We start from the raw sequence: 230,686 nt of genomic DNA, 5'->3' as shown, positions 1-230,686 counted from the left end.
ACGAGAAGCAGTTCGAGGAGCTCTGGCGCCGCCTGGGCATCTCGGTGGACTGGGCGCAGACCTACCAGACCATCGGCGACTCCTCGCGCGCCACGGCGCAGCGTGCCTTCGTGCGCAACTTCCAGCGTGGCGAGGCCTACCAGGCCGAGGCGCCGGGTCTGTGGGACGTCACGTTCCAGACCGCGGTGGCCCAGGCCGAGCTGGAGGCCCGCGACTACCCGGGCCACTTCCACAAGGTGGCGTTCCACCAGGCGAACGGCGAGCCGGTCTACATCGAGACCACCCGCCCGGAGCTGATCCCCGCGGTGGTCGCGCTGATCGCGCACCCGGACGACGAGCGCTACCAGCACCTGTTCGGCACCACGGTGACCTCCCCGCTGTTCGGCGTCGAGGTCCCCGTGCTGGCGCACCACCTTGCGGAGCCCGACAAGGGCGCCGGCATCGCGATGTGCTGCACCTTCGGCGACCTCACCGACGTGCAGTGGTGGCGCGAGCTGCAGCTCCCGACCCGCTCGATCATCAACCGCGACGGCCGCATCACCCGCGAGGTGCCGCAGTGGCTCGCGGGCGGCCCGGGCGCCGAGCTGTTCGAGGCCGAGGTGGCCGGCAAGACGACCTTCAGCGCCCGCAAGGCGATCGTCGACGCGCTGACCGCATCGGGCGACATGCCCGCCGAGCCGGTCGCCACGCAGCGCAAGGCGAACTTCTTCGAGAAGGGCGACAAGCCCCTCGAGATCGTGACCTCGCGCCAGTGGTACATCCGGAACGGCGGTCGCGACCAGGAGCTCCGCGAGGAGCTGCTGGCCCGCGGCAAGGAGCTCGACTTCCACCCCGACTTCATGCGGGTGCGCTATCAGAACTGGGTCAACGGCCTGAACGGCGACTGGCTCGTCAGCCGGCAGCGCTTCTTCGGCGTCGCGATCCCGCTCTGGTACCCGATCGACGCGTCGGGCGAGGTGGACTACGCCAACCCGCTCGTCCCGGCCGAGGACATCCTGCCCGTCGACCCGACGTCGCAGGCGCCCGCCGGCTACACGGAGGAGCAGCGCGGCCAGGCCGGCGGCTTCGTGGGCGACGCGGACGTCATGGACACCTGGGCCACCTCGTCCCTGACCCCGCAGATCGTGTCGGGCTGGGAGCGGGACAACGACCTGTTCGAGCGCGTGTACCCGATGGACCTGCGCCCCCAGGGCCAGGACATCATCCGCACGTGGCTGTTCTCCACGGTGGTGCGCTCGCACCTGGAGAACAAGGTGCTGCCGTGGAAGAACGCGACCATCAGCGGCTGGATCCTGGACCCGGACCGCAAGAAGATGTCGAAGTCCAAGGGCAACGTCGTCACGCCGATGGATCTGCTGGTCGAGCACGGCTCGGACGCGGTGCGGTACTGGGCGGCCTCGGCACGCCTGGGCACCGACGCGGCGTTCGAGGTGGGCCAGATGAAGATCGGTCGCCGCCTGGCGATCAAGGTCCTCAACGCCTCGAAGTTCGCGCTGTCGTTCGGCGGTGGCGCGGGCAGCGAGATCGCGCTGGACCCGGCGGCCGTCACGGTTTCCCTGGACCGGTCCATGCTCGCGGGCCTGGCCGGCGTGGTCGAGCAGGCCACGGCCGCGCTCGAGGCCTACGACCACACGCGCGCGCTCGAGGCCACCGAGACGTTCTTCTGGACGTTCTGCGACGACTACCTCGAGCTCGTCAAGGACCGCGCGTACGGCGCGGGCGCCGACGCCGACGAGGTCTCCCCGGAGACCACCTCGGCCCGGACCGCCCTGGCCATCGCGCTGGACACGATGCTGCGCCTGCTGGCGCCCTATGTCCCGTTCGCCACGGAGGAGGTCTGGTCCTGGTGGCGCGAGGGTTCGGTGCACCGCGCGCCGTGGCCCGTCGCTGCGCCGCTGCGCACGGCCGGTGGCGACGCCGACCCGGCCGACCTCGCGGCTGCCGGGCACGCGCTCGCCGCGCTGCGCAAGGTGAAGTCCGAGGCCAAGGCGTCGATGCGTACGCCGATCGTCGCGGCGTCGCTGGCCGTCCCGGCCGGTTCGCTGACCGCCGTCGAGACCGCGGTCGAGGACGTCAAGGCCGCCGGCCGCGTGACCGGCCCGCTCGACCTGGTCGCCGCCGAGGAGGGCCAGGGCGACCCGGCCGTCCAGGGCGGGATCGTCGTCACGGCGAGCGAGCTGGGCGAGGCCCCGCCGCGCAACAAGGGCTGACCAGCCCCGTGCCGCCGAGGTAGGGCTGGGGCGAGAGAGAACTGGGGGCGGAGCGCTGATCAGCGCTCCGCCCCCAGTTCTCTCTCGCTGCCGCAGTTCAACCTCGGCAGGCTCAGGCTCAGTTGAGCATCAGCACCACCGCGTCGCCCGCCTCGGCCGCCGCACCGTAGAAGGCGGCGAGCTCGGTGTAAGCCTCCGCCAGCCGCTCCGGGTCGGTCTCCGCGGCGTGCTCTCCCGGGTCCGGGCAGACATCCTCGTCGCACACGTGATCGGCGGCGAGCGGCGCCAACGCGTCGAACGACGTGCCGACGAGGAACGCGGCAGCCTTCTCCACGTCCTCCGGGCCCAGATAGCGCGCCGGCGTGATCCCGCCGGTCGACGCGAGCTCGGCGCCGCCGTGCACCGGGTCGACCGGCATGCCGCCGTGCACCCGCAGCACCGTGTGGAGCGGACCCCACACGGTGCCGATGCTGAAGTACCTCGCCTCCTTTGCCGGAAGGTCCACCTGCGTCCACTCGCCCGCGAGCTCGTCGATGTGCTCCAGCGCCCAGGTCAGGTCTGTACGTGCCTTGTCGAAGTCATCGGCGGCAAGCCGCGCGTACTCACAATGAATCATCCCCATGGCCCGAGACCGTACCGATAATGCGTTTCCGTGTGTATGGGCAAAACGGACACATTCTGGCGCAACAATTTCTCATACGCGGTAAATCGGAAATTCCAGCCTGTCCGGCGCCCGTTCTGAGAGCCTTTTGTCCGATCAACCGGCCGAGAATTCACATCGAATTCACGTGGACGGGTCAGTGCAGGCGGCGGTCGTCGCCGGACATGCTCGCGAGCACCTCCGTGGGCGTCCCGTCGTCCCGCCAGCGCAGGGTCGCGCCGACTCCGTCCATGAGCTCCACCGAACCCTCGGGTGCGAACGTGAGGCCGGCGTCCTGCCCGACCGCCGCACGCACGAGCGCGACCGTGGCGGGAAGCTCCTCCAGCCGCTCCGTCACCCCCATCGCCTCCAGGTCCGACCGGTCGCCCGCGATGTGCATCGGCTCGGGCCCGATCCACAGCTTGCGCCCGTTCATCCGCCCGGGGCTCGTCCCGTACTCCTCCGCCAGCACGAGCTCCTTGACCTGCCCGCGCGCGAGCACGGCGACGACGTCGTCCACCGAGGTCACGGCGTTCGACTCCCTGCCGAGCTCCTGCCGCAGCTCCGCCAGGACCCGCTCCCGGCGCCGCTCCCGGTAGGAGTCCAGCGCGTCGGAGACGCGTTCGGCGAAGGCCGTCTCGTTCACACCGGGGCCGCGTCCGCCGCCGGCCACCTCGACGAGCTTGTCCGCCGTCGGCGCCGTCAGCGCGGCCCGCGTGAGCGACACCGCGCGCTTGTCGCCCGTGAGCAGCACGAGCTCGGGGTCGGTCTCCGCGACGTGCCGCTCGATCTCGGCCGCCACCGCCTGGGCGTTGCGCTCCCAGGAGTCCTCGGCACGGGACTCGATCCGGGCCCGCTTGATCCCCGAGGAGCTGGTCTTCTCGATCTCGTCGTGCGGTGCCTGGAACGTGCTGTGCACCTTGGCGTCCGGCCCCGCGCGGAGGAAGTCCGCGCCCGCCCGGTCGACCAGGACCTTGAGCAGCTCCACCGACTCGTCGGCGGCCAGCGCCGCCTGCAGCAGGGCCGGTACCGCCTCCCAGGAGCCGGAGCTGGCGCTCGGTGGGTTGTTCACCACGCGGTCCACCAGCACGCCCGTCTCGTCGGCGATGACGACCCGGCCGTGCGGTCCCGGGACCCTCGTGGGTCGCAGCACCACCTCTTCGATAGCGTCCAGCACGGCGACCGGGGTCTTCTGCTGTGCGAGTTCCTTGCGCACGGCGTTCCACCGTCCGCCGACGTCACGGTCGGCGACGAGCTCGGACGGCGTGGCGTCCAGGCACAGGGTGGCGAAAGGTCCCGGGTGGCCGAGGAGGGGTTTGAGCCAATCGATCTTCATACACACCTCCGCATCACCCGCCGAGGTCGAGATGATGCCCTACCGCATGACCTCGCCCCGGCGTTCCCTCCAGGAAACGACGGATCGAGGCCGCACGCCACCCCTGTGGGGGAAATTTCTGTGACCTGTACAGGAGATATTCGGACCCGACGTTTGCTCTTGCCCCGCAAAAAGTAAAGTCGCGTCAGGAACAGGTCACCTTCAAGCGTAGGTGTCGACCTCAGGCAAATTGTCGCCCTTGTGCTGCGCGGCGATCAGCTCGTGATGGCGGATCACCTCGCTGACGATGAACTGCCGGAACTGCTCCGCGAACTCGGGGTCCAGGCCGGACTCCTCGGCGATGCCCGTGAGCCGCGCGATCTGCTCCTGCTCACGCGCCGGGTCCGCCGGCGGCAGCCCGCCGACCGCCTTGAGCTCGCCGACCCGCCGCGTCACCCGGAACCGTTCGGCCAGCAGGTAGACCAGCGCGGCGTCGATGTTGTCGATGCTCCCGCGGAGCCGGATGATCTCGGACGGCACCGGAGCGCTGGTCGGTTCGTTGTCAGACACATGTAGAGGCTAACCGGCGAAGGCGGTGGCGGGCGAAGCCTGTTCCGACCTGAGACGGCGATCCGCTACAGTCTGCCGAGCAGGCCACGCAACTTGGTGAAGACCCGATACCGGGCCTTCGCCACTTCAAGACTTCAACGGAGAGCAGCACATGACACTTGCCACGTCGCCGGCATTGGTGGAGGTGCCGGCGGGCACCAGCATCAACACGATCCTCGCGGACCGCGTGGCCCGCTCCGGAGACGAGGCGCTCATCGAGCGGCGCGACACCCCAGACGGCCCGTGGATCAAGGTGTCGGCGAGCCAGTTCGAGGACGAGGTGCTCGCCGTCGCCCGTGGCCTGGTGGCGCGCGGCATCGAGGTCGGCGACAGGGTAGCCATCATGTCCCGCACCCGGTACGAGTGGACGCTGCTCGACTTCGCCATCTGGGCGGCCGGTGCCGTCCCCGTGCCGGTCTACGAGACCTCCTCGGCCGAGCAGGTGCAGTGGATCCTGTCCGACGCCGGCGTCCGGCTCATCGTGGTCGAGTCCGCCGCGCACGCCGCGACCGTCCAGCAGGTGCGGCCCAGCCTGCCCGGGCTCGAGGACATCCTGCTGATCGACGACGGCGCCGTGCTCGACCTGCGCAAGGCCGGCACCAACCTGTCCGCCGGCATCGTCGCCGAGCGGCGCGACGCCGTCCGGCGCGACGACCTGGCGACCGTCATCTACACCTCGGGCTCGACCGGGCGGCCCAAGGGCGTCGAGCTCACGCACGGCAACTTCGCGCACCTGACCCTGAACGCCGCCGAGGGCATCCCGGAGCTGCTCAAGGCCGAGAACGCGCGCACCCTGCTGTTCCTGCCGCTGGCCCACGTGTTCGCGCGGTTCGTCGAGGTGGCGACCATCGCCGGCCAGGCCGTGCTGGGCCACGCGCCCGACATCAAGAACCTGGTGGGCGACCTCGGCTCGTTCCGCCCGACCTACCTGCTGGCCGTGCCGCGCGTGTTCGAGAAGGTCTACAACAGCGCGGAGCAGAAGGCGTCGTCGGGCCTCAAGGCGAAGATCTTCGCCTGGTCCGTCCGGGTCGCCGAGGACTACTCGCGGGCCATGGACGTGCCCGCGGGCCCCGGCGGGGCGCTCAAGGTGAAGCACGCGATCGCCGACCGCCTCGTGTTCAGCAAGCTCAAGGCGACCATGGGCGGGCAGCTCAGCTGGGCCGTCTCCGGCGGCGCGCCGCTGGGCGAGCGCCTGGGCCACTTCTTCCGGGGCGCGTGCGTCACCATCCTGGAGGGCTACGGGCTCACGGAGACCACGGCCCCGACGTCGGTCAACCTGCCGGGCAAGATCGTCATGGGCTCGGTGGGCCCGGCGTTCTTCGGCACGGACGTCGCCATCGCCGACGACGGCGAGGTGCTGCTGCGCGGGCCGCACATCTTCCGCGGCTACCGCAACCAGCCCGGCCTGACGGCGGAGGCGCTGGTCGACGGCTGGTTCCGTACCGGCGACCTCGGCCGCCTGGACGAGCACGGCCACCTGCACATCACCGGCCGCAAGAAGGAGATCATCGTGACCGCGGGCGGCAAGAACGTCGCCCCGGCGGTGCTCGAGGACCGCATGCGGGCGCACCCGATCGTGAGCCAGGTCGTGGTGGTCGGTGACCAGCGCCCGTTCATCGGCGCCCTCGTCACGCTCGACGCCGAGATGCTGCCCGGCTGGTGCGCCGCGAACGGCCTGCCCAAGCTGTCCGTGGCCGAGGCACGCGTGCACCCCAGGGTGCTGGCCGAGCTCGACAAGGTGGTCGCCCAGGCCAACGAGGCGGTCTCCAAGGCCGAGTCGATCCGCAAGATCACGGTGCTCGATCTCGACTTCACCGAGGCCAACGGGTACCTCACGCCGTCCATCAAGGTGAAGCGCGGCAAGGTGCTCACCGACTTCGCGGGCGTCATCGACAGCCTGTACGGCGCCCCGGTGGCCGGCGCCCCGGTGGCCCGCACCCACTGAGGTCCAGACGCACGAGAACGGGGCCGGAGCGCTGATCAGCGCTCCGGCCCCGTTCTTCGTGCGTCGAGGGAGCTACGCGCTCTTCTCGCGCGGCTGACGGCCCCGCACGGGGTTCTTGCGCGGCACGACGGTCGGGTTCACGTTGTCGAGCACCACGGAGCGGGTGATGACCACGCGCTCGACGTCGTCGCGGCTCGGCACGTCGAACATGACCTGCTGGAGCACCTCTTCGAGGATGGCCCGCAGGCCGCGTGCCCCGGTGCCACGGAGCAGGGCCTGCTCGGCGATGGCCTCGACGGCCTCCTCGTCGAACTCCAGCTCCACGCCGTCGATCTCGAACATGCGCTTGTACTGCTTGACCAGCGCGTTCTTTGGCTCCGTCAGGATCCGGACCAGCGCATCGCGGTCGAGGGAGGAGACGGAGGCGATGACGGGCAGGCGGCCGATGAACTCGGGGATCAGGCCGTACTTCTGCAGGTCCTCGGGGCGTACCTCGGCGAAGAGGTCCTCGTCCCGGGCGATGGACTCCATGGGTGCGCTGAACCCGATGCCGCGCTTGCGGGACCGGGCGGCCACGATGTCGTCCAGGCCGGCGAAGGCGCCGGCCACGATGAACAGCACGTTCGTGGTGTCGATCTGGATGAACTCCTGGTGCGGGTGTTTGCGCCCGCCCTGCGGCGGCACCGACGCGGTGGTGCCCTCGATGATCTTCAGGAGTGCTTGCTGGACGCCCTCGCCGGAGACGTCGCGCGTGATCGACGGGTTCTCGGCCTTGCGGGCCACCTTGTCGACCTCGTCGATGTAGATGATGCCCGTCTCGGCCTTCTTGACGTCGTAGTCCGCGGCCTGGATGAGCTTGAGCAGGATGTTCTCGACGTCCTCGCCCACGTAGCCGGCCTCGGTCAGCGCGGTCGCGTCGGCGATGGCGAACGGCACGTTGAGCATCTTCGCGAGCGTCTGCGCCAGGTAGGTCTTGCCCGTGCCGGTGGGGCCGATCAGCAGGATGTTCGACTTGGCGATCTCGACCGGGTCCTGGTCGTCCGGGTTGATCGAGCGCCCGGCCTCGCCGGCCTGGATGCGCTTGTAGTGGTTGTAGACGGCAACGGCCAGGGCGCGCTTGGCGGGATCCTGGCCGATGATGTACTGCTCGAGGAAGTCGAAGATCTCACGCGGCTTGGGCAGCTCCGTCAGACCGAGCTCCGCCGCCTCACCGAGCTCTTCCTCGATGATCTCGTTGCACAGCTCGATGCACTCGTCGCAGATGTAGACGCCGGGTCCGGCAATCAGCTTCTTCACCTGCTTCTGCGACTTGCCACAGAAGTTGCACTTCAGCAGTTCCGCGCCGTCACCGATTCGCGCCACTACCTGTCTCCTCGCCTTGTGCACCCTCGCGGAGTACTGCACGGGCCGGCTGGCCCAGCAGATCCGCGACGTCGAGCGGTCTCAGATCCATTCCACACCACCGGTGGCCTGTTGTCAGCCGGGCGGCCCGGCGGGTCGCCCGACCGATTTTCACCAGATCATGACAATTTTGTCAGATTCTGCGCGGCGTGTCCCACAATGCCCGACGCCGGGGCCGATCGTCCACCGCTATTGGTGGCACGGCCCCGGCGCCGGGAGGCTGCGGTCCCTGACGACCCGACCAAGGGTCAGTTCGTCACGACCTGGACGGGCTTGCGCGACTGGAGCACCTCGTCGACCAGGCCGTACTCCTTGGCCTGAGCGGCGGTGAGGATCTTGTCGCGCTCGATGTCGTCGCGCACCTGCTCCTGCGTCTTGCCGCTGTGCGTCGCGAGCGTCAGCTCGAGCCACTCACGCATGCGGATCAGCTCGTTCGCGTGGATCTCGATGTCCGAGGCCTGCGCGTAGCCGCCACCCTCCATCGCGGGCTGGTGGATCAGCACACGCGAGTTCGGCAGCGCGAGACGCTTGCCCGGCTGGCCCGCGGCCAGCAGGACCGCGGCGGCCGACGCCGCCTGACCCAGGCACACCGTCTGGATCTGCGGCTTGATGAACTGCATGGTGTCGTACAGCGCCGTCATGGCCGTGAACGAGCCACCCGGCGAGTTGATGTACATCATCACGTCGCGGTCCGGGTCCTGGGTCTCCAGGACCAGGAGCTGGGCCATGACGTCGTCCGCGGACGCGTCGTCGACCTGGACGCCCAGGAAGATGATGCGGTCCTCGAACAGCTTGGTGTACGGGTCCTGGCGCTTGAAACCGTACGCGGTGCGCTCCTCGAACTGCGGGAGCACGTAGCGTGCGGACGGCATGGCGCCGGCGGTGGCAAAAGGCATCCCCGCACCCGAACGGGCGCCGGCAAGGCGCTCTGCGGCTGCGACGAACTGGGCTTCAGGACTCACGGTGATCTCCTCTTGAAAAAGCTCTTGATGCGTTTCCGGGCGCTCAGCTGTGCATGCCGCCGCCGCCGGCCAGCGCGGCGGTCTCGACGACGTGGTCGACGAAGCCGTACTCCAGCGCCTCGGAGGCCGTGAACCAGTTGTCGCGGTCGTTGTCCTTGATGATCGTCTCGAGCGACTGGCCGGTCTGCTCGGCGGTCAGCTCGGCGAGCACCTTCTTCATGTGCATGATGAGCTGCGCGCCGATCCGCACGTCGGTCGCGGTGCCGCCGATGCCGCCGGACGGCTGGTGCATCAGCACGCGGGCGTGAGGCGTGATGTACCGCTTGCCCTTCGTGCCGGAGGACAGCAGGAACTGCCCCATGGAGGCCGCCATGCCCATCGCGACCGTCGCCACGTCCGGCTTGATGAACTGCATGGTGTCGTAGATCGCCATACCGGCCGTGATGGAGCCGCCGGGCGAGTTGATGTACAGCCAGATGTCCTTGTCGGGGTCCTCGGCCGCGAGAAGCATCATCTGCGCGCTGATCGCGTTCGCGTTCTCGTCGCGCACCTCCGACCCCAGCCAGATGATGCGCTCCTTGAGCAGCCGGTTGTAGATGGAGTCGTTGAGCCCGAATCCAGCACCCTCCGCCCGTGCTACCGGCCCGGCATCCATCCGCAGCAGATCGTTCACGTCCATCTCCTCGGTTCTGACTCTCGTCTGTGGACCACGTCCTAAGACGTCGTGTCGCTCGACCCTAACGTGCCTCATGCCGCCAGAACTTCCGATTCGGCGGCCGTTTCGCCTACAGCGCACCGGTGCTGCCCACGGCGAAGTCGGACCGAACGCCGACGGCGGTCCGCACCCTCGCGCGAAGGGTGCGGACCGCCGTCCGACGTCCTGCTCCGGCCCGTCCGGGCCAGGGGTGCGTCAGGCCTTGGCGGGCTCCGACGTCTCGGCCTCGGTGCCCTCGGGCCCCTCGGCGTCAGCGGCCTCCTGGGCCTGCGCCACGGCGTCGCTCAGCGCGGCCTGGGCCTCGTCGGCCTCGTCCGAGCCGATGAACTCGCTCAGGTCCACGACGTTGCCGTCGGAGTCCTTGACCTCGATCTGGCGCAGCGCGACCGCGAGGGCCTTGGAACGCGCGACCTCGCCGACCATGGCCGGGATCTGACCGCCCTGCTCGAGGGTCTTGATGAACTCGCTCGGCTCCATGCCGTACTGCTGCGAGGCGCTCACCAGGTACTCGACGAGCTCGCCCTGGCTGACCTGAACCTTGAGCTTCTCGGCGAGGGTGTCGAGGAGGATCTGGTTCTTGATGGCCTTGGTGGCGTCCTCGGTGACCTCGGCGCGGTGCGCGTCGTCCTCGAGGCGGCTCTCGGACTCGAGGTGACGGTGCACCTCGGCCTCGACCACGCCGGACGGCACGGGGACCTCGACGGTCTCCAGCAGCTTCTCCATGAGGGCGTCACGCGCGGTGACGGCCTGGTTGGAGGTCTTGATGCCGGCGACCTGGGTCTTCAGGTCGTCCTTGAGCTCCTCCAGCGTGTCGAACTCCGAGGCGAGCTGGGCGAAGTCGTCGTCCACCTCGGGCAGGTCGCGCTGCTTGACGGAGGTCGCCGTGACGGTGACGTCGGCGTCCTGACCCTCGTGGTCGCCACCGGCCAGCGGCGCCTTGAAGGTGGTGGTCTCGTCGGCGGACAGGCCGGTCAGGGCCTCGTCCAGCCCCTCGAGCATGTTGCCCGAACCGATCTGGTACGAGACGCCCGACACGGAGTCGACCTCCTCGTCACCGATGACGGCCTTCAGGTCGATGACGACGTAGTCGCCCTCGACGGCGGGACGGTCGACGCCCACGAGGGTGCCGAAGCGCTCGCGCAGGGCGTCCAGCCGCTCGGTGACGTCCTCGTCGGTCACCTCGGTGGAGTCGACGGTCAGCTCGACGTCGGAGAGCTCGGGGAGCTCGATCTCGGGGCGGACCTCGACCTCGGCGGTGAACTTCAGCTGGCCCTCGCCGGCCTTCGCCGGGACCTCGGTCACGTCGACCTCGGGCTGGGCGAGCGGGCGCAGGTCGGTCTCGCCGAGCGCGTCACGGTAGAACCCGGAGAGCCCGTCGTTCACGGCGTGCTCGATCACGGCGCCCCAGCCGACCCGCTGCTCGATGATGCGCGGAGGAACCTTGCCCTTGCGGAACCCGGGGACGTTCACCTGCTCGGCGATGTGCTCGTAGGCGTGATCGATGCTCGGCTTGAGCTCGTCGTAGTCCACCTCGACGGTCAGCTTGACCTTGGTGGGCTCCAAGGTCTCGACGGCGCTCTTCACTTCGATGGTCTCCAGAATGTCGGGGGTGCGCGCACGCCGGCGTACTGCGTCCCGGGTGGCGCGGGGATGCTCTGCTCTGTTGCTCAGCTGCTCACTGACAGCGCGTACGACAGGCGCACGGGCAACCCGTCAATAGTACGCCTGGACGCCACAGGCGCCGAATGCAGGCGGGTGGCCTGCGGCACAGCGGGCGTGGGCCCGTCAGCGCCCCATCCCGGCGGTGAGACCCGCGACGATCTGGCGCGTCGCGACCAGGAACAGCACCACGAGCGGCAGTGTCGCGATCACGAGGCCCGCGAACAGGGTGGACCAGGAGGTCTGGTACTCGCCGAAGAAGGTCGTCAGGCCCACCGGCAGCGTGTATCGCGCCGGGTCGCGCACGAGGATCAGCGGGTAGAAGAAGTCGTTCCAGATGGGCACGAAGCGGAACACCACCACCGTCGCGACGGCAGGCCGCACCAGCGGCAGCAGCACCGACCAGAAGGTGCGCAGCGGGCCCGCGCCGTCGATCCGGGCGGCGTCCTCCAGGTCGACCGGGAGCTGGCGCAGGAACGTGGCCAGGACGAACACCGAGAACGGGATCGAGACGGCGGAGTAGACCAGGATCAGCCCAGTCCGGGTGGACGCGAGCCCGATGGTGTCGAGCAGGTAGAAGATCGGCACGATCATGAGGAACACGGGCATCATCAGGCCCGAGACGAAGACCTGCTCGATCACCGTCATGAGCCGCGACCGGGACCGCGCCAGCGCGTAGGCCGCCAGCAACGACACCGCCGTCGACAGCAGGACGGACAGGGTGGTGACCAGCACCGAGTTGAGGAAGTAGGTCGAGAACGACGCCTCGACCCACGCCTCCCGGTAGGCGTCCAGCGACGGGCTGTGCGGCAGGCCGAGCGGCTCCACCACCAGCTCCTGGTCGGTACGGAACGAGTTCCACACCATGATCAGCAGCGGCAGCAGCGCGACGGCGGCGTAGCCCCACAGCAGGGTGCTGACCGCCGCGCGCCTCACGTCAGCCTCCGCTCGACGCGGCGGAACCACTGCGTGAACAGCACCGAGATGCCGACGATCACGACGAACAGCACGATCGCCACGGCCGACGAGATGCCGATCGCGTTGGACGCGCCGGAGTGGAACGCGGTCCGGTAGAACAGGAGCGACATGACATCCGTGGCGCCGGCCGGGCTGCCGCTGGAGCCGCCCAGGGCGTACGGGATCGGGAACGCCTCCATGGAGAAGATGAACGTCAGCACGCTCACCGTGCCGATCACCGGCATCAGCAGCGGCAGCGTGACGTGCCAGAACCGCTGACGGGAGCTCGCGCCGTCGAGCATCGCCGCCTCCTCGATCGCCGGGTCGAGCGCGCCGAGGGCGGCGCCGTAGACCAGCAGGGGGAAACCGACCCACTGCCACGCGGTCACGAGCACCACCACCCACAGGGCGGTGTCGGGGTCGCCCAGCCAGGGCTGGGCCACGGCATCGAGCCCGACGGCGCGCAGCGCGGCGTTGACCGGGCCGAACAGCGGCGAGAGCAGCAGCGACCAGAGGTAGCCCACGACCAGCGGCGAGACCAGGTACGGCATCGTGTACAGCACCTGGAACAGCCTGCGCAGGCGGCCGCGGTGATGCAGCGCGTAGGCCAGCAGCAGGCCCACCGAGTTCTGCACCACCATCGCCCCGGCGAACAGGAGCGCGTTGTGCCCGAACGCCCGCGGGAGCTGCGTGGCGTACGGCTCGGTGGTGAACAGCGCGACGAAGTTGGCCGGCCCCACGAACGCGTCCTGCGCGGTGCCGCGCCAGGAGAACAGCGAGTAGGTCAGCGCCGTCGCCATCGGGTAGAGCACGAACACCGCGAACAGCACGGCCGCGGGCAGCAGGAAGAGCAGCGCGACCGGCGTGGGCAGGGCCGCGGTACGACGGCGGCTCACTCGCCCGGCGTCCACCAGGCCGACAGGCCGTCCTGGATCACGGCCGCGGCGCCGGCGGCGTCGGTGTCACCGAGGAAGAGCTTCTGCCCGGCCTCGCCCATCAGGTCGGTGCCGACCGGGTCGCCGTAGCGGTAGTCCACGAGCAGCAGGTACGGGGCGGGGTTCTCCTGGTACAGGTCCCACATCTCCTGCTGCAGCGGGTCGGAGAACTCGACGCCGGGGATCGGCGAGAACTGCTTGAGCTCGTCGGCCACGAGCTGCCCGAACTCGGGCGTGGCCAGCCAGTTCAGCAGCGTCTCGGCCTCCTCGGGGTGCTCGGTCGTGGCCGACAGACCCCAGCTCCCGTCCGCATACCCGGCGCTGACCGGGTGGTCCAGGGCCGAGCCCGGTGGCGGGGGCACCTGGAAGACGCCGAGGTCCAGGTCGGGGTTGGCGTCCTGGAAGAACGCGAGCTCGTACGAGCCGCCGGCGAACATCGCGGCCTGCTCCGAGGTGAACAGCACCTGCGCGTCCGTGTACGGCACGCCGGTGACGTCGTCGGGCATGTACTGCTGCAGGTCCTTCAGCGTCTGGATCGAGTCGACGTAGGCCGGGTCGGTGAAGTCGGTCGCGCCGTCGCGCAGGGCCTGCTGGAAGTCGGCGCCGCCGTACTGGGCGGCGGTCAGGGCGTCGTGCACCGTCGGTACGAACCAGCCGTCGCGCGCGCCGACGGCGAGCGGCGTCACGTCGTGGTCCAGAAGCGTGTCGTTCAGGGCGATGAAGTCGTCCCAGGTCTCGGGCTCCTCGAGGCCGTGCTCCTCGAAGATCGCGGTGTTGTAGTACACCTGGATGGTCTGGCTGGCCAGCGGCACGCCGTAGACGGCGCCGTCCTCCCGGCCCCGCGAGCCGTCCAGCGTGGCGTCGTCGAAGTCCGCGAGCGCCGAGACGACGTCCTCCAGGGGCTGCAGGTTGCCGCCCTCCACCAGCGGCTGGAGCAGGCCGTAGGACCGCACCTGCGCGATGTCGGGGCCGTCCGAGCCGGTCAGGCCGGTGCGCAGGATCTGGTCGTACTCGGTGTTGAGGTGGGCCTGGAAGTTCACGGTGATGCAGGGGTTGGCCTGCTCGAACACGTCGAAGATCTGCTCGTAGGTCTTGACGTCCTCGGTGCGCCAGGACCACACGTCCAGGGCGACGGCGTCGCCGTCGCACCCCTCCCCCGCCGCCTCCCCCGGCTCGGGGCTGTCCGCGGACGGCGCGCAGGCGCCGAGGGTCAGCGCCACGAGCGCTGCGGAGGCTGTGGCGAGGGTCTTTCTGCGGCTCATGCGGCGGACGCTGCCGGTCGCAGGGCGAGGTGTCAAGCATTTCGACCGAATCGATACGTCGTGTCGGGTTCGGCTACCTGGCGCGGGTCGCGTGCCGCGCGATGCGCCGGGCGTCGGCCGCCATCTCGCGGAACATCCCGCTGATCGGGTTGGTGAAACCCGTGAAGTAGAGGCCGGGCGCGGCCGGGCGGCCGTTGGTCACGAGGGGCTTTCCGCGCTCGCCGAGCACCCCGAGGTGGCCGAGGACGGGTTCGAGCGCGCGCCGGTATCCGGTAGCGGCGAGCACGATGTCAGGGGTCAGCCGGGCACCGTCGGCCAGGACCACCTCGGCGCCGTCGAACCGGTCGATGGCACGCACCACGCGCACGGTGCCGGCCTGGACGGCGGCGACGATGCCGATGTCCTGCAGGGGCACGGAGCCCTGGGCGACGCGGGTCGCGATCCCCACGTCCGGGATCGGCAGCCCGAGGTCGGTCAGGTCGGGGACGCTGGCCTTGCGGACGGCCACGCCGACGGCGTCGACGAGGGCGTCCGGCAGGTGGCGCACCAGCACGCCGGTGTACTGCGCGGCCCACGGACCCTGGTTGCGGGGCACGATGTGCGGCGGCGTGCGGACGGCGAGGTGGACGCTCGCGGCGCCGTTCTCGGCGAGGTCCTGCGCGATCTCGGCGCCCGTGTTGCCCACGCCCGCGACCAGCACGTGCCTGCCCGCGTACGGGGCCGGGTTGCGGTAACGGCTCGCGTGCGTGACCTCGCCGGGGAACGCGTCCTGGCCCGGCCAGTCCGGCAGGTGCGGGGTGTGGTTGTAGCCGGTCGCGACGACGACGACGTCCGCGGTGCGGGTGCCGTCGGTGGTGGTGAGCGTCCAGCGGCGGACGGCGTCGACGTCGGGCGCGGACCGGTCGAGCCGGGTGACCTCGACGCCGCGCTCCACGCGCAGGCCGTGGTGGGCGGCGTACGTCTCGAGGTAGCGGACGACGTCGTCGCGGGCGACCCAGCGGCCGTACTTCCGCGGGATCGCGAGGCCGGGCAGCCTGGAGAGCCCGCGTGTGGTGTGCAGGTGGAGGCGGTCGTAGTGGTGGCGCCAGGCGTTGGCGACGTGCTGCGACTTCTCGAGCACGGTGACGTCGGCGCCCCTGGCCTGGAGGGTGGCTGCGGCGGAGAGGCCTGCGGGTCCGGCGCCGATGACGGACACGGTGAGAACCATGGAGGGAGCGTAGTGCTCCGTACCCCTCACGATGCCTCGGCCTGGGGGTGAGAACGGCCGCTCAGTCCAGGGGCGGGCCCGAGAGGAGCTTGTGCTCGCGGAACGCCAGGGTGTCCGACGAGGTCTCGACGATCACCGCGAGCAGGTCCGTGGTCGCCGTCGTCCGGTGGATCTCGCCGGGCTCCCAGACCGCGGCCTGACCCGGCTCGATATCCCAGCGCTCGTCGGCGTCGCCGTCCGTGCCCTGGGACGTGACGACACCCTCGCCGGCCAGGACCGCGAAGACCTGGAGCGACGTGGCCGGGTGCTCGCCCAGCACGCCGCCGGTGACGATCCTTGCGACGTGCACGGTGGTGCGCTCGGCGTCGAGCACCTGCGGCAGGAAGTCCATGTCGACGCCGTCGCTGCCGAACCGCGAGATCTCCCGGGCGGGGAGCTGGATGATGCGCACCGGACAATCTTCGCGCAGGTCCAGGAGGTTCGTCATGCGCGGGGAGAGGGTGCCGGGTGACCTGAAGATCGTTCACCTCAGGCACGTCTGATCCGGCTCAGCCGAAGAGTGCAGCAGAGCCGAATCAGACGATGCTGAGCCGAACGTTATTCAGGCCACCAGGCACCTACTCGCTGAGGGTGCTTTACCTGGCGGCGGCGCCACGAAGGCACCACCACCACGAAGGGCGGCTGACGCCCCCTAGAAGTCGTCCGGCGTGCGGATCTGGTCGCGGATCCAGCCGCCGGCCTCCTTGAGCCGGTCGGTGCCGTACGAGCCGCTGCCGCAGGTGCCCTCGGTGAAGACCGCGCCCGAGCGGTGGTCGTCGGAGAAGTTCCAGTTGGTCCAGCTGATCTTCTTCTGCGCCGCGAGGTCGAGGTAGCGCTGCGCCATGGCGAAGTCGTTGGCGCCCTCGCCGGCGTAGTCCTGGGTGCCGAACTCCGTGATGAACATCGGGATGCGGTCCGCGGCGCGGGACAGCGCGTCCAGGTACTCCTGGCCGTGCGACGCGGCGTAGAAGTGGAACGTGTACATGACGTTGGAGGCGTTGACCGGGTTGTTCACGACCTCGGACTCGCTCGCCCCGTCGGACACGCCCAGCGAGGACCAGGCGCGCGTGCCGAGCAGGATGACGGCGTCCGGGTCCTTCGCCCGGACCACCGGGACGATCTGCTCGTGGTAGCTCTTGATGGTCTGCCACGACACCCCGTTGGGCTCGTTCGCGACCTCGTAGATGATGTTGTTCCTGCCGTTGTTCCGCTCAGCGACGGCCGTGAAGAACGTCTTGGCGCGCTCGAGGTTGAAGTTGGGATCGCCCGGGTCGAGCATGTGCCAGTCGACGATGGCGTACAGGCCGCGCTCGCTGAGCATGTCGATGTACTGGTTGACCAGGGCGGTGAACCGCGCCGGGTCGGTCTCGTAGCCGTCCTCCTGCACGTACGTCGAGATCCGCATGACGTCGGCGTTCCAGTCGTACGCGAGGGTGTCGAGCGACGTGTCGTCCACGCACTGCGAGTACCACTGGGTGCCGTGCGTGCTCATGCCGCGCAGCTGAACCTGCTTGCCCTGCTCGTTGCACAGGCGGACGCCGCAGACGCTGAGCTGCCCGTTCGCCTCCACGGGGGTGACGGCCTGCGGGGAGACGGCCTGCGGGGCGGCGGCCTGGGCGTCGTCCGGCACGGCCGCGGGCGCCTCGTGCGTGGCGATCGTCGTGGTCGAGAGGGTGGGCGCGACGGCCGCCCCTGTGGACAGCAACGCGGCCGTGGCGACGGCGACGATGATCGGTACGCGGCGGAGAACCATGATGTGACCACCTCTGATCGGTCCGGAGCAGTCCCACGGACGCTAGCAAGGTGACCGAGCGGGTGATATCCGGGATTCCCACACCGCGTCTACGGGGCGGGAGGGTCACGGATGGCGTTCTTTGGCCTACGGTGAGCCCCGACCGCATGACTCGCTCACCCCAGGAGAGACCATGAGCACGTCCGTGGAGCTGACCCGGTTCCGGGTGCTGCCCGAGAGGATCGACGCGATGCTGGCGTCGCGGCCGGCGATGATCGCCGACTTCGAGGCCGACCGCACCGGCTTCCTCGGGGCGCGCCTCGTGCAGCTGCCGGATGACGAGTGGCTCGACATCGTGGAGTGGGCCTCGTCGGAGGACTTCGCGGCGTCCCGCCAGAAGGGCGCCAACCTGCCGGGCATCGCCGCGTTCTTCGCGACGATCAGCTCCCTGGTGACCGCCGAGGAGGGCACGCTCGCCGAGCTCGGGTGACTCCGTGATGACATAGTGTCGGGCCGTCCCCTCCGGACCATCACGATCCGGTTGTCGCACCCGAGGTGGGCCCATGACTGTTCCCCTGACCCTGCGCGCGCCCGCGCGACCCGCCGACCGGCCGCAGGCCCCGGACCCCACGGTCCTGGCCGCGGCCCTCGACCGGCTGGAGGAGCACGACGGCGGCGCACCGGGCAGGGACGACGCCGAGCTGCTGCTGCACGCCCGCGGCGCCGACCTGGACCGGCTCCTGGCGGTGGCCGGCGCCGTGCGCGACCAGGGCCTGCGCGAGGCCGGGCGGCCCGGCGTCATCACGTACTCCCGCAAGGTGTTCGTGCCGCTGACGCACCTGTGCCAGGACCGCTGCCACTACTGCATCTTCGTGCAGACGCCGGGCAAGCTCGCCAAGGCCGGCATCTCGCCGTACATGTCAGCCGAGGAGGTGCTGGAGGTGGCCCGGCAGGGCGCCGCCCTGGGCTGCAAGGAGGCGCTGCTCACCCTCGGCGACCGGCCGGAGAACCGCTGGCCCGTGGCCCGGCAGTGGCTCGACGACCACGGCTACGCCTCGACGCTCGACTACGTGGGCCACATGGCGCAGCTGATCCTCGACGAGACGGGGCTGCTCCCCCACCTCAACCCGGGCGTCATGTCGTGGGCGGAGCTGCAGCGGCTCAAGCCGGTGGGCCCGTCGATGGGCATGATGCTGGAGACCACCTCCGAGCGGCTGTGGACCGAGAAGGGCGAGGCGCACTTCGGCTCCCCCGACAAGGACCCGGCCCTGCGGCTGCGCGTGATCGACGACGCCGGCCGCTCCCGCATCCCCTTCACCACCGGCGTGCTGCTGGGCATCGGCGAGAACTACGCCGAGCGCGTGGACTCGGTCCTCGCGCTGCGCGACGCGCACGCCCGGCACGGTCACGTGCAGGAGGTGATCGTGCAGAACTTCCGCGCCAAGTCGGCCACCGCGATGATGGGCGCCGCCGACCTGGAGACGCAGGAGTACGCGGCCGCCGTCGCCGTCACGCGGGTGCTGCTCGGCCCGGGGATGCGCGTGCAGGCCCCGCCGAACCTGACCGACACCGGCGAGCTGCAGCTCCTGGTACGGGCCGGCATCGACGACTGGGGCGGTGTCAGCCCGCTCACCCCCGACCACGTGAACCCCGAGCGACCCTGGCCGCACATCGAGGACCTGGCCCGGCTCACCGCCGAGGGCGGGTACACGCTGCGCGAGCGGCTGACCGCGCACCCGCACTACCTGCGCGAGGCGCGCGCCGGGGCGGAGTGGCTGGACGACCGGCTGCGCGACCGGGTCCTTGACCTCGCCGACGACTACGGCCTGGCCCGGCACGACGCCCTGCTGGGCGAGTTCCCCTCGTCTCTCTCGACCACCGGCGGGCGGCGGCTCGCCCGGTTGCTGGGCGACGTCCAGGCCGACCCTGGCGGCGCGGACGACGCCGCCTGGGTCGAGCTGCTCGGGGCGGACGGCGCGGACCTCGAGGACCTCGCCGCGCTGGCCGACGAGGTGCGCCGCGAGCGGGTCGGCGACGCGGTGACGTACGCCGTGAACCGGAACATCGACGCGTCGCTGGGCCTGCCGCCCGAACGGGTCGCCGAGCTGGCCGCCGAGGCGGTCGCGCTGGGCGCCACGGAGGTGTGCGCGCAGGGGCTGCCGCCCGCCGGGCAGGGTGCCGACGCCTACCTCGACCTCGCCCGCGCCGTGAAGCGGGGTGGGCCCGGCCTGCACCTGCACGCGTTCCGGCCCGCCGAGCTCGCCGACGGCGCCGCGCGCGCGGGCCTGCCCCTGGCCGACTGGCTGGAGCGGCTGCGCGAGGCCGGCGTCGACACGGTGCCCGGCACGGGCGCACGGATTCTCGACGACCAGATCCGGGGCCTGCTCACGGGCGGCACCGACATCCCGGCGGAACGCTGGACCGAGCTCGTCACCGCGGCGCACACCGCGGGCCTGCGCTCGACGGCGACGATCGTGTACGGCCACGTCGAGTCGGCCCGTGACCAGGTGCGACACCTGCGCGCCCTGGCCCGGGTCCAGGACGCGACCGGCGGGTTCACCGAGCTGATCCCCATGCCGTGGCTCCCGTCGGAGTCGCCGGTGCCGGTGCCCGGCGCGCGCACGGCGACCCTGCGCGAGAGCCGCGCCCTGCACGCGGTGGCACGGCTCCTGCTGGCCGGCCGGATCGACCACGTGCAGGCGGCGTGGACCAAGCTCGGCATGCGCGGGGCGCAGCGGGTGCTCGCGGGCGGCGCCGACGACCTGGGCGGCGTGCTGCTCGACGGCGTCCTCGACCCGGACGCCGGCCCCGAGCAGGGCCGCGAGCTCACGGTCGCGGACGTGACCCGGCTGGCCGCCGAGCTCGGCCGCCCGGTGCGCCAGCGCACCACCACGTACGAGCAGGTGGGGTGACGGCGGCGCTCGACGTCGCCGTCGTCGGCGCGGGGCTGGCCGGGGTGGGGCTCGGCGTGCGCCTGCGGCGCGCGGGGCGCACCGGCTTCACCGTCCTGGAGCGGGCCGACGACGTGGGCGGCACCTGGCGCGACAACGTCTACCCGGGCGTCGCGTGCGACATCCCCAGCGCCCTGTACTCCTATTCCTTCCTGCCGCAGCCGCGGTGGTCGCGGGTGTTCGCGCCGGGCGCGGAGATCCACCGGTACGTGCGCGACGTCGCGCGGTCCGAGGGCCTCGCGCCGCACCTGCGCCTCGGCACCGACCTCACGTCGGCCCGCTGGGACGACGACGCCTCCGCGTGGCGCCTGACGACGTCGCGCGGACCGCTTACCGCACGGGTGCTGGCCACCGCCGTCGGCCGGCTCAGCGAGCCGCGCGTGCCCGAGATCCCGGGGCTCGGCACGTTCCCGGGCCGGGTGTTCCACTCGGCCCGGTGGGACCGTTCCTCCCTGGCCGGGCTGCGCGTCGCCGTGGTCGGCACCGGGGCGAGCGCCGTCCAGCTCGTGCCGGAGGTGGCGCGGGAGGCCGCGTCCGTCGTCGTGCTGCAGCGCACGCCACCGTGGGTGCTGCCCCGCGGCGACCGCGCGTACGCGCCCGGTGAGGAGCCGCCGGACCGTGCGACGCTGGCCGAGGAGGCCGAGCGGCTGTTCGACGCCCGGATGGCGGGGACGCGTGCGGAGGCCGAGCTGCGCTCCCGGGCCGAGGAACACCTGCGCGCACAGGTGCCCGACCCGGCGCTGCGCGCGCTGGTCACACCCGACTACGCGGTGGGCTGCAAGCGCGCGCTGTTCAGCGACGACTGGTACCCGGCCCTCCGACAGCCGCACGTGACGCTGGAGCCGAGCGCGCCGGCCGCGGTCGAGGGCTCGACGGTGGTCGCGGCGTCGGACGCGCGGTACGAGGTGGACGTGCTGGTGCTGGCCACGGGGTTCGAGACCACGCGGCCGCCGTTCGCGCACCTGGTCACGGGCCGCGACGGGCGCACGCTCGACGAGCACTGGTCGAGCGGCATGACGAGCCACGCCTCCACCGTGGTGCACGGGTTCCCGAACCTGTTCGTGCTGGACGGCCCCAACGCGGGGCTCGGCCACCACTCGGCACTGGAGGTGATCGAGACGCAGATCGGCTACGTGCTGGGCGCGCTCGACCACCTGGACGCGACGGGCGGGCCGCTGGAGGTCTCGGCCGAAGCCGAGGCCGCCTACACCGAGGAGGTCGACCGGCGCGCGGCGGAGACGGTGTGGCTGCGCGGCGGCTGCCGGAGCTGGTACGTGGACGAGCGCTCGGGCCGGCTGACCCTCCTGTGGCCGGGCCGGGCCACGGAGTTCCGCGAGCGCTTCGGCACCTTCGACCCGGCGCCGTACGCCGGGGCTGTTGCCGGGGCCGGGTCGAGAATCCGGGCGGTCGGCAGAATGTCAGGTGATCGGTAGCTCGGGCTGCCGACCATCTGACATTCTGCCGACCACCCGGATCCCCCGGCCCACTATCAGCCCGGGACCAGGCCGTTCTGGTAGGCCCAGACCACCGTCTGGAGCCGGTCGCGCGTGCCGACCTTGGCCATGGCGCGGCCGAGGTGCGACTTCACCGTGCTCGTCTCGACGACCAGCTCCTGCGCGATCTCGGCGTTGGACAGCCCGCGGGCGAGCTGCCGCACGATCTCGGCCTCGCGGGCCGTGAGCTGGGCCGCGGCGGCGGCCTCGTCGGCGGCCGACCGGGGCGGCGCCGTGCGCCGCGCGAACTCGGTGATGACCCGGTGGGTCACCGCCTGGTCGATGAGGCCGTGCCCGTCGGCGAGGCGGCGGACGGCGTCGATCAGGTCCTCGGGCTCGCAGTCCTTGAGGATGAAGCCGCTCGCGCCCGCCTCCAGCGCGCCGAACACGTACTCGTCCAGGTCGAACGTGGTCACCACGAGCACGGCCGGCGGCGTCGGCTCTCCCTCGGCCGGACGGCGCACGATCTCCCGTGTCGCGGCGAGCCCGTCGCCGCCGGGCATGCGCACGTCCATGCAGACGACGTCGGGGTGGTGCCGCCGCGCGAGCTCGACCGCCGTCGGGCCGTCGCCTGCCTCGGCGACCACCTCGATGTCCTCGGCCTGCTCCAGCAGGAACCGGAAGCCGGCCCGGACCACCGCCTGGTCGTCCACCAGCATGACCCTGATCATTCCTGTCCCCTGTCTCCGGGCGCCGCGGCCGAGGCCGCCGGCGCCGTGGTCGTGACCTCATGGTGCAGCGGGAGCGCCAGGCGCACCCGCCAGCCGCCCGACGGCGTGGCGCCGGTACTGAGCGTGGCGCCCACCAGGTGCGCGCGCTCCCCCATGCCGATCAGCCCCATGCCCCGCCGCTCCGAGCCGCGCGCGGTCCCGCGCCCCGCCGCCTGCTCGTTGGTGACCTCCAGCGCCACCTCCCGCTCCTCGAAGCGCACGGCGATGCCGACCGGGGCGCCAGGCGCGTGCTGGCGCGCGTTGGACAGCGCCTCCTGGGCCACGCGGTAGAACGCCGCGTCGGCGATGGGGGCCAGCGGCCGCGGCCGGCCCGTCCGGACCAGGTCGACGGTGTCGCCCAGGGCGCGCGCCGTCCGGACCAGGTCGTCGAGGGCGCCGAGCCCGGGCGGCGGCGCGTCGTGGGCGTCCTCGCCCGGCCCGCCGGAGCCCGGGCGCTCCCGGAGCACGCCGACGATGAGCCGCAGGCTGTCGAGCGTCTCCTTGCCCTGCGCGCGGATCCAGGCGGTGCCCTTCTTCGCGGCCTCCGGGTCGCTGTCGATCTGCCGCTCGACGGCCGCCGCCTGCACGACCAGCCCCGAGAGGTGGTGCGCGGCGACGTCGTGCAGCTCGCGGGCCATGCGTGACCGCTCGGCGAAGATCGCCGCCTGGGTGGTGGCCTCCTGCGTGCGCACCACCTCGGCGGCCCGCAGCCGGACCAGCTCGGTGTAGTTGCGGCGGGTGGCCACCGTGGTGCCGACCAGGGCGCTGACCATGTAGGTGAGCAGACCCGAGACCAGGTGGTTGAGCACCGGCATCAGCAGGTCGTTCCCGGTGACCAGGGCGGTGGCCGCGGCGGCGAGCGCCGCGACCGGGGCGGCCGCGGCCGTCACCGCGAGCGCCCGCCGGACCGGCAGCAGGGTGCCGACCGTGTAGCCCGCGATCATCTGCGGGACGCCGCCGACGGACAGGTCCTCGGGCGAGACGGCGGTGATGACCACCTGGCAGGCCACCACGAGGGCGAGGCACAGGACGGGTCGGACCCGGCGCAGGACGAGCGGTACAGCCTGGGCGCACGCGGCGGCGATCAGCACCACCCCCTGCACCGGTCCGACCGTGAGGCCCTCCACGCCCAGCACGAACTCGAACAGCCCGAGCAGCAGGGTGCCCGTCACGACCAGGATCACCGCCGCCAGGAGGGCGTCGCGGGCGACCGGACCGGTCAGCCCGAGCCGGTTCAGCAGCGCGTCGAGCCGGCGGGGACGAGCCGGGGCGATCATGTCGTCGAGCGTCGTGGGGCCGTCCGTGGCGGGCACCCTGCCTGTCGTGGGCATGGCTCAGTACGATACCGACGGCGCGAGCAGGCGGAGGTCGACGGCGTACCAGGCCGCCGCGGCCAGCGCGAGCACCACGAGCACGGTGCCGAGCACGCGGCGCCAGCCGTGCCGGTGCCGGACGGCGCCCACAACCTGGAGCACGGCGGGGATGATGCCGAGCGCACCGAGTGCCTGGACCACCTGGAGCTGGCGCAGGGACGCCTCGGGGACTTCCTGCAGGCTCATGACGGTCTGCACGGTGATCGCCCACCCGACGAGGGCGAGCACGGTGGCGATCGCCGCGATCTTGGTCAGGATGCGGGTGACGCGCCCGGTGCCCTGCGGCAGGGACTCGTGGCGGACGCGTCGCCGGATCGCGCCGACCGGCCAGGCGACGGCGGCCACGAGCAGGATCAGCGCGGAGACGCCGAGCACGGGGAGCACCACGCCCGGGGCGCGCTCCGGCGCGCCGGGCAGCAGGGTGAAGGCCCCCTCGTAGACGATGGCCTCGACCTGGCCGTCGGCCACGCGCATGGCGAGGGTGCGCTGGCCGTCGACCTCGCGCCACACCCAGGGCTCGACCTCCTCGTACAGGGCGGGCGTGACGGCGCCCGGGCCGGGCGTGATGAGCAGCCGGCCGTCGGCCCGTGCGGTGAGCTGGGTCGGGCTGAGCACGTCGAGGGCTGCGAGGAAGTTGCTCCGCACGCCGCGCGAGGAGACGTAGGAGCCCTCGGCGAGGGCGGCGTGCTCGCGGGCGGTGTCCTGGTCGACGGTCGTTCCGGGGGCGGGGGTGACCGCGGCGTCGTCGGCCGGGAAGTAGCGGTCGGTGAAACCCTGGAGCACGGCCTCCCGCAGGGGCACGGTGGCGTAGCCGCCGGTGCCCGAGCTGTTCAGCGAGATGAAGATGCCCGTGCGCTCCTCGGGGTAGAGCTGCAGGTGGGAGTGGAAGAACTGGGTGTCGCCGCCGTGGCCGATGATGCGGTGGCCGTTGCGGCTCTCGTCGAAGAACCCGAGCGTCATGCGGGGCGCCGCGGCGAGGTCGCCGAGCGTGCTCTCGTCGAGCGCGGGCGAGTGCATCTGGTCGAGCGTCGCGGGCTCCAGGAGCGGCCCAGCGCCCGGCTCACCGAGCTGGGCCAGCATGAAGCGCGCCATGTCGGGCGCGGACGCCGTGAGCGAGCCGGCCGGCGGGGTGCCGACGATCTCGAACTGCCCGGGGGCGACGTCGGACGAGGTGTAGCCCTGCGACATCCGGTCGGTCAGGTCGCCGGGCAGGGGCTGCACGAACGTGGACGACGTCATCCCGGCGGGCTCGAAGATGTTGCGCTCGACGTACTCCTCGAACGGGACGCCGCTCACCCGCTCCACGACGTACCCGGCCAGGGCGTTGCCGTAGTTGGAGTAGGCGGGGACGGTGCCGGGCTCGTAGACCTGCTCGGGCGGGTCCTGCGCCAGCGCGTCACGGAGCACGACCGGCTGGTCGCCGAACCCGATGAGTCCCCCGACCCGCTCCTCGAAGCCGGCGGTGTGGGTGAGCAGGGTGCGCAGCGTGATCGGTTCGTCGAACCGGCGCGGCACGTCGAAGTCGAGGTACTCCGCCACGTCGGTGTCGAGGTCGAGGTCGCCGCTCTCGACGAGCTGCAGCACCGCGGTCGCGGTGAACAGCTTGGAGACGGAGCCGGGGCGGAACAGGGTCGTCTCGGCGTCGACGGGCACCGCGTCGCCGCCCGTGGTGCCCGTGTCGGCGTGGCCGTAGCCGCGCGTCGTGAGGATCTCGCCGTCGTGCACCACCGTGACGACGCCGCCCGCGATGCCGGCGCTCTCCAGCGCGGCCGGCAGCAGGCCGTCGAGCCAGGCGTCGACGTCGGACGCCACCAGGTCGTGCTCGCCGGCCGGGGCGCTGACCGGCGGGGCGGGCGTCGGCGGTTCAGCGGCGGTGGCGGCTGTGGCGGCGGCGGGCGCGCCGGCGAGGACGAGCGCCGTCAGCACGCCGAGGGCCGCGAGGGCGCGGCGGGCGCGGCGCGGTGGGGCGCCGTCGGGCCGCTCGGTGGGTGTGTGGTCGTGGGTCGAGAACATCGTCGCGCTCCTCGCGCTCGGCAGGTGTTCGGGCTGGTCCGGGGGTGTTTTTCCGGACGTGACCAGCCTGTCCGGCCGCACGGTCGAGCACATCGCCCGCAGGCAGGCACTCCGTCTACGACCTTTGGCGGAGGCTGCTGGGGGCGCCTTGCGACTTCTGGGGCGAAACTCACCCCCACGTGGATAGGCTCTGCGCCGTGATCACCTCGGAGATGGTGTCGATCCTGTCGGTGGGGCTGCCCGCGCTCGGTGCCGTGGTGTCGGCGTTCGCGGCGTTCCTGGGCGTGGTGCCCGGCACGGACCGCAAGCTGCACCGGCTCGTGACCATCCACCGGGACATGCCGGCGGGCGAGGGCAGGGACGCCCTGGAGGACTCGATCAACGAGCTCGCGGTCCGCGCCGCCCGCCGCGCGGTCGGCGGCCGCACCACCGCCAAGCAGCGGCCGCGCCGCAGGCTGGACGCGGGCAAGGTGATCGGCGCGATCATGATCGTGGTGGTCGGCGGTGGCATCGCCTGGGTCTTCTGGTGGCTCGGGTCGCTGATCCCCCTGCCGTTCCTGCAGTGGGTGCTGTGGGTCATCGCGATCCTGGTGACCCTCTTCACCACGTTCGTCGTGACGCTCGACAACGTGTTCAAGGACGAGAACGGCGACAGGACGGACCGGTCCGCTAAGGGCACGACGAAGGACAAGGACGCGAAAGAGCCGGCACCGGAGGACGCTCCGGTACCGGCTCCCGCCGACGGGGTCTGAGCCCCGGGGCCATCAGTGCGCCGAGTAGCCGCCGTCGACCAGGTGGTAGCTGCCCGAGATGAAGGACGCCTCGTCGCTCAGCAGGAACAGCGTGAGCGCTGCGACCTCCTTGTCCGTGCCGAGCCGCTTGGTGGCGTGCTCGTTCTCCAGCGCGGCCAGCGCTTCCGGGCTGAGCGAGGCCCGCACGAGCGGGGTGTCGATGAAGCCGGGGCCCACGGCGTTGGTGCGCACACCCTGCTCGGTGTACTCCAGTGCGGCCACCTTCGTCAGGCCCACCAGCGCGTGCTTGCTCGCCACGTACGCGGCGTTCTCCGCGATGCCGACCGAGCCGAGCACGGAAGCCATGTTGACGATCGCGCCGCCGCCGGCCTCGACCATGGCGGGCAGCTGGAAGCGCAGGCCGTAGAAGACGCCGTCGAGGTCGACCGCGCGCACGCGGTCCCAGGCGGCGACGTCGTACTCGCCGATCTTGGCGGGCGGCGCGCCGATGCCCGCGTTGTTCACGGCGAGGTGGAGCGCGCCGTACCGGCCGACGGCGAAGTCCACCGCGGCCTTCGAGTCCTCGGCCTTCGCCGTGTTCTGCGCGAACGCCGCCGCCGTGCCGCCGGCCGCGACGATCTGGTCCACCACGGACTGCGCGGACTCCAGCTTGATGTCGGTCACGACCACGGAGGCCCCCTCGGCGGCGAGCTCGCGGGAGATCTCCGCGCCGATGCCGCTGCCGCCTCCCGTGACGATCGCTACCTTGCCCTGGAACCGGTCCCTCGTCATCGTGCTCTCCTCGCTCTGGTCCGGACGGCACCTGCCGTCTCCTTCAGTCCTATCCCATGGTTGCCCCGGGCGACTACATGCATCGTCATGATGTGAGGAGACAGACAGCCCCGCTCAGCACACCACGGCGCGCGCCGGCGTGCCCGGGGGTGGCCGCCGTCCGCCGTCCGCCCCGGAACGGCGTGAGCCAGGCCACACGGCCCCCCGGTCACAACTTCCGCCCCCGTCGAGTCAATCCTTCGTTCGGCACCCCCGCCTGGAAGGAAACGTCATGACCTCAGCACTCGACACCCTCCGCCGTGACTTCGGCGGCGACATCATCGAGCCGGGCGCGGCCGACTACGAGTCGGTGGCCCGCTCGCGGCTCGTGGTCGGCAGTCCGGCCTACGTCCTGCGCCCCAAGTCCGTGGCCGACGTGCAGGCGGCCGTCCGCTTCGCGGCCGGCTCCGGGCTCGCGCTCTCGGTCCGCGGCGGCGGCCACAGCTTCCCCGGCTTCAGCACCAACGACGGCGGCATCGTCGTCGACCTGAGTCCGCTCGCGACCGTGGAGGTCGTCGACACCGAGCGGCACCTCGTGCGGATCGGTGGCGGCGCCCACTGGGGCGACGTCGCGGAGGCTCTGGCGCCGCACGGCCTGGCGATCTCGTCGGGCGACACCAAGAGCGTCGGCGTCGGCGGGCTCACGCTGAGCGGCGGTATCGGCTGGAAGGTCCGCAAGCACGGCCTGGCCCTCGACAACCTGGTGGCCGCCCAGGTGGTGACCGCGGACGGCGCGGTCGTGACCGCGAGCGCCGACGAACACCCGGACCTGTTCTGGGCGATCCGGGGCGGCGGTGGCAACTTCGGCGTCGTGACGTCGTTCGAGTTCGCGGCGCACCGGACCACGCGTGTCTTCTTCGGCAAGGTGTCGTTCCCCGCGAGGGAGGCCGCCACGGTGCTCCAGGGCTGGGCGGACTACCTGCGCACGGCCCCGGAGGAGGTCACGTCCATCGCCAACCTCGCCAACCCGCAGGCGGGCGGGCCGGAGGCCCCGGTGGAGGTGCACGTGGCGTTCGACGGCGACGACCCCGACGCCGCCGCGGCGGCGCTCGACCCGATCCGCCGGCTGGGGACGGTCGTCGCGGACGACGTCGCGCTGATGGACTACGCGGACGTCCTGGTGGAGGGCGGCACGCCGCCGCCCGGCATCCACGTGATCGCGCACGACGGCCTCGTGGACCACGAGTCGGTCCGGGAGACCCTGCGGATCCTGGCCGAGGTCGGCACGTCGGCAGGGGCGCCGTCGATCTCGATCCGGAGCCTCGGGGGCGCCACGGCCCGGGTGCCCAGCGACGCCACCGCCTACGCCCACCGGGAGGCGGAGCTCATGGTCACGACGTTCACCGGAGGCCCGGCGCCGGTGATCGAGGCCGCCCGGCCGGTGCTCGACGGACTGTGGGGCCGGCTCGCTCCGCACCTCAGCGGTGCGTACGCGAACTTCCTCACGACGGCCGATGAGACCGACGTCACAGCCGTCTACCCGAAGTCGACCTACGAGCGGCTCGCGCGGGTCAAGGAGCAGTACGACCCGAGCAATCTCTTCGCCCGCAACCACAATGTGCGACCTGGACGGATGTCCTAGTCGGGACCTTCGGCCCGGTGGGCGCCGCCCGGACTCCGGGCGGCGCCCACCGTTTAGCGCAGGTCGGACATTACGGTCAATAGATCCATCGCCTGTCCGAGTCGTCCGTAACGCGATCGTGACTTTCGGGCCGAGGTTCGTTACCGTCGGTCCGGCTCGCGGGGAATTCCGTGGGCACTCGAGGTGGACGCCGAGCCCTGTCACCACCGCGAGATCTGCTCTGAACAGATGACAGGGACGGGGGAACCAAGTACGTGGGCACCGCGAGGTGCCCTTGGGGTGAAGCCGCAACCAGCACGACGCGGCCGGGTCATTCTCCGATCCGAATCCGACAGCTCACCTCGTAGGCGCCGGGAGAAATGCTGTGAGTACACGCACGCCCGGGCGCCATCGTGCTGCCCACCCGCCCATCACCCCGCTGACCCCGTTCTCGCGTGCCGCAGCGCGCGGAATCTCCGCGACCGCCCGCCGTGGCGCGGTCGTCGCAGCCGGATCGGGACTCCTCGTCTCGCTGCTCGCCGCCCCGGCCCACGCCGCACCGGCGGACGAGCCCCAGGCCACCACCGCCGAGCTCAAGGCCGTCAAGGACGCGGTGCGCGACGCCGCCCAGGAGTCGACCACCGCGGACGTGGCCACCGCCGCGCTGACAACAGCCAAGGTGGACACCGCCCCGGCCGTCAAGGTCGCCTCCGACAGCGAGTTCACGCTGGAGACCGGCACCATCAAGGTGACGCCGGCCCCCGAGCCGGAGCCCGAGCCCGAGCCGGAGCCCGTCGTCGAGGCGGAGCCCGCCAAGGCCGAGACGACGGCGGCCCCCGCCGCCGAGAAGACCGAGAAGAAGGCCGCAGCGCCGGCCGCCTCCTCCGGGTCCAAGATCGTCGACATCGCCAGGCAGTACATCGGCGTCCCCTACGTCTGGGCCGGTTCGACGCCCGCCGGGTTCGACTGCTCGGGCTTCACGTCCTACGTCTACGCCCAGATCGGCATCACCCTGCCGCACTCCTCGGCCGAGCAGCGCTACGCCGGCACCGAGGTCTCGGCCGCCGACGCACAGCCGGGCGACATCATCTGGTCTCCGGGCCACGTCGCGATCTACGCCGGCAACGGCATGCAGATCGAGGCCCCGGTTCCCGGCCAGACCGTCCGGGAGTCCAAGATCTGGCAGGACAGCCCGGTCTACCTCCGGATCAGCTGACGCCGCAGGTCGGCCCCGCCCGACCCCGGCTCCTCACGTGAAGGGCCCGCACCGTCTCGGTGCGGGCCCTTCGCGTGTCCCCCCACGGCCCCACCCTCGCCCTCACGGGGCACCGGGTGGCAGGATCGCCACCATGAGCTCACCCACGAGCGTCGAGACCAATGCACTGAACACCATCGACGAGGCCGAGCGGCGCGGGTCGCCACGCAACCTGTTCTGGCCCTGGTTCGGCGCCAACGTCTCCGTGCTGGGACTCGGGTACGGCTCCTACCTGCTCGGGTTCGCCGTGTCGTTCTGGCAGGCCGTGGTCGTGGGCGTCGTCGGCATCGTGGTGTCCTTCCTCTTCTGCGGGTTCATCTCGCTGGCGGGCAAGCGCGGCTCGGCGCCCACCATGGTGCTGTCCCGGGCCGCGTTCGGCGTGCGGGGCAACAAGCTGCCCTCGCTGCTGTCGTGGATCCTCACGGTCGGCTGGGAGACGGTGCTCGTCGCCCTGGCCACCCTGGCGACGTCCACGGTGCTCGGCACGCTCGGCTGGGGCGGCGGCACGGTCACCAAGGTCGTGGCCCTGATCGTCGTGGCCGGGATCGTGGTGGTCGCCGGCGTCTTCGGGTTCGACCTCGTGATGCGGCTCCAGGTGGTCATCACGGTGCTGACCGCCGTGCTCACCGTCGTCTACATCATCCTGGTGGCCGACCACATCGACTGGGCGGCTGTCGCCGCGATCCCCGCGGGCGGCAGCCCGCAGGTGATCGGCGGCCTCGTGTTCATGATGACCGGCTTCGGGCTCGGCTGGGTCAACATGGCCGCCGACTACTCGCGCTACCTGCCGCGCTCCGCCTCCGGCCCCGGCATCGTCGGCTGGACCACGCTCGGCGCCTCGCTGGCCCCCGTCGTCCTGCTCGTGTTCGGCCTGCTGCTGGCCGGCTCCGACCCCGTGCTGAACGAGGCGATCGGCGCCGACCCGATCGGCGCCCTGTCCACGCTGCTGCCCACCTGGTTCCTCATCCCGTTCGCGGTGGTGGCGCTGGCCGGGCTGATCGGCGGAGCCGCCCTCGACATCTACTCCTCCGGCCTCGCCCTGCTGTCCCTCGGCCTGCCCGCCCCGCGCTGGGTCGCGGCCGCGATCGACGGCGCGCTCATGGTCGTGGGCGCGATCTACGTGGTGTTCGTCGCCGACTCGTTCATCGGTCCCTTCCAGGGCTTTCTCATCACTCTCGGCGTCCCCGTCGCCGCCTGGTGCGGCGTGCTGCTCGCCGACATCCTGCTGCGCCGCCGCGACTACGCCGACGCCGACCTCTACGAGCCCGCCGGCCGGTACGGGTCCGTGAACTGGCCCGCCGTGCTGCTCGTCGTGGTCGGCACCGCCATCGGCTGGGGGCTGGTGACCAACACCTACGCACCCTGGCTGGCCTGGCAGGGCTACCTGCTGGGGCCCTTCGGCGGGGTGGAGGGGAACTGGGCGTTCGCCAACCTCGGCGTGCTGGTCGCCCTGGCTCTCGGCTTCGTCGGGACGCTCCTGCTGAGCGCCCGCGCGGTGCGGCGGCAGGAGGAGCGGTGAACGGGGGCTCTGGTGCTCCCGGGGCGCCGGTCGGGGCGGGCGGCGTCGGGCCGGATGCCGCCCTGGTCGCGATCGACATGCAGGACGTGTTCGCCGTCCCGCCCAGCCCCTGGGCCTCCCCCGACTACCCGCGCGCCCTGGCCGGGACCCGGCGCCTGCTGCCCGCGTTCGCGGGCCGCACCGTCCTGACCCGCTACGTCGCCCCCGCCGTGCCCGACGGCGCCTGGCGCGCCTACTTCGACCAGTGGCCCTTTGCGCTCGTGCCGCAGGACGACCCGCTGTACGAGATCACCGACCTGGCCGACGTCGTCGCCGGCGGCGCGCCCGTCGTCACCCGCACCACGTTCGGCAAGTGGGGCCCCGAGCTCGCAGCCGCCACGCGCGACGCCGGCACGCTGGTGCTGGCGGGCGTGGCCACCGACTGCTGCGTCATCTCGACGGCGCTCGCCGCCGCCGACGCCGGCCGCCGCGTGCTCGTCGTCGCCGACGCCTGCGCGGGCTCGACGCCGGAGAACCACGAGCGCGCCCTGGAGATCATGCGGCTGTACGCGCCGCTGATCGAGGTGACGACGGCCGACGAGGTGCTGTCGGCCACCACGAACTGACCATGCACCTGCTGCCAGGACCACGGCCGCCCTGGCAGCAACCGCATGGTCGTCCACCACGAAGGAGACAGCTGTGACCCTGAGCAAGATCCGTGCCCGGTGGGAGCGCCACGACGAGCGGTTCGCCCCGGTCCGCGGCGACACGTTCGCCGACGTCCTCTACGACGAGGGCAGCTGGCTCGAGGGCCCGGCGTACTCGCCGGCGTGGCGCACCCTGCTGTTCAGCGACATCCCGAACGACCGGGTGCTCGCGTGGGACGAGGCCACGGGCGGCGTCGGCGTCTGGCGGAGCCCGGGCGGCTACGCCAACGGCCGCACCGTCGACCGCGCGGGCCGCATGCTGCAGTGCGAGCACGGCAGCCGGTCGGTCACCCGCACCGAGCCGGACGGCTCCGTCACCACGCTGGCCGACCGCTGGGAGGGCAAGCGCCTGAACAGCCCGAACGACCTCGTCGAGCACAGCGGCGGGAGCGTGTGGTTCACCGACCCGACCTACGGGATCCAGAGCGACTACGAGGGGTTCGCCGCCGTCCCCGAGATCGGCGGCACCCACGTCTACCGCCGCGACCTCGACGGCTCGGTCACGCGGGTCACCGACGACTTCGCCGGTCCCAACGGCCTCGCCTTCTCCGCCGACGAGCGCACCCTCTACGTCGCCGACAGCGAGCGCAAGCACCTGCGCCGCTTCGACGTCGGCCCGGACCTGGCGTTGTCTGGTGGCGAGGTGCTCGCCACGTGCGACGCCGGCACCTTCGACGGCGTCCGGGTCGACGACGGCGGGCGCATCTGGGCCGCCGCGCACGACGGCCTGCACTGCCTCGACCCGGACGGCACCCTGCTGGGCAAGCTGCTGCTGCCCGAGGTCTGCTCCAACCTGACGTTCGGCGGGGCCAAGGGCAACGTGCTGTTCGTGACGGCGACCAACCTGCTGCTCTCGATCCGGGTCACGGTGCGGGGCGTGCGCTGAGGCGCTGCTGGCCCTGCTGCGCTGACCTGGGTCCAGCAGGCTCAGAGCGACCGTAACCTCTGCCCTGGCGGTCGCCTGGAGCCTGCTGAACCTCCGCCAGCCGCTCGGGCACAAAACGGGCGCCGACTTCAGTACCGTTGCGCCGGGAGGTGGTCCGGAGATGCTGAACGCCGAGTTCGCACGTGACCTCGTGTTCACCGCAGTGCTGTTCGGCCTGGTCACCTTCATGTGGGCGGGCTGGGCACAGGAGCGGCCGCCGGCCGGCGTCGTCTGGCGGGTAGTTCTCGGGGTGCTCAGCGCAGGCGGTCTGGCGCTGCTCGGCCTCGGACTCCCGCCCCTGATCCGCAGCTGGGACGGCCCGACGGCGCTGGTCTCCGGGAGCACCGCGCTGATCGTCTACATCGTGGTGTTCTGGCTCGAGGTCGCGGTGATCGCCGGGCTCGCGATCTTCTACGCGCGCACCGGGCGGCAGCATCTCCTCGCGCCGACCGTGCTCATCGTGGTGGGCACTCACTTCGCGCCGCTGTCGTTCGTGTTCGAGCAGCCGATCATGCTGCTCGCGGCCGTGCTGATCACCGCGGCGGGCGTCCTGAGCCTGTTCCTGCCGCGGCAGGCCGCCGCGCCGAGCTTCTGGTGCGGCATCCTGGCCGCCCCGGTTTTCCTGGTGCTGGGCACGGTGTCGCTGGTCGCGGGGCAGGGGGCGCTCGCCGGGTGACGGGCGCCGTCCGAGCCGCTCAGCCCTCCGGGGTGACCGCCGTCGGGGTGCCGCCCGTGATGCGGACCAGCTCGGCGAACGTCGTCGGGAAGACGGTCTTGGCGTGGCCCGCCGCCGCCCACACCTTGTCGTGCGCGGCGAGGGCCGTGTCCACGTAGGTCGGCACCGGCGCCGGGTGTCCCACCGGCGCGACACCGCCGATGACCTGGCCTGTCGCCTCCCTGACCTGCTCCTTCGACGCCCGGGTGATCGTCGCGCCGACTTGCTCCCCCAGCCAGGCCGTGTCCACGCGGTGCGCGCCCGAGGTGAGCACCAGCGTCGGCGTCCCGTCGAACAGGAACACGAGCGAGTTGGCGATCTGCCCCACGCCGATCCCGAGGGACTCCGCGGCCAGCGCGGCGGTCGTGGCGGCGTCGTCCAGCCAGCGGACCTGGCCGGTCGCGCCGGCCTCGGCGAGCGCGGCGGTGACCTTCTCGACGGCGGGGTGGATCGGGGACGGAACCTGGTTCGACATGCGAAGGATCCTAGGCACCCGGCCGACGCTCGCCCACTCATTTGGCCTGGCGGCGGAAGTGCGCTTCTACCCAGTCATTAGGCCCGAAACCGGGTGGATTTCGGGCCCTAATGACTGGGTAGAAGCGCACATCGGTACAACGCCGACGACGACGCCGGCGCCGGCGGTCAGCCCTCGAACTCCACCTCGGGGTAGGCCGCCGACGGACCGTCCAGGAGCGGGGCGTACCGGCCGCGCAGGTGGCGGTCCAGGAACGCGCCGACGTACGCGGTCGTGATCTCGACGCCCCGCTCCCCGCCGACCGTGCCAGGCCCGCCGGGCAGCGGCACCCCGAGCTGGTCGAGGAACATCAACTGATCGGTGAACGACCCGTGGTTCGCCGTCGGGACCTGGAGCCACTGGCCCGCGTCCAGCCGCGCGAAGTTGTCCGGCCAGTCCGTCCCGTCGCTCGCGCCCGGCTCGTGGGAGGCGCTGCCGAACATGAGGAACGGCCGGTCCAGACCTGCCTCGGGGAAGTCCACCTGGAACGTCCCGTCCATGTTCACCCCGGCGTCCACCCGTGGGTCCTCCGTGACCGCGAGGGCGGCGGCCGCCCCACCGATCGAGTGTCCGACGACGGCGACGTGCCGCGCGTCGATCACCGGCGCGTGCCGCCAGAGCGGACCACTGGTGAGCTCGTCCAGCACGAAGCTGATGTCCGCCGAGCGCCCTCGTACCACCTGGGCCCCGAGCTCCGCGGTCTTCTCGCGCTCGCAGAGCAGGCACCCGGCGACCCGGCCGTCCGGGAACTCGACCACTCGCGCCTCGTACGTGTGGTCGACGCCGGCCACGACGTACCCGCGGGAGGCGAGGTCCTCGGCGAGCGCGGTGAGTGACTCGCGGCTGAGCCCCGCACCCGGCGAGAGCACGACGAGCGGTCGCCGCCCGGGCAGCGCGGGGGCCCGGTCACGGGCGTGCGTCTCGACCGTCGTCAGGACTCCCGGTGACACCGGCAGGCCCGCGCTCTCGATGATCGCCGCGGACACCGCCTCCGTCGTGTACGGCGCGATGTCACCACGCGGTACCGCCGGGTACCAGAGCGACACCATCAGCTCGCGGCGCGCCTGCGGCACCCACGGGTCCGCACGGCCCTCGTCGACCAGGTGGACCGGCGTCACCCCGACGGGGAACCGGCCGGTCGGCTCGGGCAGGGCGAGTGCAGGTTCGGTCGGGTCGGACGGCGCATGGGCCGACGACGTGGCCGACGCCGCCCCCGTGAGCGCGATCGCGCTGGGGGCCACCAGCGCGGTGCACGCCACGAGGGCCGTGGCGGCAAAAGCGGATCTGACCAGGCGTTTAGGTGTCTGCATGCCCAGATTCTTTGCACGCCGTGCGGATCAGGTCGAGTGTTCCGCGCGGCTTCCAGGGACAAGCCCGGGAAGCCCCTGAATGGCCCACGCCGAAAAGCCGGGGTTGTCCTCTACGGGATGAAAAACGGCGGAATCGCGGGCGCATGCACTCCTTCGCGTGCGATGCATTTCATCCTCCGCGATGCCCGATACCGAGGGCCCGTTACGTATGCTGGGCCCAACAAGATCGGGGCGGAATCGCCTTTCGCATGCCATTTCCGACAACAGTCGCGTGTCGTCCGAACGGCACATCCAACCCGCATCTCGCTGAGCGCAGTAGTCCCCCGGCTGCGCTTCCCAGGCATCGTCACGGGTGGAAAAACGCTGCGCTGAGGGGGTGGGTCGACGTGAGCGGTGAGGACGTCCAGGTCGACGACTGGGTGGTGCACCGCCCCAACGTCGTACGCTCCGTCGCGGCACGCGTACCCGGCATCGACGCCGAGGAAGCCACCAGCCGCGCCCTGGAGAAGATGGTCCGCATCGTCTCCACCGGCGGCACCATCGACGACCCCGCCCCCTACTGGCGACGCGCCGCGGTCAACGAAGCCATCTCCATGACCCGCGAAGCCGGCCGCACCCACCCCGTCGAGGACGACACCCTCGACGGCCTGACCCCACCCATGGCCGGAGCAGAGCTCGACGCCGAACGACAAGCCGACGTCTCCATGCTCCGCACCGCCCTGTCCGACCTCGCCGACGACGACCGCAAGATCCTCCTGGACCGGCACGTGCACGACATGGCCGTGACCGACATCGCCACCGGCCTCGGCGTGCGCCCCCACGCCGTGACCATGCGACTACGCCGCGCCGAAGAACGCCTCGCCGGAGCGTTCGCCGCCGCCCACGCCCAGAACGTCAACGAACCCGAGTGCCGCACCACCCGCGCCGCCATGCACGACTACCTCAAAGGACGCCTCCTGCCCCGCCGGCAGCGACGCCTGGAGGTCCACATGGACGGCTGCGGCGAATGCACCCGCGCGTTCATCGACGTGCGCGAGGTCTCCTGGATGCTCCGCGACCTCGGACAACACCTCATCGCCGGCGGACTGCTCACCAGCGCCGCCGGCGCCGCGAGCGCGGGCGCCGCAAGTGCGGGCGCTGCGGGTGCGGGCGCGGGCGCGGGCGGGTCGGTCGGCACCACCAGGCCGCGGTCGTTCGGCACCAAGCACGCCGCCGTGGCCGCTGGTGTGCTGGCCGCGCTCGTGATCGGCGCCGGCGCGGCTGCCCTGATCGCCGGCCTGCCCGCCAGTATGTCCATCCAGGCCATCGGGGAACCGCCGCCCACGGGAGCCTCGGACGCTCCCGCGACGAACCCACCCCGCGATCCGGCGCCCCCGCAGGCCTCGGCCGAGCCCGCCGGCCCCCCGAGCACGCCACGGCCGGCCGAAGAGAAGTCGCACCCGCCCCCGGCGGCCGAGCTCGTCACGGCACCGGTGGCGGCCGTCGAGCCGGCGGCCGTCGCGAAGCCGCACGAGCGCCCGAAGCCCGAGTCCCCCGCCGAGCCCCCGAGGACGACGCCCGCTCCGGAGAAGCCCAAGCCGGCCGAGCCTGAGCCGGCAGAGCCTGGAGCGCCGCCCGCCAAGCCGAACCCTGGAAAGCCTGAGACCCCGCCGACGCCCGACTCGCCAGGCAAGGGCCAGATGGGTGGCCCGCCCGGGAACCCCGGCAACGAACACGGCAAGGGTCCGGGCAAGGACAACAACCAGGGCCCAGGCCACGGCCACGGCAATGGCCACGGCCACGGCAATGGCCACGGCAATGGGAACGGCAAGGGCCCGGGCCACGGCGCCGGAAACAGCAAGGGCCCCGGCTCGGGATCCGACAAGGGCAAGGGCCACGGGAACGGTAAGGGCCAAAGCTCCGGCAAGGGTCACGGTCCCGGCGCGGACCACGACAGGGCCAAGGAACCGGGCCACGGCAAGGGACCGGGCCACGGCAAGGGCCCAGGGTCCCCTCGCCGCTGACCGAGACCGACGCCACCTGCCGAGCCCTAATGCTGGCCGCCGGTCGGCAGTTTGCACGACAGAGTCGGCAGTTTGCATCGAGATCGGCTCTGGCCTGAGCCGACTTCAGTGCCAACTGCCGAACCTGCGGCACACCCCGCCGCCCGCGCAGCACCACGCACTCGGCGCCTCCCTGACAGCACAGTCAGAAGTAGGCACAGCACGGTCCGAGTCGACCGCCCGGCAGGCGGCACCCAGGTCCGGCAGCTGGCCCCAGGTTCGGCAGCTGGCGCGCAGGTTCGGCAACTGGCCCCCAAGTCCGGCAGTTGGCCCCCAGCCTCGACAGTTGGTACTCAGGTTCGGCAGTTTGCACGACAGAGTCGGCAGTTGGCATCGAGATCGGCTCAGCCCTGAGCCGATCTCGATGCCAACTGCCGAACCAGCTGCGGCACCCGCGGCACCGCCCACCCCTACTCCCCCGCCCCACCCCACGGCACGAAGTCCAGCGCGCCCGTCCGCACCTGCTCCAGCGCCAGCGTCGACGCGCCCACGATCACCGCGTCCGCCCCGAACGACGACGCCACGAGCTCTGGCGCCGGCGGGTGCACCATCCCCTCCAGCACGACGGCGGTCCGCCGCAGCAGGTCCCCGACGACGGGCGCCACCCCGCCCGCCACGACGATCCGGTCCACGTCGAGCATGCCGTCGATGACCGCGCACACCCGGGCGAGACGGTCGGCCAGCCGGTCCACCACGGCGACGGCGCCGGTGTCGCCGTCGGCGGCCGCCGCGAACACCGCGGGCGCGTCGATCGCGTCCGCGGGGAGGGTGGCCAGCGCACTGTCGGCGGGCAGGTCGCCGGACTCCCGAGCCTCGCGGCCCCAGGTGCGGGCGAGATAGCCGATGCCGTGCGGGCTGCCGACGCCGACCACGTAGTCGAGCAGCCGCATCTCACCGGCACCCCCGTAGCTGCCGCGCACCAGGGCGCCGTCCACCACGATGCCGGCGCCGAACCGCTCCCCGGACAGCAGCGCCGCGAACGACCGGGCGTCGCGCCCGGCCCCGAGCGCGCGCTCGGCGTGCGCGGCGAGGTTGGCGTCGTTCTCGACGGTCGTGTGCCAGCCGCGCTCCCGGAAGTGCGCGGCGAAGCCCGGGTTCATGCGCGCCCAGAACTTGTTCTGCCCCGGCGGCGAGGCGCCGTCGACGTCGGTCTGTGCCGGCACGCCGACGGCGACCGCCAGCACCCGCGCCGGATCGACGCCGCCCGAGGCGAGCGCCTCCTCGATCGTCGTGTCGGTGAGGGCGAGCCGGTCGGCCGCGTTGTCGTGCTCCGGGTCGATCGGACGCTCCTGCCGCCCCACCTCGGCGCCGCGCAGGTCGCAGACCGTGGCAAGCACGCGGTGCTGGCCGGCGTCGACCCCGACCACGTATCCGGCATCGGCCCTCAGCCGGTAGAGACGGGCGGGCCGGCCCTTGCCGGCCGCCTCGGGCACGCGCTCGACCTCGCGCATCCAGCCGAGCTCGATCAGCTCGGCGCACCGGCTGATCACGGTGGAGCGCGTGAGCCCGATGGCCTCCATCGCCTCGGTGGCGGTGAAGACGTCGTGGTCCCAGGCGAACTCGAGCACGCCCACGGTGTTGATGCGTCTCAGGAGTCCGGACGACGACCCGCTCTGGGGTGCTCGACTCACGCTTGACCTTTCGTGCTCGACGTTGGAGGCTCTCACCAGGGCATTAAATCTAATGCTCGCATAAAATGGCCGGCAGCCCCCAGCATGCCCGACGAGCAAAGGATCCAGCACGTGACCAGCACCCTCAACGAGCAGCAGCTCCTCGTCGACGACCCCACCTGGTGGCGGCAGGCCACCGTCTACCAGATCTACCCGCGCAGCTTCGCCGACGCGAACGGCGACGGGATCGGCGACCTGCGCGGCATCATCTCGCGCGTGCCGTACCTGCAGAGGCTCGGCGTCGACGCCGTCTGGCTCAGCCCCTTCTACCCGTCGGCCCTGGCCGACGGCGGGTACGACGTCGCCGACTACCGCGACGTGGACCCACGCATCGGCACGCTGGACGAGTTCGACCAGATGGTCGAGGCGCTGCACGGCGCCGGCATCCGCGTGATCGTCGACATCGTGCCCAACCACTCCTCCGACCTGCACGTCTGGTTCCAGCAGGCACTCGCCGCGGCGCCCGGGAGCCCTGAGCGGCAGCGGTACATCTTCCGCGACGGCCTGGGCCCCGACGGCTCGCAGCCGCCGGCCGACTGGACCAGCATCTTCGGCGGGCCGTCCTGGACGCGTGTGCCCGACGGGCAGTGGTACCTGCACCTGTTCGCCAAGGAGCAGCCGGACTTCAACTGGGACAACCCCGAGGTCCGCGACGACTTCCACCAGACCCTGCGGTTCTGGTCGGACCGAGGCGTGGACGGGTTCCGCATCGACGTGGCGCACGGCCTGACCAAGGACCTCGCAAAGAACCTGCCGTCGCAGGCCGAGCTGGACGCCATCACCGAGCCCGGCGCGCACCCCCTGTGGGACCGCGACGAGGTGCACGAGATCTACGCGGGCTGGCGCAAGGTCTTCGACGAGTACACGCCCCCGCGCATCGCCGTGGCCGAGGCCTGGGTCGACACGCCTCGCCGGCCCCGCTACGCGAGCGCCGACGGCCTGGGGCAGGCGTTCAACTTCGACCTGCTGGAGGCCGACTTCGACGCGGCCCAGTTCACGAAGATCATCGCCGACAACCTGGCACTGTCCGCGGCGTCCGGCTCGTCGACGACGTGGGTGTTCTCCAACCACGACGTCGTACGGCACGCCACTCGCTACGCCCTGCCACCGCGTAACGGCAAGCCGGGCAAGCAGGGCCAGGCCTGGCTGCTGTCGGGCGGCACCGAGCCCGTGGCCGACGTCGAGCTCGGCCTGCGCCGGGCACGGGCCGCGACGCTGCTCATGCTGGGCCTGCCGGGCAGCGCGTACCTGTACCAGGGCGAGGAGCTGGGCCTGCCCGAGGTCGCCGACATCCCCGCGGAGCAGCACCAGGACCCGGCGTTCTTCCGCAATCCGGGTGTGGACCCGGGCCGCGACGGCTGCCGCGTGCCACTGCCGTGGACGCGCGGGGGCGAGTCCTTCGGCTTCGGCCCGGCCGGTGCCCACCTGCCGCAGCCCGCGGGCTACGGCGAGCTGTCGGCCGAGGCGCAGGACGGCGTCGCGGGCTCGACGCTGGAGCTGTACCGGTCGGCGCTCGCGCTGCGGCACGAGCTGCAGTCGGACGAGACGCTGGAGTGGGTGGAGGCGCCCGACGACGTCGTGCACTTCGTGCGGCCGGGCGGCTGGCACGTGGTGACGAACTTCGGTGCGGAGCCGACGGCGCTGCCCGCCGGCGAGGTGCTGGTCACGAGCGAGCCTCTGACCGACGGCCTGCTGCCGGGCGCGACGACGGCGTGGGTCCGCACGAGGTAACCCCGCGCGGCGCCACACGACCATGCGGTTGCTGCCAGGACGAGCACCGTCCTGGCAGCAACCGCATGGTCGTCCTCAGGACCCGGGCTGACCTCAGGACCCGGGCTGATCAGGACCCGAGCGTCGCGCCCCAGGGCCGCGCCGGGTCGTGCACCGCCACGGCCAGGGTCGTGTCCGACTGGCCGTAGTACGCGAGCCAGCGCCCCTGGAACTGCACCAGCCCCTCCACGAACGTAACGTTGGACACGAGGCCGTTGCGGTCCTCGAACGTCTGCGGCTTGAGCCACGGCTCCTGGAGCCGGGCGAGCACCTTGGTCGGGTTGTCGGGGTCGATCGCGATCTGGCCGCACCGGTAGTCGACTTCGACGCTGCCGTCGGGGTTGATGACGCGGGTCGCACCGTTCGTGAGCATGACGAGCAGCCCGTTCTCGGTCAGCACCGGCGACGTCCCGATCTCGACGAGGTCGGCGTCGAAGGACCCCGGCGTCGGCGAGTACATGGGCTCGGTGTCCGGCGTGCCGGGCGTCCAGTGGATCAGGTCGTCACTGGTGGCCCAGTAGATGGCGCCCTCGCCGAAGTACATCCACCACTTGCCCTGCATCCGCACCGGGACGATGGCGCCGGCCTTGGACCAGTTGAAGCCGCGCGGGTCGACGGTCGCGAACGTGTCGAACGACTCGAACATCGGCCCGTGCTTGGTCCAGTCGTGCAGGTCGGTCGACGTCGCCAGGCACAGCTGGGCGCTGTGCCGGTCCCAGCCGGTGTAGGTGAGGTAGAACGTGCCGTCGATGTACGCGATGCGCGGGTCCTCGCACCCGTAGCGCTCGTAGTCCTCGGACGGCGACAGGATGGGCTCGGCCTCGCGCTCGAAGTGGAGGCCGTCGCTGCTCCGGGCCAGCCCGATGTGGGACACGATGTCCTCGGCGTGCGCGCGGTAGAGGAGCACCACCTCTTCGTCGACCACCAGGGCGGCCGGGTTGTAGAGGTTGGCCGACTCCCAGGTGCCGCCGCGGGGGCGCAGGATCGGGTTGTGCTCGTAGGGGACGAACGGTCCGAGCGGGAACGTTGCGTGGGTGAACATGCTGGTGACGTCCATAGGTGGGTCAGCCCTTCACGGCGGAGCCGATGTTGGATGCGGTGAAGTACCGCTGGAACAGGCAGAAGAGGATGACGACGGGGAACGCGAGCGTGGTGGCGCCCGCGAGGATCGCGCCGTTCGGGTTGGCGGTGGACTGGGCCACGTTGGAGATGTAGTTCGCCAGCGACACCGCGAGCGGCTGGAGCGTGGCGTCCTTGGTGATGAGGAAGGGCCAGAGGAACTCGTTCCACGGCCCGATGAACGTGACCAGAACGACCGTGGTCAGAGCTGGCTTGACCAGCGGCACCGCGATCGAGAACACGATGCGCAGCTCGCTCGCGCCATCAATCCGCGCCGCCTCGAACATCTCCTGCGGCAGCGCCCGGAAGAACTGCGTGAAGATGAAGACGGCGGTCGTGTTGATCGCGAAGGGCAGGATCATCCCGAGGTACGTGTCGCCGAGACCGAAGCCCCGGGTGATCTGCACGTACAGCGGGATCATCAGCAGCTGGAACGGCACCATCTGGACCAGCAGCATGAGCACCCACGTGGCGCCCCGCCCGCGGAAGTCGAGCCGCGCCATCGCGTAGCCGGCCAGCAGGCCGAACGTCACCGTGCCCAGCAGCACGCCGGCGGTGAAGATCAGCGAGTTGCCGAGCGAGCCCAGCAGGTCGATGCGCGAGTCGATCGCCCCGAAGTTGCCGAGCGTCCAGCCGGACGTCGGCAGGAGCCGGTCCGGGGTGTTGGTCGGGCTCTCCTGGAAGGCGCCGACCACCATGAAATAGAAGGGAAAGGCGAACACCGCCGCCGCCAGCGTGAGCAGCAGGTAGCGCAGCCAGGTCCCGCGTTGTCGTCGCATGTCAGCGCTCCCTGTTGATGCGGTTGGCGGCCAGCGAGAGGACGCCGACGACGATGACCAGCAGCATGCCGATCGCCGCGGCGGTGTCCGGGTTCTGCTGCTGGATGCCGCGCTGGTAGATCAGCAGCACCGGCGTCACGGAGGCGCCGTCGGGGCCGCCGCCGTTGGTCAGCAGGTAGGGCTCGGTGAACAGGTTGGCGCCGGTGATGATCGCGAGCACGAGCACCAGCACCGTGGTGCCCCGCACGCCCGGCACCGTGACGTTGCGGAACCGCTGCCAGGCGTTCGCGCCGTCCGTCTCGGCCGACTCGTGCAGCTCCCGCGGCACGCTCTGCAGCGCCGCGAGATACAGCAGGATGTAGAAGCCGAGCTGCTTCCAGGTCACGAAGAGCGCGATGCTCGGCATCGCCAGCGACGAGTTGACCAGCCAGGACGGGTTCGGCGCGAGCGGCCCGAGGACCTCGTTGACGAGCCCACCCGACGAGAACAGCAGCATCCACACGCCCACCAGCGACACGCTCGCCGTCAGGTAGGGCACGTAGAACGCGATGCGGTACCCCGCCGCCCACCGGATGCCGCCGTCGAGAGCCGTGGCCAGCACGAGCGACAGCACCACGGTGAGCGGCACGTTGATGACCAGGAACACCCCGATGTTCCGGAACGACTCCAGCACCTGGGGGTCGGTGAGCACGGCGGCGAAGTTGTCGAACCCGACGAACGGCTTGGGCACGTCGACACCGGGCGCGGTGAAGAAGTAGTCGTGGAACGCGATCCAGACGGCGAACCCGAGCGGGTAGGCGAAGATCGTGACGACGAAGACGAGGTAGGGCAGCGCGAACAGCGAGCCGATCGGCTGCCGCCCCCACCATCTGCGCCGGGTGGTGCGCAGGTCACCTGTTGCCGTGCTCACCGGATCAGCCCTGGACCAGCCCGGTCACCGTCTCGGCGGCGCCGCTCAGGAACTCGTCCACGCTGGTCTTGCCGAAGATCACGGCCGACGAGTACGCGTCACGGAAGGCCTGCCACACCTCGACGGAGTTCGGGATGCTCGGCACGTCGCCCGTGCGCTCGGCCTGGTCGGCGAACACCTCGTACGACGGGTTCTCGGCGAAGTAGTCCGCGTACGTCGTGGCCAGGTCGGTGCGCAGCGGCATCTGCCCGGTCGCCTCCAGGAGCTTGCCGTCGCTCTCCTCGCTGGTCGAGAACTTGAGGAACTCCCAGGCGGTGGCCTGGTTCTCGCACGCGGTGAACATCGAGACGTTCTTCGAGTCGGCGAACGTCACCGGCTCCGCCTCGCCGTCCGACGTCGGCACCGGCATGAAGCCGACGTCGACGCTCTCGGCGTAGGACGCGATGGCCCACGGGCCCGCGAGCTGCATCGCGGTGGTGCCGGCCGACATCGCGTCGTCGGTCGACGCCTCCTGGGGCGCGAGGCCCTCGGCGTAGATCGTCGCCCAGAAGTCGGCGACGGCCTTGCCGTTCTCGTCGTCGAACGTCGCGGCCTGGTCCTCGACCAGGGGCGTGCCACCCGACTCCGCCAGGTACAGCGGGTAGAAGTCGAACCAGGGCTGGAAGAACTCGTTGGTCGGCGAGGGCCAGATGGCGCTCTCCGCGGCCCCGGACTCCACGATCTTGCGGCTGCCGGCCAGGAAGTCGTCGTAGGTGGCCATGTCCGGGTTCTCCGGGTCGAGGCCCGCCTTCTCGAAGACGGTCTTGTTGTACATGACCATCACGGGGTTCGACTTCCACGGCAGCTGGTAGTAGCCGTCGTCGGTCAGGTAGGTCTGCGCGCCGTCGCCGACGCGCTCCTCGACGTAGCTCGCGCCGTCCTCGAACTGGGACAGGTTCACGAGCCCGCCCTGGCGGACCCAGCCGGGCACCGCGGCGCTCGAGATGTTGTAGACCAGGCAGGGTGCCGTGCCCGCGGTGATCGCGGCGGTGATCGCCTCCTCGGACGACGACCCGGCCGGGATCTCCTGCGCGGTCACCTGCTCGTCGGGGTGCTCGGCGTTCCAGGCGTCGACGACGTCCTGGCCCCAGCCGACCTCCTGCTCGTTGTTGGACAGCCAGACGGTGACGGGGCCGGTGCCGGACGGGCTCTCGCCGCCGTCGCCTCCGTCGCCGCCTGACGAGCAGGCCGCGGTCAGGGCCACCGCGGTGAGCAGTGCGGCGGTGCCGGCAAGACGGGGGTGCTTCATGAGAACTCCTCCTCGAGTTCGGTGTGGGGTGCCTCGGGTGCGGCACCAGCGGTGCTGGCGCGCAGGCGAAGCTCGTTGCAGTCGACCGTGACGGACTCGGGCGGCTCGCCGGCGAGGTCGGCCAGCAGCCGCTCGGCGGCCACCCGGCCTCTCCGGAACGGGTCGGTGAAGACGCTGGTCAGGGCCGGGCTCAGGTGAGCCGAGAGGTGGTCGTCGTCGAAGCCGGCCACGGCGAGGTCGTCGGGGACCACCAGCCCCCGGCTCCGGGCGTAGGAAAAGCCGGCGATGGCCATCGTGTCGTTCGAGTAGAGGATCGCGGTGGGCCGGTCGGGCAGGTCGAGCAGCTCCGCGGTCAGCGCGCGGCCGCTCCCGGCGGTGAAGTCCCCCTCGCGCAGCAGCTCCTTGCTGCCGACGCTGCGGACGTACGCCCCCGCGCGGGCGTGCGAGTGCACGTAGTCGAGCGGGCCCGACACGTGGGCGATCCGGGTGTGCCCCTGCTCGCGCAGGCGGGCGACCAGGTCCCGGACGGGCGTGGCGTCGTCGGTGCGGACGCTGGAGAACGGGCTCTCGGCGTCGTACGCACCGAGCAGCACCGCGGGCAGCCGGATCTGCCGGAGGTACGCGACCCGCCAGTCGACACGGTGGAGGTCGAGGACGATCACGCCGTCCGCTCGCCCGCTCGCCATCGCCCGGTAGGCGCGCTCCTCCGCCGTCCGGCTGCTCGCGACCTGCAGCACCAGGGCGATCTCGTGCTCGGCGAGCACGGCCTCGACCCCCGAGATGAAGGCCGGGAAGAAGGCGTCGGACGCCAGGATCGTGGGGTCGCGGGACAGCACGACGCCCACCGCATCGGTACGCCGCGCGGCCAGCGCGCGCGCCCGGGAGCTCGGGACCCAGTCCAGCCGCTGCGCGGCGGCGAAGACGCGGGCCTTGGTGGTCGCGGAGATCGGCCGTTTGCCGCTGTACGCATGGGACACGGTCGCCTTGGTGACACCCGCGGCGCGGGCGACGTCGTCGATCGTCGGCCTGTCCATCGCACTCCTCCGTGGTCGGGGCCGACAACGTAAAACCGGTTTGACGATCGGGTCAACCGGTTTGATGATCCGGTCGCGAAGGCCCACGTAGGCGGGCTCGGGCCCCGCCAGGCCTGGCACGGCGGCCACGAGGATGACCATGCACCTGCTGCCAGGACGACGCCCGGTCTGGCAGCAACGACATGGTCGGTAAGGAGGTGGCGGCCCGGCCGACAAGACCGCCCCGGCTCAGCCCGCGACCGGGGCCCGGTCCTCCTCGGCGGCGTCGAGCAGGCGGACGGCGAGGTCGGCCCGCGACGTGCAGTCCAGCTTCCGCAGGGCATTGCGGACATGGCTCTCGACCGTCCGCGGCGAGAGGAACAGGTCGGCGGCGATCTGCCGGTTGGTCCGCCCCCGCGCGGCCAGCAGCGCGACCTCGCGCTCGCGGCCGGACAGCCCCAGCCCGTTGGAGCGCCGTCCGCCGCGCCACGGATACGGGACCGGGAGCCCGAGCCGGCGCAGCGTGCGCGTCACGCGGGCGACGTCGTTGCTCGCGGCCCGCGCGCCGTAGCCGCGCAGGGCATCCTCCAGGAGCGCGGCGCCCTCGGCGTCGCCGTCCTCGGCCAGCCACTCCCCCAGGCGCTCCACCGCCCGGGACTCCTCCTGACGCAGCCCGGCCTCGACCACGACCGCGCGTGCCTCCCGCAGCAGCCCGACGGCGCCCGCGTGGTCGCCGTCGGCGCGCGCCACCACCGCCCGGCACGTCAGCAGGGCGGCCCGGGCCGACGGCGCGTCGACGGCGCCGAGCCCGGCGGCGAGCTCCTCGACGTGCACCCGGGCCTGCGCCGTGCGGCCCTGGGCGACGAGCGCGTCGACCAGGCACAGCATCGGCTCGGCAGCCCACACCCAGTTGCCCTTGACCCGCGCGGCGGCCACGGCGAGATCGGCCTGGTGGGCGCTGCCCTCGACGTCGTCGAGCGTGAGGAGCAGGCGGGCCAGCGCGCTGCGACCGGCGAGCAGCGGCCAGACGGCGCCCACGCGGACGGCGTCCTCGACCAGGTCGGTGAAGTGCGCGGCGGCCTCGGAGGCTCCCCCGGACGCGGCGAGCATCACACCGTGCAGCAGTCGGTCGTCCAGCGAGGCGGCGTCGAACCCGGGGCGCCGGACCACGAGCTCGTGCGCGCGGCCGGCCAGGTCGCCCCAGCGGCCCGCTGCGCAGTCGACGGCGGCGGCCACCAGCTCGATCACGTCGTTGACCCGCAGGTACTCGGCCGCCGCCACCACACGCCGGCCCTCCGCGAGCAGCCGCTCGGCGCGGCGCACGTGCCCCACGTGCAGCGCGGCCTGGGCCCAGTTCACGCAGGCTCGGGCGTGCTCGCGGGGGTGGGCGGGCAGCGCGGCGTCGCCGAGCAGCGCCTCGACGAGCGGCCAGCCCTCCGGGTCGCCCTGCTCGATCAGCAGGGAGGCGCGCGCGATCCGCACGGCCAGCCCGACCTCGACGGCGCCGCTGCGGCGGGCGGCGTCCTGGGCCTCCTCGCCACGCCGGGCGTGCACGGCCATGGGTCGGTCGGTCACGGTCTCGGGGGCGGCGAGGATCGCCAGCGCCCGGGCGAGCAGGTCAGGGTTGTCGGCCAGGTCCGGCAGCGCCCGCTCGATCTCGCGGTAGCCGGCGTCGGCCAGGCCCTGCTGCCGGAACAGGCGACCCAGGGCGAACCGGAGCTCACCGCGCACGTCGCCGGGCAGCAGCTCGCCGGCCAGGAGCTGCTGCAGCAGCGGCACGGCCTCCTCGTGGGCGAGCCCGTCGACGGCCGCCCGGCCGAGCTTCACGGCCAGGCGCAGCCGCTGCTCGGTCGGCAGCCCGACCTCCATGGCCTGCACCAGGAGGCGCGCCGCGTGGGCGTCGTCGCCGTGCGAGACGGCCAGGTCGGCGGCGTCCTCCGCGTACCGCACGAACCGGGTCACGTCCCCCGCACGGTGGTAGTGATGCGCGAGCCGCGCGACCGGGCGCGGGCCGTCGCGGTCCTCGATGGCGCGGGCCACGGTGCGGTGCAGCAGCCGGCGGGTGGGCGTGGGCAGCGCGTCGTAGACGATCTGCTCGGCCAGCACGTGCCGGAACCGCACCTGCCCGTCCTGCTCGTGCAGCAGCCCCGCGGTGATCGCGTCGACCAGGGCCTCCACGACCTTGGCGGGCGGCAGGCCGGTGACCTCCGCGATGAGGTCGACGTCGACGGGGTGGTCCAGCACGGAGGCGACGCCCAGCACCTCACGGGTGCCCTCGGCGACGCCGTCCAGGCGGCCGAGCACCACGTCGCGCAGGGCAGTGGGCACCGCGAGGTCGGTCAGCACGTCGTCCTGCTGCGCGGCGTCGTCGGGCAGCGGGGTCTCGTGCAGGGCGCCGAGCACCTCCTCGGCGACGAACGGGATGCCGCCCGTGCGCTCGTGGAGCGTGGCGGCGAACCCGGCGGAGACCTCGGTGCCGAGGATGCGCCCGGCCAGCTCCCCGACGCCGGCCGGGTCGAGCGGGCTGAGCGTGAGCGCCAGCGGCGGCCCGGACGCGGCGCGCGCGAAGGACTCACGGACCGGCAGCGGGCTGCCTCCGCTGCGCAGGGTCAGCACGATGCACAGCCCCGCGGGCTGGTGCGCGGCCAGGAAGGTGAGGAAGTCGAAGGTGCTGCTCTCGGCCCAGTGCACGTCCTCCAGCACGAGCACCGCGGGGCCCATGCGGTCGAGCAGCTCGGCGGTGGCCCGGAACACCCGGTGGCGCGCGGCGCGCTGGTCGGCGAGCTCCGGGGGCGGCGGCGGGAGCCGGTCGCCCAGCTCGGGCACGAGCGGCGCGAGCGCGCCCACGATCGGGTTGTAGTCGCCGGGTCGCACGAGGTCGGCATGGTGGGACAGGACGTCGAGCACCGGCGCGAGCGGCAGGGGCTCCTGCAGCTGCTCGCAGTGGCCGATCAGCACGGGCATCCCCGCGAGCGCCGGGTCGGTGGCGAGCTCGCGCACGAGGCGGCTCTTGCCGACGCCCGCCTCGCCGTCGATGACGACCAGGGACGGCGTGTCCCGGACCTTGTGGACCAGGGACTCCAGCTCGCTCGTGCGGCCCACCAGGACGGGTGAAACTCGGGGTCGAGCCGGTGGCGCAGTCGCGTGGTCGAGACTCAACGGCTGCTCCCTCCGTGTGGTACCCGGGGACCGTGGTGCCCGTCGTGAGGCAAAAGTCAGTGTATGGCACTGATGTTTCCGGCAATCGACGCAATTACCTTCACTGATCAGCCGCGGATGCGCCGTGGCTGACCTGAAGGAGGGCACATGGACCGACGGTCCGACGAACGCCGGCTGTCACGCGGGCATGTGCGCCGTGCGGCAGCGGTGACGCTCGCGCTCGCGCTCACGGCGACGGCGACGAGCACCGCGGCGGGGGCACCGCCCGAGGCCACGGCGAAGAAGAACTACATCGTGCAGATGGCGCTGCAGCCCGTCGCCACGTACACGGGCGGGGTGGCCGGCCTGGCCGCCACCAAGCCGGCGGAGGGCGAGAAGGTCGACCCGGCTGCGCCCGAGGTCGTCGAGTACGCCGAGCACCTGCGCGGCAAGCACCGTACCGCGCTGCGGAGCGTGGGCGCCAAGGACCCGCTCTACCAGTACGTGTACTCGTTCGATGGGTTCGCGACGTCGCTGACGGCGGCACAGGCGGCCGAGCTGCGCGCCGAACCGGGCGTCCTGGCGGTCACCGAGGACGTCCTGGTGCACACGACCACGGCCGACACCACTGCCACCACTGCCACCGCTGACGACAAGGACGGCGACGGCGAGGAGGGCATCACCGTCTGGGGCGAGCCCACGACCGCCGCCGCCTCCGCCGACGACGCGCCGGCCCTGTTCAAGGGCCCGGCCGGCCACGGCAAGCCGGCCGCCGCGGGCGAGGACGTCGTCATCGGCGTCATCGACTCCGGCATCTGGCCGGACAGCGCCAGCTTCTCCGACCGGGACAAGCGCGGCCGCCCGGCCTATCAGCGCCTGCGCGGGTTCGACGGCGAGTGCGACGACGCCGGGACGGTCGGCGACGACTCGTGGGACGACGACTCGTGCAACCTCAAGCTCGTCGCGGCCCGGCACTTCAACGACGCCTGGGGCGGCGACGCCGGCATCGCCGAGCAGATGCCGTGGGAGTTCCAGTCCGCGCGTGACTACAACGGGCACGGCACGCACACCGCGTCGACCGCGGGCGGCAACAAGGACGTCGCCGTCACCGGTCCGCTCAACAAGTTCAGCTCGACGGTGAGCGGCGTCGCGCCGCGCGCCCGGATCGCCGCCTACAAGGCGCTGTGGTCCGCCGAGGACGGTTCGACGGCGAGCGGGTACCCCTCCGACATCGTCGCGGCCGTGGACCAGGCCGTCGCGGACGGCGTGGACGTCATCAACTTCTCGGTCTCGGGCACCCTGACCGACTTCCTGGACCCGACGGAGCTCGCGTTCCTGGCCGCCGCGCAGGCGGGCGTGTTCGTGTCCGCCTCGGCGGGCAACAGCGGCCCGACGGCCGGCACGGTGGCGCACCCGAGCCCGTGGATCACCACGGTGGCCGCGGCCACGCACTCCACCTCGGCCCGTTCGACCGCGACGCTCGGTGACGGCACGAAGGTCTCCGGCACGTCCCTGGCCGCCGAGGTCGTGGGCCCGGTGCCGTTCGTCTACGGGCGCGACGTCGCCGCGGCCGGGGCCACGGTCTCGAACGCCGGCATGTGCTTCACGACGGCCGACAACAACGGCAAGCCAGCGCTCGACCCCGCCAAGGTGGCGGGCAAGATCGTGCTCTGCGACCGCGGCGAGAACGCCCGCGTGAACAAGGGCGCGGCGGTTGCCGAGGCCGGCGGCGTCGGCATGGTCCTGGTGAACACCCTGGAGGGCGACACCCTCAACACGGACGTCCAGGCCGTCCCGTCGGTGCACGTCGCCGCGACCGACCGCGACGCGCTGCTCGCCTACGCCAGGACGTCGGGCGCCACGGCCACCATCGCCGCGGCCTCGGTCGACACCTCGACGCCCGCTCCGTACACGGCGGCGTTCTCCTCGCGGGGCCCGTCGCCCGCGGGCAACGGCAACATCCTCAAGCCGGACGTCACCGCGCCCGGCCAGGACATCCTCGCCGCCGTCGCACCGCCCGGGCAGCAGGGCCTGGACTTCAACCTGATGAGTGGCACCAGCATGTCCGCGCCGTACGTGGCGGGCCTGGCGGCGACGCTGGTCGAGAAGAACCCGCGCTGGTCGCCCATGGCGGTCAAGTCCGCGCTGATGACCACGGGCTCGGACGTCCTAGACGCCGACCCCGAGGCCGCGGCCACGCTCTACCAGCAGGGCGGCGGGCACGTGACGGCGGCCGCCTCCACGGACCCCGGCCTGGTGTACGACAGCGACGTCGAGGACTGGTTCGCCTTCCTCTGCGGTGCCACCGACGGCGTGCAGCAGACCACCTGCGACGCGCTGGAGGAGGACGGGCACAGCCTCGCGCCGAGCGACCTGAACACCCCGTCGATCGCGATCGGGCGGGCCGCCGACGGGCAGCAGGTCACCCGCACGGTGACCAACGTGGGCAAGAAGCGCGCCACCTACACCGCGCAGGTCACGGGCCTGGACGGGCTCGGGGTGCAGGTCAGCCCGCGCAAGCTCACGCTGTCGCCGGGCAGGTCGGCGTCGTTCACCGTCACGTTCACGCGCGGCGAGGCCGAGCTGAACGCACGGCTCGCCGGCCACCTCACGTGGTCGGACGGTCGCGGCGGGCACACGGTCCGCTCGCCCATCGTGCTGCGCATGGGTGCCGAGGCCTGGACCGCCCGGTTCAACGGCGGCGAGAACGGCCTGGGCGCCAACGACGACAACGGCAACGAGACGCTGCTGTCGCCCGACGGCAAGGTCGTCTACACCGCGGGTCAGACGTCTCCGGCGAGCTGGGGCGGGTTCCAGAACTCCCCGGTGACCGCGGCCTACGACGCGGAGACGGGCCGGCCCCTGTGGTCGGACGTGTACGGCGGCCCCACCGGGGTGGGCGGTGACCAGACCGGCTTCGGCATCAGCCCGGACGGCAGCACGCTGTTCGTACTGGCCGCGGGCGGCGGCTACGGCAACGAGTCCGACTACGTCACCATCGCCTACGACGCCGCCACCGGCGAGCGCCGGTGGGTCTCGGTGTACGACGCCGAGGGGCTGTCCGACTCGGGCGAGGCCCTGGCCGTGAGCCCGGACGGCTCGGCCGTCTACGTCACGGGCATGTCGCTCCTCGACGACCAGGGTGCCGCCGACTACGGCACCGTCGCGTACGACGCCGCCACGGGCGAGGAGCTGTGGCGTTCCCTGTACGACGGCCCGGTGGGCGAGACGGACGCCGCCCGCGCCATCGCGGCGTCGCCGGACGGGTCGGCCGTGGTGGTCACGGGCCAGAGCCGTGGCGAGGGCGAGAGCCTCGTCGACTGGGGCACCGTCGCGTTCGACGCGGCCACGGGCGAGCAGCTCTGGGACGCGACCTACGACGGCCCGGACGACAAGGGCGGCTCGGGCGGCGCGGTGGCGATCACGCCGGACGGCACCGTCGTGGTGACCGGCGACAACCAGAGCACCGCGAACTCCACCGACTGGGTCACCATCGGCTACTCGCTGGCCACCGGCGAGGCGCTGTGGACCGAGCGGCTCGACGGCGGCATCGGCGACACCGACGTGCCCCGCACGGTCGTGGTGAGCCCCGACGGCGGGTCGGTCGTCATCACGGGCAACTCGTGGGGCGAGGGCACCGGCAGCGACTACCTCACGGCCGTCTACGACGCCGCGACGGGCGAGAAGCGCTGGTCGGCCCGGTACGACGGGTCGGGGCACGGGCTGGACGTCGCGTACACCGCGGCGTTCTCCCCGAGCGGTGACCACGTGGTGGTGACGGGGCAGAGCAAGGGGGCGGACACCGAGGAGGACTTCGCGACCGTCGCCTACGACACCGCCTCGGGCGAGCAGGTCTGGTCGGGGCTGTACGACGCCGGCGAGTCCGGCGACGTGGCCAACGCCGTCGCCGTCACGGAGGGTCCGGGCACCCAGACCCGGATCGTGGTCACGGGCCAGAGCAACATCAAGCTCGACGAGATGACGAGCGACGCCGACATGGCGACGCTGTCCTACCTGGTCGAGCTGGGCTGAGGCAGCACCCCTGCGGTCGAGCTCCGTCCGCTGGTCCGGGTTACGTGACCTGGGAAAATACTCGGAACGGACTTCTCCGACGGACGGATTCGGGGGCGTCCCCTTCGAGGGCGGGGTTTCTTCGCTTTGAGTCGCGTCAAAGCGAAGAAACCCGGGCCTCGAAGCGAAGGCGCCTGAGCGGAGGCGCGGGCGCCGGGGTTCACCCGGTGCCCGCGCAGCCCTCAGGAGATCCGGCGTCGTTCGGCGAACGCCACGATCTGGGGGACGGCGCGCTCGACGAACACCTCGAAGTCGCGCGGCTCGGTGTACAGGTGCGCAGACAGGCGCAGGTAGCCGACGCCACCGATGCTCGTGAAGGCCGCCTCCACACCGGCCAGGTCGAGCAGGCGCATACGCAGCTCGTCGGCGTCCGTCCGGTCCCGCCCGAGCCCGTCCGGCAGCCGGAGCAGACGCATCGACACCACGGGCATGCCGACGTCGGTGGCCACCGGGGCGTCCACGTAGGGCTGCAGGGCCGCGCCGATGACGGCGACGCCGTGGTCGGCGAGCGCCGCCATCGTCGTGCGGGCCCGGTCCCAGCCGTGCTCCCGCTCGACGAACTCGATCGCGCGGGGCGAGGCGATGTAGCTGGTGGCGTCCAGCGTCCCCTGCGAGTCGAACCGCGCCGGGTACGGCTCCTCGGCGCCCCACGAGTCGATGAGCGGCCACAGGTCGTCCCGGTCGGCCGCCCGTGTGACGAGCAGTGCCGAGCCGCGGGGCGCGCAGGGCCACTTGTGCAGGTTGCCGAACCACCAGTCGCCGCCCGCGACGGCCGCCGCGTCGGCCACGAGGCCCGGGGCATGCGCACCGTCGATCAGCACGCGGGCGCCGTGCTCGTGGGCGAGCTCCGTGATCCGCGCGGTGGGCAGCAGGCGGGCGGTGGGCGACGTGATCTGGTCGACGACGACGAGCCGCACGGCGTCGGTGAGCTCGGCCCGGAACCGCTCGACGACTTCGTCGGCGCTCGCCGCGAGCGGGATCGTGACCGCGCGTACCCGGGCGCCGAAGCGGCGGGCGAGGCGCTGGGCCCCCATGGTGATGGCGCCGTACCCATGGTCGGTGACGAGGATCTCGTCGCCGGGTGCGAGGCGGAGGGAGTTGAACACGACGGTCGCCGCCGCCGAGGCGTTGGGCACGAACGCCGCGTCCTCCGCCCGGGCGCCGACGAAGGGCGCGACCTCGTGCCGGGCGGCGGCGACGAGCTCGTGGACCCGGGGGAACCAGGCGACGGGGCGCAGGTCGGCCTGGCGGCGCAGCTCGTCCTGGTAGCGCACCACCTCGGTGGGCACCGCCCCGAACGAGCCGTGGTTGAGGTGCACGACCGCGTCGTCGAGCGGCCAGGCCGCGCGCGCCGGTCCCCCGGAGGCGAGACGCACGGGCGCCGGTGCCGGTGCGGTGTGTAGCTGGTGGTCCATCGACGCCTCTCGGTAGTTGTCGGACAACCTTGGCAGTGCGACGCGCCCGGCACCAAAGCCTCGGCGGGTCTCGTGCTACTTTTTGCTAGCCCGTCTACCTTCAAGCGTGGGAAGTAATATCTGAGAGGGGAACGCACGTGGTTCCTGAACCCGAGCCGATCGACCCGTCCGGCCCGTCGATGCTGGACCCCCGCGTCCTGGACCCGCGACAGGAGATCGTGCAACGGTCCGGCCTCGACGAGCAGGAGGTCGACCAGGTCGTCCGCGTGCTGCAGGGGCTGCGCGACTGGCGCGAGGCGGAGCGCCGGATGAGCGAGGCGTCGCGACGCTACATGAAGCTGGGCGAGACCGACATGCGCACGCTGCGGTTCGTCATCGCGGCGCAGTACCGGGGCGAGACCGCCACGCCGGGCGCCATCGCCGCGCACCTGGGCATCACGTCGGCGTCGACCACCAAGATGCTCGACCGGCTGGCGGACGCGGGGCACATCCGCCGGCTCCCCCATCCCACCGACCGGCGCAGCCTGGCGGTCGAGGTGACGGAGGAGACCCGGCAGATCGCGCTGAAGAGCGTGGGCCGCGACCACGCCCACCGGTTCGAGGCCGCGGCGCGGCTGAACCCGGAGGAGCGCGAGGTGGTCATGCGGTTCCTCGGCGAGCTCACCGCCACCGAGAACCCCGGGGACCTCAAGGCCCCCGGGGAGTGACGGTCAGGTCGACGGCCCCTGCACCAGGACCGGTTCGACGAACCGCTCCCCGCCGGTGGGCGCGGGCTCGATGACGTTGTCGGCGGCAACCCGGCCGACGCCCATGAGGTCGAGGTCGATCGTGGTCAGGCGGCGCAGCTTCTGGTCGATCACGACCTCCTCCCAGTTGTCGACACCGACGACGGCGACGTCGTCCGGCGCGCGGCGGCCCTGGGCCTCCAGGGCGTCGAGCATGCCGAACCCGATGTGGTCGTTCCCGCAGAAGACGGCGTCGTACGGCACGCCGCCCTCGTCGAGGAGGCCCACGGCCTGCTCGCCCCACTCGCGGCGCCAGGACCCGTGCAGGATCGTGACGGGCTCCAGCCCGGCCTCCTGGAGCGCGCGCCGGAAGCCTGCCGCGCGCCGGCGCACGGCGAGGTCGTCCTCCCCGGCGGTCACGTGCGCGATGCGGGTGCGGCCACGCTCCAGCAGGTGCCGCGCCGCGAGATACCCGGCCTGCTCGTTGTCGGGCAGGAACACGTAGTCGCCGGGACTGTCGGTCGCGGCGAAGGCGTAGGTCACCGGCACCTCGAACTGGTGCGTGATCGACGGCGTCACGCGCGCGTAGCCCGAGCCGACCACGAGCAGCCCGTCGATGCGCCGGTCCTGGAGGGTCCGGATGCTCTCCGTCATCTCGCGGTGGGCGTCTATGCGGCCGTCGAACACGAGCGCGGCGCGCTCCCGGCTCCCGAGCCGCAGGACGGCGCCCATGACGACCGGCCGGGAGAACGTCGCCGTCGCGCGGTGGGTCAGCAGCCCGACGGTGCGGCTGCGCCCGGACGCGAACGACTGGGCGAGCGCGTTGGGCCGGAAGTCGAGCCGCTCGGCCGCCTCCAGCACGCGCGCCTTGGTCGCGGGTGAGACCACCGGGCTGTCGTTGAGGGCCTTGGAGGCGGTCGCCTTGGAGACGCCGGCCACCGCGGCGACGTCGCTCAGGCGCACGGCGCGTTGTGTCGCCATCCGAGGATCCTATCCAGCCGTCGCCGCGCCGAGCGGCAGGTCCCGGACGGTGACGGGCCCACCGCTGACCAGCGACGCGTTGCCCGCCACGCCGACGGCGAGCGCCCGGACGCCGTCGAGCCATGACGCGGCGCGGCCGAGGTCGTCGTGGCCGGCGCCGAAGAACAGGTCGCGGAGCAGCGCGTCGTCCGCGCCGCCGTGCCCGCCCGAGGCCTGGGGCACCGCGATCTCGCGCGCGGTGCCGAAGTGCGACTGGACCAGCAGCCGCTCCCCCGTCGGCCGCAGGTCGTCGCCGCCTGCGGCGTCGGCCTGCGCCGACGGGTCGACGGGCCGGCCGGCGTGCGACTCGACGGCGCCACGCTCGACCACCGCGAGCTCCGCACGCCCCGCGGTGCCGTTGATCGCGACGGTGTACCCCTCCCAGGGCGCGTGGGCGTTCAGCGCGTAGGTCATGGTGGCGCCGCGCGCGTAGTCGACGATCACCGACAGGTTGTCCTCGATGTCGATCCCGGCGGAGAAGACGTCCTGGTCCCGCAGGTACCCGTCGTACGACTCCTGCTCGTGGTACAGGCCGCGCAGCAGCTCGTGGTCGCGCAGGTCGAGCGCGAACGGGTCGAGGTGGGCGCCGTCGTGGGTGCCCCGAGCCGGGCGCGGGCCGAGCCCGCGCCGGGCGGCGTTGGCGTCACCGTAGAAGCGCAGCCCGCCGCTGGCGTAGACGCGCGTGGGAAGGTCGGCGAGCCACCAGTTGACCAGGTCGAAGTGGTGGGACGACTTGTGCACGAGCAGCCCGCCCGAGTTTTCCTTGACCCGGTGCCAGCGACGGAAGTAGTCGGCGCCGTGCGACGTGTCCAGCAGCCACTCGAAGTGCACGGACGTGACCTCGCCGATGTCGCCCCGTGCGACGACCTCCTTCAGCGCGGCGTTGCGGGGCGAGTACCGGTAGTTGAAGGTCGTCACGACGTCGCGCCCGGTGGCCTCGACGGCCTCCGCGATACGCCGCACGCCCTCGGCGTCGGTGGTCAGGGGCTTCTCGACCACGACGTCGGCCCCGCCGTGCAGGGCGGCCACCACGAGGTCGGCGTGCGCGTGGTCGGGGGCGGTGACGATCACCCGTTCGATGCCCGCGTCCGCGACGTAGGCGGTGATCGCGCCCAGGTCGATGCGCTCCGGCGCCGGGTACCCGGCCGCGGCCAGCCGCCGCTCGTTCCAGTCGAGCCGTCCGGGGTTGGTGTCGCCCCAGGCCACGAGCTCGGCCTCCGCGGCGTAGGGACCCGTGAGCGCGTCGAGGTAGAGCTGGGCGCGCCCGCCCGTGCCGAGCAGGGCGTACCGCGCGCGGCGGCTGGTCGTGCGTGTCATGGCTGTGTCCTCCGGATTCGTGCGAGCAGGTAGGTCAACGGACCGGCACAACCGGTACGAAGAGCGCGGCGTTCTTGCTCGGCCCGATGCCGCTGCCCCACTCCAGGAACCCCTGGCGGGCGCCGCCGTCGTTGTCGTTGGCCAGCAGGGAGAACGAGAACGCGCCGTCCTTCGGGTCCACGCCGAGCTCGGCCCAGGGCACCACCACGTCGTAGGTCGTGGTGCCGGCCGTGCGCACGACCTTGGCCCTGACCGTGCCGACGGTCCCGGCGGGCGCCGTGTACCGGTAGACGGACGCCGTCGCGCCGGGATGGATACCGAGCTCGACGCGGGAGGCCGGATCCTGCCCGGGCAGGCCGCGCGCGACCGCGAGCTGCACCGAGTCCCCCTCCCAGAGCCGGTCGACCGCCGCGGACGGGCGGTGGTCCTCGTCGCGCAGCGCCGCCCGGACCCGCAGGCCGCGGTCGCTCCAGGACAGCGCGAAGGTGCCGCCCAGGTCGTCCGCGTCGGGCGTGCCGCCGCTGAGCGCGACATAGGTGCCGCGGGCCCGCCAGTCCACGACGGCCGGGCGGCGCGGCTCCTTGACCACCGGGGCCAGCGCCGTCGTGCCGGTCAGGCGCCGGGACTCCCCCGCCGCCGTCAGCGAGACCGCGAACCTCGTGGGCTGCCACGGGGTGAGCCCCGCTCCGTCGATCGCCGACGTCGTGGTCTGCCCCGTACCCACCGAGAACGCGGGGACGGTGCCGGACGCCGCGCCGACGGTCCAGCCGACGTCGGCCACGTCCACGGCCTCGCCGCCCGGCAGGTTCCGGGCGCCGAGCGCGAGCCCGACGTCGCCGCGCCGGTCCGCGACCGGGCCGAACGAGAGCACCGGGTTCTGCACGACCTCGGCGGTGTCGCCGACGTACGCGACCACGGCGTCGCCGCTGCGCACGGTGTAGGCGACGGGTCGCTCCCCCGCCTCGCGCATCGGCTCCAGGCCGAGCACGCCCTGGACCTCGGCGCCGGTACCGGTCAGGACGAGCCCGCCCCCGACGGGGCCGACGACGCTCACCTCGCCGGCCACGCCCAGGGCCGCTCGATCCACGGTCACGGGGACCGAGGCGCCACCACCGAGCGGGATCTGGTCGGGCGTGGCGACCTGCGCCGCCGCGTCGGCGACGACCGCCGGGGTGCCGACCGCACCGGTCACGTAGACGGGATCGCCCCCGACCGTGAGCTCGACGGTCGCGTCCGGCAGGGCGCGCCAGGACCGCCCGTCGCCCCGGACCAGCCGCGAGGACGGCCCGGTCCCCACGGCCACGGTCACCGGGTCGCCCGTCGCCCACACCATGCGGACGACGCCGCCGGCCGCGTCCTCGAAGTCGGCCACCACCGCGCCGTCGAGGCGCCGGAGCTCGGTCAGCGTGCGCCCCGCCGTCTGCCGGTTGTAGACCGCGAGCGCCGGGTACGCGGGCTTGGGCGTGAGCGCGGTGCCGCCGCCCGTGGGCAGCCGGCTGATGCCGAAGTTGTGCTCGGGCTCGGCACGGTTCGCGCCGGAGTCGATGAGCTCGTAGTAGACGGTGCGCTCGACGCCCGCGGCCCGCAGCAGCGCCGCGGACCGCACCACGTAGGCGGCCTGCTGCTGCTCGGTCGTGCCGCCGGTCGTCGTCGGCCAGCCGTGCTCGCTCAGCCAGATGGGAATGTCGGAGCCGGGCGCGTACTCGTCGATCAGACCCCGCAGGGTGGCCACGCCCGCCTCGGTGCGGCCCTCGGGCGAGCCGGGGAAGTCGTAGGTGTGATAGCTGACGGCGTCCAGGTGGTCCAGGCCGCCGAGGGCGAACAGGTCCTCCATGAAGTCCCACCGCGCGCCCGCGCTGACCGGACCGACGACGCGGGCGCCGGGGGCGGCCTCGTGGATCGCGGCGGCAGCCGGTTCGAGCAGCTCGAGGTAGCAGGCGGCCGTCATGCCGCAGGCGCCGGTGTTAAACGTGTGGTTGAACTCGTTGTAGACCTCGTAGTCGACGCCGGAGCCGTAGTGCTCGGCGGCCGCCGCCGCGTAACGGGCGTAGGCGGCGATCCCCTCGGGCGACGACGGCGTCTTGCCGCCGTCGTACCAGCGGCTGAAGTAGGCGAGGATGACGATCGGGCGCTCGCCGCGGGCCTTGGCGGCCGCGATCTGGGCGTCGAACAGCGCGGGGAACTCGTACACCCCGGGCGACGTCTCGATGGTGTCCCAGGACGGGCCCTCGCGGACGGTCCCGGCGCCGAGCGGCCCCATGAGCGAGTCGATCTGGTCCACCGAGTAGCGGTTCACGTGGGCGGCGACGCCGACGTGGGCATTCGGTCCCGACGGGCCCGGCTGGTCGACGACGGCCAGGGTGCCGGTGCGCGTCAGGGGCTCCGGTGCCGTGATGGAGATGGTGAGGCCGTAGTAGCCGGCGGGCAGCGCGGACAGGTCGATCGAGGCCGCACCCGCGGTGGCGGCCGCCGTCCCCGTGTCGAGGCGCTGCCCGGAGGAGGCGCGCAGCTCCCACGTGACGCCGTCGGCCACGGTCTTGATGCCGACATGGGCGTCGCCCGTCTCGTAGACGAGGGCGGTGTCGGCGAACGCGAGCGTGCCGGGCGGCGGCTCGTGCTCCTCGAACGACGGGTTGACCACGAGGTTCTCGTCGTCGCCCGCCACGGACATGCGGGCGTCGTCGAACCAGACGGTGCCGGTGCCGCGTACGAGGAACCGCATGACGAAGGTCATGCTGCCCGCGGGCTGCGTATAGCTCCACTCCAGGTGGGTCCAGCCGCTCGTCCCGGCGGGCAGCTCCACGCGCTGGGCGTGGTCGCCGCTGAGCACCACGTAGGCGGCGTCGGATGCGGAGAGGTCCTGGGTGCGGACCCACACGCTCATGTCGTAGGTGACGCCGCCGTTGGCGCGGATGTTCTGCCGCAGGTCCACGTACGAGGCCGAGTACGGGGAGTCGAAGTCGACGCGGGCGGCGGCAGCGCCGTCCTGCGCCCCGGCCGTGTCCGCGGTGACCACGAACTCGGGGCTGCCCGAGACCGTGGTGGTCCATCCCGGGAAGGAGTCGGAGGCGGCGAGGTCGGCACGCGCGGGCGGCGGGGCCACCAGCATCAGGCCCGCGAGCAGTCCGACGAGCAGAGTGGTCGAGGTGAGCAGGGCGAGGACGGCGCGCAAGGGCCGTCTCGAGGCGACACGCATCAGGTTCTCCCTCTGGCTGACCGTCATCGGTCAGCCCTTGACGGCGCCGGCCTGGCCGGCGCTCCGCAGGAACTGGCGCTGGAACACGAGGAACAGCACGACCGGGATGACCACCGAGATGAACATCCCCGCCATGAGCAGGTTGGTCGGGGCGGTGTCGGCCACGCGGTAGAGGCCGACCGACAGCGGCTGGAGGTCCGGCGACGGCAGCACGAGCAGCGGCCAGAGGAACTCCTTCCACGAGGCGACGATCGTCAGCAGCGAGACGACGCCGATCACCGGGCGCGACATCGGCAGGACGATCGACCAGAACACGCGGAACACGCCCGCTCCGTCGATCCGCGCGGCCTCGAACACGTCCCGCGGCAGGCCGTCGAAGAAGCGCGCGACGAGCAGCACGTTGAACGCGCTGGCCGCGGACGGCAGCCAGACCGCCCAGAACGTGTTGACGAGGTTGACTCCGATCAGCGGCACGTCGAGCACCGTGACGTAGAGCGAGATCAGCGACACGACGCCGGGGATGAACAGGGTCGCCAGCACGGCCCCGTTCACGAGCCGGGCGTACCGGGGCCGCAGCACGGCGATGCCGTAGCCGCCGGTGAGCGCGACCAGCAGCCCGAAGAACCAGCAGCCGGCCGCGACCCAGACGGTGTTGAGCAGGTACTGCCCGACGTGGATCTGCGACCACGCGTCGGGGAGGTTCTGCCACTGCACACCGCTGGGCCACCACGCGAACGGCTCGCGCAGGATGTCCTGGCTGGTAGAGAGGGCGGCCTTGAACAGCCACAGGAGCGGGCCCAGGGCGACGATGCACAGCGCGGCGACCAGCAGCACCGTGAGCACGCGCATCGTGATGCGCACCGACCGGCGGGAGCGGTCGAGCGTCGAGACGTTGGAGCGCTCGTCGGAGTCGACGGTGGTCAGGGCGGTCATGACTCGCTCCACTTCCGGGTGAGCCGCAGGTAGACGGCGGACAGGAGGCCCAGGCCGACCGCGAGCAGCAGGCTGAGCGCCGTGGCCTTGCCGAAGTCGCCCGACAGGAAGGCGTAGTTGTACACGAGCATCAGCAGGGTCACGGTCCGGTTCTCCGGACCGCCGCCGGTCATCACGAACGGCTCCGTGAAGACCTGCATGGTGCCGATGAGCTGCAGCAGGAGCATCAGGAGAATGACGCCGCGCAGCTGCGGCAGTGTGACGTGCCACGTGCGCTGCAGGATCGACGCGCCGTCGACCTCTGCGGCGTCGTACAGCTCGGTGCGGATCGACATGAGCGCGGCGAGGTAGATGATCGTCGCCGTGCCCGCCGACGCCCACGTGGACTGGATCACGATGCTCGGGATGGCGAGCGCCGGCTCCTGGAGCCAGCCGACGGGCTCGATCCCCAGCGCGATGAGCGCGCTGTTGAACAGGCCCGTGCCCGAGGGCTCGTAGAACTGCTTCCACAGCAGCACGCTGACCACCGGCGGGATGATCACGGGCAGGTAGGCGAGCACACTCGTGATCTGCCGGGTGCGCCGCAGCTCCGCCATGACCACCGCCATGAGGATGGGCAGCGGGAACCCGATGACCAGCGCGAGCACCGCGAACCAGGCCGTGTTGCCGAGCGCCGTCCACAGGAGCGGGTCGGCGAGCACCCGCTCGAAGTTGCTCAGCCCCACCCAGGTGGGCTCGGTGATCAGGTCCGTGCGCTGGAACGCGAGGATCAGGCTCTTCGCGATCGGCCACCAGGCGAAGTAGCCGAACGTGAGCAGCAGCGGGAGGAACATCACGAGCGTGCCGACCCCGCCGCCGCGCACCCACGACAGCAGCGCTGCGGCCGGCGAGCCGGGCCGGCGTCCGGTGCGGCGCCGAGGGGCCGCGTCGCGCGGCGGTGTGGGCGGGGCGACCGCGGCGGGCGGGGCGGTGACGGTCACGATGTTCTCCCTCATCCGGCGTCGACGAGGTCCTGCACCTGCGCCTGCGCGGCCTGGAGCAGCTCGGCGGGGTCGGCGTCCTCGCGCGTGAGCACGGCCTGCGCCACCGGGTCGAGGGCGGCGTACAGCTCCTGCGCCTTGACCGCGGGCTCGGGCACGATGGTCGCGTCGGGCAGGCTGTCGATGTAGGCCTGGTAGTTCTCCCGCGGCACGTTGACCTGCGGCTCGATCCAGCCGAGGAAGGTCTCGTACTGCTCCTCGGAGACGACGGGTACCTCCGGCAGGCCCACGGGCAGGTCGTCGGCCACCTGCGACTCGGCCCAGGTGGTCGCGGCCTCCTCGTCGACGTAGCGGTCGAGGAAGTAGTACTTGGTCCACTCGAGCGCCGCGCAGAGCTGGTCCGGCGTCGCCTTGGGGCTGAACCACTGGATGTTGCCACCACCCAGGACGCCGAGGGCGTCGTCGCCCACCGGGAAGGGCGCCAGCCCGAAGTCCTCGGCCGGCATGCCGCGCGAGATCACGACGCTGTTGTAGAGGTTCGCGCCGTTGAGGCTCTGGCCCACGTAGCCCGCCGCGAGGTCGTCCCGGACGGTGTTGTTGTCGTGCAGAAAGTTGTCGCCCGCGGCGTCCTGCCCCCAGCGCACGTCGTGGAGGAACTCCAGGCTCTCCCGCATGCCCGGGGTGTCCAGCGTGACCGTGGTGGTGTCGCCGTCCTGCTCCTGGACGAGGCTGCCGTTGGAGTACGCCATCGAGGTCAGGAGCCAGCCGCCCACGTTGCCGGTGGTGGGGATGATGAAGCCCGTCTCCCCCGTCTTCTCGGAGATCGTCGCTGCGGCGGCCAGCACCTCGTCCCACGTGGCCGGCGGCGCGTCCGGGTCCAGGCCGGCCTGCTCGAACAGCGCCCGGTCGTAGACCAGGCCCATGGTGTAGGCGGCCCGGACGACGCCGAAGGTGTGCCCGTCCGCGTTCTGCGTGACGCCCGTGACCTGCGGGTTGAGCTGGCTCAGCACCTCGTCGCCCTCGACGTAGGTGGTGATGTCGGCGGCCTGCCCGCGCGCGATCAGGGCCTGGATGTCCGTGAAGGGCACCTGCAGGGTGGTCGGCAGGGTGCCGCCGACCAGCAGCGCCGAGAACGTCGAGACGTCGTACTTGGTCTCCTCGTCCTCGATCGTGATGTTCGGGTGCAGCTCCTCGAACGCGGCGATCGCGTTCTCCCACGCCTCCAGCGTGGCCGCCTGGTCCGACGTCGGCCGCTCGCCCACCGTGATCGTCACGTCGGCCTCGGGGTCGCAGGCCGCTCCGGCCTGCGCCTCCGTACCCGGGGCCGCCCCGTCCGAGCAGCCGGTCACGATGACTCCGACGAGCGCGAGGCTCGAGACCACACCGCCGACGCGGCTCCAACGACGCTGTCGCATCCTCTACTCCTTCGTAGATCCCGGCCCTTCGATAAAACCGGTTTCACGAAGAGTGCCCGCCGCAGCGCGGGGCTGTCAACCCCCGATCTCGCGCCGGGCCGTCCAACGCTCGCGTACCAGCCACGCCTCGCACGCCCGGGTCCACCCGAGCCACGACTCGTCGAGGCCGACGCCGTGCCCACCCACGGGGTACAGGTGCAGCTCGTGCAGCACGCCCGCGGCGGTCAGCGCGGACGAGAGCAGGAGCGAGTGCTCGGCCGGCACCTTGTGGTCGTCGAAGGAGTGGAAGACGAAGAAGGGCGGCGCGGCGGTCGTCACGAGGGTGTTCAGCGAGAGCGCCGCGCGCCTGGCGGGGGTGTCGTCCTGACCCAGGAGGACGTCGGCGGAGTCGCGGTGCACATGGTTCTGCAGGGTCACGACGGGGTAGCCGAGGACGACGCCGTCGACCCGCGAGTCCTGGCCGGCCGGGGCCAGCGCTGCCAGGCCGGCGGCGTGGCCGCCCGCGGAGAAGCCGACGAGCAGTACCCGCTCGACGCCACGTTCCCGGAGCTCGGCGATCCGGCTGGAGACGGCGTCGTGGGCCGCCGGGTGGGGCTGCCCAACGGGGTAGCGCAGCACGTCGGCGGGCAGCCCGAGGCCCCGGAGCCACTCGGCCACCGGCTCCGCCTCGTGCGGGGCGTGCCTCCGGTAGCCACCGCCGGGCAGCACGAGCGCGTGATCCGTCATCGACCATCCTTGAAACCGGTTTTGAGAGGAGGGTCAGCGTGGCATGCGGCGGCTCTGGCGGGCAAGTCGCCGGACACTCGTTGTGCGCCGGGGCGCCGGGGTGGGACTGTTCGGCAATGATGACGGCCGACACGCCCCGGAGGGGTTTCTGGCACCAGGTGGGGCGACCGTTCCGAGCGATCGGACGCGGCCTGGGCCGGGTGCTGGAGGTCCTGGACCTCCTCAGCGCGATCCTCTGGATCGGCCGGGGTGTCGTCTGGGTCGTTCGCGGCATCGGACGGGCGTTCTCCGACTCGTTCTGAGCGGCCGCATCGCTGCTGCGACGTCGGAGACGACGATGCCCACCAGCGCCAATGTGTATCGGTGCTGGTGGGCGGTGGTCGGGGTGACAGGATTCGAACCTGCGACCCTCTGCTCCCAAAGCAGATGCGCTACCAAGCTGCGCTACACCCCGTGGGTCCGCCGTCGCCAGGTATCCGGACTGCGCCGGACCCCGTGGGCAGGACCAGCCGAGTGTATCCGATCGACGCCCGCGACTGCCGGATGTTTCCGGCCCGCAAGCAGCCAAGTAATCCTTTGAACTCTCCGCACCGCGCCTGCCATCGTCGAGTCACGGACTGTTGCGTATCGGAGGGGATCGGCATGCTGTGGCGGCGGACGACGGCGCTCGCCCTGCCGCTCGCGCTCGCCCTCGGCGGCTGCTCCGCAAGCGGCACGGGCCCGCCCCGGGAGGACCAGCAGCGCTCGATCGTGGTCGAGAGCTTTCCGGCGGCCCCGCCCGGGCTGCCGGCCGAGGGGGTCACCAATGCGACGGTCGACGCCACGGTGCGGCCCGCCCGCCTCGCCGTGACCGCGTGGGGCACGCCCGGATGCATGCCCTACCCGGTGTCGGTCGCCTGGCTCGACCGCTGGACCATCGAGGTCTCGACGGCGCCCGGCCCCGACTCCGGTTGCTCGACCGAGTACCTGGCCGTGAGCCAGGTCGTCGTCGTCCCGGTGGACCACCCCGCCGACGAGGTGCGGACCGTCCGGGTGGACGGCGCCGAGGTGGCGTTCGCGTTCCGTGAACCCTAGCCCGACGCTCCGCCGACGACCAGGCGGGATCGGCCCGGGAGCCACCTCACCTTCGAGGCCTAAGTTTCTCGCCTTTCGACGGCCACAAAGACAAGAAACTTAGGCTTCGAAGGGGAGGAGCCAGTCGGGTCTAGCCGTCGCCCAGCGTCGACGCCCGGACCACCAGCCGCGGCGCCAGGCGCTCGACGCCGCGGGCCGGGTCGCCCTCGATCGCCGCGATCAGCAGCTCGGCGGCGCGCTGACCCAGCCGTTCGAGCTGCATGTCCACCGTGGTCAGCGGCGGGCGGCTGGCCAGCGACATCACGTCCCAGTCGTCGTAGCCGGTCACCGCGACGTCGTCGGGCACTCGCAGTCCTCGCTCGCGGAGCCGGTCGCATCCCCCGCGAGCGAGCTGGTCGGACGCGAAGACGATCGCGTCCACGGGCAGGTCGCGCCCCGCGGAGCCCGATCCCGACCCAGAGCCGGAGCCGGAGCCCGATCCCGAGCCGCCGGCCAGGATCTGGTCCACCGCGCGCCGCCCCCACTGCTCCGACCAGTCGCCGTACAGCGGCTCCCCGACCACGGCCAGGTCGCGCGCGGCGAGCTCCGTCGCGAGCGTCTCGTACCGCACCAGGGACGCGGCCTGCTCCGCGCGTCCGCCCACGTACGCGATCCGACGTCGGCCCAGGCCCACCAGGTGCTCGACGAGCAGCCGCATGCCGAGGGCGTCGTCGGGCACCACGGAGGCGTCTGCGGGGTCGGACGACGGCGCGAACGCGTAGACCACCGGCATCGGCACCTTGATGGGCTCGCGCGGCTCGGTGGTGCGGCCGGTGACGATGATCCCGTCGACCCGCCGGGCCACCAGCGCGCGCACGTGGTGCTGCTCGCGCACCGGGTCGTGCCGGGCCGTGGCCAGGAGGGCCGAGAGCTCGCCGCCCACCAGCGCGTTCTCCGCGCCGAGCACCACGGGCAGCGAGAACCGGCCGGCGGAGTCGGTGCTCAGCAGGCCCACGGTGAAGCTGCGCCGGGCCGACAGGGAGCGCGCGCTGGCGTCAGGCACGAAGCCCAGCCGGTCGGCCGCCTCCCGGACCCGAGCGCGGGTGCTCTCCCGCAGCGAGCCGGTGTCGTTGAGCGCCTTGGACACCGTGCTCGGCGACACGCCCGCGAGCGCCGCGACGTCCGTGATCCGTACGACCGCTCCCCGGTCCATCCGCACCGCCCCTTCTCGACCTGGTTTCCTTCCGCGTTTTCCGTCGAACCTGCGCGACAGCAACGGGACGCCGCGTCATCGTACCTCCCGGCCCAGATCAGCGCCCAGTTCCTGGCGAATTTCGCCCAGACCTTTGACGCTGGTCACGCCGGTCCCTACGATCAGGAAATCGGATTCCTAGTTTCCGTCCGGAGGAGAGCATCGATGACGACGACGCCCAGCGGTACGACGCGCGGACCGGCCGAACCCACGAGCGACGCCCGGGTGCTGCTGCGGCCGCTTGCCCCCGGGTACGTCACGGTGGACGCCGGGCTGTGGCGCCGCACCGCCGACGTCAACCGGTCCGCCGCGATCCCGGGCGGGCTGGAGCAGCTCGCCAAGGCCGGCAACCTGCGCAACCTGGAGATCGCCGCGGGGATGGCCGACGGCGAGGCGATCGGCCCGATCTTCGCGGACTCCGACGTGCACAAGTGGCTGGAGGCTGCCGCCTGGGAGTACGCCCGGGAGCCCGACGAGCAGCTCCTTGCCGACCAGCTCCACGTCACGAGCCTGCTCGCGGCCGCCCAGGCCGACGACGGCTACCTGGACTCGGTGCCCGCGCTGCGGAACGTGCCGCGCTACAGCGACCTGCCGTGGAGCCATGAGCTCTACTGCGCCGGGCACCTGTTCCAGGCCGCGGTCGCGCAGGTGCGCGGCACCGGCCGCACCGAGCTGCTCGACGTCGCGATCAAGCTGGCCGACCACCTCGTCACCACGTTCGGCGACGGTCCCGGCCAGCTCCGCGAGGTCGACGGCCACCCCGTGATCGAGATGGCCCTGGTCGAGCTGTTCCGCGAGACCGGCACCCAGGCCTACCTGGACCTGGCGAGCTGGTTCGTCGAGGCGCGCGGCACCGGCATCATCGAGGCGCACGGCAAGCAGCCCACCTACTTCTCGGACCGGGTCAAGGTCCGCGAGGCCACCACCGTCGAGGGCCACGCCGTGCGGGCGGTGTACCTGGGCGCCGGCGCGGCCGACGTCGCCATCGAGACGGGCGACGCCGAGCTGCTCGCGGCGCTCGACACCCAGTACCGCGCGATGGAGCGCGGCAAGCAGTACCTCACCGGCGGCCTCGGGGCACGCTGGGAGGGCGAGGCGTTCGGCGACCCGTACGAGCTGCCGACCGACCGCGGGTACGCCGAGACCTGCGCCGCGATCGGCGGCGTGCAGTGGGCGTGGCGCATGCTGCTCGCCACGGGCGAGGCCCGGTACGCCGACCAGATCGAGCGCATGCTGCTCAACGGTTTCCTCGCCGGGGTGTCGCTGAGCGGCACCGAGTACTTCTACGTCAACCCGCTGCAGCTCCGCAGCGACGCGCACGCCGAGGAGGACCGCAGCCCGGCGCACGGCCGCCGCGGCTGGTTCGACTGCGCGTGCTGCCCACCCAACATCATGCGCACGGTCTCCAGCTTCACCGGCTACGTGGCCACGGCGGACGGGCCGAGCCTGCAGCTGCACCAGTACGCGCCCGGCACGGTCACCGCCCCGCTCGACGGCGGCACGCTGCGCCTGCGTGTCGAGACCGCCTACCCCGACGAGGGCAGCATCGCGCTGCACGTCGAGGAGGGACCGGACGCCGAGACGACGCTCGCCCTGCGCGTGCCCGCCTGGGCCGACGGCGCCACGCTCGACGGCGCCCCGGTCCCCGCCGGTACGTACACCAAGGTCACGCGCCGCTTCGCCGCGGGCGACGTCGTCCGGCTCGACCTGCCGATGACGCCGCGCCTCACCACGGCCGACCCCCGGGTCGACGCGGTGCGCGGCAGCGTCGCGATCGAGCGCGGGCCGCTGGTGTACGCGCTCGAGCAGCCGGACCAGGAGGCCGGCGCCGTGGTCGACGACCTGCGGATCGACGCCTCGGGCGCGCTGTCCGACGAGTTCCGCGGCGACCTGCTGGGCGGGGTCACGGTGGTCCGGGCGCACGGCGCCGTCGTCCCCGGGCCGGATGCCGGGGCGACGACGCCGTACGGGCCGGCCACGACGCCGTCGGCCGACCCGGTGCGGGACGTGACGCTGACCGCGATCCCCTACTACGCGTGGGCCAACCGTGGCCCGCAGCCGATGCGGGTCTGGGTCCCGACCCGCTGACCGCACGCTCCCAGGGGGCCGGTCCCGGCCCCCTGGGGAAGCACGACCCCAGCACGTCTCACCCTGCGTAACGACGCGTAAGGAAGGAGAGCGATGGAGCTCACCAGACGCCAGCTGCTCACCCTCGCCGGCTCGGCGACGGCGGCTGCCGCACTCGCCGGCTGCGGCGGCACGCTGCGGCCGGCGAACGTCGAGGCCGCGGGCTTCGGCGAGAACGCGACGGGCACCCTGAACCTGTGGTGCCGGTCCGACACCGTCAACGGCACCCAGGCCGTCGTCGACGCGTTCCACCGGGCCCAGGACCGCATCCGCGTGCAGGTCACGCCCATCCAGAACGGGCAGTACGTGACCAAGCTCGCCACCGCGATCCGCGGCGGGCGGGTGCCCGACGTGATCGACATCGACGACATCTACTCGACGCTGTTCGCCTACCGCGGCGCGTTCACGGACCTGACGCCGCTCATCGAGGACCTGGGCATCGGCGACGCGCTGAGCCCCGGTCACCTGGCCCTGAGCACCAAGGACGGCCGGAACTACGGGCTGCCGTTCATCGGCGACTTCTCGGTGCTGTTCTGCAACACCGAGCTGTTCGACCGCGCGGGCCTCGACGTCGACGAGCACACGAAGGACTTCGACGGCATCCTCGCGGCGGCCCGCGCCATCAGCGCCCTGGAGGACGACGTCTACGGCTGGTCGTTCCCCGGCAACGCCTCGGGCGCGCTGGGCTTCACGGTCCAGCCGCACGTCTGGGCCACCGACCGCGACCTCATCGCGGGCGACGTCGGCAGCCAGCGCGGCGACGTCGTCGGCAACGAGGCGCTGCGCCGCACGCTCGACCTCGAACGGACGCTGTGGGCGGAGCAGCTCGTGCCCCCGGGCAGCTTCTCGGACGACGCCTCGCGCTGGTCCGCCGACTACACCGCCGGCCGGCTGGGCATGTTCCCCGCGGGCTTCGGCGTCGTCGTCCCCAACGCGGACTCGGCGCTCCTGGAGCACACGAAGGTCGTGCTGCTCCCCGGGCCCGACGGCGGCCGGGCGTTCTTCGACGGCGGGGACAACCTCTGCATGCTCAACGGCGCGCGGAACCCGTCGGCGGCGTGGGAGTTCATGAAGTTCGCCGTCGCCGTCGAGCAGCAGGCGCGGATGCCGGAGGGCTTCTACTCCCCCGTCCGCTCCGACGTCCGCACGCCCGAGTTCGCGGAGAGGTACCCGCTCGTGCTGCCTCCGCTGGAGGCGCTCGACCGCGGGTACGCGCCCACCACGCTCGCCTACAACCTCATCTACAACCAGCAGGACGGACCGTGGCTGCGCATGTTCCGCGCGGCCGTCTTCGACGGGGAGGTCGATGCCGCCATGCAGGAGGCCCAGACCACGTACGACCGCATCCTGAGGCAGGCGCAGGCATGAGCGCCCCGACAACGACGGCGACGTCCGCCCCGCAGGCGTTGCGCCGCCGCAGGTACGGGACCCTCACGCACCCGAGCCGCACGGGGCTCGCGCTGGTGACACCGGCGGTCGCGCTGGTGGTCGTGTTCGTGTTCGTGCCGCTGGTCGTGGCGGTGTACATCTCGCTGACCAACTTCCCGCTGATCGGGCCGTACCGGTTCATCGGGCTCGACAACTACGCCTCGGTGCTCACGGACCCGACGTTCTGGACCGCGCTGGGCTACACGCTGCTCTACACGGCGATCGTCACGCTGCCGATCCTGCTGCTCGGGTACGGCCTGGCCGTGCTGGTGCGGTCCAACCGGCGGGGCGCCACACTCCTGCGCACCATCTTCTTCGTCCCGTTCGTCATCGGGCTGACGACGCTCAGCTTCCTCATGCTGCTGGAGGCGCAGCCGAACAGCGGCCTGGTCAACGTGGCGCTCAAGGCGCTGGGCATCACCGACGGGACGACGGCGTGGCTCGTCGACGGGCCGCTCGCCACGGGCCTGCTGTGCGTCATGGTGGTCTGGGGCGTGTCGGGGCTGACGATGGTGCTGCTCATGTCCGGGATGCAGGGCATCCCGCGCGAGGTCTACGAGTCGGCGGAGATCGACGGCGCCTCGTGGTGGCAGCGGGAGCTGCGGATCACGGTGCCGATGCTGCGCCGGACCATCGCGATGACCGTGATCCTGTCGGTCATCGGGTCGTTCCTCGCGTTCACGCAGTTCTACATCCTGACCCAGGGCGGTCCCGGGTCGGAGACCACGACGATCGTCATGGCCATCTACCGGCGGGCGTTCGTCCAGCTCCAGCTCGGTGCGGCGACGGCGATGTCGCTCGTGCTGGTCGTCATCACCGGTCTGGTCACCGCGGCCCAGTTCTGGCTGCTGCGGGAGAGGAGCTGACATGGCTACGGTCACTGCGCCGGCTGGCGCGCGTGTGGTGCGGCGTCCCACCGTGGTGCCGGCGTCGCCGTCCGGGCCCGAGCGGGACACCCGGGTCAAGCGGACGCTCTACGTGGTGGGCGGGACCCTGGCCGCGCTGGTGTTCCTGGTGCCGCTGGTGGTCGCGTTCGTGCGGGCCGGGCAGCCGGGCGACGTCATCGTGGCGGCCCCCGACGGCCGGTTCTTCGAGCTGTCGTGGGTCAACTTCCAAGCCGTGATCGACCAGCCGGAGGTGTGGCGCGGCATCCTCAACTCGGCGATCGTCTCGGTGTCGACGGCGGTGCTCACCGCGGTGCTCGCGACGCTGGCCGGGTACGGCTTCGCGCGGTTCCCGTTCCGGGGGCGCACGGTGCTGTTCGGGCTGGTGCTGGTCACGCTGATGATCCCGTTCCAGGCGATCCTGACGCCGCTCTACCTGCAGATGAACGTCATGGGGCTCACGGACAGCCTGTTCGGCCTGGTGCTCTTCTACACGACGGTGAACCTGCCGTTCGGCATCTTCGTCATGCGCAACACGTTCGCCGCGGTGCCGGCGGAGCTCGAGGACTCGGCGCACGTTGACGGGGCGGGCACGATCCGGATTCTGGTGTCGGTGCTGCGGCCGCTCGTGGTGCCGGGGACCGCGACCGCCGCCCTGTACGCGTTCCTGGCGTCGTGGACGGAGTTCCTCGGGGCGCTGACGTTCCTGACCGACTCCAGCCTCTACACGCTGCCGGTGTCGCTGGTGAACCTGCAGCAGGGGGCGTACGGGCAGGTCAACTTCGGGCTGCTGGCGGCGGGGTCGGTCATCGCGATGATCCCGTGCGTCATCCTGTACGTGGCGCTCCAGCGGTACTACGTGGCAGGGCTGGCGTCGGGGTCGGTGAAGGGGTGAGGTGTTCTGGGGTGCGTGGTGCTTTGCGCCGCGCGCCCCAGAGCACTCCGGCGATGACGAGTGCCGCCCCGGTCGCCGTCCACACCCCGATCTGCTCGCCGAGCAGCACGGCCGACGTGCTCAGGCCGACCACGGGAACCAGCATGGAGAACGGGGCGACGACGCCCGCGGGGTGCCGGGCCATGAGCCAGGTCCAGACGCCGGAGCCGGCCAGGGTGCCGATCAGGACCGTGTAGGCGAGGCCGAGGAGCGCTGGGCCCATGGCCGGTCCGGGGACGAACGAGCCGGCGATGGCGTCGGGCCCCTCGATGACCAGCGACAACGCCAGCATCGGGATCGGCGGCACCACGGACATCCACAGGGTCAGGTGCAGCGGGTTCGGCGCCTTGGCGCGGGCGCTGGAGACGTTGCCGATCGCCCAGCCGAAGCCGCCGGCCAGGACCAGGAGGAACGGACCGAACGCCGCGGCCTGCGCCTGGGACCAGCCGACGACGGCAAGCCCGAGGGTCGCGACAGAGAGGCCCACGACCTGCCGGGCGGACACGCGCTCGCGGAACACCGTGGCGCCGAGCAGCACCGTGAACGGCGCCGACGACTGGAGCACCAGCGACGCGAGGCCCGTCGGCATCCCGGCCGCCATGCCCCAGTAGAGGAACAGGAACTGCAGGGTGCCGAACCCGATGCCGTAGCCGAGCAGCCACCGCACCGGCACCCTCGGACGCGGCACGAGCAGGATCGTAGGGACGGCGATGACCGCGAACCGCAGCGCCGCGAGCAGGAACGGCGGGAACTGTTCCAGCGAGGCGTGGATAGCGATGAAGTTGAGCCCCCACATGACCGCGACGGACACGGCGAGCAGGCGGTGCGAGATCGGCATGTGCTGAGCGTCGTCCGATCTGAGTTGAAGGACAAGCGAAATGTTCTACGGCTCCTTGTAGGCTGCCTACATGAACGACCTCTCGCGCCTGGACCCGCGCCACCTCGACCTGCTGCGCGAGTTCGCCGACCGTGGGTCCGTGACGGCCGTGGCCAGGGCGACGCACCGGACGCCGTCGGCGGTGTCGCAGCAGCTGCGCACCGCCCAGCGGGAGCTGCGCGGCATCCCGCTCGTCGAGCCGCACGGCCGGGGCCTGCGGCTCACCGAGGCGGGCCGCCTCCTGGCCGACGGCGGACGGGAGGTCTCCCGGACGGTCGCCCAGGTGCAGGCGCGGTGGGACGAGTTCATGGGCTCGGCGTCGGGCACGGTGCGGGTGGCGACGCTGCCGAGCGCGGCGACGGTGCTGCTACCGGGCGTGCTGGAGCGGCTCGCCTCGACGGGGGTGACGCTGGAGTGCACCGATATGGATATCGCGGAGTCCGAGTACTCGGAGATGGTCGCCGACCACGACATCGTGATCGGGCACAGCTTCACCGGGCCGGTGCCGACGGGCGCCGGGCACCTGGTCACGGCGGCCCTGCTGCGGGAGCCGCTGGACATCGCTCTGCGCGCGGGGCATCCGCTTGCCGCGAAGACGCGGGTCACGGCGCGAGACCTGGTGGCCTACGAGTGGTACGGGGTGCCGCTCGGGTACCCGTTCGACGGGCTGCGCATCGCGGTCGAGACGACGGCGGGGCAGCCCGTGCGGGTGGCGCAGCGGCTGCGCGACAACCGGCTGATCGAGGCTCTGGTGGCATCGAGCGATCGTGTGGGGGTGCTGCCCCGGTACTCGACGGCGCCGGGTGATCGGCTGGTTCTGCGGCCGGTGCACGGCATGGATGCTGCGCGGTGGATCGTGGCGATCCTGCGGCCGGATCATGCGGAGCGGTTGGCGGTGCGGACGGCGCTGGAGGCGTTCCGGGCGGTGGGGCAAGAGGTGGTGGGCTGACGTCGTGGGATGCTGCGTGAATGTCAGCTCAAGAGGTCATGGAACGGCTCGCGGAGGTCATTGACGGGCACCGGTGGGACGACCTGCCGAGCCTGCTGGATCCGGCCTTCACCTGCCGTTACGTGCACACCGGCGAGACCTACGGCGCCGACGCGTGGGTGCGGCTCAACGCGGAGTACCCGGGCTTCCAGAACCTGCGTCTCGAGGACTGCGTGGCGGACGGCGACCGCGCCGCAGGCCGTGCGCATGTCACGGGGATGTCCGACGGCGAGCTGGAGCACTTCGAGGTGGCGACGTTCATCACCGTGCGGGACGGGCTCATCGTGGAGATGACGGAGGTGTGGACCGACGTCGGCCAGGAGGCGCCGGAGGGAACGCGGCCTTCTTGAGGCGGCCGGCGGTCCGGTGGTGCGAGCGGTTCGCGGCGGCGCGGGCAGGGCGCCACGCGGACGGAGCCGCTGACAGGGCGCGAGGTTTGCTAAGGTAACGCCCGCACCGTGCTTCGAGCGCGGGCTTGCGGGCGTAGCTCAATGGTAGAGCCTTAGTCTTCCAAACTAATTACGCGGGTTCGATTCCCGTCGCCCGCTCAGAGTGCGGAAGCCCAGGTCAGAGAGTGTTTCTGACCTGGGCTTCGTGCATTCTGGAGGGCTGGAAGCGGCGCCGAGTGGCCCTAAATAGCCCTTCGGGACTGGGCCAGGACCCGGAGCCACAACGCCCGCGCTTCATCTGCCTCGCTCGGCCGGCCGGCAAGAACCACGATCCAGACCAGGCCGAGCGCTTTGGTCTACCGCCGACGCGTCCTCAGAAGAGTTCAGCTGCAGGACGCACTTAGAGCGTCAAGCGCACTTTCCATCCCTCAGCGTTCGGCACGACGACACCTGCTACGTCGGCCCAGCCCGGGCGTCCTGCTTCCCGCCACTGCTCGATCCACCCAGTCAGCACTCGTGTTGCATCGGAATCCCCCGAGGTGACCAGTTCGCCGTCCGTGAGGAATGCGGCGCCGTCTTCATTGGCCATACCGATGCTGGTGAAGCGATCAGAGAGCCCGGCGGTAGCCAGCTCGTCCGGAACGGTCTCATACAACCAAGCCCTGAAGTCGTCGAGTTCTTCCGCCGCCACAAGCGGCGTGTTCGACACGTCAGGCCCGGTCCTGAGCCGGTCCAGTACCAGGCCGAGCGCCCCGGGGACCTTCCGTTGCGCCAGGCTACTGATCCACCACGGTTCGGCATCATCAGGGACGTGGGATGCCGTGACATAGCGAAGCGGCAGTCCAAATACGGTAACGGGTTCGGGATGCATCTCGATATACCCACCAGGTCGCACTGCGACAACTCGCGGATGCCCGGCGGTCACTGTGACGGCAACGATCGCGTGCGCAGTCGCAAGTTCTGCGACCTTGACCGGTGCCACGATGACGGCGTCCCGGGCAACCTGGTCGATCCAAGCAGACGGGATCACGTGCGGGGTCGCCCAGGCCACGACACGGTCGTAAGGCGCTCCACCCGAGTCGCCCGCATAACCATCGCCGTTGCTCACAGTCACGTTCGTGACGCCGGTCGCTTCCAGGCGAGCCTGCGCCCGGGGCACCAGGTCGGCGAACACCTCGACCGATCTCACGAGTCCACTCGGGCCGACAAGGCTGGCGAGCAGCGCGGACGTGTAACCGGATCCGGTGCCGATCTCCAGGACGCGGTGTCCGGGCCGGACATCGAGGTCTTCGAGCATCTTCTGGATCGAAGCGACGCTGGAAGACTGAGGGAGTGTGGAGCCGTCCGGCTCAGTGACGAAGTGGTCGTAGTCGACAGCGGCGACCGCGTTGGCAACGGCGGTGGTCATGGGTGGCTCCTTCGAGTACGGGCGGGATCGTCATGGTGCGCAGAAAAGAAGGCGTGGTCGCGGGTTCGTCGACCGGAACGCCGTCGGCCTCGACCCACGCATGGAACGTGTACGGGTGGACCTGCACGCCGTGGCACCACACCACGGCTCGCCCGCGTAGGGCGGCCAGCCACGTCGTCGTCAGTGAGATCTCGAGACAGGCAGCACGACCTGGCCACCAGGTCGCCGCGCGGCGAACGGTCCGCACCAACGCGTGGGCCTGATCCACCGTAGCCAGGTCATGCGCACGACCGTTGAAGCACCTCGTTGCCGCGAGTAAGACCCGAAGAGGCAAGAGCCTCAGGAAGGCGATCACCAGCACGAGGGCGATGAATGCCAGCACAGTCTTCGATCCGGACATCCGCCCGACCTGGGGGGCCGCCATCGTCACGCTCATGCTCCTGCCTCCTGGATGAGGCGGCCGCCGAGCAGAGTAGTGCGCAGATGTTCGGTCCAGGTCGCGGCCTGCGTGTCATCCTGTCGCGCGATGCGCTCGACGATGTCCGGTATCGGTCCGCCTGGCCCCTCCACGAGCGTGCAGAGCAATGCAGCAGCGGTGGGGTTCAGGGCATAGACGCGGTCACGGGCAACGTCGATCAGTACGCTGCCGCCGTCAGGCGTCGGTGTGGACGTGACCTGGTCGGCCAGCCGATAGCGGAGCGCCATCTGCCGCCTCCTCTCGGGTGATCCAGGAAATGCGAGAACGAACCTCTTCGGAGCGGAGCCAGACCTCGGTGGCGATCAGGTCGTTGATGCCGGCCAGGCGGACATCGGCACCGCAGATCGCCCGATCGAGCACCGTGGCCGCGTGCTGGTGTTCGACCAGCCCGGAGGCGACCAGACGCGAGCTTGTGAAGAGGGCACGCAGGTCGCCGGCGTTGCGAGACAGGCCCGCGTAGTGGAGCGCGGTGTAGTCGCCCTTGGTGGACCGGTCCAGAACCAATGCAGGAACGTGCTGGCTCAGGGCCGCCCGCAGCAGAGGCTTGGCGATGAATGCACTAGTGCGTTCGCACACGGGTACTGAGAGACATGCGCGCACCACCCGGTCAGTCACGAAGGGAGCCACCTGACGCAGGCCATGCGCCTGAGCTATCTCCAGATCGATGCGGTGGTCCCTCCCAAACGTCAGGACCGCGTTGCCGGCGATGCGATCCCCGATTGGTCCCTCGTCTCCGGCGCGGTCGTCAGGCAGAGGCACACATTCAGCGGCCGCACGGCGGCCCTCGGTGGTAAGCCAGGCTGCGTCGGGTGCTCCGAACCACCGCAGCCGGCCTGCCGCTCCTTGGTGCGACGAGCGACCGGTACGAAGCTCACGGACGAGCCTTCTCCGTGCGGACCGCTCCGACGTCCTGGCCAGGCGTGCGGCCGCGACGACGATCGGAAGCGCTGCACTCGTGCGCAGCTGTGCCCAAGCACGCGCTTCGCGGACGAGGCGCGGTACGTCACAGACGAGATCCGCAAGATAGGCCGGCGACCCGGACAGGACGGCGTCACCGCCGTCGCCTGTCAGGTGAACAGAAGAACCGAGGTCCATCAATTGTTGCTGCCACCAGCGGGTGCGGGCATACAGGACGGCATCGGACCACGGCTCGTCGGTATACGGGACCCGGTCAAGGTCCGTGTAGGGAAGGACGGTTTTGGGGATCCGACGCACCTCATGCCGAAGCATCGGCTGCGTTGCGGCAATCCGCGTGGCATGAGCCAGGTCTTCATTTCCCACCTGTGCCGCATCAAGGGTGAGCCCGATCAGGGGCACCGCTCGTGCGGCTAGTGCTGCGACCGAGCTTGAGTCCAGGCCACCGGAAAGGTCCGAGGTGACAAGCCCGGTCAACGGGGCACCGACCTCGGCACGCAGCGCCTCGTAGAGCCGATTGCCACCGGCAGCAAGACTCAGCGCAGCGTTCCTCGGTGGCCGGCCCATGGTCGTCGGTGCGTGGCTGGGCCGTAGGACGAGCATCCTGGTGGGCGGCACGACTGCCACTCGTTCGTGTGCCGATCGTGTCGAGAGCGGAATGACATCCGGGCACGAGAGTCGTAGCCCCAGCCATCCCTGATCGACTCCGGTTCCCAGCAGATCGGCCAAGACGTAGGACGAAGACGCGAAGTGTGCGGCACCGTCATGAACCGCGTGGAACACGAGACGGGTTCCGGCGACGTCACCGGTGACGATGGTCCGCCGGGCATCCGCCCAGACGACGTGGCTGTTCCCGCCCCGGTCGATCAACGGTTCGACCTCCAGTCGGCTGGCGAACCGACGTGCCTGGCGAGCCAGCTCTGTGTGGCCACACGTGACCTCGCCCAGAACGACGCACCACCAATCCGGACCATTGAGGACGTGCACCTGGTCATCCGGCCAGGCACCTAGTAGCCACACCGCTACATACCGTGACCGCAGCATGCGACTGCCCGCAGGACGGGGCGGGAGGTCCGCCCCCGTCGTAATCGATCCACCGAAGCTACGCATCGGATCAGGCCTCCCGTCTCGTCGCTGCAGGTCGGTCAGTAGTAGTACTTCTTCATGTCGGCGGTGTCGTTCTTGCCCTGACCCAGCGTCAGTCGCGTAAGGGTGCCCAGCTCGGTCACCACCGGCGGCTCGACCGCCACGGTGTTGTGATCGGCGAGAACATCCGAGGACTTGGTCTCCATCGCATACTCCTTCTCGTGAGGTGTCCGAACGGCCATGGAGCTGGCCGCGGGCAGACGACGGTTTCGGACCGTCGCTTGCCTGGTGGACCCATCAAATCCGAGCAGGAATGCTCAACCCATCGCAGCGATGACGCAGTGCTGTAGCAGAGTTGTGGCATCCAGCCTCTGACCAGCGCCGATACGGGTGACCCTGGGAGGCTGACGGCACCGTCCGCGGAGCACAGGGCCGTCTTTCCGACGGCGAGCCAGGTCAGACCGCCAGCAGGGTCACTCGTCGTGGGATCCGTCCCCGTCGGGCGCGGACTCTGAGCTCACGGGAGAAGGTGCGCATTGGGTTCGCGCGCAGCGCCGGCCAGCTCGGCCAGCTCAAGGACCTCACGGCCAGCGGCACGCAGCGTCTCGGCACCGACGCAGTCGACGAACAGGTCAGGCTCGCGCCAGGCGAACACGACCCGCGGGATGCCGGCCCGCAGGATGTGCTGGGTGCAGGTGACGGGGCGTGACGCACGTGTGCTGCACGGTTCGAGGGAGGTGTAGATCGTGGCAGTGGCAAGCAGGCCGCGGTCCGCCTCGCCGACATCAGCAAGTGCGGCTTCTTCGGCGTGCTCATGAAGATCGCCCCGCCGCGACCATCCCGTACCCAGAACCGTGCCGTCATCGGCCACGACCATCGCTCCGACCGAGAACGCCGTCTCGGACGGAGGGCACCGCCAGGCCAGTCCGATGGCCTGCTCAAGAAGAGCCCTGTCTCGGGACTCGCGGAACTCGCTCATCGCCGCGGAATATAGCGCAGCAGCACGCAGTCACCAATGGCACGCGTCTCGACCAGGGCCATCCGGTGCTTGCTGTCCTGCGGGAAGCCGCTGGGATTGACGAAGCGCGGCGCACTCTCGTCGCCGACGAAGAACGGCGCGAACACCACATGCAGCTCGTCCACGAGCCCTGCGGACAGGAACATTGTGTGAATCGTTCCGCCGCCTTCGACCATCAGCCGTTCCACGCCACGCGCGGCCAGATCGGTCAGAACACCGGCCGGGTCGACACTGTCCCCAAGCTCCACGACCGAGGCGGCCGGTCCCATCCGATCGGACAGTGCCGGCGCAGCGGCCGCCGTGGTGTACACGATCTTGTCGATGTCACCGGTCGCAAAGAACTTCGCCTCGGGGTCGATGTCTCCGCTGGCCGTGACAGTCACCTTCACGGGAGTCTCCGGCCTCCCGTCGGCAAGCCGCTTCGCCCGGCGCTCCTCCGAGCGGACCATCAGTCGAGGATTGTCAGCCCGGATCGTACTGGCCCCCACGAGGATCGCGTCGACATCGGCCCGCACGCTGTCGACCCGGTCGAAATCCTCGTCGTTGGACAGCAGCAGCCGCTCGGGCGTCGCGTCGTCGATGTACCCGTCGAGGCTCGCCGCCACAGAAAGCACGACATACGGTCGGCTGGTCATTCTCAGGCCCTCACCTTCATCGAGACGATGCGCTCAACGAGCATTCCGTACTGCGCCGAGTTCTCACAGGCCCCGATCTCGTCGAGAACGGAACCCGCAAGGCCACCATGATGACGTGGATCAGCTCGCATCTGTTCATAGCAGCGGCTCGCGGTGCCGCCCGTGCGAGGGAACGGCACGATCGTCCTGCCAGCCTGCCGTGCGAGCGTCACCTCCGCGGCAGTCCCCGCTCCGCCACCGATCACGAGGAACAGATCCGCGCCACGGACCACGTTCTCGTGCTCGAACAGCGCCGCGGTCATGGTGAAACCGGACGGTCGGAACTGGTCCGCCACATACGTCATGACTTCGATACCAACGCCGATCGGTCCATGGTTGACGTCAAGGTTCTCCGACACGACGAGCCGGGCAAGCTCAGCGACCGTCGCATCGATCAGTCCTGCGTCGCTGCCCGCGACCCGGCTGCCGCAGATCGCGATACGTAACCTCGACTGCTTGCGCCCAACGGTGTCGGCACGCTCGTCGACATTGCGGATCATCACATCCAGATCGTCCACCGACACCTGAAGGACGGTGGCGAGGCGCGGTCGGAACCACGCCAAGGGCTGGGTCTCGCCAGACTCCCAGCGAGCGACCGTGGTGCGCTCGATTCCCAGCCGCTCCGCGAGCGCCTCCTGGCTCAGCCCCAATGCCCGACGTCGGCTTGCCAGCCGGTCACGTCGCCGCTTCATCCCCGCACCCCTGTCCACATATCCCCCGGAGCGCACAACGCGGCACCCGAGGGGCAACGATGCCGCGCCCGCACCGCGAGCGCCAGCAACCGGGCCGAGACGCCTCGAAGGAACGTCGAGCCTCCCGCCCGCCCGCACCGATGCGGGGAAGCGGCACGCGCCACCAGACGCCAGTGACGACCCCCTGTGGGACCGTGTCGACATGAGCCCAGCACGGCACCGCACCCCCGCCCGCGGTCCGCAGACCGCCGGCGCGGCGCAGGCGACCACACCTCGCGCGCGCCGCCTGGTACGCGCTGCGCTCGTCGGTGTCGCGACCGGAGCTGCCGTCGTCGTCATCGCGCTGCTCGTGCGTGAACAGTGGCCGCCGCTCGTCCAGCTCGACGAGCTCGCCGTGACGGAGGGCGCTGCGTTCGCCGCCCAGCATCCCGGGCTGCTGCGCGCACTCATCACATGGCAGTGGGCCTTCCTCGCAGTCCACCTGCTCGTGCCCGTCGGAGCGATCTGCCTCGTCTACTGGTGGCGCACCGGCAGCACCACGCGCACCTGGTGGGCACTCACGACGATCCTCACGGCCTGGGGCCTGTCCAACCTGCTGAAGGAGCTCGTGCGCCGCGCGCGGCCGGTGCTGGACCAGCCGGTGGAGAGCGCGGGCGGCTTCTCGTTCCCGTCGGGGCACGCCGCGAACACGGCGGCGATGACGACGGCGCTGGTGGTGCTCGTGTGGCCGTCGCTCAGGTCGCGGGCCATGCGGGCCGCCGCGGTGGCGGGGGCGGTGGTGCTCACGGTCGCGACGGGGGTCGACCGGGTCATGCTCGGCGTCCACTACCCCTCCGACGTGGTGGCCGGTCTCCTCTTCGGCGTCGGTCTCGTGCTGGCGTCGTACCTCGCCTACCAGCACTGGTCGGCGCCGCGCCGCGAGCCGGGTACGTCCGCCTGATGCTCGACCTCGATCGGTGGACCGACGACACCTCGACGCCCGACGGGCGCGAGGTGCGCCGCGACCTCGGCCTGCGGGTCGGCGTCCCGGCAGCGGTGTGGTGGGTGCTCGTCGTGGGAATCGGGTTCCTCCTGACCGGCCCCCTGGCGGGGCTCAGAGAGCGGGAGAACGCGGTCAACGAATGGTTCGTCGCGCAGCGCACGGGGACCCTCGACCTCCTCACGGAGGTCTGGGGCGTGCTGGGGACGACCGAGACGATCATCGGGATCTGTCTCGTCGTGGTCGGCGTCGTCTGGTGGCGCACCAGGCAGTGGTGGTACGCGGTGGTCCCGGCGATCGCGGTCGCCGTCCAGGCGGCGGTCTTCATGCTGGCGGCGCTCGTCGTGAGCGCCGAACGCCCCGAGGTGGAACAGCTCGACGCGGCACCGCCGACCTCGAGCTTCCCGAGCGGCCACTCCGGCGCCTCGGTGGCGCTCTACGTCTCGCTCGCGCTCATGGCCCAGAGGATCCGATATGCGTGGCTGCGCGTCAGCGTGACCGTCGTGCTGCTGGCACTCCCCCTGCTCGTCATCTACTCCCGGTTGTACCGAGGGATGCACTATCCGAGCGATGTCGCCGTGGGGGTCCTCAACGGCCTCGTCTGCGTGGTGCTCGGGTGGTACTGGCTGCGCCGGACGCCTTGACACACTCCCCCACCTCCCAACACCATGGTCGGACTGGGAGCGCTTCCACAATCTTCCAGTTCTGTGCACGTCCCATGCAGCACCGCGACGAACACGCAACGACGCGTTCGCAGAGACCCTGGGAGATCCCTCATGAAACGACCCCGCCGGCTCCTGGCCGCGCTCACCGCGTGCGCGCTCGGCACCGCCCTGTTCGGCGGCACCGCCCTGCTCGGCAGCGGCGGCGCCAGCCAAGCCTGGGCGGCCAACGACGTCCTCGGCCCCGGGACCACGCTCTACACCAACCCGCAGAGCTCCACGAAGGAGGCAGCGCACGCCCTGCGCGGCCAGGCGAGGCGGGACGCGCTGCTGCTCAGCAAGATCCCCAGCTCCACGTGGTTCACGGACGGCAGCCCCGCCGAGGTGGAACGGGACGTCCACAAGCTGGTGAAGCGCACCGGCACCAAGGTCCCCGTGCTGGTCGCGTACAACATCCCGTTCCGTGACTGCGCGCTCTACTCGGCCGGCGGCGCCCGCGACGTCGCGGAGTACAAGGCGTGGATCGACGGCTTCGCCGCCGGCATCGGCCGGGAGGAGGTCGCCGTCGTCCTCGAGCCCGACGGGCTCGGCGTCATCCCCTGGTACACGACGCTGGACGGGCAGCTCGAGAACTGCCGGCCGCCGGAGTACGACCCCGAGACCACGGGCAGGGACGCCGCGGCGGAGCGGTTCGAGATGCTCAACTACGCCGTCGACCGCCTGCAGGAGCTGCCGAACGCCGTCGTGTACCTCGACGGCACGAACACGTCCTGGCTGAACGTGGGCGAGGCCGCCGACCGGCTCGTCAAGGCCGGGGTCGAGCGCGCGGACGGATTCTTCCTGAACGTGTCCAACTACGAGTTCACCGAGAACAGCGTGGCCTACGGCACCTGGATCTCCCAGTGCATCGCCTACGTCACGGAGGTCTCGTCCGGCGACTACGCGAACTGCGGCAACCAGTACTGGAGCGGCGGCCCCGCGAACGACTGGACCGGCGTGACCTTGTCCAACCAGGGAGTCTGGAGCCCGACGGCGGCCGACCCGGCGCTGAACACCGCGGGCATCGACTCGCGCTACGAGGCGGCGCTGGGCGACGTCGAGCCCACCACGCACTTCGTCGTCGACACGAGCCGCAACGGCCGGGGCGCCTGGGCCGCGCCCGCGGGCGTCTATCCCGACGCCGAGACGTGGTGCAACCCGCCCGACCGTGGACTCGGCCTGCGGCCCACGACCGACACCGGCAACGAGCTCGTCGACGCCCTGCTGTGGATCAAGATCCCCGGCGAGTCCGACGGCGAGTGCTTCCGCGGCCTCGGCGGGCCGGAGGACCCCGAGCGCGGCATGGTCGACCCGGCCGCGGGCCAGTGGTTCCCCGAGCAGGCACGGGAGCTCATCGAGCTCGCCCAGCCGCCGATCGGCGTCCACCACTGACGGCCTTCACCCGCCCAGCCCGGCACCACCTACCAGCCAGGCACCACCCACCACGAGTACCAACGGAGGTACGCATGCGATCGACGACGACGCAGCCCCGCTCCACCGCCCGACGTCGGCGCCGGCTCCTGGGCCTGGCCCCGGCGCTGGCCCTCGGCCTGCTGCTCGGGCTCTCGGCGACACCCGGTCTGACGCCCCCGGCCGCCGCGGTGGGCGGCAGCTTCACCGACAACCTCGACTCGTACAACACCGGCCGCTGGAACAAGGCCGACGGCTGGAGCAACGGCGGCATGTTCAACGCCGGCTGGCGGGCCGACCACGTCTGGCACAGCGGCGGCGTCATGGGTCTGAACCTGAACAACACGCCGTGCCCGAGCGGCTGCTCGGGCAAGCCGTACGCCTCCGGGGAGTACCGCAGCAACGAGCTGTACTCCTACGGGCGCTTCGAGGTCCGCATGAAGGCGGCGTCCGGGTCGGGGATCGTCACCTCGTTCTTCACCTACACCGGGCCGAGCGACGGCCAGCCGTGGGACGAGATCGACGTGGAGATCCTCGGCAAGAACACGTGGCAGATGCAGACCAACTACTTCACCAACGGCGTCGGCGGGCACGAGTCGGTCATCAACCTCGGCTTCGACGCCGCGGCCGGGTACCACGACTACGCCATCGAGTGGTGGAACGGCGGCACGATCAACTGGTTCGTCGACGGCCGCCTCGTCCACCAGGAGAACGGCTCGCGCGGCCCGCTTCCCACGCGTCCGCAGCGCATCATGATGAACCTGTGGCCGGGGACCGGCGTCGACAGCTGGCTCGGGCCGTTCAACTACACCGGCCAGCGGACGGCGACCTACGACTGGGTCAAGTACACCCAGTACTGACCTCGCCCGGCGCGGGTCAGGCTCCGCCCGGTGCCGACCCCCGCACGACCAGGCGGGTCGGCAGGATGACCGGGGTCGGCGACTCACCACTGATCAGGCGCACCAGCATCGTGGCCATCTCCTGACCGAGGCCACGGATCGGCTGGCTGACGGTGGTAAGCGCCGGCTCCGTGTGCTGCGCGATCTCCAGGTCGTCGAAGCCGACCACCGCGACGTCGTCGGGCACGCGGCGGCCCTGCGCCCTGAGGGTGCGGACGGCCCCGGCCGCCATGTTGTCCGAGGCGGCGAAGACGCCGTCGATGTCGGGGTGGACGGCGAGCAGCCGCTCCATCGCCCGGGCACCGCCCTCGAAGCTGAAGTCGGCGTGCTCGACCAGGTCCGAGCCACGCCCCGCCACCGCCAGGGCGTCGACGAACCCGTCGTACCGGGCGACCGACGCCTGAAGGTCCATCGGGCCGGTGATCGTGGCGATGCGGGTGCGCCCGGATCCGAGCAGGTGCTCGGCGGCGAGGCGGGCGCCGCCTCGGTTGTCGACGTCGACGTACCACCGGGCCTCGCCGTGCAGCGGCCGGCCGCCGACCACGACCGGCAGCCCGGTCGCCGCCACGAGCCGGTTCAGCGGGTCGTCCGCGCGCAGGGCCATGAGCATCAGCCCGTCGGAGCGCCGCGAGCGCAGCAGCCGTTCGAGCCGGGCCTGACCCCGCTCCGACGACACCAGCATGAGCGTCAGGTCCAGATCCGACCGGTCCAGCGCTCCCGCCACGCCGACGAGCACCTGGGAGAAGAACGGGTCGCCGAACAGCGCCGGGTCGTCGTCGGACACGGCCAGGACCACCGAGCTGCCCGTGCTCGTCGCCAGGGCGCGAGCCGTCGCGTTCGGGACGTAGCCGAGCTCGGTCGCCGCGCGGGCCACGGCCTCCCGCTTGGCGGGGCTGACGTTGCGGGCGTTGTTCATGGCGCGGGACGCCACCGAGCGCGACACCCCGGCCCGCAGCGCGACCTCGTCGAGGGTAGGCACCTTGAACACACTGTCGGGCAGTTGTCCGGGCGAGGTCTCGCGACGGTCCACCGGACCGGCCGTCGTGGAGTCAGGCATGCGGCTCAGCCTAGTGCGGGCCCCCGCGGCGCCCGCGACCGACGATCATCACGCTCACCACGCCGTCGGCACCAGCACCTGCCGCAGCTCCTCGAACCCGTAGGACCAGCGCCGACAGCGACCGTGCGCCCAGGCCGCACCGTCCGGGTGGCGTTGGCCCCGGCAACCGCAGGACTTTGGTCCCTGGACCGGCGGCGGTGACGTCGATCACGCTGGTTCGGTGCTCACCACGGTGAGAGCCAGACCGCCGATCGACAGGACCAACGCATGAACCGCACGTGGAAGATGGCAGTCGCCCCGGTCGCGCCGACCGGTCACGACTACGCGGTCCGCAGGATCCTCGAGGAGCTGGCGCGCGCGAGGTCGCTGGCCGACGAGCTGGCCGACCGGCTGCGGCAGACCGCCGCGCCGTCGCCGCCGCGGCTGCCCTGACGGATCCACTGCCTCGACCGCTTCCGAGTCGGATCGAGGCCCGGGCCGCCACAGTGGAGAGCGGGAGGATCCCATGACCGACTCGCCGGCTGTCGAGGCACGCGGCCTCGTCAAGCACTTCACCAGCCGCAAGTCCGTCACCAAGGCCGTCGACGGTATCGACCTGTCGATCGGCGAGGGCAGCGTCTTCGGCCTGCTCGGCCCCAACGGGGCCGGCAAGACCACGGTCGTCCGCATGCTCGCCACCCTGCTGCGGCCCGACGCCGGGACCGCCAGCGTCCTGGGCCACGACGTGGTGCACGACGCCGACGCCGTCCGCTCCGCCGTCGGCCTCACCGGGCAGTACGCGTCCGTGGACGAGGACCTGACCGGCACGGAGAACCTCATCATGCTCGCCCGCCTCTACGGCTTCGCGCCCGCCGCGGCCCGCCGCCGGGTCCAGGGCCTGCTGGAGGCGTTCGACCTGGCCGATGCCGGATCGCGCCAGGTCAAGACCTACTCCGGCGGCATGCACCGGCGCATCGACCTCGCCGCCTCGCTCGTGCTCGCCCCGCGCGTGCTGTTCCTGGACGAGCCGACCACAGGTCTGGATCCACGCAGCCGCAACCAGGTGTGGGACATCGTCCGTGTGCTGGTGGACGACGGCGCCACCGTGCTGCTCACGACGCAGTACCTCGACGAGGCCGACCAGCTGGCCGACCGCATCGCCGTCGTCGACCACGGTCGGACCATCGCCGAGGGGACATCCAGCGACCTCAAGCGGTCGGTCGGCGAGGGGGCCGTGCACCTGCGCGTCGCCGAGGTGACCGACCGCACCCGGGCCGCCGAGATCACCGAGCGTGTGCTCGGCACCGAGGTCACCTACGACTCCGACCCGCACGCCATCGCGGCCCGCGTCCCGGACGACGGCACGGACGCCGTCCCCCGCCTGCTCCCCGCCCTGACCGAGGCCGGGATCAGCGTGCCGGAGTTCACGCTCGGCCAGCCGAGCCTCGACGAGGTCTTCCTCGCCCTCACCGGCCAGCCCCTGCCAGACGACGAGGAGCCGGCCCCGGAGCGCGACACCCGATCCCGCGAGACCACCGAGGTGCCGCGATGACCGCCACGACCCTGCGTGACGCCGTCGCCCTGACCGACCGGCCCACCCGGCCGTCGGCCCTGTCGACCACGCTGACGTTCGGCTGGCGCGCGCTGCTGAAGATCAAGCACGTGCCAGAGCAGCTCTTCGACGTGCTGGTCTCCCCCGTCATCTTCACGCTGATGTTCACGTACCTGTTCGGCGGGGCGCTGGCCGGCTCCACGCAGGCGTACGTGCAGTTCCTGCTGCCGGGGATCCTGGTGCAGACCATCCTGTTCGTGACCATCTACACCGGCTACACGCTCAACAACGACATCTCCAAGGGCGTCTTCGACCGGTTCCGCTCGCTGCCGATCTGGCGGCCGTCGCCGGTGGTCGGCGCCCTCCTGGGCGACACCGTGCGCTACACGATCGCCTCGGTGATCACGATCGCGCTGGGCCTCCTGCTGGGATTCCGGCCCGAGGGCGGGCCGGCGGGCGTGGTACTCGGCGTGCTGCTCCTGCTGGTGTTCGCCTTCGCGCTGAGCTGGACGTTCATCATCCTGGGGCTGCTGGTGCGCTCGCCGAACGCCGTCATGGGCATCTCGATGCTGGTGCTCATGCCGCTGACGTTCGCCTCGAACGTGTTCGTCGACCCGGCCACCATGCCGTCCGGGCTGCGCGCGTTCGTCGAGGTGAACCCCGTGACCCACCTGGTCACCGCAGAGCGCAGCCTGATGGCGGGCAGCCCGGACACCTCCGCGATCCTCTGGGTGCTGGTCGCGTCCGTCGTCCTGACGGCGGTGCTGGGGCCGATCGCGATGCGGATCTACCGGACCAAGACCTGAGCCCTGGCCCGGGTCCCGGAACCGGGTCGCGCCTACGATCGAGGTCATGGACTCTGCGACCGTGCACCGGATCCTCGTCACGGGTTCCGCCGACGGGCTGGGCCGCCTCGCTGCCGACGCGCTCCTGACCGAGGGGCACGAGGTGGTGGTGCACGCGCGCAACCCGGACCGGGCGGAGGCGCTGCGGCCGCTGGTCGACCGCGGCGCTCATCTCGTGGTGGCCGACCTCGGCGAGCGAGACGCCGTCCACGACCTCGCCGCCCGCCTGGCCGACGACGCCCAGCTGGACGCGGTGATCCACAACGCCGGGGTGTGGAGCGGCCGGGCGGTCATGCCGGTCAACATCGTGGCCCCGTACCTGCTCACGGCCCTGCTGCCCGGCCCGCGCCGGCTCGTGTACCTGAGCAGCGGCTCGCACTACAGCGGTCGCCCGGTGCTCGACGGCGTCGACTGGCAGGGGCGGAAGCCGGGCTCGTACGGCGACAGCAAGCTGTACGTCACGGCCCTGGCGGCCGCCGTCGCGCGCCTGCGTCCGGGGGTGCTGAGCAACGCCGTCGACCCCGGGTGGGTGCCCACGCGCATGGGCGGGGCGGGCGCCCCGGACGATCTGGAGCTGGGCCACCGCACGCAGGAGTGGCTGGCGACGAGTGCCGATCCGGAGGCGCTGACGACCGGCGGGTACTGGTATCACCGGGAGCGGCAGGAGCCGCATGCCGCGGCGCTGGACCTGGGGTTCCAGAACCGGCTGCTGGAGGCGCTGGAGAGGGAGACCGGGGTCGCGGTCGAGTGAGAAGAGGTTCGGTGCAGACAGGATGTGGCGTCCGACGACGGACACGTCCGTCGCCCTGAGCCGGCTGTGCTCGCTCGGTGCCTCCGTGTGGGGAGCGCCGCTCCCCCACGCCGAGCCGTTCCTCGTCGAGTGGGACGGCGGCGGGTGGAACTGTCCCGCCTGGCCGGCGTAACCACACTTCTGGGCCCAGAGGCCCACCTTCGGGCGAAGGACTGGCGTTCACCCACATTTCACCCGTTAGGGTGTCCGACGTTGCCAGTCCGTGACCGCGCTCACAGGTCGCCTCCGGTGCGCGTGTCCGAACAACCACACCCAGGAGCTACGCATGAGCTTTGCCGATTCCATCGGCACCGTGAACGAGCTGATCTGGTCGATCCCATTGATCGCCCTGTGTCTTCTCGCCGGTCTGTACTTCTCCCTCCGCACCGGCTTCCTCCAGGTGCGGCACATCCCTGACATGATCGCCCAGCTCAAGAAGGGCGAGAAATCGGAGGACGGCACGTCCTCCTTCCAGTCCCTGATGATGTCGCTCGCCGGCCGCGTGGGCGTGGGGAACATCGCCGGCGTCGCGACGGCGATCGCCTTCGGCGGTCCCGGGGCCGTCTTCTGGATGTGGACGTCCGCCTTCCTGGGCGCCGCAACGTCGTTCATCGAGTGCACGCTCGGCCAGATCTACAAGGAGAAGGACCCGGACACCGGTGAGTACCGCGGTGGCCCGGCCTACTACTTCGAGAAGGCCTACAAGCACAAGGCCCGTGGCCTCTCGCTGGCCTACGGGATCCTCTTCGCGGTCGTCACCATCCTCGCGATGAGCTTCTTCCTCCCGGGTGTGCAGGCCAACGGCATGGCGTCGGCGATCGACACCGCGTGGGGTGTCCCCACCTGGGTGACCGCCATCGGCCTGGTGATCCTGCTGGGCTTCATCGTCATCGGTGGCGTCAAGCGCATCGCGAACTTCGCGGTGGTCGTCGTCCCCGTGATGGCCCTGCTCTACATCCTCATCGCGGTCATCGTCTTCTTCGTCAACTTCACCGAGATCCCGCAGGTGTTCGGGCTGATCTTCGGCAGCGCCTTCGGCGTCCAGCCGGTGTTCGGGGCGATCATCGGCCTCGCGATCAAGTGGGGTGTACAGCGCGGCATCTACTCCAACGAGGCGGGTCAGGGCACCGGTCCGCACGCGGCAGCGGCCGCCGAGGTCTCGCACCCGGCCAAGCAGGGCTTCGCACAGTCCTTCGCGGTGTACGTGGACACCCTCCTCGTCTGCTCCGCCACGGCGTTCACCATCATCTCGACGGGCATGTACAACACCTTCGCGGGCGAGGTCTGGCCGAGCGACGTGATCCAGGAGGGTGGCGGCGGGCTGAGCCCCGACGTCGAGCCCGGACCGGGCTTCGTGCAGCAGGGTCTCGACTCGGTGTTCCCGGGTGCCGGCCCCACGTTCATCGCCGTCGTCGTCTCGTTCTTCGTGTTCACCACGATCGTGGCGTACTACTACATGGCCGAGACCAACCTGAACTACCTGACCCGCAAGATGACCAACCGGCTGGCGGCGCGTGCCATGCAGCGTGCGCTGCAGGCCCTGGTGCTGGTCTCGGTGGCCTACGGGGCGGTGACCACCGCAGGGGCGGCCTGGGGTCTCGGCGACATCGGCGTCGGCTCGATGGCCTGGCTGAACATCGTCGGCATCCTGTTCCTCCAGGGTCCTGCGCTGAAGGCGCTGAAGGACTACCGGGAGCAGAAGAAGCGGGGGCTGGACCCGCAGTTCGACCCGCGGCGGCTCGGCATCGAGAACGCGACGTTCTGGGAGGACCGCGCCGACGGCCGGCTCCGGAGCGGAGCCGTCGGGGAGCCGACGGCAACGCAGCTCGACCGCGACTGACGCGAGTGGCCCAGGCCAGAGAACGCTCTGGCCTGGGCCGATCAGACCCGGTCGCTGAACTTCCCCAGCGCCCCCAGGTCGACTCCGTCGATCTCCGCGGCGGTGGACCGCGCGAGCCCCACCAGCTCCGCCATCGGCACCACGGCCCGGCTGGTGGCGGCGAGGTTCTCGTGCGCCTCCTTGGACCAGAGCGGCGGGTAGAAGTTCAGGCCGCTGTCGCCGCTCAGGTCGCGGGCCTCGGCCTCCCAGCCGTCCCACCGCAGCCCGCTGGTGAACTCCGCCAGGCCGCCGTCGAGCACCCACATGAGCCAGGCGGCGTAGCCGGCCCCGAGCCCCTCCCACTGGAGAGTGTCCGGCGCGAGGTAGATCATCTCGCCAGGATTGCCGGGACGCCCGACGGCGGCGGGGTCGGCCCCGTTGAGCACGAAGGTCCCGCCGAGCACGTCGTGGGCCACGACGAGCCCTGGCGCCGCGGACCAGTCGGCGACAGGCGCGGGCGGGAAATCGTTCATCGCGGCCAGACCGGGCAGCCGGGCGCCTGGTTCCTGACCGAAGACGTCCGGCGCCGGGCTCCCGTACACGCGTAGCCAGCCGTGGTCGACCAGCAGTCCACCGGTGTGCACCACGACGGCACCGAGAAAGGACTTCGTCGTGACCTGGAGCTGCTCGAGCGTGCGCCGGCTGGTCGCGTCCTCGGGCGCGAGGATCTCGACGGGGACCGAGGCCTCGGCCACGAGCCGCCGCAGCTCCGGCCAGGCGGGTTCCTGCGTGGCGGTCAGGTTCTCGAACAGTCGCACCGCTCGATCGTAGTCGCGCGACGGGTACCGCAGCGGGAGCGGGTTGACCCTCGACCCGCTCGACCCTCCAGGGTCCAGCCATGCCCACTCCGCTCCCCCGCACCTGGCTCGTCTTTCTCGCCGCGAGCACCCTCAGCCAGCTCGGCGACGCCGTCCTCTGGTTCGCCCTCGGCTGGGCCGCGGCGTCGCACGGCGGCCAGGTGGCCGCGCTCGTCCTGACGGCGTCCGGCCTGCCCCGGCTGCTCCTGGTGCTCGTGGGCGGCTCCGTCGCGGACCGCGTCGGCGCCCGGCGCCTGCTCCTGTGCACCGAGGCCGTCATGGTCGCGGTCTGCCTCGCGCTGGCGTTCGGCCTGGACGATGCCGGGCCGGCGCCGTGGCTCCTTGCCACCGCAGGCCTGGCCTCCGGCGTTGTGTCGGCGTTCTCCCTGCCCGCCCTCGGTTCGATGCCCCGCCGCCTGGTCGACGACGCCGCGCTCCCCCGGGCGATGGCCCTGCGCCAAGGCCTGGGCCAAGCCGTACTGCTCGCCGGCGCACCGCTCGGCGGCATCCTGGTCGCCACGGTGGGTCTGCCCACGATCGCGGTGGCCGACGCCGTCTGCTTCGCCGCCGTGCTCGTCGTCGTAGCCGTGCTCCGGCCCCGGCGCGAGGTCGTCGCCGGCACGGAACGGTTCTGGCGGTCCCTGTCCGACGGCGCCCGCGTGGTCGCCCGGACCCGCGGCCTGGCGGGGGCGCTCGTGCTGACCGGCACCGTGGCCGCCGTCGTGCTGCCGGTGTCGGCGTTGCTCGTGCCCCTGCTCGGACGGGAGTCCGGATGGAGCGCGGGCACGACCGGGCTCGTGGTCGCCGCGCAGGCGGCGGGATCGATCGGCGTCGCGCTCGTCGTGGCCCGGACCGGGACGGCGGGCGCGACCTGGCGGGCCGTGGCCCTGGGGCTGGCCGTGGCGGCGACAGGCGTGGCGCTTGTCGCCGCCTCGGGCGAGGGCGCACCGGCCCTGACCGCCGGCGCGGCCGCCGTCGTCGGGGTGGGGACGGGTGTCGCCGTCGCGCACCTGGCGCCGTTCGTGCTGGGCAGCGCGCCACGCACCCACCTGGCACGCGTCCAGGCGTGGACGGCACTGGCGCAGCTCGCACCGGTCGTGGTGTCCAACAACCTGCTCGGAGCCCTGGCCGAGCAAGCCTCCCCGGGCGCCGCCCTGTGCTGCTGCGCCGTCACGCTCGGGGTGTGCGCGCTAGCGGCCACCCGGCTCCGGGCGGCGACGCCGTCGTGACCGGACTGGACCCTCGACCGGGTCGAGGGTCGATGCTGTACCCGTGCACCACGTCACGCTGCTGACCGTCGGCGCGTTCGCGCGCGCCTCGGGCCTGCCCGTCAGCGCCCTGCGCTACTACGACGCCGCGGGCCTGCTCCGGCCCGCGCACGTGGACCCGGCCACGGGCTACCGCCGGTACGCGCCGGACCAGGTCGAACGGGCCCGGCTCGTCGCCCGGATGCGCCGGACCGGCATGCCGGTGTCCGACATCGGCCGCGTCATCACCGCCGACCCGGTCACCGCACGCCGGGTGGTCGACGCCCATCAGCGCCGGCTGGAGGCCGAGCTCGGGGCGGCGACCGCCCAGCTCGCCGAGGCGCGCGAGCTCCTGGGGGTGACGACCAGCCTCACGGTCGACGCCGTCGCGCTGCGTTCAGCGCTCGGGTCCGTGCGGCACGCCGTCGGCGAGCAGGCCGACTGGCCGGCGCTGCACGGCGTGCTGTTCGACGTCGGCGACGCCGCCCTCCGGCTGGTCGCGACCGACCGTCACCGGCTGGCCGTCTCCGCCCTTCCCGCGGCGGGCGTGGACGGCCCGCCGGTGCGCGTCATCGTGCCGGTCGCCGTCGTGGACGCCTTCCTCGACCGCCCGGAGACGGGGCAGGTCGGCGTGTCCCTGACCGCGGACCGCGTCACGCTGGGCGGCCTGGACGGGACGTCGATCGACGCGCTCTACCCCGACTACGAGGCGGTCCTCGCCGCGCACGGATTCCGGGGCGTCGAGGAGAAGGTGGGCACCTCCGTCACCGCGCCTGATCTCCTGTACCGGGTCGAAACCGCGAACGGGGCGGACGCCGGGCGGCGCGACCTGGTCCTGCTCGGCCTCGACCCCGCCGAGCTCCACATCGGCGACGCGCGCGGCACCGTGGCGTTCGACCGGCAGTACCTCGCCGACGCCGTCCGCTCGTTCGGCGACGCCGACCTGCTGCTGACGGCGGGCGAGCGCGACACCCTCCGCCTGGCAGCGGCGCACGGCCCGGACGCCGTCGTCCTCCTCATGCCGGTGCGGCTCGCCGCCTGAACCGGCACGCCGACTTCCCGTGGAACAAGGACCAGAGGTGACGCCGCCGGTCACGGCGCGGGCCGCCCGAGGACCTACCGGTCGATGCCGCCCGGTCCGGCGCCGTCGTCGGCCACCGGGTTCGCGGGCCGCCCCCGCCGTCCGACGACGTAGCCCGCCACCGCGCCGAGGGCGAGGGCGCCCGCCCCGGCGAACAGCGCAGGCCACGCCGACGACGGCGCGATGAACGGTGTGTACGTCGTCGCCGACAACGGCGCGTACGCGAACCAGCCGCCGGCGAACGGACGGGTGGCGACCCAGACAGCGACTCCGATCAGCGCGACCCCAACGAGGCCGAGGGCGGCGAGGACGAGGTTGGCGGTGCGCGCCGGGCGGGGCGACGGGGACGGGGCTGCGGTCATGCCGCCCATCGTCCCCGTGCGCCTGACCCAGGGCAACCGACTTCACGCGTTCTCTCGCGTCGGCCTCACACGCCCGACGTCGCCGACGGCGCCCCCTTCAGCTCGTGCAGCCTCGAACCGTCGGTGCTGATGTTCGCCGTCGCGGTGGCGATCGCCCCCACCAGGCAGATCACGGCGGAGTAGACGACAACGGGCCAGATCGCCCCACCGACCGCCGCGACCAGCGCCGTGCAGATGAACGGCGCGAGCCCGCCACCCAGCGTGTTGGAGATCTGGTAGCCGATGTTCACGCCGGTCGTGCGGGCCTCCGGGTCGAACATCTCGGCCAGCATGGTCTGCAGCGTGGCCTGCATGGCCACGCCGGGGATGACGAAGCCCAGGATCATGCCCACCCAGATCAGGATCAGGTTGCTCGTGCCGAACAGCAGGAACGTGGGCCACACCAGGAGCGCGAAGCCGACGCAGCCCGCGATGTAGACCTTGCGGCGGCCGACCCGGTCGGACAGCAACCCGTACGCGGGCGCGACGAAGACCTGCAGCAGGCCGACGATCATGGTCCCGGCGAACCCCTGCCAGGCCGGGATGTGCTGCTGGTTGACCATGTACGCGATCCCGAACGTGAGCACCACGTATCCGGCGATGCTCTGCGGGAGGCCGATGAGGATGCCCATGATCGCGTTCCTCGGGTGCCGGAAGACCTCGGCGATCGGGTGGGGCCGCACGCCGGCGTCCTGCTGGGCCTTCTTGGTGTCCTTGAACTCGTCGGACTCCTCGAGCTTGCTGCGGAGCACGATCGCGACGATGGCGAGCACCAGGCCCAGCACGAACGGGATGCGCCAGCCCCACGTCATGAACCAGGTCTCCGGCCCGAGCCCCAGGCCTGCCATCAGGCCGGCGGAGGCGACGTTGGCGATGCCGGCGCCGCTGATCAGGAACGCCCCGTACAGGCCGCGCCGGCCCACGGGCGCGTGCTCGACGACGAGCGTGGCCGCGCCGCCCATCTCGCCGCCCACGAAGAAGCCCTGGCACATGCGGAAGAAGATCAGCAGCAGCGGGGCGGCGATGCCGATCGAGGACTCCGCGGGGATCAGGCCGATGCCCGCCGTCGCGATGCCCATGCCGACCACGGTGATCAGCAGCGTCATCTTGCGGCCGACACGGTCGCCGATGGGCCCGAACACCAGGCCGCCCACCGGCCGCAGGAAGAAGCCGACGGCGAACGTCGCGAACGACGAGAGCTGTGCGACGACCGGGTCCTCGCCGGTGAAGAACACGGCCGGGAAGATCGCGGCCGACGCCAGCCCGTACAGGTAGTAGTCGTAGTACTCCATCAGCGTGCCGATCGCGCCGCCCGCGATGGTGCGCTTCTGCTTGCCGGTCAGCGGCTCCGGCGTCGACGTGCCAGCCACGGGTACCTCCGGGTCGTCGGGTGAAAAATGATGTGTGCATCTTGCCGACCCGTCGCCCCGACGTCTATGCCCCGAATGTTCCGTTCATTTGGGAGCGCGCCGGCCCTGGCGCCCCTATGGTCGTGAGCATGGGTAGAACCGACCGCGCCAGCCTGCTCGTCCACGTCGACCGGGCCGAGGTGTTCGCCGCGCTGACCGACCCCGATGCCCTGGTCGAGTGGCTGCCGCCCGCAGGGATGCACGGCCGGTTCGAGAACTTCGACATGCGCGAGGGCGGCTCCTACCGCCTGGTGCTGACCTACGACGACGCCACCGATTTCCCGGGCAAGACCTCCGCCGACTCGGACGTGTCCGAGGTGCGGGTCTCGCGGCTCGTCCCGGACGAGCAGATCGCGACGGACGTCGACTTCGCCTCCGACGACCCGGCCTTCCAGGGCACGATGCGGATGGAGTGGAACCTGCGCACGGTCGACGAGGGCACCGACGTCGAGATCGTTGCGCGCGACGTGCCCTACGGCATCCGCGCCCGCGACCACGCCGAGGGCATGACGTCGTCGCTGACGAACCTCGCCACCTACCTCGAGCCGTGACCCGATGAGTCTGCCGCTCCCGGCGGGTCCACCCCTCGTCGGAGAAAACGGAACCGCCGGGAGCACACCATGGGCATCATCCAGATCGAGCTGTTCGCGACCCTCGACCTCCTCGCGCAGGCGCCGGGCGGCCCCGAGGAGGACCCGGAGAACTTCCCGTTCGGCGGCTGGCAGGCCCCGCTGATCGACGCCGTCGTCGGGGACCAGATCGACGCCGCCTACGAGGGCACCGACGCCCTGCTGCTGGGCCGGCGCACCTACGACATCTTCGCCGGGTACTGGCCGCAGCAGGAGGGCGTGCCCGGCCTCGAGATCGCCACGCTGTTCAACCGCGTCCCCAAGTACGTGGCCTCGCGCGGCACGCCCGACCTGTCCTGGGCCGGGTCCACGCAGCTCGGCCCGGACCTGCCGGCCGCCGTCCGCGAGATCCGGGACCGGCACGAGAACATCAAGGTCGTGGGCAGCCTGAACCTGGTGCAGACGCTGCTGCGCGAGAAGCTCTTCGACCGCCTCGACCTGTGGGTGCACCCCATCATGCTCGGCGTCGGCAAGAAGGTGTTCGACGGCGGCGCGGTTCCCTCCAACCTGTCGCTGCTCGAACCGCCGGTCGCCAGCCCGGCCGGCACCGTGCACCTGCTCTACGGCCTCGACGAGGGCGTGCCGGCCACGGGCGACATGGACGAGGTGGACCGGACCTGATCCGTGGGCGTGGCGGCTGGCGGCTGCTGGCGCCGGACGTAGGGTTCGTCGGCGCAAGAGCGCTCATGCGCCGACGAACCCTACGTTCGCCGGCCGGTCCCGCGAGCGCACCCACCCGCACCGAGCGCCGGCCGCCGTCTGCTGATGAACCTCATCAGGGCCATGGCCCCCGCGCCGCCCGTGCGATAGCCTCCTGACGGAACACCCGTGACAGCGCTGTCAGCCTGGAGGCACCGATGCCCACCCACCGTCCGCGGCTCCATGCAGGGACGCGACCGTTCCGCAGAGCGATTGCCGGGCTCGCCGTCGCCTGCCTCGCGCTGCCGATCACGGTCGCCGTCGTCACGCCGGCGCAGGCCACGGGCACCGACGCACGCAACGGGCCCGCGAGCACCCAGCCCGGCGCGTACGGCGCCCCCGACCAGACCGCCGCGAACTACTACGCGGCGCTCCTGCGGCACACCCGCTGGGTCGAGACCGTCTGGGACGAGTCGGCCGGCGTCTACCAGGCCAAGGACATGAACTTCGCGGTGGTCCTGGGCAACGCGGTGCTGCTCACGCACGGCGAGTACGACGCGGAGCTCGCCGGCGTCCCCGAGGACACGCTGCGCGAGCACACCCTGGCGACCATCGAGCACTTCGCCGCGAGCAACCGTCTCGTCGACCCCGAGGGCACCTGGGGCCGCCAGCTCTTCTGGGACTCGACCTTCCAGTCGTACTTCCTGGCCGCGGGCACGCTGCTCTGGGACGAGCTCGACGCGCGGACCCAGGCCAACCTCACGACCATCGCCACCGGCCAGTCCCGGTACACGGCCGACCTCGACTTCACCGACGACCCGATGTCGGGCAGCTGGACCACCGAGTGGCCCGAGGGCAAGTACCGCGGCGACACCGCGCAGGAGGAGGTCGGCGTCTACACGCAGGCCCTCGCCCCCGGGCTCGCCTGGGCGCCCGACGACGCCGACGCCGGCCGCTGGGCCGAGCAGCTCGCCGACTGGGGCCGCAACGCCGCGGGTCAGCCGACGGCGGACCGCAACAACCCGGCCGTCGTCGCGGGCAAGCCCGTCTCGTCGAACACGATGCACAACATCCACGACACGTACATCGTGGAGAACCACGAGTCGTTCGGGCCGCACTACCAGTCCGACTCGTGGCGCTCGGGCGCCCGCAACGCGATCCACTTCCTGCTGCGTGACGAGCCGCTGCCCGAGATCCTGACGCGGCAGCCCAACTCGGCCGAACTGTGGGAGTCCATCAAGCTGGTCATGTCCGACCAGGGCGAGCCCTTCATGCCCATGGTCCGGGACCGCGAGTTCCTGTACGGGCGCGACGTGATCCCGATGGCGTTCCTCGCGCAGGTGCTGCGCGACCCCGACGCTGCCCGCGCCGAGGTCAACCTCGCCGCAGCCCTGGCGGACTACCAGGCCTACCCGCCCGTGAACCGGCTGACCAAGTTCTCCGGCGAGCCCAAGTACGAGCCCGAGGCCCGCGCCGAGATCGCCATCTCCTACCTGCTGCACGTGGAGGCCGCCGAGTCGGCCGAGGGCCCCGTGGTGCCGACGCCGCAGGACGCGTTCTTCGAGCGGCTGTCCGGCGTGCGCGACTTCGGCGAGGTGCCCGGCCTGACCGTGCAGCAGACGCCGGACACGTGGGCCGGCGCCGTCAGCCGCAAGGGCTTCGTCAAGTTCCCCTGGGTGCCCGGGCACGACTCGTGGCTGTTCTACGCCTCGGGCTCGTCCACCTACCTCTACCCCGACTCCGGCGCGACGGTGAGCGACCGCAACGTGACCACCTACACGCAGCCGCGCGACGGTTTCGAGGGCACGTCGTCGGTGTTCCGGATCGGCGACGGGTACGCGGGTCAGGTCACGCTGCCGACCGGCGCCGCGGTCTACGCGTCGTCGGGCGCGGGGCCGGACGACGCGAGCCTGTCCGTGCGCAACCTCGCCATGGGCGGCTACGCCGGGCTGGACGGGTCGCGCACCTACACGACGGCGGAGGGCAGCACCACCGTCGCCGAACCGGAGCCGGACCCGGCCGACGTGAACGTGGCGCGCCTCGACACGCTCGACCTCGTGCCGCCGGACGCGACCGAGCCCGCCGCAGTGACCACACGGTACGTGCGCATGCAGGGCGTGCAGGGCCACCCGCAGTACGGCTACTCGCTCTTCCACCTGCGTGCCTTCGACCCCGCCGGCGACGACGTCGCGGCCGGGCGCCCGGCGACGGCGTCCAGCGCCGACACGGGCCGGCCCGCGAGCGCCGTGACGGACGGCAGCGCGACGACCCGCTGGGCGGTCTCGCGCGCCGACCGGACGCGCCCCGACTCGTGGGTGCAGGTGGACCTGGGCGCGCCCACGGACGTGTCCCGGGTGCAGCTCGGGTGGGAGTCGGCGGCGGGCGAGCGGTACCGGGTGCAGACGTCGGTCGACGGCGTGACCTGGCACGACGCGGCGTCGTTCGACGCCTCGGAGCCGCTGCTGTCGAGTGGCGGGTCCTGGTTGAACGTGGAGGGTTCAGCCGGGTTCGTGGTGCGCGGCGGCGACGCGCCGATCACGGTCTCGCGGGCCGACGCCACGCGACACGTGGTGCGGCTGGCGGACGGCGCGGCCGGCCCGCGCCTGGTCGAGATGGTGCCGGGTGACGCCGCGGCGACGTCGGCCCAGGCGGAGCGGGCAGTGCCGACAGCGGACGCCGCGGGCATCCAGGTCAGCCTGGTCGACGGTTACCTGGTGGCGTTCAACCTGACGGCCGACGACGTGTCGACGACGGTCACGGTGCCGCACGCGAGCGGGGGCGCGGTGCCGGTGTTCGCGGGCGAGCAGAGGATCGGCGCGGACTCGTCCGCCCTGGAGGTGACGGTCCCGGCGGGTGACGCCGTGGTGCTGGCGCCGCGGGCGACCGTGGCGGGCTCGCGCGGGACGACGCCGGAGGGCGTCACGGTCACCGCCGACGACGCCCGCACGTTCACGGTGACGGGCCGGGGTGCCGTGACGGTGCGGCACGCCGAGACCGGGGCGACCCGACCGGCCGCCGCGACGCCGCGCGGCACGACGGTGCGGTTCCCGGCCGGGACGCCGTTCCCCGTGGCCGACCTCGCGCTGAGCACGCTCACGTTCCCGGCGTCGGTGCTGCCCGAGGGCATGACGTCGCCGTCGGCCGCCGTGGACGGCGACCGGGACACGGCGTGGACGCCGGGGCCGAACGGGCGGATGGTGACCGACCTGGGCACGCCCCGGGAGATCGGCACCGTGGCGACGGACTGGACGCGGGGGCGGGCGCCGTCGGCGGTGGTCTCGGTGAGCGACGACGGGCTCACGTTCACCGACGTGGGGCCGGTGCGCCGCGACGGCGTCGTCGAGGTGAACCGCACGGCCCGCTACGTGGCGCTGACCACGACGTGGCGCCCGGGCGACGCCGGCCTCACTGCGCTCAAGGTGCTGAACGAATCTCAGAAGTAGTCCTTGACCTTGACCCGAGGTCAACCTGGGGCTCGTCGCCGCGGAGTCAGTCGAACGTAGGGTCCGTCGGCGCATGAGCCGTCTTGCGCCGACGAACCCTACGTTCGACTGCCCCGGCCTCACGGCCCTGCCGCGTCAGCCGGAGTGCCCGGACCGGCCCCGGCGGGCGGCCGCCACGATCACGACCACCCCGACCAGGGCGAGCACCGGACCGACGATCGCCCACAGGGTCACGCCCGTCATCGGGCTGCCGGCGAGGTAGCCGAGTCCCTGCACGGTGAACACGGAGCCCATCAGCACGAGGACGACGCCGAGCACGACCAGGCCTGACTTCATGGTTCCCTCCGGAGGGCCGCTGCCGGTGTCAGTACTTGTGGGTGCCCAGGGTGGTCGACGAGATCATCGCGTCGTCGGCGTAGCAGTAGCCCCAGCCCTCACCCGGCTCGACGGACCGCATGAGCGGGTGGCCGGAACCCTTGTAGTGCGCGGTGGCATGCTTGGCCGGGGAGGAGTCGCAGCAGCCCACCTGCCCGCACACCAGGCAGCTGCGCAGGTGCACCCAGGTGCCGCCGACGGCGAGGCACTCGGGACAGCCCTCCCGGTTCTCGGGCTCGAGGACCGCGACCTGGTCCAGGTGCGTGCACTCTTCGGTCATGGTCTCGATCCTCACGTCGCTCCAGCAGATCTGCACAGAGTCTAGGCCGCGGACGGCGGCTCGTGCGGGCCCGGTCCGGTGCTCTCGCGGGCGGTGATCGCGTGGGGCACCACCACGTGCTCGGCCGGGGCGTCCGGCTCGGCGATACGCCGCATCACGAGCCGCACCGCCTCCGCGGCCAGAAGGGGCAGGTCAGGGGTCACCGTGGTCAGGGAGGGCACGGAGAACTGCCCGTCCTCGATACCGTCGAAGCCGGCGACGGCCACGTCCTGCGGCACCCGCAGCCCGTGCTCGTGCAGCGCGCGCAGCGCACCCAGCGCCATCAGGTCGTTGAAGCAGAACACCGCATCGACCTCGACGCCGCGGGCGAGCAGCTGCGTGACGGCGTCCGCCCCGCTGGCCCGGTGGTAGTCGGTGCACTCGACCACGAGGTCCGGGTCGGCGGGCACGCCGGCCTCGGCGAGCGCGGCCAGGTAGCCCTCGCCGCGCAGCCGCCCCGTGCCCGCGCCGCTCTGCAGGCCGATCCCCGCGATCCGACGTCGGCCCAGGTCCAGGAGGTGCCGGGTGACGTCGCGGGCAGCCGCCACGTTGTCCACGCCCACGTGGTCCACGCCCGCCGGCTCCCCGTACTCCCCCAGCAGCACCAGCGGCGTGCCGTCGCGGCGCTCCACGACCTCCGCGACCGGCGTGACCAGCGGGCTGAAGAAGACGCCGTCGACCAGGTGGCTCGGCAGGCCGTCGAGCACCGCACGCTCCCCGGCCAGGTCGCCCGACGTCTCCTCGATGAGCACCGACTGCCCCACGGCCCGGGCCGCCGCGGCCAGCTCCGAGGCCAGCCCCGCGAAGTAGGGCGAGGTGAGCTCCGGCAACGCGATCGCCAGGAACCCCGCCCGCCCGTGCCGCAGGCTCCGGGCCGACGTGTTGGGCCGGTAGCGCAGCTCGGCGATGGCCGACTCGACGCGCTCGCGGGTCTCGGGCCGCACGTTCGGGTGCCCGTTGATCACGTTCGACACGGTCTTGAACGAGACCCCGGCGCGTTCCGCGACGTGGCGCAGCGTGACCCTCACCGGCCCAGGCTAGACCACCCCTTGCCGACGGCAGGTTATCCGTTGTAACTTCACGCGTGGTTATCCGTTGTAAAGGAGCGACGGCCACGTCACCGAGGACGTGGCGCGCAGCCGCCCGAAGGGACTCGTGACCATGGAGATCCGGCTCGTAGCCGCCCTCGCCACCGCCGCGCTGGTCGTCAGCGCCGTGGCCCTGCCCGGCACGGGACAGGCCGCGCCCCCGCCGTCCGGCACGACGTACACCAACCCGATCACCGACCCGTTCTCGGACACCTACGCCGACCCCGCGGTGATCCGCGGCAAGGACGGCTGGTGGTACCTGTACGCGACGAGCGACCCGCTGGTGACCGGCGGCCCGTTCGGCAACATGCACGTGGCGAAGTCCCGCGACCTGGCGAGCTGGGAGTATGTGGGCACCATCTTCGACGACGAGAACAAGCCGGCCTGGGCCGCGGACGCCTCCTACTTCTGGGCGCCCGACATCCGGTACGTCGACGGTCAGTACGTCATGTACTACACGGTCACCGACACGGCGGCGAACCCCGACGCCTGGGACTACACGATCGGCGTGGCCACGGCGCCCACCCCGACCGGTCCGTGGACCGACTCCGGAGGCCCGGTCCTGGACCCCCGCCCCGCGCCCGGCGGCGGCTACCTCAACACGATCGACCCGGCCCTCTTCGCCGACGACGACGGCTCGCGCTACCTGTACTTCGGCGGCTTCAACGGCGGCATCTGGGTCACGGAGCTCGACGAGACCGGCACCCGCGCCGTCGGCGAGCCCACCCGCGTGACCGTCGCGGACCGCTACGAGGGCGCCTTCGTGGTCAAGCGCGACGGCTGGTACTACCTCATGGGGTCGTCGGCCAACTGCTGCTCCGGACCGGTGACCGGGTACAGCGTGTACACGGGCCGGTCGCGCTCGCCGCTAGGGCCGTTCACGGACCACGAGGGCGTGGGCCTGAACGAGTCCCGCGTGGGCGGCACGCTCGTCGTCGCGCAGAACGGCAACAAGTGGATCGGTGTGGGGCACCACGCGGTGTTCTCCGACGTGTCCGGGCAGGACTGGATGCTCTACCACGGCATCGACCGCGACGACGCATGGCTGAACGAGCCCGGCGGCGTGAACCGCCGGCCCACCCTGCTGGACCGGCTCGACTGGATCGACGGCTGGCCCGTGGTCAACGCGGGGGCGGGCCCGAGCGAGGGCGCGCAGACCGCGCCCGTCGCGGCGAGCGAGCTGGGCATCATGAGCGCCGACCCGGCCTCCGGGCATGCGCTGCGCCGGATCACGGGCACGCTGACCCGGGGCACGGACGATTCCGGCGACGCCGGGTCGATCGCGCGGCTGGTCCCGGACCGGCGGCACGCCGCCGTCGTGCAGACGTCGCCCGCGCCGCGCGACGTGCGGGTCGAGACGGACGTGCGGCTGCCCGACGCCGAGGGCTCGTTCACGGTGCGGTTCGGCGGTGCCGGCCCGGCCGCGGTGTCGGTGCGGCTGGACGCCCGGGAGCGCGAGCTCGTCGTCGGGCAGGGGCGCCATCAGGTGCGGACGGCGCTGCCGGCGAACGCCGACCTGACCTCCTGGCACGTGCTGAGCGTCGAGGCGCGCGACGGCGTGGTCGCCGCGCGGCTGTCGTCGAGCGGGCTGGGTGACGTGGACGCCGAGGTGCGGTTCGAGCCGCGGACGCCGCTGCCCCGCAAGGCGCCGGTGCGTCTCGTGGCCGATGGCGCCGAGGCGGAGCTCGACAACCTGACCGTCGTCGCGGCGCACGATCCCGTGACCGCGCGTGTGGCCGAGCCGGAGCCCGGTGCGGTGACGTTCGCCGAGGAGTTCGACGGCGACCTGGACGCCGGCTGGCGCTGGCAGCACGGTCCGGCCGCCGTCGACGTCGCCGACGGTGCGCTGACCTGGCCGCTGACCGGCCACGACCTGGTCGGTACCCGGAACGACGCGCCCGTGCTGCTGCGCGACGCGCCCGCGGGCGACTACGTGCTGGAGGCCACCGTGCGCCTGCCGCTGGGCGAGGACACGGTGCGCAACTTCCAGCAGGCGGGCCTCATGGTGCACGCGGGCGACGACGACTTCCTGCGGCTCGGCTCGGTGGCGATCGGCCGGACGCGACAGGTCGAGTTCGGCAAGGAGCTCACGGCCGACGGCGCCGTGCGGTTCGGCGGCTTCGTCTCCGGCCCGGTGGCCGACACCATGCACCTGCGGCTGTTCCACACGACGGACCCGGCAACCGGCGAGCACCGGTACCGGTCGGCGACGTCGCGCGACGGCGAGCACTGGCGCTTCGGGGCCACGTGGACGCTCCCGGCCGACACCGACCCGGCGATCGGGATCTACGCGGGCGGCGGCGCGGCACCGGCGGTGAGCGCGGTGTTCGAGGACGTGCTGGTCCGCGAGCTGGGCTAGGCCCGGGCGCATCCCCGGGGCGCCCCTCCCCCTCCCCTTTGAGGCCTAAGTTTCTTCGCTTTGAGGCCGCTCAAAGCGAAGAAACTTAGGCCTCAAAGGGGGTTGGTCCATTGGCGGGGCCGGGCGTCGCCGTCAAGGACCAGCTCGCCAGGAGGCTCAGCGCCCGCTGGGACGGCGAGCCAGGCTCGGCCGAGTAGACGTACAGCGTCGTGTCGGGGTCGCCGGGCAGGGCGAGGGTCTCGTACTCGACGGTGAGGTCGCCGACGACGGGGTGCCGCAGCCGCTTGGACCCGTACGTGCGCTGGTAGACGCGGTGCTCGGCCCACCAGTCGCCGAACTCTCCGCTGGCCTCGCGCAGGTCCGCGATCAGCGCGGACGTGGCACGGTCCGCGGGGTCGTTCCCGGCCTCCAGCCGCAGGTTCTCGACGGCGGCCCGGGCCTGCTCCTCCCAGTCGACGAACAACGACCGCGCGCCGTCGTCGAGGAACATCCAGCGCGCGTAGTTGCGGCGCGGCGCCGGGAACCGCTCGAAGTCGGTGAACAGGGCCCGGCCCATGCGGTTCTGGGCGAGCACGTCGGCGCGGCGGCCCAGCACCAGCACGGGAACGTCGCCGAGCGCGTCGAGAAGCTGGTACAGCCCGGGGCGGACCCGCTGGACCGGACGGGTGCGCGGCCGCGCCGTCGTCGAGCCGAGCCCGATGAGGTCGGCCAGGTGGGCGCGTCCCGCCTGGTCCAGCCCGAGCGCCCGCCCGATGGCGTCCACGACCGACGGGGACGGCACGATGCGCCGGCCCTGCTCCAGACGGGCGTAGTAGTCGGTCGAGACACCGGCCAGGAACGCGACCTCCTCGCGGCGCAGGCCGGGCACGCGACGGACGCGGCTGTCGGCGGGCAGGCCGGCGCGCGACGCGTCGCCCTGGCTCCGGGTGCGACGCAGGAAGTCCGCCAGCTCCGTGTTCCTCTCGGCCATGGCTCCATTCTGGGCGCGCCGCTCTGCGCGGCGCACCCGTCAGGGTGGACCTCCGCGTCCTATGCGGCAGCGACCCAGGACGCAGGGGGCCGGGTATGGCGCTCGCAGGCCCTGTTCCGGGCGGAAGTCTTGACGGGTCGGCACGCCCGCCGACCCGACCTCCCGAGGAGACCACCATGTCCTACCCCGCCGACCGCCCCGCCACCTGGTTCGTCACCGGCGCCTCCCGAGGGCTCGGCCTCGAGCTCGTCAGGCAGCTCCTGGAGCGCGGCGAGAACGTCGCCGCGACCACCCGGTCCGTCGATCGCCTCATGGGCGCGCTCGACGACGTCGACACCTCCCGGCTGCTCGCCCTCACCGTCGACCTGGCCGACCAGGCGCAGGTGAACCGGGCCGTCGCCGCCGCGACGGACCGCTTCGGCACCGTTGACGTCGTCGTGAACAACGCCGGGTACGGCTACCTGGCGGCCGTCGAGGAGGTCTCGGACGCCGACGCCCGCGCGATGTTCGACGTGCAGGTCTTCGGCGTCTGGAACGTGCTGCGCGCGGTGCTGCCGGGTTTCCGGGCCCACCGCTCCGGGCACGTCATCAACGTGTCCTCGATCCTCGGCCTGCTCTCGTTCCCCGGCTGGAGCCTGTACGCGGCGGGCAAGTTCGCGCTGGAGGCGATCACGGAGTCGCTGGCCGCCGAGGTGGCGGACCACGGCATCCGTGTGAACCTCGTCGAGCCCGGCTACATGCGCACCGACTTCCTGCGGCCCGTGTCGCTCGGCCTGCCGTCGGACACGACCGAGGCATACCCGGCCGTCCGCGAGATGGTCGAGCAGCACCTCGGGATGCCCGGCACGCAGCTCGGCGACCCCGCGAGGGCGGCCGCCGCGATCATCGCCGTCGCGACGTCCGGCGAGGCACCGCTGCACCAGCTGCTCGGCTCGGACTCGCTGGGGCTGGCCGCCGGCCGCCTGCAGAGCCTGGCCGACGACGTCGAGACGTCCCGCCCGCTCGCGACAACGACGGACATCGCCGCGACGCCGCCGGCCTGAGGCGTCGCGCGCCGGGCGCCTGGACCCCTGACCGCCCGTCCCCTTTGAGGCCTAAGTTTCTTCGCTTTGCGGCTCCGCAAAGCGAAGAAACTTAGGCCTCAAAGGGGTCAGGGCCCACCGGACTGGCGGCTAGTGCTCGACCGGCGTCGAGTACGCGCCCGCGGCGATGTCCTCGACCAGCGTCGGGCCGGTCGGGGTCCAGCCGAGCAGCTCCCGCGTCACGGTGCTCGTCGCGGCCCCCTCCATGCCGAAGAAGCCGCCGATCCAGCCGAAGTGCGCCGCGACGTCGTCGGGCGCGATCGAGGCGACCGGGAGGCCGAGCGCCGCGCCGATCGCCTCGGCGATCTCGCGGCTCGTGACCCCCTCCTCGGCGACGGCGTGCAGCCGGGCGCCCGCCGGGGCCTTGGCGAGGCCGAGGGCCACGAGCCGCGCGGCGTCGGAGCGGTGCACGGCGGCCCAGCGGTTGGTGCCGTCGCCGGGGTAGCCGGAGACACCGTGCCGGCGGGCCGCGTCGGCGATCACGGAGATGAAGCCGTGGTCCCCCGCGCCGTGCACCGTGGGCGAGAAGCGCAGGCTCACCGCACGGACGTCGCGCTCGACGTACCCCAGCGCCAGGTTCTCGGCGCCGCCGCGCGGCGAGTCGGGGCCGTAGGACGACGAGGTGTCCGCCTCGGTGGCGGGCCTGCCCTGCGCCAGCGCGGCGGTACCCGCCGCGAACAGGAGCGGACGCCCGGAGCCGGCGAGCGCGTCGGCGAACGTCTGCACGGCGGCCCGCTCGGCGGCGTTGGACGCGGCCGGGTTCGCGAAGTCGTGCTTGTTGGCCAGGTGGACCACCGCCTCGGCGGCGTCGGCGCCCCGGCGGAGACCGTCGAGGTCGTCCAGGTCGCCGCGCTGCACCCGCACCCCCTTGGCCTCCAGCGCGGCCGCGGACGCGTCGGACCGGGCGAGCCCGGTGACGGCGTGGCCGTCCGCGAGCAGCTCGTCCACGGCCGCCGACCCGATCCAGCCGGATGCTCCGGTCACGAATACCTGCATGGTGAACCTCCAGTGATGTCAGTGACTGCTGTCAGTCACAGACATCACCATACGCGCGACGTCAGCCGCTGTCATCACATAGACTGGACGCATGGTCAGATGGCAGCCGGGCACGAGCGGACGGCTCCAGGCCGCCGCGCTGGAGCTCTTCGCGAGCAACGGCTACGAGCAGACGACGGCCGCGGAGATCGCGCAGTCCGTCGGCCTGACCGAACGCACCTTCTTCCGGCACTTCAGCGACAAGCGCGAGGTGCTGTTCCACGGGCAGGAGCTGATGGTCGACGCGTTCCTCGCCGGGCTGGTGGCCGCGCCGGGCGAGGCCACGCCGATGGAGCTCGTCGCCGCCGCGCTGGAGTCGGCGGCGGAGCTGTTCCCCGACGAGCGACGGGGCCACTCCCGGCTGCGGCAGAGCGTCATCGAGCAGAATCCCGCGCTGCAGGAGCGGGAGCGGCACAAGATGTCGGTGCTCGCCGCGACTCTCGGCGACGCCCTGCGCGGACGAGGCATCCCCGAGCCTGCGGCCACCCTCGCCGCCGAGTCGGCGACCACGGTGTTCGGCGTCTCCTTCACGCAGTGGATCGGCGCGGGCGAGCAGCGATCGATGGTCGAGATCGAGCGGACGGTGCTCGCCGAGCTGCGGAACCTGACCGCCGCCCGCCCTGCCGCGAAGGCCTGAACCCGTCATTCCCAGCGGAACAGCAGCCCGGCCGTGACGCTGCCGACCACGACCGTCACACCCAGGCCGACCAGGTGCGCCGCCTCGACGGGCGCCCCGACCCAGGCCGCCGCGAGCGCCTGGACCGCCGCGCCGAAGGGCAGCCGTTCGCCCAGCTCGGCGAGCGGCTCGGGCAGGCTGCCGGGGCCGCCGAACATGCCGCCGAGGGCGCCGAGCGCGAAGAAGCCGACGAGCCCGATCGCGACTGCCGAGTTGGGCGTCGGCGCGACGGCGGCCACGATCATGCCGACGGCGTACATGGCCGCCATCGCGAGGACGTAGACCCCGATCGCGGTTCCGAGGTTCGCGGGCGGGCTCGCGCCGAAGCCGAGGAAGGCCACGGTGAGGGCGAGCGCTAGCCCGAGCAGAGTCTGGAGCACGCTCACGATCACCTGGGCGACGAGCACCATCGCGGGTGACGCCGGTGTGACGGCGAGCCGGCGCAGGATGCCGGAGCGCCGGTAGTACGCGAGGAAGCTCGGCATGTTGATGACGCCGATGGTGGCGATGACCATGGTGAGCACCAGCGGCAGCACGTACGCCTCCAGCGCGGAGAACCCGGCGACCACCTCCTGGTCGCCTGCGGCCTGGGCGCTCGTCACGAGGATCAGGAGCGGCAGGCCGAGGGGCACGACGAGGCCCGCGGTGTCGCGCGCGACCATCTTGGTCTCGCAGACCACGAGGGTGAGCCAGGCACGCGGACCCGGCCGGTGTGCGGTGACGTGAGTGGCGGTGGTGCTCATCCGGCTGCCTCCAGCTGCTTTCCGGTCAGGGCGACGAACGCGTCGTCGAGGGTGTCCGCGCCCGCTCGAGCGGTCAGCTCGCCCGGCGTGCCGACGGCGACCAGGTGCCCGCCGTCGAGCAGCGCGACCCGGTCGCAGAGCCGTTCGACCTCCTCCATCGCGTGGCTGACCAGCACGACGGTCACGCCCTCGGCGCGCAGGTGCTCGACCGTGGTCCACATGCGGCGCCGGGCGAGCGGGTCGAGCCCGGTCGTGAGCTCGTCGAGGATCACGACCCGCGGCCGGCCCACCATCGCGAGCGCGATGGAGACCCGCTGCTGCTGGCCGCCGGACAGCTTCTCGAACCGCACGCGCCGCTGCTCCTCCAGGCCCACGAGGTCGAGGAGCTCGGCGGCCGGGCGCGGGTCGGGATAAAAGCTGCGGTACAGGTCCAGGAGCTCGGCGACCGTCAGCGCGCCGTGCAGGTACGCCTGCTGGAGCTGCACGCCCAGCACCTGCCGCAGCCTGGCCCGGTCCCGCCGCGGGTCCAGGCCGAGCAGGCGGACGCTCCCCCGGTCCGGCCGGCGCAGCCCCGCGATCATCTCGACGGTCGTGGTCTTGCCCGCGCCGTTGGTGCCCAGGATGCCGAGGACCTCCCCCACCTCGACCCGCAGGCTCAGCCGGTCGACGGCGACCGTGGCGCCGTACCGCTTGACGAGGCCCTCGGCCTCGATGGCGAGCGGCCGCCCGCTCCCGTTCGTGTCGCTGCTCATGCCTGACGACGCTAGGCGCGCCGCCCCGCACCGCGCCCGTGCCGCTGGTCAGGGATGTGAACCATGACTTTCGGCACGGGCCCGTCCCGACCCGCGCCCGTAGGGTGGCTGGCATGCGGCTCGGGACGGAGGGGTGGTCAGGTCTCGCGATGCTCGTGGTCGCGCTGGTCCTGGCCGGGCCGGTGCTGTTCGGGTACGCGGACGCCTCGATCCCGCGCGGCTGGTGGATCGCCCTGTTCGTGCTCCTGATGGTCAACCTCCTGGGCTCCCTCGTGCGGGAGCGCGCCGACCTGGTTCGGCACGCGATGTTCGCCACCGCCGTTGTCTCGTCCTGGGCGGTGGTGCTCACCGCGCCCCAGGTCGGGCTCATGCCCGTGCTGCTCGTCGTCATCGCGAGCGTCAGCGTCTACGTGGCGCCGCTCCGGGTGGGCTTCGTCGTCGTCGGCCTGAACACGCTGGTGCTGGTGGCGCTCGCGACGCAGCGGGACAACGGGCTCGCCGACGCCCTGATCGGTGTCGGTTTCTACGTGCTCATCCAGGTGGCGACGCTGCTGAGCTCGATGACGCTCATCCGGGAGCAGCGGCTGCGCCGCGAGCTGAGCCAGGCGCACGTGGATCTCCGCGCGGCGTCGGCCCTGTTGACGGAGTCGGCGCGGACGGCGGAGCGGCTGCGGATCTCGCGCGACCTGCACGACCTGATCGGCCACCAGCTCACCGTGCTCACCCTGGAGCTGGAGGCCGCCCGGCACCGCGACGGCGAGCAGGCGCGCGATCACGTCGAGCGCGCCAACCGGGTGGCCCGCGACCTTCTCGCGGACGTGCGCTCGACGGTGGGCGAGCTGCGGACGGCGTCGTCGGACCTGACCGAGGCGTTCCGGGAGGTGGTGCGCGACCTGCCCGACCTGGACGTCTCGATCGACGTGGGTTCGGGCGTACAGGTGGACGAGGAGCAGGCGGCCGCGCTGGTGCGCGGCGTGCAGGAGATCGTGACGAACACCCTGCGGCACGCCGACGCGCGGGCGCTGCGGATCGAGGTGGCCGCGGGCCCGGACGGTGTCGTGCTGACGACGCGGGACGACGGGCGCGGGTTCCGCGAGCTGGTGCCCGGCAACGGGCTGCGGGGGCTCGCCGAACGGTTCGAGGCGCTCGGCGGCGGCGTCGAGTTCGACGGCGGAGACGGCTTCCGGGTCACGGCGCGGGTGCCGACGTGACGCGGGTGGTGATCGTCGACGACCAGACGCTGGTGCGGCACGGCATCCGGGCGCTGCTAGAGATCGCCGACGTCGAGGTCGTGGGCGAGGCCGACGACGGCGCCGCCGCGCTGGAGGTGGTCGCCGACGTCGCGCCCGACGTGATCCTGCTGGACCTGCGCATGCCCCGGTACGACGGCCTGTGGACCCTGGACCGGCTGCGCGAGCAGGGCAGCGACGTGCCGGTGCTGGTGCTCACCACGTTCGACGACGACACCCTGGTGCTCGACGCCCTGCGGGCCGGGGCACGTGGGTACCTGCTCAAGGACGTCACGGTCGAGCAGCTCACCCGCGCCGTGCACGCGCTGGCCGGGGGCGGGACGCTCGTCGCGCCGTCGGTCACGGACCGCATGCTGCGGGCGCTGCGGGCCGTGCCGACGGCGAACGACGCCGACACGCTCGCGGTCCAGCAGCTCACGGACCGCGAGCTGGAGGTGCTGCGGCTGATGGCCGAGGGCTACACCAACCGCGAGATCTCCGGCGCGCTGTGCCTGGTCGAGGGCACGGTGAAGAACCACGTCTCGGCCATCCTGCTCAAGCTCGCGGCCCGGGACCGGACCAACGCGGTGCTGCGGGCGCTCCGGCTCGGCGTGCTGGGCTGACCCCTACCCCTTGAGGCCGCCCGCGAGCAGGTCCGCGCGCCAGAACCGCTGGAGCAGCAGCACCATGGCGATCAGCGGGATGACCGAGACGGCGGAACCGGTGATCACGAGCGGGTAGAGGTCCGAGTCCCCGGCGCCCTTCGACAGGAACGTGTACAGCCCGAGCGTGATCGGGTACAGGCGCTGGTCGCTGAGCATGATGAACGGCAGCAGGAAGTTGTTCCAGATGCCCACGAACTGCAGCAGGAACACCGTGACCAGGCCCTGGGCCATCATCGGCAGCACGATCGTGGTGAAGATCCGTGCCTCGCCCGCGCCGTCGAGCCGGGCCGCCTCCAGCGTGTCGGTCGGGACGGCCGACTGCGCGAACACCCGGCACAGGAAGATCCCGAACGGGTTGATGATCGACGGCAGCAGCACCGACCACATCGTCCCGGCCAGCCCGAGCTGCGCGAGCAGCAGGTACTGCGGGATCGCCAGCACGATGCCCGGCACCAGGACGCCCGCGAGGATCGCGGCGAACAGCGTGTCGCTCCCCCGGAACCGGAACTTGGCCAGCGCGTAGCCCGCCATCGCGGAGACGATCGTCGAGGCGACCGCGCCGACGCCCGCGTACACGAGGCTGTTGGCACCCCACTGCCAGAACACGCCGCCGCCGTAGGTGGCCAGAGCGGCAAGGTTGTCGGCGAGGCCGGAGCCGGGCAGGAACGAGAAGCTGGTGAACAGCTCGCGAGGCGACTTGGAGGCCGCGACCACCACCCAGGCCACGGGGACCAGGCAGTAGACGGCGCCCGCGAGCAGGACGATCGTCGCGGCCGGGGCGAAGCGTGGGCGGCGCCGGGTCGTGATGCCGGGAGCGCCGGCCGCCGTCGGACGCCGGGTCGCGGTGCTGGTGCTCATGAGGCGTCTCCGAACGTTCGGCGCTGGAAGAAGCGCAGGATGACCAGCGAGACGACGAGGGTGCCGACCGCCAGGAGCACGGACGCCGCGGCGGCGCCGCCCAGGTTGTCGTTGCCGAACGCCTCCTGGTAGATCGCCATGAGCGGCACCCAGGTGGACGAGATGGTGCTCGTCAGCGGGCGCAGCGTGGCGGGCTCGCTGTAGAGCTGCACGGTGCCGATCACCGAGAACAGGCCGGTCAGCACGAGCGCCGGCGCCACCAGCGGGATCTTGATGCGCCACGCGATGGTCCGCTCGTCGGCGCCGTCGATCCGCGCCGCCTCGTAGATCTCCTGCGGGATGGCCCGCAGGGAGGTGTAGATGATGATCATGTTGAAGCCGACGCCGGACCACAGCGCGATGTTCGCGAGCGCGAAGTACAGGGTCGGGTAGCCGAAGAAGTCGACGTTGCCACCGCCGAGCTCGCGGGCGACGTAGCTGACCGGGCTGGTGCTGGGCAGGTAGAGGAACCCCCACAGCAGGCTCGCGATCACACCGGGCACGGCGTACGGCAGGAAGATCGCCGTCCGCGAGAAGCTCGTCAGCCGCGCCCGTGGCGTGTCGAGCAGGAGCGCGAAGAGCAGGGCCAGGCCGAGCACGCTGGGCACGGCGATCGCGCCGTAGACCAGCGACCGGCCGAACCCCGCGAGCAGCTCGGGGTCGGTCAGGGCGGTGACGTAGTTCTCCAGCCCCACGAACCCCTCGGTGCGCCGCCCGAAGGCGCCCGCACCCTCGATGCGGAGCCCGCGGAAGCTGAGGTACAGCGCGTATCCGATGGGCACGAGCAGGAAGCACACGAACAGGACGATCGCCGGGGCCGCGAACAGCCAGGGGGTCAGCTCACGGCCCCGGCGCCCGCGCCTGCGGGCAGGTGCGACGGCGGTCATGGGTTCTCGACGGTGTACCCGGACTTCTCCAGGTCCGCGACCACTGCCGTCTGGGTGGTGCCGTAGACGTCCCGGAAGGACGTGCCGCCGAGCGCCGCCTCGTTCAGGGCGTCGCCGAAGGCGTTGGTGGCGACGTTGACGTTCGGCCCCCACACGACCGGGATGGTCGTGTCGTCGATGATCTGGTCGGCCACCTCGTAGAAGTCCTTCTGCTGCGGCATGAGCCGAGGCGGGTCGTTCGAGAGCGTCGCCTCCCGGCCCGCGTTGCCGCCCGGGTACAGGTCGAGCGTGAGCAGCAGCTTGGAGCCCTCGTCGGACGCGCCGAGCCAGGCGGCGAACTTCGCGGCCTCCTCGGCGTGCTCGGACTTCTCGGGCACGAGGTAGGTGGACCCGCCCAGGAACGGCACGGACGCGTCGCCGGGCGTCCACTGCGGCAGCGGGATCGAGGCCCACTTGCCGGCGGTGTCGGGTGCCACCGAGTAGATGACGCTCGGCGCCCAGGCCGCGGCCGCCCAGCTCAGGATCTTGCCGTCGTTGACCTTGGCGTTCCACTCCGGCGTGAGCAGCGGCTCGACCGTCAGGAGGTCGCGCTCGACGAGGTCCTGCCAGTAGTCGGCGGTCTCCAGCGAGGCGTCGGAGTCGATGCCGACCGACCAGGCGTCGCCGTCGGTGCCCCACCACTGCGCGCCGGCCTGCGCGGCCTGCGCCGCGAAGAACTCGACCTGGGTGGCCGAGAAGCTGGCGAGGTACACGTCGGGGTCGGCCGCGTGGATCTTCTCGGCCGCCTCCGCGTAGTCGGCCCACGTGGCCGGCGGCTCGACCCCGTACTTCTCGAACAGGTCGGTGCGGTAGGTGAGCATCATCGGGCCGATGTCCTGCGGCACGCCGTAGACCTGGTCGCCGAGCGTGCTCAGCGCCCAGATGTTGTCGGCCACGGCGTCGCGGTTCGGGGCGACGTCCTCGGTGATGTCGCGGACCACGCCCGCGGTCACCAGCGACGGCAGTGCGCGGTACTCGACCTGCACCACGTCGGGCGCCTCGTCGGCACGGTCGGCCGCCAGCAGCTTGGACGACGTCTCGGGCGTGCCGCCCACCTCGGAGAGCTTGATCGTGACGCCCGGGTTCTCCTTCTCGTACTGCTCGACGATCGCCTGGGCGGCCGGGTCGGCCTCCTTCAGCGACCAGGTCCAGAACTCCAGGGTGACCGGGCCGTCGTCGGACGCCGGCTCACCGGCGCAGCCGGCCAGCGCGAGGCCCACCGCGACCAGTGCGGCACCGGCGCCGAGGGCGCGGCGGGCGCGCCGGGGTTCACTGCTGTGTGTGCGCATTGCACATCTCCTTCGATGTGATCCGGCCGGACCCGGCGGCTCGTTGCGGGGGTCCTCGGGAAGTGCCCCTATGCTGATGGCAACGTTGCCATTTCGTCAAGCGCGACCCCTCGCGCAAAGGAGCGCACATGCGTCTGGTCCCCAATCCCGTGCTGCCCGGCTGCCACCCCGACCCCTCGGTGTGCCGCGTCGGCGAGGACTACTTCATGGTGACCTCGACCTTCGCCTACCACCCCGGGATCCCGGTGCACCACAGCCGTGACCTGGTCACCTGGCGCCTGGTCGGGCACGTGCTGACCGGCGCGAGCTGGCTCCCGCTGGACGGCAGCCAGGTGGCGGACGGCGTCTGGGCGCCCACGATCCGCCACCACGACGGGGTGTTCTACGTGGTGTTCACGGTCGCCCGCGACCGGCAGGGCGCCGCCACGTACCTGACCACGGCGTCCGACCCGGCCGGGCCGTGGCAGGTCCCGGTCCCGCTGGAGGCCGACGGGATCGACCCGTCGCTGTTCTTCGACCACGACGGCCGCGCCTGGTTCACCGCCGCGCGCGACGCGACGGCGCAGGGCGCCACCGGGCCCGGGGAGATCTGGCTGCGGGAGCTCGACCTGGCCACGCTGGAGCTGACCGGACCGGAACGCGTGCTCTGGCACGGCGCGGTCGGAGGCGCGTGGGTCGAGGCGCCGCACATCTACGAGCGCGCCGGCCGCTACCACCTCGTGGGCGCGGAGGGCGGTACCGAGCGCAACCACGCGGTCACCAGCGCGACCGCCGACCACGTGACCGGCCCCTACCGGACCGACCCGCGCAGCCCGCTGCTCACGCACCGCCACCTCGGCGCCCGCGAGCCCGTGCAGAACGTGGGCCACGCCGACCTCGTCGAGACCCCCGACGGCGAGGCCTGGGCGCTGGTGCTCGGCGTCCGTCCGGTCGCACAGCACCACACGCTGGGCCGCGAGGTGCTGCTCGTCCCCGTGGAGTGGGACGAGCACGGACCGGTCCTCGCGCCCGGTACCGGACGCGTCCAGGGCGTCCGGCCCGGGCTGCCCGTCACGACGGACCGCCCGGCGGACTGGCTGTCGCTGCGGGGCCCGGTCGCCGCGGACGTCGCCGCCGACGGCGTGGGCGACGCGGTCACGCTGCACCCGAGGCCCGTCCCGCTGACGGCACGCGAGGTGCCCGCGTTCCTCGCCCGGCGCCAGGACATGCACGCCTTCGAGCTGGACGCGGTGGTGGACACCGCCCTGATCGGGGCGCACGACGCCGGGGTGGTCGCCTTCCAGGACGAGGCCACGTTCCTCGCGGCGCGGGTGCGCCGGGGCGACGACGGGTGCGTGGTCCGGGTGGCGGGCCGCCTCAACGGCGAGCCGGTCACCGGACCGGAGGTGCCGGTCGCCGGGGACGTCACGCTGCGGGTCCGGTCGGACGGCGAGTCCTACGAGTTCACGTGCGGGTCCGGTTCGCGCGAGCACGTGCTGGGTGCCTTTCCGCACACCGTGCTGAGCACCGAGACGGCGGGCGGCTTCACCGGCGTGCTGCTCGGGTTCGTCAACGAGGCGCCCGCGGGCGCCGGCCCCCTGACGTTCCGCGGCGTGCGGTACGGCGTGCCGGAGGCCGCCTCAGACGGCGCGGGTGCTGGCGCGCACCACGAGTGACGGCGGCAGCAGGTGGTGGCGGGCGTCGCCGCCGCCGATCAGGTCGAGGAGCACCTCGATCGAGAGGCGGCCCAGGGTGACGAAGTCCTGCCGCACGGTCGTCAGGGCGGGCACGAGGTAGTCGGCGCCGGCCATGTCGTCGAAGCCGACGAGCGACACGTCGCCGGGTACGGACAGGCCGCGGGCGGCCAGGGCGGAGAGCACGCCGAGCGCCATCTGGTCGTTCCCGCTGAAGATCGCCGTCGGCAGCCGGCCGGCGTCGATCAGCTCGGTGGTCAGGGCATAGCCGCTGCGCGCGTGGAAGTCGCCGTGCAGCAGGCGGGGCTCCTCGATGCCGGCGCGGCGGAGCTCGGCCTTCCAGCCCTCGACACGCGCGCGGGCGTCGAAGGTCTCCATGCGGCCGCTCAGGTGGACGATGTCGCGGTGGCCGAGGTCGAGCAGGTGGCGGGTGGCGAGGCGGGCGCCCTCCTCCTGGTCGAGCTCGACCGACCCGATCGCCGGGTTGGCGACGTTGCCGGACATGACGACGGAGATCGGCACGCGGGTCACCGTCCGGTCGAGCGCCTCCAGGGCGACGGGCCGGTCCGCGATGACCGCCACGCCGGCGGCGCCCTGCCCCACGAGCCGGCCGAGGCACTGCTCGAGCTGCTCGTGGGTGCCGCCCTGCCAGCTCGCGAGACTGACCCAGTGGCCGGCCTCCTTCGCGGCCTGCTCGATGCCGAGGAGCACGCGCGGCAGCTCGAACAGCTCGGACCCGGCCAGGACGACACCGAGCATCGTGGACCGGCCGCTCTTGAGCATGCGGGCGCTGTCGTTGCGCCGGTAGCCGAGCTCCTCGATGACGCGCAGCACGCGCTCGCGGGTCTCGGGCCGCACGGTGGGCTCGTCGTTCACGACCCGGCTCACCGTGATGTGGGCGACGCCTGCGGCTCGCGCGACGTCGACCATGGTCGGCGGCCGCCTGCCCTGCGCCATCAGGCCGGCCCAGCGGCTGGTGCGAGCGTGGCGGCCAGCACCTGCCAGCCGTCCTGCCCACGCACCCAGAGGCGCGTGTAGGTCAGCCGCGCGGCGACCACGGCGCCGCCCTGGACCGCTTCCACGGCGGCAACCAGCCTGGTCGCCCCGCTCGGACCGTCCTCCTGGACGTCGAGCGACTCCTCGTCCAGGCGGGTGATCCGGAGCGCGCCCGAGCGGTAGCCCTCCAGGTCGTCCTCCTTGGAGAACACCGACCCGTCGGGGCCGGCGCCGACGCACCGAGGATGCAGCAGTGCGTCCAGTGCGCTGACGTCACCGGAACGCTGGGCGGCCTGGAGCGCGTGCTCCGCGGCGAGAAGACTCATCGGACGAGTCTACGCAGCGGCATCGGTGCTGGTCAGCGCTAACGCGCCTCCTGGTACGGGACGACCACACGCTTGATGATCAGCAGGCCTGCCGCCGCGACGGGCACGGCCACGAGGGCGCCGAGGATCCCGCCGAGCGCCGCGCCGGCGAGGGCCGCGACGATGACCAGGACGCCAGGCATCGACACCGCGCGGCTCATCACGCGCGGCGACAGGACGTAGGCCTCGACCTGCATGTACACCAGGAGGCACGCGGCGACGACGATCGCCGCGACCGGGCTCACGGTGAGCGTCGCGAGCGTGACCAGGATGGACCCGATGACCGTTCCGACGACGGGGATGAGCGCCGCGACGAACGCAATGACGGCCAGCAGGATGGGGGCGGGGCTGCCCGCGAACAGCGTGAGCACCAGCGTGAACGTGGCGTTGATGGTCGCCAGGACGAGCTGGCCGGAGACGTACCGGCCAACGGAGTCCAGCACCTCGCCGAGGAGCGACCCGGTCATGGCACGCCGGGAGCGGGGCACGAGCCGCAGGACGGCGGAGATCATGGTCGGCAGCGTGAGCGCGAAATAGATCGTCAGGGCCGTGACGATGATGACGGCGGTGACGCCGTTGACCAGCCCCGTGCCGACCTGCAGCACGCCGCCGGCGATCGCCGAGAGCTGTCGGGGGTCGCTGAGCAGGTCGGTCAACGAGGACAGCAGCCCGTTCAGGTCGAGGGCACCGAGGTTGCTGGTGGCCCACTCGTACCAGGCCTGCTCGGGCAGCGTGCGCAGCAGCTCGACGAGCTGGGCGCCGAAGCTGCTGACCTGCGGCACGGCGATCGGCAGCACCGCGACGACGAGGAGCGCGATCACCGCGGCCGACCCGACCACCATCACGGTCGCCGCGACCCACCGCGGCAGGCCCCGGTCGGTCAGGGCCTCGGTCCCGGGCTCCAGGGCCAGCGCCAGGAACAGGGCCAGCCCGACGTACACGAGCACGGTCGCCACCGCGGAGAGCGCGCCCAGTACCGCGAGGCCCGCACCGACCCCGAGGGTGGCGAGCATCGCGTAGCCGAACGGGTTCGCGGGCAGGCCCACCACGGTGTCCCGGCCCGCACGGCTGCCGGCGACCCGCGTCGACCGCGCGGTCGCCGTCGGGCGGAAGCTCGTGTCGAGGTTCCGAGCCCTGGGCAGGCGTGGCGAGGTGCCGGGGCGGTGCTGCAGGCGGGCCATGACGCTCCAAATCGGTCCCGGGTGTCCGCGGTGAACACCTGGCGGGTCCCAGCCTCCCGGAAACCGGCCCGGTTGTCGCCGTCTCGCGTGAGGGGGTCTGCCCGGGCCTCCCACCTCGGGGGCGGACCGGCATCTCATGGAGGACGACAGAGCACCGAGCCCGCGCCGCACCCTGGCGCGGGCGGATCGAGCAAGGAGATACCCACCCATGCGTGGAGTCGTGATGCACGCCCCCGGCGACGTCCGGGTCGAGGAACGAGCGGACGCCCGGATCATCGAGCCGACCGACGCCGTGATCCGCTTGACGGCGGCCTGCATCTGCGGGTCGGACCTGTGGCCGTACCGCGGGATCGAGAAGCTGGCCGGGCCCACCCCGATGGGGCACGAGTACGTCGGCGTCGTCGAGCAGGTCGGCGACCAGGTGCGGAACGTGCAGGTCGGCGACTTCGTCGTCGGCTCGTTCGTCGCCTCGGACAACACCTGCGAGATCTGCCAGGCGGGCTACCAGTCCCGCTGCGTGCACAACGTCATGATGGGCTCGGAGGGCACGCAGGCCGAGCTGGCCCGCGTCCCGCTGGCCGACGGCACCCTGGTGCCGACGCCGGGCTCGCCGCCGGCTGACCTGGTCCCGTCGCTGCTGGCCGCGTCCGACGTGCTGGGCACCGGCTGGTTCGCGGCCGTGGCCGCCGAGGCAGGGCCCGGCAGGACGATCGCGGTGGTCGGCGACGGCGCCGTCGGCCTGTCCGCCGTCCTGGCCGCCCGCCAGCTCGGCGCCGAACGCGTCATCGTGTTCAGCCGCCACCCCGAGCGGCAGGCCCTGGCCCGCGAGTTCGGGGCCACGGACGTCGTCGAGGAGCGCGGCGACGCGGGTGCCGCGCGGGTCAGGGAGCTCACCCGCGGGTACGGCGCCCACGGCGTCGTCGAGGCGGTGGGCACCGAGGAGTCGATGTGGCAGGCCATCCGCTCGGCGCGGCCCGGCGGGTACGTCGGCTACGTGGGCGTGACGCACGGCGTGCAGCTCGACGGCCTGGACCTGTTCTTCACCGGCGTGCACCTGCACGGCGGCCCGGCCCCGGTGCGCCGGTTCCTGCCCGAGCTGATCCAGCTCATCTGGGACCGGAAGATCGACCCGGGCAAGGTCTTCGACCTCACCCTCCCGCTGGAGGACGCCGCCGAGGGTTACCGCGCGATGGACGAGCGCCGCGCCACCAAGGTGCTGCTCACCCCCTGACCGGGTGCCGCGCGCGGGCTGGGGGGGGTTCCGACGGAACCTCCCGCCCGCGCGGGCGCGTACCTATCGTGGAAGCCATGAGCACCAAGGACGAGGTCCGCGACTTCCTGGTCTCCCGCCGCGCGAACGTGACGCCGCAGCAGGCCGGCATCCCGAGCTTCGGGGAGCGCCGGGTGCCCGGCCTGCGCCGCGAGGAGGTCGCGCTGCTCGCCGGGGTCAGCCTCGACTACTACACCCGGCTGGAGCGCGGGAACATCCGCGGCGCGTCCGAGAGCGTGCTGGAGGCGATCGCCCGCGCGCTGCGGCTCAACGACGCCGAGCGCGAGTACCTGTTCGACCTGGCCCGGACCGCGCCGGCGGGGGTCGCCGCCCGCACGCGCCGGCCGGCCCCGCAGGCGGTGCGCACGTCGGTGCAGCGAGTGCTGGACCACATGACGGTGCCGGCGGTGGTGCACAACGCGACGCAGGACATCGTCGCCGCGAACCTGATGGGCCGTGCCCTGTACGCACCGCACTTCGACACCGAGGGCACACCCAACATGGCGCGGTTCATCTTCCTGGACGGCCGCGCCCAGGACTACTACGTGGACTGGCCCCTGGCCCGCCGGACCGCGGCCGCGATGATGCGGCTGGAGGCCGGGCGCGACCCGCTCAACGCGGACCTCACCGCACTGGTCGGGGAGCTCTCCACGCGCAGCCCGCAGTTCCGCGCCGACTGGGCCGGGCACGACGTCCACGAGCACCGCACCGGGGTCAAGTCGTTCCGCCACCCCGAGGTCGGCGTGATCGAGGTGGCGTTCGACGTGTTCGAGATGCCCGGCGAGGCCGGGCTGCAGATCGTCACCTACAGCGCGCCCCCGGGCACCGACTCCGCGGACCGGTTCGCGCTGCTCGCGAGCTGGGCGGCGACGCGGGAGGCGGCGGAGGACGGCGCCGCCGGGGCGGACGGCGTCGGGCCGGACGCCGCCCGCCCGGCTGTCAGCCGAGCAGCGGGCGGGTCTGCGTGAACAGGCCGCTGTAGGCGTTCAGCGCCGGCTGCCCGCCGAGGTGGGCATAGAGCACGTTGCTGGTCGCAGGGATGTCGCCGCTGGTCACGAGGTCGATCAGGCCCGCCATCGACTTGCCCTCGTAGACGGGGTCGATGATGACGCCCTCCAGCTCGCCCGTGAGCCGGATCGCGTCGAGCGTCGACTCCACCGGGATCCCGTACAGGTCGCCGGCCCAGCCGGGCAGCACCGTGATCTCGTCGTCCCGCAGGGGGCGGCCGACGCCGATCAGCTCCGCGGTGGCGCGCGCGATCCGGGCGACCTGGTCGCGGGTCTCGTCGAGCTTGGCGCTGGCGTCGACGCCGATCACGCGGCGGCGCGGGCCGCCGGCCTCCTCCAGCGCGGCGAACCCGGCGATCATGCCCGCCTGGGTGGAGCCGGTGACCGCGCAGACGACGATCGTGTCGAAGAAGACGCCGAGCTCGCGTTCCTGCTCCTCGACCTCGTAGGCCCACCGCGCGAAGCCGAGGCCGCCGAGCCGGTGGTCGGACGCGCCCGCCGGGATGGCGTACGGCGTGCCGCCGCGCTCCTTGACGTCCTCGATCGCGTGGGCCCAGGAGTCCTTGAAGCCGATGCCGAAGCCGGCCGGGTCGAGCCGCACTTCGGCGCCCATGATGCGGCTGAGCATGATGTTGCCGACCCGGTCGGCCACGGAGTCGGGCCAGTCGACCCAGTTCTCCTGCACCAGCACCGCCTTGAGGCCGAGCGACGCCGCGACCGCCGCGACCTGGCGCGTGTGGTTGGACTGGTACCCGCCGATCGACACCAGCGTGTCGGCGCCCTGCGCGAGCGCCTCGGGGACGAAGTACTCCAGCTTGCGGGTCTTGTTGCCGCCATAGGCGAGGCCGGCGTTGCAGTCCTCGCGCTTGGCCCAGATCTGAGCGCCGCCGAGGTGGGCGGTGAGCCGCGGCAGCGGGTGGACCGGGCTGGGCCCGAAGGTCAGCGGGTGGCGGGGGAAGTCGGACAGGGCCATGGTTACTCCTCGGTCGCGGGGGCGGTGTCGGTGTGGGTGTCGGCGTCGGTGCCGGGGTCGGCGTCGGGGTCGGGGTCGGCGTCGGCGTCGGCGTCGGCGGGCAGGGTGGCCCAGGTGTCGAAGGCGACCGCCGCCGCCCCTTCGGCGTCCCCGGCGGCACACAGCCGGATCAGCTCCTCGTGCCGGGCGAACGACGCGCGCCCGCCGAGCGAGGCGAACCGCAGCCGTTCCGCGCGCCGCAGCACCGGCGTGAACTGGTCGAGCACGGCGGACAGCGCCCGGTTGGCCGCGATCCGCACCGGCACGCCGTGCAGGACGTCGTCGGCCCGGAGCGCCGCCTCGACGTCGCCGCTCTCGATCGCCGCGCGGAACTCGCGCTCGGCCGCCCGCATGGCCGCGAGGTCGTCCTCGGTGAGGCCCGGGACCGCCTCCCGGACGGCGACCTGGTGCATCGCGGCGACGACGTCGCGGGCGCCGCGCACGTCGCGCAGGTCCAGCGAGCTCACCGTCGTCGAGCTGCCGGGCCGGGCGACGACGAGCCCGGCCTCGGCCAGGCGCAGCAGTGCCTCGCGCACGGGCGTGCGACTGACGCCGAGCCAGGCGGCGAGCTCGAGGTCACGCAGCTGCTCCCCCGGCGCCAGGCTGCCGTCGACGATCGCGTCGCGCAGCCGGCCGTAGACGTCGTCGCGCAGGAGCCGGCGATCGATCGCGGGCACGCTCCTTGGAATGGGCATGCAATATATTAGATGCAGCGCACCGTGCCCTGGCAAGGTCGGCAGTCCGCCTCGGGCGCGGCAGTTTGCACCGCAGACTCGGCAGTTGGCATCGAGATCGGTCCAGGCCTCTACCGATCTCGATGCCAACTGCCGAACACTGCGGCGTTCCTCGGGCAACTGCCGAACGCTGCGGCTTGGATGCCCGTGATCAGGTCGGTCGTGAAGTACAGGGCGCCCGACGCTCGGGCGGTGTGCTGACAGCTGGGCGGCGCACTGGCAGCCGAGCGGCCTGCTGGCAAACGAGCGGCGCTACGCGCTTGGCACACTATTCCAGCGTCGTGGTATCGGCAGTCCGCCTCGGGCACGGCAGTTTGCACCGCAGACTCGGCAGTTGGCATCGAGATCGGTCCAGGCCTCTACCGATCTCAATGCCAACTGCCGAACGCTGCGGCGTTCCTCAGCCAACTGCCGAACACTGCGACGCACCCCAGCCCAACTGCCGAACACTGCGGCGCGCCTCAGCCAACTGCCGAACACTGCCCGCGCTGCCCGCGCCCCTCAGCGCAGCGCCCGCGACCTGTGCCGGAGCGCCCTACCGGGCCGCGCGCCGGTCCGCACGCCCTCCTCGATCACCGGCACACCGCCCACCAGGACCCACGGGATCCCGTCGGCGGTCAGGCGCGGCTCGTCCGGCGTCGCCCGGTCGGCGACGGTCGCCGGGTCGAAGACCACGACGTCGGCCACGTACCCCTCGGCGATGCGCCCACGATCGTGCAGCCCGAGCCGCGCGGCGGGCCGCGTCGAGAGGTGCACGATCATCTCGGCGAGCGACAGCACCCCCTCCTCGCGCACGTACCGGGCGAGGTACCGCGGGAACGTGCCCGTACCGCGCGGGTGCGGCTTGGCGCCCACCAGGATCCCGTCGCTGCCGCCCGTGTGCCGGGGGTGCCGCATGATCTCGCGGACGTTCTGCTCGTCGCCGACGTGCTGCAGGATGCTCGTGCCGAGCCGGTCGGCGAGCAGCAGGTCGAAGAACACGTCGACCGGCGCGTGCCCCTCGTCCAGCGCGATCCGCGCCACGGTGCGGCCCACCCGGTGGCCGAGCGTGGCGTCGCGCACGCCCGCGATCTCGATCGTGTCCCAGTCCACCGGCACGCCGTGGCAGCCGTCGCTGCCGACCACCTCGACCTCGTGCGCGATCCACGCCCGTTCCCCCGGGTCGCGCAGCCGGGCGAGCGTCTGCTCCGGGCCACCCACGGCGGCGCGGCTGGGCAGCAGCGCCGACAGCGTGGTGGACCCCGGCAGGTACGGATACGAGTCGAGAGTCACGTCGACGCCGGAGGCGATCGCCCGGTCCACCAGTGCGAGCAGCTCCCCGGCACGCCCCCGGTTCTCGGGGAAGTTCATGGTCGCGTGCGTCAGGTGCAGCGCGCACCGGGCACGCTCCGCCACCTCGACCATCTCGGCGTACGCCCCGATCGCGCCGGCCCCGTAGGACCGCTGGTGCGGCCCGTAGAAGCCGCCGTGCCGCGCCACCACCTCGGCCAGCGCGACCAGCTCGTCGGTGTCGGCGAACATCCCGGGCACGTAGGTGAGCCCGGACGACATGCCGAACGCGCCCTCCCGCAGGCCCTGGTCCACCTGGGCCCGCATCTCCGTGATCTCCGCCGACGTCGCCCGCCGGTCGCCGGTGCCCACCACGTTCATCCGCACGGTGCCCTGCGGCACCAGGTAGGCGACGTTCGTCGCGGTGCCGCGCCGGTCCACCTCGGCCAGGTACTCCCCGACGGTGCGCCACGCGAGGTCGACGCCGTCCGGGATGCCGTTCCAGCCCGCGATCTGCTCGCGGACCAGCGCCATGGTCTCGTCCGTGACGGGCGCGTACGAGATCCCGTCCTGCCCCACCACCTCGGTGGTCACGCCCTGCGTGGCCTTGGCGAGGTGGGCTCCGTCCGCCAGGACGGCCAGGTCGGAGTGGGCGTGCATGTCGACGAAGCCCGGCGCCACGGCCAGCCCGTCGGCCTCGACGACCCGCGCCCCCGGTGCGTCGATCCGCCCGCCGACGCCCGCGATACGCCCGGCGCGTACGAGCACGTCACCGACGAACGGCTCGGTGCCGCTGCCGTCGACGACGAGCCCGCCGCGCAGCAGCAGGTCCGAGTCAGACCGCGTCGACACGGACCAGCTCCCGGATGCCGCGGGCCTGCAGTGCCGCTGGGTCCGCGGCGGCGGCGCTGGTCACGACGGCGACCTCCACGCCGTCCTCGCGCAGCGCGTGCCAGCGCTCGAAGACGGCCCCGCCGGGCCCGAGGGACGCCCGCGACAACGGCAGGTCGTCCGCGTCGACGTCGACCACCACGGCCACCGGCCGGCCCGAAGAAGCAGACCGGGCCCCGGCGCGCCGCGCCTCCGCGACCACCTCGGCGAACCGCCGGCCGAGCGGCTTGACGTTGTTCTCGGTGTCGAGCAGGCCCAGCGAGTACTCGAGATCCTTGTAGTCACCGAGGTCACGGGTCACGTCGTGCGAGCACCACCAGGTGACGGCGTAGAGGCCGTCCGTGGTCAGCGCCGCCTCGATGGTGCGCGCGCAGAACTCGGGCATCTCCGCCTCGGCGAGGTTCATCGAGGGCGCCCCGACCTCCTGCAGCCAGACCTGCCGGCGAGGGTCGGTGGCGAACGCCTTGGACAGCTCGATCATCCACTCGGCGTGCCGCACCGACTGCGGCGACAGCGCGCCGTAGGTCGCGGCGGTGCCGTTGAAGATCCAGGAGTGCACCGTGGTCATGTCGCCCTGACGGGCGGCGTGCACCGGCACGAACGGGTGCTCGTCCCGGTACCAGAGGTGATCGTTCTCGCTGTGCGTCACCACGTGCCGGGGGTCGCGGTCGCGCGGGGCGCCGAGCAGCGAGGTGAGCCAGTGCGTCACCTCGTCACGCTTGGCGGGCATCGCGGCCGGGTTGGGCCGCTGGAACTGGTTGAGCTCGTTGCCGAGCGTGAGCCCCAGGAAGTTCGGCTTGTCGCGGACGGCGTCGTAGACCGCCGAGACGAGCGCCGCCTGCGCGTCGATCGCCGGCCGGTCGGTGAACATGTTGCCGTCGTGCCAGTTCACGAGCCACGCCGGGACGAAGTCGAAGCCGGACATGTGGCCCTGGATCACGTCCACCGAGATGTCCAGGCCGTGCTCGGCGGCGATGTCGGCCACGAGCGCGATGTCGTCCAGCGCCCGCTGCCGGATCAGGGTGCGGTTGGGCTGCAGCACCGGCCAGAGCGGGAAGACCCGGACGTGGTCGACGCCGAGCGCCGCGATCGCCTCGAAGTCGGCGCGCACGACCGCGGGGTCGATCGCCATCCACTGGAACATCCAGTCCTTCGACGGGGTGTAGTTGACGCCGAAACGCGGGGTGGTGGTCAAGGGTCTGCCTCTCAGGTGACTCAGGATTCCCGGGCGCAAGCAGCCCGGGCGGGGTAACTCAGGCGTGGGCGCCGGGGGCGGCGGACGTCGACTCGCGCACCATGAGCCGGCGCCCGCCGACCGTCTGCGAGGTCACGGCCTCACCGCGCACCAGCCGCTCCAGCAGGGCGACGGCGGTGCGGGCGCTCTCCTCGACGGGCGCGTCGAGCGCGGTCAGCCGCGGGCGCACCAGCGTGGAGACCCAGGAGTCCTCCCAGGCGACCACGGAGAGCTGGCCGGGCACGCTCACCCCGAGCTCGGGGGCGTGCGCGACGATCTCGGCGGCGATCACCTCGCTGTCGACGATGATCGCCGTGACGTCGCCGACCCGGGCCAGCAGGTCGGCCACGGGGTCGGCCGCCTCGGCGTCCCAGATCGCGTAGGACGGCTCGACGCCGTGGTCGGCCGCGGCCGCCGCGAACCGGCGGTCGCGGGCGCGCGTGTGGGCCAGGCCGGGCGCGTCGTTGATGCGCGCGACACGGCGGTGGCCGAGCTCGCCCAGGTGGCCCAGCACGTCCGCGAACGCGGCGTCGTCGCGCACCGTGACGGCGGGGACCGCGGCGTCGACGGGCGCGCCGAGCACCACGGCGGGGGCGCCGAGCTGACCGACGAGGTCGAGGCGCGGGTCGTCCGTGCGGGCGTCGACCAGCAGGAACGCGTCGACGCGCTGCTCGGCCCACCAGTCGCGGTAGACGCGTGCCTCGTCGTCCGCCCCCACGAGGGTGAGCGAGAGCGACCAGCCGATGTCGGCCAGGGGCTGGGTGAGCCCGGCGACCAGACGCATGAAGAAGGGGTCGCGACCGAAGGTGTCGCTCGCGCGGGCGATCACCAGCCCGAGGCTGCGGCCGCCCTGGCCCGACACCTTGCGGCTGGCGTAGTTGGGGCGCCAGTTGAGCTCGTCGGCGGCCTGCCGGATGCGCTCGGCCGTGGCGGCCGAGACGTTGGGCCGCCCGTTGAAGACGTGGGACACCGCGGACGGCGACACGCCGGCACGGCGGGCCACCGCGGCGATCGTTGCTCGTTTCGGGGGTGTTTCGGTCACGTGCCAGACCCTACGGGGGTTGACCCTCGAAAGTAAAGCGGTATACATTCGCGGCCAGCCAGTTTGTGTACCGCTTTACAAGGCCCGGCACGCGGAAGTGCCCCGCCTCTTCGACAGACACACCGAAGTTTCCAGGTCGACCAGCTCCAGGAGGTCCCGTGTCACACGGCATCAGCAGGCGCACTTTGCTGGGCGCAGCCCTCAGCGGCGGGCTCATCACGCCGCTGCTCGCCGGGTGCGGCGCGCTCGTGCCCGCGTCCAGCGGCTCGAACGCCCTGACCGTGCACACCCAGATCAGCGGCGCCGTCGCCGGCGCGCAGGTGTTCTCCGACGTCGTCGCCGCGTACCAGCGCAGCACCGCGCGCAAGGTCGCGCTGCTCAAGAACGGCTCCGACCTGCCCATCGTCTTCGAGACGAGCACCCTGGCGGGCAAGGAGGCGGACGTCGCCATCGTCAACATGATGGGCCGCACCCTGTCCTGGACCCGCCTGGGCGCGACCGTACCGGTGAACGACTACCTCGACGACTGGGGCCTGCGGGACCTGATCATCCCCGAGGCGCTGGCGGAGTGGACCGACGACGAGGGCCGCCTGCGCGCCTTCCCCTTCACCCGCACGAACTGGCCGGTGTCGTTCAACACCGGGCTGCTGGAGGAGGCGGGCGTCGGCGCGATCCCGACGACGTCGGACGAGCTGATCGCCGCCGCGGACGCCCTGCGGTCCAAGGGCATCGGCCCCGTGACCGTGGGCGGCTCCGACTGGAGCGGCCAGAAGATGTTCCTGCAGATCCTCCAGGGCTTCATCACCCAGGACGAGGCACGCACCGTGTTCTCCACGGGAAAGATCTCCGAGAGCCCCGGGGCCGTCGCGGGCGTGGAGCACTTCGTCGAGCTGCGCGACGCCGGCGTCTTCGTCGACAACGTCCAGGGCTACACGTCCGACTCGGAGCTCACGCAGTTCAACACCCGCAAGGCCGCCATCGTGCCGGCCATGTCGTCGGCGCTGGCCCTGGTGCCGAACGAGCGCGCGGCGGAGGTGACCGTCGGCGGCTGGCCCATGCCGTCCAGCGGCGGCGTGCTGGAACGCCCGAGCGTCATCAAGAGCTTCAACGGCCATGGCATCTGGATCAGCGAGAACGGCCTCAAGAAGCTCGACCTGATCAAGCCGTTCGTGCAGAACCTGTACACGCCCGAGGTCACCGACGAGTTCATCCTCGGGTCCGGGCGCGACATGAGCCGCGTCACCGACACCGTCAGCAAGGACTTCCCGCTGGTCGCCCAGGGCTCGCGCCTGACCGACGACGACGTGACGCCCGTGATGCTGCCCGACCTGCTCATCCCCGACGCCGTGTTCGAACCGATGATCCAGGCGACCGCGCTCGCCTACGGGTCCGCCCCGGCCGACCGCATCATCGACGCCTTCGAGAAGTCATACCAGGCGGTCTGACCGCTCGAGCTGGGAAAGGACCCACCCATGACCGCCCTGATCGACGCCGGCCGCCCCAACGCCGTCGGCGACGGCACGACCGCCGCCCCCCGCACCCGCCGCCGCGGGACCCTCCGCGACCGGTTCCCCGGTCTCGCCCTGCCCGCACTGATCTGGTACGCGGTGTTCATGATCGGCCCCGTGGTCGCGATGTTCGTCATCGCGTTCCTCTCGTGGCCGGGCATGCTCACGACGCCCACCCCGGCGGGCCTCGACAACTTCGCCCGCGTCTTCTCCGACGAGACGTTCTGGACGGCGACCGCGAACTCCGCGATCCAGATCGTCGTGGGCCTGCCGATCACGATCGGCCTCGCGTTCCTCCTCGCGTTCTACGTGGTGCAGAAGCCGCGGGGCCACCGCGTGCTGCGGTACCTGCTGTTCATCCCCGCGCTCATCTCCGCGCCCGCCACGGCGATGGTCTTCTACGCGATGCTCAACCCGGACGGCCTGGTCAACGGGTTCCTGCGGCCGCTCGGCCTGCAGGGCAACGAGTGGCTCGCCGACCCGACCACGGCGCTCGGCGCCATCATCGCCGTCGAGCTGTGGAGCGGCATCGGCTACTCCGCGGTGCTCATCGCGTCGCGGCTCGACGGCGTCGAGACCGAGATCGTGCAGGCCGCCCGCCTGGACGGCGCGAACGACTGGCGGCTGGCGTGGCGCATGTACTGGCCCATCGCACGAGACTTCATCGGCGTCGTCGCGATGCTCCAGTTCCTGTCCATGCTGTTCAACTCGGCGCAGACCGTGCTGCTGCTCACGCAGGGCGGCCCCGAGAACGCGACCACGACGCTCGCGTACCTCATCTACCGCAAGGCGTTCGTCGAGACCGACCTGGGCTACAGCCAGGCCGTCGGCGTCGTCCTCTTCGTGATCGGGCTGCTCGGGATGTGGGCGATCCGCCGCACGCTCCGCGCCACCCACTGATCCCCGCCCGATCTGCCTCCCGAACCTGCCCTGGAGACCCTCATGGCTCAGCGCGCCGCAGTCGCCCGTCGACTCCCCCTGCGCGACCGCATCGGCTCGATCACGAGCGGCACGCTCGCGTGGATCTACGCCGCACTGCTGGTCATCCCCTTCTACTACTTCATCGTTTCCTCCTTCAAGACGAACGAGGAGATCTTCGAGTCCCCGCTGGCGTGGCCGACGACGTTCGACCTCTCCAACTTCACGACGGCGATCCAGCAGGCCGACCTCGGTCTCGCCGTCGCGAACTCCGCGCTCACCACGGTCGCCGCGCTGGTGCTGACCCTGCTGCTCGCGCTGCCGGCGTCGTTCGCGCTGGCGCGGGCTCGCGGCCGCGCCGGCAAGATCGTCGAGAGCGTCTTCGCCCTCGGGTTCCTCATCCCGTCGTTCGCGGCGCTGTTCCCGACGTTCCTGCTGGCCGCCGCGCTCGGCCTGTTCCACACCCGCACGTTCGTGGTGTTCCTGCTGCCGGCGACGGCGCTGCCGCTCTCGATCGTCATCCTCACGTCGTTCATGCGCACCATCCCGCGTGAGCTGGAGGAGGCCGCCTCGATGGACGGCGCGTCCTCGCTCCAGGTGCTGCGGCAGGTCTACCTGCCCATCTGCGTGCCGGGCATCGCGACGGTGCTGCTGCTCAACTTCCTGTCGTTCTGGAACGCGTACCTGTACCCGCTGATCCTGATCGGCCCGGACACCGCGCAGCGCACCATCCAGGTGGCCCTGCCGACCCTCAAGGTCGACGCCGGCACCGACTACGGCGTGCTGATGGCCGGCACCCTGTTCACACTGTTGCCCGTGTACCTCGTCTACACCGTGCTCCAGCGCCAGATGCAGCGCGCGCTGCTGTCGGGGGCGGTCAAGGGATGAGCGACCCGCGCACGAGGGCGGCCACGCTCCCGCTCGCCACCCGCATCGGCCAGGTCAACCAGCGCCTCAAGGGCTGGGAGGCGGTGCGGTGGGTCGACGGCGCTCCTCGCGTCACCGACGTGCTGCGGCGCGAGGTGGACCGCTGGGGCGGGCTCGGGGCGCTGTACGGCGTGCTCCGCGCCGACCCCTGGTCCGCGGTGCGCTGGGACAACGGCATCCCGCCCGAGCGCAGTGCCGAGGCCTACGCCGCGGTGCAGGACCACGTGAACACCCACGGCGACGGCATCCCGGTGCTGTTCGTCGAGGAGGCGCCGCACGGCCTGATGGCGCTCGGCGGCACCACGCTGCCCGTGAACCTCGCGCTCGGCGCCGGCATGGACGCCGACCTGACCGAGGAGCTGGCGGCCGCCGTCGCCGCCGAGGCCCGGGCGCGCGGCACGCACGTCGCGCTCGTCTCAGGGCTCGACGTGCTGCGCGACCCGCGCTGGGGACGTGCCGAGGAGTGCTTCTCGGAGGACCCGGCCCTCGCCGCCCTGCTGGTCGAGGCCACGGTGCGCGGCATGCAGGGCACCGCCTCGCCCGCCGACCCGATCGACGGCGCGCACGTCGCCGTCGTCGCGAAGCACCTCGCCGGGCAGGGCGCCGGGATCGGCGGACGCAACGGCTCGGGTGCGCCCGTCGGCCGCCGCGAGCTGGGCGAGATCCACCTGCGCCCCGCGTACGCCGCCGCCCGCGCGGGCGTCGCCGGATTCATGGCCGCGTACAACGACGTCGACGGCGTGCCGTGCAGCGCCAACGAGGAGCTGCTCACCGGCACCCTGCGCGAGCAGTGGGGCTGGGACGGCGTCGTCATGGCCGACGGCACCGCGATCGACCGGCTCCGTGACAGCTCGCCCGACCCCGCCTTCGCCGCCGCGCTCGCCCTGCGCGCCGGCGTGGACCTCAGCCTCTGGGACGAGGCGTTCACGCACCTGGAGGCCGCGATCGAGCGGGGCCTGGTCGACGAGGCCGTCCTGGACCGCGCCGCCGACCGGGTGCTGGCCCTCAAGCGCCGCCTCGGCCTGTTCGGCGACCAGGTGCCGGGCGTCCCGGTCGAGCGCGACGTCGTCGCCCTCGTCGAGCGGGCCGCGCGCCGGTCCGTCGTGCTGGTGGACGACGGCGGCGTGCTGCCGCTGCGTCCCGGCCAGACCCTCGCCGTCGTCGGGCCGAACGCGGACGACCTGGACGCACAGCTCGGCGACTACACACCGCCGCGCCCAGCCCCCGACCCCGTCGCCTCGACGGTCCGGTCGGCGCTGGCCGCGCGGTTCGGTGCCGACCGGGTGCGGCACGCCCCGGGCAGCCGCCTGCGTGGCCCGCTGGACGACCCGGCCGCGCTCGACGCTGTGCGGGCCGCCGCCGACGGCGCCGACGTGTGCGTGGTGGTGCTCGGCGGGACCAGCCGCCGCACGTACGACGACGAGTTCGCCGACAACGGTGCCGTCGACGGCCCCGCGCTCGACACGACCAACGGCGAGGGCGTGGACCTGTCCTCGGTCGCGCTCCCCCAGGCGCAGCTCGACGTGGTCCGGGCGGCGCGCGCCGGCGGCACGCCCGTCGTCGGCGTCGTGCTGGACGGGCGTCCGCGGGCCCTGACCGAGCTGCGCACGCTGGTCGACGCGCTGCTGGTGGTCCCGTTCCCCGGCCCGACCGGCGGCGAGGCGATCGCGGCCGCGCTCTGCGACGGCACGGCGTCCGGCCGCCTGCCCGCGACCTTCCCGGCCGCGGACGGCGTCATGCCCGTGGCGCACGACGAGCGCATGGAGACGGCGCGCGGCTACGTGGACACGGACGTGCTGCGCAGGCTGCCGCTGGGGACCGCGCACCTGCCCGGGGTCAGCCTGCGCCTGGGCGGCGAGGCGGTCTCCGTCGCGGCGTCCGCGCTGGCCTCTGGTGGCGCGGTACACCTGGCCGTCGAGGTCACGAACGAGGGCCAGGCCGAGGTCTCGCTGCCCGTCCCGGTGTACGGCCGGCGCCACGAACCCGGCGTCCGGCCGCGACGGCGCCAGCTCCTCGCCGTACGGCGGGCCACCGTCGCTCCCGGCGCCACCACGCAGGTCGCCTTCGAGCTCGGCCTGGACGAGCTCGGGTCCTGGGCCACCGGCGCGCCGGAGGCGGCGCCGGTCACGCTCAGCGTGTGGTGCACGCCGGAACCGGACCCGCCCGCCCATGCCCTACCGGTCCGCGTGACCGACCAGAACGGAGCCACCCCATGGGAGCGATGACACGAACCCAGCTCGACCCCGCGATCACGGCGGTCCTGACCGACGCCGCCGAGCGGGTGCGCGCCACCTCCGGCGCGCGCGTGGGTGACATGGTCGAGGCTGCGCTGCTGCGCACCCTGACCGACACCGTGACCATGGGCGACGACGGCACCGCGTTCGTCATCACCGGCGACATCCCGGCCATGTGGATGCGGGACTCCACCACGCAGCTCACGCCGTACCTGCGGTTCCTCGGCTCGTGCCCGCCGCTGGCCGACCTCGTCGCGGCCGTGGTGCGGCGTCAGCTCGCGAGCCTGGACCACGACCCGTACGCGAACGCCTTCAACGACGGTCCGACGGGCGCGCACTACGACCCGGACGACGTCTGCGACGACCCGCACGTCTGGGAGCAGAAGTACGAGATCGACAGCCTGGCCTACCCGGTCACGCTCGCGCACACGCTCTGGCGGACCACGGGCCGCACCGACGTGTTCGACGAGCGCGCCCACCGGGTGCTGACCACGATCGTGGCGCAGCTCCGCACCGAGCAGGACCACGACGCCTCGCCCTACCGGTTCGAGCGGAAGACCGACATCCCGACCGAGACGCTTGCGCGCGGGGGCCGGGGCACCGCCGTCGGGCGCACGGGCATGACGTGGAGCGGGTTCCGCCCGTCGGACGACGCCTGTACGTACGGTTACAACGTGCCGGCCAACCTGTTCGCGGCGCAGGCGCTGCTCGCCGTGGCGGAGATCGCGGCCGAGGCGCTCGACGACGCCGCCCTGGCCGCCGACGCGCGGGCGCTGTCCGGCGAGCTCGTCGCGGGCGTCGGGGCGTTCGGCGTGGTCGAGGCACCGGACGGCGCGCGCGTCTACGCGTGCGAGGTGGACGGGCTCGGCGCCGCGCTCCTGATGGACGACGCCAACACCCCGTCGCTGCTGTCGCTGCCGCTGAACGCGCCGGACGTGCTCGACGCGGAGGTGTGGCGCGCGACGCGCGAACTGGTGCTCAGCCCCGCCAACCCGTACTACGTGACCGGCACGGCGGCGAGCGGCATCGGCAGCCCGCACACCAGGCCGGGCCGGGTCTGGCCGATCGCGCTGGCCGTCGAGGCGCTCACCGGCACCCCGGAGGACCGGGTGCGGATCCTCGACGTGCTCGCCCGGACGGACGGCGGCACCGGCCGCATGCACGAGTCGTTCGACGCCTCCGACCCGGCCGCGTACTCGCGGCCGTGGTTCTCCTGGGCCGACTCGATGTTCTGCGAGGTCGCGCTGGTGGTCGCGGAGGAGTCCGCCGGCTGAGTCAGCACGCCGTCCGGGGCGTGTCCGGCGGGATCAGGCCGAGCTGGCCCGCCTTCGCGAGGGCGCTGGTGCGGCTGGAGGCGTTGAGCTTGCGGTAGACCTTGCGCACCTGGGTGCGCACGGTGTTGACCGAGACGCCGTGGTCAGCGGCGATACGTACAGCGCTGTCACCCGCGGCCAGCCCGGCCAGCACCGCCCGCTCGCGCCGGGTCAGCAGCACGATCGGGCCCGAGGTGGGGTTCCGCACGTCGTCGAGGGTGCGAGTCATCCCCAGGCTCCGGGGATCGGTGCCGGTCCGGCGGCACAGCTCCAGCACCTCGTCCCGCGGGAACAGCGCGAACGGCGCGAGCAGCCCCTGCCGGCCGAGCTCGACGGCGTGCAGGAACCGCGCCCGCGCCTCGTCGGGCTCACCGGAGCGCAGGTGCACCACGGCGATGACGAGCTGGAGCTCCAGGGCGTCGCGCGGGGTCACCCCGGCGTCGCGCATCGCCCGCCCGGCGACCGTCAGCGCGCCGTCGGAGTCGCCGGCCAGCAACCGGACCCGGGCCGCGGCCGGCAGCAGCCGGCCGGCGGCCGTCGCGGCCTCGGCCAGCGCCACCACGCGGTTGCCCTCGCCGGTCGCGGCAAGCAGGTCGGCGTGCGCCCGCAGCAGCACCGGGTGCGCGTCCGGGCCGGGCCGAGCGCCCATCCCGTGCGCGAAGCAGGCCGCGTCGAGGCCCAGCAGCCCGTTCACCGGCTCGTCGAAGGCCACCGAGTACGCCGCCCACGCGGCCGCGAGGAACGGCCAGAGGTCGCCCGGGTCCTCCGCGCTGCCCGCCTGGTCCAGGGCCTGCTCCGCGGCGTACGAGTCGAGCCGGTCGATCGCGAGCAGCGCCCGCGCGATGACGGCGCCCAGCAGCAGGTGGTGCTCCAGCCACTCCGGGACCGGCCCGCACTGCCCGATGCGGTCCAGCCAGCTCTCCGCCATCGCGTGGTGCCCGCGCACCGCCGCCAGCAGCGCGAGGTTCGCGCACGCGGACGCGCCCGCGAAGTGCTGGAACGGCGGCGGGCCGGCCTGCTCGTAGGCGCGGCGCAGGTGGCCGATCGCGACGGCGGGCCGCCCGGCCAGCATCGCCGTCACGCCCCGGTTCAGGGCGATCAGGCCCGGCCGGCCCACCCGGCGCTCGGCGCTCCAGGGCAGCGCCCCGGCGTCGTCGGTCCGGAGCAGGTGCTCCTCGACCCAGGCGCCGATGCCCTCCGCGGTGCGGTACTGGCCACGGGTCCGCGCCGCGTGCATCGCGAGCGCGCCCGCGGCGATCATGTCGCCGGGCCGCGTGAACGAGCGCAGTCGCTTGGACAGGCGCACGCCGTGCAGCTCGAACAGGCGCATCGTGGCGCGCAGGTGCGCGTCGTCGCGTGCCTCGGCGAGCTGGTAGGCCAGCACGCCCGCCATGAGCAGCCGCGGACGGCGGGCCGCCATGGTGGCGGGCAGCCGTTCGAGCAGTCCGAGCAGATCCGGGCCGAACCGGGCGGGCAGCTCGAACCACCACACGTCCGCCAGGTCCTCGAGGGTGTCCAGGTCTCCGGAGGCGATGGCGCTCAGCACACCGTGCTTTCCGTGGTCGTCCGCCCGGCCCTGCGTCTCCGGCTCGAGCGGGACGAGCCACTTCAGGTCGTAAGACAAGTTCGTCGCGTCCCATTTCCACCAGGCCGTCGGGCGCACTTTCGTGGCGGGGAACGCGGCCTGGGGCGCCGGCTCGGCCACCCGGTTCGAGACCGGGCGCAGCGAGGGGGCAACTCCGGCGTTTCCCCTGCTCAGGGCGACACCAGTGCTGGTTCGTGAGGAGTGGAGCATCGCTTCGCATGAGGTATGCGACGGCACTATAAACCGTTCCACAAACCCCTGGAAAGGGCTGTCCGGTCCGGCCTGGTATTGCCCGCCGCAAATCAAACAATTGCCCGGAATATCGCGCTGCTCCGTATCGCACGACATTCGGCCGCCGGTGGTTCCTCACCCCGCCCGCGGGCGGGGCGAGGAACCCGGCGGTCAGCTCACCGTGCGGCGCCGCACGACGAACAGGGTCGCGGCACCGGTCAGGAAGAGCAGCGCGGCGAGGCCGGCCGTCCAGCCGAGGTCGGCGCCGGTCGCGGCCAGCGAGCCGCCCGGGCGGTCCGGCTGTGCCGGGGCCGAGGGCACCGGGTCAACCGGGACGTCGACGGTCGACGGCGGCGAGGTGGGCGGCGGGGTGCCGCCCGGCGGGGTGCCGGTGGCCGTGGCCGTGTTGCTCAGCTCACCGGACTCGAGGTCCGCCTCCGTGACCAGGTAGGTCGCGGTGCAGGTCACCGACGCGCCGGGCGCGAGGCGGGCGGCCTCGGCGGGGCAGTCGACCGGCGAGAGCTCGCCCGACCCGGAGAAGTCCGAGTCGTCGACCGTGATGTCGGTCAGGACCACGTTGCCGGTGTTGGTCACCTCGAAGCTGTAGGTGACCTTCTGGCCCACCTTCGTGATCTTGTCCGTGTCGGAGGTCTTGACCACCTCGATGCCGGGCGCAGGGGTGCTCGGGATCTCGATGGTCGACGGCGGCGACTCCGGCGGCGGGGTGTCCCCCGGCGGCGTGCCCGTGGCCGTCGCGGTGTTGGTCAGCCCGGTCGAGTCGAGGTCGGCCTGCGTGACCTCGTAGGTCGCGGTGCAGGTCACCGACGCGCCGGGCGCGAGGCCGGCGGCCTCCGCGGGGCAGTCGACCGCCGACAGCTCACCCGAGCCGGAGAAGTCCGAGTCGTCCACGGTGACGTCGGTCAGCGTGACGTTGCCGGTGTTGGTCACCTCGAAGCTGTAGGTGACCTCCTGGCCCACCTCGCTGATCTCCTCGGTGTCGGAGGTCTTGACCACTTCGATGCCCGGCGCCGGCGGGGTGGGGACCACCACGGTCGACGGCGGCGACTCCGGCGGCGGGGTGTCCCCCGGCGGCGTGCCCGTGGCCGTCGCGGAGTTCGTCACCTCGCCCGAGTCCACGTCCTCCTGCGTGAGCGTGTAGCTCGCGGTGCAGGTCAGCGAGTCACCCGGCGCCAGGACGACGTCGGCGGGGCAGGTCGCGACCGGGGCCTCGCCCGTGCCCGAGAACTCGGTCTCGTCGACCTCGACGTCGCTCAGGGGCACGTTGCCGGTGTTGGTCACCTCGAAGCTGTAGGTGATCTCCTGGCCCACGGTGAACGTCTCCGGGCCTGACGGCGTCGCGGACTTCACGACCTCGATCGCGGGGTCCGGGGCCTCGGTCGGCGTGGTCGTCTCCGAGGGCGGCGAGCCGATCGGGGTGTCGGTGCCGGGCGGGGTGCCCGTGGCGGTCGCCGAGTTGTCGACGGAGCCCGCCTCGACGTCCTCGTCCGTGACCACGTAGGGCTCGTCGGTGGCGCAGGTGACGCTGTCCCCCGGCTCGACCGACGTCGCCTCGCAGGTGATCGCACCCACCTTGGGGTCGTCGATCGCCAGGTCGTCGATCGCGACGTCGCCGGTGTTGGTCACCTCGAACGTGTAGGCGATGGTGTCGCCGGTGTCCGTGATGCCGTTCTCGTTGACGTCGACCGGCTCACCGGCGGTCTTGACGAGCTCCAGGCTCGGGTCGCCGAACGTCACGGTCGAGGGGTCCGGGTAGTCCAGGCCGATCGCCGAGATGTTGTCGGGGCCGTTGGTGTAGCTGCCCGCCTCGTCCGAGGTCACGTTCACCGAGATGGTGCACGAGGCCATGCCGGCGTCCAGGTTGCCGGTGCCCGAGAGCGACGTGGCGCCGGCCTCGGCGGTCACGTCGCCGGCCGGGCAGTCCGTCCCGACGGCGGCCGGGTCGGCGACGACCAGGCCCTCCGGGAGGGTGTCGGTGAACGACCAGCCGTTCTTGGCGGCCAGGTCGTTCGTGTTCGTGATCGTCAGCGTCAGTGTGGAGACGCCGCCGGTCGCGACCGACGTCGGGCTGAACTCCTTGTCGAGCTGGGGTGTCACGTCGAGCACGCGGATGTTGTCGTAGGCGCCGTCGTTGCCCTGGCCGCTGCCGTTCTCGTTGCGCATCACGATGCCGAACGAGCCGCCGGTCACGAGGTTTGAGCCGTCCGCGGGGAAGCGCCCGCCGATCACGACGCGCGGCGTGCCGTCCTGGGCGGGCGCGTTGTACTGCGCGCCACGCGGGTCGGTGCACGGGTCGATCGCGGCGTTGGACACCGCGATCTCCTCACCCGACCCGTCGACCAGGTAGAAGCGCAGCTCCGGGTGGGTCGAGGTGCAGTTCTGCGCGACGGCGTCGACCGAGAACGTGACGAACCGGCCTGCGGTGGGCAGGGTCAGCGGGTCGGCCGTGCGGAACTGGATCTCGTTCGGCGTGGTGTTGCCCGAGGTGTACGACGACGCCGCCGCATTGCTCGCCGGGTCGGTGCCGTTGATGGTGCCGAGCGTGTAGGGCAGGGACATCAGCGAGTTGTACACGCCGATGCCCCCGGCCTCGCCGCCCTGACCGACGCAGTCGCCGACGACACGCGGGCTGCTGTAGTTGACGATGAACCCGTTGCAGGCCGCGCGGTCCACCCAGAACGGGTCCGCCGCATACGTGGTTCCGTCAGCCCCCGTGTAGTCGGTCAGGAGCACGTTCGAGTCCGCGTCCCGGTTCTCGAAGTCCTCGACGAAGAGGACCGTCGGCTCACCGGGCACCCCAGGGTTGCCGGGGGCGGCGACCGCGCTCGGCGTGACCGCCGTCAGCGAGGTGGTGACCAGGCCCGCCCCGACCAGGCTGAGCGCGGCCAGGAGCGCGGGAACCCGTCCGCGGCGCCTCCTGACCGTTCCGCCCCGGGTGGTCCTCGTCGATGACCTTCGTGCGTGCATCTGCATTTCCCCTCGCTCACGGGCCACAGCGGCCCGTATCCAGTACGGCGAGTTCAATGCCATCCCCTCGGCGGCCGATCACCAGTCGGGGATCAAGAAATCACCAACCGAATCACCAACTCACCGGCGTAATTCACCCGCTCGCCGGCGTCTGACGAGGTGACGAGGGGGTGAGCAGTCCGTTCGCCGGGCACGGCCGGACGGGACCAAGACCGTGGTCGGGCCGCGGGGCCGCCGGAGCGGTCACGAAGCCGGGGCGTCGTGGACCCCACCTCGTACACCCTGCCGACTCGTGATATTTCTTTGACTGCCACGCAGGACTTCTTTACCTGTTGAACGACGAACCACCGCACCGAACCGAGGGAGCGACGCGTGCAGGAGCAGGCGAACGAGCTGGTGTCCCCCGACAACCGCCCCGACCGGCGCAGAGTTCTGCGCACCACGTGGGCGGGCGCGATCGCCACGGTGACGGCGGGAGGCCTGCTCTTCGCGGCGGCGCCGACCGTCCCGGGCACGCACCTCGCCGGGGGCGACCGGGAGCAACCGGCTCGGCACCACGGGCTGGTCGAGGCCGCGTCGGCCGCCGGCACGGTGACCATGCCGCGGCACGTGTCGACGGAGCAGATCACGGCGGTCCTGGCGCGCGCCGACGAGCAGGCCCGGCGCGAGGGTCCGGAGCTCAGCCCGGCGGTCGCCCAGGCCGCCGCCGAGCTCGGCATGCTCTACACCACGTACCTCATGCAGGAGCTCGCGTTCGGCGAGGCGAAGGAGGGCCTGCGCATCGCGGACGCGCCGGCCGCACGAACGTCCAGGGACGACGACGCGGGGACGGCCGCCGTCACCGACGACCTCCAGGCCGTGATCACGGTGTCGAACGAGCCGGGGCCGGCAGCAGAACCCGAGGCGGCCGACGAGGAGGCCCGGGACCTGCCCTCCGGTCGGATCACCTATCACCAGGTGGTGCTGGCGGCGGTGCGGCTGGCGAACCTGCTGGACCCGTCGGCGCCCAGCACGCTGGCCGAGGTGGAGGCCACGGTCGAGGACGAGGGGCCGTCGGCGCGCGGGACCGGCCGGGCGAACGGCGACCTCGGCCGCGCCGGGGACCCGCTGCGCGAGAGCCTGCTCGACGTGGTCTCCGCGTTCGGCACCTCGACGGTCGAGTACGCCAACGGCCGCATCCCGGCCGACGTGCTGTGCCCGCTGGACTTCGCGCCGGGCCACTTGCTGCGCTGCGACGCGGCGGAGCGGCTGACGGCGCTGAGCGTGGAGTTCGAGGAGGAGTTCGGGCGCCCGATCCCGATCACGGACTCGTACCGGTCCTACGTGGAGCAGGTGGCCGTGGCCGGCGCCAAGCCACACCTGGCGGCCGTCCCGGGCACGTCCAACCACGGCTGGGGCCTGGCGGTCGACCTGGGCGCGCCGATCTCGGGCGGCTCGTCCCCCGAGTACGTGTGGCTGCGGGTGCACGGCCCGGACTACGGCTGGGACAACCCCTCGTGGGCGCGCCGGGGCGGCGCCAAGCCGGAGCCGTGGCACTTCGAGTTCTTCGCGGCGGGCTCGGTGCCCAACCGCGCGGTCGACCCGTCCGACGTCGACCGGTGGACCAAGGGCGAGAGGGCCGAGGACGACGGCCCGCGCTACGAGGCCGCGGCCGATACCCGGGCGAAGGACCGCCCGACGGCGGAGGAGACGCGCAAGCCGGTGGCCAAGCCCGCCGACGAGCCACGCAAGCCCGGGACGAAGCAGCCGGCCAAGCCCGGCGCCAAGCCGAAGCCGAGCGAACCGGCACCGAAGCCCACGCCGACGCCGAAGCCCTCGCCGAAGCCTACGGACCCGTCGCCGAAGCCCACGCCGTCGCCGTCGCCGTCGGACCCGGGCACACCCTCGCCGTCGCCGTCGCCGTCGCAGCCGGCACCGAGCCCGACGCCGACCGAGCCGGCACCGAGCCCTGCGCCGACCGAGCCGGAGCCGAGCGAGCCGGCGCCGTCACCCAGCGAGCCCGAGGCTCCGCCGAGCTCGACACCGGAGCCGTCGTCCAGCCCCTCGGCCACGCAGGAGTCCCTGCTGGGGCCGGCCGAGGATCTGGGACTGGCCGACGACCAGGGGTGAGCGACCCTGGTCAGCGGCTGAGCTCGACGAGCGCGAGCAGCGCCAGCCCGTAGGCCTCGGCGGGGTCCGGGTCGGCGAAGACCCGGACCTCGCCGAGGAGCTGGGCCTCCACCTCGAAGCCCTCGTCGGTGCGGCGCAGCGCGTGGAAGGCCGAGCGCAGCAGCGTGCGGAGCTGGTCCTCGCGTGGCAGCCAGAGGGCGTCCTCGATCGCGACCGAGTCCAGCGCCCACTCGGTGGTGCCGTTGAAGCCGAGGATCGTGCCCGTCGGGTACTCGTGCGCCTCGATGGTCATCGTGCTCACGGAAAAGACGTCGCTCTCGAGGTCGGGCGCCTGGACCCGGAACTGGTCGCCGTCGACGGGCGTCCAGACCAGGCCGGCGTCGTGCAGCTTCGTGGCCAGCTCGGTGGAGATCATCGAACCATTCTGACCCCGTCTACGGGGCCAGCGTCCGCAGCACGCAGAACTCGTTGCCCTCGGGGTCGGCCATGACCACCCAGCTCTGGTCCGGTCCCTGGCCGACGTCCGCCCTGGTGGCGCCCAGGCCGAGGAGCCGCGTCACCTCGTCCTCGGTGCTGCCGTCGATCGGGCTGACGTCGAGGTGCAGCCGGTTCTTCACGATCTTGCTCTCCGGCACCCGGACGAACACGACCGTGGGCGCCATCTGCCGGTCCCGGACCTCCTCGACGGTCGGCTCCCAGGAGCCGATCTCGACCTTGCCCTCGCTGCGGTCGATCACGGCGAAGCCCAGGACCTCGCCCCAGAACCCGGCGAGCAGCTCGGGGTCGTGGCAGTCGACGGCGAGCTCGGTGAACCTGCTGGTCATGACTCTCCCTGGTGGTGCGGATCGGTGAAGGCGCCCGCGGTGGCCGCGGCGACGAGCAGGCTACGCGCATCGGGCCGGTCCACACCCAGATCTTGACGTGTTGTAGAGATAGGGCGACCCTCGTAGAGGGCATCCAGCACGCGCCCGAGTCCCGTCCGTTCCAACAGAGGAGAAAGCGATGAGCGACAACTCTCAGCTGCTTCATGTGGCGACGTTCTGCGGCAAGTGCGACTGCGGCTGCCCGGAGCTGTTCGTCGACCCGACCGCAGAACCGCTGAAGCAGATCGTGATCACCGACGACTTCGGCCAGCGCATCCAGATGAGCCACGACCAGCTCGCGGACCTGGTGGAGCAGGCCCGCAGCGGCGCGCTGGACGCGGCGGCGCTCCAGCCGGCCTGACGGTTCAGGTGGTTCCGTCCGGTATTCCGGACGGCGGCAAAGGTGGCTGTCCACTTCCCGGTGGGCGGCCACCTTTGCAGTATGGTCCTGCCAGGAGGGCACTATGTCAGGCAGGACTCGCGCACGTGGACAGCTCGAGGCGGAGGTCATGCGCATCCTCTGGGACCACGAGGACGCGATAGGGGCACGAGCGATCCAGGAGAGGTTCGGGAACGAGCACGTCCCGGCCTACACCACGCTCCTGACGGTGCTCGACCGGCTGGAGAAGAAGGGCGAGGTGGTCCGCATCGCGGCCTCTCCCCGGAAGGTCCGGTTCCGGCCCACCCGGTCCGACGGCGAGCGTGCCGGCGCCGCGATGCTCTCTGTGCTGGAGGGCACGGGCGACCGCGAGGAAGCCCTGCTCCGCTTCGCCGACCACCTGACGGCACGGGACGCCGAGATGCTCCAGCGCGCGCTGCGTCCCAAGCCCAGCCCGGGACGCCGCCGCGCGGGCTGAGCCTTTTGCCCGTCAGCCGACGAGCATCAGCCCGCACGCCGCGGCCATGCCGAGGCCCATCAGCGCGCCTGCGAGCAGGTCCGCCCCGGCGCGACCCGGCGCGTCGCGCTCGCGCCGGTACCGGACCAGGTCGACCAGGAACAGCAGCCCACCGGCCGCGAGCGCCACGACCAGCACCGCCCCGCCGACGAGCGTGAAGGGGTCAGGTGGCGCGGGGGCGGCGGCATGGGCGGAGTGGGCCGCGCCGGCGGCGATCCCGATGCCGCCGGTGTGCCGCACCATCACCGCGAGCATCCACACCATCGCGATCATCATCACGGCGTTCGTCGTCTGGCAGCGGGAGCTCCGGTAACGGCTGGCAACCCGCACGTCCAGCGCGAACCACCCCGCCGCCCCGGCGAAGAACGCCGCCCCCGCGGCGAAGAAGGCGACCTGGGGCAGTGTGGGCAGCCGGCCCCACCAGGGCCAGACCATGGCGACCATCATCAGGTTCATACCGAAGTGGAACAGGTGGCCCGTTCCGGCGAAGAGATGGCGCGCAGTGACGAACCGCCACAGGGAGTACGCGGTCAGCGCGCCGAAGAGGGCCGTCGTGGCCCATTGCGCGGCCGGGTCCGACGTCACTGGCGCCCCCGCGTCCCGAGAAGTTACAGCGACCGGACAGCAGTCGACATTACCACATCATGTAGAGATGTTGGTGGGTTCCCGGGACGGGGGGTGGCTCCAGCCGGGTTCGAGCTCAGGGCGTGGCGCTGACCTCCGTCCGGGCGCTGCGGGCCTGGACGAGCCCCACGATCACGTCCACCAGGACGAACGCCACCAGGGTGTAGCCGACCAGCGGCAGGAACGTGCCGACCGTGATCGCCACGGCGGCGACCGCCGCGAGCCCCCACCACGGCGCGCCCTGGAGCGCGCCGCGCACCGGGGCCGGTCCGCCGATCCCGCGCGGCTCGCGGGTGGGGCGGCGCTTCCACCACATCAGGTAGCCGAGCACCACCATCGAACCGATGCCCAGCGCGAGCACGAACAGCACGAGCTGGTTGGCCAGGCCGAACAGCAGGCCCATGTGCAGGTCGATGCCCCAGGTCGTCAGCTTGGCCATGAGCGGGAACTGCGAGAAGTCGGTTCGGTGCACCACCTGCATGGTGGTCCCGTCGACCGCCACGGCGTCGGCCTCGGTCGGCACGTCGCTCTTGTTCTCCTGCACTGTCCACGCCATGCCCGGCTCGGCCGGCGGCTTGATCTCCACCTCGCCGGTGTTGACGTTGATTCCCTGGGCGATGGCGAGCACGCCGTCGAACGTGGCGGGGTTCGCCACCCCGGTCGGGTCCGCCCCCTCCCCCGACGGCGCGGCGCCGTGCCCGGCGTGCTCGTCGCCCGCGGCGGGCGCGTCACCGCCCAGCCGTGTGTCCAGGGCCGGTGTGGTCCAGCCCATGGCGGTGCGCAGCTCCCCGACGTTGCCACCGCCGTGCTGCGACCAGGTGATGCCGGTGGCCGACAGGAACAGCGCGCCCAGCACCACGAACGCACCCACGGCGGTGTGCCAGGACAGCAGCCTGCGGTACCCGGTGGCCCGCCGCTTCGGTCGGGGGACTCCGGCGGCCCGCCGGGAGGCGCGCAGCCGGTTGATCCACAGGATCAGCCCCGCCACGACGACGATGCCGAGCCAGGACGCCGCCAGCTCGCTGTAGAGCCGGCCGGGGTCGCCGAGGTGCAGGCTGCGGTGCAGGTTGGAGATCCAGGTGCGCAGCGGCAGCGAGCCGCTGGACCCGTACACCGTGAGGTCGCCGCGCACCTCGCCGGTGGCGGGGTCCACGAAGATCGCCCGGGACTCGCTGGGCCCGAGCCCGTCCTCGCCGAACATGACCCGGGTGGTGTCGCCGGGTTCGGGTGCGGGTCGGACGGCGGTGAGCACGGCGCCGTCGTCCACCTGGGTCTGGGCGACCTCGATCTGCTCCGCCAGGCTCAGCGAGGTGGTACCGGCCGGGGCGTGCAGCTCCTGGTCGTAGACCACCTGCTCGACGGTCGGGGCGAGCGCGTAGAGGGCGCCGCTGGTGGCGGCGACCAGGATGAACGGCCCCACGAGCAGGCCGGCGTAGAAGTGCAGCCGCCGCAGCAACGGGCCGAACCACGGCGTCCGGCGGACGGGTGGTGGTGACGGGTCGACCTCGGCGGGTAGCTCGGCGGTCGAACCGGTGAGGGTGTCGGTCATGGAGGGCCTGCTTTCAGGTGAGGAGGGATTCGCCGATGAATCCGCCCTCGCGGCACCCGGGTGGGATGGCGAAGACGGCCGAACCGATGGGGACGGTCCATTCGTTGAGCAGGTCGAGCTGGTCCAGGCGGCGCTGGAGCGGGACGAACTGTCTGTCGACGTCCGCCTGGAAGGACACGAAGATCAGGCCGGCGTCGGAGACCTCGGCCCCGGCGCCGCCGTCGTCGTAGTTGTAGGCCCGCCGGAAGATCCGCTCGTCCGGGTTCTCGCTGCGCGCCCGGCGCAGGTGCGAGAACTCGGGGATCACGGGGAAGCCGATGGCGGTGGTGGCCTCGAAGTCGGGCTCGTCGAACTCGTCCGTGCCGGTCAGGGGCGCGCCGCCGGCCAGGTACCGGCCGACGGACTGCTCCCGGCCGCCGCGGTCGAGCCCGTCCCACTTGTCGAGGTTCATGTGGATGCGGCGCACGACCATGCCGGTGCCGCCCGCGAGCCAGCCGCCGGTGGCCCACACCACACGGTCGAAGTCGGCGGTGCCCGGGGCCGGGTTGGTGGTGCCGTCGACCTGGCCGAACAGGTTCCGCATGGTGGTGCCGGGTGCGACGGTGCCGTGCGCGCGCCGGAACCCCTGCTGGGTCCAGCGCACCGAGGCGAAGCTGCGGGTGTCCTTCAGCAGCATGCGCGAGGCGTGGGCGACGGTCAGCGGGTCGTCGGCCGCGACCTGGAGCAGCAGGTCGCCGTCGCCCAGCCCGGGCTCCAGCCGGTCGATGCCGAACTCCGGGAGCGGGCCCAGCCAGTCCGGCCGGGTGCCGCCCGCCCGCTCGACGAACCGCGGGCCGAACCCGAACGTGACGGTGAGCCGGGCCGGGGACGCCGCCAGCTCCGGCTCGGAGTCCGCGAGCGCCGGGGCGCCCTGGGTGAGCCGGGCGGCGTCGTCGGTGAGGATGCGCATCATCCGGGTCAGGTCGGCGCGGTCGGTGGTGTCGTGCAGGTCGAGCGCGACGAAGAACCCGTGCGCCTGGGCCGGGGTGTCGATGCCGGCCTGGTGCTGCCCGTGGAACGGCACGGTCTGCTCGCCGTGCGGGGGCGCCGGGGGCGCCTCCTGGGCGGCGGCGTTCAGGGCGGTGTCGGCGCCGACGGCCGCAGCCGCGCCGACGCCGGCGACAGCTCCCCCGAGGAGGAACTGCCGCCGGGTCGACCCGGACCGAGGGGCGCGTGCGCCGTGGTCAGGAGCGGTCATAGTTCTCGTTCGCCCCGGAGTAGTCCTTGACGGGTGCCGTGAACTCGAAGGTGGAGTCGTCGGAGAACGTGAGCGTGAACGTGACCTCCTCGCCCGCCTCCAGCGGGTGGGCGAGGTCCATCAGCATGATGTGGCTACCCCCGGGTTCGAGGGCCAGCGTCCGCCCGGCGGGGATGACGAACCCGCCGTCGATCTCCCGCATGATCAGCTCGCCGGTCTCGTTCTCCACGGTCTCGTGGAGCTCGAGCATCGGGGAGGCCTCCGTCGTCGCGGAGACGACGGTGACGTCCTGGGCGCCCCCGTTGGTCAGCCCGCCGAACGCGGCGGACATCCCGGAGTCGGCGGCCTTGACCCAGCTGTCGGTGACGGTCACGGCCTCGGCGGCGGGGGCCGCGGCGGCATCGTCGGCCGCGTCCGCGGCGGTGCAGCCGGCCAGGGCCAGCGCGGCCGACAGGACGAGGGCGAGCCGGGCGGTGTTGCGCTTCGTCGGTGTGAACACAGAAGTACCTCTCACTTCGTTCCCGGCGCGTCAGGGGTGTCCCCGTCGTCGCCGGGGCCGCTCGCATCGCTGCGGCGGCGGAGAAAATGGACCAGCGCGAACAGGGCCGCCGCGACGGCGGCCCCGCCCGCACCGACGAGGACGACCCGCCAGGGCCCCTCGTCCTCCTGTGCGGTCTGGTTCTGCGAGCTGTTCGGAGTACCCGCCTCGGTGGCCGGTTCGTCCGGGGGCGTCTCGGGTTCGGACCCCGCCCCCGGCTCCTCGCCGTCCCCGACGGCGAACGGGACGATCCCCGTGATGGGGTGTCCGTCCGAGGACACGACCCGCCAGCGGATCTCGTAGCCGCCGTCCGGCATGTCCGCGTCCAGGGCGGCCGTCACGGTCGCCCCGTCGATCACGGGCGCGTCGGACACCCAGTCGGTGCCGTCGCCGTCGGTGACGACGACGGCGGCTCCCATGTCCAGGACATCGGCGGAGTACGTCAGGGACACCGTGGCCGGTGCCTCCGCCAGCGTCTGGTCGGACGCCGGATCGCTGGAGACCAGCTTGTCGTGGGCGGACGCGGGGGCCGCGGTCGCGAGCATTGCGACGACGGCCACCACCGTCCCGGCCACGAGGGGACGGGTTCGGGGCATGAAGGGACCTCTCCTCGGACGTCAGGAATCGACGTCGGCACAGCACGGAACAGCCCACGGGCACACGTGTGCGCCGTGGGGCAGAGCTCAGACCGCGTGCGGTGCGGGAGGTCCCCTGCGGAGGAGGGGAGTGATCCGCGGCCCCGGGTGGAGCGGGCGGAAGGTCTCGGCGCGCACCCGGGGGCGGGCGGGCGCTACGAAGGTGAGCGTGTGGGCGGCGACGGCCCAGCCGCGCAGGAGCCAGGCGGCCATGCGGCCGCCGAGCTCGCGCAGGCGCCGCAGCAGCAACTCCCCGCGGTGCAGGACGATCACGGTGACCGCCGCCGCGATGCCGTGCCAGAGCCACATCTGCGGACCGCCGTGCATCAGCTCGGCCTGGAGCGGCGCCCCGGACATCGTGAGCGGGGCCATGTCCCCGTGCGCGCCGTGCGTCCCGGGGTTCGCCGCCTGGAGCGTGCCGGCCGGGGTGCCGAGCTGGAACAGCAGGTGGAACAGGAGCTGGCTGGCCGCGACCGAGACCGACAGGCGCGGCAGCGAGAGCCGGCGGGCGACCAGCGCCGTGCAGACGGGCAGCGAGAGCACCCAGGGCACGAGGACGCCGAGCCAGCTCGGGAGGTCCCCGCCGCCGGCGAGGTGGGAGGCGAGGGCCACGAGGGTCGCCGCCGACGCCGCGAGGACGCCGCGCACTCCGCGCGCGGTCCCCCGTCCGGCGTCGGGTGCGTTCATCGGCCTGTTCCCCCTCGTGACAGTCACAAGACGGACGCCAGGATATGGGTCGCCGCGCGCAAAAGGGAAGTCTGGTACTTGCCTTGCAGAGGCCGCTGCCGTGACTTCGGTCGGTTGCACTGAGCTCGGTCCGACGATGGACCGGTCTCAGTGCAACCGACCGATCTCAGGTCCGCCGCGCGGCACAGGCCTCAGCCAGCCGGCTCCAGGCCCGCCGCCTGGCGGGCCGCACTGACGAACGCGACGCGCACGTTGTCCCAGCCGTCGAGGTAGCCGCCCACCAGGGCGGCGTCGCGCAGCAGCACGAGCTGGCCGGCGCGAGTGACGGCGTCGTCGACCCCGGCGTCGGTCAACACCTGCTCGAGCGCGCCGCGGAACCAGGCGCGGTGCTTGTCGACGGCGCGCCGCACGCCGCTGTCGGCGTCCGGGTACTCGGCGGCGGCGTTGATGAAGGGGCAGCCGCGGGTGTGGTGGCGGGCGACGTCCTCGGCGATGCCCTCGATGAGCAGCCCGACCAGCTCGACCGGGTCGTCGGTGGCGGCGCGGGCGCCGTCGAGCGCGGCGCGGAGGTTCGTGTCCTCGACGCCGAGGTACGCCTCGACCAGGTCCTCCTTGCCGGGGAAGTGCCGGTAGAAGGTGGCGCGCGTGACCCCGGCGGCGGCGACGATGCGGTCGACGCCGACCACGTGGATGCCCTCCGCGTAGAACAGCTCGGACGCGGTGCGCAGCAGTCGCTCGCGTGCTTCCGAGGCGCCGTCGGCGGTCTTGCGGGGGGCGCGGGAGGCGGTGGTCCTGGGTGCCATGCCAGTCAGCATAGAACGATCTTTCTCTTTGCGGCTTGACGGCCACCCGGGGCGGGCGTACCTTCTCGGAATAACAGAGAAAGAACGATCGTTCTTCCTGACGACGACGGACCGGGTCCCCGGCCCACCGAGACCGAGGAGCCCGACATGAACGCCAACGCCGACACCACCACCAGCGCCACCCCCGCCCCCGCCAAGCTGCCGATCGTCCTGGTCCACGGCCTCTGGATGACGCCCTCGAGCTGGGACACCTGGGCCGAGCGGTTCCGCGCCGCGGGCCACGAGGTGCTCGTCCCGGGCTGGCCCGGCATCGACGACCGCAGCGTGCAGGACATCCGCTCGAACCCCGCGGCACTGCGCGGCGTCGGCCTCAAGGAGATCGCCGACCACTACGAGCGCATCATCCGCGCGCTGCCGGTCAAGCCGATCATCATGGGCCACTCGTTCGGCGGCGTCATCACCCAGATGCTGGCCGACCGCGGCCTGGGTGCCGCTTACGTGGGCGTCGCGCCCGCGCAGACCGCCGGGATCAGCGTGCTGCCCCTGTCCACGCTGCGCACGGGCCTGCCGATCCTGTCCAACCCGTTCGGCCGAAACGGCGCCAAGCCGCTCTCGAAGAGGCACTTCCACTTCACCTTCGGCAACGACCTGAACCGCGCCGCGTCGGACGCCCTCTGGGAGAAGTCCGCCATCCCGTCCTACAACAGGGTTCTCTTCGAAGGGGTGGCCTCGACCATGGACGAGAAGAACGGCGTGACGCACGTCGACTACGCCCGCGCGGACCGGGCCCCGCTCCTGGTGATCACCGGCAGCATCGACCACGTGGCCCCGCCGGCCATCGGCAGGGCGATCGTGGCCAAGTACACGGGCTCCGGCAGCCCGTCGGTGGTCGAGTACAAGGAGTACGCGGGCCGCACGCACCGGCTCGTCTCCCAGCCCGGCTGGGAGGAGATCGCCGACCACGCCCTCACCTGGGCCACGTCGCACGCCGCTGTCACGGCATGACGGCGGCGGGCGCGCCGTCCCGTCATGCCGTGACGGCGAGGCGGCGGGCGCGCTGCCCTGTCGGCCGGCGAGGCGGCGGGCACGCTGCCCGCCAGCCGACGAACGCGGGCCTGGTCGCGCTCTGAGTCCTCAGAACGTGGCCACGCCCGCGTTCGCCATGAGCGCTGTTCGTTGCGACGCCGCGCCCGTGCGGCCACCACGGGCAAGCACATTCGGGTCATCGCGGCTGCTTGTCCACAGGCCGAGCGGCCGAGTTCTGCTATTGGCAGAGCGGGCCGATTCGACGAGCGGTGCGTACAGGTGTGCGATAGGTTGATGGCATGGCGCGAACCAGTGATGGAGTACCAGCACGAGCAGGCGGAGAGCCTGCTCTGTCGGTGCTGCCCGGAGACGGGTCCGAACTGCCTGGCGGGGCGGTGCTGCCCGGTGGGGCGGTGCTGCCCGGTCGTGCCGGGACGTCCGGTGCGGCCGCGACTGGCGGGGCCGTCGATGTCGCGGGGGTGCGGGCGGTGCGGCGGGCCCTGGCGGAGATGATCTTGCCCGGTGCCACTGACACTCCCACCGGTGTGCCCGGAGTGGTGCAGGCGCAGTGGGTGGACCTGCTCGGTGAGCTGGAAGCCGTGAAGAACGCGGTCACCGCGACCCAGGCGCGGCTGGCGGTCGCGTTGGACGAGGCGACCCGCGCCGACGAGGCCCGGCAGAGCATCCGGGCCGAGCGGCAAGGGCGGGGTGTGCCCAACCAGGTCGGCGCGGCGTTGCGGGTCGGCCCGCATGCCGGGGCCGGGTTCGTGTCCACCTCCAGGGTCTGGATCACCCAGATGCCCCACACGTTCACCGCCCTGCAGGCCGGGGTCCTCTCGCAGTGGCGGGCCACGCTGTTGGTGCGGGAGACGTCCCACCTGTCCCTGGAACACCGGGCCCTGATCGACGAGGAGATCTGCGGCCCCACCCACCTGACCGAACTCGCGACGATGAGCACCCGACGGCTCGTGGCCCGGATCAAGGAACTCGCCGCCCGACTCGACGTGCACGCGTGCGTGAACCGCAACGCGAAGGCGGTCTCGGAACGCCGGGTGTCGATCCGTCCGGCACCGGACCTGATGGTCTACCTCACGGCCCTGGTGCCGATGGCCCAAGGAGTGCAGGCCTACGCCCAGCTCAAGACAACCGCCGAGGCTGCAAAGGCCACGGGTGACGAGCGTGGGATCGGTCAGATCATGGCCGACACCCTCATCGAACGCGCCACCACCCGTGAACCCGGGCAGGCGAATGATGTGCCGGTCACGATCAACCTGCTGGTCTCCGACGACACGCTCCTCGCCACCGGCAACCAGCCCGCCGTCGTGGTCGAGGGTGCCCCGGCCGGTGCGGGCGTGGTCCCGGCACCGGTCGCCCGCAATCTCGCAGCCCACGCGATCGACACCGACACGGCCTGGTTGCGGAGCATCTACGTCAACCCCCACGGGCGCCTGCTGGCCACGACGTCCACGTCACGGTTCCACCCCCAAGGACTCACCAGCCTGCTACGAGCCCGCGAACAAGGGATCTGCGCCACCGTCTGGTGTGACGCGCCGGTCCGGCACACCGACCACATCACCCCGCACGCCGAGGGCGGCCCGACCAGCCTCGACAACGGGCAGGGCCTGTGTGCCAGGTGCAATCACGCGAAGCAGGCACCGGGCTGGTCGCAGAAGACGACCCAGCACAACGGACTCCACGCCGTCGAGACCATCACCCCGACCGGGCACACCTATGTCTCGGTCGCGCCCACACCACCAGCCCCAGCCAGGACAGGCGCCACCACGCCTAGCCCCGACATGACTACAGCCCCAGGAACAGACCCGTACCCGAACAGGACAGCACCCGCCGACTCGCCGGGAACGGGCCAGACAAGCCGAGACGCCGCCACGACCCCTGACCGCGACACGGTCGTGCCCGGTGAGAAGCGCGCGTCGGCAACCAGCGACGGTCACTCGTCGGCAACCGGTGACAAGCACGCATCGGCGACGAGTGTGCCCGGTCCCGGCCAGGACACGACCCCGACCCCGACCCCGACCCGCAACGTCACCGCCACCCCGCCCTGGACCCCCGCGGTCGGCCTAACCGGCCCCGCGCCCGGCCACACCCCACGCAGCCGCTACTCCATCGGCTGCCACACCACACCCGCCCACAGCCCCATCCCCTACCGACCAAGCCCACCACCCCGCCGACCACGCCCGGCCCAGCAACCACAGCACCGCCCAGCCAACCGAGCACCCGACCGAGCCCGCACCCGCCCACGCCGACCCGACCTCTCCTGGACCCACCCCACCTGACCACCGCCACCGCACCAACCACCTAGGGTTCGTGGGTGCGCATCGAGACCGACGGCCACCCCGCGGACCCCGCCGACCTGTTCAGCACCTACGGCCATTTCACAGCCATGCAGGTGCGCGACGGCGGCGTCCAGGGCCTGAGCAACCACCTGACCCGGCTCGACGCCGCGCACCGCGAGCTGTTCGGCCGTCCGCTGGAAGAAGACCGGGTCCGGGACCTCATCCGGCACGCGCTGGACGGCACGGCCGACGCCGCGGTGCGGGTCACGCTTCGGCACGCCGAGCACGTCGTCGTCTCCGTGGCCGACCCCCGCGACCCGCCGTCCGCGCCCCAGCGGCTGCGCTCGGTCCCCTACCTGCGGCCGTTCCCGCACGTGAAGCACCTGGGCGGGTTCGCCCAGGCCGAGTGGGCCCGCCGCGTAGGCCTTGAGGGATACGACGACGCCCTGCTCACCGCCCCCGACGGCGCCGTCGCGGAGTCGTCGATGGCCAACATCGGCTTCCTGGAGCCCGACGGCGCCGTCGTCTGGCCGGACGCTCCCCAGCTGCACGGCACGGCAATGCGGCTGGTCGAGGCCACGACACCGTCGACCAGTCGAACCGTCCGGCTCGGCGACGTCGGCAGGTTCGCCGGGGCGTTCCTGGTCAACTCCATCGGCGTGGTCGCCGTGGCGTCGATCGACGACGTACCGCTGTCCGACGCCGGGCCCCTGCTGGCCGGACTCGTCGACCGCCTCGCCGCGGTCCCCTGGGACCAGGTCTGAGCCGCGACCCGTCCGGCCGGTCTCAGCCGGCAACCGGGTCCGCGTTGGCCGCCTCGAACGCCTCGCGGGCCTCGGCGATCTGGTCCTGGTGCTCCTCGGTCCAGGTCACCAGCGCCTGGGTCGTCGCCAGCAGGGTGCGGCCCAGCGCGGTGAGCTCGTACTCCACGCGCGGCGGCACCTCGGGGTAGACCGTGCGCGAGACCAGGCCGTCGCGCTCGAGGTTGCGCAGCGTCACGGTCAGCATCCGCTTGCTGATGCCGTCGATCTCCCGGCCCAGCTCACCGAACCGGAGCTTCTTCTCGTCGAGCAACGCGATGACCAGGAGGGACCACTTGTCGGCGATGCGGTCCAGGATCTGCCGCACCTGGCAGTCCTCGCGGACGTCCCACTGGAACGGGTCGCGGTCCGCCCGGCACTCCGCCAGCTCCGCGGCGGTTACCTCGGGAGAACCCGGTGACGTCGAAGTGCCTTCTTGTGCCATCCGTCGATCGTGCCCAACGATCGTCATGGTTACAAGTGGTAACCATGCGGATCCGAGCGAGGAGATCACTGTGACGGACACGAGTGCGGTCGCACCACCGACCACCGCGACCCGGACGAGCTGGGGAGTGCTCGCCGTCGTCTGCGGCGCGCTCTTCCTGGAGGGCATCGACATCGCGATGCTCAACGTCGCGGTGCCCGCCATCGCCGCGGACATCGGCCTGGCGACCGCCGACGCGCACTGGGTGATCAGCGCCTACGTGCTGGCCTACGGCGGGTTCATGATCCTCGGCGGACGCACGGCCGACCTCGTGGGCCGACGCCGGACCTTCCTGGTCGCCCTCGCGGTGTTCGTCGTCTTCTCCGGCCTGGGCGGTCTGGCCGACGACGCCTGGGTGCTGGTCGTCGCCCGGTTCGTCACCGGCGCCACCGCGGGGTTCATGACGCCGGCGGGCTTCAGCCTGCTGACCACCAGCTATCCCGAGGGTCCGCTCCGCGACCGGGCACTGGCGATCTACGGCGCGATCGGTGCGGGCGGGTTCACGCTCGGCGTCGTCGCGGGCGGTTTCCTGACCGACGCGGGCTGGCGCTGGGTGTTCTTCGCGCCCGTGATCGTGGGGGCCGCGCTCTGGTTCGCGGGCCGCCTCGTCGTCCGGCCGGACCCCGTGACCGACGTGCCGCGCGGTGGGTTCGACGTCGGCGGCGCGGTCACGCTGACATCGGCCATGGTCGCGCTCATCTACGGCGTGGTCGCCCTCGGCGAGGGCGGGCACGTGGTGGCGGGCGTCGCCGCGTTCGCCGCGGCGGCGGTGCTGACCGGAGCCTTCGTACTGATCGAGCGGCGGGCGAAAGACCCGCTGCTGCGGCTGGCCGTGCTGCGCGAGGGACTGCTGCTCCGCGCGAGCCTTGCGGGCATGTTGGTCATCGGCGCGTTCTTCGCGTTCCAGTTCCTGATCACGCTCTACCTGCAGGAGTACCGGGGCTGGTCCCCGGTCGCGACGGGACTGGTCTTCGCCGTCATGGGCGCCGACATGATCATCGCGCCGCTGGTCACCCACCGCCTGGTCCAGCGGTTCGGGAACGTGCCCGTGCTGGTGGCCGGGATCGCCGCGGGCGCGGTCGCGTTCGTCCTGGCCCTGCGGCTCGACGGCGCCTGGGGCTACCTCGACCTGCTGCCCTCGCTGCTGCTCGTCGCGGTGATGTTCGCCCTGGTGTACGGGCCGCTGACCGGCGCGGCCACGGCGGGCCTGGCCGAGGCCGAGCACGGCGTGGCCGGCGGTGTGGTCTACACGGCGTTCCAGTTCGGCGCCGCGCTGGGCGTCACAGCCGCCACGATCGTGCTGGTGGACGGGCACGACTCACCTGCCGGAGCAACCGACTACCAGCGCGCGCTGCTGGTGCCCGCCGTCGCAGCGGTGCTCGCCCTGGCGCTCGGGATCGCCTCCTGGGTGCGCGGTCGCCGCCCCGCCGTCCGCCCCTGACGCCCCACCGCCGGTCGAGCTTGTCGAGACCTGGGCCTCGACAAGCTCGACCGGCGAAGGTCTAGCCGCAGTACTCGTTCAGCTCGAAGTCGTGCACCACCGTCTGTCCCTTGACGATGCGCGCCGACTTCGACTCCGGCGGGTACCCCGTCGCCGAGCTGAGCAGCGTCAGCCGGTTGTTGGACACCCCCATCCAGCGGGCGTAGCCGCCGTCCGGCCCCGTCACCAGCGTGACGTCGTACTCGGAACCGTCGATCACCACGAACGCACCTTCGAGCGGCACCGTCTCGTCGTCACACGTGGCGCCCGTGACCGTGCCGGCGATCTTGCCCCAGCTCGTGGGCGGGGTCACCGAGAGCGACACCTCGACGCGGGGCTCGCTGTACGGCGTGCCACCGTCGGCCACGACCTCCGAGGTGTAGGTGCCCGGCTGGTCCACCCGGCTGCTGTCGAGGTCGACCAGCACCTTGGCCGACTGGCCCGGGGCCAGCGTGAACGCCGGCGGCTGCACGTCGAGCCACGGCACGTCGACCGTGGTCTCGCCGGTCACGTTGAGCACCGTGTGCATGTCGGGGAACCCGAGGTCCGCCACGGTGGCGGGCTCGGGCGTGCCGCAGTCGTCGGAGGCGAGATACGACGGCGCCGTCTCCGGCTCCGCGTTGGAGCCGATGAAGAACTCGTCGGCGCTGACCACCTCGACCACGAGCGTGCCGGACGCGGTGCCGGTGACCGGCACGTCGACCAGCGTGAGCTCCTGGGCGTCCAGCGTCACGTCGGACGAGCCCACGAGCGTCATGTTCTCGTAGACGAAGTCCCCGTCGAGCTCGTACAGGTTGACCGTGACGTTACTGCCCGCCGCGGCCGTCTCGACGCCGAACGACACGTCGGTCACGGCGAGCTCGCCCTGGATGTCGAAGTCCTCCAGGGTGAACGTCCGCAACCACTGCGTCTGGCTGCCGACGCAGGCCACCGAGTTGCCCATGGTGATGTCCTGCGACGAGGAGTGGGTGATCGTGGTCCCGTCCGCGAGGAGCGCCGGCGGGGCCGACGGCGTCGCCGTCCGCCCGGGGTGCTTCCCGTTCCGGGCCAGACCGTCGTCCTTCGCGGCCGCCACGCCCTTGGCGCCCGCCGACGCCGCCGTGGTCACCTCGGTCGTCCGACCGGTCGCACCCTTGATGACGCCGGTGCCCGACGCCGACCCGAGGATCTCGAAGTCGGACGACGCCGGCGCCACCTCGACGTCCGCGGGCGCGGTGCCCTCGTTCGTCACGGTGAACGAGCCGGACCGGGTGCCGCCCAGGCGCACCTCGCGGGAGATCTGCTCCGGCGAGACGGTCAGGAGCGGGGCCGCGAGCTCGACGTCCTGCCGGGTGATCGCGTCGGCGACGACGGTGACCGTCGCCTCGGTGGACTCGTAGTCCTTGGCGGAGTAGCCGACCTGCTGCTCGCCGACCTGCGGGGAGAACAGCGAGTAGAACCCGGCGCCGACCGTCGGGTTCTCGGGGTCGACGGTCGTGGCGCTCTGCTCCCCCGCGGTCACCGTGGCGCCGTTCACGCCGTCACCGGTGTTGAGGTCGTGCACGAACCCGGAGACCAGGCCGCCCTCGATCGGGGTGCAGGCGCCGATCGCGACGTTGTCGACCTGCCACCACAGGGCGTACACGGCGTCGCCGTAGTGGAACCGGACCCGCACGTCGGACTGGTCGGCGGCGGCCGTGATCGGGACGACCGTGTGCCCGAGCGCGTCGGACGTCTGGTGCAGCACGGTCTCCCAGGTCTCCCCGCCGTCGAGGCTGAGGTCGACGTCGGCGAAGTCGCCGATCGCGCCGTACGACTGGTCGAACGTCAGGAGCGGCGCCTCGACGCCGCTCAGGTCGTACGCGGGCGAGGTGAGCGTGGTGTCCTGCGCGCCGTCCTCGCCGTAGGCGTCGCTGTTCACCTCGGCGAACAGGCCCTCGCCGCCCGTCATGTTGCTCGCGCCGAACCGGTCGTCGAACGTCCAGACCTGTTCGGTGCCGGCCAGGTCCTCGACGGTCCAGCCCTCGGGCACGTCGCCCGACTCGAACTCCTCCGTGGCACCCGCCCCGACGAGGTCGTAGCCGGGGGCCGTGCACTCGGAGAGCACGGGGATCGCGGCGTCGGCGGAGACCGGGCCCGTGCCGACCTCGACCGCCTGGGTGAACGCGGCGTAGCCGGTCACGGACGGCTGCACGACGAGCGTGTGCGTGGCCGACTGCGGCAGCTCCAGCGAGTACTCGCCGGTGAACGGGTCGGTCCAGGTGGCGACGCCGCTCGGCGCGCCCTGCACCGTGACCTCGGCGTCGAGCGGCCAGCCGTGGCCGGAACCGTCGGTGACGGTGCCGCTCACGGTCGTGGTCGGCGCGGCCTCCAGCGTGACGTCCACCGTGACCGTCTCGCCCTCGACGACCTCGGCCTGTGCCGTGGCGTCCAGGTACCCGAACGCGGAGACGGCCAGCTCGTGCGTGCCCTCCTCCAGACCCAGGCGGAACGCGCCCTCGGCGTCCGTGGTGTCGGAGCGGTCGCCCGTGGTCACGCGCGCCCCGCCGACGGGCTCGCCGTCGGCGTCGGTCACGGTGCCCGCGACGAAGCCGAAGCCGTCGGTCGGCGCGGCGGCGACGAGCGCCGCGACGTCGAGCTTGCCCTCGCCCCACACGTTGTTGTCGGCGGGGGTGCCGCCGCAGGAGTCGTCGGCCACGTCGACCGAGGTCTGGTCCAGCAGGGCCTGGGTGCCCTCGATGTCGCCGACCAGCACCGGCGCCGCGCTCCACAGGAGCGCGACGGCGCCCGCGAGGTGCGGGGAGGCCATGGACGTGCCGCTGAACTCGGCGTAGTCGCCGCCCGGGACGGACGAGCGGACATTGTCACCGGGGGCGGCCAGGTTCGGCTTCGTCTCGCCGTCGGCGCCCGGGCCACGCGACGAGAACTCGGCGATCTCGCCGGACTCCCCGAACGCGCCGGCCGCGTAGGTGGCCACGTTCGCCCCGGGGGAAGACGTCGACTGGCAGCCGGCCTCGCCCGCGTTGCCCGCGGCCCACGCGCCGAAGATGCCCGCCGCCTCCCAGGCGGCGATCTCCTCGGACATGAAGTCGTCGATGGCGCCCGGCTCCTGCTGCCCCCACGAGTTGTTCACGACGTGCGGCCGCTGGGACGGGTCGGGGTCCGAGCCGTCGGCGCGCGTCGGCGCCAGGATCCACTGGCCCGAGGCCAGCAGGTCGGCGTCGGAGCAGGAGGCGCAGCCGTTGGCCGCGATCCAGTCGGCGCCCGGTGCGACGCCGACCTGGTTGCCCTCACCGTCGTCGCCCACCATGGTGCCCATGACGTGCGTGCCGTGGGCGTCGCCGTCGCACGGCGAGCCGTCGCAGAATCCGCCGGCGTCGAACCAGTTGTAATCGTTGCTCAGACCGTCCGCGCCCAGGTAGCCGCGGTAGTGCTCCAGCAGCGCGGGGTGCTCGACGTCGACGCCGGAGTCGATGTTCGCCACGGTGATGCCCTCGCCGGTGAACCCGAGGTCCCACACGTCGGGGGCGCCGATCGCGTCCAGGCCCCACTCGGTCGCGAGCGGCGCGCGCTCGGTCGCGGCCTTGCGCTCCACCGGCTCGACGGGCTGGGCCGCGAACCGCTCGTGCACCTGCTCGACCTCGCGGTCGGCGGCCACCTGCTCGGCGAGCTCCTGCGTGCCGTCCTGCACGAGGATCGCGTTGCTGATCCAGTAGGACTCGAAGTCCACGCCGGCGGCCTTCAGGTCGGCGACGACGCCGGACTGCGACGCCTTGGCCGTGCGGGTCAGCTCGTCGTAGACGTACTGGCCGCGCTCGTCCCAGTCGGTCATCGCCTTGGCGGGCGCGAGGTCCGGCCGGTCGGCGAACCGGATCCAGAAGTCGGCCGACTCCTTGGTCTCCAGCCGGGTCTGCACGGCGGGCGTGATCTTGTCGGCGGCGCGGTCGGGGACGTCGGCGGCCACGACGGGCGCCGTCCCCGCCGGGACCGGGGTGCTCGCGAGCGCCGGGGTCACGCTCACCGTGGTGGCCAGCAGTGCGCCGACCGCTGCGAGAGCGATCGGCGCGCGTCGTCTGGTTGGCATGCGACTGTGCATCTTGCCTCCGGGGTGCAAGCGCCCTGAGCTGGGCGCAACCACTGGTCCACGTACGTGGGCCACGTGACACTCTGGAGAGAGCGGGCGAAAAGGGCAACGAAAGTGTCCTGCTCACCCGCTGTCCGCCGCCTGGGAACCAGCACCCAGGCGGCAGACGGCTTCCGGGAGGGGTCTCAGCTGTTCCGGGCAGCGTCCAGAATGACCCTGGTGACGGCGCCGGGCTGGCTGATCATCGCGACGTGGGAGCTCTTGAGCTCGACCGTCGTGGAGCCGGCGCGCTTCGCCATGGCCCGTTCGGCCTGGGGCGGGATGATCCGGTCGTTCTTGGCCACGATGTACCAGCTCGGGATGTCCTCCCAGGCGGGCGGGCCGGACGGCGTCCCGAGCGAGCTGAGCGTCGCCGGGCGCTGGGTCGCGGCCATGAACCGCGCCTCGTCGCGCGGCAGGTCCGGGGCGAACAGCCGCGGGAACCAGACGGGGTCGATGTACGCGTCGGCGTCGTTCTCCGGTGCCCCGGGGTAGGGACGCAGCACGAGGTGGTCGATGACCTCGGGCGGCGGGCCACCGCCCAGCGCGTTGGCGTCGGCCACGGTCTCGCCCTCGGCGAGCGCGAAGCCCGCCACGTAGACCAGCGCCTCGACGTCGTCGTCGCCGGTCGCGGCGTTGGTGATGACCGCGCCGCCGTAGGAGTGGCCCACCAGCACGATCGGTCCCTCGATCGTGTCGAGGAACAGGCGCAGGTACTCGCTGTCCGACGTCGGGCCGCGCAGCGGGTTGGAGAAGGCGATGACCGGGTAGCCACGGTCCATGAGGCGCTCGGAGACGCCGGACCAGCCGCTGGAGTCGGCGAACGCGCCGTGGACGAGCACGATGGTGGGCTTGGTGTGATCACCCGGGACCCCGTGGGAACCGTGCGAGCGGGCCGGCGTGGTGGAGCCGGTCACGGACGAGAGAGCGAGCAGTGCCGTGGCGAGCGCGGCGACCAAGGCGGTAGGGCGGGTGAAGCGTCTCCTGGCCATCGGTATGTCTCCTGTCGTGGTACGGACACAAAAGATCATCCGCAGCGGACCGGGTGAATGGACCACGTGAACCACGTAGTCCCTCCGGTACCGACCTACCGTGGGCGGATGGAGACCGCCGCCACCCCTCTGGGGCGCGACGAGGAGCTGCGTCGGCTGGCCACGCTGCTCCGCGGTGCACGCACCGGCCGCGGCGGGTCGCTGCTGGTCCTGGGTGAGCCGGGGATCGGCAAGACCTGCCTGCTGACCGAGGCGACGCGCGTGCCGGGCCTGGCCGCGATCCGCCTGGACGGGTACGAGTCGGAGTCGACCATCCCGTTCGCGGCGGTGCAGCGACTGGTCACGATGCTCCGCGAGCACTGCGCCGGACTGCCGGAGCGGCAGCGGGAGGCGGTGCGCGTCGCGTCGGGCCAGACGGAGGGGCCGCCGCCCGACCGGTTCCTGGTGGGCCTGGGCGTGCTGGGGCTGCTCTCGGCGGCCGCGGACCGCACCCCTGTGGTGTGCGTGGTCGACGACGCGCACCTGATCGACGCCGAGAGCCTGGACGCCCTCGCGTTCGTGGCCCGGAGGCTCGCGGTGGAGCACGTCGCGGTCGTCTTCGCGGCGCGGGACGACGGCGGGTTCGCGGAGCGGATGGGCGGCGTGCCGCAGCTCGCCCTGACCGGGCTGGACCTGGAGGCCGCGGTGCAGCTGCTGAACCGGTCGGCGGCGCAGCCCGTGGCGCCGTCGGCGGCCGCGGCCATCGCCCGGGCGACCGGCGGCAACCCGCTGGCGCTCATCGACCTGGCGGGCGACGTCCTGGTGCACGAGCTGCCCGACCTGGGGCTGGGCGGCGCGCCCGTGCCCGTCGGACGGCACCTGGAGGAGCACTACGTGCGGCAGGTGCGGCGCGCCGACCCCCACGTGCAGGCCTGGGTGCTGCTCGCTGCCACGGACTCCACGGGGAACATCGACCTGCTGGCCGCGGCGGCCGCCGACGTCGGCCTCGATCCGGGCGGCGGCGACCGGGCCGAGCTCGCCGGCCTGGTGGAGCTGCAGCCCGTGGTGCGGTTCCGGCACCCGCTGGTGCGGTCGGCCGTCTACAACGCCGCCCCCGGCCCCGAGCTGCGCCGCATGCACGCGGCGCTCGCGCGGGCGGCCGAGGGGCTCGGCCTGGTCGAGACCGCGGCCTGGCACGCCGCCCGCGCCGTGCTCGGCACAGACCCGGCCGTCGCCGACCGCCTGGCGCACACCGCGGACCTGGCCGCGCGGCGCGGAGGGCTCGCCTCGCGCGCGACGATCCTGACCCGCGCCGCCGAGCTCACGCCGCCCGGGCCGGTCCGCGGGGCGCGGCAGGTCGGGGCGGCCGAGGCGGCGCTGTCCGTCGGGGCCGTCCACCTGACGCAGCGGCTGGTCGACGAGATCGACCTGACCACCGTCGACGTCACCACGAGCGGCCGCGTGATGTCGGTGCGCAGCACGCTGGCCCTGTTCACGGCGGACCCGGACGGCGTGCGCGGCGCCACCGCCGCCCACCTCGGCGCGGCCGACGCGTTCCACGGCCAGGACCCCGAGCGCGAGCAGGTGGCGCTGCTGCGCGCGTTCGAGTCGTGCTGCACCGCCGAGCGGCTCATGCTCGGCGTCACCCGGGAGGACCTGGGGCGGCGACTCGCGGCGGGCGCGGACCTCGCCGAGGGGCCGGCGGCCGACGTCCTGCGCGGTCTGGGCGCCCTGGTGCTCGCCCCGTACCCGCAGGCCGTAGGCCCCGCGCGGGCCGCGTTCGACGCGCTGCTCGCGCTGCCCGACGCCGAGCTGATGCACATGGGCACCACCATCGCGTCGCTCGGCACGTTCCTCTGGGACGACGCCGGCCGCAGCGCCGCGCTGGTCCGCGCGGCCCAGGCGGCGCGCGACTCCGGGGCGCTGCAGGTGCTCGGCACGCTGCTGTGGGTCATGGCCCTGTCCGAGCTCTGGGGCGGGTCGCTGCGCAGGGCCACCAGCTACGACGAGCTGGTGCGCGAGGTACGCCGCGCCATGGGGTACGACGCCGAGAACGTGCCCAACGTCGCCGTGCTGGCCTGGACCGGAGCGCCGCGGCCCACCGTCCAGGCCATCGCGGACGGCGCCGCCGCGACCGGGTTCGGCGGGGTCGAGGGGTCGGCCGTGGCGGCCCTGGCGGTGCGCGACCTCGCCGAGGGTAGCTATCAGGACGCCTACGAGCGGCTGCTGCCACTCGTCGAGGACCCGTTCCTGCACGTCACGCCGCACCAGTACCCGGACTACGTCGAGGCGGCCGCGCGCAGCGGGCACCCGGCCGAGGCGGCGCGGGCGGCCCGGCTGCTGTCGGCCCTCGCGGACGCGAACGCCTCGGCCTGGTGCCGCGGGGTCGCGGAGCGGGCGCTGGCGCTGGCCCTGGCCGACCCCGACGATCCCGAGCCGCACTACCGGGCCTCGATCGAGGCGCTGAGCGGCACGGGCGCGGAGATGGACCGGGCCCGGTCCCACCTGGTCTACGGGGAGTGGCTGCGCCGGGCCCGGCGGCGCCGCGACGCGGCCGAGCAGCTCCGGCTCGCCCTGCAGCAGCTGCACCACAGCGGCGCCGAGCTGTTCGTGGCGCGCACCGTCGCGGAGCTGGCCGCTCTCGGCACCCCGGGCGAGAGCGACGCCCCACCCCGGCGGTTCGGCCTGACGGCGCAGGAGTACACGATCGCGCGCCTGGCCGCGCGCGGGCGCACCAACCCCGAGATCGCGGCGAACCTGTTCATCAGCCCCAGCACCGTCGACTACCACCTGCGCAAGGTCTTCCAGAAGCTCGGCGTGACATCCCGGCGGCAGCTCGCGGACCGGCTGGCCCCGCGGGCCAGGGCGGCGCCCTAGCAACTCCCGGCCCCACGACGGACTGCGTGGTCCGCGCGCGCCCTGGGAGGCCGTGGCCGACCACGCACTGGCGTGGGCGCGGGAGCATGCGGCGACGGCGGACCCGGTGGGCTGAGCCTGCTCCCCGGGGCGCTGCTGCGCCACCCCCTTTGAGGCCTAAGTTTCTTGGCTTTGGAGCCGCCCAAAGCCAAGAAACTTAGGCCTCAAAGGGGAGCCGCTAACGCGGCCCCAGACCCGCGCGTCAGGACGACGGCGTCGGCGCCTCAGCCGGCTCCGGCGACTCCGTCCGTGCGCGTTCGACACCGTTGATCGCCGGCGTCACGCGCCGCCCGACGGCGTGGGCCGTGGCCGCGATACCGGCGCACCCGGCCACCACGACGCCGATGAACGCCCCGGACCAGCCGTGCTCCAGCAGCAGCCCCGCGACCACGGGCCCCGCGATGGTGCCGGCCTGGAACGAGCCCGAGCCGATGGCGTTGTACCGGCCGCGCAGGTGGGCGGGCGCCATGTCGTTGGTCAGGGCGGGGAGCACGGACTGCATGAGGGTCTCCCCCAGGCCGAACACACCGTGGAACGCCAGCACGATGACCACGGCCGCGAGGCCGCCGGGTATCAGGCCGGTGACGCCGAGCAGCAGCCAGGCCGCGGCCCAGACGACGGCCATGAGCGCGAGGACGCGCGTGCGGCGTCGTCCGCTCACGCGGTTCATCACCCAGAACTGCAGTGCCACGATCACCACGGTGTTCACCACGAACGCGAACCCGACCACGCGCGTGGAGACCTCGGCGACCTGCCGGGCGAAGGCCGGAAAGCCGCCCTCCATCTGCCCGTAGCCCACGAACGCCGCCAGCAGGCCGAGCGCCGAGAGCCACAGCACCTCGGGCCGGCGCAGGATCGCGAGGTAGCTCTCGCCGCCGGCCTCGGCGTCGTGCGGCCGGTCCACGCGGCCGTGCAGGTGCCGCAGCGGGCCCAGCAGCACCACGATCGGGAGCAGGAACGTCGCGGCGTTGACCAGGAACGCCATGACGAACGTGCCGGGCCGCCCGACGTCGACCACGAGGCCGCCCACCACGCCGCCCACGCCGACGCCGAGGTTGAGCAGCGCGAAGTTCACGCCGTAGTACCGCTGCCGCAGGTCGCCGTCGACGACCGTGGCCACCAGCGCGTTCACCGACGGCCAGCCGACGCCGAGCTGCACGCCGAACAGCGCGAGCCCGGCGGCCGCGACCAGCGGCGTCGTGGCGAAGGCCAGCACCGAGTAGCCCGCCACGGCGAAGAACAGGCCGGTCAGCATGACGCGGCGGGCGCCGTAGCGGTCGACCAGGGCGCCGGCCGGGCCGGTCACGAGCACGCCGACCACGGCGATCAGACCCATGAGCGTGCCGGACAGGGCGAGCGAGAACCCGCGCACCTCGTGCAGGTAGATGATCGTGAAGGGGAGCGTCAGGCCGCGGCCGAAGAACTGCACCACCACGGTGGACAGCAGCCAGCGGCCGTCCTGCGGCAGGTCCGCCCAGAATCCCAGGGCGCCGGTGCGTGGAGAAGAGGTCACGGGCCGATCCTCGCCCGGGGCCGGGCGGCGCGGAAAGCGGATTTCGGACGGCACCGTGCCGGCGTCGCGAACGTCACACGGGCACGGCCCCCGCCCGCACCCAGCCGCGCGTCGCGGCGTGCCAGCCGAGCTGCACGCGGGTCTCGACGCCGGCCAGGTCCATCAGCGCGCGCACCCGGCGCTGCACGGTGCGCAGCGACGTGCCGAGCTGGTTGGCCACGGCCTGGTCGGTCAGCCCGGCGAGCAGCAGGCCGAGCACGCGGGCGTCGTCGTCGTCCACGTGCTCCACCACGTCGCCGGCCAGGCCCGACGTGCCCACGAGCAGCGGCGTCGAACGGTCCCAGACGTTCTCGAAGAGCGCGAGCAGGGCGTCGAGCAGCGTGCTCTCGCGGACCAGCAGCGCGCCGACGACGTCGCCCGACGACGTGAGCGGCAGCAGCGCGAGCCGGCGGTCGATGAGGATGAGCTTGAGCGGCACCCGCTCGGCGAACCGCACGTCCTCCCCCGCCTCCGTGGCCTCGACCGCCTCGTCGACCGTGACGGCCTGGCTCTCCAGCATGCTGCGCTCGACCACCACGCGGTACTGCACGCCGCGCTCGACGGCCTGGCCCTCGGCGGAGTTCTCCTGGCTGGACGTGACGATCACCGGCGGGCGGACGAACGCGTCGACGCACTCGCGCGCCCCGAGCTGGAGCTGCTCGAACCGGTGCCGCACGGCGTCCTCCCCCCGGATGACGTCGACGACGTCGGTGGGGCCCCGACCCGCCGCGGCCACCCGGTAGACCTCCTCGAGCCGGCTGAGCTCGACCTCGGCGTGCCGCACCTCGTCCTGCCGACGGGCGAGCAGCGCGCCGAGCGCGATCGCGGGCGGCGCGGCGGCGAACCGCCGTTCGTCCCCGGTGAGCCGCGCGGCCAGGCCGTGCTCCTCCAGGCGCCGCAGCAGCCGGTGGGCGTCGCCCAGGGAGGTCCCGAAGGCGGAGAGCGCCGCGGCGAGGTCCGCCACGGTCGCCGAGGGCATGGCGACGAGCTCGCTGTACGCGAGGGTCTCGTCAGGGGTCAGTCCGAGCACGTCGCCGAGCATGGCACTCCTCCGTCACGTCGATGGGTGCCCAACTCTGGCGGAGTCACGACATGCCGTAAAGCCGCCACGATGCGCCTCTTGTGACGTGTCGCGACCGGCTGCGAGTGTCCACCTCCATGAGATCCCCAACCCGGCGCGGGCTCCCGGCCGCCACCCGGGCCGCCGCGGCAGTCGCCGCGACCGCCCTGGTCGCCGCGATGGCCACCACAGCGCACGCGACCCCCAGCAGCTCCGACCTCGCGGCTCCCGGCAGCTCGTCCGGCTCCGGCGGTTCCGCCCCCGACACCCCCGCGCTGGCCGACGGCCGCACAACCGTCACGCTGGTCACCGGCGACGTCGTCGACGTCACCACCTCCGGCGACGGCGCGCTGACCCTCGGCGTCGAGCCGGCCGGAGGCGGCGCCGTCCGCACCCAGCAGGTGGGTGACCACACCTACGTGATCCCGGACGCCGCGCTGCCGTACCTGGCGGCCGGCACCCTGGACCGGCGGCTGTTCGACGTCACGGCGCTGCTGGAGATGCGGTACGACGACGAGACCGTGGCCGCCACGCCGCTCATCCTCGAGCACACCGGCAGCCGGGCACGCTCCGCGGCGACCGAGCTGCCTGGCGCGAAGCGCACGCTGGACCTGCCGAGCATCGACGCGTCCGCCGTGGCCGCGAAGAAGGCCGAGGCGTCGGCGTTCTGGTCGGCCGCGACCACCGGCCCCGCACGCTCAGCGCGGTCGGGTGCCGAGGCCGGCACGTTCGCCGGGGGCGTCGAGAAGATCTGGCTCGACGGCAAGGCCGAGTCCACCCTGGACCACAGCACGGCGCAGGTCGGCGCGCCCGAGGCGTGGGCTGCGGGCTTCGACGGCACGGGCGCCTCGGTGGCGGTGCTCGACACCGGCATCGACGCGACGCACCCCGATGTCGCGGACCAGATCGCGCAGGCCGAGTCGTTCGTGCCCGGCCAGGCGGTCGACGACGACCGGCACGGGCACGGCACGCACGTCGCCTCCACGGTGCTCGGCACGGGTGCCGCGAGCGAGGGCCTGTACAAGGGCGTCGCCCCGGGCGCCGACCTGCTGGTCGGCAAGGTGCTCGACAACGACGGCTACGGCCAGGACTCCTGGATCATCGCGGGCATGGAGTGGGGCGCCGCCCATGCCGACGTCGTCTCCATGAGCCTCGGCGACTCCAGCCTCAACGACGGCACCGACCCCATGGCGCAGGCGCTGAACGCGCTGAGCGAGGAGACGGGCGCCCTCTTCGTCGTCGCGGCGGGCAACAGCTACGCGGAGGGCTCGCTCGGCAGCCCGGGCACGGCGGACGCCGCCCTCACGGTCGGCGCGGTGGACGACGGCGACGTGCGCGCCGACTTCTCCAGCTACGGCCCGCGCGTGGGCGACCACGCGATCAAGCCCGACCTGACGGCGCCCGGCGTCGGCATCGTCGCGGCCCGCTCGCAGCAGTCGGGCGGCGAGGGCTGGTACGCGTCGATGAGCGGCACCTCCATGGCCACCCCGCACGTCGCGGGAGCCGCGGCGATCGTCAAGGGTGCGCACCCGGAGCTGACGGGTGCGCAGCTCAAGGAGGCCCTGGTCTCCTCTGCGGCCGACATCGACGCCCCGGCGTACGAGGTGGGCACGGGCCGCCTGGACGTCCCGGCCGCGCTCGACGGCGTGGACGCGTCCGGCGGCGGGCTGCTCGGCTTCTACGGCTGGCCGCACGACGGCGACGAGCCCGCGAGCGCCGCTGTCACGTTCACCAACTCGACGGACGCCGACGTCACGCTCGCGCTGAGCACCGACGTCACGGGGCCCGACGGCGCGGACAGCGACCTGATGACGCTGTCGGCCTCTGAGGTGGTGGTCCCTGCCGGCGGTACGGCCGACGTCACGGTCACCGCCGACGCCGACGACGCGGCACTGGCCGGCAAGTACAGCGGCGCCGTCGTCGGTACGGACGCCTCGGGCGAGGTGACGGTGCGGACCGCCGTCGCGCTGGTCAAGGAGGAGGAGCGGTACGGCCTCGACATCACCGCGCTGGACCGCTCCGGCAAGCCGGCCGGCGGCTACGTGGACTTCTACCGCTACGGCGACCAGTTCGTCAGCAGCCTGCCGATCGACCCGGCCACGGGCGCGGTGCCGACGCAGCGGCTGGAGCCGGGCGTCTACTCCGCGACCGCGTTCCTCGACGTCGCCGGCTCGAAGGGTGCCGGCTCGACCGGCGTCGCGCTGGTCGGTGACCCGCAGGTCGTCGTGTCCGACGCGGACCAGTCCCTGGTGCTCGACGCCCGGGACGCCGACGAGCTGACGCTGCGGACGCCCCGCGCGAGCGAGGTGAGCTACCGGCGGTTCCAGTTCTTCAACGACTCCGGGATCGGCGGCCTGTACTCGACGTTCGGCGCCACGTATGCGGTGCCGGCCGACGTCGACTCGTTCTACGCGGCGAGGACCGGTCCCGTGGACAGCGCCGACTTCGACTTCGCCGTGCGGTGGCGCGCCACCGAGCCGGCGCTCGACGTGCGGGCCTGGGCTCCCCTGCCCGTCGCGTTCGACCCGGTCTACCAGGTCGGGTCGGCGCGGCTCGACGGCCGGGTCTCGCTGCGGGCCGTCGCGGCCGGCACGGGTACGACCGCCGAGTACGAGCGCGTGCGTGCTGAGGGTCGCGCAGTGCTGGTGACCAGGGACGACGCCGTGTCCGCCGAGGAGCGCGAGGCGGCTGCCCAGGCCGCCGGAGCCGCGCTGCTGGTGGTCGTCAACGACCGGCCGGGCTCGCTGGTCGAGTACGCGACGCAGGGTGACGTGCCCGTCGTCTCGGTGTCGTCCGCCCAGGGCGCCAAGCTCCTCGCGGCAGCTCGCAAGGGCCTGCTCACCCTCACCGGCAAGGCGGTCGAGTTCCCGACGTACCTGTTCGACGTGTCGAAGAGCTGGCCCGGCGAGATCCCCGCCGAGCTGGGGTTGGCGCCGTCGAGCCGGCAGCTCGCGACCGTGGAGAGCAGGTACAACGACACGCAGGAGCGGCTCGCCGTCGACGACCGCGCCGACTGCCGCGACTACCAGTGGCCGCCGTGCCTGAGCGTCATGGTGCTGCAGCCCACGGCGACGGAGCGCACCGACTACGTCTCCACGTACGACGACGTCGAGTGGTACGAGAGCGTGGACCACGAGAGCACCTGGGAGCAGCGGGGCGTGCGCCAGGCGTACGAGCCGCGCAGCACCACGGTGCGTGACTGGTGGGCTCCGGTGACGGCGCCCCGCACGGGCGACGGCTACTGGGGTCCGTGGCACGGCGGCGACTGGTTCGCGGTCAACGTCGCGCCGTCGAGCGGGCCGGCCGGCATCACCGGCGGCTTCCCGTGGGGTGAGACGCCGGTGACCTCGCGCCTCTACCAGGGCGACACCCTGGTGCGGGAGAGCATCGGACAGGCCGTCCAGGCCTCGGTCCCGGCGGTCGAGGGGCCGCAGGAGTACCGGTTCGAGATCGACACCGACGCCGCCGACGACGCCCACCGGTACTCGACGCGCACCCGCACGTCGTGGACCTTCGTGGCCGACCAGGCCGACGACGCCGTACCCGGCGAGAACGGCACGCCGCTCCCGCTGGTGCAGCTCGACTACGACGTCGACACGGCACTGGACGGCACCGTCCGGGCGGGCTCGACCGTGCCGTTCGCGGTGGTCCCGTACACCGTGCCGGGCGCGCCGCGGGCCGGTTCGGTGCAGGGTGCGACGCTGGAGGTCAGCTACGACGGCGGCTCGTCGTGGTCCAAGGTCTCGCTGCGGCGTGACGACGACCGCTGGGAAGCGCGCCTGCGCATCCCGTCCCGTGGCGCCGACCTGGTCTCGCTCCGGGCGACCGCCCGGGACGACGCCGGCAACTCGGTGACCCAGGAGGTCACGTCGGCGTTCGGCGTCGCCGGCCGCTGATCCCTCGCGAGCCGGGCCGGCGATCCTGTCGCCGGCCCGGTCGGGAGAGGAATGAACGGCCCGTCCGCACGTCTGCGGCCGTCCGTGACGTCGTGGGAAAGGTAGTCGCGCGGGGGCATGTTGCTGGGAGTAGACAATGTCCACTCTCCTTCAGCGCTGTCGCTCCATCCCCTTCGAGGCCTAAGTTTCTTCGCTTTGAGGCGACTCAAAGCGAAGAAACTTAGGCTTCGAAGGGGAACGGTCGCCGGGACCATTCCCCGGGGCCGCAGCTCGGCCGACGGCGGACGACGTCCCGCGGTGGTGAGCTCAGTCGCAGCTGTCGCAGACGCCCGTCGCCGGGAGCTGCATGTAGCAGGTGGGGCAGGTCGGCGGCGCCGGCTCCGGCTCCTGCGCGGCCGCCGCCCGCGTCTTGCCGGCGGCGCTCGCCCGCTGCTTGCCGGCCGCCGTCGTCCGCCCCGAGGGGGTCGCCAGCACGAGGCGCTCGTAGCCGCCCTCGTCCTTGCGCATGTCGACGGAGTCCTTGCTGAAGAACGCGGTCACCTCGTGTCCCGTACCGGGCGAGACGGCCACGTAGGTGCGCGTCGACGGGATCCAGATGCGGGACGTGTCGAGCCCGTCGGCAATGGCGCGCATCGCCGGGCGGTTCGCCGCGGGGACCTGGAGCGCCTCGAGGGCGGCGTCGAACGAGTCGAAGTCGTCGCGGCCGGGGTCGCCGTCGAGGGCGATGATGCACGACCTGCAGATCTTGAACTTCTGCCGGTCGAGCTCGGTCGCCGGCTGGAGCGTGGCCAGCCGGTTGGTGGTCAGGTGCTGGCAGTCCTTGCCGTGCAGCACCTTGCCGTAGGGAACTCGGTAGAGCAGCTCGATCGGGATATCCGCCCCTGCTTCCGCAGGGGTAACGATGGACGTGTTCACACTCCAGTATCGCGGCTCCGCGAACCTCCTCCTGCCACGGGTGTCATCTGCGGCGGAGCTCGGCCCGGATGAGGTCGGCGTAGACGTCCACCCTTGTGTACCCGCTGTAGGCGTCCGCGCAGACCGTGCCGTTGCGCGAGAGGATCGGCCCGAACACCCCGGCCAGCCGCCCGTCGATGACCAGCGGGCCGCCGCTGTCGCCACCGCACGCCGCGGGGCCGCCGTCGGGCACGCCGCCGCAGACGTAGAACCGGGGGTCGAGCTGGCGCGGCAGCGCCGGGTGCTCCTGGAACGCGTCGTTGCAGGTGGTGTAGTCGAGCATCGGGATGCGACCCCGCTGCAGCACGGGTGACGGGCCGAGCAGCCCGTCCTCCTCGTAGATGCCCCAGCCGAGGATGGTCGCCTGCCGTCCGGGCGCGTAGCGCCACGCGTCGTCGGCGTCGACCATGCGGAGGGTGCGGTAGGGCATGGGGTGCTCCAGGGTCAGCACCGACAGGTCGCCCCCGCCGACGAACACCGGCTCCCCCGGCTCGGCCGCGGGCGGCGGCACCCGGGGCGCGTTCCACACGGAGACGACGTCGCGGACGGTCCCGTTCCGGCGGTGCAGGTCGGTGCGTCCGCCGATGACCTGGAACTCCTCGGGCGTGAGGTCGGCGATGCAGTGCGCGGCGGTCACCACCTTGGTCGGTGCCACGAGGGTTCCCCCGCAGAACTGGCCCGACGGCGTCGTCTGGTCGCCGACGCGGCTGAGGAACACCATCCACGGGTACTGCCGGGTCGAGGCGTCGTCCCCGCCGACCACCGCCTGGGCAGGCGCGGCGGCGAGGGACACCAGCATCGCGACGGCGACGACGGGAGCGAGCAGGATGGAGGCGAAGCGTGCTCTGGTGGGCGTCATGCATCCGACCGTAGAAAAGGTCGCGGCCCCCTGACATCGGGATTGCCCCTGGTAGCGACCCTGGACGCGCCGCGCAGCGGGGTCAGGCCGGGGTCACGCCCAGCGGTCGCCGCGCCGGCTGGGCTCCTCGACCGGCGCCGCACACCGTGGTGGTCCGCGAGAGCACGACGGTGCCGGCAGGGGGCTGACGGCGGGTGCCGGGGGCCACTCCCCGACGGCCGACCGGTGGTCTGGAGCGTCCCGCGGCATACCCGGCGGGGCCGATCACGAAAAGATCACGCCAGGTGGGTCCCGCACCGCCGGAGGAGGCGCTAGTGTGGGCCCACCTCGGCTCGGCCCACCACGATGCCGCGTGTGCGCTTCAGTTTCCGAACCAGAAAGGTCCCAGCCTTCATGGATCCCAACCTCGAACCGGCCGCACTCCCCCGTGCACGCGGCCGGCACCGGGCGGCGCACCGCCCCCTGGCCGGCGTCGCGCGCGCCGCGGGCGAGCACGTCAGCTCGTTCGCCGGACGCGGTGCGGTGGTCGCGGCGGCCGGCGGCGGCGTGCTGCTGTCGCTCATCGCCACCCCGGCCCAGGCGGCACCTGCGACGACGGCGCTGCAGGGCCAGCCGGTCCAGGGCGCGCTCAACACCGCGGACCTCAATGCGCTGACGGCCCAAGCCCGGGAGTCGGTCTCCGCCTCGCCGATGATCACCGTCGCGGCGGACGCGCAGCTGACGCTGGAGAAGTCGGCCGTGTCCGTGGTCTCCGCGACGGAGAACGCCGAGTACCAGGCGCAGATCGAGGCGGAGGAGGCCGAGCGCGCCGCGAAGGAGCGGGGCGCGTCGGTGGTGTCCATCGCGATGCGGTACCTGGGTGTCCCGTACGTGTGGGGCGGCACCACGCCGTCCGGGTTCGACTGCTCCGGCTTCACGTCCTACGTCTTCGCCCAGGTGGGCATCGATCTGCCGCGCACCTCGTCCCAGCAGCTGTACGCCGGCACGCCGGTGTCGTGGGCCGAGGCTCAGGCGGGCGACCTGATCTGGACCCCGGGACACATCGCGATCTACGCGGGCAACGGCATGCAGATCGAGGCGCCGGTCCCCGGCAAGAGCGTGCGGTACACCAGCATCTGGCAGTCCAACCCGACGTTCCTGCGGGTCGGCTGAACCCAGGTCGCGCCTTCGGGCGGTGTTGCGGAGAGTAGACGATGTCGACTCCACGCAACACCGCCCGAGTCGTTTCGCGACCACCGTGCGACGGCGTGCGAAGACCACCGAGCGAGGTGCCATGGTCAGATCACCCGGACCCGACCGGGTCCGCCGGCACTGGGACCGGCAGGCGGCGGGCTACGACCGCAAGATGAACGGCGCCGAGCGCATGTTCGGCGACACCCGGGACTGGGTGTGCCGGCAGGCCACCGGGCTGGTGCTGGAGGTCGCCGTCGGCACAGGCCTGAACCTGGGCCTCTACCCCGCGCACACCGCCCTGACCGGGATGGACCTCAGCCCGGCCATGATCGACCTGGCCCGCCGGCACGCCGCCGAGCTGGGCCGTGCGGTCGAGCTGCGGGTCGGCGACGCCCAGCGGCTGGAGTTCGACGACGCCTCGTTCGACACCGTGGTCTGCACGTTCGGGCTGTGCGCCGTGCCCGACGACCGTGGCGCCGTCGACGAGATGGTGCGCGTGCTGCGGCCCGGCGGCCTGCTGCTCCTGGCCGACCACGTGGTCAGCACGTCGGCGCCGCTCCGGATGCTCCAGACGGTCGCCGAGGTGTACAGCGTGCGGTTCCAGAGCGAGCACTTCCGCCGTCGTCCGCTGCTGCACGTGGAGGCGGCCGGGCTGACCGTCGAGCGGCACGACCGGTTCAACCGGGGCATCATCGAGCGGCTCGCGGCACGCAAGCCCGTCACGCCGCCGTAAGGCCCGCCAGCGCACGGGCCATCGCGGCGTCGAACTCCTCCGGCGTCAGCGGGAGCCGGGCCTTGATGTCCCGGCTCCACTGGTCGGCCAGCACCTCGGCGGACCCGGCCTCGACCCCGTCGAGCGCGGCGTCCGCCAGGTCTGACGGCGAGATCTTGTCCACCTGCCAGCCCGCGGACATGTCGGTGTCGGCCAGGCCGAGGTGGACCGCGGTCACGAGCGTGCCCTGGTCGGCCAGCTCCAGGCGCACGCCGTTGGTCATGGCCCACGCGGCGGCCTTGGACAGGTGGTAGGCGTTGCCGCCCTTGACCCCGAACCACGACATCGCAGACAGGACGTTCACGACCGCTCCCCCGCCGCGCGCGGCGAGCGCCGGCGCGAGCTCGCGGATCATCATGAGGCCGCCGAGCACGTTGGTCTCCAGCTCGCGCCGTACGACGTCGAGCGAGCCGGTCACCAGGTCGGTCCCGGTCGAGATCCCGGCGTTGTTGACGAGCAGCGAGACGTCGGACGCCGCCCGCGCCGCGGCCCGCACGGAGGCCGGGTCGGTCACGTCGAGGGCGAGCACCTCGACGCCGGGCAGGTCCACGGTCTCGGGGCGCCGGGCGGTGGCGTACACCTTGCGGGCGCCCCGGTCGAGAAGCCGCTGGGCGAAAGCGCGGCCGAGCCCGCGGTTGGCTCCGGTGACGAGGGCGACTGAGTTCTTGATCTCCATGTCGGGTACGCTAAAACCTGACGTTGACGTCAGGGTCAAGTCTCGATCGAGTTCTTGATCGAACCGGATCTCCGGAGCAGTGAGAGGGGGCGCCATGAGCGCCACGACGGCGGACGCCGAGCGGCTGGTCCGCATCGGCGAGGTGGCGCGCGACGCCGGGGTCTCGGTGCGCGCGGTGCGGTACTACGAGCAGCAGGGTCTGCTCACCGCGGAACGCAGCCCGTCCGGCCAGCGGCTCTACCCGCGCGAGGCGGGGTCCCGCGTACGGTTCTTCCAGCAGATGTACGCCGCCGGGCTGTCCAGCCGGAACATCGCGGAGCTGCTGCCGTGCATCGAGTCCGGGCACACCGACGCCGAGCAGCGGGCCATGCTGCACACCGAGCGCGACCGGATCCGCGCCAAGATCGACGACCTCCAGGCGGCCCTGGACCGCCTGGACGAGGTCATCGAGGTGACGGCGAGCCACCCGTAGCCCCGGGCCGCCGCGCTGCCCGCAGCGTGTCCAGGCGTTCGTGGTACTCCTGGCCGTCGATCTGCCCGGACGCGAACCGGTCGGCGAGGATCCGCTCGGCGTCCTCCCGCTCGCCCGGGCCCTCTCGCCGGCCCGGGCCGCGCAGGAGCGCCACCAGGCCCGCGACCACCGCGCCGATGACCACGAGCCAGAAGACGGCCATGAACGCCATCATCAGCAGGCCCCAGCCCCAGCCGAACCCACCCCAGTCCCACATCATCGTCGCGTCCCCTTCCGGGCGACGGCGGTCCGCCGCCTTCACCCTCATCACGCTAGGCGCGACGGACGCGGCCCGTCCCGGGACCTTCGTCCCCGGGCGGCGGGCCTCCGGTCACGGGGCGGCTCGCCCACGAACACGGGGACGAGCGGCGCGTAGACGTTCATGGCTCGACCGTCGCGGGCCGCCGAGTGTTGAACAGCCCTTTGAGCAGCGTGCCCACGAGCGCCCCGAGGATCGCCGGGACGGTGACGGCTGGCCCAGCGGTCACGCACAACAGCAGGGCCAGGACGAGGGCGGTGACCGGCATCCCGGCCGCGGCCGCCACGGCGGCGGCGATGCCGCAGGCCACCAGAGGGGCGAGCGCCGTCCCCGGGATCAGGAGGGCGGCAGCGGCGCCGGCGGCAGCGCCGACGAACACCGACGGGAAGATCGTCCCGCCGTGGAACCCGGTGCCCAGGCTCACGGAGTAGGCCGCGGACTTCACGACGGCGACCACGACCAGTGTGCCCGCGGCCGTGGTCGTCGTCACCGTGGACAGGGCCTGCTGCCCGGAGAACAGCACGGTGTCCACGTCGGCACCCGTCGTCGCCCGGACCAGCACCGCCAGGAGACCGACCGTCAGGCCGCCCGCGAGAAGCGCCACGAACGGGCCGCGCGCGGCCGCCTTCCGCGCGACGCCGCCGAGGCGCATGGCCGCGAGCACGAGGCCCCCGGCCACCAGGGCCACGACGGCTCCGGCGACGAGGTCGACCACGTGCAGGTCCGGGTACGAGCCGAGGTCGCCCATGGACAGCTCGGGGACGTGGACGCCCGGCCAGTCGGCGATGCCGATGCGCACCACGTAGCCCGCGCCGAGCGCCGCGAGGATCGGGACCATCTGGAGCACCGGCTGCTCGGGACGCGGCCGCGCGGCGAGGAACATCGCCTCCAGCACGAGCAGCATGGTGACGACGGGGTTGCCCAGCACGACACCGAGCGCCGCCGCGGCGGCGGCCATGACGAGCACCTTGGAGGCCTCGGTGCCGAGGCGGTGGTGGACGGCGAAGCCGATGCTGGTGCCGATCGCGATCAGCGGTGCCTCGGGTCCGAGCACCGCGCCGAACACCAGGGACGACGCCGCCGCCAGCAGCGTCGAGGGCAGCTCGCGCCCCGTGATGTCGAAGGCGAACCCGTCCAGCGGGTGGTGGCCGCCGTGCCCCGGCAGCCGTGACGCGAGGTGCACACCGACCCCGCCGAGCAGCAGGAGCAGCAGCACCCACCACCACGGCACGCCGTCGAGCCCCAGGGCGCCCGGGAGCCAGGTCCAGAACAGCTGCTCGGCGCCGTGCACCAGCGAGGTGAAGAGGGTGGCGCAGAGCGCCGCCGCGACGCCGACCACCGCGGGAAGCCCGACGAGCGTGGCCAGCGGCCTCCTGCCGTGTGCGTCCATGGTCGCACTCCCGGTCCTACCACCGCTGAACACCCCGATCGTCGCACCGCGTCGCGGGGTTCGCGCGCTAGACGCCGCTGGCGGCGAGCGGGATCAGCGGCACGTCCGGGTGGGCCCGCTCGAAGGCCCGTGCGTGCCAGATGTCACGCAGCAGCACGAGCGGCGTGCCGTCGCCGCGGCGCACCATCTCGACGCCCGGGTAGGCGGCGATCGTGTCGATGTGCTCCGGCGCGGCCTCGCGGGCCAGCGACAGGCCGAGCTGCTCGGTCCGGATGGGCGCCGAGAACTCGTGCTCCATGCGGAACGTCGCGACCTCGAACTGCAGCGGGCCGACCGCCGCGAGGATCGGGTTGCCGTCGCCGCGTGCCTCGGACACCAGGACCTGGACCACGCCCTCCTGCTCGAGCTGCGAGATGCCCTTGCGGAACTGCTTGGAGCGGCCCGGGTCGACCGACCGGGCGGCCGCGAAGTGCTCGGGCGCGAACACCGGCATGGGCGGGAACCGCACCTTCGGGCCGGCGGCGTCGTACACCGTGTCGCCGACGGCGAGCGTGCTGGCGTTGACCAGGCCCACGACGTCGCCGGGGTAGGCGTCCTCGACCGTCTGCCGTTCCCGGCCGAAGACCGACAGCGCGTACTTCGTGGCGAACGGCCGGCCCGTGCGCTCGTGCGTCACGACCATGCCGCGCTCGAAGCGGCCGGAGCACACGCGGATGAAGGCCACGTGGTCCCGGTGGTGGGGGTCCATGCCCGCCTGCATCTTGAACACGAACCCGCTGAACGCCTGGTCCACGTCGCGGGGCGTACCGTCGACGTCGGGCCGCGAGCCCGGCGCGGGTGCGAGCTCCACGACGGCGTCCAGGAGCTGCTTGACGCCGATGTTGGCCAGCGCCGCGCCGAACAGCAGCGGCGTCGTCGTGCCGGCGAGGAAGGACTCCCGGTCGAGCTCGTCGAGGAGCTGCACGCTCTCCACCGCCTCGGCGTGGTCGTCGCCCAGGGTGTCGGCCGCGGCCTGCGGCGTCAGGAGGTGCTCCTCGGCGATCGACGCGCCGCCCGGCGCGCGGCGGTAGGTGCGCACCTCGCCGCTGGCGCGGTCGAGCAGCCCGAGGAACCGGCCGGCCTCGCCGATGGGCCAGCTGAGCGGCGTCGGGCGCAGGTCGATGCGCTCCTGCAGCTCGTCGCACAGCTCCAGCGCCTCGCGGCCGGGGCGGTCCCACTTGTTGACGAACGTGATGACCGGCACCCCGCGGCGGCGGCACACCTCGAAGAGCTTGAGCGTCTGCGGCTCCAGGCCCTTCGCGGAGTCGAGCAGCATGACTGCGGCGTCGACCGCGGTCAGCACGCGGTAGGTGTCCTCGGAGAAGTCGGCGTGGCCCGGGGTGTCCAGCAGGTTGATCACCACGTCGCCGTAGGCGAACTGGAGGGCGGCGGACGTGATCGAGATGCCGCGCTTCTGCTCCATCTCGAGCCAGTCGGACACGACGCCGGCACGGTTGCCCTTGCCGTGCACCGCCCCGGCCTCCTCGATCGCGTGGGCGTGCAGGGCCAGGGCCTCGGTCAGGGTCGACTTGCCGGCGTCGGGGTGGGAGATCACCGCGATGCTGCGGCGGCGTGCCGCCTCGGTCCCGACCGGACGGGCGTCGGAGGTCAGGACGGTCACCGGGCTCCACCATTCAGTTCGTGCTGCACCAACGCCATCCCATCTCCCGCGCCTACCGCTTCCGGACAGCCCGCAACTCTACCTTCTCAGGGCGGCGGAGCCGCGCGAACCGGGGTCTTCACCCGAGGTATACACCGTGTGTATAGTGCCGTGGCATGACCGTTGGACACGCACTGCTGGGGCTGCTCGAGGGCGGGCCCGCGCACGGGTACGACCTCAAGCGCTCCTACGACGAACGCTTCGGACAGGACCGGCCGCTGCACTACGGCCAGGTCTACTCGACGCTCGCCCGCCTGCTGAAGAACGGCCTGGTCGAGGTCGAGGCCGAGCCGGGCGCCGGCCCCGAGCGCAAGAAGTACGCGATCACGCAGGCCGGCGTCTCCGACGTCGCCGCGTGGCTCGCCCAGCCGGAGAAGCCCGAGCCCTACCTGCAGAGCACCCTCTACACCAAGGTGGTGCTCGCCCTGCTCACGGGGCACGACGCCGACGAGCTGCTCGACACCCAGCGCGCCGAGCACCTGCGCCTCATGCGCGAGCTCACGCGGCGGCGGGACGCCGGTGACCTGGCCGACCAGCTCATCTGCGACCACGCGCTGTTCCACCTGGAGGCCGACCTGCGCTGGCTGGAGGTCACGGCGGCGCGCGTCCAGCAGCTCGCCGCGCAGGTGCGCGGCTAGGCCGTCCCGGCCTGCCCGCCCGACACCGCCCGAACTTCCGCTCGCTCCCCCACACCTGGAGGCACGATGGCCGACGAACCCCTGCTCATCGCCGAGAACCTGCAGCTCAGCTTCGGTCCCACCATGGCGCTCGAGCACGCGACCGCCGAGGTGCACGCCGGAGAGGTGCTGGCCCTGATGGGCCCCTCCGGCTCCGGCAAGTCCACCCTGCTGCACTGCATGGCGGGCATCCTCATGCCCGACGCGGGCCGCGTGACCTACGCGGACCGCGACCTCACCGCCATGCACGACGACGAGCGCAGCGCGCTGCGGCGCACCGAGTTCGGGTTCGTCTTCCAGTTCGGGCAGCTCGTCCCGGAGCTCACCTGCCTGGAGAACGTGGCGCTGCCCCTGCGGCTGGGCGGGGCGAGCCGCCGCGCGGCCCTGCGCAGCGCGGAGGCCTGGCTGGAGCGGCTGGAGGTGTCCGACGTCGCCGGCAAGCGCCCGGGCCAGGCGTCCGGCGGGCAGGGCCAGCGCGTGGCCGTGGCCCGCGCGCTGGTGACCCGGCCCAAGGTGGTGTTCGCCGACGAGCCGACCGGCGCGCTGGACACCGTCAACGGCGACCGCGTGATGCAGCTCTTCGTGGCGGCCGCGCGAGACACCGGAGCCGCCGTCGTCCTGGTGACGCACGAGCCGCGCGTCGCGGCACACTCCGACCGGGAGGCCGTGGTGCGTGACGGCCGCGTGCGGCAGCAGGAGTTCGTGCGATGAGGCGGTGGCTCACCGACCTCTCCCTCGGCGTGCGCCTGAGCGTGGGCGGCGGCCGGTCCGGCTGGGCACGGCTCGCCCTGATCGCCGTCGGCGTGGGGCTGGGCGTGACGATGCTGCTGGTCGCGGCCAGCATCCCGCCCGTGCTGGACGCCCGCACCGACCGCGCGGCGGCCCGGTCGGTCGAGTCGGGCCAGACGCTGGCGCCGGGCGCGCCCACGCTGCTGACCGCCGAGGTCCGGTCCGTTTTCCACGACGCGGCGATCAACGGCCGGCTGCTCCAGCCCGAGTCCGACGACGCCCCGCTGCCGCCCGGCGTGACCCGGCAGCTCACGCCCGGCGACGTCGTCCTCTCCCCTGCCCTGGAGCGTCTGCTCGCCTCCGACGACGGCGCGGCGCTGCGGGGTCGCTGGGGCGACCGCGTGGTCGGCACCATCGGCACCGAAGGGCTGGCCGGACCCGGGGAGCTCACCTTCTACCTGGGCACCGACCGGCTCACCGACGAGACGGCCGACCGGATCCAGTCCTTCGGCGGGGCGACGACCCCCGACGAGGACATCAGCCCCGTCCTGATGCTGCTCGCCCTGGTCGGCATGGTCGTGCTGCTGCTGCCCGTCGCGATCTTCGTCAGCACCGCCGTGCGGTTCGGCAGCGAGAGCCGCGACCGCCGGCTCGCCGCGGTGCGCCTGGTCGGGGCCGACGTCGGTGCGACCCGGCGGATCGCCGCCGGCGAGACTCTTGCGGGCGCGGTGCTGGGGCTGGCCGTCGGCGGCCTGCTGTACCTCGCGGTGCGGCAGACGGCCGGGTACCTGGTGCCGGGCACCCTCAGCTTCTACCCCGGCGACTTCCGGCCCGTGCCCGCGCTGGCCGCCCTGGTGGTGGTGCTGGTGCCGGTGACGACGGTGCTGGTCACGCTCTCGGCGCTGCGGCAGGTGCTGGTCGAGCCGCTCGGCGTGGTGCGGCGCGGCAGCGAGCGCCGTCGCCGGTTCTGGTGGCGCCTGGTGTTCCCGGTGCTGGGCCTGGTGCTGCTGCACCCGCTGGTCACGGGCCTGGACGACGCCCTGGAGACGCAGATCATGATCGTGGCCGGGCTGGTGCTGCTGCTGGCCGGGGTGGCACTGATCCTGCCGTGGCTCGTGGAGGCGACGGTGCGCCGGCTCGGTCCGGGCGGCGTCGCGTGGGATCTCGCGGTGCGCCGGCTGCAGCTCGACAGCGACACGGCGGTGCGCGCCGTGTCGGGCATCGCGGTGTCCGTGGCGGGCCTGATCGCGCTGCAGGGGCTGGTCGGGGCGATCGGTGCGCTGACGGCCGAGTCGCAGGCCGACACGAGCACCTACCAGGCGTCCGTGCTGGACATCAGCGGCGGAGCCGGGGCCGACGAGGTCTGGGCGCGCGAGCTGGCGCAGGCCCGGGGCGTGACGGCGGTCGGGACGCTGACGTCGGTGTGGGCTGCCCCGTCCGCGGGGTCTGCCGACGGTTCCGGTGGGACCGCCGACGAGGGTCTGCTCGTCGACTCCGGTGCCTGCGAGGTGCTGGCCCAGGAGGCGCAGCTCGGCTCGTGCACCGACGGGGACGTCTTCGTGGTCCTGCCTGACGGCGCCACGGCGCCCGCGGCCGGGAGCGAGTTCCTGCTGGGCGGCTCGCGGCCGGGCGCCGCGGGCGACGGCGCGGATGCGGACGCACTCGCCCCGTGGACCCTCCCGGCGTCGGCCAGGACGGTGGCGCCGCCGGAGGGCGGCGTGACCGCACTGAACGGCGGCGGCCCGCCGCGCATCCTGGTGACGCCCGGCGCGCTGGACGGCGTGCGCCTGGAGCCGATGTCGGTGACCACGTACGTGGCGCTCGATCCCGCCGAACCGGACGCCCTGGACCACTTGCGGACGGCGGCGGCGCAGGTCGACCCCGTCGCGTACGCGTCGCCGATCGAGCAGCGCGGTATCTCAGCGGCGCTCGGCGGCATCCGGCAGGTGCTGCTGGTCGGCACGGTCGCGCTGCTGCTAATGGTCGGAGCGAGCATGCTGGTCAACGTCGTCGAGCAGCTCCGGGAGCGGCGTCGGCTGCTGGCGGTGCTCGTCGCGTTCGGCACGCGGCGGCGCACCCTGAGCGGTTCGGTGCTGTTCCAGGTGGCGATCCCGGTGGTGCTGGGGCTGGCCCTGGCGGTGGTGACCGGCTCGGTGCTGGCACTGGCGCTCCAGGTGGCCGTTCACGCGCCGCTCCGGTTCGACTGGGTCGGCGTGGGCACGACGTCGGGCGCGGCCGCCCTGGTGGTGCTGCTCACGACGGCGGCCGGGCTGCCGCTGCTGTGGCGGCTGACCCGGCCGGAGGGACTGCGCAGCGAGTGAGCGGGCCGCGGCCCTGACCCGGGTACGCCGGGTCAGGGCCGTGGTGCGTGTTCCCCTACGGGGCGACCCGCCCCTTGGAGCCGGCCGCCGCCTTGATCCTGGCGCCCCGGTCGGAGACCGCCACCCCGGGCAGCGCCCCCGCCCGCGTCGCGGTCACCTCGACGGACATCCGGTGCCCGACGTCGGCGGCGGTGAGCCGGTACGTGCGCTCCTCCGCGCCGGCCACGGGCGCGCCGTCACGCAGCCACCGGTAGCCGAAGGTGACGTCGCGCTGGTCCCAGCGGCCGGGCGCGGCCGTGAGGGTGGACCCGGCCGCGGGCCGGCCGTCGACCGTCGGCGGCTTCAGGGCCTGCGGCCGCACGCCGTCGTAGGCGAGCGGGTCGACGCTCGTGAGCGTGGGCGTGACCGTCCGCATGAGGCCGTCGGCGCCGAACGTCAGCCGGTCGATCGTGGTCTCGCGGTGGGTCCCGTCGCCGCCGGGGATCGCGAACCGGTGGTAGGCGATGTACCACTCGTCGGTGCCGGGCACCTGGACGATCGAGCTGTGCCCGGTCGCGAGGATGCCCTGGCTCGTGTCCTTGGACAGGATGACGCCGCGGTAGGTCCACGGCCCGTCGATGCTGGTGGCCGTGGCGTACCCGACGCGGTAGTCGGCGGAGCCGGTGTCGTCGATCGAGTAGGTCAGGTGGTAGAGCCCGTCGCGGTAGTTGAGGAACGTGCCCTCGCGGAAGTTCGTGAGCCCGCCGATCCGCGCCGGGGTGTCCTGCTTGATCGAGAGCATGTCGTCGCTCAGCTCGGCGTACACCGGGCCGTTCGACGGGCCGCCGTTGCCCCAGAACAGGTAGTACCGGCCGGTCTCCGGGTCCTGGAACGCCGCGGGGTCGATCGCCTGCCCCGAGGCGATCGGCTCGTCGTTCAGGATCATCGCCGTGGGCTGCGCGGTGAACGGCCCCTCGGGGTGGTCGGCCACGGCCACGCCGAGCGTCTTGCGGTTGTACGTCGGGTTGTGGCCCGAGAAGTAGAAGTAGTACTTCCCGTCCCGCTCGATGATCGTGGGCGCCCAGGCGTTGCCGCTGGCCCACGGGACGTTGCCCGCGGCGCCGTCCAGGGTCAGGATCGGCTCGGCCGAACGCTCCCAGTCCACCAGGTCCTTCGACGTCCAGACGTAGAAGTCCTTGCCGCCCCAGCCCGCGACGCCGTCCGACGTCGCGTAGAGATAGTAGGCGTCGCCGAAGTGCGCGATGTTCGGGTCCGCGTACAGGCCCGGCAGCACGGGCGAGCGCATCTCGACGGCGCGCACGGTCCAGTCGCGGCGGGCGCCGTCCTGGGCCGTGACCGTGAAGGTCCTGCCCGCCGAGAGGTCGACCGGACCCGTGACCTGGGGCGAGACCGTGGAGGTGGAGACCACCTCGAAGGCCGGCTCCAGCGCCGTCACGTCGGTGCCGGGGGTCACCGGCAGCGTCACGGTCGACGTCGCGCCGTCGATGACGGCGGGCACCTTGAGGGCGTCCAGCTCGACGCCCGTGATGGCGGTCGGGTCCGCACCGAGCTCCCGCACCTCGCCGGCCGTCAGGGCACGGTTGTAAAGACGGAAGTCGCGCACCTTGCCCTTGAGGTACCGGTCCGCGGTGTAGGTGGAGCGGCCGATGTAGTTGGCCGTGGTCCGGCCGTCGCCGATGTCGCCCGGCTCGATCGTGACGCCGGTCTTCTCGCCCACCTCGACTCCGTCCAGGTAGAGCGTGGCGGTGCCGTCCTGGAGCGTGTAGGTCAGCGTCTTCCAGGCGCCGCGGGGCAGCGCCGAGCCCGACGCGACCGTCTGCTCGGTGGACCAGTTGCCGGTCGCGATCGAGGAGCGGTAGTTGTTCCCCGTGGTGAACAGGTAGCCGCTGCCGGCACCGCCGCCGTCGGTGTTGCCGAGGCCCCAGATGAAGTAGGGCGTGGCCTGCGCCGGGTCCAGCCAGACCTTGGTCGAGACGGTGATCGCGTCGAGCCCGGCCATCATGTCGTCGGGCAGCCGCACGTGGCCGTTCGTCCCGCCGAGGTTCAGCGCGCCGTCGGCCCAGGTGGCATCGCCGCTGACGACGCCGTCGTACCCGTGGCCGGTGCCGTCCGCCGCGACCGTGCCGCCGGTCTCGTCGAGCGCGTAGTGGGCGACCAGGCCGTTCTCGTCGGCGACGACCGGCGTCGGCGGGTCGGGGACGACGATGCCCTCGCGAAGCGCCGCGAGCTCGGCGGCCGTCACGGGTATGACGGTGCCGTGGCGCGGGCTGGCGGGCAGGTCGTAGTCCGCGGGGACCTGCCAGTCGGGGTTCTCGAGGTCGTCGGTGCCGAGCGGGATGTAGCCGCGGCCGCCGTACTCGTCCACGAACAGGTAGAACGGCGACCCGGACGTGTCGCCCGGGTTGGCCTTGAAGACGGTCGGCCCCTCGACGGCGGACGTGCCGGCCTCCCGGCCGATGCAGCCCGCCATGAACTCCCAGGACGGGTCGCCGGGCAGGTCGACGGCCGTGAGCGACGCCGACTTCTCCTGGATGATGTCCGAGCAGCCTGTCCCGCCGCCGCCCTCGTCCTTGGTGAAGCGGTAGTAGACGCCGTTCTCGCGGATCACCGTCGAGTCGATCCGCGACTCGCCGCGGTCCTGCCAGACCTGCGCCTCGCTGAACGTCACGAAGTCGCGCGTGGTGGCGTACAGCATCCGGTTGTAGGCGCTGCCGGTGTGGTCCGGGTCGTCGTCCGCGTAGAGCTTCGAGGCCCAGAACACGACGTACTGCCCCAGCGACTCGTCCCAGTACGCCTCGGGCGCCCAGGTGTTGCCGGCGTTGTCGGGCGAGACCTTGACGTGCCGCTGCTCGGACCAGGTGACGAGGTCCGTGGACTCCCAGACCTCCAGGTACTGGCTGCCGTGCCGCTGCGCCGCGTCCCAGTCGCCGTTGCGCCCGATCGACAGGTCGGTGGCGATCAGGAAGAACCGGTCGCCCTCGGGCGAGCGGATCAGGAACGGGTCGCGCAGACCGAGGGTACCCTCGCCCGACTCCAGCACCGGCTGCCCGTTGTTGGTCTCGTCCCAGGTCAGGGCGTCGTTGCCGCGGCTGGCCGCGAAGTAGATCTTCTCGCCGGCGACCGAGTTGCCGGTGAAGTAGCTGAACGCGTAGCCCTCGTAGGCCGCGGCGGCCGGCTGCTCGCGGACCGTGAGCGGGATCTCGCGGGCCGACGTCGCGTCGCCGACCTCGGCGGTCGCGGTCAGGGTGACCTCGGTGTCGCCGGCGCCGTTGGCCGGGCGGTGGACGACGCCGTCGGCCGCGACGACGTCGGAGTCGGAGGACGCCCAGGTGACCGTGGCGCCGTCGGGGCCCGACGTCGGCAGGGTGAGGTGGCCGCGCACGTCGTCGGCGTGCACGACGCCGAGGGCGGCGGCCGCGGCGTCGGCCTGGTCCTGGGCGGTGGTCCGGGTCGGGGCGGTCACGGCCGCCGTGGCGCTTGCGGGGATCAGGGGCAGCAGGCTGCCGAGCAGTGCGACGACGGCGCCCGTGGCGACGGTGCGCAGGGGCAGGCGGGAAGGACGAGTGCTTCGTTGCACGTGTACCTCGCGAGAATGTGAGCGTTAACAGTCGCGTCATCCGACCATCGACGGATGACCGTGTCAAGGGACCGGGGCGAAAAAGCGTGGCGTCCCGCGGAGGCCGGCCCGTAGGGTCGGCCTCGATATGAACGCAATGATCAGGCAGCGTTCCGCCCGCTAGCGGCGCGGAACGCACACCACCCCAAGCGCGTGCTCCGCGCCGCCGGCTCCCGCCGGGCGGCGCGTTCGTGCTGCCCGGATTCTCTGTCAGCCGACGAATCCTGGAGCACACCCATGTCGCGCAACCGCTCTTCCCGTTCCGCGGACCTCCGCCTCCCGCCGGGCAACGATCCCGGCGGCGCCCACGAGCTGGGCCAGAACCTGCTGGTCGACACGCAGGTGATCGACCGGACGGTCGCCCTGGTCCCGCGCGCCGACCGGCCGCTGGTCGAGTGGGCCGCCGGGCGCGGGGCGCTGACCCTGCCCCTGGCCCGGCTGGGCCGGCCGGTCGAGGCCGTCGAGATCGACCCGCGCTCGGCCGCGCGGCTGGGGCGGATCGCACCGGGGAACGTCACGGTCACGCGGGGCGACATCCTGCGCCACGCACCGCCGTCCGAGGCGTACGACCTCGTGTGCAACGTGCCGTTCCACCTGACCACCCCGGTGCTGCGGCGCCTGTTCACGCTGAGCGGCTGGCAGCGCGCCGTGCTGATCACGCAGTGGGAGGTCGCGCGCAAGCGCGCCGCCGTCGGCGGCACGACGCTCCTGACGGCCCAGTGGTGGCCGTGGTTCACCTTCGGCCTGGACCGGCGGGTGCCCGCCTCGGCGTTCCGGCCACGGCCGAGCGTCGACGCCGGCCTGCTGGTCATCGACCGGCGTCGCGAGCCGCTGGTGCCGGTGGCCGACCAGGACCGCTACCAGCGGTTCGCCGCCGCCGTCTTCAACGGTCGCGGCCGAGGCGTCCACGAGGTGCTGGCCCGCACCGGGGTCGGGCGGAGCGACGTCCGGCGCTGGGCGCGCGCGAACGGCGTCCGGCCGGGTGCCCTGCCACGAGACCTCGACGCCCGGGCCTGGGTGGACGCGTACGCGACGAGCGCGCGGCGACGGCCGAGATGAGACCCATCACGTGATGCCCAGCGGTTCACCATGAGTCCGGCATGACGATGCTGTCGAATAGGGCGCATGTCGTCGAACGCCGCCGCGCCGCCGAGCGCACCCCGCCGTCCCCGCCGTCGCTGGATCGTCGTCCTGGTCTCGGTGGTCGCCGTGCTGGTGGCGCTCGGCGTGGCGGCCGAGGTGCTGCTGCGCGGTGTGATCGACGACCGGATCGCAGCAGCTGAGGCGGACCTGCCCGCGGGCGTCACGGTGGAGCGCGACGACACGCCCGCGCTCGTGCAGCTGGCGACCGGGCGGGCCACCGTGCGGGCGGAGGTCTCCCCGGAGGCCCTCACCGACATGGCCCGCTCGGCCACCGAGCTTCCGGAGCTGCAGGTCACACCGCAGTCCGGCGGCCTGGTGGCGCGGGTTCCGCTGTCCATCGCGGGCAGCGAGCAGAACGTGGACGTCGCACTCTCCGTCACCGCCGAGAACGGCCGGGCGATGCTGCGTGCCGAGACGGTCGAGTTCGCGGGCATCTCGCTCCCCCTGGCCGCGGTGGCCGATCAGCTCGGCAACGACCAGCTCGACCAGCTCGTCGAGGGCGTGGCGTTCCCGGAGGACGAGACCGAGGTGGCGATCTCGTCGGCCCGGGCCACGCAGAACGGCCTGGAGCTGGGCGCGGAGGTCGCGATCTGGTGAACGTGCCCGGTAGATACCCGGCGCTCTTGGGGGAGAGCGGAGCGCGCGGTGAACCCGGCCGATAGCGTCCCGCAGGACACCGACCGTCGCGCGAAGGGGATCCGATGAAGGCCGACCACTACGACGAGTTCGCGGCGAGCTACGACGCCGAGAACTCCGGGAGCCTGCTCAACGCCTGGTACGAACGACCGGCCATGATCCGCCTCGCGGGCGACGTGCGCGGCCGCAAGATCCTGGACGCGGGCTGCGGCTCCGGGCCGCTGTCCGCCGAGCTGCGCGACCGCGGCGCCGAGATGAGCGGGTTCGACGGCAGCCCCGCGATGATCGAGATCGCACGCCGCCGCCTCGGCGACGACGTCCCGCTGACCGTCGCGGACCTCGCCCAGCCGCTCCCCTACGCGGACGACGCCTTCGACGACGTCGTCTCCTCCCTCGTGCTGCACTACCTCGAGGACTGGGAGCCGCCGCTGGCCGAGCTGCACCGGGTCCTCAAGCCCGGCGGCCGGCTCATCCTCTCGGTGAACCACCCGCTCGCCCGGCCCTTCCTCTTCCCGGACGAGGGCTACTTCGGTACCCGGCAGTTCACGGACGAGTTCGAGTTCGCGGGCCAGCCCGGGACGCTGACGTTCTGGCACCGCCCCCTGCACGCGATGTCCGACGCCTTCGCCGCCGCGGGGTTCAGCATCACCTCCATGGCCGAACCCGCGCCATCCCCGGACACCCCGCCCGAGCTCCTCCCGCCACGCATCGCCAGCGGCGAGCGGACGGCGTTCGTGTCGTTCCTCTTCTTCGTCCTCGAGGCCCGCTGAGACCCGCGCACGCCGCGGCGGGGCGCTTCCTGCTGACGAGCGCGCGGAGGGATTCCCCGCCTGGACCGTGTTGCTCTGAGTCGACAATGTCTACTGAGAGCAACACACCCCGGACAGACGTGTTCTCCCCCGGTCCGACGCTGAGGCGCTGGGCCGCTCGGCCGTCGAGGCCCGGCCGGCACCGGCTGAGCCACGCACGCTGAGCGGCGTCAGCTCAGCACGAGGCTCGCGACCTTGCCACCCCGCAGGTCGAACTTGAACGGCCCGGTCCCGTTGAACCTGTTGCTCGTCACCTTGATGGTGACGGTGTAGGCGTCGGGCCCGTCGCCCGGCTCCACGGACACCAGGTCGAAGTGGCTCTTCATCCCGATGTTGTCGGTCTCGTTCCAGCTCCGGATGCCGTCCGGTCCGTGGAACTCGCGCCCCCAGTCGTTCAGGTACGCGTCGTCGGTGAACGTGGCGACGAAGCGCTCGGTATCGCCGGCGTTGGTCGCGTCGATGAACTCCTGGATCGCGGCGGGCAGGTCGGGAGCAGCCATGGAGTGCCTCCTGGGCGGTCGGTTGTCCTGACCATAAGCAGCACGCGCCGCTCCGCGCAGGACCGGCGAGGAAGACCGGCGCGCCCGCGTCGCGGTCTTAACCGTTTCACCCCGTGGTCTCGCCCGTCCCCGCTCCGGAGAGTGGTTCCTGCACGCGCCGTGGCGGGCCCCGCCAGGCGCACCCGCCCGAGCACCTGGAGGAACCCATGTCCATCCGTGCGCACGCGCGCAGTCTCACGTTCGCCGTCGCCGTGGCCCTCGCCGCGCCGTTCGCCATGGTCGCCGTCGTCGCGGCCGACACCGTCACGGCTGCGCCGGCTGCCGCCCACGGCTCGGTGACCGACCCGCCCACCCGCAACTACGGCTGCTTCGAGCGCTGGGGCAGCGACCACCTCAACCCCGAGATGGCCGAGCTCGACCCCATGTGCTGGGGCGCCTGGCAGGCCGACCCCAACGCCATGTGGAACTGGAACGGGCTGTACCGGGAGAACGTCGGCGGCAACCACGAGGCCGTCATCCCCGACGGGCAGCTCTGCTCGGGCGGCCGCACCCAGTCACCGCGCTACGACTACCTCGACACCCCGGGAGAGTGGGTGGCCAAGGACGTGCCCCAGCAGTTCCACCTCACCCTGACCGACCAGGCCCAGCACGGCGCCGACTACCTGCGCATCTACGTCTCCAAGCCGAGCTTCGACCCGACCACGGAGGCGCTCGGCTGGGACGACCTCGACCTGGTGCAGGAGACCGACCCCTACCCCTCGCAGGGCACGTACGAGACCGACGTCGACCTCACCGGGTACAGCGGCCGCGCCGTGCTGTACACGATCTGGCAGGCGTCCCACCTCGACCAGCCCTACTACCTGTGCTCGGACATCAACATCGGCGGAGCGACAGGCGCGCCCGGCTCCGTGTCCGGTACGGCGAGGATGCCGGTCACCACGGCGCTCCGGCTGGGACAGACCGCCGCCTGATCGCTCACCTGCTTGCTTGCCCCGCTCATGAGCGGGGCAAGCAAGCGCGAAGCATCGACACGATCGATACCTGAGACAGATCTTGTCTCACAGTGCGCGCCCGCGTAACCTGCACGAGTCGAGCCAACCACTCGGCACGGAAACACGCAGCCGTGCGGCCCCTTGGCCGCCACACGCAGGGAGGACGTCTTGAGCACCGTGCGCTCCGCACTCCCCACCCGTCTTCTCCCGGTCGCCGCGCCCTCGATGTGCGTGACCGGCTGCTGCCGCCGAGGCTGTCTGTAGAGCGTCCGCACGCACCCGACCGCGCCGGCACCGCCCGCGTGGCCGGGTCGCCAGCGGGACGCTCCGGCCCCGACACCTGCCCCAGACGCTCGACGCCGGCCCCGAGGCGCGCACCCGCGCGACCAGGACGCCTACGTCGGGCAACGCACGAACCAAGCCAGACCCGCCACCCAGCGAAGGAAGAACAATGGCCCGCATCTACGACGACGCGACCAAGCTCATCGGAAACACCCCGCTCGTCAAGCTCAACCGGCTGACCGAAGGACTCGAGGCGACGGTTCTCGGCAAGCTCGAGTTCTACAACCCCGCCAACTCCGTGAAGGACCGCATCGGCGTGTCCATCATCGATGCCGCCGAGGAGTCGGGTGAGCTCAAGGAGGGCGGCACGATCGTCGAGGGTACCTCGGGCAACACGGGCATCGCCCTGGCCTGGGTGGGCGCGGCCCGTGGCTACAAGGTGGTCCTGGCGATGCCGGAGACCATGTCCAAGGAGCGGCGCGCGCTGCTGCGCGCGTACGGCGCCGAGCTGGTGCTCACGCCGGGTGCGGAGGGCATGAAGGGCGCCGTCGCGGCAGCCGAGCGGATCGCGCAGGAGCGGCCGGGCGCCGTGCTGGCCCGGCAGTTCGCGAACGCCGCCAACCCGGCGATCCACCGCGCCACGACCGCCGAGGAGATCTGGGCGGACACCGACGGCGAGGTCGACATCCTCGTGGCCGGCATCGGCACGGGCGGCACCATCACCGGCGTCGGCCAGGTGCTCAAGGAGCGCAAGCCCGAGGTCAAGGTCATCGCGGTGGAGCCCGAGGAGTCGCCGATCCTGAACGGCGGCCAGCCCGGGCCGCACAAGATCCAGGGCATCGGCGCCAACTTCGTGCCCGACATCCTGGACCGCGAGGTCTACGACGAGGTCATCGACGTCAACCTCGCCACCGCGATCGACGCCGCGCGTCGTGCCGCGAAGGAGGAGGGCCTGCTGGTCGGCACGTCGTCCGGCGCCGCGCTGTCGGCGGCCCTGGAGGTCGCGAAGCGCCCGGAGAACGCGGGCAAGACGATCGTCGTGATCATCCCCGACTTCGGCGAGCGCTACCTGTCCACGCCGCTGTTCGAGGGCCTGGTCGACTGATGGCCCGGGGGCGTGGGCTGCTCGGGGTTCTTTCCGACGACCTCGACGCCGCGCGCGCCCACGACCCGGCCGCGCGGTCCCGGCTGGAGGTCGCGCTCGCCTACCCGGGCGTGCACGCCCTCTGGGCGTACCGCGCGGCGCACCGCCTGTGGCGGGTCCCGGCGATGCGCCTGCCCGCGCGGCTGCTCTCGCAGCTCGCGCGGGCGGCGACCGGGATCGAGATCCACCCGGGCGCCCGGCTGGGGCAGCGGATGTTCATCGACCACGGCATGGGCGTGGTGATCGGCGAGACCGCCGTGGTGGGCGACGACGTGATGCTCTACCACGGCGTCACCCTCGGCGGCCGGTCGCTCAGCCGCGGCAAGCGCCACCCCACGCTCGGCGACCGCGTGACCGTGGGCGCCGGCGCGAAGGTGCTCGGCCCCGTCTGGATCGGCGACGACGCGCAGATCGGCGCCAACGCCGTCGTCGTCAAGGACGTGCCCGCCGGGGCCGTCGCGGTGGGCATCCCCGCGCGGGTCCGGGTGCCGAAGGCGCCGGTCGCGGAGCGGTCCCGCAACGAGGACCCGTCGGAGCTCATCGAGTACTCGATCTAACGGCCTCGGAACGCACCGCAGGAGCCGGACGATCTCGTTCGCTCGCAGCGCTTGTTCTAGTTGGAGTAGATCAAGTAGCATTCTGCTCATGATGTTCCGGATCGATCCCACGAGCGACGAGCCGCTGTTCGAGCAGCTCGTGGCTCGAGTGCGCATCGGGGTCGCCAAGGGAGAGCTCGCACACGGCGAGCGACTCCCCGGGGCGCGCGAGCTCGCGCAGGCACTCGAGGTCAACGTGCACACCGTCCTGAAGGCCTACCAGGTGCTGCGCGACGAAGGGCTTGTCGACCTGCGCCGCGGCCGGGGAGCGATCGTCACGGGGCGGGCACAGGCCGAGCTCTCCGCCGTCGAGCGGGCGATCGACGACCTGATCCGCGCCGCGAAGGCGGCACACCTGTCACCGGACGCCACAGCGACCCTCGTCAAGGAGGCGATGAGATGACCACCGGGATCCTGCTGCACCGACGGCTCGGGCACACCAGACGAGGCCAGATCGTGATCAGCGCCCTAGCCGGCCTGTCCCTGCTCGCCCTGGCCGCGGGCGTGGCGCTCTCCTGGCGGGACAGCCTGCCCGACCCGGTGGCGACGCACTGGTCCGCCGACAGCGGGCCGGACGGGTTCATGCCCCTCGGCGCCTTCGTCGCCGCGCTCGCCGGCACGGGGGCGGCCTGCGTCGCCCTGTTCTCCGCGATCGGGTTCTACGGCGGCCGGGCCGTGAGCACGCGGCGCCTGTCGGTCGCCATGAACGTGTGGATCGGCGGGTTCATCGGCACGATCCTGGCGGGCAGCCTGTGGGCTCAGCGCGGGCTGGCCGACGCCGCGGAGGCCTGGATGCCGGGCTGGCTGCTCGCCGTCGCGTTCCTCGGCCCGGCGGTGCCGGCGGTGGTCGCCGCCCTGCTCGTGCCCGCGGACCGGCCCCTGCCCGCGACGGAGCCCGTCGACTCCCGGGCGGCCAGGGCCGAGCTGGCGCCCGGCGAGCGGGCGGCGTGGATCGGGCGGGCCACCACGACCCCGACAGGCCTGGCGCTCCAGCTCGGCGCGGCGCTCGTCTGCGCGGTGCTGACCGTGGTGACGCAGTTCTGGGCGATGCTCGTCGTGCCCGCGATCCTCGTGCTCCTCTTCCTGGCGATGCTCTCGTTCACGGTCCGCGTCGACAGCTCCGGGCTCACCGTGCGCTCGACGCTTGGCTGGCCCGGCACCCGGATACCCGCGGGCGAGGTGCTGGTCGCGTCCGCCACGCAGGTGAACCCGTTGGGCGACTACGGCGGCTGGGGCTGGCGGGTGGCGCTCGACGGGTCAGGCCGCACCGGCGTCGTCCTGCGCAAGGGCGAGGCCCTTGCGGTCGACCGGACCGGCGGCCGCGGGTTCGTGGTCACGGTGGACGGCGCCGCCGAGGCGGCAGCGCTGCTGAACACGATGGCGGAGCGAGCGCGTCCCGGGTCAGGGCCCCAGGACGACTGAGCCAGGGCCGGGGAAGTACGGCTACCGCAGCCGGTCCGCGTGCTCCCGGGCCAGCTTCGGTGGCGCCGCCGCGAGCCATGCGTCGACCAGGGCCTCACGCAGCCCTGCGTCGGCGATGGCGTCGAGCTGGATCAGCATCCCGGCGAAGCCGTCGAAGTGCGCGATGGTGAAGAACCCCGGCCGGCCCTCCGCCAGGATCGCCTCCTTCTCCCCGAGATCCTCGACCCGGACGCCGAGGATCGGACCCTCCGGCACCGGCTCGTCGCCGAACCGCTTCAGGTCTGCCTTGGTGAAGGGGCGCTCCCAGGCGAACGCCTTGGTGCCGACCGACCAGGCACGGTGGCGGTAGCTCAGGCCCTCGGAGGTCTCGGGGAGCGCGAGGGCGAGCCGGGCGACGTCGTCGTAGGTGGCCACGGGACCACCGTAACCACAACGGCCGCCGCGGGACCGGTAGGGTGTAGGCAGTACCTGGGACGCGCCGTCCCAGGTAAGCCGTTCCCACGACGAGGTGAACCCCATGCGCATCGGATTCCAGACCGGTTACTGGTCCCGCAGGCCCCCGAAGGGCATCCAGCAGTTCATCGTGGCCGCCGACAAGCTCGGCCTCGACTCGGTGTGGACCGCCGAGGCCTACGGTTCCGACGCCTTCTCGCCCCTGGCCTGGTGGGGCTCCCGCACCCGGAACGTGCGACTGGGCACGGGCATCGCCCAGATCTCCGCCCGCACGCCGACGGCGACCGCCATGCAGGCCCTGACGATGGACCACCTGTCCAGGGGCAGGTTCGTGCTCGGGCTGGGCGCCTCCGGCCCGCAGGTGGTCGAGGGCTGGTACGGGCAGCCGTACAAGCGGCCGCTGGCCCGGACCCGCGAGTACGTGGACATCGTGCGGCAGGTCATGCGCCGTGAGGCGCCCGTGACGCACGACGGGTCGTTCTACCAGCTCCCGCTGTCCGCCGACGCCGAGGGCGCGACCGGGCTGGGCAAGGCCCTCAAGCCGACGGTGCACCCGTTCCGCTCCGAGATCCCGATCGTGCTGGCCGCGCAGGGGCCCAAGAACGTGGCGCTGGCCGCCGAGATCGCGGACGGCTGGATGGCCGGTTTCTACGCGCCCCGCATGGACGACGAGTTCCGTGCGCTGCTGGCCGAGGGCTTCGACGTCCGCTCCGAGGAGCGTTCTGCGGCCGACCGGTTCGAGGTGTGCGCCACGGTCCCCGTGGTCGTGCGGGACGACGTCGAGGCCGCCGCCGACGTCATCCGGCCGCACATCGCGCTGTACGCGGGTGGGATGGGAGCCAAGGAGGCGAACTTCCACAAGCAGTCGCTCGACCGGCTCGGCTACAAGGAGCCGCTCGACAAGGTGCAGGAGCTCTACCTCGCCGGGCGCAAGGAGGAGGCGGCCGCGGCCGTGCCGACGCAGCTCGTCGAGGAGATCGCGCTGGTCGGTCCGGCCGACAAGATCCGCCGCGAGCTGCCCACCTGGGAGAAGACCGCGATCACGACGCTGCTCGTCCAGGGCGACCCGGCCTCGATGCTCGCACTGCTCGCCGCGACGCAGGACACGTCCCTGGCCGGGCGGGCCCGGTCGACGGCGGGCTCGCTCCTCGCGAGGGTCGCCCCGTCCAAGGTCTGACATCCGGCACTCAGTGGTTCGGCTCGTCGTCCTCCGGGAACCAGACCGCGCGCCGGAGGTTCACACGGCGGCCGTCCTTGGACAGCGGGCAGCCCTCGGCACGCAGCGCGTCCAGGGCTTCGGTCAGGTGGTGCGGCGGCGGGGAGCCCGCGGCGTTGACCACGCGCCACCAGGGCACGCCCTCGCCGTCGGCCGGCCCGCCGTCCTCCCCCGGCCGGCCGCCGTCCCCGTCCGGGACGAGGTGCGCGTACCTGCTGCCCGAGCCTGCCAGGACGCTCCCGACCTGACGCGGGCCGCCGCGGCCGAGCTCCTCGCCGACGATCTCCGCGATGAGCCCGTAGGTCATGGCGCGGCCGGAGGGGATGCTGCGGACGGCGTCGAGCACGGCGGCGGCGTACTCCTCGACGTCGGTGAGCGGGGGTCCGGACGACGGCTGGTTCACGGGTGCGATCGTAGACGCGGCGGCGGCTGACTCCACTACGGCGGGCCGGCGGAATTCCGCTTGCCCGCTGGTGCGACGATCGACTCATGGCACTTCCCCAGATCGCCCTGCCGGCGGGGTACCGCTGGCGCACGCTGACCCCCGACGACCAGCGCCTCGTGACCGAGCTGGACACCTGGGCCTTCCCCACGGGCCACTCGCACGCCGACCTCGACGCCCTCCCGTCGCCGCTCACCTGGGAACGCACGGTCGGCATCGAGGCGGACGGCGCCGACGGCCTGGTGGCGATGCATGCGTCCTACCCGTTCGCGCGGTTCCCCGTGCCGGGCGCCGAGCTGCCGACGGCGGGCCTGACCTGGGTGGGCGTGCACCCGCAGCACCGCCGGCGCGGCCTGCTGACCTCGATGATCGACCTGCACCTGGCGCGGTCCGTCGAGCGCGGCGAGCCGCTGAGCGCCCTGTTCGCCGCCGAGGCCGCGATCTACGGCCGGTTCGGCTACGGCCACGCCGCCGACGACCTGCGCCTCGACGTCCCGCGCGGCGCGGCCCTGCGCGACGTGCCCGGAGCCGAGCGGCACACGGTGCGGGTCGAGGTCGCCTCCCGCGAGCGCCACGGCGCACTCGTGGACCGGCTGCACCGCGCGGCGGGCGCCGCGCCGGCCGGCGTCCCGGGCCTGAACCGGCCCGGCTGGGTCACGCGCGAGACCGAGGAGCTGCAGGCCGTCCTGTGGGACGACGCCCTGATCCATCGCGGCGGGCGCGAGTCGCGGCGCATCATCGTCGTCGAGCTCGACGGCGAGCCTCGCGGCTACGTGACGTTCCGCCGGAACCTCAGCTGGGAGCCGACCGGCCCGCGCGGGCAGGTGAGCGCCGGGGAGGTCGTGGCGCTGGACGCCCCGGCGGCCCGTGCCCTGTGGGGCGCGCTGCTCGACCTCGACCTGACGAACGAGGTGTCCCCGTTCATCCTGCCGGTGGACGACGTGGTGACGCAGCTCCTGGTGAACCTGCGCGCGGCGGCGCCGCGCACCCCGGACAACCTGTGGGTGCGGCTGGTCGACGTGCCCGCGGCCCTCGCGGGTCGGCAGTACGCCGCCGACGTCGACGTCACGCTCGCCGTGACGGACACCCGGCTGCCCGCGAACGCCGGGGTGTACCGGCTGCGGGCCGAGGCGTTCGGACCGGCGTCGGTGGAGCGGCTGGACCCGGAGACCGAGGTGCCCGAGCTGTCGCTCGACGTGCGCGAGCTGGGCGCCGCCTACCTGGGCGGGAAGTCGCTCGCGACGCTCGCCGCGGCCGGGCTGGTCACCGTGCACCCCGGGCGGGGGCAGGGCGCGCTGGCGCGGGCGAGCGCCGCGTTCGGCTGGCCGGTCGCTCCGGGGGCGTCCTGGGTGTTCTGACCGGGCCTCAGGTCTGGCAGGTGCCGCACCAGAACAGGTTGCGGCCCGCCAGCTCCTTGACCAGCACCGGCGACCCGCACACCCGGCACGGCAGCCCGTCCCGGTGGTACACGTAGAAGGCCTGGTCGGCGGGCACAGCGCCGGGGGCGCCGTCGGTGTTCTGCCGGGTGCGCCCCCGGCCGCCCGCTGGGCCCCGGTCCTCCGGCCGCGTGGTGACGATCGCGCCGTGGTCCGCGCCGTCGCGCATCAGCACGACCAGGTCGTCCCAGATCGCACGGACGGTGGCCGACGGCACCTCGCGCCCGGGCCGCAGCGGGTCCACGCCGGCGCGGAACAGCGCCTCGGCGCGGTAGATGTTGCCCACCCCGGCGACCACGGCCTGGTCCATGAGCTGCTGCCCGATCGTCACCCGCGACCGGCCGACCCGTGCCACGAAGGCCGCGGGGTCGCCGTCGTCCCGGATGGGATCGGGGCCCAGGCGTGCCTCGACGGACTGCTTCTCGTCGGTCGTGATCACCTCGCACGCCGTGGGACCGGTGAGGTCGGCGACGGCGTGCGCGCCGAGCAGGCGCACCCGTACCTGTCCGCGTGGCTCCGGGACGTCCCACGTGTCAGACGTAGGGGTCACAGAGGTGATCCGTACGTCTGACACGGACGGGGCCGACGACGGCAGCGAGTCGCGCTCGCCGATCCGGCGCCGGGGCGCGCCGATCGCGTGCGCGACCTCCGGGGCGTCCGGTGCCCCGGCGAACGTCCACGCCCCGTACAGCCCGAGATGGGTGCGCAGCCACAACGTGTCAGGGGCACGGGTCAGCCCGGTGACCTGCGTGTCTGACACGTCGGCGGGCGCGAAGCCGAGGAAGAGCTGCTTGCCCCACGCCTCGCTCACCACGAGGCGACGGCCGTCCAGCACGCCGGCGCCGTCGGCGAACCGCCCCTGCGGGCTGCTCACCCGGAGCACCTGCCCGGCGTACAAGGTGTCGAACGTCCGCGCGAGGCGGTGGACGGTGTGTCCCTCAGGCACGCTTGCTCTCGTACTCGGCGAGCTGGTCGATGCGGCGCTGGTGCCGCGCGTCGCCGCTGAACGGCTCGGCCACGAAGGCCTCGACGAACGACGTCGCCTCCTCCACGGTGTGCATGCGCCCGCCGACGGCGATCACGTTGGCGTCGTTGTGCTGGCGGCCGAGCTTCGCCGTCTCCAGCGACCAGGCGAGCACGGCACGGACGCCGGTCACCTTGTTCGCGGCGATCTGCTCGCCGTTGCCCGAGCCACCGATCACGATGCCGAGCGAGCCCGGCTCGGCGACGACGGCCTCACCGGCGGAGAGGCAGAACGCGGGGTAGTCGTCCAGGGGGTCGAGCTCGTGGGCGCCGTGGTCGGTGACGTCGTGCCCGGCTGCGGTGAGGTGCTGCACCAGGTGCTGCTTGAGGTCGTACCCGGCGTGGTCGGCGGCGATGTGGAGACGCATGGCCCCATCTTCCCTCATGCCGGGGGTCCGTGTTGCGTACGCTGGCGCAATGACGAGCGATGCCACAGGACCCACGTCGGGAATCGACCTCGACGCACTCGACCCCGCCACCCGCCCGCAGGACGACCTGTACCGACACGTCAACGGGCGGTGGATCGACTCCCACGAGATCCCCGCCGACCGTGCGATGGACGGCGCCTTCCGCGACCTCTACGACCAGGCCGAGGTGCACGTCCGCGAGATCATCCAGGACGCGCCCACCGGGTCCCAGATCGGCGACCTGTACGCGAGCTTCATGGACACCGAGCGCATCGCCGAGCTCGGGACGACGCCCCTGGACGAGGACTTCGCGCTCATCCGCGACGCCGCCGACGCCGCGGTCCTGACCCGGGCGCTCGGCACGCTGCAGCGCACGGGCGGCGCGGCCGGCGTCCGCTTCTGGGTGGACAACGACGCGACCGACCCCGAGAAGTACGTCGTGTACCTGCGGCAGTCCGGGCTCGGCCTGCCCGACGAGGCGTACTACCGCGAGGAGCAGTACGCGGCGCTGCGCAAGAAGTACGTGCCGCACGTGGCCCGGATGCTGCGCTTCACGCCGGTCCACGAGACGTGGGGCATCACGGCCGACGACGCCGCCCAGCGCGTGTACGAGGTCGAGAAGCGGCTCGCCGGCCACCACTGGGACGTGGTGCGCGACCGTGACGCGACGCTGACCTACAACCCGATGACGCTGTCCGCCCTGGTCGAGTCCGCGCCGGGCTTCGACTGGGTGGCCTGGGCCGAGTCCCTGGGCGTCCCGTCCGGCGCGTTCGACGACATCGTGGTCCGCGAGCCCGACTTCGCGACCGGGTTCGCCGCCCTGTGGAGCGAGCTGTCGCTGCTCGACTGGCAGCTGTGGATGACGTACCACGTGGTCAGCGCGCGGGCGCCGTACCTGACCGACGACATCGTCGAGGCCAACTTCGACTTCTACGGCCGTACCCTGACCGGCGCGCAGGAGGTGCGCGAGCGCTGGAAGCGCGGCGTGGCCCTCGTGGAGGGAGCGCTGGGCGAGGTCGTGGGCTCGGAGTACGTCGCGCGGCACTTCCCGCCGGCGCACAAGGCGAAGATGGACCGGCTCGTGGACGCGCTCGTCGCGGCCTACCGGGAGTCCATCGAGGGGCTCGACTGGATGACCGACGAGACCAAGGCGAAGGCGCTGACCAAGCTCGAGAAGTTCACGCCCAAGGTGGGCTACCCGGTGCGCTGGCGCGACTACTCCGGCCTGGAGGTCGACGCCGCCGACGTGGTCGGCAACGTGCGCCGGTCCAACGCGTTCGACCAGGACTTCGAGCTCGCCAAGATCGGCAAGCCGCTGGACCGCGACGAGTGGTTCATGACGCCGCAGACCGTCAACGCCTACTACAACCCGGGCATGAACGAGATCGTCTTCCCCGCGGCGATCCTGCAGCCCCCGTTCTTCGACCCGGAGGCCGACGACGCCGTGAACTTCGGCGGCATCGGCGGCGTCATCGGGCACGAGATCGGTCACGGGTTCGACGACCAGGGCTCCAAGTACGACGGCGACGGCCGCCTCGAGGACTGGTGGACCGACACCGACCGCGCCGAGTTCGAGAAGCGCACGAGCGCGCTGATCGCGCAGTACGACGCGTTCCGGCCGGCACAGCTCGCGGCGTCCGCCGTCGGCTCCGAGGCCTCCGAGGCCTCCGGGGAGGGCGAGGGCGACGGCGAGAGCGCCGCCGAGGCACACGTGAACGGCAGCCTGACGATCGGCGAGAACATCGGCGACCTGGGTGGCCTGTCGATCGCGATCAAGGCCTACCGGATCGCGCTCGGCAAGCCGCTGGACGAGGCGCCCGTCGTGGACGGGCTCACCGCCCTGGAGCGGATCTTCCTCGGCTGGGCCCAGGTGTGGCAGTCCAAGGGCCGCGACGAGGAGGTGCTGCGCCGTCTGGCGACGGACCCCCACTCCCCCAACGAGTTCCGCTGCAACGGCGTGGTGAGCAACGTGGACGAGTTCTACGCCACCTACGACGTCAAGCCGGGCGACGCGCTGTACCTGGCCCCGGAGGACCGGGTCCGCATCTGGTAGTCGCCCCTGACCTTTGAGGCCTAAGTTTCTTCGCTTTGAGCTGGGTCAAAGCGAAGAAACTTAGGCCTCAAAGGTGTGCGGCCCGGCCGCCCCCGTCAGGCGTCCTTGGCCTGGGCCTTCAGCGCGCGCTCGGTACCCGCGAGGGCCTCGACGACCAGACGGCGCAGCGCCGGGGCCGCGTCCGCGTTCGTCTCCAGCCAGGCCCTCGTCGCGTCGCGCAGCTCCGCCGACGCCAGCGGGGCCGGGTAGAAGCCCTCGATGATCTCCTCGGCGATGTGGTAGCTGCGCTCGTCCCACACCTTGAGCACGGCATCCAGGTACGGCTGCACGACGTCGGCCAGCGGGGCCGGGTCGTTGACGTGCAGGAACCCGAGGCCGGTGTTCCGGATGATCGCGTTCGGCACGTCGGCGGCGTCGACCACCGAGGACAGGGCGGCGAGCTTGCCCTCGACCGTCGGCTTGGCGGCCCGCGCACGGGCCGCGGACTGCCGGCCCGTGGCGGTGTCGTCGGCGGCCAGCGTGGTGTCGATCTCCGCGTCGCCGGCGGCGCCGTTGAGCACGAGACCCTCCAGCAGCTCCCAGCGCAGGTCGGTGTCGATCTCCAGGCCGTCGAGCGCGACGGACCCGTCCAGCAGGCCGGACAGCGTCGCGACGTGCGCGGGCGTCGAGGCCACGTGCGCGAAGAACTTCACGAGCTGGAACTGGGTGTCCGAGCCGGCCTCGGCGTCGCCCACCAGCGACCAGAGCGTGTCGCCCACGCCTGCGAGCGTCTCCGCCCGGGCCGACGGCGCCACGAACTGCTTCGCGGCCAGCACCATCTGGTTGAGCGTGGTGCGCAGCGTCGTGGACTCGGTCTCGCCGGCGATACCACCCAGCACGAGCCGCACGTAGTCGGACGCGGGCACCTCGCCGTCACGCACCGCGTCCCAGACCGAACCCCATACCAGGGACCGGGCAAGCGGGTCGGTGATGTCGGCCAGGTGCTCCAGCGCGACGCGGAGCGACTCGGCGTCGAGGCGGATCTTCGCGTAGGCGAGGTCCTGGTCGTTGAGCAGCACGAGCGCCGGGCGGTCGAGCTCCACGAGCTCCTTGACGTCCGTACGGGGTCCGTCGACGTCGACCTCGACGAACCGGGTGCGCACCAGCTCGCCGCCGTCGGACAGGCTGTAGAAGCCGATGCCGAGGCGGTGCGGGCGGATGGTGGGCCACTCGGCGGGCGCCGTCTGCTCCACGACGAACGACATGATGCGGCCGTGGCTGTCCGTCTCGATGATCGGGCGCAGCGTGTTGACGCCGGCCGTCTCGAGCCAGAGCTTGGACCATGCCTTGAGGTCGCGGCCGCTGGTGGCCTCGAGCTCGGTGAGCAGGTCGGGCAGCTCGGTGTTGCCCCACGCGTGCTTGCCGAAGTAGGCGGACACGCCCGCGATGAACGCGTCGCGGCCCACCCAGGCCACGAGCTGCTTGAGCACCGAGGCGCCCTTGGCGTACGTGATGCCGTCGAAGTTGACCTGGACGTCCTCCAGGTCCTTGATCTCGGCGACGATCGGGTGCGTGGACGGCAGCTGGTCCTGCTTGTACGCCCACGACTTCTCCATCGCGGAGAATGTGGTCCAGGCCGCCTCGAACTCGGTGGCCTCGGCGGTGGCGAGCGTGGAGGCGTACTCGGCGAACGACTCGTTGAGCCACAGGTCGTTCCACCACTTCATGGTGACCAGGTCGCCGAACCACATGTGCGCCAGCTCGTGCAGGATCGTCACGACGCGGCGCTCACGCACGGCCTCGGTCACCTTGGAGCGGAAGACGTACGACTCCGTGAAGGTCACGCAGCCCGCGTTCTCCATCGCGCCCATGTTGTACTCGGGCACGAACAGCTGGTCGTACTTGGTGAACGGGTACGGCACGCCGAACGTGGACTCGTAGAACTCGAAGCCCTGGCGGGTCTTCTCGAAGATGTAGTCGGCATCGAAGTGCGCGGAGAGCGACTTGCGGCAGAACGCGCCCAGCGGGATCTCCCGGCCGTCCGACGACGTCAGCGACGAGCGGACCACCGCGTACGGGCCCGCGACGAGCGCCGTGATGTACGTCGAGATACGACCCGTGGGCTCGAACGTCCAGGTCGCGGCCTCGACACCGGGCTCGGTGGCGTGCTGCGCGGGTGCCGGCTCCGGCGTCGGCTCGTTGCTCACGACCTCCCACGCGGCGGGCGCGGTGACCGTGAACTGGAACGTGGCCTTGAGGTCGGGCTGCTCGAAGCAGGCGAACACCCGGCGCGCGTCCGGCACCTCGAACTGGGTATAGAGGTACACCTCGCCGTCCACGGGGTCCACGAAGCGGTGCAGGCCTTCGCCGGTGTTCGTATAGCCGCAGTCGGCGACGACCACGAGCTCGTTGTCCGCGGCCAGCCCGTCCAGGGCGATCCGCGAGTCGGCGAACACGACGGCGGGGTCCAGCTCGCGGCCGTTCAGCGTCACGGACCGCACGGCCGGTGCGACCAGGTCGACGAAGGTCGCGGCACCCTCGGTCGCGGTGAAACGCAGCGTCGTGGCGGACACGAAGGTGTCCGGACCGGTGGTCAGGTCCAGCGCGATCTCGTACGACTCGACCGCGACGACGCCGGCGCGTTCGACCGCCTCGGCGCGGGTCAGGTTCTCTCCGGGCACGGGCCCTCCACGTCTGTCTGCTCATGGGCGCCGAGCGGCACCCCGCGCGTCCGAATGGCGCGCTTTATCGGTTGGCTTCTCGTCCGGTCTGTGAACTACCTGCGACGACTCGTCGATCATGCCACGCAGGAGTAACAGCGAGTAACGCCTTTGTGTACGATCGACCGCGGTCGCCCAGACCGACCGATTTGAGCTGAGGAGTTGCCCGATGTCCGGCACTGTGCCGCCACCGCCACCGCCACCGGGCGGCAGCCCTGACGAGGAGCCCACGGCTCCCCTCCAGGAGCAGCACCCCGCCACCATGCCGACGCCCGTCCAGCAGGCGCCGGTGCAGCGTGTCTCGGCGGCGACGCGCAAGCCGCCCGCCATCTCGCCGACCAACCAGTTCGCCCAGGCCGTCACCCCCGCGCCCGCGGCGCCGGGCGCTCCCATGGTGCAGTCCGTGCAGCGCGGCGGCGACCCGACGATGCAGCAGCAGTACTACCCCGAGCAGTACCAGCAGCAGGGGTACGCGCAGCCGGGCGGCTACCAGCAGCAGCCCGGCCAGTACCAGCCGCAGGGGCAGTACCAGCAGGGGGGCCAGTACCAGCAGCAGCCCACGCAGTACCAGCCGCAGGGCTACGACCAGTACGGCCAGCCGGTCTACGCCGGGCAGCCGGGCGGCTACCAGCAGGAGCCCGAGCGCAAGAAGCTCAGCCCCGGCTGGATCGCGTTCATCGCCCTGGACGTGCTGCTCGTGATCGCCGCTATCGTGTTCGCCGTGAACCTGCTCGGCTCCCCCGACACCTCCGCGACCGGCGGCCAGTCCCCGAGCGCCGAGCAGTCGACCGAGCCGGAGGCCGAGGAAGGCCTGGAGACCGACGGCGGGGCCGGGGTCGAGACCTTCGCCGCGCCGTCGCTCAACATCACCTGCACGATCTCCGCCGAGGCCGCGACGTGCGGCATCGCGGAGCTCAAGCAGAAGCCCGCCCCGGACGCCTCGTGCGGCGGCGCGTCCGGCTACGTCGCGAAGGTCGACCCGACCGGCAACGTGACGCAGCCGTGCGTAAGCAAGCAGGAGCAGCCCAAGAAGGCGCCGCAGGACACCGCCATCGTGGACTACGGCCAGTCGAAGTCTGCGCACGGGTTCACGTGCACCAGCGCCAAGACCGGCATGACCTGCGTTGCCGACGCCACCGGCAGCGGCTTCTCGATCGCCCGCGCGGGCATCGGGCAGGCCTGACCCTCGCTCGGTGCTGGTCGAGCTTGTCGGGACCCGCGTCTCGACAAGCTCGACCAGCACTGTCGCCACGGCGGGTTATGCCGGCGGCTCCTCGTTCATCACCGTGACGAGCGAGCGCAGGCGGGCGTTGCTGAACAGGTCCTCCAGCAGCACGACGGTCCCCGCCGAGTCCGCCAGCGGCACCCGCCAGTTCGGGTACTCGGAGTCGGTGCCGGGCTGGTTCTGCGCCCGGCGCTCGCCCACGGCGTCGGCCAGCGACACCCCCACCAGCGCCGCCGGCGTGTCCTTGAGGTAGCGGTGCAGGCCCTCGACCAGCTCGCGCTCCGAGGGGTCGAACGTCGTCAGGCCGCGCCGGGAGAGCGCCTCGACCAGCGACTCGCGCTCCTGCCGGGCGCGCCCGCGCAGGACCGTCGCGTCCTCCGTGAGCAGCCCGAGGCGTTCGCGCAGGTCCACGTGCTCGCCCGCGAGGTAGCCCGCGGTGGGCGGCAGGTCGTGCGTGGTGACGGTGGCCAGGGCCTGGGCGCGGTAGGCCTCCGGCTCGACCGGCACCCCGTCGGCGTCCCGCTCGAAGAGCAGCACGGACGTGCCGAGGATGCCGCGCTCGGCGAGGTAGTCCCGGATCCACGGCTCGAACGTGCCGAGGTCCTCGCCGACGACGGCGACCCCGGCGCGGTGCGCCTCCAGGCACAGGATGCCGATGAGCGCCTCGTGGTCGTAGGTGACGTACGCGCCGGCCGACGCGCGCGCCCCGCCCGGGATCCACCAGAGCCGGAAGAGCCCGAGGATGTGGTCCACGCGCAGGCCGCCGCAGTGCCGCAGGACGGTGCGCAGCATCTCGCGGTAGGGCGCGTAGCCCACCTTCGCGAGCGCGCGCGGGTGCCACGGCGGCTGGGACCAGTTCTGGCCCTGCTGGTTGTACATGTCCGGCGGGGCGCCCACGGACACGCCCCGGGCGAGGACGGCGGCGTCCGCCCAGGCGTCGGCGCCGTCCGGGGACGAGCCGACGGCGAGGTCCTTGAACACGCCCATCCGCATGCCCGCGTCGAGGCCGGCGCGGTGCGCCGCGCGCAGCTGCTCGTCGGCCACCCACTGCAGCCAGCAGTAGAACTGCACGCGGTCGGAGAGCGCGTTGCGCAGCGTCTGGACGCCGGACGAGCCCGGGTCGGCGAGCTCGACGGGCCAGTCGCGGCCGTCGAGGTGCTCCTTGATGGCGCACCAGGTCGCGAAGTCGACCAGGCCTCGGCCCTGAGCCAGCACGAACTCGTCGAAGGCGGTCTGGCGGGCCGCCGAGCGGGGCGCGGTGTACACGACCTCGAGCGCGGCCTTCTTGGCCTCCCAGATCGCGTCGCGGTCGATCGGGCCGGAGTCCTCGGACAGCTCCCGGACGGGCTCGGCGGCCCACTCGACGAGTGAGCGGTCCGCGGCGGAGAGGTACGCCGTCTCACGGATGTCCTCGACCCGGATGTACAGCGGCGACATGAAGCGCCGAGAGGTCGGCAGGTAGGGGCTCGGGGTCACCGGCAGCACCGGCTCGGTGGCATGCAGCGGGTTGACCGCCACGAAGTCGGCCCCGCCGTTGTGCGCCGTCTGCCAGGCGAGGTCGCCCAGGTCGGCGAGGTCGCCCATGCCCCAGGAGTCGCGGGAGCGCACCGAGTAGAGCTGGACCATGAAGCCCCAGGCCTGCTTGCGGGCGATCTTCTTGCGCAGCTCCAACCGGGCCGGGGTCACGACGAGCGTGGCCTTGGCCGTCTGCCCGCCCGACTCGGCGTGCAGCGTGTGCCAGCCGAGCGGCAGCGTGTCCGGGAGCGTGAACGTCGCCCGGCCCACCTTGCGGCTGTCCACGGTGCGCGGCTCGGTGTAGACGTCGGCCTGGCGCAGCGGCACGCGCGTGCCCCGGACCGTGGCGAACGAGCCCGTCGCGGTCGTGGCGCCGGGCGCCGCCACCCGCCAGGGCGTGGCGCTGGCCGGCACCGCGGGCGTCTCGGTCTGCTCCAGCTCGACCCACGCGGTCACGTCCGCGCCGTCGGCCACGTGCACCGCGACCTGTACCTCGGTGCCCTCCCGCGCGACGACCGTGGGCGGGAGCATCGTGCGCCACTCGTCGTCGCGGGCCCGCTCCAGGCTGGCCGTGACGGCCCCCGGGGTCGACGCCTGGACGCCGAGCGCCTCCAGCACCGCGACGAGCGTCGAGGAGCTGACCTGCTGCTCGACGCCGTCGTGGTCCGTGTACTCGCACTGCACGCCGTGGGCGGTCGCCAGCTCTGTCAGCTCCGCGGGCACGGCGGATCCGTCTCCGGTGGCCCCGGGCATCGGTTCGTCGGTCACAAGGCAAGATCCTGCCATCTACCGACGCGTACCGGGCGCAACCAGGCCCGAAAAGCTCACCCGGCCCTGCGCCGTCAGCTGACGCCGGGGGTGTCCCCCGCCACCGCCTCGTCGAACGGCGCGGGCGCCGAGCGCGCGACGATCCCGGCGTCGAGCAGCGCCGCGTGCGCCGCCACACGCAGCGAGCGGGCGACGGCCCACTGCTGGGCGGGGCGCACCTGGGCGTGCAGCGTGAAGGTCAGGCCACCCTGGTCGACGTCGTCCACGCCGCGCACGGACGGTGTCTCCAGGAGGCTGTCGGCCAGCTCGGGGTCGTTCTTGACCCGGTCGACGGCGCGGCCGAGTGCGGCTCGCACCGCGTCGATGTCGGCGCCCAGGGGCACCTGCACCGGGGCGACGGCGCGGCTCCACTCCTGGGTGCGGTTGCCCGCGCGCAGGATCTCGCCGTTGCGGACGTACCAGAGGGTGCCGTCGAAGGCCCGCACCTGGGTGAGCCGCAGGCCCATGGTCTCGACGGTGCCGACGACGCCGGCGCCCAGGTCCACGTTGTCGCCCACGCCGAACTGGTCCTCGATGAGCAGGAACACACCGGAGATGAAGTCCTTGACCAGGCTCTGCGCGCCGAAACCGAGCGCGACGCCGACGACGCCGGCAGAGGCCAGGAGCGGAGCGACGGGCCAGCCGACCGTCTGCATGATCGAGAGCACCATGACGGTGCCGATCACGATGTTCACCGCGGAGTTCAGCACCGAGCCGACGGTCCGCGCGCGCTGGGCGCGCCGCTCGGCCGCGCGCGGGTTGACCGCGCCGAAGACGTCGGCCAGCGCCTGGGGCGTCATCAGCGCGTTCTTGCGCTTGCGCTTGGTGGTGGCTCCCGAGACGGCACCGGGCGTGGTCACCGGGATCGTGCCGGTGGTGGTGCCCACCGGCGGTGCCGCGGTCTCGACCACGGCCCGCGGCTTCTGGCCGATGGCGATGCGCTCGGTGAGGGCCGTGACCACACGGCGCAGGACGGCGATGGCGACGGTACCGCCGACCAGGATGAGGATGACGGTCAGGGGCTTGTCGCCGAACCAGACCCAGAAGTCCTCGGCGCTGTCGAACACGGAGGCAGCAAGAGACTCGAACACGACACGAACGCTACTCGGGTCGGCGCCAGCGCCCGCGCATCTCAGCCCGGGTCCGAGGGACCACTGCGCGATTTTCACAGCCCGTTCGCGTCGCGGTTGCACGCCGCCGGACCGTCGTGAAGCAGATCACGGGCCCGGGACGAGTCCCGGGCCCGCGCACGTCACGCTCTCTGACTCACGCCCTCGTGATCACACCCTGAGCGTATCCAACTCGGCCGCGAGGTTGTCCGCCTCGGGGCCGACGATCACCTGAACCACCCTGCCCGACCGCACCACGCCGAACGCGCCCGACGACTTGAGTCCGGGCTCGTCCACCAGGGACGGATCGCTCACCTCGACACGGAGCCGGGTGATGCACGGTTCCAGCTCGACGACGTTCGAGGTTCCCCCGAGTGCCGCAAGGATCTGGTCAGCCTTGGTCATGTCTCAACTCCCACCGTGCGTCGCTGCAGGTATGGGTAACACCCTATCCGTGCTGGCAAGCCCTTCGCCCGGGCAATTGTCGACTCGCTCACACGAGACCGAGTTTCACCGGACCGTCATACACGAGTGGCAGGATGACAGGCGTGACCCAGGAACCCTCCTTCTTCGACGCCGTCGGCGGCCACGACACGTTCGCGCGCCTCGTCGACGCGTTCTACGACGGCGTCGCCGACGACCCCGTGCTGCGCCCCATGTACCCCGAGGAGGACCTCGGGCCGGCGAAGGAACGGTTCACGCTGTTCCTCGAGCAGTACTGGGGCGGGCCCGGCACCTACTCCGCGCAGCGTGGTCACCCGCGACTGCGGATGCGGCACGCGCCGTTCAAGGTGAACCCGGACGCCCGCGACCGCTGGCTCGCGCACATGCGGACCGCCGTCGACTCCCTGGGGCTCGCACCGATCCACGAGTCGCAGCTGTGGGACTACCTGGAGCGCGCGGCGTTCAGCATGATCAACACCTTCGAGGACTGACCCGCTCGAAGACCCACCCAGAGGAACCGAAGGAGACGCCCGCACGTGGACGCCACCCCTGACCTGATCACCGGCGACGCCCCGTCGGACCACACGCCCGATGCGCTCGACCGCCTGCTGCAGGTGCTCGACCTGCGGCATCTGGAGGGCTGGGGTCCGCGCGGCGAGGAGGACGTGCTGCGCGGGAACAGCATGCCCGCCCTCGCGAACCGTGCCTACGGCGGTCAGGTGCTCGCACAGGCGATCCTGGCAGCGGACCGGACGGTGCCCGACGGGCGTCAGATCCACTCCCTGCACGGCTACTTCCTGCGGGAGGGGCGGGTCGAGGAGCCCATCGACTTCGCGGTGGAGCGACTGCGCGACGGGCGCTCGTTCAGCGCGCGCCGCACCCACGCGATCCAGTTCGGCAAGCCGATCCTGTCGATGATCGCCTCCTTCCAGGAGGACCAGCCCGGCTACGACCACTCGATGCCGATGCCCGACGGCGTCCCCGCGCCCGACGAGGTCGGCTCCGCCTTCGACGAGCTCGCCTCCCTCAGTGCCGACTCACGCGCCCAGTTCTGGGCGGACTCGCCGTTCGAGCTGCGGCACGTCGGCGGGTCGCTGTACCTGCACCCGGACACCGCGGTGGCCCGGGGCGGCACGCCGCCCGCCACGCAGCTCGTCTGGATGCGCACGCGTCGTCCGCTCGGCATCCAGGACCAGTCGATGCACCGCGCCCTCCTGGCCTACGCGTGCGACCAGCTCATGCTGGAGCCCGCCATGCGCGCCGCGGGCAAGTCCTGGCAGGACGTCGCCGCCACGGTGCCCATGGCCAGCCTCGACCACGGCATGTGGTGGCACCGCGACGTCCAGGTGGACGAGTGGATGCTGTTCGTCCAGTCCTCGCCCACGGCCCAGGGCGGCCGCGCCCTGGGCACCGCGAAGGTCTACACGCAGGACGGCGTCTTGGTCGCCACGGCGGGCCAGGAAGGCATGATCCGGCTGCCGGCGTAGTGAGACAGCGGCGCATCACCCCAGCATTGCAAAGCCAGCTGATGCGGCAGGATACGCGCCAAGCGCCGCGATCTGGAACGGGACGAGCCTTGTCGGCTGAATCAAAGCAAACGATGCATGGAGTACGAACCCAACTCCAAGAGCCAGCGCCAGCGCATCAGGAAATGCTAGGAGCCCCATCAGCAGCACTTCGGACACGATCACGCCTTGAGCCACGCGCCGCCACGCTACTGGTTGAATATTGTAGACCCAAGCATGACGACTCAATCGGGCAGTCGCGATCACGTAAAGCGTCGCCCCAGATCGGAACTGCTCGCTCTGCACCTTGGCAAGCGCTCCACCCACATATAGTCCAGAAATGAGTACCGCAACTGCGCCTAACGTCCACGGCGAAACCTCACCTGGATCACTCCGGAGCGTTGGAATCGACGAGCAAAAGATCAATATCCCCATACCCGCCGTCATGAACAAAGTGTTGTGCTTGAATCGGATAAGAGTCGACGTCAGCATGGCCATCGCAGCAAGTATTGCCGAGACTCGAGGGGCGATTCCCGCTACCATAAGGGCCGGAAAGACGATCCGTGTCACAATCGCCAATCTTGTCGCCCATCGGACGAAACCCACCGCCTGGCTCGTAACGATCCCACCCCTGGCCAGCCGCTCTCCAACTCGCGGACCAGCCCAACGGCCTTCGCGAAGTTCCTGGAGCGCAGCGAGCGTCGTCGATGCCGATAAGGCGACAACGAAGACCATCATTGCGAATTCCGCTGATAAACTAAAACTCATAACAGGTTCCCAATCGAATACTTCACGTCATCGAAACCTTCCCTGATAACGAAAGTTCCGCGGCACGGCCCTTCGAAACGCTCCAACTTCTCCATGACGGTACCAGCCGAGGCCCAAATCTCACCGGGTTCAAAGAGTGCGGGCACATCGATCCTGCACCCGTCCGGCCCATAGATGTCGTGCTCAAGAAGAAATCCGATTGATGTATACATTGCCCAACGGAGTACTCGCACGCGTCGGGAGATCAGACCGCGCGCCGTCAGAACCACGAGCAAGGCGAACGAAACTAGGGGGAACACTACTACTCATTCCTCAGGAATTCCCAGGGATATACGTCCAATTGCTCGCATACACGCATGCCAGGTTGCCAGCCACGCCACAATCCCTGTACCCACCGCGGCCAGCGCACACGCGACAGCAAATCCAATCGGCAATTGATATCCAGTATTTGTAAGTGGCCAAATCAGCAGCAATGCGAACAAACAACCGCCGACCACGGCCACGGCCACGGGAGCAACTATGCGCCACAAGAGAACTTCGGCAGCAAAACGGCCATTAGGAGCCATCGTCTGCACCGCCAGAAGCGATCTGGTGGCCCGGAACAACTCGTTGCTGTACGAGATCCACAGCGCGGCGAAGCCATACAACATACCGATCCCCCCAAGCCAGGTCACCCAGCGCGCCTGATGGATCGTGACCGCGCTACCGGTCACCCATCCCCCATCAGGGAATTCTGCATGCCACGTTGGCGCCGTCATAACAGCAAGCTCGTTCCGCAGATCTGCGAGATCAACCGGTGACCCATCCCGGCGTGCGACGAACAAGGTGACGATGGGTTCGTCGTCGGTAGGCGGCTCGATCTCGCCTATCACAGTCTCAACCTCGGTAAATGGTGCGCTCGCCCAAGTGGGGGTCTCCCCGGCCTCCGTAAACCCGAGCACTCGCGCGTCCTCCTCTGAACCAATGTAGGCGATGTTCTCAAGGGCAGGACGGGACGCCCGCTGCGCCACAACTGCATAGTTCTCACCTAGGTCCGACAGCACCGCCGTCCACGACTGATCCGAGGACACACGGCCTGCTGACACCGTGGCGACCTGACCTCCAGCCAGCTCACTCTGCGTCCGGAGATCGCGATCCACCGAGCCAAGCGCCTGCGCGAAGCTGTAAATAAAGGCGATCAGAACGATCAAGATCGCAGCTGTCGCCCCGAACCGGGTCGCTGGTGCGGGCGCCGCACCGAGTTGTCCAGCGCCGACGACGGCGCCTGCGTCTCCCGCACGCCAAGCATCCGTACGCCATCGACGCGCAACGATTTCCAGCCAGGACCGCGTCGACAAGGGAATCGCGACAACGGTCGCCAGCATCCCAGCTCCGAAGACCGTCGGCAAGAGATCGATGGCGCCATTTGCGATGGAAACATTCATGGCGATGACAGTTATGCTCGCCACTCCTGGTGCAAGAGCGGCGCGGATCAGAGAACCACTCCGCCTTCCGGTCGGCGTCGCCCGACGCCGCTCACGCGCCGCGCCAAATGGCGAGGTCGCGATCAGCAGCGTGGCCACCATTCCACCGGCCAGCGCCACGGCGACTGCCACTACCGCCTCGCGCAGGTCAACGGAGCGAATCGTAAACTCGACTCCCGGCAACGGAACGTCGACCGCCATGGCGACTCCCGCTAGCCCAATTGCAGCTGTCCAGCCAGCAAGCAGCGGAGTACGAGCCTCACCCCAAAGGAAGGCACGAATACTCGACGGCCGCGCACCCAGTAGGCGAAGGATCCCGACACGACGTGAGCGCTGTGTCGCGCCGATTCTGACGCTGGTCGTTACGAACCAGCCGGCCGGCACGGTCAAAAAGACGCCGACCACCCATAGCAGAGTGCTCATCGGCTGCCGGTATAGAGTTCCACCGAAGTCGTCACCCCCGGCCGGAAATCCGCCAAGTGTCCCGACGCGATCGCTGGAATGCACGCCGAATCCGGCGGCCACTGCGGCGTTGTGCTTGGTGAGTTGTGCGCCAGCTCCGACATAGACCAGCCGCTCGTGGTCCTCAAGTAAACCATCTCTGCCAATCACACCCACCGTATCGCCATATCGCCCCGCGCCACCCACTGCCGCCACCTCATCGGTCCCGAGCATCGCTGGCGACGCAATAACCTCGCCATCGCCAGGCCACGTTTCCAGCCCCGGCGGCAATGGCGGGCTATCCACCAGAGGCGCAAGGTAGACGACGCTGTAAGGCAAATCGTCTGCGGTACGCGATTCGTCCTGCGTCGACACCCAGAGCACGGATGGCGACCCGTCAGAAGACTCATCCGGAGCGCGTTCTGAACCACGGCTATCCCAGCCCGCGTAAGTTGCTGGAACTACGATCAGGGCGACAAGGCTGAGCAGGAAAACAGCTGTCGAAACGGCCAGGGCAGCCGTGCGCAGCGGCTCGAAGCGCGAGCGCCGCCTCAAGACCGCGCCGCTCTTAACCAATCCGTTCATCGAGTACGCCCGGAATTCATCGCACTCAGGTCCATGATGCGGTCGGCACGCGCGGCTATTGCCGGATCATGCGTAACCACCAATAGACCACATTCCCACTGCTTCGGGGCTGCAAAAAGTACGTCGGCAACGTTGTCCCGGATTGCAGGGTCCAGCGAACCCGTCGGTTCGTCAGCGAGCACCACCGTTGGCTCATTCACCAGAGCCCGGGCCAATGCTGTCCGTTGCCGTTCCCCCCCGGACAATTGATCAGCAACGTCGCGGTCCTGAGGTACAGCGAACGCCTCCAGGAGCGCAGTCGCCCGCGCAACAGCTTCGTTGCGCGGGCGACCGGCGATCAAGGCGGGTAGCGCCACGTTCTCGACCGGCGACAACTCTCCTAGGAGTTCTCCGTGCTGGAAGACGATTCCGATCCGCGAAGCCCGCAGTTGAGCCAACGCACGTCCCCGCAGTCCGACGACATTCGTACCTGCGACCCGGATCGCCCCCCCTTGCGGGCGGACGGTGCCCAGCACGCAGTTGAGCAAAGTCGTCTTTCCAACACCAGATGGGCCGACAATAGCAATTGACTCACCTCGGCGCAGCTCAAGCGAGAGCCTTCGTAGGATGGTCGCTCCGCCGAGGGCGACGTCAAGCTGTTCGACTTCCAGCACGGGAGAATTCATTACTCTTTCACTCAGCGTCGATTGCGGGAAGCCCCGTGCTCTTGTAGGCGGAACAGGACATCGGGAGAACCCCGCCCTGCGCCTCGCACGAACGGATGTGGGTGATGTTGCGAGGAGACGTGGTTACAGCATTGCTCGTCGAGGTTCCGCATCCGTTCTTGTTGACGGTGCTACCGGTCACGTCACCATGCTGAGTGCTGACTGACTTGCCCCAAGCGCTAGTGAAGAGACCGTTGCACGCCGTGTCCTTCGAGTGGATGTAGTTGGTCGCGGAGCCGGTGTTGGTAGCCTGTGAGCCTCGATAGTCGACCGACGCCGCCTGCGCCCCGGTCACGCCCATGCCCACAATGAGGGCGGCACTGGTACCAATCATGGCGATCATCTTTCGGATCTGCATATTGCTCTCCTCCGAGTTTTCGAACGTATCTCGACGTTGTCGGCCATCACGGGCCGGGCTCGCAGTCCGAAATTGTCGCGGAAGGTGGCCAATCGGTCAATTTGGACAAATGTCCAGTTAAAGCGCGGCAAGCGATTCGCTCCCACTGGAACTCTAGATCAATCAGGCCAAGCAGTCCGGAACGCTGGTTGAATTCGATCTCGAAAGCACATTTTCATTCATCTGAGGGCGCCCTGATGTGATCTGGGTCACAAGACAACGTTGCTCAGCACTTAGTGGGGCCACGGCAATGATCAGCCCCGACGTCACTACTGCGATGGTTCCAACTACTCGCACCGCATGAGAACTGACTGTGCGTGGAGGCGTCGAAGAGCACCAGGCCGGACGGGTCCCGGTCCGCCCGTAGTCCCCCCGCCCGAGCATGTCGGCTCCTCCCTGGACGAGCTCGCGAACGTGCCGGGGGCGTCGACGCCCGCGCCCACTTCTGGGCCGGCTCCGCCTTCGAGCTGCGCCACGTGGGCGGGTCGCTGTACCTGCACCCGGACGCCTCGGTGGCCAACGGCAGCACGCCGCCCGCGACCCAGCTCGTCTGGATTCGCGCCCGCCGCCCGCTGGGCATCAAGTCACAGGCCATGCACCGCGCGCGCTCGTCGCCTCGGCGGGCTAGGAGGGCATGATCCGGCTGCCGGCGTGAGCGGTGCCGTGGGCGCCGTCGCCGTCGTTAGCCGGGCCGCATAGGCCGCCCGGCCAGCATCTACGCCCCGAGCTCCGCGAGCCGGTCGCGGGCCGCCTGCTCCGCCAGGCGGACGGTCGCGACCTCCGCCGGCGAGGCCGCGACGTCCACGCGCTGCTCCAGCGCGCGCACGAACAGGGCCAGCGCTTCCCCGAGGTAAGGGCGTGCCTGGTCGGCGTGCACCTCCAGCGCCTGGTCGTAGCGACACCGGCCCCAGTCCTGCAGGGCACGGAACTCCAGCTTGCGCGCGTGCTCGATGCTCGCGGCGTGCTCGCCGTGGTGGCGCGCGGCCTCCAGCGCCAGGCCGAACAGCAGGTCGGCCTCCGAGAACCGGTGCCGCCACTGCAGCACGTGGGCCAGCCGCAGCAGCGGTGCCACCGCGCCCAGGGGCACGTCGGCGGCGTGCGAGTGCGCGGCTGCGGCGTCGTCCGCAGGGCCGCCCGCCAGGTCGACGGCGAGCCAGCCGAGGCGCTCGGCCTCGGCCAGCTCGGCCTCGGGCTCGTCCGCCTCGGCGGCGAGCGCCCTGGTCAGGGGCACGCGGACGGCGAGCGTGGCCGGCTCGTCGCGGGCAGGGCCCCGTGCCAGCTCGGCGAGGTACGCCTGAGCCGCCGGGACGTCGTCGAACACCTCGTGCAGGGTGATCGGGTCAAGGTAGTGCGTGGGCAGATCCACTGTTCCTCCGTGGCCGAAACCAAGGGGGATGAATTTACCAATTCGGACACCCTGAGGACCAGTCAGCGGCGTGTCGAACGCGCAGGTCACCCGGGTGAATCCTGCGTCGGACGCGTGGGTCAGCCGCGGTGGCGGAAGGTGATCGGCTCCTCCTCGAACGCCTTCCAGGCCAGGCGCTCCGCCTCGGTGAGACGGCGCGGCCGGTCGGTGGCGGCATCGACGAACACGAGCGTGGTGGTCGCCCGCGCGTAGGGCTTGCCGCCCGACGTCGGACCCGTCTTCGGCATGCTCGCCGCGCCGTCGTGCACCTCGTAGCAGACCTCCGCGCTGGCCCCGCCGATCCGGCCGAGCCACATCTCCACGCGCACCGGCGTGCGGGTGAACAGCAGCGGCCGCAGGTACTCGATACGCTGCCCGGCCACGAGGGTGTGCGAGTCGGCCTCGGGGCCGGTCGGCACCACCGCCGTCGGCCAGGCCTCGCCCTCCGGCGCCTCAGGATGCAGCCAGAAGGCCGTGATCCGGGCGTCCTCCAGGAGGCGGAACATCGCCACGTTGTTGACGTGGGCGTAGGCGTCCAGGTCGGACCAGCGCAGTGTGACGGGAACGTGCAGGCGTGTCATGGTGCCTATCCTCTCCCGGCGGCTCCGCCCTGCCGCCCGCCGGTCTCAGCTCGCGGCGACCGTCGCCGCCGTCCGGCAGCTCGCGAGCCGGGCCAGCTCCTCCCCCACGGGTTCCCGCACGAGCCGGTCGGCGACCTTGCCCACCGACTGCCGCAGGCGGCGGCGCGCGGCCATCGCCCGGCGGCGGGCGCCCAAGGCGCCGAGGATCCGGCAGACCAGGGCGAGCAGCAGGCCGAGCAGCACCCCGCCCAGCACCAGGAGCGTGGGCCAGGGAATCGTGAAGAGGTCGACGCCGACCCCCACGTCGGAGCCCGGTTCGGGCGCTCCCGGGAAGACGACGCCGGCGTCCCCCGACCAGGTCGGCAGGGTCAGCACGGGCGTCGGCAGCGGCGGGAGCTGCAGGTACGCGAAACCGAACAGCACGAAGAGCCACACCAGGCCCGTGACCAGCGCGGCGACCAGGAGCCACTGCACCACGTTCACGAGCGACCACCACACCGGTCGACGCGACACCTCGACCCGGGTCGTGGCCACGGCCTGGTCCAGGGCGTCGGGCAGCGCGTCGATGCCCGCCTGGCCGCGCGAGCGCGCCGCCAGCACCCACGGATCGGCGACGCCGCGCGTCACGTCCTCGACATAGCGCCGCACGGCGGAGGCAGCGGTGGACCGCACCGCCGGCCGCGCCGTGGGCAGCGACGTGCGCACCAGGTCCTCGCGGCCCGACGGCGCCCGCTGCTCCCGGTCTGCCGAGCGCAGGCCGAGCCGCCGCAGCGGGTCCTTGCGCAGCCGCCCGACCCACCTGGTCAGCGGCCAGCCGGTCGCCGCCCGGGCGTCACGGCGCGCGGAGCCGCGCACGGCGTCGACCACCGTGGGCACCCCCGCGGCGTCCTCCAGGGCCGCCACCAGGTCGCCCCTGGCCTGGCTCCCGGCTCGCGACGGCGGCGGCGTGCCGCACTCGTCGACGATCCGCTGCGCCACGACCCGCTGGTCCGCCGCGAGCCGGGCGGTCGCGGCCTCCCGCTTGGCCGCGGCCTTCGCCAGCAGCCCCCGCAGGTCGTCCATGCCCTGGCCGGTCTTCGCCGAGACCGCGAGCACGCGCGCGCCGTCCAGGCCGTCCTCGGCCACGAGCCGCTTGAGGTCGGACAGCATCGCCGACGTCTCCTCCGGCGTCAGGCGGTCCGCCTGGTTGAGGGCCACGACCACCACCTCGGCGCGCCCGGCGAGCGGGCGCAGGAAGCCCTCGTGCAGCGCGGCGTCGGCGTACTTCTGCGGGTCCACCACCCAGACCAGCAGGTCGGCGCGCTGCACCAGGCGCTCCGCGCGCATGCGGTGCTCGGTCACGACCGAGTCGTGGTCGGGCAGGTCGAGCAGGACGAGGCCGGTGGTGTCACCGGCCGGGGTGCGCCGGCGGAAGGGACCGCGGGCGGGGGCGGAGCCCTCCGCTCCGCCGGTCGAGCGTGTCGGGACCTCGCTACCGGCCTCCGGGGTCTCAGCAGGCTCGACCCGCGAGGAAGGCTCGGCCGCCGACGGGCCGCTGCTGCCCTCCCCGACATGGTGCCGGCGGCCGACCTCCAGCCAGTCCAGCAGCGGGTCCGCGCCGTCGCCCCAGACGGCGGCCATGGGGTGCGACGTCGTCGGACGTCGCACGCCCGGCTGCGCGATCGCGAACCCGGCCACCGCGTTCAGCACCGACGACTTGCCCGATCCCGTGGCCCCCGCCAGCGCGACGACGGTGTGCTCGGCGGACAGACCGCCGCGCTCGCGTGCCCGGGTCACGACGGCGTGCGCCTCGGCCAGGAGCGCCGGCGCGATGCGGCCCTCGGCGGCCTGGACCGCGGTGTCGAGCGCCGAGGTGCGGGCGGCCAGGTCGAGCCGGCTCATCGGTCGCCCTCCCCGAACAGACGCTTCCAGAAGCCCTTCCGGGGCTGCTCGGTCAGGTCGCCCCGGCCGTCGACCGGGCCCGTGCCTGCCGCCTTCGCGCGGACGCCGCGCAGCCCGCGGCCCTCGACCAGGTCCTGGTCGGGCGCCGAGCCCGACGCCGCGTGCGCCTCGCCGGCCCGCGACCGCCGTTCCGCCGAGGCCGCGGCGGCCACGGCCGAGGCCGCCGCGCGCAGGCCGGGACCGCCCGCCTCCGCGGAGCCGAGCGCGTCGAGCTGGGCGGTGTAGCGGGCGGCCTGCCCGTCCATGACCGCCTGGATGCGGGCGCGCAGCCGGTCCCGGGCCTGCACGGCCAGCCGCCGCACGGCGTCCTCCCCGAACACGGCCTCCAGCAGGCGCTGGGCCAGCACGGCCGAACCGCCCGCGATGCCGACCTCGATGCCGGTAAGCCCGCCCGTCGAGGCGAACACGAAGATCATCAGCGCCACGCCCAGGCCGTTGACCCCGAAGGACAGCGCGCGGGCCCGGCCGCGCTTGGACTCGCCCTGCTCGCGCACGAGCCCCAGGACGTCGCCCTGCCAGCCGCGGATCTGCTCGCCCACCTCGGCGCGCAGCGCCGCCGGCGTCCGCGACAGCTCCAGGCCCTCCAGCAGCGCGGCGCCCGCGGCGTCGCCCCGCCAGCCCTGGTAGGACCGCTCGGCGGCCTCCTCGGCGGCGTCGAGCACCACGGACTCCAGCCCGTGGGCGATCGCCTTCTCGACCTGGGGCGCCTCCTTGGGCTTGCCACGGAAGAACGTGCCCACCGCGTCCCGGAACCGGCCGATGCCCTCCTCCACGGCGCGGAAGAACTCGCCCGTGCCCACGAAGTCCTGCCAGCGGGCCAGCACCTCCCCGCGCAGCAGCGCCCCGTCCGACGTCGCCGCGGCCACGTGCGCCACGGCGTCCGCGTAGGCCCGGTCCACGACGTGCCGCAGCCGCACGTCGGCGGCCTCCTGCTCGTCCGCCGCGTCGGCCAGCTCGCCCGCCCGGAGCACCAAGGAGTCGACCACGCCGTCGCGGGTCGCGGCGATCACGCGGCGGCGCGCGTCGGCGTCGCCGCCCAGCCCGGTGAGCCAGCGGGAGACGTCCCCGACGCCGTCCTCGGGCAGCATCCCCTCGACCAGCTCGCCCTCGGCGATGACGAACAGCGGGCTGTCGGGCAGGCCGTGCTCGACCATCATGTCGCGCAGGTCGTCGGCAGTGGCCTCAGCGCCCGGGTCCACCCGGTCCAGCACCATCGCGACCTGCGCCTTGCGGGCCGCGGCCTGGTTCAGCAGGTCCCAGGGGACGGCGTCGGCGTAGCGGGCGGACGTCGTCACGAACAGCCAGAGGTCTGCCGCCCCGAGGAGCTGCGCGGCGAGCTCGCGGTTGGCGGTGTCGACCGAGTCGATGTCCGGCGCGTCCAGCAGAGCCAGGCCCCGGGGCAGGGCGTCGCTCGGCACGAGGCGCAGGGTGCGGGAGGGCTCGGCCGGCGCGGAACCGTTCGACGCCGCGGTACCCGAGCCCGCGCCGCCCGACGCCGTCACGCGCGCCAGGCCGGGCAGCACCCGGTCCGTGGAGAACCAGCGGGCGTCCAGCGGGTGGTGCACGAGGACCGGCGCCTTGGTGGTGGGCCGCAGCACGCCCGGCTGCGTCACCTTCTCGCCCAGCACCGAGTTCACCAGGGTCGACTTGCCCGCCCCCGTGGACCCGCCGACCACCACGAGCAGCGGCGCCTTCTGGGCGCGCAGCCGTGGCAGCAGGTAGTCGTCGAGCTGGTCGGTGGAGCGGCGCAGCTCGGTGCGGGCCGCGTCCGCGCCGGTGGTCTCCAGCGGCAGACGCAGCGCGCCGAGCCGGGCCCGGAGCACCTCGAGCGCCCCGGTCAGCCCGGACTCGTCGTCGGGCAGAGCGGGCGCGGCGGGCGGGGCGTCCGGTGCGGCGGGCGGGGCGTCCGGCGCGGCGGGCGGGGCGTCCGGTGCGGCGGGCCGCCCGGCGGTCTGCCACGGGCTCGCGTCCCCTCGCGCTGTGCCGGGCACCGCGCCGTCGTCGCCCTTGTCGGTCATGGCGCTCAGTCTGCCGCAGCAGCGCAGGTCAGGCGCGCTCGTGATGTGGCAACGAGGTGAAAGCTCAGCCGCCGAGGCGGGACCGCAGCCAGTCCAGCGCCGCGTGCGCGACCTCGCGCTGGACGGCGCGGCCGTGCGGGGCACCGGGCTCCGGCGGCCGCATGGACTCGAGCACCAGCGCCCCGGCGACGACGGTCACGGCGCAGGTCAGCGCCTCGGGGTCGACGTCGGGCAGGGGATGCCGGTCGAGCACCACCCCGGGTGGCGGCGCGCCGTCGACCCGGAGGTACGGCAGCAGGAGGACGACGTCGAGGAACGAGGCGCCGTGCGACGGCATGAACCAGTCGACGGCGTGGGCACTGGTCGCGTCCCAGCCGTGGTCGGTGATCAGGATCGACTCCCGGCGCAGCGCGCCGTGCACCAGGCTCTTGCCCGACATCGCCTCGCCCGCGTAGCCGGCGATGTCGGCCAGGTGCTCGACCTTGTCGAACAGCCACGGCGTGAACGCCGACAACCCGGCCGGCCGCATCGCGGCGATCGTGGCCCAGGCGCCCACGTCGATCTGGTCCAGCGCGTCGGGCAGGCCCGGGGGCGCCTCGGTCGAGCCGATCTGGATCGCGAGCTCGACGGCGGCCGCGAGGTCGGCGTCGTCCCAGGGGTCACGCGGCGGGCGGATGGGCTCGTTGCGGTAGCCGAGCACCACCCAGCGGCCTGCTCCGGGAAGCTCCTCGTCGACGTACCACTCACGCTCGAGGCTGGGCACGTCCTCGGGCAACGTGGCGAGCGAGGCCGCCTCGGCGGCCATGCGGTCCTGGGTCACCGGGGCCTCCGGCCCCACCGCCCGTACGATCGACCGGCCCGAAGCCGTCTGGAGCACCTCGAGCGGGGCCAGGTCCGTTCCGCTCATGGGGGCCGAACCGATCACGCGGCCCCCCATCGACTCGCTGACACGAGAACGGACAGACGGGGGTAGATCGGACCAAGCCGGTCGCCGCACAGCGCTCATGGCCGGAGTGTGCCGAACTGCGCTTTCACCCGCAAACCACAGTTTGTGTTGCGAGAATCGTGCGGGTCAGAAACCGAGCCTGGTCTGCAGCCATGCCACGGCGGTGCGCGCCAGCCGGTGCTGGTAGGCCCGCAGCTCCGGCATGTCCATGGGCGGCGAGTCCATCGACGACTTCACGTAGTGGCCGGCGAGCACCGCGATCCAGCACGTGACCGCGTCCCGCTCCGTGCCGGGCGGCAGGCCGTACCGGCGCAGGGTGGCCTCGGGCGGCGGCCCGTCGTTGGTGCGTACGTGCAGCAGCATGGAGACCAGGTCGAGGTACGGCGCGCCGACGCTGCCGCGGATCCAGTCCGTCACCAGCGGCTTCTCGCCGAGCCGCGCGGGCAGCAGCACGTTCTGCACCCGCAGCGTGCCGTGCTGCAGGCTCTTGCCGGCGATCGCCTGGGGGGCGTGCGCGGCGATCTCCGCGAGCCCCTCCAGCCGGTTGGCGAGCCACGGCGAGTGGTTGGCGAGGCCGGCGGGCCGCTTGTCGGCGAGGTACTCCCAGGAGTCCGTGGGGAAGACCCGCTCCTCGGGGAGGAACATCGAGTCGGCGGGCGCCTCGACCTCCCCGATCCCACGCACGATCTTGACCATGGTCGCGACGTCCTCCTCGGGAAAGGACGGGTCGATCGGCCGCACGTTGGACTTCATCGCGTAGCCGACAGCAACCCAGGTGCCGAGGTTCGGCAGCACGTCGTCCAGCGACCAGAGGAGCTCAGGATGCGGGGCCGCGGCGGGCAGCAGCGGCGAGAGCGCGATCTCCTGTCGCAGGAAGTTCAGCGGGCCCGGCTGCTCGGTGCCGATCGCCTTGACGAAGACGTGGCCCTTGGTGGTCTGCACCTCGAAGCGCGCGCCGGGCAGGATCCCGGAGTCGTCGTCAGGGTGCCGCGCGGCGATCACTCGGGCGCCGAGCAGATCGGTGATGCGGTCGCGCAGCACGGGCGGAAGCTCACGCCATCCGGGACGTAGGGCAGGGCTCACTGCGGCATCTTGTCGAACATGTCCCCTGGCAGCAAGGAACCGATGCGAAATTCGCCCGCTATGCCGGGTTGGCTCCTCGCCTTTGAGGCCTAAGTTTCTTCGCTTTGGGTCGCCTCAAAGCGAAGAAACTTAGGCCTCGAAAAGGAGGGTCAGTCACAGGCCGGCCCCCGGGCGCCGCGTCGTCAGTCGCGGGTCAGCTTGCGGTACGTGACCCGGTGCGGGCGCGCCGCGTCCGCACCCAGGCGCTCGACCTTGTTGGCCTCGTACGACTCGAAGTTGCCCTCGAACCAGTACCAGTTCGCCGGGTTCTCCTCGGTGCCCTCGTAGGCCAGGATGTGCGTGGCGACCCGGTCGAGGAACCACCGGTCGTGGGAGACCACGACGGCGCAGCCCGGGAACTCCAGCAGGGCGTTCTCCAGCGAGCCGAGGGTCTCGACGTCGAGGTCGTTGGTGGGCTCGTCGAGCAGCAGCAGGTTGCCGCCCTGCTTGAGCGTCAGCGCCAGGTTGAGGCGGTTGCGCTCACCGCCCGACAGCACGCCTGCCGGCTTCTGCTGGTCCGGGCCCTTGAACCCGAACGACGCCACGTAGGCGCGCGACGGGATCTCGACGTTGCCGACCTTGATGAAGTCGAGCCCGTCGGACACGACCTCCCACAGCGTCTTCTTGGGGTCGATGCCGCCTCGCGACTGGTCGACGTAGGAGATCGACACGGTCTCGCCGACCTTCAGCTCGCCACCGTCGAGCGGCTCCAGGCCGACGATCGTCTTGAAGAGCGTGGTCTTGCCGACGCCGTTCGGTCCGATGACGCCCACGATGCCGTTGCGCGGCAGCGTGAACGACAGGCCGTCGATCAGCACGCGGTCGTCGAAGCCCTTCTTCAGGCCGGTGGCCTCCAGCACCAGCGAGCCCATGCGCGGGCCCGCGGGGATCTGGATCTCCTCGAAGTCGAGCTTCTTGGTGCGCTCCGCCTCGGCAGCCATCTCCTCGTAGCGGGCCAGGCGGGCCTTCGACTTGGTCTGGCGGCCCTTGGCGTTGGACCGCACCCACTCCAGCTCCTCCTTGAGACGCTTGGAGAGCTTGGCGTCCTTCTTGCCCTGGACCTCCAGGCGCGCCTGCTTCTTCTCGAGGTACGTCGAGTAGTTGCCCTCGTACGGGTAGAGGCGCCCGCGGTCGACCTCGCAGATCCACTCCGCGACGTGGTCGAGGAAGTACCGGTCGTGGGTCACGGCGAGCACGGCGCCCGCGTAGGACGCGAGGTGCTGCTCGAGCCACAGCACGGACTCGGCGTCGAGGTGGTTGGTCGGCTCGTCCAGGAGCAGCAGGTCGGGCTTCTCCAGGAGCAGCTTGCACAGCGCGACGCGGCGGCGCTCACCACCGGAGAGCACCGACACGTCGGCGTCCGGCGGCGGGCAGCGCAGGGCGTCCATCGCCTGCTCGAGCTGGGAGTCGAGGTCCCACGCGTCGGCCGCGTCGATGTCCTCCTGGAGCGTGCCCATCTCGGCCAGCAGCGCGTCGAAGTCCGCGTCGGGCTGGGCCATGAGCTCGGAGATCTCGTCGAACCGCGCCTTCTTGGCCAGGATCTCGCCGACGGCCTCCTGGACGTTGCCGAGGACCGTCTTCTCCTCGTTCAGCGGCGGCTCCTGCTGCAGGATGCCCACGGTGTAGCCGGGCGACAGGCGGGCGTCGCCGTTGCTCGGCGTGTCCAGCCCGGCCATGATCTTGAGGATCGTGGACTTACCGGCGCCGTTCGGCCCGACGACGCCGATCTTGGCGCCGGGCAGGAAGTTCAGCGACACGTCATCGAGGATGACCTTGTCGCCGTGCGCCTTGCGCGCCTTGTACATGGAGTAGATGTATTCAGCCACTGCCTGTGTTCCACCGTTCACAGAAGGTACGTCGGATGGGGTGCGCTCTCGCGGAGCGGGTGCCAGGGTTCGTCCGCGCAGGAGAACCCTGGCACCCGCGGACCGCTGAGCACGACTGGCACCAGCCTACGCGGTCACCAGCTCCCGCTGCCCGACGCCCGCCTCGTCGTCCTCATGCTCCGGCACCTCCGGGGCGCCGACGCCGAACGGGTCGACCGGCAGGCCGTCCGCGTCCCGCGGCGCGGGCGCCAGCGCCTCGTGGTGCACGACCCGCGAGTACTCGACCTTGCCCCGGGTCGCGTCCACACCGACCCCGGTCGCCTGGATCACGAGGGTGGAGCGCTGGACCCCCTCGGCGGTCTCCCACTGCTCGACCTCCAGCCGGCCGGTGACGACCACCGGGTCGCCCTTGCGCACCGACCTGGCGAGGTTCACCGCGGCCGTCCGCCAGGTCTTCACCGAGAACCACAGCGTGGGGCCGTCGGTCCAGTCGCCGTCCTCGTTCATGAAGCGTCGCGTGCTGCCCACGCGGAGCATCGCGTACTCCTTGCCCTTGCCCGTGTGCAGCGCGGGGGTGTTGCCGGCGCGGCCGGAGACGGTCACCGTCACGTCGTTCATGGAGCCCTCCTGGGTGTCCCGGACCGGCCCTCGCGGCCGGCCCGTACCCAGCATCAGGCGCGGACGGAGCGCAGATCCGTCAGCCGGGCACCACCTGTGGACGAAACCCGGATCTGGCTGCCTGTGGTCGGGTTCTCTTCCACACGGAGCGGTACGGAGGGTCCGTCATCCCGCGCACTCTGTGCGAGCTCGCGTACCGCGCGGTGCTCGTCGAGCAGCTTCTGGGTGGGCACACCGAGGGTCTGCTGCAGCACTCTCTCCAGGGCGGCACGGCCCGACGCGATGACGCCCTGCGCCCGGCGGGCGGCCAGCGCGCGCCGCATCTGCATCGCCACGAGGAACACCACGAGCGCCGCGACGGCGGCCACGACCGCGAGCACGCCGAGCACGGTCGTCCACGTGTCCCCGACGGGCAGGATCCCCATGGACGCCAGCACCGTCGCGATCCCGAGCAGGACCGCCAGCAGCACGGCGCCGAGCGCGAGCCGCCGGGTGAGCGGCTGCGTCGTCGGGCCGCGCGTGTCCAGGGTGATGCCCTGCAGCGCCGCCGACACCGCGCTCGCGACGTCCCGGGCGCTGGCCACGCTCTCGGCGAGCGACCGCTGCCAGCCGGGCTTGAGCGACTCCCCCGAGCCCGTCAGCCAGCGCGACCTGGACAGCGCGATCGAGTCGGGGTCGGGGTTGCGGAACTCGGGCGAGCCGTAGCCGTTGCGGACCGCCGCGCCGACCTGCGCGGCCACGGACTCCAGCCCGGCGGCACGCGCCAGGGCGTCGACCTCGCGCTCCAGGACGGTGTCGATGTGCCACGGCACCTCGGCCGGCGTCTGGCCCAGCAGCAGCGTCGCGGCGGCGTCCAGCTCGCCCGCGGCGCGGCCGGCCGAGACCGACCGGCGGGCCACGGTCTGTTCCAGCAGCCCGCGCAGGTCGTCGATGCCGATGTCCGTCTTGCTCGACGCCGCGATGACCGGCACGTCGTCCAGGCCGTCGTCCCGCAGCAGCCGCTTCACGTCGTTGACCAGGTTGTCGCGCTGCCCCACGGGCACCGTGTCGATCTGGTTGAGCACGACCACGGTCGAGGCCCGCATGCCGGACGAGTCGCGCAGGTAGCCGGTGTGCAGGGCGTCGTCGGCGTACTTCTGCGGGTCCACCACCCAGACCAGCAGGTCCACGAGCGGCAGCACCTTGTCCACGACCTCGCGGTGGCCGGGGGCCACCGAGTCGTGGTCGGGCAGGTCGAGCAGCACGAGCCCGCTCAGGGCCGCCTCGTCGGCGGAGTCCAGCTCGCCCGCCCGGGTGATGCGCCGCTCGCGCTCCACACCGAGCCAGTCGAGCAGCGTCGCGGCGTCGTCACTCCACGAGCACGCGGTGACCTTGGCGGTGGTGGGGCGCTTGACGCCGACGTCGGCGAAGGTCAGCCGGGAGATCTTGTTGAAGGTGCTCGACTTGCCCGAACCGGTGCCGCCCGCGAGCGCCACGACGGTGTGGTCGACGCCGAGCGCGAGCCGTTCACGCACGCCGGCGACCGAGCTGGCGACCTTGCCGAACACGGTGTCGTCGAGGCGGGACCCGGCGATCTGGAGGGCCCGGCCCAGGTCCTCGGTGCGAGCGCCGAGGGTCGCGTCGTGGCTCGTCATGTCAGCCTCCTGAGCTCGGCCAGCCGCACGCGGAGCGGAGCGGCCGCGTCGTCGGCTAGCGCGGGGACGTCAAGGGCACTCTGGACAGAACGGGCCTCTTCCGCAACCGCTAGCGCGACCTGGTCGGCAAGTTCGCCCTGCAGTTCCTCGATCGCGTCGCCCGCTGTCTCGCCGAGGACGCGGTCGATGAGTGTCATGGAGTCCTCGTTGCCGAGCGCGACCGCCTGCAGGAGGGTGGCCAGCCCCTGGTCGCCGAATGCCTTGCGGGCGCCGGCGGCCCGGAGGGCGGCCTCGGAGCCCGCGCTGTCGGGGTCGGAGTCGGCCATGCGCCCGACGACGTCGTCGGCCCGCCCGGACCAGTCGGCGGCGGCCTTCTGCCCCCAGGCCAGGCGGTCCTTGGCGCGGCCCGAGCCGGACGGCAGGATCGTGTCGCCGGCGGCCGGGGCGCCAGGTCCGGCGAGGGCTCCGCGCAGGCTCTCCTCGGTGCGGACGCCGGCTGCGACGAAGGCGCGGGTGGCGGTGGCCTCGACCTCCTCCCGCAGCCGGAGCAGCGCGGTCTCGCGGGCCTTGCCCGCACGCCTGGTGGTGCGGGCGATGCCGTCGCGGACCGTGACCCGGGAGATGCGGTCGGTGCTGGCGATCTCCGCGAACCGTGCGGCCACGGTGCCCTCGCCCGCGGTACCGGACAGGACGGCGGTGCGTGCGGCGAGCTGCTCGTCCGGGACCACGGACTGGACGGCGTTGCGGAGGTCGAAGGCGGCGGTGCCCTGCTGCTCCACCGCGGTGACGAGGCCCATGACCCAGTCGGGCAGGGCGCCGAGCGCGCCCTTGAGGGTGCGCAGGATCACGGTGCGCGAGCGCTCGGGTCCGGCCATCAGGTTGAGCCAGCGCTGGATGGGCGCCACCAGCTGGGGGTCGAGCAGGCCCTCGTGCGGGCCGACGTCGGGCACGATGAACAGCGGGACGTCCTTCATGCCGCGCTCCCGCAGGCGGGCGTTGAGGTCGGCACGGATCGTCGTCAGGTTCTCCTTGGGCACCCGGTTGAGCACCATCGCGACGCTCGCGCCGCGCTCCTTGGCCCGGTCGAGCGCCTGCCAGGGCAGGGCGTCGCCGTAGCGGGCGGCCGTGGTGACGAACAGCCAGAGGTCGGCCGCCTCCAGGAGCTGGTGCGCCGTGGAGCGGTTCTCCTTGAGGAAGGAGTCGAGGTCCGGGGCGTCCATCAGCGCGGTGCCGCGCGGGACGCCCTCGTGCTTGACCAGGCGGGCCAGCTCCGTGACGGGGCCCGCCGTCAGCGTGTCCACGTCGCGCGGGTGCACGCCCACCACGGGTTCGCGGGTGGTGGGCCGCAGCACCCCGGCCTCGGACACCTCCTCCTGCAGGAGGCTGTTGAAGAGCGTGGACTTGCCTGCGCCCGTGGAGCCGGCGAGCACCACGACGGCGGGACTCGACAGCTCGGCGAGGCGCGGAAGCAGGTGCTCGTCGAGCTGCGCCAGGAGGCGTTCGCGGGACGCCTCGGCCTCCTCGGCGCCGTCGACCGGCAGGGGCAGGGTCGCCGAGGCGACGTCGCGGCGCAGGTCCTGCACGACGTCGTGCACGGTGAATCCGAGCTGCTCCGCAACGTTCGGGTCCACACCACCCCGACGGCCGAGCACTGCGGAGCGTGTTCCTGAAGTCACGGCTTCATCCTGATAGGTCAAGATCGTTCTGCCAAGCCGTAGCGCCTGGTAGGTATACGGAAACCGACGATTCGTGCGCGCCGTCGGGGCGAGCCGACAACGCTCGTCGACAGCAGACCAGTGCCCCCGGCAGGATTCGAACCCGCGACCTAGTCATTAGAAGTGACCCGCTCTATCCAGCTGAGCTACGGAGGCAAGCGAGCCGAGTTTAGCCTAGGTCTAGCGGGTCTTGACCATGACAAATGCGGGGCTCGATCCGCCGGACGACGGGCCTGACGGGACCCGCTCAGGCTCCCGGCGCCCCACAGGCCCCATCGCGTTCCGGCAGGTCACCGGTCCGCGGGAACGCCGTCGTCGGTGCCACGGCGGCCGCCAGGAAGGCCGCGGCGATCGTCAGCACGGACACACGCATCACCCGGCCCGGCGGGGTCGGCTCCGGACGGTCGACGTCGCGGGCTGGTGTCGAGGTCATGCCTAGATCCCACCGGGCCCGGAGCCCGCGTGCCAGTGCGAAGGTGTCACGTCTCACCCATGACATCCCGCCGGCCCCGCACGTGACAGGGCGTCACTGGTGCGCGGCTCCGGACCGGGTGACCGGCCAGGACGGCGCGGGCCCGGTGCGTGTCACAGGCTCGTCGTAACCTTCCCGCATGCCCTCCGGACCTACCGACCTCTCCCCCGACGCCGCGCGCCGGCTGCGCCTGCGCACGCAGGGCCTGGTGCTGCCCGACGGGCCGAGCACGGCGTCCCCGGCCGACGTCGTGCGCCGGATGGTCGCCCTGCAGGGGCAGGACCTGCCCGCCGTGCTGCGAGCCGTCGCGGTCCGCTCCCGCCCCGGCACCACGGTGGACGACGTCCGCGCCGCGTTCGACGACGGCACCCTGGTCCGCGGGTGGACGCAGCGCGGCACCCTCTTCGCGACCACACCCGCCGACCTGGCGGCGCTCGTCTCGCTCACGGGCGAGCGTGTGACGCGCCAGGGCCGGCGGGTCCGTGAGGTCGAAGGCCTGGACGACGCGATCGTGGACCGGGCGGAAGCCGTCACCCGGGAGGCCCTCGCGGTGTCGGACGGCGGGCTCACGCGTGCCGAGATGATCGACCGGTGGCAGCAGGCCGGCATACCGATCGAGGGGCAGCGCGGATACCACCTGATCGTCACCCTGGCACTGCGCGAGGTGCTGCACTGGGGGCCGTTCGCGGGCGCGCAGCAGCGCATGGTCGCGACGCCGCCCCCGCCGGGCGGCGTCCGGGCCGAGGAACCCGCGACGACCCTCGCCCGCATCGCCCGGTCCTACTTCACGAGCCGTGGACCGGCCACCGTGGACGACCTGGCCTGGTGGCTCGGCCTGCCCAAGACACCTGTGCGCGCCGCCGTGACCGCGCTGCGCACGGCGGAGCCGGACAGCCTGGTCGACGTCGTGGTGGACGGGCAGGCCATGCTCGTCGGGCGCGGGGCCGACCTGGACGGGCTCACGGAACCCGGCGGCGTCGTGCTCGTGCCGGGGTTCGACGAGATGGTGCTGGGCTACCAGGACCGCGGCCTGGTCGCGGACGCCGAGGCGATGCGCACGGTCGTCCCGTTCAGCAACGGCGTCTTCCGGCCCGCCGTCCTGCTGGACGGGCGGCTGGTCGGCACCTGGCGGCGCGCGCCGAAGGCCGCCGAGGAGGCGTACGAGCTGGTGCCGGGCGTGCCCGGGCCGACCCGCGTGGCCGTGGAGGCGGCGGTGGCGGCCTGGCCGCACGGTTGACGGGCTACTCCTGCCTGGACCCGGCCGTGACCGGGTCCGTGAAGTAGGCGGCCGTCTCGTCGTCGGCCGGGTAGTAGGACTCGACCGCCACCTCGTCGAGCGTGATGTCCATCGGGGTGCCGAACGTCGTGATCGTGGAGAAGAGCCGCAGCTCCCGCCCGTCGAAGCGGATGATCATCGGGATCACCACGTCCGACTCTGCCTCGACGGATGCCCCGTCGTGGTTCGCACCCGGTGGGCCGTGCGCCAGGAGCTCCTCGTAGAGGGCGGTCAGCTCGGCGTCGGGCACGGTGGCGAGCTGACGCCGTACCCGGGCACGGAACACGGAGCGCACATCGGCCAGGTTCACGACGAGCGGGGCGAGCCCGCGCGGGT

At 72.3% G+C, this 230,686-nt stretch carries 195 protein-coding genes, 3 tRNA genes and 1 riboswitch (2 of these 199 cut by a window edge); of the genes, 82 read left to right on the top strand and 116 right to left on the bottom strand.

The window, feature by feature from the left end:
• Positions 1–2,210, top strand: partial view of a valine--tRNA ligase gene (gene valS / locus ACH47X_RS01780; protein ID WP_397400830.1) — the 3' portion only. Its footprint begins 556 nt before the window's first position; only the last 2,210 of its 2,766 coding nucleotides appear in the window; its start codon lies off the left edge, out of view; the stop codon is at positions 2,208–2,210.
• Positions 2,211–2,328: 118 nt separating this feature from the next.
• Here valS and ACH47X_RS01775 read toward each other — a convergent pair whose 3' ends face one another.
• From ACH47X_RS01775 to ACH47X_RS01765, 3 genes are all read right to left on the bottom strand, one after another.
• Positions 2,329–2,832: a DUF1877 family protein gene (locus tag ACH47X_RS01775; protein WP_397400828.1), complete on the bottom strand. Its 504-nt coding sequence runs from the start codon at positions 2,830–2,832 to the stop codon at positions 2,329–2,331.
• A 175-nt stretch (positions 2,833–3,007) separates the two neighbouring features.
• Positions 3,008–4,186: a baeRF2 domain-containing protein gene (locus ACH47X_RS01770; protein ID WP_397400826.1), complete on the bottom strand. Its 1,179-nt coding sequence runs from the start codon at positions 4,184–4,186 to the stop codon at positions 3,008–3,010.
• Positions 4,187–4,387: 201 nt separating this feature from the next.
• On the bottom strand, positions 4,388–4,735 hold the full coding sequence (locus tag ACH47X_RS01765) for a chorismate mutase (RefSeq protein ID WP_121387039.1): 348 nt from the start codon (positions 4,733–4,735) through the stop codon (positions 4,388–4,390).
• A gap of 151 nt (positions 4,736–4,886) precedes the next feature.
• On the opposite strand from ACH47X_RS01765, the gene ACH47X_RS01760 reads away from it, so the two are divergent.
• On the top strand, positions 4,887–6,719 hold the full coding sequence (locus ACH47X_RS01760) for an AMP-dependent synthetase/ligase (protein WP_397400824.1): 1,833 nt from the start codon (positions 4,887–4,889) through the stop codon (positions 6,717–6,719).
• Between the two features lie 72 nt (positions 6,720–6,791).
• On the opposite strand, the gene clpX is transcribed toward ACH47X_RS01760, so the two are convergent.
• The 10 genes from clpX to ACH47X_RS01710 form a co-directional block, all read right to left on the bottom strand.
• Complete coding sequence (clpX, locus tag ACH47X_RS01755) at positions 6,792–8,081, bottom strand: ATP-dependent Clp protease ATP-binding subunit ClpX (protein WP_036969263.1); 1,290 nt, start codon at positions 8,079–8,081, stop codon at positions 6,792–6,794.
• Between the two features lie 287 nt (positions 8,082–8,368).
• Positions 8,369–9,082, bottom strand: a complete 714-nt coding sequence (locus ACH47X_RS01750; RefSeq protein ID WP_026365963.1) for an ATP-dependent Clp protease proteolytic subunit — start codon at positions 9,080–9,082, stop codon at positions 8,369–8,371.
• 43 nt (positions 9,083–9,125) lie between these two features.
• The gene (locus ACH47X_RS01745; protein ID WP_020016952.1) at positions 9,126–9,761 is read right to left on the bottom strand and encodes an ATP-dependent Clp protease proteolytic subunit; all 636 of its coding nucleotides are present in this window, start codon (positions 9,759–9,761) and stop codon (positions 9,126–9,128) included.
• A 231-nt stretch (positions 9,762–9,992) separates the two neighbouring features.
• Positions 9,993–11,381 carry a trigger factor gene (gene tig, locus ACH47X_RS01740; protein ID WP_036969262.1) on the bottom strand — a complete coding sequence of 463 codons (1,389 nt, stop codon included), beginning with the start codon at positions 11,379–11,381 and terminating at the stop codon, positions 9,993–9,995.
• Positions 11,382–11,582: 201 nt separating this feature from the next.
• On the bottom strand, positions 11,583–12,392 hold the full coding sequence (locus ACH47X_RS01735) for a carbohydrate ABC transporter permease (protein ID WP_397400820.1): 810 nt from the start codon (positions 12,390–12,392) through the stop codon (positions 11,583–11,585).
• Entirely contained in the window at positions 12,389–13,309 is a 921-nt protein-coding gene (locus ACH47X_RS01730; protein ID WP_397400818.1) for a carbohydrate ABC transporter permease, read from the bottom strand. The genes ACH47X_RS01735 and ACH47X_RS01730 overlap by 4 nt, the downstream gene beginning before the upstream one ends.
• Complete coding sequence (locus ACH47X_RS01725) at positions 13,306–14,610, bottom strand: ABC transporter substrate-binding protein (protein ID WP_397400816.1); 1,305 nt, start codon at positions 14,608–14,610, stop codon at positions 13,306–13,308. Before ACH47X_RS01725 ends, ACH47X_RS01730 begins: the two co-directional genes overlap by 4 nt.
• A gap of 73 nt (positions 14,611–14,683) precedes the next feature.
• The gene (locus tag ACH47X_RS01720; RefSeq protein WP_397400814.1) at positions 14,684–15,817 is read right to left on the bottom strand and encodes a flavin-containing monooxygenase; all 1,134 of its coding nucleotides are present in this window, start codon (positions 15,815–15,817) and stop codon (positions 14,684–14,686) included.
• A gap of 61 nt (positions 15,818–15,878) precedes the next feature.
• Positions 15,879–16,304, bottom strand: a complete 426-nt coding sequence (locus ACH47X_RS01715) for a cupin domain-containing protein (protein ID WP_397400812.1) — start codon at positions 16,302–16,304, stop codon at positions 15,879–15,881.
• A gap of 204 nt (positions 16,305–16,508) precedes the next feature.
• Positions 16,509–17,609, bottom strand: coding sequence for a glycoside hydrolase family 5 protein (locus ACH47X_RS01710; RefSeq protein WP_397400810.1), 1,101 nt, complete (start codon positions 17,607–17,609; stop codon positions 16,509–16,511).
• Positions 17,610–17,781: 172 nt separating this feature from the next.
• Between ACH47X_RS01710 and ACH47X_RS01705 the strand changes: the two genes are divergently transcribed.
• The 3 genes from ACH47X_RS01705 to ACH47X_RS01695 all read left to right on the top strand — a co-directional run bounded on the left by ACH47X_RS01705 (position 17,782) and on the right by ACH47X_RS01695 (position 21,972).
• The gene (locus tag ACH47X_RS01705) at positions 17,782–18,078 is read left to right on the top strand and encodes a hypothetical protein (RefSeq protein WP_036969257.1); all 297 of its coding nucleotides are present in this window, start codon (positions 17,782–17,784) and stop codon (positions 18,076–18,078) included.
• Positions 18,079–18,151: 73 nt separating this feature from the next.
• A complete protein-coding gene (cofG, locus tag ACH47X_RS01700; RefSeq protein WP_397400807.1) occupies positions 18,152–20,500 on the top strand; it encodes a 7,8-didemethyl-8-hydroxy-5-deazariboflavin synthase CofG in 2,349 nt (782 codons plus the stop codon).
• Positions 20,497–21,972, top strand: a complete 1,476-nt coding sequence (locus ACH47X_RS01695) for a flavin-containing monooxygenase (protein ID WP_397400805.1) — start codon at positions 20,497–20,499, stop codon at positions 21,970–21,972. The genes cofG and ACH47X_RS01695 overlap by 4 nt, the downstream gene beginning before the upstream one ends.
• Positions 21,973–22,028: 56 nt before the next feature.
• Here the strand turns inward: ACH47X_RS01695 and ACH47X_RS01690 are convergent, their stop codons facing one another.
• The 3 genes from ACH47X_RS01690 to ACH47X_RS01680 are packed head-to-tail and all read right to left on the bottom strand — an operon-like array spanning position 22,029 to position 26,128.
• Positions 22,029–22,703: a response regulator gene (locus tag ACH47X_RS01690; protein WP_397400803.1), complete on the bottom strand. Its 675-nt coding sequence runs from the start codon at positions 22,701–22,703 to the stop codon at positions 22,029–22,031.
• Positions 22,700–24,073: a histidine kinase gene (locus ACH47X_RS01685; RefSeq protein WP_397400801.1), complete on the bottom strand. Its 1,374-nt coding sequence runs from the start codon at positions 24,071–24,073 to the stop codon at positions 22,700–22,702. Before ACH47X_RS01685 ends, ACH47X_RS01690 begins: the two co-directional genes overlap by 4 nt.
• 3 nt (positions 24,074–24,076) lie before the next feature.
• Positions 24,077–26,128 carry a serine hydrolase gene (locus tag ACH47X_RS01680; RefSeq protein ID WP_397400798.1) on the bottom strand — a complete coding sequence of 684 codons (2,052 nt, stop codon included), beginning with the start codon at positions 26,126–26,128 and terminating at the stop codon, positions 24,077–24,079.
• Between the two features lie 197 nt (positions 26,129–26,325).
• Here ACH47X_RS01680 and ACH47X_RS01675 point away from each other — a divergent pair, with 197 nt between their 5' ends.
• On the top strand, positions 26,326–26,880 hold the full coding sequence (locus tag ACH47X_RS01675; RefSeq protein WP_397400796.1) for a hypothetical protein: 555 nt from the start codon (positions 26,326–26,328) through the stop codon (positions 26,878–26,880).
• Positions 26,881–26,892: 12 nt separating this feature from the next.
• Here the strand turns inward: ACH47X_RS01675 and ACH47X_RS01670 are convergent, their stop codons facing one another.
• Complete coding sequence (locus tag ACH47X_RS01670; protein ID WP_397400794.1) at positions 26,893–27,651, bottom strand: SDR family NAD(P)-dependent oxidoreductase; 759 nt, start codon at positions 27,649–27,651, stop codon at positions 26,893–26,895.
• Positions 27,652–27,922: 271 nt separating this feature from the next.
• Between ACH47X_RS01670 and ACH47X_RS01665 the strand changes: the two genes are divergently transcribed.
• The 6 genes from ACH47X_RS01665 to ACH47X_RS01640 all read left to right on the top strand — a co-directional run bounded on the left by ACH47X_RS01665 (position 27,923) and on the right by ACH47X_RS01640 (position 34,312).
• On the top strand, positions 27,923–29,272 hold the full coding sequence (locus ACH47X_RS01665; protein ID WP_397400792.1) for an FAD-binding oxidoreductase: 1,350 nt from the start codon (positions 27,923–27,925) through the stop codon (positions 29,270–29,272).
• Between the two features lie 208 nt (positions 29,273–29,480).
• Positions 29,481–29,636, top strand: a riboswitch (cyclic di-AMP (ydaO/yuaA leader).
• The gene (locus tag ACH47X_RS01660; protein WP_397400790.1) at positions 29,637–30,467 is read left to right on the top strand and encodes a C40 family peptidase; all 831 of its coding nucleotides are present in this window, start codon (positions 29,637–29,639) and stop codon (positions 30,465–30,467) included. It abuts the riboswitch before it with no gap.
• Between the two features lie 133 nt (positions 30,468–30,600).
• Positions 30,601–32,025, top strand: coding sequence for a purine-cytosine permease family protein (locus ACH47X_RS01655; RefSeq protein ID WP_397400788.1), 1,425 nt, complete (start codon positions 30,601–30,603; stop codon positions 32,023–32,025).
• Positions 32,022–32,630 carry a cysteine hydrolase family protein gene (locus ACH47X_RS01650; RefSeq protein WP_397400786.1) on the top strand — a complete coding sequence of 203 codons (609 nt, stop codon included), beginning with the start codon at positions 32,022–32,024 and terminating at the stop codon, positions 32,628–32,630. Before ACH47X_RS01655 ends, ACH47X_RS01650 begins: the two co-directional genes overlap by 4 nt.
• 73 nt (positions 32,631–32,703) lie before the next feature.
• The gene (locus tag ACH47X_RS01645; protein ID WP_397400784.1) at positions 32,704–33,597 is read left to right on the top strand and encodes an SMP-30/gluconolactonase/LRE family protein; all 894 of its coding nucleotides are present in this window, start codon (positions 32,704–32,706) and stop codon (positions 33,595–33,597) included.
• 160 nt (positions 33,598–33,757) lie between these two features.
• The gene (locus ACH47X_RS01640) at positions 33,758–34,312 is read left to right on the top strand and encodes a hypothetical protein (protein ID WP_397400782.1); all 555 of its coding nucleotides are present in this window, start codon (positions 33,758–33,760) and stop codon (positions 34,310–34,312) included.
• 19 nt (positions 34,313–34,331) lie between these two features.
• On the opposite strand, the gene ACH47X_RS01635 is transcribed toward ACH47X_RS01640, so the two are convergent.
• Positions 34,332–34,826 carry a YbaK/EbsC family protein gene (locus ACH47X_RS01635; RefSeq protein ID WP_397400780.1) on the bottom strand — a complete coding sequence of 165 codons (495 nt, stop codon included), beginning with the start codon at positions 34,824–34,826 and terminating at the stop codon, positions 34,332–34,334.
• Positions 34,827–34,993: 167 nt separating this feature from the next.
• On the bottom strand, positions 34,994–36,175 hold the full coding sequence (locus ACH47X_RS01630) for an alpha/beta hydrolase family protein (protein ID WP_397400778.1): 1,182 nt from the start codon (positions 36,173–36,175) through the stop codon (positions 34,994–34,996).
• A 386-nt stretch (positions 36,176–36,561) separates the two neighbouring features.
• Between ACH47X_RS01630 and ACH47X_RS01625 the strand changes: the two genes are divergently transcribed.
• Positions 36,562–38,178 (top strand): zf-HC2 domain-containing protein, encoded by a 1,617-nt coding sequence (locus tag ACH47X_RS01625; RefSeq protein WP_397400776.1) that lies wholly within the window; start codon positions 36,562–36,564, stop codon positions 38,176–38,178.
• 449 nt (positions 38,179–38,627) lie between these two features.
• Here the strand turns inward: ACH47X_RS01625 and ACH47X_RS01620 are convergent, their stop codons facing one another.
• Positions 38,628–39,848: an ROK family protein gene (locus ACH47X_RS01620; protein WP_397400774.1), complete on the bottom strand. Its 1,221-nt coding sequence runs from the start codon at positions 39,846–39,848 to the stop codon at positions 38,628–38,630.
• Positions 39,849–39,932: 84 nt separating this feature from the next.
• On the opposite strand from ACH47X_RS01620, the gene ACH47X_RS01615 reads away from it, so the two are divergent.
• Positions 39,933–41,618, top strand: a complete 1,686-nt coding sequence (locus ACH47X_RS01615; RefSeq protein ID WP_397400772.1) for a glycoside hydrolase family 13 protein — start codon at positions 39,933–39,935, stop codon at positions 41,616–41,618.
• A gap of 109 nt (positions 41,619–41,727) precedes the next feature.
• Here the strand turns inward: ACH47X_RS01615 and ACH47X_RS01610 are convergent, their stop codons facing one another.
• The 6 genes from ACH47X_RS01610 to ACH47X_RS01585 form a co-directional block, all read right to left on the bottom strand.
• Complete coding sequence (locus ACH47X_RS01610; RefSeq protein WP_397400770.1) at positions 41,728–42,699, bottom strand: glycoside hydrolase family 130 protein; 972 nt, start codon at positions 42,697–42,699, stop codon at positions 41,728–41,730.
• 22 nt (positions 42,700–42,721) lie between these two features.
• Positions 42,722–43,555, bottom strand: coding sequence for a carbohydrate ABC transporter permease (locus ACH47X_RS01605; protein WP_036969241.1), 834 nt, complete (start codon positions 43,553–43,555; stop codon positions 42,722–42,724).
• A gap of 1 nt (position 43,556) precedes the next feature.
• Positions 43,557–44,465: a carbohydrate ABC transporter permease gene (locus ACH47X_RS01600; RefSeq protein ID WP_397400767.1), complete on the bottom strand. Its 909-nt coding sequence runs from the start codon at positions 44,463–44,465 to the stop codon at positions 43,557–43,559.
• Between the two features lie 4 nt (positions 44,466–44,469).
• Positions 44,470–45,753, bottom strand: coding sequence for an extracellular solute-binding protein (locus ACH47X_RS01595; protein ID WP_397400765.1), 1,284 nt, complete (start codon positions 45,751–45,753; stop codon positions 44,470–44,472).
• The gene (locus ACH47X_RS01590) at positions 45,750–46,787 is read right to left on the bottom strand and encodes a LacI family DNA-binding transcriptional regulator (protein WP_397400763.1); all 1,038 of its coding nucleotides are present in this window, start codon (positions 46,785–46,787) and stop codon (positions 45,750–45,752) included. The genes ACH47X_RS01595 and ACH47X_RS01590 overlap by 4 nt, the downstream gene beginning before the upstream one ends.
• 228 nt (positions 46,788–47,015) lie before the next feature.
• The gene (locus tag ACH47X_RS01585; RefSeq protein WP_397400761.1) at positions 47,016–49,868 is read right to left on the bottom strand and encodes a helix-turn-helix transcriptional regulator; all 2,853 of its coding nucleotides are present in this window, start codon (positions 49,866–49,868) and stop codon (positions 47,016–47,018) included.
• A gap of 204 nt (positions 49,869–50,072) precedes the next feature.
• Here ACH47X_RS01585 and ACH47X_RS01580 point away from each other — a divergent pair, with 204 nt between their 5' ends.
• A complete protein-coding gene (locus ACH47X_RS01580; protein ID WP_397400759.1) occupies positions 50,073–53,936 on the top strand; it encodes a S8 family serine peptidase in 3,864 nt (1,287 codons plus the stop codon).
• A gap of 221 nt (positions 53,937–54,157) precedes the next feature.
• Here ACH47X_RS01580 and ACH47X_RS01575 read toward each other — a convergent pair whose 3' ends face one another.
• Complete coding sequence (locus ACH47X_RS01575) at positions 54,158–55,390, bottom strand: aminotransferase class V-fold PLP-dependent enzyme (protein WP_397400757.1); 1,233 nt, start codon at positions 55,388–55,390, stop codon at positions 54,158–54,160.
• A 137-nt stretch (positions 55,391–55,527) separates the two neighbouring features.
• Between ACH47X_RS01575 and ACH47X_RS01570 the strand changes: the two genes are divergently transcribed.
• Entirely contained in the window at positions 55,528–56,097 is a 570-nt protein-coding gene (locus ACH47X_RS01570) for a MarR family winged helix-turn-helix transcriptional regulator (protein WP_397400755.1), read from the top strand.
• Positions 56,098–56,100: 3 nt separating this feature from the next.
• Here ACH47X_RS01570 and ACH47X_RS01565 read toward each other — a convergent pair whose 3' ends face one another.
• The 7 genes from ACH47X_RS01565 to ACH47X_RS01535 form a co-directional block, all read right to left on the bottom strand.
• Positions 56,101–57,096 (bottom strand): LacI family DNA-binding transcriptional regulator, encoded by a 996-nt coding sequence (locus tag ACH47X_RS01565; RefSeq protein ID WP_397400753.1) that lies wholly within the window; start codon positions 57,094–57,096, stop codon positions 56,101–56,103.
• Between the two features lie 9 nt (positions 57,097–57,105).
• Positions 57,106–58,452 carry a Gfo/Idh/MocA family protein gene (locus ACH47X_RS01560; protein WP_397400751.1) on the bottom strand — a complete coding sequence of 449 codons (1,347 nt, stop codon included), beginning with the start codon at positions 58,450–58,452 and terminating at the stop codon, positions 57,106–57,108.
• A gap of 34 nt (positions 58,453–58,486) precedes the next feature.
• A complete protein-coding gene (locus ACH47X_RS01555; RefSeq protein WP_397400749.1) occupies positions 58,487–61,648 on the bottom strand; it encodes a sugar-binding protein in 3,162 nt (1,053 codons plus the stop codon).
• A gap of 30 nt (positions 61,649–61,678) precedes the next feature.
• Positions 61,679–62,581 carry a carbohydrate ABC transporter permease gene (locus ACH47X_RS01550; RefSeq protein WP_397400747.1) on the bottom strand — a complete coding sequence of 301 codons (903 nt, stop codon included), beginning with the start codon at positions 62,579–62,581 and terminating at the stop codon, positions 61,679–61,681.
• A complete protein-coding gene (locus tag ACH47X_RS01545; protein WP_397400745.1) occupies positions 62,578–63,576 on the bottom strand; it encodes a carbohydrate ABC transporter permease in 999 nt (332 codons plus the stop codon). The genes ACH47X_RS01550 and ACH47X_RS01545 overlap by 4 nt, the downstream gene beginning before the upstream one ends.
• On the bottom strand, positions 63,573–64,976 hold the full coding sequence (locus ACH47X_RS01540) for an ABC transporter substrate-binding protein (protein WP_397400743.1): 1,404 nt from the start codon (positions 64,974–64,976) through the stop codon (positions 63,573–63,575). The genes ACH47X_RS01545 and ACH47X_RS01540 overlap by 4 nt, the downstream gene beginning before the upstream one ends.
• A gap of 75 nt (positions 64,977–65,051) precedes the next feature.
• The gene (locus tag ACH47X_RS01535; protein ID WP_397400741.1) at positions 65,052–65,702 is read right to left on the bottom strand and encodes an alpha/beta hydrolase; all 651 of its coding nucleotides are present in this window, start codon (positions 65,700–65,702) and stop codon (positions 65,052–65,054) included.
• A gap of 116 nt (positions 65,703–65,818) precedes the next feature.
• On the opposite strand from ACH47X_RS01535, the gene ACH47X_RS01530 reads away from it, so the two are divergent.
• Positions 65,819–66,004 (top strand): hypothetical protein, encoded by a 186-nt coding sequence (locus ACH47X_RS01530; protein WP_397400739.1) that lies wholly within the window; start codon positions 65,819–65,821, stop codon positions 66,002–66,004.
• Positions 66,005–66,079: 75 nt separating this feature from the next.
• Here ACH47X_RS01530 and ACH47X_RS01525 read toward each other — a convergent pair.
• Positions 66,080–66,156, bottom strand: a tRNA-Pro gene (locus ACH47X_RS01525).
• A gap of 188 nt (positions 66,157–66,344) precedes the next feature.
• Here ACH47X_RS01525 and ACH47X_RS01520 point away from each other — a divergent pair.
• On the top strand, positions 66,345–66,776 hold the full coding sequence (locus ACH47X_RS01520; RefSeq protein WP_397400737.1) for a hypothetical protein: 432 nt from the start codon (positions 66,345–66,347) through the stop codon (positions 66,774–66,776).
• Between the two features lie 130 nt (positions 66,777–66,906).
• On the opposite strand, the gene ACH47X_RS01515 is transcribed toward ACH47X_RS01520, so the two are convergent.
• Positions 66,907–67,968: a LacI family DNA-binding transcriptional regulator gene (locus ACH47X_RS01515; RefSeq protein WP_397400735.1), complete on the bottom strand. Its 1,062-nt coding sequence runs from the start codon at positions 67,966–67,968 to the stop codon at positions 66,907–66,909.
• Between the two features lie 204 nt (positions 67,969–68,172).
• Between ACH47X_RS01515 and ACH47X_RS01510 the strand changes: the two genes are divergently transcribed.
• The 4 genes from ACH47X_RS01510 to ACH47X_RS01495 all read left to right on the top strand — a co-directional run bounded on the left by ACH47X_RS01510 (position 68,173) and on the right by ACH47X_RS01495 (position 73,341).
• Positions 68,173–70,095 (top strand): glycoside hydrolase family 127 protein, encoded by a 1,923-nt coding sequence (locus ACH47X_RS01510; protein ID WP_397400733.1) that lies wholly within the window; start codon positions 68,173–68,175, stop codon positions 70,093–70,095.
• A gap of 93 nt (positions 70,096–70,188) precedes the next feature.
• A complete protein-coding gene (locus ACH47X_RS01505) occupies positions 70,189–71,502 on the top strand; it encodes an ABC transporter substrate-binding protein (protein ID WP_397400731.1) in 1,314 nt (437 codons plus the stop codon).
• Positions 71,499–72,428 (top strand): carbohydrate ABC transporter permease, encoded by a 930-nt coding sequence (locus tag ACH47X_RS01500; RefSeq protein ID WP_142033533.1) that lies wholly within the window; start codon positions 71,499–71,501, stop codon positions 72,426–72,428. The genes ACH47X_RS01505 and ACH47X_RS01500 overlap by 4 nt, the downstream gene beginning before the upstream one ends.
• Before the next feature lies 1 nt (position 72,429).
• A complete protein-coding gene (locus ACH47X_RS01495; RefSeq protein ID WP_397400728.1) occupies positions 72,430–73,341 on the top strand; it encodes a carbohydrate ABC transporter permease in 912 nt (303 codons plus the stop codon).
• On the opposite strand, the gene ACH47X_RS01490 is transcribed toward ACH47X_RS01495, so the two are convergent.
• The gene (locus ACH47X_RS01490; RefSeq protein WP_397400726.1) at positions 73,274–74,218 is read right to left on the bottom strand and encodes an EamA family transporter; all 945 of its coding nucleotides are present in this window, start codon (positions 74,216–74,218) and stop codon (positions 73,274–73,276) included. The genes ACH47X_RS01495 and ACH47X_RS01490 overlap by 68 nt on opposite strands.
• 70 nt (positions 74,219–74,288) lie before the next feature.
• On the opposite strand from ACH47X_RS01490, the gene ACH47X_RS01485 reads away from it, so the two are divergent.
• The 3 genes from ACH47X_RS01485 to ACH47X_RS01475 all read left to right on the top strand — a co-directional run bounded on the left by ACH47X_RS01485 (position 74,289) and on the right by ACH47X_RS01475 (position 75,793).
• The gene (locus tag ACH47X_RS01485) at positions 74,289–75,206 is read left to right on the top strand and encodes a LysR family transcriptional regulator (RefSeq protein WP_397400724.1); all 918 of its coding nucleotides are present in this window, start codon (positions 74,289–74,291) and stop codon (positions 75,204–75,206) included.
• A 20-nt stretch (positions 75,207–75,226) separates the two neighbouring features.
• Positions 75,227–75,595: a nuclear transport factor 2 family protein gene (locus tag ACH47X_RS01480; RefSeq protein WP_084800252.1), complete on the top strand. Its 369-nt coding sequence runs from the start codon at positions 75,227–75,229 to the stop codon at positions 75,593–75,595.
• Positions 75,596–75,722: 127 nt separating this feature from the next.
• Positions 75,723–75,793, top strand: a tRNA-Gly gene (locus ACH47X_RS01475).
• A gap of 241 nt (positions 75,794–76,034) precedes the next feature.
• Here the strand turns inward: ACH47X_RS01475 and ACH47X_RS01470 are convergent.
• From ACH47X_RS01470 to ACH47X_RS01435, 8 genes are all read right to left on the bottom strand, one after another.
• Positions 76,035–77,042, bottom strand: coding sequence for a protein-L-isoaspartate O-methyltransferase (locus ACH47X_RS01470; protein WP_397400722.1), 1,008 nt, complete (start codon positions 77,040–77,042; stop codon positions 76,035–76,037).
• A complete protein-coding gene (locus ACH47X_RS01465) occupies positions 76,984–77,478 on the bottom strand; it encodes a lasso peptide biosynthesis B2 protein (RefSeq protein WP_397400720.1) in 495 nt (164 codons plus the stop codon). Before ACH47X_RS01465 ends, ACH47X_RS01470 begins: the two co-directional genes overlap by 59 nt.
• Positions 77,475–77,747, bottom strand: coding sequence for an actinodefensin-associated protein B (gene adfB / locus ACH47X_RS01460; protein WP_397400718.1), 273 nt, complete (start codon positions 77,745–77,747; stop codon positions 77,475–77,477). The genes ACH47X_RS01465 and adfB overlap by 4 nt, the downstream gene beginning before the upstream one ends.
• Positions 77,695–79,422: an asparagine synthase-related protein gene (locus ACH47X_RS01455; RefSeq protein ID WP_397400716.1), complete on the bottom strand. Its 1,728-nt coding sequence runs from the start codon at positions 79,420–79,422 to the stop codon at positions 77,695–77,697. The genes adfB and ACH47X_RS01455 overlap by 53 nt, the downstream gene beginning before the upstream one ends.
• Before the next feature lie 158 nt (positions 79,423–79,580).
• Complete coding sequence (locus ACH47X_RS01450; protein ID WP_397400714.1) at positions 79,581–79,727, bottom strand: lasso RiPP family leader peptide-containing protein; 147 nt, start codon at positions 79,725–79,727, stop codon at positions 79,581–79,583.
• A gap of 311 nt (positions 79,728–80,038) precedes the next feature.
• Entirely contained in the window at positions 80,039–80,500 is a 462-nt protein-coding gene (locus ACH47X_RS01445) for a deaminase (RefSeq protein WP_397400712.1), read from the bottom strand.
• A complete protein-coding gene (locus ACH47X_RS01440) occupies positions 80,497–81,174 on the bottom strand; it encodes a RibD family protein (RefSeq protein WP_397400710.1) in 678 nt (225 codons plus the stop codon). Before ACH47X_RS01440 ends, ACH47X_RS01445 begins: the two co-directional genes overlap by 4 nt.
• 2 nt (positions 81,175–81,176) lie before the next feature.
• Positions 81,177–81,905, bottom strand: a complete 729-nt coding sequence (locus ACH47X_RS01435; RefSeq protein ID WP_397400708.1) for a helix-turn-helix domain-containing protein — start codon at positions 81,903–81,905, stop codon at positions 81,177–81,179.
• A gap of 202 nt (positions 81,906–82,107) precedes the next feature.
• On the opposite strand from ACH47X_RS01435, the gene ACH47X_RS01430 reads away from it, so the two are divergent.
• The 4 genes from ACH47X_RS01430 to bglS all read left to right on the top strand — a co-directional run bounded on the left by ACH47X_RS01430 (position 82,108) and on the right by bglS (position 85,855).
• Positions 82,108–82,845 carry a phosphatase PAP2 family protein gene (locus ACH47X_RS01430; RefSeq protein WP_397400706.1) on the top strand — a complete coding sequence of 246 codons (738 nt, stop codon included), beginning with the start codon at positions 82,108–82,110 and terminating at the stop codon, positions 82,843–82,845.
• Positions 82,845–83,528 carry a phosphatase PAP2 family protein gene (locus ACH47X_RS01425; RefSeq protein WP_397400704.1) on the top strand — a complete coding sequence of 228 codons (684 nt, stop codon included), beginning with the start codon at positions 82,845–82,847 and terminating at the stop codon, positions 83,526–83,528. The genes ACH47X_RS01430 and ACH47X_RS01425 overlap by 1 nt, the downstream gene beginning before the upstream one ends.
• A 132-nt stretch (positions 83,529–83,660) precedes the next feature.
• Positions 83,661–84,977: a glycoside hydrolase family 6 protein gene (locus tag ACH47X_RS01420; RefSeq protein WP_397400702.1), complete on the top strand. Its 1,317-nt coding sequence runs from the start codon at positions 83,661–83,663 to the stop codon at positions 84,975–84,977.
• A gap of 74 nt (positions 84,978–85,051) precedes the next feature.
• Positions 85,052–85,855, top strand: coding sequence for a beta-glucanase (gene bglS / locus ACH47X_RS01415; RefSeq protein ID WP_397400700.1), 804 nt, complete (start codon positions 85,052–85,054; stop codon positions 85,853–85,855).
• 16 nt (positions 85,856–85,871) lie between these two features.
• On the opposite strand, the gene ACH47X_RS01410 is transcribed toward bglS, so the two are convergent.
• Positions 85,872–86,951 (bottom strand): LacI family DNA-binding transcriptional regulator, encoded by a 1,080-nt coding sequence (locus tag ACH47X_RS01410; RefSeq protein ID WP_397400698.1) that lies wholly within the window; start codon positions 86,949–86,951, stop codon positions 85,872–85,874.
• Between the two features lie 267 nt (positions 86,952–87,218).
• Here ACH47X_RS01410 and ACH47X_RS01405 point away from each other — a divergent pair, with 267 nt between their 5' ends.
• The 5 genes from ACH47X_RS01405 to ACH47X_RS01385 all read left to right on the top strand — a co-directional run bounded on the left by ACH47X_RS01405 (position 87,219) and on the right by ACH47X_RS01385 (position 91,957).
• A complete protein-coding gene (locus tag ACH47X_RS01405; RefSeq protein ID WP_160158997.1) occupies positions 87,219–87,383 on the top strand; it encodes a hypothetical protein in 165 nt (54 codons plus the stop codon).
• A 73-nt stretch (positions 87,384–87,456) separates the two neighbouring features.
• Entirely contained in the window at positions 87,457–88,482 is a 1,026-nt protein-coding gene (locus tag ACH47X_RS01400; protein WP_397400696.1) for an ATP-binding cassette domain-containing protein, read from the top strand.
• On the top strand, positions 88,479–89,288 hold the full coding sequence (locus tag ACH47X_RS01395) for an ABC transporter permease (RefSeq protein WP_397400694.1): 810 nt from the start codon (positions 88,479–88,481) through the stop codon (positions 89,286–89,288). The genes ACH47X_RS01400 and ACH47X_RS01395 overlap by 4 nt, the downstream gene beginning before the upstream one ends.
• A 61-nt stretch (positions 89,289–89,349) precedes the next feature.
• A complete protein-coding gene (locus ACH47X_RS01390) occupies positions 89,350–90,078 on the top strand; it encodes an SDR family NAD(P)-dependent oxidoreductase (RefSeq protein ID WP_397401502.1) in 729 nt (242 codons plus the stop codon).
• A gap of 325 nt (positions 90,079–90,403) precedes the next feature.
• On the top strand, positions 90,404–91,957 hold the full coding sequence (locus tag ACH47X_RS01385; protein WP_397400692.1) for an alanine/glycine:cation symporter family protein: 1,554 nt from the start codon (positions 90,404–90,406) through the stop codon (positions 91,955–91,957).
• Between the two features lie 41 nt (positions 91,958–91,998).
• On the opposite strand, the gene ACH47X_RS01380 is transcribed toward ACH47X_RS01385, so the two are convergent.
• Positions 91,999–92,754 (bottom strand): DUF2625 family protein, encoded by a 756-nt coding sequence (locus ACH47X_RS01380; RefSeq protein ID WP_397400690.1) that lies wholly within the window; start codon positions 92,752–92,754, stop codon positions 91,999–92,001.
• 80 nt (positions 92,755–92,834) lie between these two features.
• Between ACH47X_RS01380 and ACH47X_RS01375 the strand changes: the two genes are divergently transcribed.
• Positions 92,835–94,022, top strand: coding sequence for an MFS transporter (locus ACH47X_RS01375; RefSeq protein ID WP_397400688.1), 1,188 nt, complete (start codon positions 92,835–92,837; stop codon positions 94,020–94,022).
• 43 nt (positions 94,023–94,065) lie between these two features.
• Positions 94,066–95,082 (top strand): DNA polymerase III subunit beta family protein, encoded by a 1,017-nt coding sequence (locus tag ACH47X_RS01370; RefSeq protein WP_397400686.1) that lies wholly within the window; start codon positions 94,066–94,068, stop codon positions 95,080–95,082.
• A gap of 74 nt (positions 95,083–95,156) precedes the next feature.
• Here the strand turns inward: ACH47X_RS01370 and ACH47X_RS01365 are convergent, their stop codons facing one another.
• Entirely contained in the window at positions 95,157–95,483 is a 327-nt protein-coding gene (locus ACH47X_RS01365) for a hypothetical protein (protein WP_397400684.1), read from the bottom strand.
• Positions 95,484–95,548: 65 nt separating this feature from the next.
• A complete protein-coding gene (locus ACH47X_RS01360) occupies positions 95,549–96,892 on the bottom strand; it encodes an MFS transporter (RefSeq protein ID WP_397400682.1) in 1,344 nt (447 codons plus the stop codon).
• A 128-nt stretch (positions 96,893–97,020) separates the two neighbouring features.
• On the opposite strand from ACH47X_RS01360, the gene ACH47X_RS01355 reads away from it, so the two are divergent.
• The 3 genes from ACH47X_RS01355 to ACH47X_RS01345 all read left to right on the top strand — a co-directional run bounded on the left by ACH47X_RS01355 (position 97,021) and on the right by ACH47X_RS01345 (position 101,642).
• Positions 97,021–97,482, top strand: coding sequence for an SRPBCC domain-containing protein (locus ACH47X_RS01355; RefSeq protein ID WP_397400680.1), 462 nt, complete (start codon positions 97,021–97,023; stop codon positions 97,480–97,482).
• A 69-nt stretch (positions 97,483–97,551) separates the two neighbouring features.
• Positions 97,552–98,181 (top strand): dihydrofolate reductase family protein, encoded by a 630-nt coding sequence (locus ACH47X_RS01350; RefSeq protein WP_397400678.1) that lies wholly within the window; start codon positions 97,552–97,554, stop codon positions 98,179–98,181.
• Positions 98,182–98,417: 236 nt separating this feature from the next.
• Complete coding sequence (locus tag ACH47X_RS01345; protein WP_397400676.1) at positions 98,418–101,642, top strand: discoidin domain-containing protein; 3,225 nt, start codon at positions 98,418–98,420, stop codon at positions 101,640–101,642.
• Positions 101,643–101,777: 135 nt separating this feature from the next.
• Here ACH47X_RS01345 and ACH47X_RS01340 read toward each other — a convergent pair whose 3' ends face one another.
• Genes ACH47X_RS01340 through ACH47X_RS01330 form a run of 3 tightly spaced genes read right to left on the bottom strand, consistent with a single transcriptional unit; the run spans position 101,778 to position 103,364 of the window.
• Positions 101,778–101,978, bottom strand: coding sequence for a hypothetical protein (locus tag ACH47X_RS01340; RefSeq protein ID WP_397400674.1), 201 nt, complete (start codon positions 101,976–101,978; stop codon positions 101,778–101,780).
• A gap of 28 nt (positions 101,979–102,006) precedes the next feature.
• Complete coding sequence (locus ACH47X_RS01335) at positions 102,007–102,297, bottom strand: UBP-type zinc finger domain-containing protein (protein WP_036960023.1); 291 nt, start codon at positions 102,295–102,297, stop codon at positions 102,007–102,009.
• Between the two features lie 41 nt (positions 102,298–102,338).
• Positions 102,339–103,364, bottom strand: a complete 1,026-nt coding sequence (locus ACH47X_RS01330) for a LacI family DNA-binding transcriptional regulator (protein WP_036960010.1) — start codon at positions 103,362–103,364, stop codon at positions 102,339–102,341.
• Positions 103,365–103,497: 133 nt separating this feature from the next.
• On the opposite strand from ACH47X_RS01330, the gene ACH47X_RS01325 reads away from it, so the two are divergent.
• The gene (locus ACH47X_RS01325) at positions 103,498–105,783 is read left to right on the top strand and encodes a family 43 glycosylhydrolase (RefSeq protein ID WP_397401500.1); all 2,286 of its coding nucleotides are present in this window, start codon (positions 103,498–103,500) and stop codon (positions 105,781–105,783) included.
• Between the two features lie 85 nt (positions 105,784–105,868).
• Here the strand turns inward: ACH47X_RS01325 and ACH47X_RS01320 are convergent, their stop codons facing one another.
• Positions 105,869–106,753 carry a helix-turn-helix transcriptional regulator gene (locus ACH47X_RS01320; protein ID WP_397400672.1) on the bottom strand — a complete coding sequence of 295 codons (885 nt, stop codon included), beginning with the start codon at positions 106,751–106,753 and terminating at the stop codon, positions 105,869–105,871.
• A 176-nt stretch (positions 106,754–106,929) separates the two neighbouring features.
• On the opposite strand from ACH47X_RS01320, the gene ACH47X_RS01315 reads away from it, so the two are divergent.
• Positions 106,930–107,796: an SDR family NAD(P)-dependent oxidoreductase gene (locus tag ACH47X_RS01315; protein ID WP_397400670.1), complete on the top strand. Its 867-nt coding sequence runs from the start codon at positions 106,930–106,932 to the stop codon at positions 107,794–107,796.
• 129 nt (positions 107,797–107,925) lie between these two features.
• Here the strand turns inward: ACH47X_RS01315 and ACH47X_RS01310 are convergent, their stop codons facing one another.
• Positions 107,926–108,819, bottom strand: coding sequence for an SDR family oxidoreductase (locus tag ACH47X_RS01310; protein ID WP_397400668.1), 894 nt, complete (start codon positions 108,817–108,819; stop codon positions 107,926–107,928).
• A gap of 103 nt (positions 108,820–108,922) precedes the next feature.
• On the opposite strand from ACH47X_RS01310, the gene ACH47X_RS01305 reads away from it, so the two are divergent.
• Positions 108,923–109,507, top strand: a complete 585-nt coding sequence (locus tag ACH47X_RS01305) for a TetR/AcrR family transcriptional regulator (RefSeq protein ID WP_397400666.1) — start codon at positions 108,923–108,925, stop codon at positions 109,505–109,507.
• A 5-nt stretch (positions 109,508–109,512) separates the two neighbouring features.
• Here the strand turns inward: ACH47X_RS01305 and ACH47X_RS01300 are convergent, their stop codons facing one another.
• Together ACH47X_RS01300 and ACH47X_RS01295 are read right to left on the bottom strand one after the other, a co-directional pair.
• On the bottom strand, positions 109,513–110,289 hold the full coding sequence (locus ACH47X_RS01300; protein ID WP_397400664.1) for an ABC transporter permease: 777 nt from the start codon (positions 110,287–110,289) through the stop codon (positions 109,513–109,515).
• A complete protein-coding gene (locus ACH47X_RS01295; protein ID WP_397400662.1) occupies positions 110,286–111,041 on the bottom strand; it encodes an ABC transporter ATP-binding protein in 756 nt (251 codons plus the stop codon). Before ACH47X_RS01295 ends, ACH47X_RS01300 begins: the two co-directional genes overlap by 4 nt.
• Positions 111,042–111,154: 113 nt before the next feature.
• On the opposite strand from ACH47X_RS01295, the gene ACH47X_RS01290 reads away from it, so the two are divergent.
• Positions 111,155–112,252, top strand: a complete 1,098-nt coding sequence (locus ACH47X_RS01290) for a sensor histidine kinase (protein WP_397400660.1) — start codon at positions 111,155–111,157, stop codon at positions 112,250–112,252.
• A complete protein-coding gene (locus ACH47X_RS01285) occupies positions 112,249–112,893 on the top strand; it encodes a response regulator (RefSeq protein WP_397400658.1) in 645 nt (214 codons plus the stop codon). Before ACH47X_RS01290 ends, ACH47X_RS01285 begins: the two co-directional genes overlap by 4 nt.
• Before the next feature lie 3 nt (positions 112,894–112,896).
• Here the strand turns inward: ACH47X_RS01285 and ACH47X_RS01280 are convergent, their stop codons facing one another.
• The 3 genes from ACH47X_RS01280 to ACH47X_RS01270 are packed head-to-tail and all read right to left on the bottom strand — an operon-like array spanning position 112,897 to position 116,047.
• Entirely contained in the window at positions 112,897–113,793 is an 897-nt protein-coding gene (locus tag ACH47X_RS01280) for a carbohydrate ABC transporter permease (protein ID WP_397400656.1), read from the bottom strand.
• Entirely contained in the window at positions 113,790–114,719 is a 930-nt protein-coding gene (locus tag ACH47X_RS01275; protein ID WP_397400654.1) for a carbohydrate ABC transporter permease, read from the bottom strand. The genes ACH47X_RS01280 and ACH47X_RS01275 overlap by 4 nt, the downstream gene beginning before the upstream one ends.
• Positions 114,716–116,047 (bottom strand): ABC transporter substrate-binding protein, encoded by a 1,332-nt coding sequence (locus tag ACH47X_RS01270; protein ID WP_397400652.1) that lies wholly within the window; start codon positions 116,045–116,047, stop codon positions 114,716–114,718. The genes ACH47X_RS01275 and ACH47X_RS01270 overlap by 4 nt, the downstream gene beginning before the upstream one ends.
• Before the next feature lie 128 nt (positions 116,048–116,175).
• Here ACH47X_RS01270 and ACH47X_RS01265 point away from each other — a divergent pair, with 128 nt between their 5' ends.
• Positions 116,176–117,702 carry a glycoside hydrolase family 43 protein gene (locus tag ACH47X_RS01265; RefSeq protein ID WP_397400650.1) on the top strand — a complete coding sequence of 509 codons (1,527 nt, stop codon included), beginning with the start codon at positions 116,176–116,178 and terminating at the stop codon, positions 117,700–117,702.
• Here the strand turns inward: ACH47X_RS01265 and ACH47X_RS01260 are convergent.
• From ACH47X_RS01260 to ACH47X_RS01250, 3 genes are read right to left on the bottom strand one after another with little or no spacing between them, the layout of a single operon-like run.
• Complete coding sequence (locus ACH47X_RS01260; RefSeq protein WP_397400648.1) at positions 117,667–118,677, bottom strand: LacI family DNA-binding transcriptional regulator; 1,011 nt, start codon at positions 118,675–118,677, stop codon at positions 117,667–117,669. The genes ACH47X_RS01265 and ACH47X_RS01260 overlap by 36 nt on opposite strands.
• Positions 118,677–119,042, bottom strand: coding sequence for a nuclear transport factor 2 family protein (locus ACH47X_RS01255; protein WP_397400646.1), 366 nt, complete (start codon positions 119,040–119,042; stop codon positions 118,677–118,679). The genes ACH47X_RS01260 and ACH47X_RS01255 overlap by 1 nt, the downstream gene beginning before the upstream one ends.
• A 38-nt stretch (positions 119,043–119,080) precedes the next feature.
• Complete coding sequence (locus ACH47X_RS01250; protein ID WP_397400644.1) at positions 119,081–120,262, bottom strand: AI-2E family transporter; 1,182 nt, start codon at positions 120,260–120,262, stop codon at positions 119,081–119,083.
• 208 nt (positions 120,263–120,470) lie between these two features.
• Between ACH47X_RS01250 and ACH47X_RS01245 the strand changes: the two genes are divergently transcribed.
• Together ACH47X_RS01245 and ACH47X_RS01240 are read left to right on the top strand one after the other, a co-directional pair.
• Positions 120,471–121,493, top strand: a complete 1,023-nt coding sequence (locus tag ACH47X_RS01245) for a zinc-dependent alcohol dehydrogenase family protein (protein ID WP_397400642.1) — start codon at positions 120,471–120,473, stop codon at positions 121,491–121,493.
• Between the two features lie 77 nt (positions 121,494–121,570).
• A complete protein-coding gene (locus ACH47X_RS01240) occupies positions 121,571–122,500 on the top strand; it encodes a helix-turn-helix domain-containing protein (protein ID WP_397400640.1) in 930 nt (309 codons plus the stop codon).
• Here the strand turns inward: ACH47X_RS01240 and ACH47X_RS01235 are convergent.
• From ACH47X_RS01235 to ACH47X_RS01215, 5 genes are all read right to left on the bottom strand, one after another.
• On the bottom strand, positions 122,472–123,512 hold the full coding sequence (locus tag ACH47X_RS01235; RefSeq protein ID WP_397400638.1) for a 1-aminocyclopropane-1-carboxylate deaminase: 1,041 nt from the start codon (positions 123,510–123,512) through the stop codon (positions 122,472–122,474). The two genes, ACH47X_RS01240 and ACH47X_RS01235, sit on opposite strands and share 29 nt — an antisense overlap.
• Positions 123,513–123,514: 2 nt before the next feature.
• Positions 123,515–124,246, bottom strand: coding sequence for a GntR family transcriptional regulator (locus ACH47X_RS01230; protein WP_397400636.1), 732 nt, complete (start codon positions 124,244–124,246; stop codon positions 123,515–123,517).
• Between the two features lie 540 nt (positions 124,247–124,786).
• Positions 124,787–126,406, bottom strand: a complete 1,620-nt coding sequence (locus tag ACH47X_RS01225; RefSeq protein ID WP_397400634.1) for an amidohydrolase family protein — start codon at positions 126,404–126,406, stop codon at positions 124,787–124,789.
• Positions 126,390–127,640, bottom strand: a complete 1,251-nt coding sequence (locus ACH47X_RS01220) for a glycosyl hydrolase (protein WP_397400632.1) — start codon at positions 127,638–127,640, stop codon at positions 126,390–126,392. Before ACH47X_RS01220 ends, ACH47X_RS01225 begins: the two co-directional genes overlap by 17 nt.
• 58 nt (positions 127,641–127,698) lie before the next feature.
• Positions 127,699–128,721, bottom strand: coding sequence for a LacI family DNA-binding transcriptional regulator (locus tag ACH47X_RS01215; protein ID WP_397400630.1), 1,023 nt, complete (start codon positions 128,719–128,721; stop codon positions 127,699–127,701).
• A 158-nt stretch (positions 128,722–128,879) separates the two neighbouring features.
• On the opposite strand from ACH47X_RS01215, the gene ACH47X_RS01210 reads away from it, so the two are divergent.
• Genes ACH47X_RS01210 through ACH47X_RS01190 form a run of 5 tightly spaced genes read left to right on the top strand, consistent with a single transcriptional unit; the run spans position 128,880 to position 135,582 of the window.
• On the top strand, positions 128,880–130,166 hold the full coding sequence (locus tag ACH47X_RS01210) for an ABC transporter substrate-binding protein (protein WP_397400628.1): 1,287 nt from the start codon (positions 128,880–128,882) through the stop codon (positions 130,164–130,166).
• A gap of 27 nt (positions 130,167–130,193) precedes the next feature.
• On the top strand, positions 130,194–131,129 hold the full coding sequence (locus ACH47X_RS01205) for a carbohydrate ABC transporter permease (RefSeq protein WP_397400626.1): 936 nt from the start codon (positions 130,194–130,196) through the stop codon (positions 131,127–131,129).
• Between the two features lie 42 nt (positions 131,130–131,171).
• Positions 131,172–132,035, top strand: coding sequence for a carbohydrate ABC transporter permease (locus ACH47X_RS01200; protein WP_051433073.1), 864 nt, complete (start codon positions 131,172–131,174; stop codon positions 132,033–132,035).
• Entirely contained in the window at positions 132,032–134,299 is a 2,268-nt protein-coding gene (locus tag ACH47X_RS01195; protein WP_397400623.1) for a glycoside hydrolase family 3 N-terminal domain-containing protein, read from the top strand. Before ACH47X_RS01200 ends, ACH47X_RS01195 begins: the two co-directional genes overlap by 4 nt.
• Positions 134,296–135,582 (top strand): glycoside hydrolase family 125 protein, encoded by a 1,287-nt coding sequence (locus ACH47X_RS01190; RefSeq protein ID WP_397400621.1) that lies wholly within the window; start codon positions 134,296–134,298, stop codon positions 135,580–135,582. The genes ACH47X_RS01195 and ACH47X_RS01190 overlap by 4 nt, the downstream gene beginning before the upstream one ends.
• 1 nt (position 135,583) lies before the next feature.
• On the opposite strand, the gene ACH47X_RS01185 is transcribed toward ACH47X_RS01190, so the two are convergent.
• Both ACH47X_RS01185 and ACH47X_RS01180 read right to left on the bottom strand, forming a co-directional pair.
• Entirely contained in the window at positions 135,584–137,245 is a 1,662-nt protein-coding gene (locus tag ACH47X_RS01185) for a helix-turn-helix transcriptional regulator (RefSeq protein WP_397400619.1), read from the bottom strand.
• A 363-nt stretch (positions 137,246–137,608) separates the two neighbouring features.
• Positions 137,609–140,422 (bottom strand): DUF7507 domain-containing protein, encoded by a 2,814-nt coding sequence (locus ACH47X_RS01180; RefSeq protein ID WP_397400617.1) that lies wholly within the window; start codon positions 140,420–140,422, stop codon positions 137,609–137,611.
• 372 nt (positions 140,423–140,794) lie between these two features.
• On the opposite strand from ACH47X_RS01180, the gene ACH47X_RS01175 reads away from it, so the two are divergent.
• Positions 140,795–142,531 (top strand): M15 family metallopeptidase, encoded by a 1,737-nt coding sequence (locus ACH47X_RS01175; RefSeq protein WP_397400615.1) that lies wholly within the window; start codon positions 140,795–140,797, stop codon positions 142,529–142,531.
• Positions 142,532–142,541: 10 nt separating this feature from the next.
• Here the strand turns inward: ACH47X_RS01175 and ACH47X_RS01170 are convergent, their stop codons facing one another.
• Both ACH47X_RS01170 and ACH47X_RS01165 read right to left on the bottom strand, forming a co-directional pair.
• Complete coding sequence (locus tag ACH47X_RS01170) at positions 142,542–142,946, bottom strand: pilus assembly protein CpaE (protein WP_397400613.1); 405 nt, start codon at positions 142,944–142,946, stop codon at positions 142,542–142,544.
• A 19-nt stretch (positions 142,947–142,965) separates the two neighbouring features.
• Positions 142,966–143,355 carry a VOC family protein gene (locus ACH47X_RS01165; protein ID WP_036964843.1) on the bottom strand — a complete coding sequence of 130 codons (390 nt, stop codon included), beginning with the start codon at positions 143,353–143,355 and terminating at the stop codon, positions 142,966–142,968.
• A 178-nt stretch (positions 143,356–143,533) separates the two neighbouring features.
• On the opposite strand from ACH47X_RS01165, the gene ACH47X_RS01160 reads away from it, so the two are divergent.
• Together ACH47X_RS01160 and ACH47X_RS01155 are read left to right on the top strand one after the other, a co-directional pair.
• Complete coding sequence (locus tag ACH47X_RS01160) at positions 143,534–143,755, top strand: hypothetical protein (RefSeq protein WP_026366172.1); 222 nt, start codon at positions 143,534–143,536, stop codon at positions 143,753–143,755.
• Between the two features lie 103 nt (positions 143,756–143,858).
• Positions 143,859–144,251: a BlaI/MecI/CopY family transcriptional regulator gene (locus tag ACH47X_RS01155; protein ID WP_397400610.1), complete on the top strand. Its 393-nt coding sequence runs from the start codon at positions 143,859–143,861 to the stop codon at positions 144,249–144,251.
• A gap of 12 nt (positions 144,252–144,263) precedes the next feature.
• Here ACH47X_RS01155 and ACH47X_RS01150 read toward each other — a convergent pair whose 3' ends face one another.
• The 7 genes from ACH47X_RS01150 to ACH47X_RS01120 form a co-directional block, all read right to left on the bottom strand.
• Positions 144,264–144,875: a DUF5134 domain-containing protein gene (locus ACH47X_RS01150; protein ID WP_397400608.1), complete on the bottom strand. Its 612-nt coding sequence runs from the start codon at positions 144,873–144,875 to the stop codon at positions 144,264–144,266.
• Positions 144,876–144,990: 115 nt separating this feature from the next.
• A complete protein-coding gene (locus ACH47X_RS01145; protein WP_397400606.1) occupies positions 144,991–146,463 on the bottom strand; it encodes a PepSY-associated TM helix domain-containing protein in 1,473 nt (490 codons plus the stop codon).
• Positions 146,464–146,476: 13 nt separating this feature from the next.
• Entirely contained in the window at positions 146,477–147,700 is a 1,224-nt protein-coding gene (locus ACH47X_RS01140) for a Dyp-type peroxidase (RefSeq protein WP_397400604.1), read from the bottom strand.
• Positions 147,687–148,199, bottom strand: coding sequence for a copper chaperone PCu(A)C (locus ACH47X_RS01135; protein WP_397400602.1), 513 nt, complete (start codon positions 148,197–148,199; stop codon positions 147,687–147,689). The genes ACH47X_RS01140 and ACH47X_RS01135 overlap by 14 nt, the downstream gene beginning before the upstream one ends.
• Before the next feature lie 11 nt (positions 148,200–148,210).
• A complete protein-coding gene (locus ACH47X_RS01130; protein ID WP_397400600.1) occupies positions 148,211–148,834 on the bottom strand; it encodes a copper resistance protein CopC in 624 nt (207 codons plus the stop codon).
• A gap of 87 nt (positions 148,835–148,921) precedes the next feature.
• Complete coding sequence (locus tag ACH47X_RS01125) at positions 148,922–149,560, bottom strand: hypothetical protein (RefSeq protein ID WP_397400598.1); 639 nt, start codon at positions 149,558–149,560, stop codon at positions 148,922–148,924.
• 191 nt (positions 149,561–149,751) lie between these two features.
• On the bottom strand, positions 149,752–150,363 hold the full coding sequence (locus ACH47X_RS01120; protein ID WP_397400595.1) for a TetR/AcrR family transcriptional regulator: 612 nt from the start codon (positions 150,361–150,363) through the stop codon (positions 149,752–149,754).
• A 147-nt stretch (positions 150,364–150,510) separates the two neighbouring features.
• Here ACH47X_RS01120 and ACH47X_RS01115 point away from each other — a divergent pair, with 147 nt between their 5' ends.
• From ACH47X_RS01115 to ACH47X_RS01105, 3 genes are all read left to right on the top strand, one after another.
• Positions 150,511–151,368, top strand: a complete 858-nt coding sequence (locus tag ACH47X_RS01115; RefSeq protein WP_397400593.1) for an alpha/beta hydrolase — start codon at positions 150,511–150,513, stop codon at positions 151,366–151,368.
• Positions 151,369–151,898: 530 nt separating this feature from the next.
• Positions 151,899–153,683 (top strand): HNH endonuclease, encoded by a 1,785-nt coding sequence (locus ACH47X_RS01110; RefSeq protein WP_397401498.1) that lies wholly within the window; start codon positions 151,899–151,901, stop codon positions 153,681–153,683.
• Between the two features lie 35 nt (positions 153,684–153,718).
• Positions 153,719–154,447, top strand: coding sequence for an aminotransferase class IV (locus ACH47X_RS01105; protein WP_397400591.1), 729 nt, complete (start codon positions 153,719–153,721; stop codon positions 154,445–154,447).
• A gap of 22 nt (positions 154,448–154,469) precedes the next feature.
• Here ACH47X_RS01105 and ACH47X_RS01100 read toward each other — a convergent pair whose 3' ends face one another.
• Positions 154,470–154,928 (bottom strand): winged helix-turn-helix transcriptional regulator, encoded by a 459-nt coding sequence (locus ACH47X_RS01100; protein WP_397400589.1) that lies wholly within the window; start codon positions 154,926–154,928, stop codon positions 154,470–154,472.
• A 70-nt stretch (positions 154,929–154,998) separates the two neighbouring features.
• Between ACH47X_RS01100 and ACH47X_RS01095 the strand changes: the two genes are divergently transcribed.
• A complete protein-coding gene (locus tag ACH47X_RS01095; protein ID WP_397400587.1) occupies positions 154,999–156,408 on the top strand; it encodes an MFS transporter in 1,410 nt (469 codons plus the stop codon).
• A gap of 61 nt (positions 156,409–156,469) precedes the next feature.
• Here the strand turns inward: ACH47X_RS01095 and ACH47X_RS01090 are convergent, their stop codons facing one another.
• Complete coding sequence (locus tag ACH47X_RS01090; protein WP_397400585.1) at positions 156,470–160,510, bottom strand: S8 family serine peptidase; 4,041 nt, start codon at positions 160,508–160,510, stop codon at positions 156,470–156,472.
• A gap of 185 nt (positions 160,511–160,695) precedes the next feature.
• Complete coding sequence (locus ACH47X_RS01085; protein WP_397400583.1) at positions 160,696–161,541, bottom strand: alpha/beta fold hydrolase; 846 nt, start codon at positions 161,539–161,541, stop codon at positions 160,696–160,698.
• 108 nt (positions 161,542–161,649) lie between these two features.
• Here ACH47X_RS01085 and ACH47X_RS01080 point away from each other — a divergent pair, with 108 nt between their 5' ends.
• A complete protein-coding gene (locus tag ACH47X_RS01080; RefSeq protein ID WP_397400581.1) occupies positions 161,650–164,397 on the top strand; it encodes a helix-turn-helix transcriptional regulator in 2,748 nt (915 codons plus the stop codon).
• A 241-nt stretch (positions 164,398–164,638) separates the two neighbouring features.
• Here the strand turns inward: ACH47X_RS01080 and ACH47X_RS01075 are convergent, their stop codons facing one another.
• Both ACH47X_RS01075 and ACH47X_RS01070 read right to left on the bottom strand, forming a co-directional pair.
• Positions 164,639–165,949: an MFS transporter gene (locus ACH47X_RS01075; RefSeq protein ID WP_397400579.1), complete on the bottom strand. Its 1,311-nt coding sequence runs from the start codon at positions 165,947–165,949 to the stop codon at positions 164,639–164,641.
• Positions 165,950–166,022: 73 nt separating this feature from the next.
• Complete coding sequence (locus ACH47X_RS01070; protein WP_397400577.1) at positions 166,023–167,030, bottom strand: hypothetical protein; 1,008 nt, start codon at positions 167,028–167,030, stop codon at positions 166,023–166,025.
• A gap of 116 nt (positions 167,031–167,146) precedes the next feature.
• Between ACH47X_RS01070 and ACH47X_RS01065 the strand changes: the two genes are divergently transcribed.
• Positions 167,147–170,944, top strand: a complete 3,798-nt coding sequence (locus ACH47X_RS01065) for a S8 family serine peptidase (protein ID WP_397400575.1) — start codon at positions 167,147–167,149, stop codon at positions 170,942–170,944.
• A gap of 306 nt (positions 170,945–171,250) precedes the next feature.
• Here the strand turns inward: ACH47X_RS01065 and ACH47X_RS01060 are convergent, their stop codons facing one another.
• Together ACH47X_RS01060 and ACH47X_RS01055 are read right to left on the bottom strand one after the other, a co-directional pair.
• Positions 171,251–171,859, bottom strand: coding sequence for a hypothetical protein (locus ACH47X_RS01060; protein WP_397400573.1), 609 nt, complete (start codon positions 171,857–171,859; stop codon positions 171,251–171,253).
• 43 nt (positions 171,860–171,902) lie between these two features.
• Complete coding sequence (locus ACH47X_RS01055; RefSeq protein WP_397400571.1) at positions 171,903–172,757, bottom strand: S1 family peptidase; 855 nt, start codon at positions 172,755–172,757, stop codon at positions 171,903–171,905.
• A gap of 393 nt (positions 172,758–173,150) precedes the next feature.
• Between ACH47X_RS01055 and ACH47X_RS01050 the strand changes: the two genes are divergently transcribed.
• Positions 173,151–173,909: a C40 family peptidase gene (locus ACH47X_RS01050; protein ID WP_397400569.1), complete on the top strand. Its 759-nt coding sequence runs from the start codon at positions 173,151–173,153 to the stop codon at positions 173,907–173,909.
• Between the two features lie 121 nt (positions 173,910–174,030).
• Positions 174,031–174,663: a class I SAM-dependent methyltransferase gene (locus tag ACH47X_RS01045; protein ID WP_397400567.1), complete on the top strand. Its 633-nt coding sequence runs from the start codon at positions 174,031–174,033 to the stop codon at positions 174,661–174,663.
• On the opposite strand, the gene ACH47X_RS01040 is transcribed toward ACH47X_RS01045, so the two are convergent.
• A complete protein-coding gene (locus ACH47X_RS01040) occupies positions 174,650–175,378 on the bottom strand; it encodes an SDR family oxidoreductase (RefSeq protein WP_397400565.1) in 729 nt (242 codons plus the stop codon). The genes ACH47X_RS01045 and ACH47X_RS01040 overlap by 14 nt on opposite strands.
• A 94-nt stretch (positions 175,379–175,472) precedes the next feature.
• On the opposite strand from ACH47X_RS01040, the gene ACH47X_RS01035 reads away from it, so the two are divergent.
• The gene (locus ACH47X_RS01035; protein ID WP_397400563.1) at positions 175,473–175,850 is read left to right on the top strand and encodes a MerR family DNA-binding transcriptional regulator; all 378 of its coding nucleotides are present in this window, start codon (positions 175,473–175,475) and stop codon (positions 175,848–175,850) included.
• Here ACH47X_RS01035 and ACH47X_RS01030 read toward each other — a convergent pair.
• The 3 genes from ACH47X_RS01030 to ACH47X_RS01020 all read right to left on the bottom strand — a co-directional run bounded on the left by ACH47X_RS01030 (position 175,822) and on the right by ACH47X_RS01020 (position 179,198).
• Positions 175,822–176,151: a DUF1707 domain-containing protein gene (locus ACH47X_RS01030; RefSeq protein WP_397400561.1), complete on the bottom strand. Its 330-nt coding sequence runs from the start codon at positions 176,149–176,151 to the stop codon at positions 175,822–175,824. The genes ACH47X_RS01035 and ACH47X_RS01030 overlap by 29 nt on opposite strands.
• Positions 176,152–176,269: 118 nt before the next feature.
• Positions 176,270–177,538 (bottom strand): chloride channel protein, encoded by a 1,269-nt coding sequence (locus ACH47X_RS01025; protein ID WP_397400559.1) that lies wholly within the window; start codon positions 177,536–177,538, stop codon positions 176,270–176,272.
• Between the two features lie 67 nt (positions 177,539–177,605).
• Positions 177,606–179,198, bottom strand: a complete 1,593-nt coding sequence (locus tag ACH47X_RS01020) for a peptide chain release factor 3 (RefSeq protein WP_397400557.1) — start codon at positions 179,196–179,198, stop codon at positions 177,606–177,608.
• Positions 179,199–179,353: 155 nt separating this feature from the next.
• Here ACH47X_RS01020 and ACH47X_RS01015 point away from each other — a divergent pair, with 155 nt between their 5' ends.
• From ACH47X_RS01015 to ACH47X_RS01005, 3 genes are all read left to right on the top strand, one after another.
• Positions 179,354–179,875, top strand: a complete 522-nt coding sequence (locus ACH47X_RS01015) for a PadR family transcriptional regulator (protein ID WP_142033429.1) — start codon at positions 179,354–179,356, stop codon at positions 179,873–179,875.
• A 66-nt stretch (positions 179,876–179,941) separates the two neighbouring features.
• Positions 179,942–180,625, top strand: a complete 684-nt coding sequence (locus ACH47X_RS01010; RefSeq protein ID WP_397400555.1) for an ABC transporter ATP-binding protein — start codon at positions 179,942–179,944, stop codon at positions 180,623–180,625.
• Positions 180,622–182,964, top strand: a complete 2,343-nt coding sequence (locus ACH47X_RS01005; RefSeq protein WP_397400553.1) for an FtsX-like permease family protein — start codon at positions 180,622–180,624, stop codon at positions 182,962–182,964. Before ACH47X_RS01010 ends, ACH47X_RS01005 begins: the two co-directional genes overlap by 4 nt.
• 55 nt (positions 182,965–183,019) lie before the next feature.
• On the opposite strand, the gene ACH47X_RS01000 is transcribed toward ACH47X_RS01005, so the two are convergent.
• Entirely contained in the window at positions 183,020–186,541 is a 3,522-nt protein-coding gene (locus ACH47X_RS01000) for a family 43 glycosylhydrolase (RefSeq protein ID WP_397400551.1), read from the bottom strand.
• A gap of 276 nt (positions 186,542–186,817) precedes the next feature.
• On the opposite strand from ACH47X_RS01000, the gene erm reads away from it, so the two are divergent.
• The 3 genes from erm (at position 186,818) to ACH47X_RS00985 (ending at position 189,129) form a co-directional block, all read left to right on the top strand.
• A complete protein-coding gene (gene erm, locus ACH47X_RS00995; RefSeq protein WP_397400549.1) occupies positions 186,818–187,639 on the top strand; it encodes a 23S ribosomal RNA methyltransferase Erm in 822 nt (273 codons plus the stop codon).
• A 66-nt stretch (positions 187,640–187,705) separates the two neighbouring features.
• Positions 187,706–188,320 carry a hypothetical protein gene (locus tag ACH47X_RS00990; RefSeq protein ID WP_397400547.1) on the top strand — a complete coding sequence of 205 codons (615 nt, stop codon included), beginning with the start codon at positions 187,706–187,708 and terminating at the stop codon, positions 188,318–188,320.
• Between the two features lie 104 nt (positions 188,321–188,424).
• On the top strand, positions 188,425–189,129 hold the full coding sequence (locus tag ACH47X_RS00985; protein ID WP_397400545.1) for a class I SAM-dependent methyltransferase: 705 nt from the start codon (positions 188,425–188,427) through the stop codon (positions 189,127–189,129).
• Between the two features lie 209 nt (positions 189,130–189,338).
• Here ACH47X_RS00985 and ACH47X_RS00980 read toward each other — a convergent pair whose 3' ends face one another.
• Entirely contained in the window at positions 189,339–189,668 is a 330-nt protein-coding gene (locus ACH47X_RS00980; protein WP_397400543.1) for a nuclear transport factor 2 family protein, read from the bottom strand.
• Positions 189,669–189,874: 206 nt separating this feature from the next.
• Here ACH47X_RS00980 and ACH47X_RS00975 point away from each other — a divergent pair, with 206 nt between their 5' ends.
• From ACH47X_RS00975 to ACH47X_RS00955, 5 genes are all read left to right on the top strand, one after another.
• Complete coding sequence (locus ACH47X_RS00975) at positions 189,875–190,639, top strand: lytic polysaccharide monooxygenase auxiliary activity family 9 protein (protein WP_397400541.1); 765 nt, start codon at positions 189,875–189,877, stop codon at positions 190,637–190,639.
• Positions 190,640–191,111: 472 nt separating this feature from the next.
• Positions 191,112–192,047 (top strand): cysteine synthase A, encoded by a 936-nt coding sequence (gene cysK, locus ACH47X_RS00970; protein ID WP_142033419.1) that lies wholly within the window; start codon positions 191,112–191,114, stop codon positions 192,045–192,047.
• A complete protein-coding gene (gene epsC, locus ACH47X_RS00965; protein ID WP_142033418.1) occupies positions 192,047–192,643 on the top strand; it encodes a serine O-acetyltransferase EpsC in 597 nt (198 codons plus the stop codon). The genes cysK and epsC overlap by 1 nt, the downstream gene beginning before the upstream one ends.
• 88 nt (positions 192,644–192,731) lie before the next feature.
• Entirely contained in the window at positions 192,732–193,085 is a 354-nt protein-coding gene (locus tag ACH47X_RS00960; RefSeq protein ID WP_036966836.1) for a GntR family transcriptional regulator, read from the top strand.
• On the top strand, positions 193,082–194,104 hold the full coding sequence (locus tag ACH47X_RS00955) for a DUF1648 domain-containing protein (protein WP_397400538.1): 1,023 nt from the start codon (positions 193,082–193,084) through the stop codon (positions 194,102–194,104). Before ACH47X_RS00960 ends, ACH47X_RS00955 begins: the two co-directional genes overlap by 4 nt.
• Before the next feature lie 21 nt (positions 194,105–194,125).
• On the opposite strand, the gene ACH47X_RS00950 is transcribed toward ACH47X_RS00955, so the two are convergent.
• Positions 194,126–194,518: an MmcQ/YjbR family DNA-binding protein gene (locus ACH47X_RS00950; protein WP_397400536.1), complete on the bottom strand. Its 393-nt coding sequence runs from the start codon at positions 194,516–194,518 to the stop codon at positions 194,126–194,128.
• Positions 194,519–194,621: 103 nt separating this feature from the next.
• On the opposite strand from ACH47X_RS00950, the gene ACH47X_RS00945 reads away from it, so the two are divergent.
• The gene (locus ACH47X_RS00945) at positions 194,622–195,734 is read left to right on the top strand and encodes an LLM class F420-dependent oxidoreductase (RefSeq protein ID WP_397400534.1); all 1,113 of its coding nucleotides are present in this window, start codon (positions 194,622–194,624) and stop codon (positions 195,732–195,734) included.
• Positions 195,735–195,744: 10 nt separating this feature from the next.
• Here the strand turns inward: ACH47X_RS00945 and ACH47X_RS00940 are convergent, their stop codons facing one another.
• Entirely contained in the window at positions 195,745–196,176 is a 432-nt protein-coding gene (locus ACH47X_RS00940) for an MGMT family protein (RefSeq protein WP_397400532.1), read from the bottom strand.
• 86 nt (positions 196,177–196,262) lie between these two features.
• Here ACH47X_RS00940 and ACH47X_RS00935 point away from each other — a divergent pair, with 86 nt between their 5' ends.
• Positions 196,263–197,573, top strand: coding sequence for an enhanced intracellular survival protein Eis (locus ACH47X_RS00935; RefSeq protein WP_397400530.1), 1,311 nt, complete (start codon positions 196,263–196,265; stop codon positions 197,571–197,573).
• 7 nt (positions 197,574–197,580) lie between these two features.
• Here ACH47X_RS00935 and ACH47X_RS00930 read toward each other — a convergent pair whose 3' ends face one another.
• Together ACH47X_RS00930 and ACH47X_RS00925 are read right to left on the bottom strand one after the other, a co-directional pair.
• Positions 197,581–198,597 (bottom strand): Fpg/Nei family DNA glycosylase, encoded by a 1,017-nt coding sequence (locus ACH47X_RS00930; protein ID WP_397400528.1) that lies wholly within the window; start codon positions 198,595–198,597, stop codon positions 197,581–197,583.
• A complete protein-coding gene (locus ACH47X_RS00925) occupies positions 198,590–199,042 on the bottom strand; it encodes a ribose-5-phosphate isomerase (protein WP_397400526.1) in 453 nt (150 codons plus the stop codon). The genes ACH47X_RS00930 and ACH47X_RS00925 overlap by 8 nt, the downstream gene beginning before the upstream one ends.
• Positions 199,043–199,091: 49 nt before the next feature.
• Between ACH47X_RS00925 and ACH47X_RS00920 the strand changes: the two genes are divergently transcribed.
• Positions 199,092–201,134, top strand: a complete 2,043-nt coding sequence (locus ACH47X_RS00920) for a M13 family metallopeptidase (RefSeq protein WP_397400524.1) — start codon at positions 199,092–199,094, stop codon at positions 201,132–201,134.
• Between the two features lie 95 nt (positions 201,135–201,229).
• Here the strand turns inward: ACH47X_RS00920 and pepN are convergent, their stop codons facing one another.
• Complete coding sequence (gene pepN, locus ACH47X_RS00915; RefSeq protein WP_397400522.1) at positions 201,230–203,794, bottom strand: aminopeptidase N; 2,565 nt, start codon at positions 203,792–203,794, stop codon at positions 201,230–201,232.
• A 208-nt stretch (positions 203,795–204,002) separates the two neighbouring features.
• On the opposite strand from pepN, the gene ACH47X_RS00910 reads away from it, so the two are divergent.
• Positions 204,003–205,016: a hypothetical protein gene (locus tag ACH47X_RS00910; RefSeq protein ID WP_397400520.1), complete on the top strand. Its 1,014-nt coding sequence runs from the start codon at positions 204,003–204,005 to the stop codon at positions 205,014–205,016.
• Between the two features lie 75 nt (positions 205,017–205,091).
• Here ACH47X_RS00910 and malQ read toward each other — a convergent pair whose 3' ends face one another.
• The 3 genes from malQ to ACH47X_RS00895 all read right to left on the bottom strand — a co-directional run bounded on the left by malQ (position 205,092) and on the right by ACH47X_RS00895 (position 208,894).
• Complete coding sequence (malQ, locus tag ACH47X_RS00905) at positions 205,092–207,326, bottom strand: 4-alpha-glucanotransferase (RefSeq protein ID WP_397401496.1); 2,235 nt, start codon at positions 207,324–207,326, stop codon at positions 205,092–205,094.
• A gap of 89 nt (positions 207,327–207,415) precedes the next feature.
• Complete coding sequence (locus tag ACH47X_RS00900; protein WP_397400518.1) at positions 207,416–208,471, bottom strand: mechanosensitive ion channel family protein; 1,056 nt, start codon at positions 208,469–208,471, stop codon at positions 207,416–207,418.
• Between the two features lie 189 nt (positions 208,472–208,660).
• On the bottom strand, positions 208,661–208,894 hold the full coding sequence (locus tag ACH47X_RS00895) for a glucose PTS transporter subunit EIIB (protein ID WP_020018155.1): 234 nt from the start codon (positions 208,892–208,894) through the stop codon (positions 208,661–208,663).
• Positions 208,895–209,028: 134 nt separating this feature from the next.
• On the opposite strand from ACH47X_RS00895, the gene ACH47X_RS00890 reads away from it, so the two are divergent.
• On the top strand, positions 209,029–209,424 hold the full coding sequence (locus ACH47X_RS00890) for a globin (protein ID WP_397400516.1): 396 nt from the start codon (positions 209,029–209,031) through the stop codon (positions 209,422–209,424).
• Between the two features lie 45 nt (positions 209,425–209,469).
• The gene (locus ACH47X_RS00885) at positions 209,470–210,420 is read left to right on the top strand and encodes an acyl-CoA thioesterase (protein ID WP_397400514.1); all 951 of its coding nucleotides are present in this window, start codon (positions 209,470–209,472) and stop codon (positions 210,418–210,420) included.
• 15 nt (positions 210,421–210,435) lie between these two features.
• On the opposite strand, the gene ACH47X_RS00880 is transcribed toward ACH47X_RS00885, so the two are convergent.
• The 16 genes from ACH47X_RS00880 to ACH47X_RS00805 form a co-directional block, all read right to left on the bottom strand.
• Positions 210,436–210,936, bottom strand: coding sequence for a hypothetical protein (locus tag ACH47X_RS00880; RefSeq protein ID WP_397400512.1), 501 nt, complete (start codon positions 210,934–210,936; stop codon positions 210,436–210,438).
• Positions 210,937–211,511: 575 nt separating this feature from the next.
• Complete coding sequence (locus tag ACH47X_RS00875; protein WP_397400510.1) at positions 211,512–213,695, bottom strand: ABC transporter permease; 2,184 nt, start codon at positions 213,693–213,695, stop codon at positions 211,512–211,514.
• Positions 213,692–214,348 (bottom strand): ABC transporter ATP-binding protein, encoded by a 657-nt coding sequence (locus ACH47X_RS00870; protein WP_397400508.1) that lies wholly within the window; start codon positions 214,346–214,348, stop codon positions 213,692–213,694. The genes ACH47X_RS00875 and ACH47X_RS00870 overlap by 4 nt, the downstream gene beginning before the upstream one ends.
• Before the next feature lie 19 nt (positions 214,349–214,367).
• On the bottom strand, positions 214,368–214,757 hold the full coding sequence (locus ACH47X_RS00865) for a hypothetical protein (protein WP_397400506.1): 390 nt from the start codon (positions 214,755–214,757) through the stop codon (positions 214,368–214,370).
• A gap of 754 nt (positions 214,758–215,511) precedes the next feature.
• Positions 215,512–216,162, bottom strand: coding sequence for a hypothetical protein (locus ACH47X_RS00860; RefSeq protein ID WP_397400504.1), 651 nt, complete (start codon positions 216,160–216,162; stop codon positions 215,512–215,514).
• A 119-nt stretch (positions 216,163–216,281) separates the two neighbouring features.
• Positions 216,282–216,782 carry an acyl-CoA thioesterase gene (locus ACH47X_RS00855; protein WP_397400502.1) on the bottom strand — a complete coding sequence of 167 codons (501 nt, stop codon included), beginning with the start codon at positions 216,780–216,782 and terminating at the stop codon, positions 216,282–216,284.
• A gap of 45 nt (positions 216,783–216,827) precedes the next feature.
• Entirely contained in the window at positions 216,828–218,663 is a 1,836-nt protein-coding gene (locus tag ACH47X_RS00850; RefSeq protein WP_397400500.1) for a dynamin family protein, read from the bottom strand.
• The gene (locus ACH47X_RS00845; RefSeq protein WP_397400498.1) at positions 218,660–220,741 is read right to left on the bottom strand and encodes a dynamin family protein; all 2,082 of its coding nucleotides are present in this window, start codon (positions 220,739–220,741) and stop codon (positions 218,660–218,662) included. The genes ACH47X_RS00850 and ACH47X_RS00845 overlap by 4 nt, the downstream gene beginning before the upstream one ends.
• A gap of 64 nt (positions 220,742–220,805) precedes the next feature.
• On the bottom strand, positions 220,806–221,648 hold the full coding sequence (locus ACH47X_RS00840; RefSeq protein ID WP_397400496.1) for a hypothetical protein: 843 nt from the start codon (positions 221,646–221,648) through the stop codon (positions 220,806–220,808).
• Positions 221,649–221,813: 165 nt separating this feature from the next.
• Positions 221,814–222,728 carry a phosphotransferase gene (locus ACH47X_RS00835; RefSeq protein ID WP_397400494.1) on the bottom strand — a complete coding sequence of 305 codons (915 nt, stop codon included), beginning with the start codon at positions 222,726–222,728 and terminating at the stop codon, positions 221,814–221,816.
• A gap of 224 nt (positions 222,729–222,952) precedes the next feature.
• Positions 222,953–224,635, bottom strand: a complete 1,683-nt coding sequence (gene ettA, locus ACH47X_RS00830; protein WP_036966876.1) for an energy-dependent translational throttle protein EttA — start codon at positions 224,633–224,635, stop codon at positions 222,953–222,955.
• A gap of 126 nt (positions 224,636–224,761) precedes the next feature.
• A complete protein-coding gene (locus ACH47X_RS00825) occupies positions 224,762–225,253 on the bottom strand; it encodes a single-stranded DNA-binding protein (protein WP_397400492.1) in 492 nt (163 codons plus the stop codon).
• 53 nt (positions 225,254–225,306) lie between these two features.
• Positions 225,307–226,887, bottom strand: a complete 1,581-nt coding sequence (locus tag ACH47X_RS00820; RefSeq protein ID WP_142033395.1) for a GTP-binding protein — start codon at positions 226,885–226,887, stop codon at positions 225,307–225,309.
• On the bottom strand, positions 226,884–228,563 hold the full coding sequence (locus ACH47X_RS00815; RefSeq protein ID WP_397400489.1) for a GTPase: 1,680 nt from the start codon (positions 228,561–228,563) through the stop codon (positions 226,884–226,886). Before ACH47X_RS00815 ends, ACH47X_RS00820 begins: the two co-directional genes overlap by 4 nt.
• A 121-nt stretch (positions 228,564–228,684) precedes the next feature.
• Positions 228,685–228,758: transfer RNA gene (locus ACH47X_RS00810), tRNA-Arg, on the bottom strand.
• A gap of 91 nt (positions 228,759–228,849) precedes the next feature.
• Positions 228,850–229,035 carry a hypothetical protein gene (locus tag ACH47X_RS00805; RefSeq protein WP_397400487.1) on the bottom strand — a complete coding sequence of 62 codons (186 nt, stop codon included), beginning with the start codon at positions 229,033–229,035 and terminating at the stop codon, positions 228,850–228,852.
• Between the two features lie 178 nt (positions 229,036–229,213).
• Here ACH47X_RS00805 and ACH47X_RS00800 point away from each other — a divergent pair, with 178 nt between their 5' ends.
• Entirely contained in the window at positions 229,214–230,311 is a 1,098-nt protein-coding gene (locus ACH47X_RS00800) for a winged helix DNA-binding domain-containing protein (protein ID WP_397400485.1), read from the top strand.
• Between the two features lie 4 nt (positions 230,312–230,315).
• On the opposite strand, the gene ACH47X_RS00795 is transcribed toward ACH47X_RS00800, so the two are convergent.
• Positions 230,316–230,686: the 3' portion of an MmyB family transcriptional regulator gene (locus ACH47X_RS00795; RefSeq protein ID WP_397400483.1), read on the bottom strand. 430 nt of this gene lie beyond the right edge of the window; the window shows 371 of its 801 coding nt (coding positions 431–801); its start codon lies off the right edge, out of view; it ends in the stop codon at positions 230,316–230,318.

Source organism: Promicromonospora kroppenstedtii (assembly GCF_044389675.1).
In the GTDB taxonomy this organism is placed as follows: Bacteria; Actinomycetota; Actinomycetes; order Actinomycetales; family Cellulomonadaceae; genus Promicromonospora; species Promicromonospora kroppenstedtii.
Note: the sequence above shows the minus strand (reverse complement) of the source record. Positions and strands in the feature narration are given on the sequence as shown.

Coding starts and splice junctions, on each gene's coding strand:
- ACH47X_RS01690 (WP_397400803.1), bottom strand. CDS start 22,703: ATGATCAGGGTCATGCTGGTGGACGACCAGGCGGTGGTCCGGGCCGGC.
- ACH47X_RS01510 (WP_397400733.1), top strand. CDS start 68,173: ATGACGACGACGCCCAGCGGTACGACGCGCGGACCGGCCGAACCCACG.
- ACH47X_RS01125 (WP_397400598.1), bottom strand. CDS start 149,560: ATGAACGCACCCGACGCCGGACGGGGGACCGCGCGCGGAGTGCGCGGC.
- ACH47X_RS00805 (WP_397400487.1), bottom strand. CDS start 229,035: ATGACCTCGACACCAGCCCGCGACGTCGACCGTCCGGAGCCGACCCCG.
- ACH47X_RS01345 (WP_397400676.1), top strand. CDS start 98,418: ATGCCCACCCACCGTCCGCGGCTCCATGCAGGGACGCGACCGTTCCGC.
- ACH47X_RS01520 (WP_397400737.1), top strand. CDS start 66,345: ATGCTGTGGCGGCGGACGACGGCGCTCGCCCTGCCGCTCGCGCTCGCC.
- cofG (WP_397400807.1), top strand. CDS start 18,152: ATGACTGTTCCCCTGACCCTGCGCGCGCCCGCGCGACCCGCCGACCGG.
- ACH47X_RS01280 (WP_397400656.1), bottom strand. CDS start 113,793: ATGAGCACCAGCACCGCGACCCGGCGTCCGACGGCGGCCGGCGCTCCC.
- ACH47X_RS01260 (WP_397400648.1), bottom strand. CDS start 118,677: ATGGCGCAGGGCAGGCGGCCGCCGACCATGGTCGACGTCGCGCGAGCC.
- ACH47X_RS01050 (WP_397400569.1), top strand. CDS start 173,151: ATGGATCCCAACCTCGAACCGGCCGCACTCCCCCGTGCACGCGGCCGG.
- ACH47X_RS01685 (WP_397400801.1), bottom strand. CDS start 24,073: ATGCCCACGACAGGCAGGGTGCCCGCCACGGACGGCCCCACGACGCTC.
- ACH47X_RS01180 (WP_397400617.1), bottom strand. CDS start 140,422: ATGCACGCACGAAGGTCATCGACGAGGACCACCCGGGGCGGAACGGTC.
- ACH47X_RS01665 (WP_397400792.1), top strand. CDS start 27,923: ATGACCTCAGCACTCGACACCCTCCGCCGTGACTTCGGCGGCGACATC.
- ACH47X_RS01630 (WP_397400778.1), bottom strand. CDS start 36,175: ATGCAGACACCTAAACGCCTGGTCAGATCCGCTTTTGCCGCCACGGCC.
- ACH47X_RS01080 (WP_397400581.1), top strand. CDS start 161,650: ATGGAGACCGCCGCCACCCCTCTGGGGCGCGACGAGGAGCTGCGTCGG.
- ACH47X_RS01155 (WP_397400610.1), top strand. CDS start 143,859: ATGTCAGGCAGGACTCGCGCACGTGGACAGCTCGAGGCGGAGGTCATG.
- ACH47X_RS01040 (WP_397400565.1), bottom strand. CDS start 175,378: ATGGAGATCAAGAACTCAGTCGCCCTCGTCACCGGAGCCAACCGCGGG.
- ACH47X_RS01605 (WP_036969241.1), bottom strand. CDS start 43,555: ATGCGACGACAACGCGGGACCTGGCTGCGCTACCTGCTGCTCACGCTG.
- ACH47X_RS01680 (WP_397400798.1), bottom strand. CDS start 26,128: ATGTTCTCGACCCACGACCACACACCCACCGAGCGGCCCGACGGCGCC.
- ACH47X_RS01010 (WP_397400555.1), top strand. CDS start 179,942: ATGGCCGACGAACCCCTGCTCATCGCCGAGAACCTGCAGCTCAGCTTC.
- malQ (WP_397401496.1), bottom strand. CDS start 207,326: ATGCCCGGGGCCACCGGAGACGGATCCGCCGTGCCCGCGGAGCTGACA.
- ACH47X_RS00920 (WP_397400524.1), top strand. CDS start 199,092: ATGACGAGCGATGCCACAGGACCCACGTCGGGAATCGACCTCGACGCA.
- ACH47X_RS01400 (WP_397400696.1), top strand. CDS start 87,457: ATGACCGACTCGCCGGCTGTCGAGGCACGCGGCCTCGTCAAGCACTTC.
- ACH47X_RS01320 (WP_397400672.1), bottom strand. CDS start 106,753: ATGGCCGAGAGGAACACGGAGCTGGCGGACTTCCTGCGTCGCACCCGG.
- ACH47X_RS00845 (WP_397400498.1), bottom strand. CDS start 220,741: ATGACCGACAAGGGCGACGACGGCGCGGTGCCCGGCACAGCGCGAGGG.
- ACH47X_RS01315 (WP_397400670.1), top strand. CDS start 106,930: ATGTCCTACCCCGCCGACCGCCCCGCCACCTGGTTCGTCACCGGCGCC.
- ACH47X_RS01160 (WP_026366172.1), top strand. CDS start 143,534: ATGAGCGACAACTCTCAGCTGCTTCATGTGGCGACGTTCTGCGGCAAG.
- ACH47X_RS01610 (WP_397400770.1), bottom strand. CDS start 42,699: ATGTTCACCCACGCAACGTTCCCGCTCGGACCGTTCGTCCCCTACGAG.
- ACH47X_RS01270 (WP_397400652.1), bottom strand. CDS start 116,047: ATGCGCACACACAGCAGTGAACCCCGGCGCGCCCGCCGCGCCCTCGGC.
- ACH47X_RS01555 (WP_397400749.1), bottom strand. CDS start 61,648: ATGCGTGTCGCCTCGAGACGGCCCTTGCGCGCCGTCCTCGCCCTGCTC.
- ACH47X_RS01505 (WP_397400731.1), top strand. CDS start 70,189: ATGGAGCTCACCAGACGCCAGCTGCTCACCCTCGCCGGCTCGGCGACG.
- ACH47X_RS01130 (WP_397400600.1), bottom strand. CDS start 148,834: ATGCCCCGAACCCGTCCCCTCGTGGCCGGGACGGTGGTGGCCGTCGTC.
- ACH47X_RS01595 (WP_397400765.1), bottom strand. CDS start 45,753: ATGAAGCACCCCCGTCTTGCCGGCACCGCCGCACTGCTCACCGCGGTG.
- ACH47X_RS01775 (WP_397400828.1), bottom strand. CDS start 2,832: ATGGGGATGATTCATTGTGAGTACGCGCGGCTTGCCGCCGATGACTTC.
- ACH47X_RS00960 (WP_036966836.1), top strand. CDS start 192,732: ATGATGTTCCGGATCGATCCCACGAGCGACGAGCCGCTGTTCGAGCAG.
- ACH47X_RS01245 (WP_397400642.1), top strand. CDS start 120,471: ATGCGTGGAGTCGTGATGCACGCCCCCGGCGACGTCCGGGTCGAGGAA.
- ACH47X_RS00910 (WP_397400520.1), top strand. CDS start 204,003: ATGTCCGGCACTGTGCCGCCACCGCCACCGCCACCGGGCGGCAGCCCT.
- ACH47X_RS00975 (WP_397400541.1), top strand. CDS start 189,875: ATGTCCATCCGTGCGCACGCGCGCAGTCTCACGTTCGCCGTCGCCGTG.
- ACH47X_RS01445 (WP_397400712.1), bottom strand. CDS start 80,500: ATGAGCGAGTTCCGCGAGTCCCGAGACAGGGCTCTTCTTGAGCAGGCC.
- erm (WP_397400549.1), top strand. CDS start 186,818: ATGTCGCGCAACCGCTCTTCCCGTTCCGCGGACCTCCGCCTCCCGCCG.
- ACH47X_RS01115 (WP_397400593.1), top strand. CDS start 150,511: ATGAACGCCAACGCCGACACCACCACCAGCGCCACCCCCGCCCCCGCC.
- ACH47X_RS01335 (WP_036960023.1), bottom strand. CDS start 102,297: ATGACCGAAGAGTGCACGCACCTGGACCAGGTCGCGGTCCTCGAGCCC.
- ACH47X_RS01265 (WP_397400650.1), top strand. CDS start 116,176: ATGCGTCTGGTCCCCAATCCCGTGCTGCCCGGCTGCCACCCCGACCCC.
- ACH47X_RS00955 (WP_397400538.1), top strand. CDS start 193,082: ATGACCACCGGGATCCTGCTGCACCGACGGCTCGGGCACACCAGACGA.
- ACH47X_RS01495 (WP_397400728.1), top strand. CDS start 72,430: ATGGCTACGGTCACTGCGCCGGCTGGCGCGCGTGTGGTGCGGCGTCCC.
- ACH47X_RS01240 (WP_397400640.1), top strand. CDS start 121,571: ATGAGCACCAAGGACGAGGTCCGCGACTTCCTGGTCTCCCGCCGCGCG.
- ACH47X_RS01110 (WP_397401498.1), top strand. CDS start 151,899: ATGATCTTGCCCGGTGCCACTGACACTCCCACCGGTGTGCCCGGAGTG.
- ACH47X_RS01440 (WP_397400710.1), bottom strand. CDS start 81,174: ATGACCAGCCGACCGTATGTCGTGCTTTCTGTGGCGGCGAGCCTCGAC.
- ACH47X_RS01425 (WP_397400704.1), top strand. CDS start 82,845: ATGCTCGACCTCGATCGGTGGACCGACGACACCTCGACGCCCGACGGG.
- ACH47X_RS01070 (WP_397400577.1), bottom strand. CDS start 167,030: ATGCTCGGCGACGTGCTCGGACTGACCCCTGACGAGACCCTCGCGTAC.
- ACH47X_RS01255 (WP_397400646.1), bottom strand. CDS start 119,042: ATGAGTCTTCTCGCCGCGGAGCACGCGCTCCAGGCCGCCCAGCGTTCC.
- ACH47X_RS01385 (WP_397400692.1), top strand. CDS start 90,404: ATGAGCTTTGCCGATTCCATCGGCACCGTGAACGAGCTGATCTGGTCG.
- ACH47X_RS01375 (WP_397400688.1), top strand. CDS start 92,835: ATGCCCACTCCGCTCCCCCGCACCTGGCTCGTCTTTCTCGCCGCGAGC.
- ACH47X_RS01355 (WP_397400680.1), top strand. CDS start 97,021: ATGGGTAGAACCGACCGCGCCAGCCTGCTCGTCCACGTCGACCGGGCC.
- ACH47X_RS01720 (WP_397400814.1), bottom strand. CDS start 15,817: ATGGTTCTCACCGTGTCCGTCATCGGCGCCGGACCCGCAGGCCTCTCC.
- ACH47X_RS01760 (WP_397400824.1), top strand. CDS start 4,887: ATGACACTTGCCACGTCGCCGGCATTGGTGGAGGTGCCGGCGGGCACC.
- ACH47X_RS00925 (WP_397400526.1), bottom strand. CDS start 199,042: ATGCGTCTCCACATCGCCGCCGACCACGCCGGGTACGACCTCAAGCAG.
- ACH47X_RS00800 (WP_397400485.1), top strand. CDS start 229,214: ATGCCCTCCGGACCTACCGACCTCTCCCCCGACGCCGCGCGCCGGCTG.
- ACH47X_RS00990 (WP_397400547.1), top strand. CDS start 187,706: ATGTCGTCGAACGCCGCCGCGCCGCCGAGCGCACCCCGCCGTCCCCGC.
- ACH47X_RS01470 (WP_397400722.1), bottom strand. CDS start 77,042: ATGACCACCGCCGTTGCCAACGCGGTCGCCGCTGTCGACTACGACCAC.
- ACH47X_RS01450 (WP_397400714.1), bottom strand. CDS start 79,727: ATGGAGACCAAGTCCTCGGATGTTCTCGCCGATCACAACACCGTGGCG.
- ACH47X_RS01545 (WP_397400745.1), bottom strand. CDS start 63,576: ATGAGGGAGAACATCGTGACCGTCACCGCCCCGCCCGCCGCGGTCGCC.
- ACH47X_RS01515 (WP_397400735.1), bottom strand. CDS start 67,968: ATGGACCGGGGAGCGGTCGTACGGATCACGGACGTCGCGGCGCTCGCG.
- ACH47X_RS01200 (WP_051433073.1), top strand. CDS start 131,172: ATGGCTCAGCGCGCCGCAGTCGCCCGTCGACTCCCCCTGCGCGACCGC.
- ACH47X_RS01430 (WP_397400706.1), top strand. CDS start 82,108: ATGAGCCCAGCACGGCACCGCACCCCCGCCCGCGGTCCGCAGACCGCC.
- ACH47X_RS01705 (WP_036969257.1), top strand. CDS start 17,782: ATGAGCACGTCCGTGGAGCTGACCCGGTTCCGGGTGCTGCCCGAGAGG.
- ACH47X_RS01340 (WP_397400674.1), bottom strand. CDS start 101,978: ATGAAGTCAGGCCTGGTCGTGCTCGGCGTCGTCCTCGTGCTGATGGGC.
- ACH47X_RS01235 (WP_397400638.1), bottom strand. CDS start 123,512: ATGGCCCTGTCCGACTTCCCCCGCCACCCGCTGACCTTCGGGCCCAGC.
- ACH47X_RS01435 (WP_397400708.1), bottom strand. CDS start 81,905: ATGAAGCGGCGACGTGACCGGCTGGCAAGCCGACGTCGGGCATTGGGG.
- ACH47X_RS01190 (WP_397400621.1), top strand. CDS start 134,296: ATGACACGAACCCAGCTCGACCCCGCGATCACGGCGGTCCTGACCGAC.
- ACH47X_RS01655 (WP_397400788.1), top strand. CDS start 30,601: ATGAGCTCACCCACGAGCGTCGAGACCAATGCACTGAACACCATCGAC.
- ACH47X_RS01085 (WP_397400583.1), bottom strand. CDS start 161,541: ATGGCCAGGAGACGCTTCACCCGCCCTACCGCCTTGGTCGCCGCGCTC.
- ACH47X_RS01015 (WP_142033429.1), top strand. CDS start 179,354: ATGACCGTTGGACACGCACTGCTGGGGCTGCTCGAGGGCGGGCCCGCG.
- ACH47X_RS01640 (WP_397400782.1), top strand. CDS start 33,758: ATGCTGAACGCCGAGTTCGCACGTGACCTCGTGTTCACCGCAGTGCTG.
- ACH47X_RS01045 (WP_397400567.1), top strand. CDS start 174,031: ATGGTCAGATCACCCGGACCCGACCGGGTCCGCCGGCACTGGGACCGG.
- ACH47X_RS01195 (WP_397400623.1), top strand. CDS start 132,032: ATGAGCGACCCGCGCACGAGGGCGGCCACGCTCCCGCTCGCCACCCGC.
- ACH47X_RS00935 (WP_397400530.1), top strand. CDS start 196,263: ATGGCACTTCCCCAGATCGCCCTGCCGGCGGGGTACCGCTGGCGCACG.
- ACH47X_RS01485 (WP_397400724.1), top strand. CDS start 74,289: ATGAACGACCTCTCGCGCCTGGACCCGCGCCACCTCGACCTGCTGCGC.
- ACH47X_RS00890 (WP_397400516.1), top strand. CDS start 209,029: ATGACAGGCGTGACCCAGGAACCCTCCTTCTTCGACGCCGTCGGCGGC.
- ACH47X_RS01530 (WP_397400739.1), top strand. CDS start 65,819: ATGATGACGGCCGACACGCCCCGGAGGGGTTTCTGGCACCAGGTGGGG.
- ACH47X_RS00850 (WP_397400500.1), bottom strand. CDS start 218,663: ATGAGCCGGCTCGACCTGGCCGCCCGCACCTCGGCGCTCGACACCGCG.
- ACH47X_RS01145 (WP_397400606.1), bottom strand. CDS start 146,463: ATGACCGACACCCTCACCGGTTCGACCGCCGAGCTACCCGCCGAGGTC.
- epsC (WP_142033418.1), top strand. CDS start 192,047: ATGGCCCGGGGGCGTGGGCTGCTCGGGGTTCTTTCCGACGACCTCGAC.
- ACH47X_RS01580 (WP_397400759.1), top strand. CDS start 50,073: ATGGACCGACGGTCCGACGAACGCCGGCTGTCACGCGGGCATGTGCGC.
- ACH47X_RS01140 (WP_397400604.1), bottom strand. CDS start 147,700: ATGACCGCTCCTGACCACGGCGCACGCGCCCCTCGGTCCGGGTCGACC.
- ACH47X_RS00980 (WP_397400543.1), bottom strand. CDS start 189,668: ATGGCTGCTCCCGACCTGCCCGCCGCGATCCAGGAGTTCATCGACGCG.
- ACH47X_RS01290 (WP_397400660.1), top strand. CDS start 111,155: ATGCGGCTCGGGACGGAGGGGTGGTCAGGTCTCGCGATGCTCGTGGTC.
- ACH47X_RS01230 (WP_397400636.1), bottom strand. CDS start 124,246: ATGCCCATTCCAAGGAGCGTGCCCGCGATCGATCGCCGGCTCCTGCGC.
- ACH47X_RS01055 (WP_397400571.1), bottom strand. CDS start 172,757: ATGACGCCCACCAGAGCACGCTTCGCCTCCATCCTGCTCGCTCCCGTC.
- ACH47X_RS00945 (WP_397400534.1), top strand. CDS start 194,622: ATGCGCATCGGATTCCAGACCGGTTACTGGTCCCGCAGGCCCCCGAAG.
- ACH47X_RS01715 (WP_397400812.1), bottom strand. CDS start 16,304: ATGACGAACCTCCTGGACCTGCGCGAAGATTGTCCGGTGCGCATCATC.
- ACH47X_RS01350 (WP_397400678.1), top strand. CDS start 97,552: ATGGGCATCATCCAGATCGAGCTGTTCGCGACCCTCGACCTCCTCGCG.
- ACH47X_RS00840 (WP_397400496.1), bottom strand. CDS start 221,648: ATGAGCGGAACGGACCTGGCCCCGCTCGAGGTGCTCCAGACGGCTTCG.
- ACH47X_RS01575 (WP_397400757.1), bottom strand. CDS start 55,390: ATGGACCACCAGCTACACACCGCACCGGCACCGGCGCCCGTGCGTCTC.
- ACH47X_RS01090 (WP_397400585.1), bottom strand. CDS start 160,510: ATGCCAACCAGACGACGCGCGCCGATCGCTCTCGCAGCGGTCGGCGCA.
- ACH47X_RS01480 (WP_084800252.1), top strand. CDS start 75,227: ATGTCAGCTCAAGAGGTCATGGAACGGCTCGCGGAGGTCATTGACGGG.
- ACH47X_RS01295 (WP_397400662.1), bottom strand. CDS start 111,041: ATGAGCAGCGACACGAACGGGAGCGGGCGGCCGCTCGCCATCGAGGCC.
- ACH47X_RS00855 (WP_397400502.1), bottom strand. CDS start 216,782: ATGACACGCCTGCACGTTCCCGTCACACTGCGCTGGTCCGACCTGGAC.
- bglS (WP_397400700.1), top strand. CDS start 85,052: ATGCGATCGACGACGACGCAGCCCCGCTCCACCGCCCGACGTCGGCGC.
- ACH47X_RS00820 (WP_142033395.1), bottom strand. CDS start 226,887: ATGACGAGCCACGACGCGACCCTCGGCGCTCGCACCGAGGACCTGGGC.
- ACH47X_RS01325 (WP_397401500.1), top strand. CDS start 103,498: ATGGAGATCCGGCTCGTAGCCGCCCTCGCCACCGCCGCGCTGGTCGTC.
- ACH47X_RS01615 (WP_397400772.1), top strand. CDS start 39,933: ATGCCCGACGAGCAAAGGATCCAGCACGTGACCAGCACCCTCAACGAG.
- ACH47X_RS01250 (WP_397400644.1), bottom strand. CDS start 120,262: ATGGCCCGCCTGCAGCACCGCCCCGGCACCTCGCCACGCCTGCCCAGG.
- ACH47X_RS01275 (WP_397400654.1), bottom strand. CDS start 114,719: ATGACCGCCGTCGCACCTGCCCGCAGGCGCGGGCGCCGGGGCCGTGAG.
- ACH47X_RS01395 (WP_397400694.1), top strand. CDS start 88,479: ATGACCGCCACGACCCTGCGTGACGCCGTCGCCCTGACCGACCGGCCC.
- ACH47X_RS01365 (WP_397400684.1), bottom strand. CDS start 95,483: ATGACCGCAGCCCCGTCCCCGTCGCCCCGCCCGGCGCGCACCGCCAAC.
- ACH47X_RS01300 (WP_397400664.1), bottom strand. CDS start 110,289: ATGAGCACCACCGCCACTCACGTCACCGCACACCGGCCGGGTCCGCGT.
- ACH47X_RS01635 (WP_397400780.1), bottom strand. CDS start 34,826: ATGTCGAACCAGGTTCCGTCCCCGATCCACCCCGCCGTCGAGAAGGTC.
- ACH47X_RS01770 (WP_397400826.1), bottom strand. CDS start 4,186: ATGAAGATCGATTGGCTCAAACCCCTCCTCGGCCACCCGGGACCTTTC.
- ACH47X_RS01725 (WP_397400816.1), bottom strand. CDS start 14,610: ATGAGCCGCAGAAAGACCCTCGCCACAGCCTCCGCAGCGCTCGTGGCG.
- ACH47X_RS01490 (WP_397400726.1), bottom strand. CDS start 74,218: ATGCCGATCTCGCACCGCCTGCTCGCCGTGTCCGTCGCGGTCATGTGG.
- ACH47X_RS01405 (WP_160158997.1), top strand. CDS start 87,219: ATGAACCGCACGTGGAAGATGGCAGTCGCCCCGGTCGCGCCGACCGGT.
- ACH47X_RS01560 (WP_397400751.1), bottom strand. CDS start 58,452: ATGACACGCACGACCAGCCGCCGCGCGCGGTACGCCCTGCTCGGCACG.
- ACH47X_RS01170 (WP_397400613.1), bottom strand. CDS start 142,946: ATGATCTCCACCGAGCTGGCCACGAAGCTGCACGACGCCGGCCTGGTC.
- ACH47X_RS01065 (WP_397400575.1), top strand. CDS start 167,147: ATGAGATCCCCAACCCGGCGCGGGCTCCCGGCCGCCACCCGGGCCGCC.
- ACH47X_RS00825 (WP_397400492.1), bottom strand. CDS start 225,253: ATGAACGACGTGACGGTGACCGTCTCCGGCCGCGCCGGCAACACCCCC.
- ACH47X_RS01565 (WP_397400753.1), bottom strand. CDS start 57,096: ATGGCGACACAACGCGCCGTGCGCCTGAGCGACGTCGCCGCGGTGGCC.
- adfB (WP_397400718.1), bottom strand. CDS start 77,747: ATGGCGCTCCGCTATCGGCTGGCCGACCAGGTCACGTCCACACCGACG.
- ACH47X_RS01500 (WP_142033533.1), top strand. CDS start 71,499: ATGAGCGCCCCGACAACGACGGCGACGTCCGCCCCGCAGGCGTTGCGC.
- ACH47X_RS00895 (WP_020018155.1), bottom strand. CDS start 208,894: ATGACCAAGGCTGACCAGATCCTTGCGGCACTCGGGGGAACCTCGAAC.
- ACH47X_RS01120 (WP_397400595.1), bottom strand. CDS start 150,363: ATGGCACCCAGGACCACCGCCTCCCGCGCCCCCCGCAAGACCGCCGAC.
- ACH47X_RS01005 (WP_397400553.1), top strand. CDS start 180,622: ATGAGGCGGTGGCTCACCGACCTCTCCCTCGGCGTGCGCCTGAGCGTG.
- ACH47X_RS01710 (WP_397400810.1), bottom strand. CDS start 17,609: ATGGTTCTCCGCCGCGTACCGATCATCGTCGCCGTCGCCACGGCCGCG.
- ACH47X_RS01540 (WP_397400743.1), bottom strand. CDS start 64,976: ATGCGACAGCGTCGTTGGAGCCGCGTCGGCGGTGTGGTCTCGAGCCTC.
- ACH47X_RS01420 (WP_397400702.1), top strand. CDS start 83,661: ATGAAACGACCCCGCCGGCTCCTGGCCGCGCTCACCGCGTGCGCGCTC.
- ACH47X_RS01465 (WP_397400720.1), bottom strand. CDS start 77,478: ATGAGCGTGACGATGGCGGCCCCCCAGGTCGGGCGGATGTCCGGATCG.
- ACH47X_RS01025 (WP_397400559.1), bottom strand. CDS start 177,538: ATGGACGCACACGGCAGGAGGCCGCTGGCCACGCTCGTCGGGCTTCCC.
- ACH47X_RS01550 (WP_397400747.1), bottom strand. CDS start 62,581: ATGACCGCCCTGACCACCGTCGACTCCGACGAGCGCTCCAACGTCTCG.
- ACH47X_RS01035 (WP_397400563.1), top strand. CDS start 175,473: ATGAGCGCCACGACGGCGGACGCCGAGCGGCTGGTCCGCATCGGCGAG.
- ACH47X_RS01205 (WP_397400626.1), top strand. CDS start 130,194: ATGACCGCCCTGATCGACGCCGGCCGCCCCAACGCCGTCGGCGACGGC.
- ACH47X_RS00985 (WP_397400545.1), top strand. CDS start 188,425: ATGAAGGCCGACCACTACGACGAGTTCGCGGCGAGCTACGACGCCGAG.
- ACH47X_RS01165 (WP_036964843.1), bottom strand. CDS start 143,355: ATGACCAGCAGGTTCACCGAGCTCGCCGTCGACTGCCACGACCCCGAG.
- ACH47X_RS00880 (WP_397400512.1), bottom strand. CDS start 210,936: ATGGCCATGCTGACGTCGACTCTTATCCGATTCAAGCACAACACTTTG.
- ACH47X_RS01590 (WP_397400763.1), bottom strand. CDS start 46,787: ATGGACAGGCCGACGATCGACGACGTCGCCCGCGCCGCGGGTGTCACC.
- cysK (WP_142033419.1), top strand. CDS start 191,112: ATGGCCCGCATCTACGACGACGCGACCAAGCTCATCGGAAACACCCCG.
- ACH47X_RS00875 (WP_397400510.1), bottom strand. CDS start 213,695: ATGAACGGATTGGTTAAGAGCGGCGCGGTCTTGAGGCGGCGCTCGCGC.
- ACH47X_RS01670 (WP_397400794.1), bottom strand. CDS start 27,651: ATGACGAGGGACCGGTTCCAGGGCAAGGTAGCGATCGTCACGGGAGGC.
- ACH47X_RS01535 (WP_397400741.1), bottom strand. CDS start 65,702: ATGACGGATCACGCGCTCGTGCTGCCCGGCGGTGGCTACCGGAGGCAC.
- ACH47X_RS01100 (WP_397400589.1), bottom strand. CDS start 154,928: ATGGCACAAGAAGGCACTTCGACGTCACCGGGTTCTCCCGAGGTAACC.
- ACH47X_RS01410 (WP_397400698.1), bottom strand. CDS start 86,951: ATGCCTGACTCCACGACGGCCGGTCCGGTGGACCGTCGCGAGACCTCG.
- ACH47X_RS01745 (WP_020016952.1), bottom strand. CDS start 9,761: ATGGACGTGAACGATCTGCTGCGGATGGATGCCGGGCCGGTAGCACGG.
- ACH47X_RS00865 (WP_397400506.1), bottom strand. CDS start 214,757: ATGCAGATCCGAAAGATGATCGCCATGATTGGTACCAGTGCCGCCCTC.
- ACH47X_RS01305 (WP_397400666.1), top strand. CDS start 108,923: ATGGTCAGATGGCAGCCGGGCACGAGCGGACGGCTCCAGGCCGCCGCG.